Here is a 230,686-nt window from a genome sequence, read left to right as displayed (position 1 = left end):
GATAAAAAAGTTTGGGTTATCGGAGTTGATCGTGATCAAAAGTCTGACGGAGATTATAAAGATAAAGACGGTAAATCATCAAACTTCACATTAGTGTCTGCGGTTAAGCGCGTTGACAGCGCAGTTGAAGATGTGGCTAACAAAGCCAAAAATGATAAATTCCCAGGTGGAAAGACTATTACTTACGGTTTGAAGCAAAAAGGTGTAAGTCTTTCAAAAGATTCAGCATCTGATAGTGTTTGGTCAGCTGTTAAAACAGCCGAAAAGAAGATTATCAATGGTGACATCAAAGTACCAGTTCATCCTTAATGATAGATAAAAATAAAAACTAATTCTCGGAAGCATAGCGAAAATTAGTTTTTTTGTCTGTGAAATCCGGAAGAACAACATAATTTTTTAGATTAATAACTATAAAAATACATTGTCTTGGTATACAACGTTTACTGAAAACATGCATAAGTAATCACAATTTAGATGAAAGATAGTTACATTTTATGCAAAAACTTAATAATATCTATCCTAAAGAATCGATTTTTTGTTATACTAAATGTACTATGAAAAAAATATGGATAATTCTCACAACTTTGGCGATTGCTGTCGTTGCAACGATGTCTGTTACGACAGTCGATGCTGCCAAACCAAACTACATCATCACAACGGATGCAACGTATCCGCCTTTTGATTTTCAAGATAGCAGCAATCAATATACTGGTATTGATCAAGAAATTCTAAAAACAATTGCTAAACGTGAAGGATTTACGTACACATTGAAACCAATGAGCTTCAATGCAGCAACACAATCAGTTACATCTGGTCAGGCTGACGGTATTATTGCCGGTATGTCGATTACTGATGAACGAAAAGCAGTCTTTGATTTTGGAACACCTTATTACAAGTCAGGTATTGCTTGGGCAGTAAAAAAAGGTTCAAACATTAAATCACTAAACGACTTAAAAGGTAAGACGGTTGCACTGAAAACAGGTACTGCTGGAGCTGATTATGCCTTATCAATTCAAAAAAAATATGGCTTTAAAGTAACATATTTTAATGACTCTGACACTTTGTATAACGATGTAATTAATGACAATACTCAGGCAACATTTGGTGATTTGCCAGTACTTCAATATAGCATTAAAAATGGTACGAAGTTGAAAGTTATGAATGCCGATTCTCCTTACGAATCTGGATGGTATGGCTTTGCTGTTAAAAAAGGACAAAATAAACAACTATTAACTTCCTTTAACAAAGGATATGCTTCGATCAAAAAAGATGGTACATACGATAAAATTATCAAAAAATATTTAGGAGCTCCGGCTTCTGATTTTACTGGTAAGAAATCTGATAATACTTCCTTACTTGGTATTTTAAAAGCGAATGATAGCGCCTTTATGCGTGGGCTATGGCAGACACTTTTGTTAACTATTCTAGGCATTGTTTTGGCCTCTGTCTGGGGTATTATTCTTGGTATCATGGGTGTTAGTCAAAATAGTGTTGTTCGAGGAATATCTACCACATTAATTTATATCTTCCGTGGATTACCATTGATGGTGTTAGCATTCTTTATCTATATTGGTCTACCAGGTGTTATTGGGGCAAAGATTCCAGCATTTACAGCAGGATTAATTACATTAATCTTAAACGAGGGAGCGTATACTGGTGCCTTTGTGCGAGGTGGATTTGAAGCCGTCGATAAAGGTCAAATGGAGGCTGCACGAAGTCTTGGATTTACTTATAATCGATCAATGCGTAAAGTAATTATGCCACAAGGATTGAAGATAATGGTTCCAAGCTTTATTAATCAGTTCATTATTACATTGAAAGATACATCAATCTTATCAGCGATAGGTATTCTAGAACTGACACAAACAGGAACATTGATTGTTTCACGTAACTCACAAGGATTCCGTGTATGGGCAATTGTGGCTGTGATATATTTGGTAGTTATTACATTGCTTACATTACTAAGTAATTGGGTAGAAAAGAGGACACGTGCATGAGTGAAGCACAAACAAATGTTAAAGTACATGTTGATAAGGTGAATAAATCTTATGGTTCGAACCATGTGTTACGGGATATTTCTTTAGATATTAAGCAGAACGAAGTTGTCGTAATGATTGGCCCTTCTGGGTCAGGTAAATCAACGTTTTTGCGTATGTTAAATCAATTGGAAACACCAGACAATGGTACTATTGTTGTTGATGGTTATGACCTTTCAGATAAGAAAACAGATATTAATAAAGTCCGTGAAAACATCGGAATGGTATTCCAAAATTTTAATTTATTTAACAACTATACAGTTTTGGAAAACATTATGCTGGCGCCTGTTGAGTTAGGCAAAATGGATAAAGATAAAGCTGAAAAGAAAGCTCGGGAATTATTAGAAACGGTTGGTTTGGCTGAAAAGGCCGATGTCTCTGTTAACTCTCTTTCTGGTGGTCAAAAGCAACGTATTGCCATTGCACGTGCCTTGGCTATGGAGCCAGACATCATGCTCTTTGATGAACCAACATCTGCCTTAGACCCCGAAATGGTTGGTGATGTTTTAGATGTTATGAAAGACCTAGCCGATTCTGGTATGACCATGATCATTGTAACGCATGAAATGGGCTTTGCTAAGCAAGTTGCCGATCGTGTTGTATTCTTTGAGTCTGGAAAGATTCAAGAATCTGGTGAGCCAGAACAAGTATTTGCTGCACCGAAGAATGCACGACTAAAAGAGTTCTTAGGAAAAGTTATGCATGCTTAATCGCACTATGTTGAAAGAACAGTTAGATAAGATGGCTAAGAGGCCATCTTTTTTTGAGAGGATAAAAAATGTTTAAAAAATGTTTTATCATTATGGTTGGTCTAGTCATGTCACTACTATCACTTTCAGTAGTACAAATGCACGTAGATGCTTCACAACCTCATTACACAATTTCGACAGACGCAACGTATCCGCCTTTTGATTTTCAAGATAAAAATAACGATTATATAGGTATTGATCAAGATATTCTAAAGGAAATAGCGAAACGAGAGGGGTTCACTTACACGCTCAAACCGATGAGCTTCAATGCTGCGGCACAAATGGTTACTAGTGGGCAAGCTGATGGTATTATTGCTGGTATGGCAATTACGGATGAACGTAAGGAAGTGTATGATATTTCAACACCTTACTACCAAACCGGTGTTGCTTGGGTCGTTAAAAAAGGTAGCAAAATTAAATCATTAGCAGATTTAAAAGGACAAACGGTAGCGCTTAAAACAGGTACTGCTGCTTCTGAGTACGGTAAATCTCTTCAAAGTAAGTACGGATTTAAAATTAAATACTTTAATGATACGGATACAATGTATAATGATGTTGTTGTAGGCAACTCGGTTGCTACGTTTGAAGATATGCCGGTTATTCAATATGCTATTAAAAATGGTATGAAACTTAAAATTATGAATTCTAATCATCCAGGTAACGCTGGTTGGTATGGATTTTTTGTTAAAAAAGGTGATAATCAAGCCTTGTTAGCATCATTCAACAAAGGCTTTTCCGCAATTAAAAAAGACGGTACATATAATAAAATTGTCAAGAAGTATCTTGGTGCAACGCAATCAACATTTACTGGTTCAGCAAAGGATAATCATTCGGTATTAGGTATTTTAAAAGCGAATGATAGCGCCTTTATGCGTGGGCTATGGCAGACACTTTTGTTAACTATTCTAGGCATTGTTTTGGCCTCTGTCTGGGGTATTATTCTTGGTATCATGGGTGTTAGTCAAAATAGTGTTGTTCGAGGAATATCTACCACATTAATTTATATCTTCCGTGGATTACCATTGATGGTGTTAGCATTCTTTATCTATATTGGTCTACCAGGTGTTATTGGGGCAAAGATTCCAGCATTTACAGCAGGATTAATTACGTTAATCTTAAACGAGGGAGCGTATACTGGTGCCTTTGTGCGAGGTGGATTTGAAGCCGTCGATAAAGGTCAAATGGAGGCTGCACGAAGTCTTGGATTTACTTATAATCGATCAATGCGTAAAATAATCATGCCACAAGGATTGAAGATAATGGTTCCAAGCTTTATTAATCAGTTCATTATTACATTGAAAGATACATCAATTTTATCAGCGATAGGTATTCTAGAACTGACACAAACAGGAAGTTTAATCGTGGCGCGTAACTCACAAGGATTCCGCGTATGGGCAATTATAGCAATTATCTATTTGATTATTATTACTTTATTAACTTGGTTGAGTAATGGGATACAAAAGAAAATGCAGTAAGAAAAAACACCTTTAATTCGTAACATGAATTAGAGGTGTTTTTATGATTATTGCGTGTGACATTAAAAATCGTTATATACAAGCCAGTCAAGCTGATAAAACAGCAGACTATTTTTGTCCTGGGTGCCGTGAAAAAGTTATTTTAAAGAGCGGCGATATAAAACAAAAACATTTTTCACACTGCATTGGTTCAACATGCGCGACATTTACTGAAAATGAAACATTACAACATTTAGTTGGTAAAATAGAAATTGCTGACAATGTACAGCAGTATGGTCAGATACAAATTGAAGCAGTTTTGCCTAACATTCAGCAAAGGCCAGATATATTACTAATATGTGAGAATAAAAAAATTGCTATTGAGTACCAATGTAGTCCTATATCCCAACAAAAACTAAATCAAAGAAATGAAGGTTATAAAAAGGAAAATATTCAAGTTATTTGGATATTAGGAGATAATTATTTTAAACGCAGGATGTCACAGGCTAGTATTATTAAATTTATGAAAGATAATGCTTTAATTTTTTACTTGCCAGAAAAAAAACACTTTGTACATCGTCAGCAATTTACAAAACCTGATTTTACTGGAGTGAAATTTACAGAGCATATTAGTAAAGCCTTATTTAACATTGAGTTGTCACCGCAAAGAAAAAATTTAAATCTTTCTAAACAAGTATATAAGTTGCAGCATTTAATTATGCAGCGTCGAATTGAGCCACGATTAGTTGATTATTTGTATCAAAATAATCGACTTTTGATACATGCGCCAACATGGATTCATGAAGGAAATACATTTGGACTCAAAATAAGCAATTGGCATTGGCGTTTGATAGCCGTTTTATTTTTGGAAAAAATAGGACAACAAAACATTGTGAATAAACAACAATTAAGTGAAAAATTATCAATTTTCTTACTGGGTAATGAAAAATTTAAGCAGCAAAAAATTGCAGATTTATATCATGACCTAGAAATTAATAATTATATTTTGCAACATGGGAATTATATCTTAGTGAGACGGTTACCGAGATGGAAAAATGAGAAACAACAAAAGACATTGAAAATATGATAGAATTATTAGTACTGAATGATAAGGAGGGTGCGGTTTTCCGCAAGTAAAATACGTATGTCTGAAAAACAATTATCTCGTAATCAAGTTCCAGAAAATTTAACATGGGATTTAACATCAATTTTTCCCACAGACGAATCATGGGAATCTGCATTTGATGAAACTCAAAAAGCTTCTCAAGGTCTAACAAAGTACATGGGGCATGTTGGTGATTCTGCTGATACACTTAGAGAAGCATTAGAAGCGGATTTAGCTGTTGAACGTCAATTTGAAAAAGTGTATGTGTACGCACATCAAATTTATGATCAGGATACGACCGATCAAAAATATAGTGCGTTTAATGCACGTGTTCAGGGATTATATGCTGAGTTGAGTGCTAATACAGCGTTCTTTCAGCCAGAAGTGTTAGCGTTATCAGACGAAAAACTTGATGCTTATTTAAAGACCGATGGTCTCAAAAAATATGCTCACTTTTTTGACGTACTGAAAGCACGTAAGGCTCACACATTACCTGCAGCGCAAGAAGCTTTATTGGCAGGTGCAAGTGACGTTTTTAATGCTTCAGAGCAAACATTTGGAGCATTGGATAATTCAGATATTGTTTTTGGTGATGTGCATACTGAAGCAGGTGAAGTGGTACCATTGACCAATGGTTTATATTCATTATTATTAGAATCTAAAGACCGTTCGTTGCGTGAAGAGGCGTTTATGACCCTGTACGATAGCTATATTGGGTTGCAAAATACTTTTGCTTCAACGTTATCTTCACATGTTAAGGGGCATAATTTTTTAGCTAAAACACGGCATTACGATTCAGCGAGACAAGCTGCTGTGATGGCTAATAATATTCCAGAATCAGTTTTTGAAACATTGACAAAAACTGTGGATGCTAATTTGCCTTTATTACACCGTTTTGTTTCTTTGCGTAAAAAAATTCTTGGCGTTGAGGATGTTCATTCATATGATCTTTATGTGCCACTGGTAGATGAAATTAATTTTGAAGTGACTTATGAAAAGGCGCAACAAATTGTTTTGGCCGCTTTGGCGCCACTTGGAGAAGATTATACTCATATTGTTCAGAAAGCATTTGATGAACGATGGATTGATGTAGTTGAAAATAAAGGAAAGCGTACAGGGGCATACTCAAGTGGTGCTTATGATACAAAACCTTTTATTCTACTAAATTGGCAAAATAATTTGAATAATGTTTATACATTGGCGCATGAAATGGGACATTCAGTACATTCCTATTTGACACGTCATAATCAAGAGTATCATTATGGTGATTATCCAATTTTCTTAGCAGAAATTGCTTCAACAACCAATGAAGGATTATTAACTGATTATTTATTAAAGACTAATGATGATCCTAAATTCCAAGCTTATGTTTTGAATCAGTATCTTGATGGGTTTAAAGGAACTGTCTTCCGACAAACTCAGTTTGCAGAATTTGAACAATGGATTCACGAGCAAAGTGCTGCTGGTGTTGCATTAACCGCTAATGAAATGAGTGATTTTTACGGTTCTTTGAATCAAAAGTTTTATGGTCCTGATTTATTCCCAGATGAAGCAATAGCATACGAATGGGCTAGAATTCCTCATTTTTACTATAATTTTTATGTTTACCAATATTCAACCGGTGAGGCAGCAGCTACCACGTTAGCTGAACGTATATTAAATAATAATGGTGCAGAATCTTATAAAAACTATCTTAAGTCTGGAAATTCAGATTATGCTTTGAATATTATCAAAAAGGCGGGTGTTGATATGAATCAACCTGATTACTTGAATGAAGCCTTCAAGGTGTTTGAGGAGCGTCTAAATAAATTTGAAAAAATTATGTTAAAATGATAAGGCCAAATTAAAATTTAACGTAAGACAATTAAAAATAAAAACTAATCAGTCGCTTTGGCTGATTTTTTGCTAAAATAACACTTAGGAGAAATAATACGATGGCCCCTCAAAAACTTGTTGATATTGCTAATCGAGCACTTAATGATACGTATACTCCATATTCTCACTTTCCAGTCGGTGCTGCTTTACTTACTGATAATGACGAAATATTTAAAGGTGTCAATATTGAAAATGTATCATTTGGCTTAACAAATTGTGCTGAAAGAACTGCTATATTTACGGCTGTGGCTGCTGGACATAGAATTTTTAAAGGATTAGTTATTGCTGGTCAAACAAATGAGCCAATTGCACCTTGTGGCGCATGTCGTCAGGTAATGGTCGAATTTTTTGAACCAGATATGCCGATTTGGTTGATCAATCAACAAGGTAAAGAAATAAAAACCAACATTGCTGAACTAATGCCAGGTTCTTTTCATTCACTAAATTAAAAAAAGAAGGATATATCATGTCTCAAATTTATCTTGCCGGACCATTTTTTTCTGATGAACAAATTGATCGTGTCAAACGTGTGGAATTAGCTCTTGATGCCAACCCAACGGTAACTGACTATTATTCACCACGACAGCACCAGAAAACGGATAATCCAGAGTTTACATCGCCATGGGCAGCTGAGGTGTTTCAAAGAGATGTTAATAATGTCACAAATGCGGACATTGTTTTGTCAATAATTGATTATCGAGATGAGGATGCTGATTCCGGAACGGCTTTTGAACAGGGGATGGCTTGGGTACAGAAAAAACCCATCATTGTATTGAATGAACGCCAGTTTCCAGTCAATTTGATGTTATCAGAATCTTTGACGGCTTATATTACGAAGGCAGATGATCTGATGATGTATGATTTTAACGAGACGCCACCTTTACCATTTACAGGAGAATTATTTTAATGAAAAAAGTATTAGTATCTAATATGACTTCTATAAAAGCGATTGATTATCTTGAAAATAGTGGTTATAAAGTTATCGTAAATAGTCAATCGAGTGACGACGATTTTCTGAGCAACTCTGACGTTGATGGTATTCTGATTATGATGCATCCTTTCGGAGAAAATCTAATGTCAAAAATGACTAATTTAAAAATTGTGGCACGTCATGGCGTTGGATATGATAATGTCGACTTGGATGCAGCAAATGCACATGATATTGTTGTTACGAATACACCTGGGGCTAATGCAACAGCTGTAGCAGAAACAGCCATGATGCATATATTTATGGCAGGTCGTCTATTTTATCAAAGACACGAAGCTATTACTGGAAATGCTGATAATATTTTTCTTGCTAAACATCAAGGACAAGAATTAACTGGTAAAACAGTTGGTATCATAGGGTACGGACATATTGGTAAGGAAATTGACCGAATGTTATCTGGTTTCAATGTTAGTGTGTTGGCATATGCACGCCATCAACATGAGGTAGCTAACGGGCACATGGCAACACTGGCAGAGATATATGAACAGGCTGATTTTATTGTGACTGCTTTACCAGCGACCGTTGAGACAAAACATATGATTGATGCTTCTGTATTTAAAAAAATGAAAAAGACTGCTGTGTTGATAAATATTGGACGTGGTGCGCTTGTAGACGAGAAAGCCCTGATTGATGCGCTAAATAATGAAGAAATTGCAGGGGCTGGATTAGATGTTGTTGAAGAAGAGCCCATCAAAGCAGACAATCCATTATTACGCTTACCCAATGTTTTTGTAACACCGCACGTCGCCATGATTTCACAAGAAGCCATGGATAATGTTGCCTTAACGGCTGCGGAAGATATTGTCCGAGTTTTAACGGGTAAACAAGCTATGTTCCCAGTAAAGTAACCAAATCATGAGGGGGAAAATTATGGTTGACAAGATTAAAGAAACTGAAAATACTTTATGCAAAAATTTTACGTGTACCTTTGCACTTTTGGGGCGCAAATGGAATGGGTTGATTATTGAAGCGTTGTTAGTGAGTGGTGCTAAAAGATTTTTAGAAATATCACGTGCAGTTTCAGGATGTTCAGATAGAGTTTTAGTAGAACGGCTGAAAGAGCTTGAGGCAGCCAATATAGTGATTCGTGAAACGTATGATGATTCAAATTTGATTGAGTATAAATTAACTGAAGCAGGCAAAGCTATGCGACCAATGATGAAAGCTATTCATGAATGGTCAGACAAATATAATAATGTTGCTGGTCTAACAGAACCTGACAGTGTTAAAAAAATTTGATATACTTGTTGTAGACTACAGTGAATGACCTAGTAGTTATGATAAAACTATCAGTGAGCGGTGATTAGTGGAAGGCCGTAGTTAAAACATAACGAATTTCAGTCAGGAGTATTGGCCTAATCGCCAACGTTTGTCCGCGTTATGGATGTCAAAGCTGATTTTTTATTAAATCAGGAACTTGGGTGGTACCACGGTAATTAGCGTCCCATGTATCTCTTTTTTAAAGAGATACGTGGGATTTTTATTTTGAAAAGTATAGGTGACTAAGGGAATTTAATAGTCACATTGATGAAAGGATGAATTATGGGTTTGATTGAAGATCTTACTGCTTTAAAAAATTCAGCAGTAGAACGAATTAATGATAACAATGCTGACATTGAGCAATTACGTATCAAGTTGTTAGGAAAAAAAGGTGAATTAACCGGTTTACTGAAAGGCATGAAAGATGTTGCTGCAGAGAATCGTAAAATGGTTGGTGAAGTGGGGAATGATGTTCGACAGACAATTACCGAATTACTGAAGCAAAAAAAACGTGCACAAGAAGAGTATGAATTAAATAAGCAATTGCAGGCAGAAAAAATTGATGTAACATTACCCGGTAGTGTACATCATGTTGGCCAACCGCATGTTCTTCAACAAATTATTGATGAAATTGAGCAACATTTTTTAGGACTTGGGTTTGAAGTAATTGATGATATAGTTGATTCTCCAGAAGTGGAAACGGATGAATATAATTTTGAAAGGGAAAATTTACCCAAAGATCATCCAGCACGTGATATGCAAGATACTTTCTATATTACGCCAGAAATTTTATTACGTACACAAACATCACCGGTGCAATCGCGATCACTTGAAAAGCACGATTTTTCTAAAGGACCGTTAAAAATGATTGCTCCTGGGAAAGTTTATCGCCGAGATACAGATGATGCGACACATTCTCATCAATTCCACCAAGTGGAAGGAATGGTTGTTGGTGAAAATATTACAATGGCGGATTTAAAGGGGACATTACTTTCAATTATGCAAGAATTATTTGGTGAAAAACATCAAATTCGTATGCGACCATCATATTTTCCGTTCACTGAGCCATCTGTAGAAGTTGATGTTTCGTGGAATGAAGTAACACCGGATATGAATCCAGAAGACATCGAATGGATTGAAGTATTAGGTGCTGGTATGACACATCCTAATGTATTAAGAATGGATGGTATTGACCCCGATAAATATTCTGCCTTTGCGTTCGGATTGGGACCAGATCGATTTGCAATGTTGAAGTACGGGGTTGATGATATTCGTCAATTTTACTTAAATGACGTGCGATTCTTATCACAATTTAATCGAAAGGGGAACTAATTATGAAAACAAGCTTGACATGGCTGAACGAATATTTAAATCATGAAATGGACTTAAACCCAGAATCCATAAGTGATTTAGCAGAAAAAGTTGAACGCACTAGCGTAGAAATTGACAGCAATACAACTATTGCTCAAGAACAAGATGGTCTTGTTGTGGCCAAAGTTTTGTCCGTAGAGCCACACCCAGATTCTGATCATATGGTTATTACACAAATTGATGCAGGTGAAGATGAACCTATTCAAATTGTAACAGGAGCACCAAATGTTGCTGAAGGACAAATGGTCATTTTGGCAAAGGTTGGTGCACATATTATTAATCACGAAAATGGCGAATTAATTGAGTTAAAAGCTGTTAAATTACGTGGTGAATCCTCATATGGGATGCTTGTGGCTTTGCAAGAAATAGGTTTCAGTGACAAAATTGCACCAAAAGATTTTGAGGAAGGGATCTATATTTTTGGTCAAGAAGAAGATTTAACACCTGGTGATGATGCAATCGTTGCTTTAGGCATGAATGAACCGGTTCTTGATACAGACTTGACACCCAATCGTGCAGATATGTTATCAATGATTGGGACAGCCTATGAATTTGGTGCCATGCTTGGTAAAAAAGTTATCGTACCAGATTTTGATTTAGTTGAATATGAAAATGAGGCAGCTAACCAAGTAAATGTCTATATAGATGATCAAGAATTAGTCTCAAAGTATGCTCTGCGTGTGGTGAATAATGTTACAGTTAAGGATTCACCGCTTTGGTTACAAAAACGTTTATGGAATGCGGGAATGCGACCAATTAATAATATTGTTGACATCACCAATTATATGATGTTGACTTATGGGCAACCATTACACGCTTTTGATTTGGATAAACTGAATGGTCGAGATTTACATATTCGTCGAGCAACTGCTGATGAGCAAATGGTTACCTTAGATGGTGAAAAGAGGAAACTAAGAGTTGGTGCGGACATCGTTATTTCCGCTGATTCAGAGGCTTTAATGTTAGCAGGTGTAATGGGTGGTGTGAGTTCTGAAATCGATGAAAATACAAAAAACATTATCATTGAAAGCGCCATATTTAATCCAAGCTTGATTCGTGCAACTGCCAGACGTCACAATCTACACTCGGAAGCTTCAGCACGGTTTGAACGCGGTTTGAATTGGGACGCTACATTTAATACATTGGATCATGCAGCGAGTTTAGTAGATGCATTGGCTGAGGGGCAAGTTGCACATGGTCGAATTGTTGCAATAAATAATGAACGAACGGATACTCATTTAACCTTATCAACGACACGTGTTAATAAGGTTTTGGGAACATCCTTGACAACTGATGAAATTGCTAGTATTTTTGATCAATTAGCTTTTACATATGAGAAAAATGATGATGTTTTAACAGTGATTGTTCCTGCACGTCGGGGAGATATATCGATTGAAGCAGATTTAATTGAAGAAGTTGCTCGACTGTATGGATATGATAATTTACCGGTTACATTACCGTATGGTCCTACGACGCCGGGCAAACTCTCTAAACAACAACGACAAATTCGTGCAAGTCGACGTATTATGGAGAGCTTGGGATTGAATCAAGCTATTTCATATGTGCTTACTTCACCTGAAAAAGCACAATTATTTGCTGAAAATCAAAATGATGGAATGGTTACTTTGGACTATCCTATGAGTTCGGATCGTACAACAGCTCGTCAAAATTTATTGTCAGGGTTAATTGACGACGTAGTTTACAATGTCTCACGTTCAGTTCAAAATATCGCTTTGTACGAACAAGGACGAATTTTCATTACTAACGAAATCAATGCACAGCCTTCTGAAATTGAACATATAGCTGGTGTATTGACAGGTAACATAATCAATTCATCATGGCAAAAAAATAAGCAAGAAAATGCGGTTGATTTTTATGATGTTAAAGGAATTGTAGAAAGTTATTTGGCTCAAATTGGCACTACAGATATATATTATGTCGCAACAGAGCGACATTCAAATATGCATCCAGGTCAAACTGCTGATATTTTTATCGGTGATGAGTATATTGGATTTGTGGGACAGATACACCCAAACATTACAAAGAAACAGAAATTAGCGCCTGTATTTGGATTTGAATTAAATTTGTTCTCCGTGTTTAATCATATTGTGGAAAATGTTCAATTTAATCCAATATCTCGTTTTCCACAAATAAGTCGTGATGCTGCAATTTTAATTGATAAAACTGTGCCCAATGGTGAAATTTATACTTCAATTTTAGAAACAGCTGGAGAACATTTAGTTGATGTGACAGTATTTGATCTCTATATGGGACCAAATCTTCCTGAAGATAAAAAGTCTTTGGCGTATACATTAACTTATCAAGATAGCGATGGCACATTGTTAGAAACTGATGTAAATACTGATTTTGAGCATATTATGAGTGAATTACAATCTAAATTTAATGCAGAAATCCGATAATTATTTTGCTAATGTTATTTGAGTTGTCACTATAAATACGATATAATGGACTGCAGACTATAAAGTTATAGGATAATTTCATGGCAAAAATAATCGTACATGGCGGCAAACGCATACGTGGTGAAGTCACAATTGGTGGCGCCAAAAATTCAACAGTAGCATTGATTCCGGCTGCTATTTTAGCGGATACACCGGTCAAGTTTGATACTGTACCACAAATTTTGGACGTTAAAAACTTGCAGTTAATTTTAAAGGCAATGAAGGTAACGTCTAAATTTGAAAATGGCGTGTTAGACATTGATCCAACACACATTGAGGAAAGTGATTTACCTAGTGGTGCAATCAAGTCTTTGCGCGCTTCCTATTATTTTATGGGCGCGTTATTAGGGCGTTTTGGCCGTGCTACAGTGACATTCCCTGGTGGTGATAATTTGGGCCGTCGTCCGATTGATCAACATATTAAAGGGTTTGAAGCATTGGGGGCTACAGTTACTGAAAGTAACGATATTATTCACATTGATGCAACTAACCATGGTTTGATTGGAGCACGGATAGCTTTGGATACGGTATCTGTTGGTGCAACGATTAACATTGTACTGGCAGCAGTACGTGCTAAAGGTCAAACTATCCTTGAAAATGCTGCACGTGAACCTGAAATCATTGATATTGCAACATTTTTGAATAATATGGGGGCTAATATTCGTGGTGCTGGAACAGATACAATTCGTATTGCCGGTGTCCCTTCTTTGAAAGCTCGTAACACACATACTGTTATTCCAGATCGTATTGAAGCTGGGACATATATGAGTATGGCTGCAGCTTATGGAGATGGTGTAACAATAAAGAATGTTATTCCTGAGCACCTTGAGTCATACACGTCAAAATTAATTGAAATGGGCGTCAATCTAGATATTGGTGAAGATACGGTTCATGTTTATAAGTCAGATATATTGAAGCCAGTTGCAATTAAAACGATGCCATACCCCGGATTTGCTACAGATCTGCAACAGCCTATTACACCGTTGTTATTAATAGCCCAAGGTGAAAGCACTATTACTGATACGATTTATCCAAAAAGAGTGAAGCATATTGCTGAATTACGTCGAATGGGTGGTGATATTGCTTCACCGAAACCAGGAGAAATCAAAATTAATCAGTCTCCACGTTTGATTGGTACTGATGTTGAAGCAGCTGAAATTCGAGCTGGCGCTGCGTTGATTATTGCTGCAATCATGGCGGATGGTGAGACGGTCATTAATAGCGCCGATCATATTTTGCGTGGTTACGATCGTATAAAAGAAAAGTTAACCAGTCTAGGCGCCGATGTAACAATCGAAGGAATCGATTTAATTAATCTCATGCCCTAATCTATTGCTTTAAAGAATAATATTTGATATACTTATTTAGTTAATAACTGACTCTGGTTCACAAGACTCAGGGCGCTAAGGAGAAATAAATATGCAAGCAGAAATCCACCCAGATTATCATGATGTTGTTTTCATTGATGCATCAACAGGTAAGAAGTTTTTATCAGCTTCAACTATGACATCAAATGATACAACTGATTTTGAAGGAAAAGAATATCCAGCAATTCGTATGGATATCACATCAGATTCACACCCATTCTACACTGGTAAGCAAAAGTTTACGCAGGCCGATGGTGCGGTCGACAAGTTCAACAAGAAATTTGCTGGATTTGGTTTCAAGAACAACGAAGACAAGTAATTGTTCTTTCAGAAGCGTTCACTTTAGTGAACGCTTTTTATGTATGAGGTTAGAATTATCGCACGAACAGTTTTACCAGTAAAATTAAATCAAGAATTAACTTCTTACGTTGATGATATCCGAATTGATGGTATGGGCATTGTGTACATTACACCAGAGTATCCATTATATGTTGCTGATGCATTACCAGGAGAAAAAATTAAACTACTTGTTATTCAGGTAGATAAATATTCTGGCTATGGTAAAGTACTCAAGCGATTGGAACGTTCGGTCGATCGACAAAATAGTGAACGGCAATATTTAATTGATGCGGGAACGGCGCCACTAGTCAATCTAAAATATGATGCCCAACTGGCATTAAAGCAACTACAAGTTCAAAAATTATTTACTAAGCAGAATATTGATGTACAGGTAGATGTAACCATAGGGATGGATCAACCAACATATTATCGTAATAAAACAATTGTTCCTGTTAAATGGCAAAATAAGCATTTGACGAGTGGATTTTATAAACGAGGCACACATGAACTAGTACCTATGGATGATTATTTCGTGAATGATGCTAAAATTGATAAAGCTATTATTACGGTACGTAATATTTTGGAAAAATATCAAATCACAGCATTTGATCCGGACTTAGAACATGGTGCTATTCGTTATATCATGATACGACGCGGCTACTATTCCCATGAATTAATGGTTGTGTTAGTTTCTAATCAAAAGAATATTTTGCACGAATTAGAAATTAGCAATGATATTTGCCAACAATTGCCAGAATTAAAAAGTTTGATTTTAAATTATAGCCCCAAAAAAGAGTATGTCTTGTTAAGTCCAAACAATCGTACTCTATGGGGAGATAATGCTATTCATGATACTTTACTGGGCTATAATTTTATTATTGGTCCGAACTCTTTTTATCAGGTTAATCCTCAAATGACTGAATTATTGTACGATTTAGCAGCAGAAAAAGCTGAGCTCAAATCAACAGATACCGTAATTGATGCTTACTCAGGCATTGGGACTATAGGTATTAGTGTCGCTCATCGCGTCAAAAAAGTTCTTGGTGTTGAGGTTGTTCCAGGCGCTGTTGCCGATGCTCAATTAAATTTACAAGCCAATAAAATTACTAATGCGGAATATATTTTAGCTGATGCGCCTGCGCAATTTAAAAAATGGCAAGCGGAAAACTTAAAGCCAGATGTTGTTTTTGTTGATCCACCAAGACGTGGACTTACCTCGTCCTTAATTAAAGCAACAACTGACATGTCTCCAGAGCGCATTGTATATATTAGTTGTAATCCAGTCACATTAAGCAGAGATGCAGTTGAAATAATGGCTAACGGTTATCGGATTGACGGACCTGTTTTACCAGTTGATCAGTTCCCGCAAACTTCTCATGTTGAAAGTATTGCAGTGTTCCGAAAGGATTGAAATGAATTATTCAGTACAAAAAATTGGACAAATATTACATGCCTTGACACAGGTAGAAGGAACGGTGGTCACGGGTATTAGCTTTGACTCTCGTAATGTGCAACCAGGAGATTTGTTTGTTGCTTTAGTTGCGGAAAATGATGGACACCATTACATTGCTCAGGCTTTACAACATGGTGCTGCTGCGGTTTTGGTTGATGATCAACATCAAATTGATACAAATATACCAGCTGTCATTGTTCCTGATACATTAATTGCATTACAAAATTTAGGACAATATCGACGTAATACAATTAATCCAAAAGTTATCGCCATAACAGGTTCTAATGGTAAAACAACAACGAAAGATATGACGTCAGCAATTATGTCGTCACAATATAAGACTTTTAAAACACCGGCTAATTTTAATAACGAGATTGGTGTGCCAATGACGCTATTATCGATGCCAGACAATACAGAAGTGTTGGTCATCGAACTTGGAATGGATCGTCCAGGGCAATTGACATTATTATCTCAGTTAGTAAGACCTGATATAGCGATTATTACTATGATTGGTGAGGCGCATATTGAGTTTTTTAAAACACGGGAAAATATAGCTAAAGCAAAACTAGAGATTATTGCGGGGCTCAAGAAAGACGGGATTTTATTGATTCCAGAAAGTGAGCCACTACTTACAAATGCTCATATTGAAGGCAAAGTGCAAACATTTGGCGAAAATGTGACGAGTATTGTTTCAGAAATTTCTGAAACTAAATTTACCTACCTACATACTCGATTTGCTATTCCACTGTTAGGTCGGTATAATATAATGAATGCGCTCGCAGCGATTTCAGCGGGTATCTTATTACATATTGAATTAGAAAACGCTGTGGAGGCACTTCGGCACTTCGATTTGACAAAAAACCGCACAGAAAAGCTCACTACATCTCACGGTGTGAACTTAATTAGCGATGTTTATAATTCAAATCCAACTGCTGTTGCTGCTGTCTTAGCAACATTAAAAATTATACCGGCCACACACAAGTATGTTGTGTTGGGTGATATGTTAGAATTAGGCGAACAAGCTGCAAGCTTGCACGCTTGTCTGGCACAAACGGTGATAGATGCGAATGTTGATAGCGTTTACTTGGTTGGTCCATTGATGAAAAAATATCTTTATCCAATCTTGCAACAACGCTTTGATTCAGCGCACTTGCACCAATATGAAACAGATCAGTTAGCCGAATTAATCAAAGATTTACAGACGTTAGGTGAAAATGGGGATGTGATTTTGCTAAAAGCAAGTCATGGGATTCATCTTGAAAACGTTGTTAACGCATTAGTAAAATAGTTTTATGTGTTGAGGGGACACAGAATGAAACGCACTCAGAATCGACAACTAAGGATTCAAAAATGGTCTGTACTTTTGATATTGATTTCTACCGTTGGATGGTTAAGTTACCCCAGTCATGTTGACAATGGTCGGTATGCTGTTCAACCAATTACTAATAAAAAGTATAGTGCAAATAGCATATCTGCATTAAGTAGCAATGTGGCACCTCAAAATAAATTTGCGGAGACGTTGGATAAACAACTTCAATCAGAAAATTATATTGGGACGGCGCTAATAGTGCATCATAATGAGATTATTTTACAAAAAGGCTATGGTGTAGCTGATGAACAAATGCATCGCGATAATAATGCCACAACAATTTTTCAGATTGCATCAATTGAAAAGGCTATGACGGCTACTTTAGTTATGCAGCAAATCGAACGTGGAAAATTATCGTTTGATACAAAATTGAGTGATTATTACCCTAATGTTGTCAACGCTAATAACATTACTATTAGGGACTTAATTACAATGACGAGTGGATTGAGTCAACGCATACAACCGACAACATTTGAGTCGGAGGCAGACAATATTAATTTTTCTGCCAGTCATGCCGTTAAAATTGCTGAACCTGGTACTGGAGTTGGCTGGTCATATCAACCAGTTAATTACCGTTTACTAGCTGGAATTTTGATGAAGATTACTAACAAATCATTTGCGACATTATTTAATGAAGTATTTAATAATACTTATCAGTTAAACGCGCTAAGTTATAAAGACTTTATTAATTCTAAGCATCGTTCAATCGGTTATGACAATAGTTACGATAAAGCTTATGGTGAAAATCAAGTTGAGTATAATCGTGAAACAGGCACAGGTAATATCGCTATGACAACGGGTAGTCTGTACCACTTTTATCGATTAATGATTGATAAAGTTATAGTCAAGCAGCTCAGCCAACTTTGGCAAACAAGACCTGGTGAAACGTATGCCGCTGGAATATACCATGATAAAGAGTACATGACAGCTCATGGTATTCTACCTGGTTTCGAACCAACGGTCGTTATGAACAATAACGGTCAAGATGCGGTGATACTACTTAGTAATCAATACTATAAGAATCATAGTTTTCAGCCGTTAGCAAGAGAATTATTTACAAAAATGACTGCCATTCCAACAAAGTAGTGGCAAACGCACGCAAAGTGCAAGGAGAAAAATTTTGAAATTTAGTGAATTAGGTTTGTCAAAAGACATTTTGGATGCTATTGCAACACATGGATATGTGGAAGCAACACCAATCCAAGAAAAAACAATTCCATTGACCTTAGCAGGACATGATGTAATTGGTCAAGCTCAAACAGGAACTGGTAAAACAGCAGCATTTGGTTTACCAATTTTGGAGCACATTGATTTAAACAATAAAAATATTCAAGCTTTGATAGTTTCACCAACACGTGAATTGGCAATCCAAACAGCTGAAGAATTGAAAAAGTTGGGACGCGATAAGCGCGTTGATGTACAAGTAGTTTTTGGTGGTGCAGACATTCGTCGTCAAATCCAAAACTTGAAGTCACATCCACAAATTTTAGTTGGTACACCTGGCCGTTTACTAGACCACATTAATCGTAAAACTGTTAAAATTGATAATGTTCGTACACTCGTTTTAGATGAAGCTGATGAGATGTTGAACATGGGCTTCTTAGATGATATTGAAGCAATTATCTCAAAGACACCAGCAGAACGTCAAACATTGTTATTTTCAGCAACAATGCCACCAGCAATTAAGCGTATTGGTGTGAAGTTTATGACGAACCCTGAGCATATTCAAATTGAAGCTAAAGAGTTGACAACTGATTTAGTAGATCAATACTTTGTGCGTATGCGTGAAAATGAAAAGTTCGATACGATGACACGTATCTTTGATGTACAAGCGCCAAAGTTAGCAATTGTTTTCGGTCGTACGAAGCGTCGCGTTGAGGAATTATCACGTGGGCTAGAAGCACGTGGTTATCATGCTGCTGGGCTACATGGTGATTTGACACAACAAATGCGTTCACGTGTTTTGGCACAATTCAAGTCGCATGAAATCAATATTTTGGTAGCAACTGATGTGGCTGCACGTGGTTTGGATGTTAAAGACGTATCACACGTTTATAACTTCGATATTCCACAAGATCCTGAATCTTATGTTCATCGTATTGGCCGTACTGGTCGTGCCGGTGCGAAAGGTGTTTCTGTAACATTTGTTGCGCCAAACGAAATGGATTACTTGCGTGCTGTTGAAGATTTGACAAAGAAGCGTATGACACCTCTTGAACCTGCTTCTCTGAAAGATGCGCGTATTGGAAAGATTAACAATGCAGCTGGTGAAGTAGCTAAGTTAATTGAAGCAACTGAAGTATCAGAAATCCAAACACAAGTTGATGCCTTGACAGCAAAATATACTGCTGAACAATTAGCGGCAGCAGTATTGTCTAGTGTTGCTGATTTAGAAAAGCAAAACACACCAGTGGAAATTACCCGTGAACGTCCATTGCCACGTCGCAAGGGTGGTAATGGTTCACGTGGTGGATCACGTAATGGTGGTAACCGTCGTAATGGTGGCGGATACCGTGGTAACCGTGACCGTCGTGGTAATGGTGAGTCATCACATGGTGGTGGTAACCGTAGAAGTGGTGGTGCTACTAATGAACGTCGCTTCGGTGATTACAAGCGTCGTGATGGACGTTCAAACGAAAGTCGTCGTAATAGTAGTGGTGGCCGTCGTGAGTTTACCGTTCGTGAGAAAGACTAACGTTTAGATGTGTTAATTTAAATACACTTTGATATAATAATTCTATGAGGAATCGACGCTTAAATTGTACTCGGTTTTAACAAATGGATTTTATAATACGATGAAACCGTCCAAACATATTGGGCGGTTTTTAATTAGAGAGGGTATATGAAAACAGTTGAGGAAGCTATAGCATACATTCATAATCGACCAAAGGGTGGTCGAAAAGAGTCTTTGTATAGGATGAAAGCGTTACTAGCCGCTTTAGATAATCCACAAAATCAATTACCAAAAGCTATTCATATAACTGGTACAAATGGTAAAGGATCAGTTTCTACTATGGTTAGCAATATTTTACGTGTAGCAGGATATGATACAGGATTATTTGTTTCACCATTTATCACTAATTTTAGAGAAAGAATTCAAATCAACAATGAACTAATTCCTGAAGCTGACTTAGTGGCTACAACGAAAATAGTGGCAAAAGCATTAGTTGATGTTGATAAAGAATTATTTCCAGATATCCCACTTGAGTTTGAGGTATTAACAGCAGTTATGTTGACGTATTTTGCGTCAAAGAATTTAGATGCTGTGGTTATTGAAGTCGGTATAGGAGGTTTACTTGACTCAACAAACGTTTTATCAAAGACAAAAGTTGCTGTGGTGACGAGTGTTGGCTTAGATCATCAAAAAATGTTAGGGAACACAATTTCTGAAATTGCTGCTCAAAAATCTGGTATTATCCATGATGAAAGCACGGTAGTTATTGGTGATTTACCTGCAGAGGCTTGCAAAGTAATTGAAGAAAAAGCTTCTGGCGTTATTAAAGGCAAGAAAAATGAGTTTAAATCAGGGTTACCGGGGCAATATCAAATTGAAAATACAGCTACGGCAGTTGCAACAGTACGTGCTTTTGACCAACAAATTTCTAACCACTGCATTCAATCAGGGTTGAATGAAAGTATCTTTGCAGGCCGTTATGAATTAATACAACCAAATATTATGTTGGATGGGGCACACAATGCGCAAGGAATCCGCGCTTTATATCAATCATTGATTACATCATATCCAAATAAAAAAATTTCTTTAATTATTGGCAGTTTAATGGACAAAAACGTTAGTGTAGAATTTGATGAAATTTTGAAAAATAAGTGGTTTAATATTGTTTTGGTACCATTTGTTGGTCCAAATGGTCGACAGGGTTTATCTGTTGAGAAGACCATAGCAATGTATCCTCAAATATCAACAGTTTCCAATTGGCATCAAGCTGTGGAAAAATCGAGGGCATCATTGACTGTATTAACAGGATCATTATATTTTGTTAGCGAGGTAAGAGAGTATTATGCTAGATAAAAAGTTGTCTCCACGCTTAGTGTTGAGTGTATTATCAATTGGTTTATTGGGATTCACTGACATTATGTTGGAAACTGCCTTAAATGTCAGTTTTCCAATGTTAATGAATGAATTTCAGATTACATCAAGTACCGTACAATGGTTAACGTCTGGGGTTATTCTTTTGACTAGCATGGTAGTAATTTTATCACCTTGGTTGAAGAAAAATTTTACAAACCGTAGTCAGTTTGTGGTAGCGACAATCATATCCATTATAGGTGTGCTAATCAACGCAGTTAGTGGCAGCTTTGAAATTACCTTATTTGGACGATTATTACAAGGAATTGGTGGGGGTGTTGGGCTACCACTTATGTATAATGTGATATTTGAGCAGGTTCCTGAAAAAAAACGAGGGACAATGGTTGGGCTTGGGTCACTAATTATTTCTTTTGCTCCTGCAATTGGTCCAGCTTTTGGTGGATTTTTAGCGCAAAATTATGGCTGGCATATGGTATTTTGGGTCGTACTCCCCATACAAATTGCGTCGCTATTGTTAGGTTGGTTCACGATTGATCAAGCCTCATTAGTTAAAAAAGAAAAATTAGATTTTGTTGGTTGGTTATTGTTAAGTTTATTTTTTGTTGCTGGTATTTTTGTGATTGAACGTATTAGTACCCATGGGTTACTGAATTCATTGAGTATTTTCATGAGTATTGCTATGTTAGCTGGTCTTGTTGGTTATATTTTGTATGCTAATAAAGCCGAGAATCCTTTGCTAAGTTTAAAGATATTTAAATTTAACATTTTTAGTTTGGGAATTGCTGCAGCATTTACAGCACAGGTTGTTAACTTAACGTTAAATTATGCTATACCGATGGTTGTACAAATTGTTTTATTGAAGAATCCCCAAGTCGCTGGATTAACTTTGCTACCAGGGGCTTTAAGCTATGCTATGATGGCTATTATTTCAGGACGTCTATATGATCGCTATGGCCCGCGAGTACCAATAATTATTGGTGTGGCCTTATTGATTAGTGGTATTATTACATTATCCTTACTGCCACTTAGTTTGTTTGGCTTGACCGTTGGATTCTTAATCATGCAAATGGGTGCTGGTTTCTGGTTTGGAAATAACATGACTTATTCAGTAAGTCATGTACCGGTTGAATTTCAAAGTTCTGGGAACTCTATTTTTTCTGCAACAACTAATTATTCAGCTGCGGTTGGTATCGCACTCGCAGCGGGAATCATTGCAATATTTCAAAAACAGGCTAATAATATTCATGAATTAGCAATTCCTACACAAAAAGGTGTATTGTGGACATTTAGAATAGATATCATATTAATGCTGTTGGCAATATTGTTATCACTAAAAGCATTAAGGTTTACGAAAAAAGTTGAGTTATGACGTATCATATTGTAGAGGAAAAACAATATGGTCAAGGAAAAGGTTCAAAAATTTTATGATATTTTAGGGTACGATAATCAGGAGAATATGCATACATTCCAATGTTATTTCCCGAATAACTATGATTTAAATGAACTGACTCACGATGTTGCTGAAGACTTTGTTTCGCATAATCCAGTTGTCAATGAGGCGCTACTGTTAGGAATTGAAATTGGTAAACAAGTTGCATGCCAACGTCGACCACAAATACTCAATGCTAAGTATTCAGCAGAAATTGGTCGTTTTGCACAACGTGAAATGGGTAGTTTAACGCAAGAACAATTAAGTATAGCTTTACTAGACACCCAATTAAATGTCATTGGTTGGGAAATAGTTTTTGTTGGTACATTAAGCCATGTGCAAGCTTCACCAAGAGAAATATTTCAGCGTGTTTTAAAAGCTAATGCTTTTGGCTTTATGATTGTTCATAATCATCCCAGTGGACATATTATGCCATCCAATGCAGACATTAACTTTAGCCAACGTTTGGCTACTATTGGGCATCAGATGGATTTACGTTTATTTGATTCGTTTGTTGTGACACAAAATGAATATTGGAGTATGTCAGAAAATCAGCAATTAAAAAAAGTTATCTGAATATTCAGATAACTTTTTTTAATTATACAGCTACGGGTGCTTTAATAGCTGGTTCGCTATTGTAATCCAATATTTTAATATCATCCATAGTATAGTCGAATAATGACTTAACTTCTGGGTTTAGCCACAATTTTGGTAGTGGATGCATTGGTCGAGATAATTGCTCATTGATTTGATCAACGTGATTATTGTAAATATGTGTATCACCGATTGTATGAATAAATTCACCAACTTCATACCCAGTTTGAGCAGCTACCATGTGTAATAATAGCGAGTAACTTGCAATATTAAATGGTACACCAAGGAAAAAATCACCAGAACGTTGATACATTTGAAGACTTAATTTACCATCAGCAACATAAAATTGGCTTAATACATGACATGATGGTAATGGTGCTTGAGGCGTTGTTTCAGCATTCCAGGCTGTTAAAATGAGGCGACGTGAGTTGGGCGTTTCCTTAATTTGATCAATGAGACGTGCAACTTGATCAACAGTTTCTTCACCAGCTGTTAAACTATTGGTTTCCCAATTTCGCCATAATTTACCATAAACATTACCAATATAGCCAAATTCTTCTTTAAAATCATTATCATGAAGAATATTGTTCACAAAAATATCCTTCTGTTCTTTATAAAGCTTAGCAAAATTTTCATCTGTTTGTGAACGAAGACCAAAGTCTGTCATATCAGGACCAGTATATTTATCAGACTCAACCCACTTTTTAAAAGCCCACTCATCCCAAATATGATTATTATGTTCGAGAAGGAAACGAATATTATTATCACCTCGCAAGAACCATAAAAGTTCGCTTTTAATTAAGCCAAAAAACACTTTTTTAGTGGTTAATAATGGAAAACCTTCGGCAAGATCAAAACGCATTTGTGTACCAAATAAAGAATGTGTACCGGTGCCAGTACGATCACCTTTCAATGATCCCTCGTTAAGAATTTTTTGTGCGAGGTCGAGATATTGTTGTTCATTTTGAGACATATGTCAAAAATACATAATGTGTTTTTAAAATCAAGAGTATGTGTCTCTTTGAATTATGGTTAAACACATTTCCTTTCAAAATTAATCTTTATCTAAAATAGTAACTAAAAGCCTGCTAAATAGCAAATAGATTAATAGAATTTACAGTGTGATAATTCTGTGCCCTACATTAAAAAAACATAGCAATTATAAGCTATAGCTATTCAATAAATTGATTCATATCTATTTGTGCAGCTGTTGATGCAGAAAGTGGTACTTGTTCTAATTTAACATTTTTTTGTGCTAATAATTCTTCTGCAAATGTATTATTTCGATAATCACGCATAAAATAAATTTTATTAATGCCCGCTTGTAAGAGTAATTTAGTACATTGTATGCAAGGAACGTCGGTCACATAAACTTCAGAGCCATCCACATTAATACCCATTTTTGCGGCTTGCATGAGGGCGTTTTGTTCAGCATGAACAGCTCTAACACAATGTCCATCGACCATTAAATCACCAACTTCGGTACAATGTGGTGTGCCAGATACAGAGCCATTGTATCCACTAGCAATAATACGATGATCTCGAACAATAATCGTACCTACATGTAGTCGAGTACACGTTGAGCGTGTTGATAAAATTGCTGCTTGGGCAATAAAATATTGATGCCAACTAATTCGTTGATCTGTCATGAAAAACTTCCTTTATCAAATAATTCTGTTAGAATGATAATAACACATTTCAATTTGAAGGAGTAACAGGATGACAGAGATTTTAGATGGTAAAGCAATTGCTAAAGCGATTAATGCAGAGACCAAATTACGCGTAGCAAAACAAGATAGGCCTGTCACATTAGCTGTTTTATATGACCCTTCAAATGATGGCAGTCAATTATATGTGGGGATGAAGTCACGACAAGCAGCAAAGTTAGGGATTAAAACCCTAGATATTCCAATTTCATCTGATGCAACAACAGCAACAGTTATTAAATTGGTAGAAGAATTAAATGATGATGACAGCGTAACAGGGATTTTAGTGCAAAGTCCGCTAGCTAAAGGCGTTAAGGAACGTCAAATTTTTTCTGCCGTTGCACCCCACAAAGATGCGGATGGACTTGGTGCTACTGTACAAGGTATGCTGTTTGGTGATGCGCTAGAAGATTATACGGTTGCAGCAACACCCCAAGGTGTTATGACACTTTTGAAGCACTATAATATACCTTTAAAGGGCAAAAATGCCTTAGTTATTGGTCGGTCCCAGTTATTTGGTCGGCCTATGTTTGCTTTGCTGACTAATGCTGATGCTACTGTTACGTTGGCACACAGGTATACCGTTGAAACAACATTAAAAACTTTGTTAAAAAATGCTGATGTTGTTGTCGTTGGTGTTGGCATTCCAAACTTCATTCAAGGACAAGATCTCAAAAATGGTGCTACGGTCATTGATGTTGGTATGAATGTTGTGGATGGGAAAGCCACTGGAGATGTGGATTTTGAATCAGCGCAAGGGGTAGCTTCCTATATCACGCCAGTTCCAGGCGGTGTTGGTCCTATGACAATTGCTACTTTACTAGAAAATACAGTAACATTAGCGGAACAGAATAATTAGGCCAATTGATAAAACATCTGACAACTATGTCAGATGTTTTTTTGTGTAGAAAATTATTTTAAAACGTATGATGCTTCGAGCTCAAAAATTAGAAAGGAAATTAGATATGAAAATAGAACAGTTGCTTGATCAAGCAATCGAAGAACAAGTTAGTGATATTTACATATTACCTAATGATACATATGACATCAAATTTCATGTAGCCGGTCATATTGTACCTAAACAAACATTGCCAAATAGCAAGGCTGAAAAAATGATTGCCGCAATTAAATATCAAGCAAAAATGAATATTTCAGAGAGACGAAGACCACAACTAGGTCGTTTTCAAAGAGGGGATACTTGGATTCGTGTTTCAACTGTTGGTGATTTTATGAATCGAGAAACTGTTGTTTTGCGATTAATTTATTCACGACACCACACGCAATATTGGTTAGAAGAAAAACAATTTGATGAAATTAATTCGAACTTGCCGGACGCCGGCTTATTTTTAATTTCAGGACCGACTGGTTCAGGAAAAACAACGACGTTATATCGTTTACTTGCTAGTATTGCTAAAAATAAGTTAGTTTTAACAATTGAAGATCCTGTCGAAATGTGTGTACCGGAATTTGTACAACTACAAGTGAATGAAACAGCTGGCATTGATTACACAGAGTTAATTAAAGTAGCTTTGCGACATCGACCGGAAATCTTATTAATTGGAGAAATTAGAGACACAAAAACAGCAAAAGCAGTGGTTCAGGCTGCATTAAGTGGGCATTTGGTTTTTAGTACCATTCATGCGTTATCAGCAAAGGATGTTAGGTTACGTTTGTTAGAATTAGGAGTTGATAAACATCAGTTAGAGGTTGCTTTAATGAAAACAGTATATCAAAGATTAGTTCCGACAACAGATGGTCAACAGGCGGCTATTGCTGATATTTTAACCTATCATACGCTAGAAGAATATACACAACAAATTGATGATTGGCAGCAGATACTTCGAGAAGCGCTAGAGAAAAAGAGGATTACACATGCAACTTATCAAAAGTTTATCTCGCTTTAAAAAACAGGACCAGGTATTATTTTTCCAAGAGCTGGGGGAATTGTTGGGTTCAGGATATAGTATTGCGCAAAGCATTGATATTTTAGTTAGTGCACATCAAAATTGGCAATCAATACTACATCAAGTACAAAATGGCTTAGAAAATGGACAAACACTCCATGATACGTTAACACAGTACGTTAGTGCGGGTATTGCATTACAGTTAAAATTAGCACATCAACATGGAGATGTCTCTGCTACGTTAATTAGAATTGGAGAAAGTCTTGCAAAGTTTCAACAACAACAAAGTAAGGTAGCACAAGTGATGCGTTATCCAATTATTTTAATTGGTATATTAACGTTAATGTTATTGGGTTTAAAATACTTTCTATATCCCATGCTGAATCAATGGCGTGAAACAAGTGAAATAACACCACATTACTCGAGTTTTATGTTTTTTTGTATTGGATTGATTATTATTACTTTGGCTCTTTTGAGTTTCTTGTATTGGCATCGACTATTACCATTACAAAAATTAAATTATTTATCTACATTACCTTTTCTGGGTAGCATGGTTCGAACAATTGTGACTTATCAAATTAGCCAACAATTATCAATGCTAATGTTCAGTGGACTAACTTTGCCAGAGATTGTTGATGAAATTGCAAAACATCATCGTAGATCTTACGCAGTTTCAATTGCACAAGATATTAAAAAGCATCTTAAAAATGGTGAGGATGTTGAAAGATATATTTTATCAAAACAGTTCATTAATAAATCATTAGCTGGTTATTTCATTCGTGGGCATCAACCTAAAATATTAGCTCAATATTTAGATTATTATGCGAAAACACAGTTTAGATTATTAATGCAGCAAACCGACCGTTTCATAGGTACTTTACAACCAGTGTTTTTTGGCATTATAGGTATTGCCATCGTTGGCCTTTACATGAGTATGTTGTTACCAATGTATCAAACTATCGGAGGATTATATCAATGAAAATTTTAAAGAAAACGAAAAGAGCTTTTACCTTAATAGAAGCTGCTATTGTGTTATTTATTATCAGTTTATTAATGTTACTTATTTTGCCTAACCTGAACGTGCAACGTAAACATGCTGTAGAAAGCCATGCTACTGCGATGGTGTCAACTGTTCAGACACAAATTGATTTATATCAAAATGACCATCCTAACGTAGAGAATGTTACGTTATCTGTATTAAAATCAGAAAACTATCTATCTGAAAAACAATTTCAAAAAGCACAAGATTTGAAGATAACAATTGTTCATAATGAAGCACGCAAATAACGCTTTTACTTTGATTGAAACCACGTTGACGTTGATGGTTATTAGCTTATTAATTCTTGTTGGCTCGCAAACGATAGCGCGACCGAAAGTAAACCACAAGCAGTGGTTAGTAACTTTTCATGCTTATTGGCAAGGTGCAAGATTAGCAGCGCAACAAAATCAAAGGACGATTATCGTAGCTTTTGAAAAGACAGAAGTTAGGTTTGACGATCAAATTTTATCTTATCCACAAGGTCTTCAAAAACACACTAGACAGACAATTAATATTTTACCCACTGGTTACGTGGCGCCGACTACAATCGTGTTAACAGGAAACTCAACTGTTAAATTAATATTTAGCCTGGGAGGAGGAGACTATCGTGTTGAAACAATTAATAATTAAAAAGAATAGTTCAGCATTTGTTTTGATGGAGGCTATGTTTTCTTTGGTATTAGTAACCATGTGCACAGTATTTGAATATAATCAGGTACATCAATTTAACACGCAAAAGAAAAAATTAGAGCTGCAATTAAAACAGGCAGAGTTTGAGAAGGCAAAGGCGCTAGAGAAATGGCAATTATATGACGAAAAATAGCGGTTTTACATTGTTGGAAGCGTTGATATCATTATCTGTTTCTGCTCTTGTTCTTGTTTCTTTACAATTTATGCTGCCATCTTTACATAGGTTTTCTCAAGTCGACACAGGAACCACTTTCAAAACAGCGGTTCGTCAAATTGAAGATCAAAAATATCTTTTGAAGAATGTTGAACCAAACAAATTAGAACTGAGCAGTTATGAAAGCAAGAAAATGACCCTTGAGGTAAAAAATAGTAAGCTACAACTTAGCGGTGAAAGTACAGGTCAGATTATTTTGATGCATGATGTATCAAAGTTAGTTATCGAAGATAGAACGAACTACTTAAATCTTACAATTACAACAAATAAATCTAAAAAACTGTCTACCATTTTACGTTTAGAGAGAAAAAAACAATATGAAACAGAATGAAGCGTATATTTTACTACCCACAGTGGTCATTTTATCCGTATTAAGTATGGCATTTATTCTCCAAAATGCAGTTTTTAATCAGCAATTGCAGGCAAAATCAAAGTTAATAGATTTAGCTAAAGTAGACAAAATACAAATTGTTGCAACAATGCAAATTTCTAAGGACAGTGAAAAAATCATGTCCATAGACAACGCTAAAGTACGAGTAGTTAATAAGCAAATGGAAATAACACTTGGTAGGCATATTTATGATCGGAAATTGCTTGTGAAATCACCTTGAAAACTATTACTAAAACCGCTAAAATAAACCTATGACACAAGAAAAAATTGCCCAATATTATGATGCATTGATTAGCGCAACAAGTGCGTTAGCTAAAGATGCAAATATAAGCTTTACTGATGCACTAATTGAAGTGATTGAGGATATAAATTCACAGCATGTTCATCGTGAATTAGATAAACCAAGTATAGATATCACTAAAGAAATCCAATCTGTAGTCGACTTAGATTGGTCTTCATCCTCTTCTTCGGACAAGAGAAAAGTATTACAATTAGCTATTTTAAAGGCTAATCGTGAAGATAAAACACCGATAAATTACCAAATTACACCAGATGGTATTGGTTATTTGATGGCTGATTTTATTAGTCAAACAGCTAGTCTACAAAATGATGATATGATCATTGATATGACTATCGGTTCTGGTAATTTATTGTGGACAATTGATGAAATGATAGATGTTCAACTGAAAAGAATCGGTATTGACAACGACGAGACCCAGTTAGCGATAGTAGCAGCAGCTGACGAGTTTATTAACAATGATGAAACAACATTATATCAGGAGGATGTTGTAGGTATAAAGGATGGCCCCAAAGCAAAAGCTGTGATTGCAGATTTACCAATCGGTTATTATCCACTACAACCAGATGACAGTTTTACTACTAAAAACAATGAAGACAAATCATTTGTGCATCATTTGATGATTGAAAAGGCACTAGACTTTGTGGCAAATGATGGCTGGGTATACTTGCTCGTACCCGCAAATGTTTTAAATGGTCCTGAAGCAAAACAATTACTCAAATTTGTGACATCACAAGCACAACTTAAGGCGTTTTTGCAATTACCAAATAATTTTTTCAAAGATTCAAGTTCAGCTAAAGCTATTCTAGTATTAAAAAAGCAAGCTAATAAAAATAAAGAAGTATTGATGGGACAATATCCTTCATTGAAAGATATCAAAGCATTACAAGTTTTTTTGCAAGAAATCAAAGCGTGGGTTAAACTAGAGAAAGAACAAGAGTAATGTATTCTTGGCATTGTCACTCATAATTTAGGTAAGAAAGACAGGTAAAAATCAGATCATGGCTAAAACAATGGCTGTTAACGCAGGTAGTTCATCATTAAAATTTCAATTATTAGAGATGCCTGCAGAACAAGTAATTGCACAAGGAGTTATTGAGCGTATCGGTATGGACGATGCGATAGTAACAATTAAGTATGGTGCAGAAATCCATTCAGAACGCTTGGTTGGCCATTCGGAAGATGACGAACATATTACTTTGTCAAAAGACGGCAAGGGGAAAAAGTATGAAAATGTTACTGCAATAAAGAACCATCAACAAGCAATCAATTATATGTTGCAAAAGTTGACAGATCTGGGCATTATTGAAGACTTTGATGAAATTACGGGTGTAGGACACAGAGTTGTTGCTGGCGGTGAATGGTTCAATCATTCTGTAATTGTAACAGATGAAGTGTTAGCAAAAATTGATCGGTTAGCTGATTATGCACCACTACATAATCCTGCCAATGCAATGGGAATACGCGCTTTTCAAAAGCTCCTGCCAGATGCCTTATCAGTAGCAGTATTTGATACTTCTTTCCATCAAACAATGCCTGATGAAAATTTTCTTTATGCACTTCCTTATGAATACTATACACGTTATGGGGCTCGCAAATACGGTGCACATGGTACATCACATCGCTATGTTGCATCACGCGCTGCAGAAATACTTCATAAAGATTTAAAGCAACTAAAATTAATTACCTTGCATCTTGGCGCTGGTGCATCGATTACAGCGATTAAAGATGGTAAGTCACTAGATACCTCTATGGGATTTTCGCCTCTAGCAGGTGTTGCTATGGCTACACGTTCAGGCGATGTGGATCCTTCATTGCTTTATTATATCCAAGAACGTGAGGGATTATCTAATGAAGAAATGTTAAATATTTTGAACAAAAAATCAGGATTGCTTGGTATTTCAACTATTTCGAGTGATATGCGCGATTTGCTAGAGGTTCAAGATACCAATGAACATGCTAATATGGCCATCAGAATATTTATTAATCGTGTGATTAAGTATGTAGGGCAATACATTGCTGAAATGGGTGGTGTAGATGCTATTGTGTTTACGGCTGGTATCGGAGAAAATTCAATTCCTATTCGTAAAATGATTATTGATAAGCTAAATTACTTTGGCGTAGTTCTTGATGAAGAAAAGAACAATGTCCGAGGTCAAGAGGTTGAAATATCAACTGAAAACTCTAAAATAAAGGCTTTGTTGATTCCAACCAATGAAGAACTAATGATTGCTAGGGATGTGGAATCATTGAAAGCATAGTGTGACTATGTAGTATTGAACGGCTAGTGATTATCACTAGCCGCTTTATTACGCTATAAGAGGTGAGATTAGAGATGCAATCTAGAAAAGAAAAACATCAGCATGAGATTAAAAATGCTGAGGCAATTGAGCAAGGACTGGATCCATTTTCTGATTCAGGAAATAACAGCGGTCATAAGAAAAAAAATAAAAAACATCATCGCCTTTTGTTTATTTTATTGTCCTTGTTTTTTGTAGCAGGTCTTTTTTTCGGATTAAAGATGATATTAACTGATAATACTACCGCACTAGACCCTGATGATACCACTTTTAAAACGGTTAAAATACCAACTGGGTCGACACCTTCACAGATGGCTAAGTCTTTGGAAAAGCAAAAGGTTATAAAAAGTTCACAGGCTTTTTATAAGTATGCTTTAAAGCATGGTGCAGAAGATTTACAAGCAGGTACCTATAAAATATCCCCTTCACAGACTGTACAATTAATTTTTAAACAAATGACATTAGGGCCAAATGCTGGGCCACAACTAGGGAAAGGTTATATTTTAGTTGCTACTGGACAAGAGGATTCAGCTATAGCAAAAAATATTGCTAATGAAAGTAAGTTATCGGAATCTAAAGTCCGTTCAGCATTTAGTGATAAGTCAATGATTGCCAAGATGAAAGCTAAATATCCAGATTTATTAAAAAATATGTCATCTAAAAATAGTTTAGCTGATTATATTTATCCAGCAGCTTATGACCTAAATAAAGTTAATGACATAACTGATCTGATTGTAAAATTATTAGCAACTGCTGATAAACAACTAAAACCCTATTATAAGGATCTAAATACAGATGGTATTAATAAGCCAGCTGTGATTACTTTAATGGCTACTTCTGGGAAAAGCGAATTTGAGCATCGTTTGAATTTTATCAATAAGATTTCACCATATGCTCAAACTTTAAGTAAAAAATATGGTATATTAGCATCCATATCAATTGCTCAAGCGGCACATGAGTCAAATTGGGATAATTCAAAGCTATCGTCTAAGTATAATAACTATTTTGGGGTTAAAACACAAGACGAAACAGTTGGGAAGTCAGTTGTCTTAGAAACAACTGAATATGTTGATGGTAAGGCAGAAACTCAGAAAGCACGTTTTGCAGTTTATAGTAGTTGGAAGGATAGTATGAAAGAACATGCTGAAACATTGGTTAACGGGAATACTTGGAATCCAGATCAATTTAAAGATGTTTTGGCTGCTAAAAATTATAAAGAAGCGGCAAAGGCACTCTATAAGGATTCATATGCGACTGATATTAATTACCCAACTTTGATTACAAACTTAATTGAAACATGGAATCTACAAAGATTTGATAAATAAAAAAAGCTAACCATTCAATTACATGAGTGGTTAGCTTTTTATTTGATAAAATAATATTTCCTTTGAAACCGTTTACAGAAATTACAAAAAAGGCTTGTGTAAACGGTTTCATTAATGTACAATAAATAGTGTGAAAAAATGATGTTTTACAAAACATCATACGGAAAAGGAGTATTATTTAGCATGAGTTTAGCACTTTTACTGGCTTTAGTACCAGCCTTAGCATGGGGTTCTGTCGGAATTGTTAATACCAAGATGGGTGGAACAGCTGGGCAACAAACCTTAGGAATGACATTTGGAGCCTTAATATTTGGATTAGCAACAATGTTTTTCTTTGTCATGCCACGTCATATTGAATTAAGTAGTCATATTTGGGTTGTCGGTATCTTGTCAGGACTAGTTTGGGCTGTTGGAACAGCTGGGCAATTCTTGGCAATTAAGGATTTGGGTGTTTCACTAGCCATCCCATTATCAACTGCTGGTCAAATAGTGGCCAATGCATTAATGGCTGCAGCAGTCTTGGGAGAATGGAAAACCGGTAAAATGTGGGCAATTGGTGTAATTTCAATTGTTACAGTTGTAATTGGTGCTACATTGATTTCTGCACGTGATAAGTCAAAAAACAGTACAGGAATTGAAGAACAGACACAAGCAAAAGATTGGACTAAGGGATTTGTTTATTTGCTTATTTCAACTGTTGGATTCATGTTTTATTTTGTTCTTCCAAACTTCTTAAATAAGGTTGGTTATATATCTGATGCAGTTAAGGCAAGTGGAAATGGTGTTGATTATATGACAGCCATTGTCGGTCCACAAGCAATTGGTCAAGTTATTGGTGCATTCTTAATTGTTGCCTTTGTCTTGAAAGAATCCAGCATTATGTTTAAACTACCAACATGGCGTAATATCGTAACTGGTTTGGTTTGGGCTGCTGGTAATATCTTTATGTTTATCTCAGCAGCAAATCCTGATGTTGGTCAAACAATTGCAACTACATTCTCACAGTTAGGTATTATTGTTGGTACGTTTGGTGGTATTTACATTTTAGGAGAAAAGAAGTCAAGCTATCAAATGAAGTTGATTGTTTTGGGTACAGTGCTTGTTGTTATTGGTGCAATTATTATTGGCAATATTCATAGTTTTGGATAAAATAAAAACGTCTGACTTGATAATCAGACGTTTTTATTTTACATATAATTATTTCGTAACACTGATAATTTGAACATCAATGCTAATGCCATTTGGTAATGGTACAGCAACGGTTTCACCAATCTTTTTGCCCATCAATGCATTAGCCATTGGTGATTCATTAGATATTTTGCCAGCCAATGGGTCAGCTTCAACAGACCCAACAATTGTATATGTTTCAGGATCTTCGTTTGGTAATTCTTTGAATGTTACTGTTTTTCCCAAAGAAACTTCGTCTTTAGCAGTAGCGTTAGAATCGATAATTTCAGCATTATCAATCATTTGTTTTAATGTTTGAATACGTCCTTCAACAAAGGCTTGTTCATCCTTAGCAGATTGATATTCTGAGTTTTCTGATAAATCACCATATGATCTTGCAATTTGGATACGCTTGGTAATTTCTGGACGTTGTGTAGCAATAAGGTCTTCTAATTCCAATTGGAGTTTTTCACGACCTTCTGCGGTCATTGGATAAGTTTTTTCTTCAGACATAAATGTTCCTTTCAATTTGCGCTTTTTTCCGCAAAATATAACGGAAAAAGCATATCATGTGTGCATTTTTTTTGCAATAGATTTGCGATTAATTATCAATAAAATTAATGCAGCGAACAGACTAAGTAACGCACCATAATAAAATAGAGGTGGCGTGTAGACAAAGGTTATTTTATGAAGACCTGGCTTTGTTTTAACAGCTATGAAATAATCAGCCACTTTGTTAGTTTTTACGATTTTTCCGTCAACTGTTACCCGCCATCCAGGGGTTGAAGGGATAGTTGTCATGATCAATGTCTTCTTTTTAGTTGTTTTAATTGTGCCTTCAATACGTCGTTCAGAGCGTTTTGTGATTTTTAAACTATTACGCTTCAAATTAGAGGAATCATGCCTAATACGTTGATTATCGACATGATAGAGGGTTACGTTTGTTAAAGCCAACGTTTGCGTATTTTTTAGTCTAAATGTAATGGTCTGTAGTTTATCTTTAGCTTTGGTAGCGAGGTTAACAACAACGGTATGACGGTATGTATTGAACTGTGTAATTACTTTGCCATTGATTAGTAAGTCAAAATTTTTGATGTCTAAGTTATTACCAATCGTTAGATAGTAACTATCGTTTGTTGTAGGTGTAAATTGTAAATCTAGACTAGCGGGTTTTGTAGTATCTTGCCGTGTGATAACAGCTCCTGTGACCATAGTAGGCGCCGTAAGATTGTATCCGACTGATTTTTCAAAATTATCCACTTGAACAGTTGAACTAGTTGCACCTGTGATTCCTTGCCAAAGATTACCTTGATTTTGTAATGGATTGTTGAATAGCATCTTTGTATTTAATACACCTGAACTAGCAGCGAAAGCTATTGGTAGTGCGTTGTTATTTTGATAAATATTAGTAGTTTGTGTTTGTTTCTTCAATGTATAATTTTTAATATCTGGACGAAAACCAATTAAATGTTGACTAGGCTGACCAGCATCTCCGTTATCTTGGTCATTAGGTGTAATGATGTATTTCATTCCCAAAATGGCATCTGATAACAAGCTACCATTACTATACACAACATAGTTGTCACCATCTGGCTGACCAAAATTACCAAAGAAATTAGGTGTAGATTTAGGTAAGGCGGAACTGAAGTGAGCCCCGCCATAGTAATCAAGCATCATTGAGTCACCACGTGTTCTTTGAAATGTTTGTGCGACACGATACCAGGAACGATCAGTTTTAATTTTTTTCGTGGCTGCTGTTAATGCTTTAATTGTATTTTGATATTCTGTATTTGTAAGGTATGAAAAATGATTAAGTGTTAGGCTTACATTTGCAGTAAGTGATACAAGTGTTATTGTAGCAAGCATAGGCAACCAAAGACGATCACGAATTTTAAAAGTAAACTGTATAAATGTTAAGAGTGATAGCCCTAGAAATGTGGCGATACTTGTGCTATCAATATAGCTTATTTTTTTGTCATTAACGAATCCGTATATGGTAATTAAAAAGAATACACTCAGCAATAGAATGCGTGTGGATAATTTTGGATACCAGTTCGGATACCAGCTCATTGCTGCTAAGTAAGTCACGAAAAAACTGATTAAGAAGCTAAAACGGTAAGGATACCAAACCGGATATTGGAAACCGTGAAACAATAGATTGAGTGGAATCCAAGTTGTTGCTACAATAAGGAATGCCAATAGGAAAAAGGCGCCTATCTTAACACGCCGATGAATAACACTAGTCGTCATAAAAGTTACTAAAGCAATAAGAATAAAGGTACTAACATAAAAATTTGCTTGGCCATTTTGCATTTGATTAAAGTCAAAGCTACCAGGTATTAATTTAAGCAGTAAATGCAAAGGATTATTATCGAACTTGAACGAAAATTCAGAGTTATATTGTGCTTTACCCAGTTTTAATTGGAAATAGGTAGGTAAAATAAGCCATGCGGAAAGTGCGCCACCAATCACAGATCCCATGATAAAGTGCCAGGTAATCAATAAGCGTTGTTCAACATTTGGCCACGTTAAACGCCAAAAAAAGTACAGTATTATAAATATAGCGACCATATAACCAATATAATAATTAGTTATAATTGTAATTGCCAGTAAAATACTATAACGCCACCATGAATGTCGATAAAATATTTGCTCTAACTGATAAATTACTAGAGGGAGCATAATTGCTGTATCAAGCCATAGTAAATTCAAATCATTAGCCACAAACCAACCAGATAAAGCGTAATTAATAGCAAAAAGAGGAATATAGTATCCTTTCTGAAAATGCAATTTTTTCAAAAGATAGCCCATCGATAAGCCGGCAGAACCAAATTTTAAGCAAGTAACTAATAGAATAGCGGCAGGTAAGTAGCCATTTGAGACAAACAAAAATACTAAATTAAAAGGACTCATTAAATAATAGGCCCATTCACCTAACATATCGCCACCAAGGGCATTAGAAAATGAATAAAAAAAGCTAGTTGGATGATGTAGTATCGTATATTTGAATGCAGCAAATTGATCAATATATTGTTGTCCAAGATCAACGGTTAAAATTGAGTTATCTCCGAATGGGGCCATATGGCGATAAACAAAGTAACCCATCATGACCAATAGAGGAATCCAAAAGCTTAGAGCTAGTGGTGAAATTGTATATTTTTTTAAATTATGTCTCATAAGTATTAGCATACCAAATTTCAATCAATTTAGGAAAATTAAAGCCAGAAATTTCATTCATGTGAAATTTCTGGCTCAAAACATATTATTTAGTTGAAGAAATAGCAACTGATGTTGAAATATATTTGCTTGGATCTAATATAATCTGTGAAATGAACTCTGCAACACTAGTTCTAGTGATTGGACGACCAACAATGATTTCATCAGGCTCTGTTTGTACATTGAGTTGCTGCATTTTATTGTCATCAGTTAGTTCATTTGGCCGAATAATTGTGTATTCGAGTTGAGAATTTTCAATTCGTTTGGCGGCAGCAGCTTGATCACCCATATAAGTATTTTCATTATCAGTTGTACCCAAAATGTTGCGCCAAATATCAGCTGTATGAGGCGGTAGCTCATTGTAGATCCCAATTGTGGCTATCCAAATCAAGCGTTTAACACCGGTTTTGTGCATTGCATTAACTAGGGCATTCGCAACATTTTTTTGGCGACCTTCTGCTCCAATATTAGCATAGACAATGTCTATATCCTTTAAGGCATGCACCAAGCTATTCTCTTCTGTTGCATCAAGAGCTTTGATATGTTTTTCGGGACGTGCGTGAAGTGAAGTTAGTGTGAGATTTGTATCGGAATTTGCCAAGGTATCAACTACAAGTTTAGCGATTTGACCATTGGCACCGAGAATTAAAATGTTTTTTGTCATGCTTTCATTTTAGCATGATTATTTGTGTTGCGGTAGAATATACATATTAAGTGTATTTAAAATAGTTTACCAACAGCTATTTTAGGGTTAAATAAAATTTTTATGAACAGTGGGGGATATATGAGTTTAACTTATCAACAATTGTTAGTAGCGGTCCCGTTAGTGCTTCGTGGTGGCAATGTGCCTAATATTGTCGGTGAGGCCGGTATTGGAAAGTCCGCACTGGTCACTGATATAGCAAATAAATTAGATGCTAAGCTTTTCACTACCGTTGTGTCCTTATCTGAAAAAGGTGATCTAGCCATCCCAATTCCACCATTAAATGAATCATCTTTTTTAAAGACGCAAAGTTATGGTCGCTTGGCTGATGTTAAATTTGGGTATACACACACCTTAATTCAAATCATCAAACAGGCAGAACTGAATCCAGAACGATTGATTATCTGGTTTTTGGATGAATTTAATAGAGGTTCTCAAGCTGTACAAGGGGAATTAATGAATTTAGTTTTGCAACGACAAATTAATGATATTATTTTGCCGGACAACGTTAAAATAATTCTCGCAGAAAATCCAGATGATTCGATGCAAGGATTTGAAGATACCGAATATGCTGTTCAAACTTCGGATGCGGCTATTACAGATCGCACGACACGTTTGGTCATGTCTGTTTCGGTCCCTGATTGGTTAGAGTGGGCTGCTCTTGGTGCAAAACGACCGAATATTCATAATTTAGTTCGTCAATTTATTGCCGAAAATGCAACATTATTATATCCGACTTCACGTGATATTGATCTGAATCCAACCCCACGTGCATGGCAACGTGTATCGGATAATCTTTTTCAATTACAAGAACTATCGAAAAAGCAACAAGATGAGCTGTTATTTGATATTGTTGCCGGTGATCTGGGTGATAGCTGTGCGAGTCAATTTGTAACTTTTGTTCAAGAAAAAACAGCTAGTCTAACTGCAGCAGATGTTTTTGATTCTCTACCTAAAGGGGCAAAATTACCAATGAAAATCAGAAATAAATTTGAAAGTTTTTCGGAAATTCAGAAACTTAATGTGATGAAAACATTATTGTTAACAGCTGATATGAGCCTAGACAATAATGTTGGCCGTTTTGGTGAATTATTAAATCTCATTGCTCCTGATGGTCAATATGCTTTGGTCAAGCAAATGACGAGTGCACCAATTTTAGATGACCTATATGCATCCGAGAATCATTATGCCAATGTTTTGTATCAGCAAATTATGGACATTGCAACACGATGAAGTTAGAAACTAACAATTTAATTATTGATGGTATCAAGACATTATTAGATGTTTCACCCTTATATGGCAATATTGTGATGCATTTAGTTCGTGAAATAGATTATAATGAGCCTAATCCTTTAACTTTACGATGGCAACACCATCAATGGTATTTGGTGATTAATCCTGAATTAGTAGCTATACGCTTTCGTAATCACAATCAAGTAGCTGCAGCATTGTCACATGAGGCTTTACATATCATTTGGCAACATCCTATACGCTATGCAGAAATACGTCAAAATAATAAAATGGTTGATTTAGGAACAGACTTAGCTGTTAATCAATATTTACCAAATGATTTGGATACTATACCTGATGCGATAACGTTTCAAACAATTAATGAGCTATATCACTTAAAATTACCTGAATATCAAGATTCTGCTACGTATATCACTCTTTTATCTGAAGCAACAAAAAACAATCAAAAAGAAAACCAACCCAATAGATCAAGTCATGTATCATGGACAACTGCTAATGAATCATTAGATGAGGCTAAGGCGGCACTAAAAAGCGTTATTAAAAAGGCAACTGAAGATACCAAATATTTTGGGCGTGGAGAAGTAGCTAGCCAAGTTGTGCAACAACTTAACGAGGTGATTTTACCCAAACGTCATTGGAAAAGTTTATTGCGAATGGGATTGAGTCAAACACCTGATAAAAAGAATCCTTCTAGAGCTAGATTTAATCGACGACAAGCCTATCGCTTGGATTTGTTAGGAGAAATTCGTCAATATAGTGTGAGTATTGTTATTTTCATAGACAACTCAGCATCTATATCAAATCGTCAGGCTAGTGAATTCTTGGCTAATGTTAGACAAATTACGAAGCAAATAGACGCTCGTATCCGTATTTTTTCATTCGATACCCAGGTTCATGAAGTTAAAAATATTAAACTTTGGCAGCGACACGCTGGTGGCGGGACAACCTTTCAAATTATCTTTGATACATTGATTCTCTTGAAATATTCACCATTAGAGACCATGGTTGTTATTCTCACGGATGGAGATGGTGAAAAGAGTATCATCCAAACAAAATTTAAACAAGTCTACTGGTTGTTACCAGCAGGCAAAAAACTAAGTATTTTAGCACCTTTCGGAAAGGTCATAACCTTATGAAATTGAAACCAAAAGATCTTAAAAGCTTTATTGATAAGGATAACAGATTTCGGCGTGCAGAGGCATTGCTCCATGATCAGTGGGAATCATTATTGTTAAGTGAGCCTTGGGGGATGACAATGATTACGAGAGCTGATATTTCTTTTGCTAGAGCATTAGTTAGTGCAAAAATAGTTTCTACAAATGTCGATTTAGCAACATTTAAAGGAGTACAAAAGTTTATTCATCATAACATTCACCGTTTATCACCTGATGTCATTCAATCATTAAAGGAGCCATTCTTATGAAAATTAATTTAGTCTTAGCACCAGAACAATCAGTTTCAACATTGATAGCATTACAACATCAACATCCTAAAAATGTTTTTTACCTGGGCAAAATTTCTCAGCTAGCTGGTACAAATGTACTTATTTTTGATGCACCTGAAGTTGTAACACAATTTGAACGTCCTCTTGGTTTTGAAATCAAGGAACTAAATGGTCACTTAGAAGGTAATATTATTCACCAAATTGCTTTTCAAGTGAAAAATAATAATAATGAATTGATTGCTAAACTATTAACCGGTAACTCGGTTATGGCGCAAAATGAAAATGGTAAAGCAGAGTACATGATTTGGTCGTTCTGGTCGACACATGAGCAACTAGCAACTTTTTTGGCTAGTAATGTTTATCAACAAATGAATGATTTAATGAAGAATCCATATACTACAACTTATCAACATGTAACAGATGCAACACAATTATCTTTAACTAGTAAGATGCGTGATTTTGATAAGGAATGGTGGGGATGACTTATCAACAGCGACACAAGTTTTAAGTTGCTTGATTATTTATCATAATTCAGGTACACTGAAAACGAATTAAATAAATATCTGGGGTGCCACACGGCTGAGAAATACCCATTGAACCTGATGACGATAATGCGTACGAAGGAAGATTATAACAACGAACTATTTTAGTGTATCAATATACTTTTTTAGCCGTTAACTAATCTTTTTTTGATTGGTTAACGGCTTTTTGCTTGAGCTGGGAGTCTCAGATGCTTGTTTAAAAATTAATCATGAAAAGGAAATGAATTATGAATGTTGCAGATGTCAGAAAAAAATCACCGCTCGTACTTACCTATGCTAATTTTGTTACACCACAATTTGTGGCGAACACTATTAATGTTATAGGTGCTTCACCACTGATGAGTCGTGAGCCAAAAGAATTTGAAGACTTAGTAGCCATTGCCGATGCAGTTGTGATCAATACAGGCACATTACAAGAAAAGGAGATTAATCATATCATTCAATTGTCACAAATTGCTTATGATATGGGAAAACCAGTAATATTAGATCCCGTTGCTGTATCAGTGCCTTTTAGAGCAAATGCTATAACGCAACTTTTAAAAAATGGGCATGTTGATATTATTCGTGGTAATGCAGCTGAAATTGCATGGTTTGCACAAGTTACTTTTGATAGTCAAGGAATTGATGCTACAGGGGATGGTGATGTAGTAAAAATTGCTCAGAAAGCTGCGCAAGCTACTGGTGCAATCATTGCGTTATCTGGCACGTGCGATGTAGTTAGTGATGGCCAACATACGCAAACACTTGATGTAAATATTCAGTTATTATCCACAATTGTTGGTACTGGTGATGCACTATCTTCAACAATTGGTGCCTTTGTAGCAACAGATGTAACTGTAGAAAATGTTGTTAGTGCTATGGCTACATTTAAATTAGCTGGGCAAAAAGCAACTAATATAGTGCAAACACCTGGAAATTTTTCGGGTCAATTACTTGATCAACTATTTGTGATTAAAGCGACTGAAGTACAGCAGTTTATTAATGAAAGTGTGAAAAAACATGACTAATGAAACACCACAAGTTTTAACTATTGCAGGTATAGACAGTAGTGGTGGTGCGGGTATTAGTGCTGATTTGAAAAGTTTTGCTGCGCAACATGTTTATGGTGCTAATGTTGTTGTGGCATTGACAGCGCAAAATACATTGGGTGTACAGGAAGTATTAATGATATCTCCTGAAATGATACACGCACAGCTGCAATCAATAGTTGATGATTTAAGAATCTCAGCTGTTAAAAGTGGTATGTTAGGTGACGTAGTTACAGTAGAAAAAGTTGCTGATTTTTTAAAAATGAATGAATTTGGTACGTACATTTTAGACCCAGTGATGGTTGCAAAAGGTGGTGCACATTTGTTAAATGATAAAGCTATTGTTGCTGTCAAATCAGTATTATTGCCTTTAGCAACCTTGATTACGCCAAATATTCCTGAGGCAGAAGTATTAAGTGGCGTAACTATTAATGATCATCAAGATATGATGAAGGCAGCATTAAAAATACAAAAATTGGGAGCTAAAAATGTTTTATTAAAAGGTGGGCATACCTCTGCAAAACATGTATATGATTACATTTTACTAGCTGATGGACACCATTTTTGGATGAAAAGTACACGTGTTGATACTAAGAGAACACATGGTACTGGAGATACAATTTCAGCAGCAATTACTGCGCAATTAGCGTTGGGAAAAGACATGAAAACGGCAATTATATCTGCTAAAGCATATGTTGATGCAACCATTAGAAATGGTATTCAAGTTGGCCATGGCCATGGACCATTAAACCATCAAGCAAAAGTAACTGAAGTAAACAATCCAGAGGTATTAGCAAATGTTTAGTTCAAAGACATTAGAAAAATATTTTGTGTTAGGTACACAGAATACCAATGATGAAGAGAATTTTTTCGAAGTCTTAACTGAGGCATTGCAAGGTGGCATCACACTTTTTCAGTATCGAGAAAAAGACCATGGGGCACTAAAAGGGCATGAAAAGGTCCGTGTTGCTAAAAAAATACGGCAATTAACAGCCCAGTATCATGTACCATTGGTCATCGATGACGATATATCTTTGGCTCATGAAATTGGTGCCGATGGCGTTCATTTTGGACAAAAAGATGGTAATATTGTTGAAAATATTAAATCAGCAAGCCCTCTATTTGTGGGCATATCTGTATCATCAATGGCTGAATATAAAAAAATAAAAAACATTCAAGGAATCGACTATATTGGTATTGGCCCAGTTTTTTCCACTACAAGTAAAGAAGATGCTAATCCAGCAATTGGCTTAACTGGATTAGCACCAATTGTGCAAGAAAGCCATTGGCCAAGTGTGGCGATTGGTGGAATTACAGAAGAAAATTTAGCATCAATTATATCAACTCAAGTGAACGGTATCGCCGTAATTTCGATGATTAGTCAAAGTTCAAATGTGAGGGATACAATTAAATTTTGGAACCTATTACTCTTAAATAAAAAGTGAATTTCACAAGCCTTATTGTTGCTATAATCACAAATTAATTATACTTTGTGAAATGATAATAGTGTTATAATTAGGGTGTTGAGAACAAGAATGCAGTTTTTAATTGAAGAAAGGTCGAATAAAATGAGCTATCAAACAATTAATCCCTTTAATGACGAAGTTATTCAAACATTTGAGAATCATGATGATGACTATGTTGAACAAGCTATCTCCGAAGGTTACGCATTATACAAAAAATGGCGCAACGATCCTGTAAGTAGTCGTGCAGAGATGCTCAACAAAATTGCCGACTTAATGGAGGAAGATGCTGAACATTTAGCTAAAGTTCTTACCGTTGAAATGGGAAAACGGTTAGTTGAAGCAAAAGGTGAAGTAGCCTTGAGTATTTCAATTGCTCGTTATTACGCTGAACATGGCGCTGATTTTCTTAAGCCAGAGCCGATTAAATCATCAATGGGGGACGCACAGGTTATTTCGCGTCCCACAGGTGTTTTGATGATGGTTGAACCATGGAACTTCCCGTATTATCAAATTATCCGTGTGTTTGCACCGAACTATATGGCGGGTAACCCAATGCTGTTGAAGCATGCAAGTAATACGCCAATGGCTGCTTCAGAATTTGAAAAAATTGTACAAAAAGCTGGTGTGCCGACAGGTACGTTTGCTAATTTATTTATCGACTACGACCAAGTTAATAAAATTATTGCTGACGATCGCGTACAGGGTGTGGCGTTAACTGGATCAGAGCGTGCTGGACAGCTAATTGCTGCCGAAGCTGGTAAGAATATGAAACAGAGTTCACTCGAACTCGGTGGTAGTGATCCATTTATTATTTTAGATGACGCTGATTTATCTGAAATTGAAAAAATTATTGGTGGTGCACGTTTATACAATGCTGGGCAGGTATGTACATCATCTAAACGTTTCATCGTGACTGAAAAAAATTATGATGCCGTACTCAAAATGTTAAAAGATGCATTTTCTACAGCAAAGTTAGGTGATCCAATGCTCGATGACACGACATTGGCTCCGTTAAGTACAACTAAGGCTAAGAAAAATTTGACAAAACAAGTGAAAGAAGCCGTCGATGCTGGTGCCACGCTTGCATTTGGAAGTGTAACTCAAAACCAACCAGCTGCTTTGTTTGAGCCTGTTATTCTAACTAATATTACGAAAGATAATCCAGCTTATTATCAAGAATTCTTTGGACCAGTTGGTCAGATTTATAAGGTCAAAGACGAAGAAGAGGCTATTACGTTGGCAAATGATTCTCACTATGGTTTGTCTGGAGTTGTATTCGGTGGGTCAGCAGATCATGCTACAGAAGTAGCATCTAAAATCGAAACAGGTGCAGTATTTGTCAATAGCTTTGGTGGTACGCTGCCTGAGCTACCATTCGGTGGTGTTAAGAATTCAGGTTATGGTCGTGAGTTAGGCCGTTTTGGTATTGAAACTTTTGTGAATAAACAGCTCATTGTAACTAAAAAAGAGCCAATTGACTTAAATAATGCTTTTGGTGGGTTTGTTTAAAAATAAATAATTAATTAAACGGTTAGCCCTCGATGAAGTAACGAGAACTAATCGTTTTTTCATGATTATCTTGAAAGAAGTGACTTATGGTTGAAATCAGAAAAAATTTAATTTGCCTTGTGGATGGTGAAGAGAGAGAAATTATTGATGGTGTTTTATTGCAAGAATTAGATATTGAGCTCCAAAATAAGATTCGTCATGAATTTCCAAATAGTTCGGCAGACAGTTTTATTTGTCTTGATCATTTATTAAAATATCGACTAGAAAAAATTGACAAAATGCTGTTAGAAAAACGTACAGCAAGCAAACATGTGAACAATAAATTGACTCATATATTAACGGATAAGAACTTTAAAGTCGTGAACGTCAATAAGCATCAAAAAGAGTCCTACACTTTTGGTCAAAAAATTGCGGATAATGTAGCTCATTTTGGCGGAAGCTGGGGATTCATCATTGTCTCTATTTGTGCAATGATTCTGTGGATTACGACTAATACGATTCATTTATTCAATGTACATTTTGATCCGTATCCGTTTATCTTATTAAACTTATTTCTAAGTATGGTTGCAGCATTACAGGCACCATTAATTTTAATGAGTCAAAATCGTTCATCGGATTATGATCGATTACATGCAGATAACGATTTTCACGTTAATTTGAAAACAGAAGAAGAAATGCGTGTATTGCACGCTAAAATTGATCGTATTATTCAAAAAGATAATCCTGATTTGTTTGAAGTTCAGAAAATGCAAACAAAAATGTTAGGAGAACTACAACGCCAAATAAATGAATTAAATAATCATCAAAAGAATAATGAAAAATAAAATATCCAAGTAAACAAAAGCTTACTTGGATATTTTTTGTATATCTTTATTTTACAAATTGTTCAGATAGAGCTAGGAATTCGTCAATATCTTTCTTAACTAAGTCAGCACCAGCTTGCCAAAAATTAGGCTTTGTTAAATCAACGTTCAAGTGCTTTTGGGCTAAGTCTTCTGAAGTCATATTTGCTGTATCTCTTAGAAGAGCAATATACTTGTCCTCAAAATTATCATTATCTTGTTGAGCGCGTGCATAAATACTTGCAGAAAATAAATAACCGAAGGTATAAGGAAAATTATAGAATGGTACAGAATCAATAAAGAAATGTAATTTTGATGACCAGAAGTGAGGATGGCGAGTATCTAGTATGCCATCAAAAGCTTCTTTTTGTGCGTTATCCATTATGCTATTCAATCGTTGTGGCGTGACGATACCTGCTTTACGTTCTGTATAAAATGCATCTTCAAACAAGAAACGTGCGTGAATATTTAAAAACATGGCAATCGGATTTGTCATTTTTGCATCTAGTAAAACGACTTTTTCGGCATCAGTTTTGGCTTCACGAACATTCGCATCATTTACAATAAGTTCAGCAAATGTTGAAGCTGTTTCGGCAACATTCATAGCATAAGCATCGCGCCAGAAAGGTAAATCTGTTAATTGAGCAGAATGGAAGGCATGACCAAGTTCATGGGCTATGGTTGCAGCATCATTGACTGATCCAGTATAAGTTAGGAAGATTCGTGATTCATGTAAATCAGGCACAGATTCCATGTAGCCACCTGGTTGTTTACCAGGGCGGTTTTCTGATTCAATCCAGTTATTTTCAAAAGCCATTTTTGCAAATGAAGCCATTTTTGGTGAAAATTTATTAAATTGTTCCATAATAAATTTGGCCGCTTCGTCATAAGAAACATTCGTTGGTTGGTAGTCGCCGATATTGGTTAGTGGGGCAACCTGATCTTGCCAACCAATTGATTTTAAGCCTAGTAACTCTTTTTTACGTTCAAAATAAGGCTTGAACATACTTTTATTAGCATCAACAACTTGCCACATGGCGTCTAAGGTTTCACGAGACATACGATTTAATTCTAATGGTTGTTCTAAGTGAGACTGACGACCGTGAGCCTCTTGATTTGTCAAACGGAACCCAGCTAAATGATTTAAAGTATCACTAGTCAAATTTTCAGCGTTTTTCCACATTTTTTCATAATTTATCATGATATTGGCACGAACATTGTTATCAGGTTCTCCGTCCAGCATATTTAAAGCTTGACCAGCTGATATTTGACATTTTTTACCATTTTCATCTGTATAAGTCATTGACAGTGATGAAGAAATGGTATCGTAATGTTGTGACCAAGCTTGCTGACCATCGAGATCAAACTTGTTGATTAAAGTTTCTGTTTTATCGTCTAATAAGCGCTTAGCATTTGTTCGTAATTCGGTTAAATAAAATGCAATTGGTTCAAGTTGTTCTGTATTAATAGCTTGTGAAAATGTATCATCATCATACTGTGATAATAATTTTTGAAAAGTATTTAACGGAGAGGAAAAAGCAACCCAGAGATTTCCTAATTTATTAAAATGAGGACCGTAAATACTATTGCCGTAATCAACTGATGACCAGCCATTAATAAAAATACTTACAGTACCAATACCAGCACCGATAGTTTGTGCTAAATCAGCAAGATGGGATAGTGCTACAAAATCTGTGTCCTCTTTCAAGTTATAATCAGCTATCTCATTTGTAAAAGTTTGAATTTGGTTTTCAATTAATTTGTACTTTTCTTTTAACTGTGGAGAAGTTATGCCACCAGGATAGATACTTTCTAGATTCCATGTTTGTGAGTATGTCACGTTAAAATACCTCGCTTTCTTTATAATTTATGATACCATTCTTATTCAAATCTTAGTATAATTAATTTCTTTATATCTTTAGCGAAATAATTGGTAACGTTTTTGAATAATTATATAGATGTGATGCGATTACTGTTGCTCTATAGACTAATTTATCATACAATTTTAAAGACTGATTATGAGGAAAATAGCGTTTATGAAGAGATTATACAGATGGATTATTAGCATTTTGGTGGTAGTTTTAATACTATTATTCGTAGCTGGAATGTATTTTTTTCACGTTGCTGAAGTAAGGGATTCTGCTGCTAACCATCCTGATAAATTACGGGCCAAAAGTAATTCACTTTATCATTATGAACATGATTTTTTAAAGCGTGATAAGCAAAATTGGACGCAGACAACTAGTGACCATTTAAAACTAACAGCTTGGTATGTACCAGCTGATATATCCACCAATAAAACAGCTATTTTAGCACACGGATGGCACAATAATAAAACCACAATGGCTATATATGGTGAATTGTTCCACGAACTAGGCTATAATGTTTTAATTCCAGATAATCGGGCCCATGGTGATTCCCAAGGAAATTTAATTGGTTATGGCTGGTTAGATCGAAGAGATTATATTGGTTGGTTAAATCAAATTTTGAGTAAAAATGGGCAACAGTCAGATATTGTCATGTATGGTATGAGTATGGGTGCTGCAACAGTTCTTTCTACCTCTGGGGAAGAGGATTTACCTCGGCAAGTTAAGGCTATTATTTCTGATTCCTCTTATACAAGTGTTATAGATGAAATAAAGCATGAAGCTGGTGATATGTACGGCTTACCTTGGTTTCCTCTTGTTAATATTGTATCTGGTATTTCAAAAGTTCGTGCTGGTTACGCGTACGAGGAAGCGAGCCCGTTAAAGCAAGTCGCTAAAAATACAAGGCCAGCATTATTTATTCAAGGCGGTGGTGATACTTTTGTGCCTACAAGGATGGTTTATCCTCTATACAAAGCCTCTAAGGGGCCAAAACAGTTGTGGATCACTAAAGGATCAAAGCATGTGCAAAGTTTTCATGATTATCCAAGCGCATACCGAGATAAGATAAAAAGATTCTTAGATATTTATGATAAATAAAAACGATTACTCATGATAGAGCAATCGTTTTTATTTTTTTCGTACAGTGCTATGGATTTTCAGATTTTACACCATAAACTTCGATATGATAACCAGTAATGGTCAAGCCACTAGCCTTGCGAGCGGCTTCAAAAAGTGGCGCCATATCAAAATTATCTGCATCGATAATTTCACTTGTTTGTTGGTTGATAACATGATAATGAGGTTCGCCATAATAATCAAAATGACGTTTACCATCATCATGAATATCAATAGCAATGATTAATCCTGTTTCAATTAGCTTATCCAGTGTATTATAAACTGTCGCCAAACTAATATTACTTAAATCTTCGTGAATCATTTCAGCTGTAGGATGTGTTTTGTGTGTAACGAGATATTCTAAAACAGCCATTCTTTGATATGTGGCTTTTAAACCGTGTTCTTGCAATATTGTACGCAATTTTTGATCAGTCATAAGAATCCTCCATATGTACGTATAATTATAACATGATATGTAGAACTGTTCCAAATAACTTGATTTATTTAGGTGATTGCGTTAGAATATATATTAGAATAGTTCTAATAAGGGGGTAATTATGTCTGAAAAAGCAAGTTTTATGCAACGAAATAACATTATTCGTGCTGCTGTAATGGGTGCAAATGATGGGATTTTATCAGTATCGGGTATTATTTTGGGGGTAGCTGGTGCGACGAGTAATACAGGAACCATTTTGTTAGCAGGATTTTCAGGAATGTTAGCGGGAACAGTATCTATGGCTATGGGTGAGTTTGTCTCAGTTAATTCTCAGCATGATGCACAGGAGAAAGTGCGCCAAATTCAAACACAAGCGATTAAAAGTGATTATCAAGGTGAGTTTGATTATGTGCAACAAAAATATGAACAAACGGGTATCTCTTCCGTATTAGCTAAAAAAGCTACGCAAGAAATGATGTCTAAAAATCCATTGATTACATCAGTTCGTGAACGCTATGGATTTTCTTTAAATCAAGAATTAAGCGCAGGACATGCTGCAATAGCATCTTTGATTAGTTTTCCAATTGGGTCTATCTTACCGATGGTTGCTATTTCATTGGCGCCACAAGAAACTCGTGAGATTGCGACATTCATTGCCGTAATCATTGCATTAGGAATCACTGGTTATGCCGCTGCGCACGTTAATGGTGCTGATAAGAAGAATTCAGTTGTTCGGAATGTGCTTGCTGGAATATTTACCATGATTGTAACTTACTTAGTTGGTAGTTTATTTAGATAACTTTTGAGGGGGATTGAGTGATGGAAAAGGTGAAAAAGCATGAAACAATGGATGAACGGCTAAATGCCATTCGTGCAGGTGTGTTAGGATCTAATGATGGTATATTGACAGTTGTTGGGGTTTTATTCTCAGTAGCAGCAGCAACGACTAACCAATTTGCTATTTTTATTGCAGGATTAGCTGACCTGGTAGCCTGTTCTTTGTCAATGGCTTCAGGTGAATATGCTTCAGTTAGTTCACAATCTGATAGTGAAAAAGTTGCTGTTGAGACAGAAAAACATTTATTGAAGACTGACATGGCGGGGCAGCATCATTGTGTAAAAAGCTTTTATATGGATCGTGGTGTTTCTGAGCAAACTGCCAATGAGATTGCTGATGAGCTATTAATTAAAAAACCGCTAGAAACGGTTTTGAGTATAAAATACGATATTACTTTGGGCCATTACATGAGTCCTTGGTCGGCAGCATGGTCATCATTATTTAGTGCAGCATTAGGTGGTGCTTTTCCATTGTTAACGCTATTAATTGTGTCAGGGAAATACCAATTTATTGCTACAATAGGGGCAACAGTTGTGGCAGTAGCATTGACAGGATTACTTAGTGCAAAACTATCTAATGGATTAGTCAAACGTGCCGTTATTCGTAATATCATTATAGGACTAATAACAATCGCTATCCACTATGGCATTGGAAAAGCTTTTTAGTTTTTATTTACCATATAAGTCATTAATGTTGCTGAATACATATTATGTTTGAGATAATAATGTTATGAACAAGAAGATAATAAACAAATGGCGAACTTTAGATGCACGGTTAAAAATGTCAACTTTAATGACTTTTTTTACGCGATCACAAATTGGCTATGTGGGGCCAACATTTGCTTATTATGCATTGTTGACGGTTTTTCCTATTTTAATGGGTGCGGCTTTAATTGTTTCTTTTACTAGTATTAGTACGGATGATTTACTGACAATGATGCGTAATACCTTACCAAATAATATTGAGAATATTGTTGTGCCCATCATGAAGTCAGTTTTGTCCTCAAAAAGTACTTCCTTGCTGTCTTTTACTGTTTTATTCACACTTTGGTCTGTTTCTCGAGTAATCGCTGTTTTTCGTCAATCATTTAATGCGATTGCAGACGTTAAAGAGCATATCAATAGTGTATTTACACGAGCTTTTTCTTTTATTTGGTTATTATTTATCATTACCATATTTGCATTGTTGATGATTGGTGGAAATATTTTGACAATTGTGATGCAGCATTTACCTTATTCAAATTGGACTGGCTTTTTACAACATCAAACACGTTGGTTTATTTGGTTAGGTATGTGGTTGGCCTTGGCGATGATGAATTTCTTTTTACCTGCAAAAGGTGCACGGGCACCTTTGCGTTTTGTTGTTGTCGGCAGTTTTCTGGAATTAGTTATGTTAAATCTTTTAAATAAAGGATTTACATTTTATGCACAGTTTGCTTTAGGCAAGTATGACTTCTACCAATCTGTTAGTTCGATGATTGCGATGCTAATTTGGTTGAACTTAATTGCCACAATTCTCGTTATTGGTTATGTGGTTATAAAATGGTTATCTGTGATTAATTGGAGGAAAAAAGATGTTTCAGGACAGTGATTTTGAAGTCTTTGAAGATAAGACGTTAGAAGGACGAATGGATAAGATAAAAAGCATCATAGATCCAAAATTTGAAAAGTTTGCAGAAATTGCCATACCAATATTGCATACTAATGGTCAAGACTGGTATGCACATATTGCTAAACATCTTCGTAGAACAACCAATGCACCGGATAACACATGGGTAGCTTTTGCGCCAAACAAACGAGGGTATAAAATGTTGCCACATTTTGAGCTAGGAATCTGGCAAGATAATGTTTATCTTTATTTGGCTGTTGAAGAAAACATGAAGCCTGTACACACGTCTGAAATTATGCCAAAATTGCTTGATGTCAGTGAATTAGTACATAAATTACCTAAAGAATATTGTTTAAGTCAAGATCATATGGTAAATACCACTATTGATTTATCAAAGTATGCTGAAACGGTGGCAAGGTATGAAAAGATAAAACATAGTGAAGTATTAATTGGACTAGAAATTAAACGTGGTGATAAGCGTTTTGGTAGCTCTGAATTAACTGATGTGTTAGTTGATGCATTAAAGCAATTATTGCCGATTTATGAAAAGTTAAAATAAAAAAAGGTAGACTCAATTATTGAGTTTACCTTTTTTAAGAATCTATTGCTTCAATTTGATTAATTTGTTGTAATTCTAAAGTTTGAGCTTCGTTTATTTCATTATAAAGTACTGCTGCAAGTGTATTTGGAATATCTCCTGCCGTGCTAGCCTGTTGGATATAATTATATTCATATTGAAATGCTTGAATATATAGGTCACTATCAATTTGTGGTGTTTCTTTATTATATTCACGTTTGATTAAGTTAAAATATCTATCAAAACGTTGTCTCACGTAACTTATATACTGATGATCAGCTGTGTTTTTTTGCAAACTTTCACGTAGAAGATCATCCAAATAGGTGTTCACTTGATCAATTACTTCATTATTTAGTAGTAACAATCCATCGTGAATATTTTGCCATTGTTGTATTTTTCCGTGATGTTCTTCAGCCCATTTTTTTCTTCCTTGTAAACGTTGTTTCTTAGTTATTTGACCATTCTGAATGTGCCATTTGGCATGCTTATATTGTGACCTTATATAGTGAAAAATGGTCTGTAAAGGGCTACGTTGGAAAATATTATTAATTTTGAGTCGATTAATAATTTTTTCATAGGTATCAATAACTTCAGCACTATAGTTTTGTTGAACAACATCGCTGTGAATGTAATTAATAATGACATCTTTTGTATTGCTTAGTAATTCATTATAATGTTGCGATGAGTTTTCTTTATCTAAGCGATTATCACCAAACCAACCTTTTTGTGATTGAAGTTGCATTGTAATTGTTTCGCGTATAGTATGATCATTAATAGTTTCAGAAACTTTTAGTGAAGCATAATCGACCATTTTATTGCGAATAGTATCCAAATCTTTTTTTGTATAACTTTCAATTTTTTTCGGTAAAATAACAGGCAAAATAATAGCGCTCATCAACATGCTAATCAAAATAATTAATGTGGCAACTACAATAAGTTCAGCACGGTAGGGGAAGTCGTGATTTGCAATTGTTATAGGTAGTGAAAATGCCATAGCAAGTGTCATTGTGCCGTGGACACCACTAATAGCAAAAACGTGAGACAAAAATCTGTGTTGTTTTAAATTATCGTGGCTATCAAAGAAAGCATTGGCAGACTGATTGTCCTCACGAAAGGCCCAGAAATATCGAACAGCGTACATAGCAACGTAAATTAAAATACTTAAACCAATCAATTGTGCAAATCCGATGAATCCCATATGACTAATTTCTTGCCAAACAATTGGTAAAGAAATACCTAGGATTATAAATACAATGCTGTTTAAAATATTAGAAATAGATTCCCAAATTGTGTTAGAAGTGAGTTGAACACGTGTTGATGTGAGGCGAAGTTTGTTTGATTCCCAATTATGCACAATACCCGTTGCAACCACAGCGAGTATACCCGAGGTGCCGAATGATTCGGCAAAAAAATAGACAATAAAAGGCGTCAAGAGGCTAATAGGAATAATAGTTGTTTCAGGGCTTGTAGTTCTAAAAGTAATATTTGTGCGAATACCAACGATTATAAAACCAGTAATAATACCAATGATTACACCGCCAACTGCAACAAATAAAAAATGTTCAATACCTAATATGAGTGAAAATTTTCCCTGCTCAAGTACAGACAATGCTAAATCTAATAGAACTAATCCTGTAGCATCATTAAATAGTGATTCTAATTCAAGAGCTTCACCGACACCATTTGGCATATCAACAGAAGCTGTCATCGACTTTACAGCTACGGCGTCTGTTGGGACTACAATTGCAGCTAGTGCAACTGCTAGAGGTAAGGTCCACTGAACCTCGACACGATTAGCTAATAGGCCAACAATAATAGCTGTTGCAATAGCTAGAACAACTGAAAGTAAAAATATGATTGAAAAACGTTTCTTTATTTTCGAAAATGATTGTTTTTGCCCATCTAAGAACATTAATGGAGCAATTATCACCAGCATAAAAAACTCAGGTTCAAGTTCAAAATTTCTAAATATTGGTGTTATTGATAAAAATATACCAACAATAATTAAAATAAAGGCTTCCGGAATTTTTGGTAGAAACTGTTTGATTAGATTGGTCCCGATAACACCAATTAACAGTAAAGCTAATGTATATAGTGACGTCATATGACCTCCTTAAAAAATAAATTAATGCTTAGAGTGATTCCCTGATTTGAACGGTTGATGGTATCCGAGTAGTTTTAGGTACAGTTGTGTGATTATCCATAATTTGCATTAAATTATCTGCGGCAATTCGACCAATCTCTTGTGGATTTTGAGATACAGCAGTGATTTCTGGCGAAATCATATCAGCAAACATATCATCATCATAACCTATGACACCAACGTCGTCCGGAATAGAAACATTGTGCTTTTTTAACAGCCTAATGATTTCCCATAAAACTTGCCCATTTAGCGCATACAGCGCTTTTTTTGTCTTTGAGTCAATCATTGACAATAACAAGTTTTGCCAATTTTCAATGTCATCGATTTCAATTAACTTAATACTAATATTGGTATTTTCAACGCCTGACTTTAGACCATTATAACGATTCATACGGCTGGAAACGCCATTGATATGATTCGCTAATATAATAATTTCTTCATATTTTTTATCTATTATTAATTCCGCAACTTCTAGTGATTTTTGAAAATTATCTGATACGACAGCTGACCATGTAAAGGGTTCTGTGTATCGATCTACTTGCACCACAGGAATTTTTTCGTCAATTAATAATTGGTAGTGTTCAGGCTGATGGACAAGTGGTTGTAAGATAATACCATCGATTTTTTCAGAAACCATTTTTTCCAAATTACTGTATTCACGTGCAATAGAATTATCACCATCCATAATTAAAACTTGATAGATTGTATTTTGAAAGTAGTCACTGATACCTTTTAAAAGACGCGAGGTATACGTATTAGAAATATCTGCGACAGAAACCCCAATTAAAAGAGAATTTTTAGCTTTTAATGCTTGGGCCTGGCGACTAGGATGGTAGTCTAAATTTTCTATTGTTTGGGCAATGCGTTCTTTTGTTTCTTCTGACATATTATCAAACTTCCCATTTAAAAAACGGGAGACAGTTGTCTTTGAAACCCTTGCTGTTTCAGCTATAACGTTGATAGTTACTTTTTTACTCATGTGAATATTATACGATAAATAAGAAAAAGGGGTTGACAAATATTTGGAAGCGTTTACAATATATCTTGTAAACCGGTTTCCGAAAACGATACACGTAATTAAAAATAAAGGATAAAAAATGGAAAAAGAGCAACTACGTATTGATCCAGAAAAATTTGCATTACAATTTCTTGAATCTTTTAAGATAGATTTTGATGCTAAAAATCTTGAAGGTATGGCGAAGCAACAACTTGCAGCCTATTTATCAGCCTATTTTTTAGTTGAAAAATTTAACAAAATTGAAGGTGAAAATTTTGATCGTTCACAACCGAATTTATCGGACTTAGGGTTTGATGAGTTGTTGAAACATGTAACTGAATTAAACAAGTATTGAGAGAAGGATAATGAAAAAAGAACAAATTGTTTTAAATAATTTAGTATTCGCCAATGACCGAGAAAAAGGTATGCTTCAATTAGAAATGCTTAAAAAAATTGTTTCCTTTGGTATTAAATCAGCTGAGTTACGACGTGAATACTTTGATGATATAGCTGAAGAAACACCAGCTATTGCCAAATATGCTATGGAAAACAATATACAATTATTTTATTCAGTACCGGATGAAGTTTTTGTAAATCATCGGATTAATCCTAAATTGGCACAATATTATGATGAGGCACAAGCACTAGGAATTTACGCAATTAAGTTTAATATTGGTGATTTTGAAACTTTGCTACCAGAAGATACTTTAAAATTGAATGAATTGTTATCAGGTGGCATTCAAACAAATATCGAAAATGATCAAACACAAATTTCGGGAAAAATTGCTGCAATAGAAAAGTTTATGACTGCAGTAACTGATGCTGCATTAGATATTGGCTATGTCTATGATATGGGAAATTGGCGTTATGTTAAGGAAGACGAAAACATAGCGGCTAAAAAATTAACAGGCTATGTTCGCTATATTCATGTCAAGGACGATAAGGGTTATGGAGAGAATCTTGTGACAGTACCACTTAATGATGGTGATATAGATTGGCAAGCAATTCTGAATATTTTGCCAAATGATGTACCAGTTGCAGTTGAATATCCAACAGCTAATGACCAAATAATAAAAGATGGCGTTCAGGCACTCGCCAACTTTATTTAAAGGAGTCTACGACATTATGACTAATATTATTATTAGTATTCTGCTCTTATTAACATTTGTTGGCTTTATTTATTATATTGTCAAGGGCGGAAACTTAGTTATTGGATTTTTCATCATGGCCTTACTATGGTCAGTTATTGGATTAGTCCCATTTAATCAAGTTGTGCAAAAGGTTATTGCAGAACCAGCTTTAAATTATGGTCCAACGATTATTTATATTGTCTTTGGCTCATGGTTTGGCCGAGTACTTGTTGATTCTGGTATTGCTGGCTCTATTTCGGCACAAACTGAAAAAGTCGGACGTAAAGCGCCTATTTTTGCGGCTGTTTTAGTTGTGCTAGTGACAGCATTAATTTTTTCTTCTGCATATGGTGTTGGTTCAGTTATTGCCATTGGTGTGATTTTAATTCCGATTCTATTATCCATTGGTGTTCCTAAAAAGGTTGCCATTCCAGCCTTTACAATGGCTATTGGTGCGCCAATGTATATTAATGTTGTATTGTTTAACCAAATTAAAGCTTTCTTTCCCTCCGTTAGTTTTTCTGGAAAATACTTAATTTTTGGCTTGTCAGCTATGAGTGTGCAATTGTTAGGGGTCATTATCTTTATTCTTTTGAACAGAAAAAGCATCAAAAACGGTAAAATCGAGACCATCAGTGATACACAACAAGCAACATTCAAAAAGACACATCCGATTACATTTATTATCCCAGTGTTACCAGTTGCGTTGAATATGTTCTTTCATTGGGATGCAATCCCGGCTTTATTATTAGCGACTATTTTGGCGCTATTATTAACTGGTCAAATGAAATCTTATAAAGGTTTGGTAGATTTTATTAATAAGACTGTGTCGCAAGCTATTAATGATATTTCAGGGTTAATTATTTTCTTGATGGCTTTAGTGATGTTTGCCGGCGCTGCCACCATGAATGTGCCACACTTCAAAAGTATGATAGAAGTTATTTTGCCAAGTAATCCACTTGTTTTGGCCATTGCGATTGGTATCCTTGCACCATTAGCATTGTTCCGTGGACCATTGCATGTATGGGGTGCTGGCGCTGCTACCGCTGCTGTGTTAGCTGCAACTGGAACATTTTCACCCATCTTTTTGCTACCACTACTGTATACAGCAAGTATTATGGCAGTTTCAATTGACTTAACACAATCTTGGAACACATGGGCGTTAACTTATTCAAAATTGGAAACCAAGGAATATCTCAAAATGGGTATTCCAATCATGTGGATTATTTCAATTATCAATGAATTATTAGTATATGGCTTTTTTGGTCATTAAAAAGTACTTAGGAGAAAAACATGAGCGAAATTTTAACATTGGGTGAGCCGGTAGTCACTTTTGCTTCAACTGATCTAAATCAAGGTTTAGTTGATAGCATTAACTATTTTAAGTTTTTGGGTGGTGCTGAGTTAAATGTTCTGATTGGTGCGACTCGATTGGGTCACAGTACGGAATATATTTCTCAAGTTGGGGCAGATCCATTAGGAAAATTTGCGATTAAAGAAATTGCAAGATACAATGTTGGAAATCATTATATTTCGACTGATGAAAATAACTGGACTGCTTTCCAATTAAAAGAACTAGTAAATCAGGGTGATCCTTCAACTTTTAATTTTCGAAGAAACTCTGCTGCAGCGCATTTTGATAAGTCACTGATTGATCACGTTGATTTTACTGATGTAAAGATTGCGCATTTGTCAGGAATTTTTCCAGCAATTTCTCTGCAATCTCGTGCTGCGTTTCGTTATTTTGCGAAAAAATTAATTGATCGAGGTATTCGTACAACTTTTGATCCTAATTTACGTCCTGCTTTATGGGAATCAAGAGAAGTCATGATTGAAACAATTAATGATTTAGCGAAGTATGGCGAAATTGTTTTGCCTGGTATTGATGAGGGTGAAATTTTAATGGGATCAAGAGATCCTGAAAAGATTGCTGATTTTTATCTCAAGAATAGTGAGCGTACACAAACGGTCGTAGTAAAAGTGGGTTCCGCCGGTGCATATGTAAAAAACAAAAGTGGTGAGAGTTACCTTGTTAAAGGCTTTAAAGTGGAACATGTTGTCGATACAGTTGGTGCAGGCGATGGCTTTGCACTGGGTTTGATTACTGGATTAATCGAAGGGTTAACGATGCCAGAAGCTGTTCAGCGAGCAAATGCTGTTGGCGCACTGCAAGTGCAAACACCTGGAGATAATGATGGTTATCCAACTCAATCAGAATTGAAAGAATTTTTGGAAACAAATAAGAAAGAGGCATAAAATGACAAAGCAAGTATTTTTACCAGATGATATTCCTGCAGAGGGGAAAAAAATTCTCGAAAAAGCAGGGCTTCAAGTTGTTGTTGGAACAGGGCGTGATCCTGAAAAAATGAAGTCAGAAGGCGCACAGGCCAGCGCTGTTTTGATTGGTACTCAAAAGTTTGATGCAGAAATTATGGATGCTATGCCAAATTTGAAAGTGATAGCACGAAATGGTGTGGGTTACGATTCAGTTGACGTAGATGCTGCTACGCAAAGAGGAATTTATGTCGTAAATACGCCTAAAGCTTTGTCAGGATCCGTAGCTGAAACAGCAGTCTCTGAATTATTAGCTATCAGTAAAAATTTGTATCAAAATGCTAAGGCAATTCATGACGATAATTGGCAGTATCGAAAAGCACATCCTGGTCGAGATATCGAGGGTAAAACAGTTGGAATATTGGGATTTGGTCGTATCGGGCAACAAGTTGCTAAGAAATTAAGCGGTTTTGATGTTAAAGTTATTGCGTTCGATCCTTTTGCCAAGTCGACACCAGATGTTGAAATTGTTGATCGTGAAACTATTTTTAAAACAGCTGATTATGTGATGGTTCATTTACCTGCTTTGCCAGAAACACAGCATTCCATTGGTGCAGAAGAATTTAAGCTGATGAAAAACGATGCATTTTTGATTAATATGGCTCGTGGATCTATTCTAGTTGAATCTGAATTAGTCACAGCACTGAAAAATGGTGATATTGCGGGTGCAGCCTTAGATGTTTTTGAAGAAGAACCATTGCCTGTTACTAATCCTTTAGTTGATTTAGATAATGTTTTATTGACGCCACATATTGCTTCAAACACAATTGAAACAAAAGCACGAATGGCTATTGATGCAACTAGTGATATTGTGCGCGTTTTATCTGGGGAGAAACCAGAATCAGCTGTGAATCAGCTAAAGTAAAGTTTTAAGAACGACGCTTCTATAGTCGTTCTTTTTTAGCAAGGTGTATAATATAGCTATTCTAAAGATAACAGGAGAAACCATGACTAAATTTGCACGACTTTATAATAACTTTCAACCTGAACATTACAATATTTATTTAGACATTAATCGTGAAAAAAAGTATTTTAGCGGTCAAACGACTGTAAGAGGATATGCTGCTGTAAAAAATATTGCCTTACATCAAAAAAATTTGAACATTGAATTCGTAGCGATTGATGAAAAAAAGATACCTTTTGAAATTGATGATGAATTAAATTTAGTCAAATTCTCTGTAGAACATAGTGGACAGATAGCTGTTACTGTCCGATATTCAGCTGTACTAACAGATACTATGATGGGAATTTATCCTTCTTACTATGAATTAGATGGCCAAAAAAAACAAATTATTGGGACACAATTTGAGACTAACTTTGCACGGCAAGCCTTTCCATGTGTAGATGAACCAGAGGCAAAGGCAATTTTTGATTTATCCATTAAGTTTGATGAACATCCCCATGAAACGATTTTAGCTAATATGCCCGAATTACGCGTAGAAGAAGGCGTGCATTACTTTGATACAACAGTACGCATGTCGACGTATTTAGTAGCTTTTGCTTTTGGTGATTTGCAAAGTAAACAAACAGTTACTCATAGTGGTGTAAAAATTGGTATTTTTGCTACCAAAGCGCACGCACAGAATGAATTAGATTTTGCTTTGGATATTGCCAAAAGAGCAATTGAATTCTTCGAAGAATTTTATCAAACACCTTATCCTTTGCCACACTCTTGGCAATTAGCATTGCCAGATTTTTCTGCTGGTGCGATGGAAAACTGGGGATTAGTTACCTATCGCGAGGCTTATGTATTACTTGATCCAGAGAACTCGGCACTCGAAACCAAACAGGTTGTTGCTACAGTGATAGCACATGAATTGGCTCATCAGTGGTTTGGTGATTTGGTAACAATGAAGTGGTGGGATGACTTATGGCTGAATGAAAGTTTTGCCAATATGATGGAATATGTTGCAGTAGATGCACTTGAACCTGATTGGCATATTTGGGAAAGTTTTCAGTCGAACGATATTGTTTCGGCACTAAAAAGAGATAGTACGGATGGTGTTCAATCAGTTCATGTCCAAGTTGAACATCCAGCTGAAGTTGATGCTTTATTTGATCCAGCAATTGTTTATGCTAAAGGGGCACGTTTATTAGTCATGGTACGTGCACTCATTGGTGATGATGCGCTACGTCGAGGGCTTAAAAATTATTTTGCACAACATCGTTATGGAAATGCTACTGGAGCGGACCTTTGGCATGCTTTAGGCGAAGCATCCGGGCAAGATGTCATAGAAATTATGGACTCTTGGTTGGAGCAACCAGGTTACCCAGTTGTTAAGGCTTCAGTGGAAGATGGCCAATTAGTACTTTCACAAAGTCAATTTTTTATTGGTGAGCATCAGAAAAATAAGCGTCAATGGCAAATTCCTTTACATACTAATTATGATGAAGTACCAAAGTTATTAGCTGATGAGAAGCTAGTTTTGGAAAATTATGCGCAATTACGAGAAAATGCTGGTGAGCCATTTCAACTTAATGTTGGTAATAATTCACATTTTATCGTTCAGTACGATAAGCAGTTATTAGCTGATATTCTGTCACAAGTGGAAGCTTTAGATTTTATTTCACAGCGACAAATATTGCAAGATTTACATTTATTAGCTGAGGCTAATAAAGTTTCATACGCGGACATTGTACCTTTACTTGGGAAATTTATGGACAGCCCTTCAATTCTTGTAAATACTGTTTTATATGATATTTTGCAAGATTTGAAAAAATTTGTTCAGCCAAATTCTAATGAAGAAAGTGCATTAAAATCGTTTTACGATTTGATTAGTCAAAAACAGGTTCAAAGTTTAGGTTGGTATGGTCAATCTAATGAATCTAACGATGATCAACTTATCAGGCCATATGTTTTATCGGCTGCTTTGTACGCTCAAAATTCCCAAGTTGTTGCCTCTGCTCACAGAATTTTTGAAGAAAACATACTTAATTTACAAGGTATAACTGCCGACATTCGTCAGTTTGTTTTATCCAATGAAGTTGAATATTTTGGAAATTCAGTAATTTTTGAAAGATTATTAAAAAATTATCGTGAGTCTTCAGATGCTAGCTACAAAACTGATTTACGTAATGCCTTAGCTAACGTAAAAGATAGTACGTTAATTACAAAATTAGTTGCTAAATTAAAGGATGCAGATACAATCAAACCACAGGATCTGCGTGGATGGGTTCATAGCTTATTAAAAAACAATGATGCACAACAGTTGGTTTGGGATTGGTTCCGTAAGGAGTGGACATGGTTGGACAAGACTATTGGAGGTGATATGGAGTTTACAATGTATATCACAGTGATTGCCCTTGTTTTCCATACCCCAGAAAGATTGGCTGAATTCAAGGCATTCTTTGAACCTAAATTAAATACTCCTGGATTAACACGTGAGATTGAGATGGATATTAAAGTGATTGCCAGTCGCGTTAATTTGATCGAAACAGAGCAAAATCAACTCAATCAGGCTGTTTTAAAGTTAGTCAAAAACAATAAAAAATGATTAAAAGAGCAAGTGATAACATCGCTTGCTCTTTTTATTAATGATGTTGATGGCAACTCGTTTTCATTGCTAAATCGCTATTGTTTGCGTTAAAATGATGGTGTATTGAAAGCGTTTTCTAACAGAAAGGGGTTCAAAATGTATTATAGTAATGGTAATTATGAAGCGTTTGCAACACCACGTAAGCCTAAAAATGTTGATCAAAAGTCTGCTTATATTGTAGGCTCAGGATTAGCTGGTTTATCTGCTGCCGTTTTTCTCATTCGTGATGGTCATATGAAGGGAGAATCGATTCACATTTTGGAAGAACTACCACTTGCTGGTGGGTCTCTTGATGGCATTGAGAGGCCTAATATTGGCTTTGTGACTCGTGGCGGTCGTGAAATGGAGAATCATTTTGAGTGCTTGTGGGATTTGTATCGTTCCATCCCATCTTTAGAAATTCCAGGCGCTTCTTATCTTGATGAATTTTATTGGCTTGATAAAGATGATCCTAATTCTTCCAATTGCCGGTTGATCTATGATCGTGGTAACCGAGTACCCGACGATGGAGAGTACACGTTGGGAGAGGCTTCCCAAGAAATTATCAAATTAATTATGACGCCTGAATCTAAATTGGGTAATCAGACAATTGAAGAGTATTTCTCAGATGACTTTTTTAAAAGTAATTTTTGGATTTATTGGGCAACAATGTTTGCTTTTGAAAAGTGGCATTCGTTAGCTGAAATGAGACGTTATGCTATGCGTTTTATTCATCATATTGATGGATTACCAGACTTTTCAGCTTTAAAATTTAACAGATATAATCAATATGATTCCATGGTTTTACCGCTAACTAGCTACTTGGCAGACCATGGGGTTGATGTACAGTTTGGTACCACAGTTAATAATATTGTTGTGGATTTTGAGAGTAATAAAAAAGTTGCCAAAACGTTAGAGTTAACGGTAGATGGACAACAAGAAACACGAGAGTTAACTGTTAATGATTTGGTTTTTGTGACTAACGGTTCAATTACTGAAAGTACAACTTATGGTAGTCATTTTGAAGCGGCTCCAATTACAGATGAACCAGGTGGTTCGTGGCATTTGTGGGAAAATCTTGCTGCACAATCAGATGAATTTGGTCATCCAAGTGTTTTTTATCGAAATTTGCCAGCAAAAAGCTGGTTTATTTCGGCCACTGCGACGATTAAGAATGTAGAAATTGATCCTTATATTGAACGCTTGACTAAGCGAGATCTTCATGATGGTAAAATTAATACCGGTGGTATTATTACCATTACTGATTCTAACTGGATGATGAGTTTTGCTGTTCATCGCCAACCTCATTTTAAACAACAACAACCTAATGAAACAACTGTTTGGATTTACGGTTTGTATTCTGATGTTAAAGGTAACTACATCAAGAAAAACATCGTAGACTGTTCAGGTCAAGAAATTACGCAAGAATTCTTATATCATCTAGGCGTGCCTGAGAGTAAAATCAATCAGCTGGCACAGCAGGAGTCCATTAATACGATACCGGTGTATATGCCATTTATTACTAGTTACTTCATGCCTCGTGTGATGGGTGATCGTCCACAAGTGATTCCGCATGGATCCATTAACTTGGCATTTATTGGTAATTTTGCAGAATCCCCTTCACGAGATACGGTTTTTACGACAGAATATTCAGTTCGAACGGCAATGGAAGCGGTTTATAGCTTGCTAGATGTGGAACGTGGTGTGCCAGAGGTCTTTAATTCAATCTACGATATTCGAGAATTATTGCGAGCTATGTATTACATGAACGACAAAAAATCGTTGGACGAGATGGATTTACCAATTCCAAAATTGATTCAAAAAGTTGGTCTAAAAAAAATTAAAGGAACTTGGATGGAAGAGTTATTGCAGGAAGCACATTTATTATAAGTGTTATTTAAAGAATTTGCCTTTAGGCAAGTTCTTTTATTGTATTGAGATAAAAATAATAAACTAGAAAGAAATTTGAATAATTTTTGTGTAAATTAAGATACTAATGTTTTTTTATGTAACCGTTTACATAATGGTTGATATATGTTATTCTTGACTTAGTAACTAGTACGTACAAGTTGGAAGCTTAAAGGAGAATGCTATGTTTGGATTTGGAAAAAAAATAAGCGAAGATGTAAACGTCTATTCACCGGTAACCGGAGAAGTTATACCTTTGGACAAGGTATCTGATCCAGTTTTTGCCCAAAAAATGATGGGTGATGGCTATGCAGTTGAGCCCAAAGCCTCACAAATTGTCGCACCAGTATCAGGAGAAATTACCATGATTCAAGGACATGCAGTTGGGTTAAAGCGTTTTGACGGTTTAGAATTACTCTTGCATATAGGTATTGATACTGTTTCTTTGAGTGGAGAACCATTTAGAACAAAAGTTAAAGTTGGCGACATTGTAGAAGCTGGAGATGAACTGGTTATTGTAGATTGGTCACAAGTTGAGGATGCAAAGCTTGCAAAAACCACCATGGTATTAATTACTAATACAGCAGACAAACTTGAATCGATAACGGTACATTATGGACCAGCAGTAGCAGGTCAGCAACTAGGTAATGCTACAGCGAGGAGAAATTAATTATGGTTAAAGAAAATTATGACGACATGGCTCAAGCTATCATCAAAAATATTGGTGGCAAGGACAACGTCGAAAAGGTGATACATTGTATTACACGATTACGCTTCTATTTACATGATGAAACTAAAGCACACACAGACGAAATGTCTAAGGTACCTGGTGTAGCTGGTGCTGTTTATAATAGTGCTTTAGGACAATATCAAGTAGTGATTGGGCCTGCTGTAGCTGATGTATACGATAAAGTTGTGGATCGATTAGGTTCAAGTGTGGTTGATAACGAAGCAACTAATGCTGCAGTAGAGGCGACAAAGGCCAAAGAACAAAGACCTAAAAATGCGCTTGATTGGTTTAAAAATGCCTTTCAAACGTTGATTGGTACAATCACTGGTTCAATGATTCCAGTGATTGGATTATTAGCAGCCGGTGGTATGTTGAATGGATTTTTGACGTTACTTTCAGATCCAAACTTATTGGGCTTAATTAGTACAAAATCAGATACATTTACGATTATCCAGTCAATGGCTATGGCACCATTTTACTTTTTGCCAGTACTGGTTGGTTTTACCGCTGCGCAACAACTAAAATCTGATCCATTGGTAGTAGCAGCAATTGGTGCCTTACTAGTTAAACCAGAAATGATTGGTCTATCCGCTGTAAAGGCATCAGGCGTTTTGTTAGGTATGCCAATCAATGCCCATTTCTTTGGTTTACCAATTACAATTCCTAACTATGCTTATTCAATTTTCCCAATTATTTTTGCAGCATGGTTAGCACGTCCTATTGGAAATTGGCTAAAAGATCATTTGCCAGTTTCTATTCGATCGATCTTTCAACCACTAATCACTATTTTTATCGTTGGCTCGGTTGTGTTGGTTATTATGGGACCTGCGATTACAATGATTTCATCTGGTATATCTGTTGCCATTAATGCTCTGTTAAACTTTAATTATGCACTATCTGGTTTGATTATTGGTGGTTTGTATCAAGTTTTGGTTATCTTTGGATTGCATTGGATGGTTGTTCCTCTTATCGCCAATGAAATCGCGCAGACAGGCCAGTCACAGCTCAATGCTTTGGTTAACTTTACGATGATTGCACAAGGTGCTGGTGCATTAGCTGTTTTTGCAAAAACAAAAATTGCTAATTTGAAGGGATTAGCTGGTGCTGGTGCGTTGTCAGCTTTTGCTGGAATTACTGAGCCTGCGATGTATGGTATTAACCTGAAGTACGGACGAGTTTTCTGGATGGCTAACTTAGGTGGTGCCACAGGTGGCTTAATTGCTGGACTATTCAATCTTCATATGTATGGTTTTACTGGTTCATTAATAGGCTTTCCATCCTTCGCTTCGCCAAAAGATAATCCTAATAACTTGCTAATTTTCTTGATTGCCTCGGCGGCTACAATTGCGGTTTCATTTATAGCGGTTTATCTATGGGGGTTTAAGGACAGTGATGTAGCAAAAGGCGTAAAACAAGTTGAAAAAAAGAATGTCTTTAAAGATGCAACTTCAAAGTGAGGGGTTTACAATACTATGACAAAATTAGGCAAACACGTTGTTTATCAGGTTTATCCCAAATCGTTTCAAGATAGTAATGGGGATGGTGTTGGTGATTTACCCGGTATTATCGAAAGATTACCTTATTTAGCAGGGTTAGGAGTTACGATGATTTGGCTGAATCCGATCTTTCCATCCCCTCAAAATGACAATGGTTACGATATAAGTGATTACACTGCAATTGATCCATTATTTGGGACAATGTCGGATTTTGAAGAATTGGTCGCTGAAGCAAAAAAGTATCATATGGGTATTATGCTGGATATGGTATTTAATCATACTTCAACAGCGCATGCTTGGTTTCAAAAAGCGTTAGAAGGAGACTCGAAGTATCAGGATTACTATTACTTAAGGCCCTATCTTGAAGATGGTCGAGAACCAACAAATTGGGTATCAAAATTTGGCGGTTCGGCATGGTCAAAGTTTGGAGACACTAACCTAGCCTATCTTCATTTGTATGATCCAACACAAGCTGACTTGAATTGGCATAATCCATCGGTGCGTCATGAACTCTACAATATTTTAAACTTTTGGTTAGCGAAAGGAGTACGTGGTTTCAGATTTGATGTGATTAATGTTATTGGAAAAGCTAAAGTTTTGGTTGATGATGAGACAGATAATGGGGGAAAATACTTATATACAGACACGCCAATTGTGAAAGATTATATTCAGAAGATGAATGCAGCAACATTTGGAAACTATCCAGATGTAATCACTGTTGGTGAGTTGAGCTCTACTACAATTAAAAACACTGCGAATTATACAAACCCTGCTAATAATGCACTAAGTATGGGCTTCAATTTTCATCATTTAAAGGTAGACTATGAGCAAGGTAATAAATGGACAAAAGTTCCTTATGACTTTGAATCACTACGACATATTTGGCATGAATGGAGTCAAGGGTTAATGGCTGAGAAAGGATGGCCAGCGTGGTTCTGGAATAATCATGATCAGCCTCGTGCCATTAATCGATTTGTTAATTCGCCGAAATATTATTGTGTTGGAGCGAAAATGCTAGCCATTCTTGTTCACTTAAATAGGGGAACACCGTATATTTATATGGGTGAAGAAATTGGAATGTTAGATCCTAAGTACCAAAGTATGGCAGACTATGTTGATGTAGAGAGTAAAAATGCCTATCAAATGCTATTGAATCAGGGACTGAAAGAACAAGAGGCTTTTGGTATTGTTCAAACTAAATCGCGTGATAATTCACGTGTACCAATGCAATGGGACAATAAAAAATACGCCGGTTTTTCCACACATCAGCCGTGGCTTAGAAACAGTAATTATAATGTTATTAATGTTGCGCAAGATAAAATTTCTGCAGACAGCTTGTATGCATTTTATCAAAAATTAATTCGATTACGTCAAGTAAATAGCATAATCTCTGATGGTGATTACACGCCAAAGTATGAAACTATACCAGAAATAATAGCCTTTGAACGAAGATTAAAACATAATCGGATTTTGGTTGTCACACATTTTGGCGAAGAACCAGTGCAAATTAACCTTGCAAATGATGCGATTCAAACAGGGCAACTATTAGTGTCTAGTTATTCAGATTTTAAGATATCAAGAGAGATGACCTTGCGGCCGTATGAAAGTTTTGCAATTCAATATTGAATAAAAAAGTGAAATCAATCTTTTAATAGTTGATTTCACTTTTTAAGTTGTTTGTCTTCTAGCAAATTCATCGAATTGAAATTGATCAGGCCGGTGACGTGCAATAGTGTGCTGAAAGTAAGTTGTGTCAGCAAGATATCCTTGGCTTTCTACTTGAATCAGTCGATTTTCTTCTTCAGGTAAACCTACCAGTAATTCACGATCTCGATTGGTGATTAACTGAGCAGTGATGGTTTTTTCAGCGTAAGCAACAGATAGATTTAATGATTTTTCAATATATTCATAAATAGAATGTTGTGCGATATCCTTTGTAAGGTTGGAAATGACATCGGAGCGAATATAGTCTTCATCAATAACGCTGTGAATACCATCAATAATTCGTACACGAACAATATGGAACAAAGGTGTGCCCACAGGAAATAAGGTAATATTTTTTGTACCTGTCGTGACAGTAATTCTCTCAAAAATAGGAACTTCGGTTACTACTTGAAACTTTTGTAATTGTTTCAGTTCATGAAAGCTCGTCAAACCGCTAATGGGAAAATGCCTCAATTGATGAGAGATGACTTGCGAACCTTTACCACGCCTTTTTTGAATTAACCCTTCTTCGTCCAATTTGGCAAGTGCCTTTCGAATAGTATCCCGTGATGTATGAAATTGAGCTACTAATTCATTTTCACTGGGTAAAAATGAATTAGCCGGGTAAACGTTATTACTGATATCATCTTTGACTTGCTGATATATCTTAAAATATAGTGGGATCATGATAGACCTTTATTGGTATGATGTGCATTAGATAGCCATTATTATGATTCTGGATTAGGTGTTGTTAAAGAATTATTACGAATAAAGCTACGAAATTGTTTAAATGTATCGGCAAACAGCTCGTCGGGCTCAATACTGAGCATTTCTTTTGGAAAAAAGAACCGTTGATCGATGGATGCCTTTCCTTTGATAGCTGCGACTAACGTTGAGATATCTGCTAATTCCCGATGTGAGCCATCGGCTAATAAGAAATCGATTTGGGTACGTGGTTTAGCAACATTGGGTTTGTAATCATCGTAAGGTAAATCATATGCTCTATTTTGAGCGGTATAAAAATCAGCATTAAAGCCAGCGTTATTAACAAGTACCTTAAGCTCGTCTAATAAAGGTGCAGTTTCATTTGTAATTTCCATTGATTTCAGAGGGCGACGGCCCATGAACCGTTGTGATAAATCAGATAAAATGGGATCTGGGTGTGATTGCCAGATATTAATATATGTCATAAATACATTGTCATCTAATTTCAAGTAGTCTGATAATGTTAATGCTTTGTTGGTAAATAGAGGAGCTAATAAGGGGCCAACAAAATTATTATCAATTGATTCATTTGTGGCGCTTGAACGATATAATTCTTGTACACGTTGTAACAAATGCTCCAGCAAGACCTCCATACCACGTGATACAGGATGAAAATAAACTTGCCAGTACATTTGATAGCGAGAAACAATGTAATCCTCCACTGCATGCATGCCTGCAATATCAAAGGCAATACCATTTGCAGTTGGTTGCATCGTGCGTAAAATGCGATCAATATCAAACTCACCATATTTTGTCCCAGTGAAATAGGCATCACGCAACAAATAATCCATACGATCCACATCAATTTGGCTAGAAATCAGTTGTACTACTTGAGGATTGTCATAAGTCTTAGCAATGACACTAGCAACTTGGTTTGGGAAATCTGGGGATACTTGAGATAGAACGCTATGAATTTCCGTATTACCCATGATGATTTCCCGTGTCATTGCTTCATGGTCTGTGTGAAATAAATGCTCAAATGTATGTGAAAAGGCGCCATGGCCGATATCATGGAGAAGGGCTGCCACCAGCGTCACTAAGCGCTCTTTCGGGTCCCAAATATCACTATAATAGTGTCCAAAGCGTTCGGTAATACGTCGGGCGAGTTCATAGACGCCGACTGAGTGTCCAAATCTTGAATGTTCAGCACCATGAAATACTGAGCTAGCGATTCCTAATTGCTTAATCCGGCGCAGTCTTTGGAATTCTGGGGTATTGATTAAATCTAAAATAATTGGATCGTCGATATGTATAAAGTTATGAATTGGATCACGTAGTACTTTTTCTTTAATTAATTTTTCTTCTAACATACTAATCCCTTTTGCTGTTTCTTATATTATAATAGATTTTAGATTAAAATAGGGGTGAATTATGGCAATTTTAGAACAAAATGATGTTGAAATTCATTTAAAAACGAAAATTCGTCAAGAAAATGAAATTGAAAGGTTTGATTTTCAAACAACAGGGAAACTATTCTTAAAAAATAATGCACTTTATTTGAGATATACGGAAGTTATTGAAGACCAAAAGACACAAATTATGTTCAAATTTAGCGACGGCCAAATTCGTATGAATCGGTCAGGTGATATTATTACAAAATTTTCTTTTGTTAAATCAGAACGTATTCCCGCACTTTATCAAACACCAACAGGGCAAATGCAGTTAGAAACATTGACTACTTTGTTAGCAACAGATTTTGATTTGAAAAAATTATACGGTGAAGTAGCTATTGATTATATATTGTATGCAAATCAACAAGTGATTGGGCAGTATGAAGTTAGGTTGCAATTCACACCCGAATCTAGTATGATAGATTAGTTAGAAACCCCGCGAAAGGACGTAAAACATGTCACTTACAACATTAGGGAATCACCCTAAAGAAGAATATGCATTAGTTGAAATTGCAACGGCCATTTTGACAGAGCATAAAGAAACAATGCCTTTCAGTTTATTAGTCCAAGAAATACAAGAATTTTTGGGAGTTGATGCGGAAGCATTCAAGCCGCGTCTGTCACAATTTTACACTGACTTAAACACTGATGGTTCGTTTATTTCACTTGGTAATAATGAGTGGGCATTACGTGCATGGTATCCAGTTGATGCTATTGACGAATCAATTCATGAATTGGACGACGAAGACGACGCGCCAAAGCGCAAGAAGTCATCCAAGAAAAAAGTTAATGTATTTGCCGATAATGCTTCCGATGACGATGTTATTGATTATAATGACGACGATCCTGAAGATGAAGATTTCGGTACAGTTGCTGCTGATGATGCCGAAACCGATGATGATGAGGTCGAAGTTGAAGATGATGACGAGAGTAATGATATCGATTTGTCAGATGATGAATCAATCGATGCCAATATGACAGAATTATCTGGTGGCGATGATCTTGATGATCTTAGTGATGGTGATCAAGAAAAGTAATTTAGAATGAAAACTATCCTTCGTGATAGTTTTTTTGTTATGTTACAAAAAAAGTTATAGCATAAAATGCTTATAAATAGGCATTTTTACTACTGTTTTAGATAATTGTAAAAAAAAATAATTTAAATTCAAAAAAAGGGTTGCTTTTTTGAATGAAAGTCTGTATTATATATAAATGTGCTAAGGCATAAGAAATGCTCCTGTAACTCAGTTGGTTAGAGTAGGGGATTTTTAATCCCAAGGTCCTCGGTTCGAATCCGAGCGGGAGCACTGACGTAAAAGTTGGCGACCTTTGGGATAATCCATTAAAGAATCGTTCTATTGAGAACGATTCTTTTTTTGTTTTTAAAAAGAATATGATGTTTTAAAAATGTACTTTACAAACCGATATAAAATAGTGTATTATTGATAAAAACGTTGATGAGGACGAGTACCGATAGTTATTGTTTAAGAGATGTCATGGTTGGTGAAAATGACACGCAATTATTGGGAAAACTACCTCAGAAGTGACATACGAGTAGCACGAGTGAAAGTATGACCGGATTCATTGGTCGTTATCCTGATGACAGAGTTTAAATAACAGCTCTATAAATGAAGAAGTGTTTAATACTTCGTTTATGTTGTTTATTTAATGAATACATGAGGTGGTACCGTGCTTAAAAGCACCCTTAGATAGTAATATCTAAGGGTGCTTTTTGTTCGTATAGAAAAGAAGGAACTTTTGATGGCTGAAAAGCAAAATAGAGAATTAAATAGAGATTTATCATCACGTCAAATGCAAATGATTGCCCTTGGTGGCACAATTGGCGTAGGCTTGTTCATGGGGTCGGCAGCGACAATTAAATGGACGGGTGTTTCCGTGCTATTAGCTTATGCTATTGCTGGATTGGTTTTATATTTAGTGATGCGAGCTTTGGGAGAAATGCTTTATGTAGACCCATCAGTTGGTTCGTTTGCTAATTACGCAACGAAATATATTCATCCAGTAGCTGGATATCTCACTGTCTGGGCAAATGTATTTCAATGGTTAACAGTGGGTGTCAGTGAAACAATTGCTGTTGGTATGTATTTGGACTACTGGTTCCCTAACATTCCTAGTTGGGTCACAGGAGTTGTCGTCTTAGCGATGTTAACCGCTGCTAACTTAGTTACTGTGAAAGCATATGGTGAAATGGAAACTTGGTTTTCTCTGATTAAAGTAATCACCATTGTATTTATGATTATTTTAGGTTTGCTAGTCATTCTATTGGGACTTGGTAATCACTGGCAGCCAATCGGTTTTTCAAATTTGTGGATGCATGGACCATTTTTTGCTGGTGGTATTAAAGGTTTCTTTTTCGCTTTGTCGATTGTAATCACTTCTTATCAGGCAATTGAAATTATTGGGATTACAGCAGGTGAAGCAGATAATCCACAAGTAGCTATTGTTAAATCAATTAAATCGATTGTTGCTCGCATATTAATTTTTTATATTGGTGCTATATTTGTTATTATTACAATCTATCCGTGGGATAAATTAGATCAAGTTGGTTCACCTTTTGTGGAGACGTTCTCACGTGTTGGTATCACTGCGGCAGCCGGGATTATTAATTTTGTGATGATGACAGCGGCCATGTCGGCTTTGAATTCTGGAATTTTTTCTTCTAGTCGTATGCTATACACGTTAGCTCTAGGCAAAGAACTATCACCAAAGTTCCTTAAACTTTCCAAGCATCGTGTGCCTACGCTGCCAGTGTTAGCTATTTCAGGTGGTATTTTAATAGGTATTATTTTAAATGCTGTATTACCATTGTTTTGGCACGGTAGCTCGAGTATCTTCGTATTAGTATATTCAGCAAGTACATTGCCTGGAATGGTGCCTTGGTTTGTCATTTTATGGAGTCAAATTAAATTCCGAAAAGAAAATGCCAGTAAAATGGTAAATCATCCTTTCAAGATGCCATTTGCACCATATACCAATTATTTTGCGATTCTGATGTTAATTGTGACACTTGTGTTTATGGTGTTTAATCCGGATACTCGAGTTCCACTTTTTATTGGATTAGGATTCCTAATTATAATGACTATTGTATTTTTTACAACAAGAAAGAAACATCAAAAAATTAAATGAGATGCTTGTCAAAAACGCCTTAAGCGTTTTTTTATTTGTCTAAAACTTGACAATAACATTTTAGTAAACTAAAATGTTATTTACGGTTTACTAAAAGGAGAATATTATGAAAACCAAAGCGTTGGCGACATCAGCGATTATGTTAGCTATAATTATTGTGATGGGAGCCATTCCCAGCATACCATTAGGCTTCATTCCGGTTCCGATAGTTTTGCAAAATATGGGTATTATGTTGGCAGGAATTATTCTCGGAAAAAAATATGGATTTTTTACAGTAGTCGGCTTTTTGTGTTTAGCTGCCCTAGGGTTACCAATTTTAAGTGGTGGACATGGTGGCTTTGTGGTCTTTGTTGGACCAACTGCTGGGTATCTATATGCATATCCAATCGCAGCATTTCTAATTGGTTGGGCATCAGAATGGCTCATTAAAAATAACAAATTCAGTTTTTTTCCGCTATTAATTGTAATATTACTTTTCGGTGTTTTATTAATTGATATTTTGGGAGCGATTGGTTTAAATATAGTAGCTAATATGCCACTAGATAAGGCATTACTTTACCAAGTAGCCTTTATTCCGGGTGATATTATCAAATCTGTCTTGGGTGTTGCGATAGCGATGATTTTGAACAAGAGGCATTTTATCTTGTGATTAAAGGAATTAATGTAGATTACCAAGGACGATGTCAACATTGGCATAGTGTAGTTGATATTGTTGCTAATCTCTGTGCGAAATGTAAATGTTTTTATGCTTGTTATGAATGTCATGACGTAATGAATTTGCATAAATTTGAACCAATGTCTATTAATAATGAAGAAAGGGCCGTGATGTGTGGCGTGTGTAATTATCAAATGACTGTTTGGTCATATCAACATTCGAATTATCAATGTCCTAATTGTCATCACGCATTTAATCAGCGTTGTTCATTACACAATAATACATATTTCTGTTAAACTAAAATTATGAAAACATCTGAACAGCTTTTAGGATACTTTGTCAAACATGAAAGTGAATATTTAAGCGGGGAAACATTAGCCAATCAATTAGGCGTTAGTCGAGCTGCTATTTGGAAAGCTATTCAAAAGCTGATTGAAAGTGGTCATGAGATTGAAAGTCAACACAGAAAAGGGTATCGCTATAAGGAGACTGGCGTCTTGAGCGTTCCCGTGATTAGAGCATTAGTATCTTCTGATTGGGATATACAATATTTTGAGCAACTAGGCTCTTCCAATGCTTATGCTAAAGAAGCTTTAGCAATAAAAAAAATAATGAAACCGACTGTCATTATTGCTGATCAACAAAATGCTGCTTATGGTCGGTTTGGTCGTTCATTTATTGCACCGCAGCAAACGGGGATTTATTTATCATTTGCTTTGCCTATGAGCGATGATAATCATATTGTTCTTCAACCAGGATTAATAACAACCGCGACGGCTGTTGTTGTCAGAAACGTTATTAAAGAAACCTTGGGGCATTTGTTATCTTTCAAGTGGGTCAATGATTTGATATACGAGGATAAAAAAGTTGGTGGTATTTTAACAGAGGGTGTGGTAAACATAGAATCACAAAGTCTAACTTCATTAGTTGTAGGTATTGGATTAAATTTAATTCAACCGAATAACTTAACAGATGACCTAGATAAAAAAGTTGGTGGTATTGTTTCAGACCTGGTTTTCTCAAGAAATATTATTATTGCTAAACTAGTTGATGCTTTTTCTGAGATGGTTGATTGCTATCAAACAGGTGCTTATTTACCTGAATATAGGGCCCATAATATTGTACTAGGACATGAAGTTACAGTACGATTCGGTGGTCAACAGATAACTGGTACAGCTATTGAGATCAGCGATCAGGGAGAGCTGATTTTATCGTCATCAGAAGGCAAAAAAATAACGGTATCGTCGGGTGAAATTACTAAAGTTTCTGTTAAAGGTAAGCATTATTAATCAATAAAATGAAGAATATATTTGACAAATCCCCCCTAAATCTGTAGTATATATTAGGGCTCCCATTTAATGGGACAGACGTTAAAAGCTCCCAAGTTAATCTTGGGGGTTTTTCTATTTTATTTTATCCCCTGGTTGTCGCAATAAAACGTGTTAAGCCAATGCACGTTTGAATTATGAGGAGGCATTATGGCAGAGAAACAAGTGAAGTATATTTTTGTTACTGGTGGTGTTGTATCATCTCTTGGAAAGGGAATTGTAGCAGCGTCATTAGGTCGTTTGCTTAAAAATCGTGGATTGAAGTTAGCCATTCAAAAGTTAGATCCGTACATCAATATTGATCCAGGAACAATGTCACCATATCAACACGGGGAAACTTTTGTTACTGGTGATGGGCTAGAAACTGATTTGGATATGGGACACTATGAGCGTTTCATGGATATTAATACGAATATGTATTCCAATGTGACAACAGGGCGGATTTATTCTGAGGTTTTGGCAAAAGAACGCCGTGGTGATTATAATGGTGGCACTGTTCAAGTGATTCCTCATATCACAAATGCCATTAAAGAAAAAATGCAAAAAGCTGCTGAATCAACAGATGCTGATGTGGTGATTGTTGAAGTTGGTGGAACAGTTGGTGATATTGAAAGTTTGCCATTTGTGGAAGCTTTGCGTCAAATGAAGTCTGACTTAGGTAGTGAAAATGTTTTCTACATTCATACTAGTTTGATTATCTACTTAGCTGCAGCTGGTGAAGCTAAAACAAAGCCAACACAACATTCTGTAGCACAGCTGCGTTCACTAGGAATTCAACCAGACATGATTGTATTACGTACACAACGTCCACTTGAAGAAGGATTAAAACAAAAAATTTCGACTTTCACAGATGTTAATGCAAATGCAGTCATTGAATCTCGTGATGTTGAAACGCTTTACGAAATTCCATTGAATTTACAAGCACAGGGAATGGATGATGTTGTCTTAGATAAGCTAAAGCTTGAAGCTCCTAAAGCGAATATGACTGAGTGGTCACAGATGGTTGAATCAATCAAACATCCTAAGAAGACAGTTAATGTGACATTAGTGGGTAAGTATACAGACCTACCTGATGCTTATATTTCTGTCAATGAGGCCTTGAAGCATGCAGGCTATTCTCAAGATACTGATGTGAAAATTAATCATGTGAAATCAGAGACTGTGACATCAGAAAATGTTGCTGAATTGTTAGCAGGGGCTGATGGTGTGATTGTTCCTGGTGGCTTTGGGGAACGTGGTACAGAAGGTAAGATTCAAGCCATTCGTTATGCGCGTGAAAATAACGTGCCGTTCTTAGGTATTTGTCTAGGTATGCAGCTTGCATCAATTGAATTTGCTCGTCATGTATTGGGGTATACAGACGCAAATTCAACAGAACTAAACCCAAATACGTCAGCGCCAATTATTGATTTGATGAAAGATCAAGCTGATGTTGAAAATCTTGGTGGAACGCTAAGATTAGGGCTTTATCCAGCAATGCTATTGCCTGGTACTTTAACTGCTAAAGCCTATGGTGATCAAGCGGAAGTCGACCAACGGCACCGTCATCGTTACGAATTTAATACGCAATACCGTGAAGAATTTGAAAAAGCTGGTATGTTGTTCTCAGCTACATCACCTGACAATCGCTTGATGGAAGTTATTGAATATCCTAAGAATGATTTCTTTATTGCAGCACAATATCATCCAGAATTTTTGTCAAGACCAGATCGTCCTGAAGGTTTGTATCATGACTTTATTGCTGCTGCGTTAAAAAGCAATTAATGCACACTATTTTTTATTGAAAACATTAAAATATCCTTTTTAACACATTGCTGTTAAGAAGGATATTTTTGACTTTTAAAGTTAAGGCAGACAAATTTGATAAACAAGGTATAATAAAAACATGTTAGCAAATACGTCACAACATATTGAACAAAAGTTAGTCTTGTTGCCTAATGAACCAGGATCTTACCAAATGAAAGATGAAAACGGTAAGATTATTTATGTGGGTAAAGCCAAAAATCTTAAAAATCGTGTACGCTCATATTTCAAACAAGATCATGATGGTAAAACTGCCGAGTTAGTATCAAAAATAGTTGATTTTGATTTTATTGTCACTAATTCGGATAAGGAAGCATTTTTATTAGAAAATGAGTTAATAAAAAAACACAAACCATACTATAATATCCGTCTAAAATATGGTACAGGTTACCCTTATATTAAGATTACTAAGGAACGTAATCCTAAAATGGCGTTAGTCAACGAAGTCAAAAAAGATGGTGGTTTCTACTTTGGTCCCTATCCTAACGTTTATGCTGCTCAAGAAACACTTAGATTCTTGGAAAAAAACTATCCATTACGCCGCTGCAATGGTCCGCAAGGACGACCATGCTTGTATTATAATATGGGCCAATGTTTAGGCGCATGTTTTCGTGATGTGCCCGTACAGGAATATACAGATCAAATTAACCATATTAAAAAATTTCTCGATGGTGACACGAAAAGTGTTAAGAAACAAATTATCGAAAAAATGAATTTAGCGGCTATATCGCTGGAATTTGAACGTGCTGCGGATTTGCGCGATCAATTGAAATATATTGATGAAACAGTAGAAAGTCAACGTGTTTTATCAAAGGATACAACACCTAGAGACCTATTTAACTTTTATATGGATAAGGGTTGGATGACCGTTGAGGTATTTTTTCTTCGGCAAGCACGCTTAATTCGGCAATTTAAACGTACTTTTTCAATTGTTGGTGAAGCAGATGAAGAGTTGTCGAGTTTTATTCAACAATTTTACTCTCAGAAAAATATTCAAAAACCTCGTGAAATTTTAGTGCCGCATGGTATTGATACAAAAGCACTGTCCGCTGTTTTAGAACTTCCAGTTAGAATACCCATACGTGGTGAAAAACGTGAGTTGCTTGATCTAGCTTCAAAAAATGCTCGCATCGTATTGGAAGAAAAATTCCGATTAATGCAGCTTAATGAACGTAAAACAACTGGAGCTATGCAAGAAATTACTGATGCTTTACATATTCCGATGGGACATCGTATTGAAGCATTCGATCATTCACACACGCAAGGGGTTGAAATTGTCAGCGCAATGGTTGTTTTCGAAGACGGTATCCCAAATAAAACTGAATATCGTAAATACAAAATCAGATCAACGAATCACGCTGATGAATGGGCAGAAACTCAGGAAGTGATCCGTCGACGATATTCTCGTCTTTTAAAAGAAAAAGGTAACTTACCTGATTTAATTTTAATGGATGGGGGTGAGATCCAATTACATGCAGCAAAGGAAGTCTTAGAAGATGAGCTTGGACTGAGCAACATACCGATTGCAGCCATGGTGAAAAATAATAAACATAAAACAGCAGATTTAATTGATGGGCATACAAATCAAATAGTCACACTCGATAAACAATCAGAAGGTTTTTTCCTAGTTCAGCGTGTGCAAGAAGAGGTACATCGGTTTGCCATTAATTTTCATCGACAATTACGCTCTAAGAATTCGTTATCTTCTCGTTTAGACACGATACAGGGTGTTGGACCTAAAACACGGCAAAAACTCTTGAGAGAATTCGGTTCATTACCGAAAATTACGGCTGCTAGTGTTTCGGATTTAGTAGCGATTGGGATTAATGAAAAGTTAGCACGTGTTATTCACCTGTCTCTTTCAGCTGGTGATCATGGCTAAAAAATTCTATGTATGGTAAACTAGAGTGTTAATTATTCGCAAGCTCTTTATAGTAGAGCAGTAAAGGAGAAAAGGCGCTGCGGGTTTAGTAGATTAAATTAATAAATATTTAATTTTATTAATTAATAGTCACAAACTACCTGCTTACGCTCTAATAAATATGGCATTCGTAGATCAAGCACAAATAGAAGTAAAAGCTGGAAAAGGTGGGGATGGGATTGTTTCATTCCGTCACGAAAAGTTCGTTGCAATGGGGGGGCCTTTTGGTGGTGATGGCGGCCATGGTGGTTCCATCATTTTTAAAGTTGACGAAGGACTTCGTACATTAATGGATTTTCGTTATAACCGGCACTTTAAAGCACAACCAGGTGGTAATGGTGGCACAAAAGGGATGACCGGGGCCTCAGCTGAGAATCGAGTGGTCAAGGTGCCTCAAGGAACAACCGTAACAGACGCTGATACTGGTGAAGTATTGGCTGATATGCTCGATAATGGTCAAGAGCTAGTTGTTGCAAAAGGTGGCCGTGGTGGCCGTGGTAATATTCATTTTGCCACACCAGCTAATCCAGCACCAGAATTATCAGAAAATGGTGAACCTGGTCAAATTCGTAATCTTAAACTAGAGTTAAAGGTATTAGCTGACGTCGGTTTAGTAGGGTTTCCATCAGCTGGAAAATCAACGTTGTTGTCAGTTGTTTCAAATGCTAAGCCCAAGGTAGCAGCTTATCATTTCACAACCTTGTCACCAAATATTGGCATGGTTCGTTTAGAGGATGACCGTGATTTTGTAATGGCCGATTTGCCAGGATTAATTGAGGGTGCGTCACAAGGCATAGGACTAGGATTTCAATTCTTGCGACATGTTGAACGCACTAAGGTGATCTTACATTTGGTAGACATGTCAGGTATTGAAGGAACAGACCCTTATACACAATATCGTAAGATTTTAGATGAGTTACAACAATATGACGAAACAATTTTGAATCGTCCACAAATTGTTGTGCCAACTAAAATGGATATGCCGGATTCAGAAGAAAACTTGGTGAAATTTAGGGCTGAAATTGCTGCTGAATCAGGGTTGCCTGGAGTACCTAAAATTGTTCCGATTTCATCTATCACACGTGATGGTGTTAAAGATTTGATGCGTTTGACGGCTGACATGTTAGCTACGGCTCCTGCACCTGAAAGTTATCGTCCTGAAGTTGAAAAAGATATTACTGAGAAAAATTATACTTTCAAGCCAGAAACACATGATTTCACAATTGAATGGGTTGAAGAAGAAGAACGTTGGTTGCTTAGCGGAGCTGAGATTGAAAAGTTATTCTTGATGACTAATATTCAGCGTGATGCAACAATTATGCGATTTGCTCGTCAACTACGTCATATGGGTGTTGATGATAAACTTCGTGCTGCTGGCGCGAAAGATGGTGATGACGTCCGAATCAATAATTCGGATTTCGTATTTGAATTTAGCGAGTAAAATGAATAAAAAAGTTTGCCGAATTCGGCAAACTTTTTTTATTCAAAATTAATTATGGAAGGACTAATATTGTTCTTTTAACATAAGAAAGATTCATTTAGATATTTTATTCACAAATTTACCACTACTCAAATTTTATTAAGAGTGCTATGATGAATTTATTAAGAAAAAATTGAGGCAAATTAATCATGGCAAATAAGAAGTATGGTGCAGATATTGTTACAGACAGCTTAGTCAATCATGGTGTTGACTTAGTTTTTGGTATTCCAGGTGCAAAAATTGATCGTTTGTTTGAAACGTTGGAGCATCCAGCTGAAGGACAAAAGGTACCTAAATTAGTTGTGACGCGTCATGAACAAAATGCGGCTTTTATGGCACAAGCATTTGCACGTATCACCGGTAAAACTGGTGTTGTTGTTGTAACTTCAGGCCCTGGTGTTGGTAATCTTGCAACAGGATTAATGACAGCCAGTGCTGAAAGTGACCCAATTGTTGCTATTGGCGGACAAGTACCACGAAAAGATTTGTATCGTTTGACCCATCAATCAACGAATTCAGTTGCATTATTTAATCCAATTACTAACTTTTCTTCAGAAATACAAGATCCAAACAATATTTCAGAAATCATTGCTAATGCATTTGCTGCAGCAAATGGTGCAAAAAAAGGTGCAGCCTTTGTGTCATTACCACAGGACGTTGATGATGCGCCTGTCGACGTTGAAGCCATTCCAGAAATTGCTAAAGCCCAACAGGGACCAGCAGCAGTTAACGATATTAAATGGTTGGCTGATCAGATTAAAGACGCTAAATTGCCGGTTATTTTAGTTGGTTCTCGTGGTTCTGATGATGCTACGGTTAATGCGTTACACAAACTGCTTAAACAGACGACTTTGCCGGTAGTTGAGACATTTCAAGGCGCTGGTGTCATTTCAAGAGAACTTGAAGAAGAAACGTTCTTTGGACGAATTGGTTTATTCCGTAATCAAACGGGGGACAAATTATTACGTCAATCCGATTTAGTTGTAACCTTAGGATATGATGCAATCGAATACGAACCACGCAATTGGAATAAAGAAAATAATTTGAATATTGTTGCGTTAGATACAGTGCCTGTGCAAATTGATAATAACTTCGCACCACAACGTCAATTAGTTGGTGACTTAGCACAAAGCTTAGAAATTTTAACTGAAAATATCGATGGATATGCATTGTCTTCAGAGAGTAAAAAAATATTAAGTGACTTTAAGAATGATTTACGTGCTTCAGACAAGCCATCTTATACACCAGCAGAAGCTAATTTGAATCATCCATTGGATATTATTCGATCAATTCAAGCGCATGTGACAGATGAAATGACAGTTTCTACTGATATTGGATCACATTACATTTGGATGGCACGTCACTTCAAATCATATGTGCCACGTCATTACTTGATTTCGAATGGCATGCAGACCTTGGGTGTTGGATTACCTTGGGCAATGGCGGCAGCTATGGTTCGCCCCAATGCTAAGTCGGTATCTGTTTCTGGTGATGGTGGCTTCTTCTTCTCAGCTATGGAATTAGAGACAGCTGTGCGCTTGGGATTAAACACTGTCCATATTGTTTGGAATGATAACGCTTATTATGATATGGTTAAGTTCCAAGAAGAAATGAAATACAATGGCCAGTCAGCGGGTGTTAAGTTTGGTAACATTGATTTGGTTAAGTATGCCGAAAGTTTTGGTGCCAAAGGCTTGCGTGTCACTAATCCTAATCAACTTGACAACGTATTAGATGAAGCATTTGCTACAGAAGGTCCTGTTGTTGTCGACATACCAGTTGATTACTCTCATAACTATGAATTAGGTTCACAATTGATTGGATCTGAAGGATAAAAGTTAAATAAGACGATAAAAAAGGTAAGTTCATTATGAACTTACCTTTTACTTTTTTGGATGTGTTTCAATGGTACGTGTTAACAAAATACTCTCTAGTACTACAAACACAAGTAAACGTGGCCAAAACGCAAGGCCTAATACTTTATTCGTTAAAGTATCTGTTAGTACAAAAGTGCAGCCAGCATAAATAAAGTAAAATAGGATTAATAGCTTATATGGGATATTTGAATTGTTGACTAAACGAGGTAATTGAATTAAATAGACTAGGGCAATTATCGTAGTAACCAATAGCATTAATCGAAATTTGATACTGCTTTGGGGGTGTATAAACCAAAAGTCAACATGGCCCAGGCCAGCAATGAAAATGATAAAAAATAAATCATAGATTCGTACTGTTGTGGAACGACCACCGTCCCAATTATCTAATAAATTATTCAACATAAAGACACCCCAAGTTTAGTCTATCACTTTATTCGCAGGCGTACTTGATTATCGAATCAGTCTCATACCCAATCACCTGAGCGAAAGACAGGAACAATTTTATCATCTTGAGTAACACCATCAATAGCCATATCATTTGAACCAATCATAAAATCAACATGTTCATCTGAGATATTCCATCCGCGTTTCGCTAAATCCTCAGGTTGTGATGTTTTACCACCGATGATATTAGAGGCGTAGGCTGCACCAATAGCTAAATGATCCGAAGCATTTTCATCGAAAAGAGTGTTATAAAATAATACGCCACTTTGTGCAATAGGTGAAGGATCTGGCACGAGGGAAACTTCTCCAAGTGATTTTGATCCTTCGTCAGTATCAATAATTTTTTGTAATATATCTAAACCAGTTGAAGCATTAGCCTGAACAATTCGACCATCTTCAAAATCCAGTTCAATATTTTCAATAAGATGACCTTGATATGATAAAGGCAGTGTTGCTGCTACATGCCCATTGATATTTCTATTATCTGGCGCTGTAAATACTTCTTCTGTAGGCATGTTAGGAATAAAAATGTTCCCGGCTTTATCTTGTGAAAGGGCTGCTTCCCATATATGTCCTTCAGCTAATCCAATTGTGAAGCATGATTTTGAATTTTGATAATGTAGTTCTTTAAAATTCTGTTGGTTTAGCCACTCAGCTTTATTTTTTAGCGTTTCAATATGTGTATTCCAATTTTCAATGGCATCGCTGTCATCATCAATACGAACATCTTTAAAAATTTCGCTCCATAGTCTATCAACTGCTGCTGTTTCAGTTAAGTCAGGGAAAACTTTTTTAGCCCAATCTTTTCCGGCTGCTGCAACGACAAGCCAAGAAATATCATCTTTCATTGTCGCCTCGCGTACCCGATATAATGCTTTTTGTTTAGCCTTCGTTAATTTACCCAATCGTTCTGCGTCGATGTCGGCTAGACCATCTGGATCCTGTGAAAGAAGTGAAATTCGAGAAGCGAACTTATCCATTAATTGATTGGCTTTGGCTACTTGATAATCAGGTATATGAGTTAAGCGTGATGTAGAAGTATGGTTTAAAAATTCTTTTGTAATGGTTTGGTCAGACCACTCCAACACAACTTCTTCGGCACCGGCTTTATAGGCCTCAGCAACAATTTTACGTGCGAAATAAGCCTCATCAACTGCTGCGTAGAGGATGATTGTTTGGCCCGGTTGAACATTCACACCTTTTTTAACAATAAGTTCAGCGTACTTATTAAGTTTTGTTTCTAAGGACATAATTTTTCTCCGATAATTTATTATAGTATGTTTATTAATTTTGCCATTAATTAGCCATATTTACAAGATGACTATTACTGATTTGTCATTTTTACAAGGTATCTCATTAGGCGCAAATAGTTTTTTTCTTGTATAATGAATACTATGGAAAATGTATTTACAAATGCTACGCAGTATAAAACTAAAAAACTATTAACATTCATTTCTTCGCTATTAATCATATTAGGTGTAGTTCTATCATTCACAGTTTGGTTTTTTGCGAAGCCGGTGATATCAAAATCAATTGATATTCCTGATGGATTTTCGGTGCAAGGGGTTTCACTGAATCAAACGTCAAGTTATATTGATTTTGACAATCTTGCCAACAATAATATCAATTTTATTTATATGCGCACGACTTATGGAGATTCTTCTATGGATAGTGGCTACAAATCGAGTCTCTCGCGCGCAAAATCAGCTCACTTAAAAGTGGGTACAATTCATGTATATGATGCTAGTGTCACTGCAGCGGCTCAATCACAATATTATATTGATAACGTTGGTAACAGCATAGGTGAATTGCCAATTGCCATTTCCGTAACGAGTGATCAAATTAGTACAGCAACATCTAAACAACGTTTAGCTTCTTTGGTTCAAACTTTGATTTCACATTATGATCATGATGTGATTATTTATACGACACCGGCAATTCAGAAAAAGTTATCATCGACAATTAAAAATACAAAGTATTGGTTAATAGAAGACAACACAAAAGATACAAGTAGCAAAAATTTATTTATTCAATATGATGAAGATCATACGATAGGAACGGGGTTGAAGGCTATTAAAATGCCAACAACAGTGTTTAATGGCACGCAAAAACAATTTGAGGTGTACAAATGATTAAATTAGGAATTATTGGTACGAGCTGGATTACAGCGATGTTTCTAGATGCGGCAGTCCAAACGAAAGCATATGAATTAACGACAGTTTATTCACGTTCACAAGAAAAGGGACAAAAGTTCTTATCATCGTTAGCTTTTAATACAGAGAATGTTGATGTTGTTACAACTTTAAGTGATTTATATCAAAATGTTGATGCGGTTTATATAGCCTCGCCCAATGCATTGCACTTTGAACAAGCAAAAGTGGCTATTCAATCTGGGGTACATGCAATTGTCGAAAAACCATTATTTAGTAATCCGGCTGAGTTTAAACAAATAGAAAATTTGTTGGCGACACATCCTGATGTGTTGTTATTTGAAGCAGCGCGACACGTTCACCAACCTAATTTTAAGTTGATACAAAGTATCGTCAAAAAAATGCCGAAACTACAGGGAGCGACGTTAGTGTATCAGAAGTACTCTTCCCGATATGATGCTTATTTGGCTGGAGAAGAGCCAAATGTATTAACAAAGAAATATAGTGCTGGTGCATTATATGATTTAGGTGTTTATCCAATATATGCTGCATTAGCAATTTACGGTGCACCAAATGCTGTACAATATCTACCAACGCTCTTGCGCAATGGTGTAGATGGCAATGGTGTAGCGAACTTATTTTACAGTGGGTTTAATGTGACAGTTATTTTTGGTAAAACATCTAATTCTTATTTATCCAGCGAATTTTATGGCTTAAAGGATACAATTAGTGTAAGTAATATTGCAGAATTAGAGAGTGTCATTTATCATGACAGTGCGGGACAAGTCAATAGTGTGGGGGCCAAACCAGAGAATAATCCAATGGTTCGAGAGGCGCAAGATTTTGCAAATATAATAAACGACCCAATTGAAAATCATGCGGAATATAACCAATGGTTACAGTTGGCGAAGCAAGTTAACCAAACATTGTTTGATTTGCGTCAATCTGCTGAAATTGAATTTCCAGCAGACATAAAGGAATAAAATGAAACCAGAACTTTTAGAAAAATTTAATGCATCTTTTGATAAACCAACGCCAATTCAAGATGCTGTATGGCAACGCTTGACAGATGGAGATTCAATATTTGGTTTAGCACCAACTGGAACTGGTAAGACAATAGCTTTTGTATTACCAGTTTTATCTCGTATTGATGTGAATGTGAAACGCACACAAGTGTTAATTTTATCTCCGAGTCAAGAACTGGCTATGCAAACCACCCAGGTTGCACGAGAATGGAGCCAAACAATTGGTGTCAGTGTGGCTAGTTTGATTGGTGGCGCTAACGGCCGTCGACAAGCTGATAAAATAAAAAAAGACAAGCCGCAAATTGTTGTTGGTACTTTAGGACGTGTCCTGACAATGGTTGAAGGGGGCGTGTTGAAACTAGATAATATTACAACTGTGATTTTTGATGAAGCTGATGCTATGTTAACTGAAGAGCGTCATGATAGTTTGCAAGAACTATCAGAGTATTTGCCAGCAAAAATTCAGTTAGGTTTATTTTCAGCAACTTCAGGTGTTGATTTGAACTATGTCAATGAAACATTTCAGCAAAAAGTGCATCCTATTTCGGTAGGAACAGATGCACCAGTGTCTATTAAACATGAGTTTCAGTATGTTGATCAACGTGCTAAGGCCAAAATGTTAATACAACTGGCTCGTAATAAGCAACAGGCTTTAGTATTTTTTAATACAATTAGTGGTCTGGTGAATATGCAAGCTACATTACGTCATGCACACGTCAGTGTAATGAGTATTGGCAGTAATGATAAACGCCAAGTGCAGCGAGCAGACGCATTACGTTTATTTAAAAAAGGCGAAGTAGCGTTACTACTAGTTACAGATGTCGCAGCTCGAGGGCTGGATATTGAAGATTTACCGTTGGTCGTTAATGCCCAGTTACCACAACGAAAAAAAACTTATGTTCATCGATCTGGTAGAACAGGACGAATGGGGAAAGTCGGGCGTGTTTTGAATCTGGGTAATGATCATGACATTCGTGATTTAAAGCGTGAATTAGGGGATGCTTTTGAATTGGTTAAGGCTGATTATGTGTTGGATAATTCACTAGCGAAAGTAGAAAAAAAACCTAGTGATAAGAATAACGCTAATCAACCAGCAGCAAAAAATATTGAAAATCATCTCACTAAACAAACTAAACAAGTTATTCAGAAAGAAAAAAACGTTGAAATTATTGCTAAACCTCAAAAGAAAAAGAGAGCAAAGCACAATAAAGACAAGGGAAAACCAAATTGGGCAAAAAAAAGTGGTAAGTAAACAATTATTTTCTCCATCGTATATTGATTAAAGCGCACGCAACTAGTTATTGGGTGCGCTTTAATATTCATGTGTTAGAATAATATAATATAGTTTAAATAACATTGTGAAATCAATGAAGAGGAGGGAAGATGCCAGAGCTACCAGAAGTTGAAACGGTCAGAAGGGGACTGGAAAAATTGATTGTTGGCAGTAAAATTACTGATGTCCAATTACCTTATCCTAAGGTAATTACGGGTGATTCGCAACAATTTGTTACGGGTGTGCTGAACGCTGAATTTGAAAAAATTAGTCGTAGGGGTAAATATTTATTGTTGCAATTGAGCAATCAACACACGATTGTTTCACATTTAAGAATGGAAGGACAATATTCAGTTGAACCTTCTGATACAGAACCATACAAGCACACTGAAATTATTTTTGGTTTGTCTGATAATCGCGCTTTATTTTACAATGATACGAGGCGATTTGGTCGAATGATTTTAACAACCACTGGATTTGAAATGACAGAAGTGCCGTCATTAGCAAAATTAGGTCCAGAACCTACAGAAGAACAGTTAACGTTATCTTACATGAAGACCATTTTTGCTAAGTCAAAACGTCCAGTCAAAACTTTTTTGCTGGATCAGACGCAAATAGCTGGTATAGGAAATATTTATGCTGATGAAGTTTTGTGGCAGAGTAAAATTCATCCTAAGACACCAGCAAGTATGTTGAGCGATGTCGAACTAATTGTTTTAAGAGAGAACATTATTACAGAAATTAAACGTGCAACCGACCATCATGGTACAACTGTACATAGTTTTAGCAACGTTTTTGGAGAAGTCGGAAAATTTCAAAATGAATTAGAAGCATATGGTCGTGTCGGAGAATCTTGTTTGCGTTGTGGCGCAACAATGATCAAAATAAAAGTTGGACAACGTGGTACAACTTTTTGTCCTGTTTGCCAAGTGGAGAAGAAATAAAATGAATCAAGAACCTATTAGTATCATTGCTGTTAAGCGTGATGCAAAGAAATTAATGAAAGGACGATTTGGAACTGCTGTTAAAATAAACATCATAGCCATTATTATTATGATTTTAACCATGTCTACGCTATCTTTTCTGATATATGCTATTTTCAAAGATACTAGTATTATGAATGTTACTGATATTTCTACGAATACGACAATAGGGTCTAGTCGCGGGCAAGATGCCATTGTCTCTGTCTTACAAGATGCTGCAGCGATGATATTCACATGGTCAGTCTCATGGACAATTGTTGACTGGTTTAATAGTCCTACAAAAAATCCAAAATTTATTCAAACGTTCCAAATATTTAGTAATGGTAAATTCTTACAAAGTTTACTGTTGACCATTGTCCAGTCAATGTTAATTTTTCTTTGGACAATGTTATTTACTATTCCAGGAATTATTAAGAGTTATTCGTATTCACAAACTTATTTTAGTTATAAAATGGACTTAGATGCTGGCAAGCAAGCAAATGCGTTGACAGACTATATTACCATTAGTAGAAAAGTAATGAATGGGCATAAGTGGGAATTGTTCCTATTAGATTTAAGTTTTATTGGTTGGCATTTATTAGGGATTTTAACTGCTGGCCTAGCTTATATTTATGTAATTCCTTACCTCAATGCGACAAAAGTAGCCTATTCACGTCGCTTGTTTGGTTTAAGTAATACAGTTAACGAGGATAAATAAATGTTGAAAATAGGTTTAACAGGCGGTATTGCTACAGGAAAATCAACGGTGAGTACGATGCTTCGAGAAGCTGGCTTTCCGATTGTTGATGCTGATGTAGTCGCACGTGAAGTTGTTGAACCAGGAACCCCAACGCTGGAAAAAATAAAATTAGCTTTTGGACCTGATATCATAGTAAATGGCGTGTTAAATCGTCAGCGCTTAGGTGAAATTGTGTTTCAAAATGGCGCAGAATTAAAAAAATTGAATGACATTATACAACCTGCCATTAGTAGCGCTTTGATAGATAAAATTAGCTTTTGGCGTCTTCAAAATGTACCAATATTAATTTTAGATGTACCATTGTTGTTTGAAAGAGATTATGATAAAAATAATTCAGTAGATAAGATAGTTGTTGTTACGGCTGATGAAGAAGTACAATTATCACGTTTGAAAACTAGGAATAATTTGAACAAAATAGAGGCGCGTAATCGCGTTAAAGCACAATTACCTATGACACAAAAAATAGCTGGAGCCGATTATGTCATAGACAACAACGGTACAATTGAAGAATTACAAGAACAAGTAACAGCATTAATTAGTAAATTAAAGGAGAACTCATCGGCACATGGGCAGTCTTGATGGCACAATTGAATTTCATGCTAAGGCTGGTGTTTTTATACAATCAAATACACCGATTACGTTATCTGATTTAACTCGAACTTTTGATTTATACACACCATTTATTGGTGCAACAGGGTATGCTCTGTATCATATGTTGGTTAATGAATTGCCTTATAACACACAATTATCAGCTCGAGAAGACCATAATTTTATTTTAGATAGTTTAAATATTAGTTTACCCGATTTTGTTAAGGTTAGAAGACGTTTAGAAGCTGTTGGGTTACTTACAACTTTTCATACAACAGATGCTTTGGGAGAAATTTATACCTATCAATTATTTGCACCTTTAGATGTTGTGAGCTTTTTTCAAGAAAAATTATTAGCGGGTCTTTTATTCAAATATGTAGGTGAAGAACGTTATTTACTTTTACAACAACGTTATGCTGTTCAAGGACAGCCGCAAATAAAAGGGGACAATATATCTGCTAAATTTTTGCAAGTATTTAGACATGATGCCACATCTAACATACCCGTTTCTGATATCCAGAAAAATCAATCCAAAATTGAACTAAACAGCCAGTTTGACTTTGATAGTTTTTCCACATTAGTTCGCGGGACAACAGCCGAAAAGGTGGCACAACATCGTGACTTTTTAGTTTCTATGCATGTTATCTATGGTGTTGATGAGATCACCTTAGCTGGATATACATCTCAGGCGATTACACTAGATACTCACGATGTTGATGAAAAGATTTTGCAGCAAATTATGCGTAAAACTCGTGCAAAAAAGCCAATTGAGGCAGCACCGCAACAACAATTACCACAAAATCTTTCAAATGAGATGCAAAAATTAATTCAATCCGCCAAAAGTTTAGCGCCAAATGCCTTTATAGAAGATGTTAAATTTAAAAAAGGTGGTGGCTTTGTTACACGCAGTGAATATTATTTCATTAGTAAGATGATTAAAGATGTAAGACTTAAACCAGAAGTAGTCAATATGTTAATTTGGTATGAGTTAGTGAAACGCAATAGAGATACTGTTAATGTTGATACAGCTGAAACAATTGCGAATTCATGGTTGAAAATTCAGGTTAATACGGCTGAATCAGCATTGCAGGCGATTGAAAAGTATCAACCGAATCATAACCGTTCTAGCAAACGTGAGTATCAGAAGAAAGCAGTTCATGTGGAACCAAAAATGGCTGTTGATGCTGTACAAAATGATGCTACTAAAACTACCTCAGTTAATGAAGTTGCCGAAGCCTTAGCTGAATTAAAAAAAATGAATATTAAGACTAAGAATTGAGATTAATATGCAAAATTTATCTGAAGTACTTAAACAATTTCAGCAGCAGTATGCTAATAAAGCCAGCTTAGGAGAAATCGTAGAATCCATCGGAAAAGATGAGGATATACGTTCTTTTTGGAAAGAACATCAAAATGAACTGAAGTCAGATGCTTTTCAATTGAAGATGGGTGATTTATACGAATATATACAGCAAAAGAAGAAAATAGCAGCAGGGGATAAAGTCTTATATCCTGGATATTATCCACAATTAGCTATTGAAAAAGGCTATCCATTAGTGCATTATGTAGCGACTGAAGACACACGAAAACAATTATTACAGCGTGAAAAACTTACATTGTATAAAACACCTAAAGCTATAAGACAAGCTGATTGGGGTAATATAGGGCAAGAAATTATAGATCATGCGCAAGATGAATTCGGTAAAACAGACGCTTTCTTAGCTTTGGATAAAATTCTAAAAAATTTTACAAATGGTGAGCAACACAGTTTTGTGCAAGGTGTTTATCTTTATGGTAACTTTGGCGTTGGTAAGACCTTTATGATGGGAGCCCTGGCCAATGCTCTAGCAGCTAATAATATTGGTGTCATGCTATTACATTTTCCCTCTTTCATTAGCGATTTAAAAGCTACATTTGATCATAAAAATGAGTCATTAGATGATTTACTAAGCAAAGCCAAGACTGTTCCTGTGTTAATTCTTGATGATATTGGTGCAGATACGCAAACTGCTTGGAGTCGTGACGCTATTTTAGGCATCATCTTAGAGTATCGTATGCAAAATGAGTTAACGACTTTCTTTACATCAAACTTTGATATGGAAAGTTTTGAAGAGTATTTAGCACAAACTAAAGAAGGACATGAACCCGTTAAAGCTGCTCGATTAATGCAAAGAGTTAAGTTTTTGGCTAAACCAGTCTCGATGACAGGGAAAAATAGACGGTTAGAAAATTGATATTTTTAAAAAAAACAAAAAAATATTGGTTAATTGGTATTGCTGTGATTTTAGCGTGGCTATTCTTGCGCTCTAATGCATTTATGTATCATGAACCAGTAGGAGAAGTGATAAAAGTTGAAGTTCAGTCTACCCAACAAACAACAGATGAACACGGTAACACCGATAAAATATATCAGCAATACTTAACAATTAAGTTATTAAATCGTAATCGTGTAATTAATCTAACGAACCAATATACAACTTCACAAACGGTAACACATCAATATCGCGAAGGAGACCAGCTATTACTAGCAGGACATCCTGGTAGGCTACGCATTATATCGGTAAAGCGTGATGCAACTATTGGCGCCTTGGGTGTTTTGTTTTTTGGATTATTATTAGTGTATGGCAAATGGCGGGCAACATCCTGGTTAACGCTAAGCCTTGTAGTTAATATTGTTCTTTTTGGTTTTGCTTTGTTGCTAGATGTCCAATTTAAAAATCCTAATGTAATTTTGATTTTTAGTATTTTAGCTTTCTTTGTTGCAACTACCAGTTTACTATTAGTTTTAGGTAAAACACTTCAAATGGTAGTTACATTGTTGGCTACACTATTATCAACAATTTTGACCATGTTAATCATGTTTTTTGTGCTGAAGATCACTGGTAACGAAGGTGTTCATTTTGAAACAATGTCCTATGTGACACAGGTACCCATAACGTTGTTTATTGCGCAGACTATCATTGGTGTGTTGGGAGCTGTTATGGATGAAGCTGCTGATATTGTTGCAGCGTTGTTTGGTTTACGTCGTGAAAATGCTGATCGTCATTTCAAAGATTATTGGTTGGCTGGTATGAACGTTGGCCGCGATATTATGGGTACATTAATTAATGTATTGTTCATGATATTTATTGCTGAAACAATGCCGATGGTCTTTTTAATGCTCCGCAATGGTAATAATTGGCCATATATACTTGACCAGATTATGAATCTTGGTATTTTACAGACAGTGGTTTCGGGTATAGGAATCGTGCTTGCTGTACCAGTAACAAGTGCTTTGGTTGGTTGGATTGTTGAGCGGTACAAGGTGGTAAACACATGAATGCAATCGGATTATTAATCATTATTTTGTTGATATTAATGGTGCTAGTTGGCGGTGCTCAAGGTATAAAAGCCTTTGTAGGTTTAGTGTTAAATTTTATGGCCATTTTCATATTGATGATTTTGATTAATTGGCAGTTTAATACATATATTGTAACAGCCCTAATGAGTGTTGTTATTTTAGCCTTAGCTATTTATTTAGGGGCAGAAAACCCTTTTGTGACAAATACTGCCTTTAAAACAAGTTTAATTGTTGTGGCTATTTTAATGTTATTGTCGATTATTGTACAACATTTAGGACAATTTCAAGGATTCGCCACAGAAAATTCTGAAGAATTAGAAGGATTGTCACTTCAAGTTGGACTGCCTTTTACTAAAATTGCTGTTGTAGTCATGGTTATATCTATTCTTGGTGCCGTAGCTGAGGCAGCAATGGCTATCGTTGCGGATTTAAATGAGGTTATTGAACGAACACCCAATTTAAGTCATAAGAGCTTGTATGCTCATGCCCATATTATTGGTGGTCAAATACTGGGAACGGCAATTAATACACTCTTTTTCGGTGTTTTAGGTGCGAATTTACCTTTGTTAATTTGGTTTATACGTTTACGCTATTCGTTGTCCATGTTTTTTAATGCAAAATTACTTATGATGGAGATTGTTACCATGATACTTGGTATGTTAGGGATTCTTTTGAGTATTTGGGTAGCTAGTCGCTTGGTTGCACATGAATATACTAAAATACAGAAAATAAATATGAAAAAGGAAAGCTAATCATTATGAATGAAACATTTGACTTAATTGAACGTATAACAAGAAACGATGGTAGTACTTACTTTGAGTTAGGTAATATAACACATAATGGTCGCTCAGAATATGCTGCGGAACATGGCTTTATCCAAAATGTACAAATTTTAAAAGTCAATATACCGCGATCAAGCCACGTAGAAAAAGTTGAAGCCTATATCAATCGGCATTATCAACTATTGTCACTTGAATACGATGGCTGGGAAGAGTGGGTTAAAACACCAGAAATTGAAGAAGAATTACGAATGATTCTTTTAGATAATCGTTTGGGTTAATTTTTTAATTAAAAGAATTGTTGCAAAAACAACAATGTATAAGAAAAGTAATCAAAATGTTGTAATTTTGATCAATTTTATATATAATTAAAAGCGTTGTTATTTGAGATGGCAACGTCATTAAGTATGGTAGTGTAGCCAAGTGGTAAGGCAACGGTCTGCAAAACCGTGATCGCCGGTTCGACTCCGGTTACTACCTTACACATGCATAATAAGCACGGTTAAATGTTATGTCAAATCTTTCTAATGAAATGTTGACATGATGAGTTTAATGGTGTTTTTTTATACTTAAAAAATTGCTGGATATTTTAAACAAGAAAGTGAATAGTATTAAATTGAGTAAAAAAAAGAAATATAACAAATTAAAAGAACAAGTAGATACTTTAGAATTTTTTCAAACTAAATTGATTAGAAATTCTGTTGTTTTGGAAAACGCCCTGATAGATATTATTATCAATAAAAAAGAACCAATAACAATGTACCAGTGGCTTACCGTGCATCAGGTCAATATTTATTACTTTATGCAACTCTTATCAATAATATTGCGGGCACAAGAAAAAGAGAAATTTATCACTGTTAAGAAACTTACGCGCAAGTGGCATGGGAAATTATTCGGAGACAAAACTGCTAGTCATAAAGATATTGATGATGTAAGGCAGTTACTCACATTGATGTTAAGTTCTGGAGACAAAACATATTCAGATGCAGCTCGTTATGTTTTAGATAATAATGTATAAACATTGTACGAGTAGTATAGTAATAATATTTTAGTTGGTTATTGACTTTTTTTTATATGTTATAATATTCAAGATGATTACCCTAGAAGACAATATTAATATCTTACCGGGTGTGGGGCCGAAGCGTCTGGATGCACTACATGAAATAGGTATTTTTACTATTGAAGATTTAGTAAATTATTTTCCATTTCGTTATCAAGATTTAGGTGAAAAATTACCCTCAGAAACATTAGACGGAGAAAAAGCAACTTTTAAAGGTATCGTTAGCACACCAGCAGTTGTCACTCATTTTGGCAAACGATCGCAAACACGCTTTGGTTTAATGGTGGAACACGAGAATATACGGGTTTCTTTTTTTAATCAACCGTGGGTTGCTAATAATATCGATGTTGGGCAAGAAGTGGCAGTTTATGGTACATACGATGCTGCTAAGGCAGCATTAACAGGGATAAAGATGATATCTATGGCTTCTAATGAGTTAGATCCAATTTATCCTGCCTCTAAACAGATTAGTGCCAAAACCATACGTCATTTAATTGAATTAGCTTGGTCTGATGTTCGAGGAACTGTAGGCTCATTAGTACCAAAATCTTTACGTCAAAAATATCGATTGTTGGATCGTAATACTCAAATTGAAAATATGCATTTTCCCACGGATATGGATCAAGCCAAGCTTGCACGGCGTAGTATCGCATTTGAAGAATTTTTTATTTTCCAAATGCGATTGCAATTACTAAAGTTGGCAGACAAAAATTTCCATGGGGAAGGGATTCGATACGATGCACAAGCATTAAGGCAGTTTGAGTTGGGTTTGCCCTTCGCATTGACATCAGCACAACAGAAGGTGATTGCTGAAATTTTACAGGATCAAAAGCGACCTATTCATATGAATCGCCTATTACAAGGAGACGTTGGTTCTGGGAAAACTGTTGTGGCAGCCATTGCATTGTACGCAGTGGTCACGGCTGGTATGCAAGCAACCATGATGGCGCCAACTGAAATTTTGGCGCAACAACATGCGGTTAATTTAGCAACGATGTTTGAAAAAGCAGGAGTCAATATTCGTATTGAATTGCTAACAAGCGGTATGAAAGTAGCTGTCCGAAGGCAACTATTAGAAGATTTATCTGATGGTACAATAGACATTTTAGTTGGAACACATGCGTTATTACAACCTGATGTTATGTTTCATCATCTAGGATTAGCCGTCATTGATGAGCAGCATCGTTTTGGGGTTAACCAACGTGCCAAATTGCGTGAAAATGGTGTGAATCCTGATATATTAGCAATGACAGCCACTCCAATTCCTCGTACATTATCAATTACAGCTTATGGAGAAATGGATGTCTCCATTATTGATCAATTGCCCAATGGTCGTAAACAAATTCAAACACGAAAAATTAGGCATCAACAAATTGATTCAGCAATTGCTTTTTTGAAACAGCAACTGTTTGATGGTGCACAGGCCTATGTTGTAACGCCCTTAATTGAAGAATCTGAAGCATTAGATGTTCAAAATGCACAAGCAATGTATGAATCGTTAAAACTTGAATTACCGAATTATACTATTGGACTGCTTCATGGTCGATTAACTAATGATGAAAAAAAATCGTTAATGGCTGAGTTTAAAAACAATACCATACAAGTTTTAGTCGCAACAACGGTTATTGAGGTTGGGGTGGATGTACCCAATGCTAGTATTATGTTAATTATGGATGCCGATAGGTTTGGATTAGCGCAACTACACCAATTGCGTGGTCGCGTTGGTCGTGGTAGTCGACAATCTTATACAATACTAGTGGCTGATCCTAAAACAGATTATGGCCGAGCAAGATTAGATGCAATGGTTGAAACAACTGATGGTTTTGTTTTGGCTCAAAAAGACTTAGAGTTACGTGGATCAGGAGATATTTTAGGGACTAAACAATCCGGTGTTCCGGAATTTGCTGTGGGTGATCCAATTAAAGATTTGAAAATGATGGAAATTGCGCAACAAGAGGCTATCGCATTAGTCAGTAATAAATCGTGGGATAAGGAGGATGATAATCAACTATTGGTTGATTATTTATCTAAAACAATGGCCCATTATCGACACTTAGATTAAGAAATTAACTCATTTATAACACATAGAAAGGGAATGCTCAATTGAATTAGTTGAGCATATTAAAATAATGAAGATAGCAATAGATGCAATGGGTGGTGATTTTGCCCCTCTAGAAATTGTAAAAGGTGTAGAAATAGCTCGCGATCGTTACGAAGATATTGAATTTTTACTTTTTGGAACTAGTGAAAAGGTTAAACCGTTGGTTAAAGATTGGACCCGTATTCAATTAATTTCAACGACAGAAGTGATTGAAATGGGTGACGAGCCCGTAAAAGCCATGAGAAAAAAGAAAGATTCATCGATGGTTAGAGCAGCTAACGCAGTTAAATCTGGTGAAGCAGATGCGTTGTTTAGTGCTGGAAACACAGGTGCCTTGTTGTCTAGTGCTATTTTCTTGGTTGGCCGCATTAAAGGTGTTGATCGTCCTGCCTTGGCAACAGCGTTGCCAAGTTTTGATGGACAAAATGATCAATTTGTATTTATGGATTTAGGTGCTAATGCTGAAAGTAAACCAGCACATCTTTATCAATACGGTATATTAGGAAGTTTTTATGCTTCTCATGTTCTGGGTATCAATAATGCACGTGTACGTTTGTTGAACAATGGTGCCGAAGAAGATAAAGGTGATGAAATTCATAAAGTTGCACATCAATTAATGAAAAATTCAAAGTCCTTTAACTTTATAGGAAATATTGAAGCGCGTGAATTACTAGAAGGCACTGCTGATGTTGTGGTTGCTGATGGATTTTCAGGAAATGCAGCCTTGAAAGCTACGGAAGGCACTGCTTTGATGATGTTAAAGCAAATTAAACATGCCATTTTGCAAACTGGTTTGCGTGGTAAAATGGGTGGTTTACTACTAAAACCTGCTTTTAAAGATATTCAAAGAAAATTAGACTACAATGAGGCAGGTGGGGCCGTTATTCTTGGCGTTAATGCGCCAGTCGTTAAAACACATGGATCTGCTAAGGCGAATGCTGTCGCCAATACCATGGGGCAAATAAAGAAAATGATTGAAAAAAATCTGATTCCAGATATTCAATCTTATATCGTAGACCACAAAGATGAATTACAGGTAGCTAAAAATGAATTACAATCACAAATCAATGAATAAGTTGTGATATAATGTTTTTTTAGATTATAAGTTCTGGAGAGTAGATTATAATGGCAATGGAAAAAGAAGCAATTTATAATATGATGGCTGACGAGATTGCGGAACGCTTTAATGTCAAGCGAGATAATATTACACCTGATTTGAATTTTTTAACAGATATTGATGCAGATTCAATTGATTTCGTTGAATTAGTATTAGAAGTTGAAGATATGTTTAATGTTGAAATTTCTGATGATGATGCAGAAAACTTAGTGACATTGCAGCAAACTGTTGATTATATTGTTGATCATCAAAATTAATAAAACGATATAGCTTACCATTTTAATGAAAGAGTTCCTGCACATATAGTCATTTGTATAGGGCTTTTTTTCATACCCATACTGTGAAGGCTTGCGTTAATGAAGATGGATGATAATAAACAATTACAATATCTCGTAGAAAAAATTTCAAAGCAATTTTTTGAACAACCTTTTAAACATAAGGCAAGTTTCAATCGACGCTTACGTACTACAGGTGGACGGTATTTGTTAACAACACACAATCTTGAATTCAATCCTAAAATGGTTAAAACAGCTGATTTTGTTGGTATTATCAAGCATGAATTAGTACACTATCATTTACATTTGAATCATCAAGGATATCGACATCAGGATAAAGATTTTAAAAAATTACTGATAAAAGTTGGCGGGGCTCGCTATGCACCAGATATTGGTAAACGTCAACATGCGCAGCATCAATGGTTGTACCGTTGTGCAAACGGACATCGTATCATCCGAAAAAGAAAATTTCCAGTTGCACGATATCGTTGTGGTCAATGCCAATCAGAAATAAAGTTTATTGGAGAATTATCGAATAAATAATTCATTTTAGTTATAATGAATATACAAACTTAATTGGAGATTATGATGATAAAATTAATTCTTTCGGATTTAGATGAAACATTGCTTAATGATGATGGTAGTGTTAACGCAAAAAATATTGTCGCAGTGCAGAAGTTTGTGCAAGATGGTGGTTATTTTGTACCCAATACGGGACGTTCATATAAGTCAGTTTTTGGTACATTAAGAGATTTGGGATTGAATCAACAAGAGAAGCAATACGTTGTATCATATAATGGCGGTGCTATTGTTGAAATTAATGCCAATGGTGCTGAAAATATTGTTGTGCAACATGGCATGGATTTAGAACTAGCGAAAAGTATTTTTAGCTTAGGACAAATCCAATCGGATATTGACACACATATATATACGTTGGATACTCTTTTTATTCACAACATTTCTAAAAATGATGAAAGATACATGAAAGAGCGTAATGTTCCTTACACGGAAATGACGGATGCCAATCTTGACTTTTTAACATATGAGAAACCAATTATGAAAGTTATTTTTGAACATACTAATCCAATGGTTTTGCAAAAAATTGCTGATACTGTTAATGCACAACTTGCAGATTATGTCTTAACAACATTTAGTTCAAATCGGTACGTAGAATTTAACCCTAAAGGTAGCGATAAAGGATCTGCTGGTTTGGAACTTGCTAAGATGCTAGGTATTTCTCGTGATGAAGTTGCCGCTTTGGGTGATAACCTAAATGACGCAGCGCAGATTAAAGCTGCAGGCGTTGGTGTAGCTGTAGCCAATGCTAAACCAGAGATTAAGGAATTAGCAGATGTAGTGTTATCAAAAACGAATAACGAAGGCGCTGTAGCGGAATTCATTGATGGACATATAGGAAAATAGATGGGTAATTTAATTGTAAGAGTAATTATATCTATTGTGAGTGTCTTACTATTTGTTTTGATATTTTTGTTAAGTGACCAGCAACGTTGGCCTTTATGGTTAACTATAGTATTGGTCATTATTTTGTTTATTGTTTTTAATATTGGTTATGTATGGCTATATTGGCAAAAGAAAAAGTTGACACTCGGCGAGGATAATGATGATTAAAATGGTAGACGATGTAACACCTCAGTCATTAATTATGAGAATAATTAATTTTATGGTGGTTTTATTTTTATTAGTGATTGCGCCACTGCCTTTAGCTATTTCCAATAACATTGATAATGTTTGGGTACAGATACTTTGTGTAATCCTTATGCTTCTTTTTTATAGTGGTTTAGGTTGGTATGTTTATTTTTTATTGAAAAAGAACATTGAGGGACCAATATTTACCAAACCAAATATTAGAAATTGGCGTGGTCTATGGTGGTTAGTTGGTATGTTGTTCCTGATGATCATTGTTGAAGGAATATTGGCACAGCTACGTATTCATTTAACAGGTGTGAGCATCAGTGAAAATCAAGCAGCCATTAACGAATTAACATCAAGTTTTAGTGTTACAATGGTTGGCATGGTGATTTATGGTGTTCTGTTTGCCCCTGTAGTTGAAGAAATGATTTTTCGCGGATTGATTTTAAATTATTTTTTCCGTAAAAATTGGTGGTGGGGGAATGTTATTTTATCAGGCATGATTTTTGCTTTACCGCATATGGGAAATATTCCAACTAATTTAGCTGATACCTTGAGTTTTGTTATTTATGCCACTATGGGCATGATTTTAGCATATGTTTATAAGAAAACTGGTGAGTTGCGAAATAGTATCGCAATCCATATGATAAATAATGGTTTATCGATGATACCTATTTTAATCATAGCTACTGAGAAAGCTTTACATTAAAAAGCACTGGCCTAGACCAGTGCTTTTTACTTTAAAATTGTAGCAAATCTTTTGGCGTATTAGTATAAGAAACGAAACCATCTTTACTCATATAGCCGCTATCTTCAATACGCACTCCTGCGACACCAGGTACATATATGCCTGGTTCGATAGAAAATACCATGCCTTCCGCCAATACCATGTCATTTCCTGCCATGATAGATGGAAACTCGTGTACAGATGATCCTAAACCATGACCAAGGCGATGATTAAAGTACTGACCATAACCAGCTGCTTTAATGACATCTCGTGCAATTCTATCCAACTCACTAGCCGTCATACCGATTTTAGCTTGTGATTGCGCAGCTAGTTGTGCTTCGAGTGTGACCGCATGGATTTTTTTTGCTTCATCACTGACGGCACCAAAAGCTACTGTTCTTGTAGCGTCGGAAGCATAACCTTCAGACATAGTTCCTAAATCAAATAAGGCCATTTCACCAGGTTTAAGTGTATTAGTTGATGTTGATCCATGTGGATCAGCTGCGTGCTCACCAAATTGAACCAAAGTTTCAAAACTCATACCCGTAATACCAGATTTTTTAAGTTCAAATTCTAATTCAGCAGCTACCGCTAGTTCAGATATGCCGTTTTTCAGTGCGTTGAAGCCAATGTTAAAAGCTTTATCGGCATCACGTCCGGCAGCTTTCATATGTGCAATTTCTGCTGGTGTTTTAATGAGACGTAGGTAATTAATTTGATCAGTGATATCTATCGAAAAGTCACCATCAGGATATGCCGATTGCAATAAATTAAGTCGCGCAACGGTTAAATTATCAGATTCAATAGCAAATTTTTGACCGTTTGTTTTCATTTTAAGTTGCATTGTCAACTTTAACCAAGGGTTTTCTTGATCCTCGTAGCCAATAGCATCATAGTTCCAACCACTTTCTTTCATGCTATGAACCTCAAGGGCTGGACCAAACAAAAATGGTTCATGATTTTCTAACAGTACAAGTGCCAATACACGCTCAATAGGATCTGATTCAAAACCGCTTAAATAGGCGACACTATGATAGTTTGTGATGATTGCGCCAGATAATTCTTTTTGCGATAACCAATTAGTTAATGCGTGGATTTTTTCTACATTCATAACACGAACTCCTGTGAAATTTTATATAAACATATTGTATCACTTTCATATTCATGAATCTTTTCTTGTAACAAGGTGAAACAATTGTGAAAGCGACTATAATTAATGTTGTAAGCGTTTGCAATTTGACGCTGATTTGATATAATAGTGTAGATAACTTTTAAAATTAAATCTAATTATAAATCAGTCATAAAGAGGAATAAACTATGCAAAAAAAGCAAACAGCTACGATATATGACGTGGCTAGTCGAGTTGGTGTATCATTAGCCACAGTGTCACGTGTTGTAAACGGAAACAGTAATGTGCGTGAATCAACGAAACGTAAAGTTTTAGATGCTATTGAGGAATTAGGATACCATCCCAATGCTGTAGCCCGTGGATTGGCATCAAAAAAGACAACAACAATCGGTGTTGTTATGCCTGATGTCACAGATATGTATTACTCTGAATTAGCCCGTGGTATTGATGATGTTGCTAATATGTACCATTATGACGTATTGCTAACAAATACAGACGAAGATCCTGTACGTGAAACAATGGCCATTAATAATCTTGCTAGTAAACAAGTCGATGGTATTATTTTCATGGGTAACGAGTTAGATCGAGAAGTATTAAAGACAATTGCTTCTGTTGATGCGCCGGTTGTACTGGCTGGTTCAATTGATGCGGAAAAAGTTTTACCTAGTGTTAATATTGATTATGTCGCTGCTGTTAAAGAAGCTGTTGAAATGGTTATTAATAATGGACATAAACGTGTTGCGTTAGTAACTGGACCGATGGAATATGCAATCAACAAGCAACATCGTTTGGTTGGATATCAAAGTGGATTAGAAGCCAATGGGCAAGATTTTGATGAAACATTGTTATTCTCATCTCATCAAGATTATGCAGCTGGGTACCAACTAGCAGAAAAAATATATGCTACTAATGCCACTGCTGCAATTGTCCATGATGATGAAGTAGCATTAGGCATTATGAATTATATGTTTGATCAAGGTAAGTCAGTTCCGGATGACTTTGAGATTATTACGTCAAACGATACTAAATTTGCTATTGTAACGAGACCAGCACTGACTTCAATTGGTCAACCCAAATATGATATTGGTGCAGTTGCTATGCGTATGTTAACGAAATTAATGAATAACGAAGTTGTTGATAATATGCAGGTCACATTACCACATACATTTGAAAAGCGCGGTACAACAATCAAGTGAGGAAATGTTTTTGAAATATTTGACACGTTATGTTAATAAAAGTAAAATTAAAGTAATGCTATAAATGATTCGTATTTAATATTATTGAGGGAACATAACGGTTAATATGATGAAGAGTCCAAAAAGACGCTATATAAAGGGCTTCGATGGCCTACGTGCTTTGGCTGTTGTTGGAGTTATTTTATTTCATTTGATGCCTACAAAATTTGTCGGTGGCTGGTTAGGCGTACCGCTTTTTTTTGTGATTTCAGGGTACTTAATTACTGATTTGTTGATTCAGGAGTATGATCAAAATTATCGTATTTCTGTCATACAATTTTACAAACGTAGAATTAAACGATTATATCCTGCTCTAGTAGGGATGTTGTTCGTTGTGGTTACTGTAATTTTGTTATTTGATCGTGACTTAATATATAATTTACGTCCCATTATTGAGACTAATTTATTTTATGTTTACAATTTTTGGTCAATTGGGCACGGACAATCTTATTTTCAGCAATTTGGTGGTGCATCACCTTTTACTCATTTGTGGTCATTATCTATAGAAGGCCAATTTTATCTGATATGGCCATTAATTGTTTGGGGGATTTTACGCTTAAGATTTAAGAAAATCTATGTTGCGAGTGCTTTAGCCTTTTTTTCATTGATTAGTGCAATTACAATGGCTGTGTTATATAGTCCAACAATGATTAATCGTGTATACTACGGTACTGATACACGTCTATTTGCAATTTTGTTGGGCACTGCGCTTGCCTTTGTTTGGCCCTCCAGTAAATTAACAAGTAATGCTAACCAGCATATACGGTACTATCTAAATGGTGTGGGCATTATTGCTCTTTTAACTTTTTGTGTGGCAATGGCAGCTTTAAATGGTCAACAGCCAAACACATATTATGGTTTAATGTATTTAATTAGTATAGTAGGAACGATTTTAGTAGCAGTTACAGCGCATCCAGCTTCTTTGTTTTCAAAATTATTTGATAATAAGATTCTGGCATATCTAGGTACACGTTCTTACAGTATTTATTTATACCAACTACCAATTTTTGTCTTTTATGAAAAATTGGTACCTAATTATCAGCCCAACACTTGGCATACAATTACCGAAGTAATATTAGTCTTGTTTGTAAGTGAAATAAGTTATCGATACATTGAGAATATTTTCCGTAATGGGCTTAAACTACGTCAACTAGGGTCGTGGTTGATACACTCACGTAATCGATTCTTTTTTGCATTAACTATTACTTTAGTCTTTTTTCTTTTTATTGCGCATGGATTAGCCGATAAAAGAGCCAATCAAGATCAACCGCAAACTGCATTACAGCAAAAACTATCTAAAAATAAGAAAGAAGTGGCGAAACGAAACAAGGCCGCAAAAAACTCTGCTAATCAATCTACTGTGCCATCGAATAAGAATCAAACGTCAACAGATGATAAAAAAATAATTGACACCTATGCTTTAAATGGTAATCAATATCTTTATTTTAAAAAAATGTCATTCACCGCAATTGGTGATTCAGTTATGCTAGATGCTGCTCCATATTTACAAGATATTAATCCTAATGTAATTGTTAATGCCAAAGTAGGGAGGCAGGCATATGAAGCGCCAGGTTTGGTCGCAGAAATGGCTCATAACAACCAATTATCAGAAAATATTTTAGTAGGTCTGGGTACTAATGGAGAAATCAGACGCTCAGATTTAGATCGAATGATGAAAACATTTGGTGCTAAAAGACAAGTTTATTGGGTGAATAATTTTGTACAAAGTAAGCCATGGCAAAAAGACAATAATGCCATGTTACAGAAGGCTGACAAAGATTATAAAAATTTGCATGTGGTTAATTGGTATGGTTTAGCTAAACAACATGCAGACTGGTTTGCTGACGATGGTGTACATCAGGGCGCTCTAGGTGCACGTAATTATGTTAGATTAATCGTTGAAAAAGTAGGCGTAGTCCATCATATTCAATAAATATAAGCAAATTAATTTATTTTTTAATATAAATAGTACGGTTGAAATTTTTTTATCTTTATATTAGAATGAATATAAAATAAGTTTTTTGGGGAATTTAATGTTTAAAAATATAAAGCAATTAACACCTTTTTCATTATCTTTGCTAGCAATTGCATTTATTATGTCGATTAGTCAGTCAACGATGACCACAACTTATCCAATTTTAATGAAAAACTTTAATGTTAATGCTAGCACAGTGCAGTGGTTAACCACTGGTTTTATGGTTGCTATGACATTAGTCATGCCACTCAGTCCATGGTTGTTAGATAATGTACCCTTACGAAAATTATTAAATAGTATTGTCGGTATCTTTTTAATTGGTACATTTATTGCAATGGTAACGCCTAATTTTACTGGTATTATTATTGGAAGGTTATTAGAGGGACTAGCTGTGGGTGCCTTGTTTCCAACATTTCAAAGCGTAATTATCGAGAATACTGATAAAAGTAAACGTGGTATCGCCATGGGAGTTGTCGGCTTAGTTATGGGGTCAGCATTAGCTGTTGGTCCAATTATTTCAGGTATTGTTCTACAGTGGATCTCTTGGCGTGCATTATTTATACTATTTTTTGTAATATTATCTATTTTGATAGTTATTTTACAAAGTAAAATACAGAATACGCATGAGATGAATCCAGCCCCTTTTGATTGGTTTTCAGCCGTTACTTTACTAGGATTTGGTGGTATATTGTATGATGTATCAATGATACCAACGACAGGTGTTGGTGTTGCATGGTGGGTTATTTTGATACTGAGTATTAGCTTGTTAATCATATTTATTGTTCGTCAAATGAAGTTAGTGCAACCTTTTTTGGATTTAAAAGTCTTTAGATATCAAGGATATGTTCCGGCAATGTTGTTAACGGGTTTGTCATATTCTGGATTAATTATTGCTACGGTACTGATGCCTTTATTTTATCAAAAAATTTTTAATTTTACTCCATTATGGTCAGGTTTGCTCATGGTGCCAGCAGCCGTTTTTTTGAGCCAATTAAACCCAAAATCTGGTGTAATGTTAAGTAAAATTGGCTTGAAAAAGTTAGTTTACATTGGTATGACAATGATGTTTGTAGGTTACGCATTACTGGGTGTATTCGGTGCAGCTTCATGGTTTGCTTGTTTAGTAGCAGCAATGCTCCTTGAAGGAGGTAATGCGTTTATTATGATGCCGGCAATAACTGCTGCAAATAATGCACTTCCAAAAAAATTGGTCAGTCATGGGACAGCGATTATCACAACTATGCGTCAAGTAATTGGTGCTGGTAGTGTCGTTATTGCATCAATATTAATTACTACTATTAATGCGAACGATTCCTTTATAAATGCGCTCTTGCTCACAAGTCGATGGTTTTTAATTGTACCAGTAGTTGGCTTATTATTAACAATACGAATAAAGTCAAATGAATAGGGTAGTAAATTGTCTTGTGGTAAATACTATTTAAATTCTGCATGTGAAATGGGGAAAATATATGATTGACGAAGGTTGTGTAACGGCCATATAAAAAGTAATTCACTTGATTATTTGCAATGTTGAGCATTAAAACTTAAAATGATAGTTAAGAAGTGAGGCAAAAGATGACTACAATATATCAACATGGAACTTTAGCACAACTGGTGGCACGTCAAATGTCAGGAACAATTACTGTTGCTGAAATGTTGGAACATGGGGACACTGGAATCGGTACTTTTGAAGGTCTTGATGGTGAAGGTATTTTCCTAAATGGTGAAGCCTATCAGGCTGATAGTTCGGGAAAAGTCCATCATATAACTGATAAGCAGACAACATTACCCTTTGCATCTATTCATTTTGATCAACCAGAAGTGAGTCAAAAATTACCATTCAGGCAAGTGAATTATAGTGAATTGACAAAAAGCCTTCAAGATAAACAACTATTTAATGTTTTCTCTGCTTTAAAAGTACATGGTGAGTTCTCTCACGTTCACGTACGTATTGTTGCTAGACAGGAAAAACCTTACCCCAGTTTATTACAAGTCGCGGAACAACAACCTGAATTTGAAGCTGAAAATATAATCGGTACATTGGTTGGTTACTATGCACCAAAAGTATTTGGTGGACCAACGGCTGCTGGATGGCATTTGCATTTCTTGTCAGATGATTTAGCTTTTGCCGGTCATGTTTTGGATTTCAATGCCACAGATGTTGATGGAACTATTCAGATTTTTGATAATTTTTTGCAACATTTACCAATCAATAATGAAGATTTTAGATCAATGAATCAAGACATTACTGACTTAGATAAAGCGATTGAAGCTAGTGAAGGCGGAAAAAATTAACATTAAAAGGAGCTCCGAGAGAGCTCCTTTTAATGTGCACGCGTTTCTTCAATAACATCACGCATTGTATCAACAACATATTGTGTATCTTGAGACAAATGTGAACCAACTAATGTAAATAACGTATCAATAATAGTGAGTTGAGCAATTAAAGAACTCATTGACTCACTACGGAAATTAACTTCTTCTGCTAAAGAAAGCAACACTAAATCAGCTAATTTTGCTAAAGGTGAGTCTTTGAAAGAGGTTATAACAATTATTTTTACATGATGCTCATGTAATTTTTTAGCAATGAGTAGTGTATCTTTATTTCTACCAGAGTGCGAAATAACAACTGCTGTGTCATTTGAATTTAGTTTAACAGCTTGCATTAATTGCACGTCATAATCCGGATGAGCAATAACATCAATGGGTGTACGTAAAAATTTGTGATAAGCATTAAAAGCAACAATAGATGATCCGCCAATACCAAAAAAACCAACTCGACGGGCAGATATCAAAGCCAATGTTGCTTCGTCTAATTGGTTAGCAGTCAAATTGCTGATAGTCGCTGCCAACGCATTTTCTGCGCCACCAAAGACTTTTTGAGCAACCGCAATTGTATCATCACTATCGGCAATTTCACCAAATAAATCGACTGATGTTGTCATTTGAGTGGCAGCACTTGCCAATGAAACTGAAAATTCACGGAATGACTCTAGACCGACTTTTTTCACAAAACGTGAAATAGTGGCCGTGGATACACCAGATAGTTCAGACATTTCTTGAATATTAGCTTCGCTAGCTTGGCCGACATTATTAATGATGAAATCGATGAATTTTTGTTCCGTTGTATTATATTGTTTTCGTTGTGCCCGTAATTGGGCAATAATATTATTTGCCATTTTTTAATGCTCCGTTAAACTAATAATACAAGATTAGAAAACAATTTTCAATAATAAGGTTGCATTGTGTAAATTTTTTTCATATAATAATAGTTGTATTAAAAACTCAAAAAACAAAGAGGTAAGTAGACATGAAGTTTGCGATGATCGGCCTTGGTAAGATGGGCTTGAACTTGGTAAAGAACGCCGTTGACAACGGTCATGAAGTTGTTGCATTTGATTTAAATGCTGACTTTGTTAAGGAAGCAACTGATTATTCAGCATCAGTTGAAGCTGCTTCTGACATTGACGATATGTTGTCAAAGTTGCCATCTCCAAAGGCAGTTTGGGTTATGGTACCAGCTGGTGTACCAACTAACTCAACAATCGATACATTGATTGAGAAGATGGATAAGGGCGACATCATTATTGATGGTGGTAACTCTAACTATAAGGATAACTTAGAACAAAACAAGCGCACTTCTGCTGCTGGCATTAAGTTCTTTGACGCCGGAACTTCTGGTGGAATGAACGGTGCCCGTAATGGTGGTAACTTCATGATTGGTGGCGATGATGCCGAAGCTTGGAAGGTTATCGAGCCTTTGTTTAAGTCAATTTCTGAAGAAGATGGTTACTTGTATACTGGTCGTTTGGGTTCAGGTCACTACTTGAAGATGGTTCACAATGGTATCGAATACGGTATGATGCAAGCTATTGCTGAAGGATTCGAAGTATTGGAAGCTTCACAATTTGACTACGACTACGAAGCTGTTTCAAAGTTGTGGAACCACGGATCAGTTATCCGTTCATGGTTGATGGAATTGGCTGAAGAACAATTTGCCAAGGATCCACATTTGGATGCTATCGCTGGTCGTATGCATTCTTCAGGTGAAGGTAAGTGGACAGTTCAAGAATCATTGGACTTGGACGTACCTGCACCAGTTATCTACTTATCATTAGCAATGCGTTACCGTTCACTGCAAGATGACACATTTACTGGTAAGGTTGTTTCAGCTTTGCGTAACGGCTTTGGCGGTCACGCAATGGACGCAGCAAAATAATTAAAAAATATTTGTTCATTTCGATGAACATAGCTCCCACTATAGGGAGCTTTTTCTGTATGGAAGAGAAAATAATAAACGCTTAACATCAATATAGAGGTAGACAAATGGAGTATATGATTGGTGTCGACGTCGGCACAACATCGACAAAAGCTGTTCTTTTTGATGATCAAAACGTGGTCGTTGCAAGTGCAAATAAAAGTTATCCATTATATCGTAATTTGCCCGATATGGCTGAAGAAGATTTGAACGAACTGTTTGAGGCATTAATTTCTGCGTTATCTGAAGTGGTTCGAGATGCTAATTTGAGCAAAGGAAACACAATTTCGGCAGTATCATTTAGTTCAGCAATGCATTCGCTCATCGCGTTTGATGAACAATGGGAGCCATTAACACGCGCTATTACATGGGCTGACACGCGCGCAGTAGAGTACACTGAAGAATTAAAAGCAAATGGATTAGGGGAACAGATTTACAAAAATACTGGTACACCTATTCATCCCATGGCACCATTGTCAAAATTATTATGGCTTAAGGCAGAACACGCTGATATTTATAATAAAGCAGGTCATTACTTAGGAATTAAAGAATATTTGTTCCATCGACTTTTTGGTTCAAATAAGATGGATATTTCTATTGCTTCAGGCACTGGCTTATTTAATATCTTTAATTTAGATTGGGATGAGCAAGCGCTCGCAGTTACAGGTGTTCGTAAAGACCAATTACCTCTACCTGTAGAGCCTTATGAATATGAAGACAATATGTTTGAAAAATATGCCACATTGATTGGTATTCCGGCTAATACACCGTTTGTCTATGGTGCTGGCGACGGGCCATTATCAAACTTAGGAGTTAATGCGGTTAAACCAGGTGTTGCAGCTATTACAATTGGTACTTCGGGCGCAATTCGTGTTGTGTCTGAAAAACCAGTTATCGATCCAAAGGGACGTACCTTTACATATGCATTAGATAAAGATAATTGGGTTGTAGGTGGTCCGGTTAATAACGGTGGGGATGTATTTAGATGGGCACGTGATAACATGTTTGATGCTGAAAAATCAACAGCTGCCTTATTGGGAAAGGATTCTTACGACTTATTAACAGAAATAGCAGAGCGCATTCCTGCTGGTTCTGAAGGGTTGATTTTTCATCCGTATCTGGGCGGTGAACGTGCCCCAATTTGGGATGCCAATGCTCGTGGATCATTCTTTGGCTTGAATCATGGCCATACTCGTGCACATATGTTGCGTGCTGTGCTAGAGGGTATTACATTTAATGTGTTCATGGTGAGCTTGGCGCTTGAAGAAGTTGTAGGTGGTTTGAAGTCAATTCAGGCAACAGGTGGCTTTGCACGTTCACCATTGTGGCGCCAAATGTTTGCTGATATTTTTGAACAACCAGTGACTGTGCCAGAAGCATTTGAATCTGGTGCCTTAGCCGCAGTTATTGTAGCCCAAAAAGCTTTAGGGAAAATTGATAGTTTATATGAAATCGAAAAATATGTAGGGGCAGCTAACACTTACCTACCAGAGCCTAAAAACTTTGAAGCCTATCGAGAATTAGCACCAATTTTTATTCGTCTTTCTAGACAACTGCAGACAGAATATCAAAATATTGCTAACTATCAAAGAAAACATTCAAAATAATTTAGCTATAGAAATACTAGTGGGGAAGAATGTATTTGTGATGAAAAGGAGATAACGGTTAAAGACCGTTAACACAAGTAGATGGAATTTGTTATGTTGGTGGTGTCAATTTTAATTTTATTGGTGTTAATTGCTAAATTAAAATTGAACACATTTGTTTCACTGATTATTACTGCTTTTATTTTGGCATTATTATTAGGCATGAAACCTATGGAAATCCCAAACGCTGTTCTGGGTAGCGAGGGTGTTGGAAATATTCTTGGACCAAACTCAGTAATCTTTATCTTTGGTGGTATGATTGGTCGTTTAGTAGCTGATGCTGGAGGATCTTACCGTATTGCTAAAACCTTGATTGATTGGTTTGGTGTTAAACGCCTACAATGGGCAGTATTAATTGCATCATTTATTATTGGTATTTCTATGATATTTGGTGTTGGTATGGTGTTGTTAATTCCAATCGTATTTGCGGTTGCTATTGAAGCCGGTGTACCTTTACTATACTTAGGTATTTCTATGACCGCTGCCTTGAGTTCAGCGCAAGGGTTTTTACCACCACAGCCAGCACCAACAGCTGTTGCCTCAGCTTTAGGCGCTAATATTGGTATGATGTTGATTTTTGGCTTGATTGTCTCAGTAATTACAGCAGTTGTAGCTGGTCCAGCATTTACTAAATTAGCGCAAAAATATGCACCAGATGCTTTTCAATTTAAAACGGAAATTGAAGCCGTTGGTCCGGCTAAAAAATATGATTTAAAAGCAACACCAAATTTTGGATTATCAGTATTAACTTCAGTTTTCCCGTTAGTATTCATGATTATCGCAACAATCTATAAATTGATTTATACTGGCGGTGTAACACCAAAAAATCCCAATACAGTTGATCAAATTGTTGAATTTGTAGCTAATCCAGCTGTAGCTATGACAATTGCATTAGTTTTTGCTATCTTTACAATGGGTATTTGGCAGAAAAAAACAATGGTGGAAGTCGGCAAATCATTAAATGAAGGGATGTCTGCTGTTGCAGGTATTTTACTAATTGTCGGTGGTGGTGGCGCCTTACGTGGTGTATTAGTAACATCTGGATTATCTGATAAAATTGCAACAATCTTTCAAGCGGGTGGGGCAATGAGTCCAATCGCTATTGTATTGTTTGCTTGGGCAGTAGCCGCTGTCTTACGAGTTTCCGTGGGTTCAGCTACCGTTGCTGGTATGACAGCAGCTGGTATTGTGACTGGAATTTTAGCAGCTAACCCGGGTAATACATTATTACCAGTATTTGTTGCCTTAGCTATCGGTGCTGGTTCGTTGATTGCATCGCATGTTAACGATGCTGGCTTTTGGATCTTCAAAGAATTCTTTGATTTATCAGTAAAACAAACTTTCCAAATCTGGACTGTTTTGGAAACAATCATCTCGGTAACCGGGTTGATTATTATTTTGATTATGACATCAATATTTGCTTAATAAAAATGCTATTCCTGTAGGGAATAGCATTTTTAGTTTAAAAAAAGTGATGCAATTTATTTTGTGTATCAAATATATTTTATTATTTAAATCAACCAAAATAACAATTTCATTGGTATAATCATTTGTTATATGGGAAATATTGACAATAAAATTAGAAAATGTTAATATATTAAAGTAACTTTTAAAGAGTTGAAGGGATAAACAAACGTATGTCAGAAAAAAAAATAAAAACAGGGTGGTTTCATAGAGCGAGCCCTGCTAGTTTCCTTACCAGTGACCGCCATTTGAGAAAAACATTAGGTGTCAAAGAAATGTTGGCCTTAGGAATTGGTACAATTGTATCGACAGCAATCTTTACATTGCCAGGCATTGTTGCAGCAAATCATGCTGGTCCAGCTGTTGCAATTTCGTTTGTTATAGCTGCTATTGTTTCCGGACTTGCAGCATTTGCATATGCTGAATTTGCTTCAGCATTGCCATTTGCAGGTTCAGCTTACTCATGGGCAAATGTTGTCTTTGGTGAGGTATTTGGCTGGATAGCTGGTTGGGCATTGTTAGCAGAATACTTTATTGCCGTAGCTTTTGTTGCTTCCGGATGGTCTGCTAACTTTAAATTATTCCTTGGTTCACATAACTTAGTGTTGCCACCAGCGTTAGCGAGCTCTTTTGCGGCTGGAAATGGCGGTGTCATTGATATAGCTTCATTATTTGCCGTGTTAATTGTTGCTGTACTACTATGGCGTGGTACAAATACGACTGCTCGTGTAGAAAATATTTTAGTTGTTGGTAAGGTATTGGTTATCTTGATCTTTATTGGTGTTGGCTTGACAGCTATTCATCCTGGTAACTATGTACCATTTATCCCAGCACATAAGGCTGGAACTGATTTTGGTGGTTGGCCAGGAATTTTCGCTGGGGCTTCACAAATTTTCTTAGCTTATATCGGCTTTGATTCAATAGCTGCAAGTTCTGCGGAAGCAAAAGATCCAAAGAAAACAATGCCTCGTGGTATTATTGGTTCTTTGATTGTTGCAACGATACTATTTGTGACAGTTGCGCTTGTATTAGTAGGTATGTTCCATTACACAAAGTATGCTGATAATGCTGCTCCTGCTGCATGGGCATTGTTGCATTCAGGCCATGAATTTACATCGAACTTACTATCAGTTGTGGCATTAGTAGGTATGTTCACAGCAATCATAGGTATGATGCTGGCTGGTTCTCGTTTACTTTATGCCTTTGGCCGTGACGGCTTGTTACCAAGTTTCTTAGGGAAAGTTAATGATAAAGGCTTACCAAATAATGCATTGTTAGTATTATCTATTATTGCTATCTTAATTGGTTCTGTGTTTAGCTTTACAGAGTTAGCTGGCTTAATCTCTGCCGGTACATTAATTGCTTTTATTATTGTTTCGCTTGGTATTTATGCATTACGTCCTCGTGAAGGGAAAGATATTCAAGAACCAGGGTTTAAGATGCCATTTTATCCTGTTATGCCAGCATTAGCAGCATTGGGCTCAGGATTTATTTTCTATGAACTGGATAATCAAGCAAAAATCTATGCTTTTGGTTGGTTCGTACTTGGTTTGATTATTTATGCACTATATGGTTCTAAGCACAGTAAGTTATCTCAAAAATAATTTTTAAAGTCCTGGTATTACAGGGCTTTTCTTGTATAAAAAATTCTGAAAGCTGTCAAATATGTCAAAAAATAAAGAAATTTTGAATGAAGAGAAAAAAAATTTAGCAGATGCTACACGAGTTAAGTATTTTGATATTGTTGTTGACCATGGAAATGGCGCTATTATTACCGATGCTGATGGTCATGATTACATTGATTTGTTAGCAAGTGCTAGTGCCACAAATACAGGACATGCGCATCCAAAAGTTGTTCAAGCTATTACAAATCAGGCTAAAAAGTTAATACAATACACGCCAGCCTATTTTGCTAATACTAGCACAGCAAAGCTAGCTAAAAAGTTAGTTGATATTGTACCTGGAAATTTTGAAAAGCAAGTGGCTTTTGGAAATTCTGGATCAGATGCTAATGACGCTATTATCAAATTTGCTCGTGGTTATACAGGAAAACAATATGTAATAAGTTTTACAGGGGCCTATCATGGATCAACATATGGTTCAATTTCAATTTCTGGCGTTAGCTTAAACATGACTAGGAAAATTGGTCCATTATTACCTAATATAGTGAAAATACCTTATCCTGACCAACATCAACGTTTATCTGGGGAATCAGAAGATGATTTTTCGATTCGGATGTTTAATCAATTTAAGTTACCGTTTGAAACTTATCTACCCGCTGATGAAGTAGCGCTGGTTATTATTGAACCGATACAGGGAGACGGTGGTATTATTAAAGCACCACAGCGATATATGGAATTGGTTTATGAATTTACTCGTCAAAACGGTATTGTGTTTGCTGTGGACGAAGTTAATCAAGGGCTAGGCAGAACTGGTAAAATGTGGTCGATAGATCACTTTGGTATTGCTCCTGACATAATGAGCATTGGTAAATCTATTGCTAGTGGCTTACCGTTAAGTGCTGTTATTGGGCGTAAAGAAATTATGTCTAGTTTGGAAGCACCAGCTAATGTCTATACAACGGCAGGGAATCCGGTGACAGCCGCGGCTGCATTGGCAACATTAGATGTTATTAGAGAAGAACATCTAATTGAACGTTCCAAACAATTTGGTAATCTCGCTAAAACTTTCTTTGATTCAGCAGCTAAGCGTTACTCTTTTATTGGCGATGTTCGTGTCTATGGCTTGAATGGTGGCATTGACATTATTGACGAAAAAGGCCGTCCGGATAGTGACGCAACTAATAAATTAATTTATCGTATTTTTGAATTAGGTGCGATTATGATTAGTTTGAGGGGAAATACGTTACGTTTTCAACCACCACTGGTTATCGAAAAAGAAACGCTACAACGAGCATTTAATATTTTAGAACAAGCGTTTTCTGAGTTAGCAGCGGGGAAAATTTCTTTACCAAAAACAGATAATCATATTGGTTGGTAATATGATATAATAATTAAGAATTCTGGACATGCAAATAAACTGTATGATATATAGAAATGTGTTGGCTGATGAAAAACACACAGCGGTTCTTTTGTGCTACTAGACTAAATTGTGATTGAAAAATCACCGCTCCTCAGCGTTATGAGTTATAAAGGTAAAGATTTTTAAGATCATTACAAATTGCGGTGGTACCACGGTAGAGCGTCCGCACTTTGTTTTGGTCTTTTTATATTATTTAAGGAGAATATAATTTATGAAAGAATTAAGCTCATCAGAGATTCGACAAATGTTTTTAGATTTTTTTGCTTCTAAAGGACATGAAGTCGTACCGTCAAAAAATTTAATTCCGCAAGATGATCCAACATTGTTATGGATTAATTCAGGTGTTGCAACCTTGAAGAAATACTTTGATGGTACTATTGTACCTAGTAATCCGCGAATTACAAATGCACAAAAAGCTATTCGAACAAATGATATCGAAAATGTTGGCAAAACAGCACGACATCACACACTGTTTGAAATGATGGGGAATTTTTCTATTGGTGATTATTTCAAAGAACAAGCGATTCCATGGGCTTGGGAATTATTAACTAGTCCGGAATGGTATGGTTTGGATCCAGAAAAATTATACGTAACGGTATATCCTAAAGATCAGGAAGCTAAAAAAATTTGGCAAGAAAAAACAAGTTTACCAGATGATCATATCTATGAAGTAGAGGATAATTTTTGGGATATTGGCGAAGGTCCGTCTGGTCCTGATTCTGAAATATTCTTTGACCGTGGTGTAGCTTTTCAAGATTTAGCAGATGATGATCCAGAAATGTACCCAGGTGGAGAAAATGAACGATACCTAGAAATCTGGAACCTTGTCTTTTCACAATTCAATCATCTACCTGGTTTAACTGATAACTCGCAGTATCCAGAATTACCACATAAAAATATTGATACGGGAATGGGATTAGAACGTGTTGTATCGGTTTTCCAAAATGGTCGTACTAATTTTGATACAGACTTGTTCTTGCCAATCATACATGCTACAGAAAATTTAGCTAATGGATTTATGTATGATGATCGTGCTGATTCTGAAGTAAATATTAGTTTCAAAGTTATTGCTGACCATATTCGTGCTATAACGTTTGCTATTGGTGATGGCGCACGACCTTCTAATGAAGGTCGTGGTTATGTAATTCGTCGTTTGCTTCGTCGTGCTGTGTTGCATGGACAAAAGCTCGGTATTAAAGGTCAATTTTTAACAAACTTGGTACCATTTGTTGGTGACATCATGGAAAGTTATTATCCAGAAATTAAGCAGAATGTTACCAAAATTCAAAAGACAGTTGCAGCCGAAGAAAAGCGTTTTAATGCAACATTAACAGGTGGCTTATCTTTGTTAAATACCGTTATTGAAGAAGCTAAAAAGAGTGGGCAAAACCAAATTAGCGGTGCCGATGCTTTCAAATTATCTGATACTTATGGATTTCCATTGGAATTAACACAAGAACAAGCGGAAGAGTCAGGATTAACCATTGATGTTGATGGCTATGATGAAGCATTACAAGAACAGAGAACCCGTGCTCGTGCCGCTCGTTCTAATAATAAATCAATGGGTGTTCAAAACGCTGTTTTAACTGATTTACATGTAGACTCTAAATACGTTGGCTGGTCTCAAACTGAAGTAAATGATGCAGAGATTGTCGCTATTATTGGTCAAGATAATCAAGGTGTGGATGCTTTATTGGATACAGTGGATGCTGATCGCACCGTGCAATTAGTTTTTGACGTAACACCATTTTATGCTGAAATGGGTGGACAGGTTCCTGATTTTGGAGATGTGTTAAGTGTTAATGGTCATGTCCTTGCTCGAGTTGTGGATGTTCAAAAAGCACCAAATGGTCAACATATTCATACAGTGAATACTATTTCGGGATTTGCTTTAGGGGACAAGGTAGATTTGAAGATTGATATGGCACGTCATATTGCTGTTTCTAAAAATCATACTGCTACACATATGTTAGATCAATCCTTGCGTAACATACTTGGTGGCGATGTTCATCAGGCTGGTTCTTTGGTAGAACCAGAGTATTTACGCTTTGATTTTAACCATGAAGGACCGGTTTCTGAAAAAAATCTAGATAACATAGAAACACTTATGAATGAGGAAATTGCTAAAAATCTGCCTGTTAATTGGTTGGAAACTGATATTGAATCTGCTAAGAAATTAGGTGCAGTTGCAGTATTTGGCGAAAAATATGGTGACAAAGTTCGTGTTGTATCAATTGGTAATTTTAACAAAGAGTTTGATGGTGGTACACACGCTACTTCAACTTCAGAATTAGGTCTTTTCAAGATAGTTAGTGAATCTGGTATTGGTGCTGGTGTACGTCGTATAGAAGCAGTGACTGGATTGCAAGCATTATCGCAATATAAGGCTGAAGAAAAGGCGCTGAAAGATATTGCAACTACGCTAAAAGCACAAAAATCAATTGACGCGCCAGAAAAGGTTTATGATTTGCAAAATGATTTACGCATAGCGCAACGAAAAGTTGAGTCACTAGAATCTCAACTAGCTAATGCTACGGCTGGTGAAATATTTGATGATGTGCACACCATTAATGGTCATACTTATATTGCTTCACAGTTAAAGGTATCTGGCATGGATGGATTGCGCCAAGTTGCTGATAATTGGAAAGAAACTTATCCATCAGATATTTTAATTTTAGCGACAGTAGTTGAAGGAAAAGTTTCATTAATTGTGGCAGCATCCCTAGCAGCTAATCAAGCAGGTATTAAGGCTGGGGATTTAATCAAAGCTATTGCACCTCGTATTGGTGGTGGCGGTGGTGGCCGTCCAGATATGGCACAAGCTGGCGGTAAAAACGCTGCAGGCATCGAAGATGCTTTTACTGAAGCCACTGCATTCTTAGCAAATAAGTAACTTATTTGTAACTTGATTGATACGATTATTGCGTAGTATAATGAGTGAACAAACAGGTTAGTTTAGAGATAATTTATAAAGAAAGGAGCGTGTGCTATGACAGTCGGAGACGAAACAGCGATATTTGATTTCGGTAATCAAATGCCAAAAGATATTCATGAAACGCTTGAAATCGTGTACAATGCATTGGAAGAAAAAGGCTATAATCCAATTAACCAAATCGTTGGTTATTTGATGTCTGGTGATCCAGCCTATATTCCTCGCTTAAACGATGCGCGTAATTTGATTAAACGCCATGAACGTGACGAAATCATAGAAGAACTTGTGCACGCCTATTTAAAAAAATAATGCGAATATTAGGATTAGATGTTGGTAGCCGTACAGTTGGCGTGGCAGTCAGTGATCCAATGGGGTGGACTGCTCAAGGAGTAGAAATTATTCGTATCAATGAAGATGAAAAAGAGTTTGGTCTTGATCGTCTTGGCGAAATCATTACTGAAAAAAATGTTCAAGGAGTTGTCCTTGGGTTACCAAAGAACATGAACAATACTGAGGGACCACGTGCAGAAGCAGCAAGAAACTACGCACAAATGATTGAAAATCGGTTTGGATTATCAACAGATTTTCAAGATGAAAGATTGACTACCGTTGAAGCCGAACGTATGCTAATTGAAGAAGCTAATATTTCACGTAAGAAGCGTAAAAAAGTTATTGATAAAATAGCTGCTGAGTTTATTTTACAGAATTATTTAGATTCAAAAGGTAAGTTAACAAAATAGTTTGAAAGCTTTGTCCCTATACGGAACAAGGCTTTTATTGTATAATAAATTACAGAACATCTAAACTAAGGAAAAAAACATGAGCGAAAACAACGCAGAAGCACAAAAGATTACATTAATTGATGAGAATGGTGATGAAGCACTTTTCGAAGTATTATTCACCTTTCATTCAGATGAATATAAAAAAGATTATATTTTGTTAGTACCAGAGGGTATTGAAGATGATGAAGAAGTAGATATTCAAGCTTATATCTTTAACCCTGATGAAAATGGCGAAGCTACAGAAGAAGAGCTAATTCAAATTGAAGATGATAAGGAATGGGATATGGTTGAAGAAGTTTTGAATACCTTCCTTGAAGATGATTCTAATTTCAGTTAAATTGCTAGGATATGAAATATTCATGATTAATAATCATGGGTATTTTTTATTTAAATACAGTTAAATCTCTTCCATCATGGCTTATCAAGTGATAAACTATAAAATGTAAAAACTATCTAATTTAGATTGGTTTAAATATTTGAGATGGGCATGAGTATGATGTTGTGCCTTGTGGAGGAATAGTTATGGTTACGTTAGTGGGCATACTTGATTTAGCCCGTTTCCAGTTTGCAATGACGACAATATTCCACTTCTTCTTTGTACCGATGTCAATCGGTCTTGGAGTGGTAGTTGCTTTGATGGAAACCATGTATGTTATCAAAAAAGACGAAATTTACAAGAAAATGGCGCAATTTTGGAGTAAAATTTTCTTATTGAGTTTTGCTGTTGGTGTTGTAACTGGTATTATTCAAGAATTTCAGTTTGGCATGAACTGGTCAGAATATTCACGTTATGTTGGTGATATTTTTGGCGCACCTTTGGCCATAGAAGCATTAGTAGCATTCTTTGCTGAATCAACTTTTATTGGGCTATGGTCATTTACGTGGGATCGATTCAAGCCAATCGTTCATGTCCTCTTCATTTGGATAGTAGCTATTGCTTCTAGTCTATCCGCTTTATGGATTTTGGCTGCCAATTCATTTATGCAAAATCCAGTCGGTTATGCGATTGACAATCATCTAGGTCGTGCACAGTTAACCAGCATAGGTGCTTTATTGACGAATAGACAGTTGTGGATTGAATTTCCGCACGTTATTGTAGGGACGTTAGTCACAGGTGGCTTTATAGTTGCTGGCATGTCTGCTTTTAAGTTATTAAAACTGAAAAAAGACGACTCACAGGTTATATTTTTCCGTAAATCAATTAACATTGCTTTAATTGTTGGTTTAATCGGTGTTGGTGGTGCCGTATTTACAGGTGACCAACACGCTTTTGAATTGCAGTCTATGCAACCAATGAAATATGCTGCTATGGAGGGCGTTGATGAAACAATAGATTCATCAAAGCGTGCTGATAAGGCACAGCCATGGTCGCTCATTTCTGTTACCAACCCTAAAACACACAAAGTGATTGCTAGAATTGAAGTACCATATGCATTATCGATTTTAGGCAATCATTCCTTGACTGGTGGTAAAACTACAGGAACTACAGAATTAAATAAACAATTTGAAAAGAAATATGGTAAAACGCATGATGGCATTAAAAACTACTATGTGCCAGAAAATACATTGTTCTATGCTTTCCGTGTAATGGCAATGGGCGCTGGATTGCTTGGCTTTATCGCAGTGGTTGCTCTTTGGTTTAACCGAAAGAAAACTGATTTGATTTTAACGCAACGTTGGTTCTTATGGATACTAGGTATTATGACCTTTTTCCCATTTGTTGTGAATACAGCGGGTTGGTTAGTCACAGAATTAGGTCGCTACCCTTGGGTTGTTTATGGCTTAATGACAATCGCCGATGCTGTTTCACCGAATGTATCAGCCGCTTCACTACTTATTTCAAATATTATCTACTTCTTAACGTTTGCTGCTCTTGGTGGTGTCATGATTTGGCTATCTCGCCGTGCACTACATGCTGGGCCAGACGCTGAAAGGGAAGCAGAATTATCACCACGTGATCCGTATGAAGATTTGATAGGAAGTGAGGAGAGAGCATAATGAGTTTCTTACAAATTACTTGGTTTGTTTTGATTGCTGTATTGTGGTCAGGATTCTTTTTCTTAGAAGGTTATGACTTTGGTATCGGTATGCAATTTGTTTTCAATTCTCGTGATCAAAAGGACCGTCAAGCACTTTATGAAGCAATTGGGCCTCACTGGGATGCTAACGAAGTTTGGCTGATTACCGCTGGTGGAGCTATGTTTGCTGCCTTTCCATATTGGTATGCTTCACTGTTTTCAGGATTTTATTTATTGCTGTTTATTGTTCTAATGGCATTAATTTATAGAGGTGTATCCTTTGAGTTTCGTGAACATATGCCAACGATTCAGGGTTCACAGCTATGGGAACGTTTAATCGCTATTTCATCGTTTATCGCACCATTTTTCTTAGGAATGATTTTCACAGCTATGGTCTCTGGCATGCCAATGGATGCTAAGGGTAATTTATCAGCAGGATTTTTTGATTATGTTACACCGTTTACAATAGTTGGCGGTGTTGCAGTGACTTTAATGAGCTATGTGCATGGTTTGAACTATACCAGGGTACGCATTATTGGTGATATAAGAGTTCGTGCGATGGCACAGTTAAAAATTCTGTACCCAATATTGTTAGCTGGTGAAGCATTGTTTGCAATACTATTATTTTTCTACACTGATTTCCTACAAACAAAAACAATCTTAACTTTGTTGATATTGCTTATTATTGTTTTATCAACAGTAATTGGTTGGTATCTAACAGTTAATCAGAAACAAGAAATGATACCGTTTATTTTGTCAGGAATAACTTTAGTGGGCGTTGTTGTATTACTGTTTACTGGCATGTTCCCACGTCTAATGGTAGCTAACAATCCGTTGCACAGTCTAGAAATTATTAATGCATCATCATCACCATATACATTGAAAGTGATGTCGTTTGTTGTATTAACAGCGCTACCATTAACCTTAGGATACCAAATATGGAGCTTCTGGGTTTTCCGTAAGCGAATAGTGGCAGACAAGGTTGTTGAATAATCATTCAAAAAACGTTTACAATTGGTTGTAGGCGTTTTTTGATTTAAGGAGAGTGTTAAAGTATAAATATTGAGAAATAAATGATACTTAAACGAGATAAACAAAATGATAGATAAAAGACTTTTTGCGTTACCAGGAATTATTCAATCTTTAATAATTTTAGTGATTTTAACAGGCATTCAAGCTTTAGCAATTATTGCTCAAGGTGTCTTTTTAGCTCAAATAATTACAGATTTGTGGCAAGGCAGAACTATTAATCAGACTTTTTTTAATATATTGTGGTTCGTTGTTGCTTTTATTATTCGGCAACTTACAGTTATTTTTAAAAATAAACATATGTCTAAGTTTGCGGATCATACAGTTGAAAATTATCGTGTGCAATTATTGGCTAAATATGTTGAAATTGGACCTAACATTATTAAAAAAATTGGTACAGGAAATGCTGTGACTACTTTGGGTGCTGGATTAGATAATGTAAAGAATTACTTCCAACTGTTGTTAATTAAGGTTTTTGATTTAAGCATCATTCCTTGGCTCATTTTGATTTATATTACTTATTTGCAGTGGGAGCAAGGTATATTTTTGTTATTGATATTTCCAGTGATTATCTTATTTTTTATCATTTTAGGATTAGCAGCACAGAGTAAGGCTGATGCTGAATTTGCTAATTTTAAAAATTTAAACAATCGATTCGTTGATGCTCTAAGAGGTTTACCAACATTAAAGCAACTCGGATTGTCGGATTCATATGGTAATGAAATATATAATATTTCAGAAGACTACCGTAAAACAACAATGAGAACTTTACGGGTTGCTATTACTTCGACATTTGCTCTGGATTTCTTTACTACATTATCCGTGGCTATTGTTGCAGTGTTCTTAGGTATGGACTTAATGAACACCAAAATAACTTTATTTCCAGCGTTGACAATTTTGATTTTAGCACCGGAATATTTTTTACCTTTGAGAAATTTTGCTGATGATTATCATGCAACATTAAATGGAAAAAATGCATTGACTGATGTTATGAAAGTTATAGACATTGAAAATATTTCAGAAAAAAAACAGCTTCAACTGACTACATGGCAAAGTGACAGCCAACTATCATTGAGTCATGTACAATTCTCTTACAATGCCGAGACCACTTTGCATGACATTTCATTAGTAGCTCGAGGGTATCAAAAAATTGCTTTGATTGGTGAAAGTGGATCTGGTAAGTCAACGTTATTAAGTATTTTGGGCGGTTTTTTACAACCTGATCAAGGCCAAATTAGTGTTAATGGGCAAAAAATAAATCATTTAACTCAAGAAGAATGGCAACGACAGTTCTTTTATATGCCCCAGTCTCCATATATTTTTCACGAATCGTTACGTAATAATATTAAATTTTATGCTAAGAGTGCAACGAATGAAAGCGTCAATAAGGCTGTTGAACAGGCCGGTTTAAATGACTTAGTAAATGAGTTGCCTGAGGGACTAGATACCATTATTGGTGAAAGTGGTCGTCAATTATCTGGTGGTCAAGCACAGCGTGTCGCGTTGGCAAGAATGCTTCTCGACTCATCAAGAAAAGTATTATTATTTGATGAACCCACGGCTCATTTAGACATTGAAACTGAAATTGATTTGAAAAAGACAATGGCACCGATTTTAAATCAACATTTAGTATTATTTGCAACTCATCGTTTACATTGGTTAGATCAAATGGATTTGGTTGTTGTAATGCGCGAGGGCAGTATCGTTGAAATTGGGCAACCGGATGTATTGTTAGAGGATGAAACAAGTAATTTAAACGCATTACGTCATGAACTACACAAAGGGGGGCTATAATGAAGCGATTGAAAAGTTTATTATCAAACGATCAATGGATTATACCATTTCTTAAACAAGAGAAATCTGGGCTTTTTTGGTCAATATTTTTAAATTTTATGATCACATTTGCAGCAGGTGCATTAATGTTTGTATCAGGTTTTTTAATATCTCGGTCAGCACAACACCCGTCTAATATTTTAATTATTTATGTGCCCATCGTATTGACCCGTGCCTTCGGTATTGCTCGGCCTGTTTTTCGCTACGCACAAAGGTTAGTATCGCATAATTGGGTACTACGTGTTGTTTCAAAAACACGTAAACGTTTATATGAAAGTGCTGCAAGTACTGCAAGTAGTATACGTGGAAAGCTACAAACAGGTGAAATACTTAGCTTGTTGGCAGATGATTTAGATCGCTTACAAAACCTGTACCTTAGAACCTTATTCCCGCTTGGGGCAGGAATGCTACTATATCTTTTTTTGACGCTGGCTGTTGGTTCAATTAATTGGCAGTTTGTACTATGGTGGTTTATGCTATTAGCTGCTATTTTAATTATCATACCATTAGTGAGCTTAGCTGCTAATTATCATGATGTTCAAAGACAAAAAAGTCTACAGCAAAAACTTTACACTGATGCAACTGATGCAATTTTAGGTTTACAAGATTGGGTGCTATCTGGTCGACAAACGGATTTGGTTAAAAATCAAGGCACTACGATGAAAGCATTGGCACAAGTAAAAAACAAAAGTATGAATATTGGTTGGTGGCGTGATTTTTGTATTCAGATACTTGTGTTAATTTTAATAATAGTAACTTTAATATGGTCTGCTAATCAATTTTCTGGCAATGATGATACGATTAATTATATTGCAGCGTTTACACTAGCTATTTTTCCATTAGTAGATAGCTTTATTGGTGTTAATCAAGGCGTTAGTGAAGCCTCATTTTATGAAGATAGTATTGCACGCTTAAATAATTTGCCAGAAATATCACCAGTATCAAATAGCAAAATACCAAAGTCATCGGTAATTAAATTTGATCAGGTAACTTTTAAGTATGATCATAAAATACTTATTGATCATCTGTCATTTGACATAATTACAAATGAAAAAATTGCGTTACTTGGTCGATCTGGTGCTGGTAAAACAACCCTTTTGAAACTTTTAGTAGGAGATGTTCAACCAGTATCAGGACAAGTAACCATTGGTGGAAAACCAATCAAAGAGTTACAAGGGCATCTGTCGAGTTTAGTAGCCGTATTAGATCAACAAGCTTATTTATTTGATACAACAATTATGAATAATGTACGTATGGGTAACATTCATGCGACGGATGAACAAGTAAAAGTTGCTATTAAAAAAGCAGGATTACAGCCTTTAATTAATTCGTTATCAGATGGGTATGATACCCAAATGGAGGAAGCAGGGACGCGATTTTCCGGTGGGGAACGACAACGTTTTGCTTTAGCACGTATTATGTTACAAGATGCGCCTATTGTAGTATTAGATGAGCCAACAGTGTCACTAGATCCAAAGACTGAATATGAAGTTTTGTCTCAAATTTTTTCTGTTCTTAAGGATCGTACCATTATATGGGTTACACATCATTTGACAGGAATAGAAAATGTTGATAAAGTTTACTTTTTAGAGAATGGGAAATTTTCATTGAATGGTTCGCCAGCTGAATTAAATAAAAATTCAGTGCGATTTAAACAATTATTATTAATGGATCAATATTAATGGCAAAAAGAAAGCGAAAAAAATCAAAAAAAAATTTGCAAAAGCAACGACTACAAATATTATCTGGTTTGTTAGTCGTGTTGGTGATTGTTGCTACCTTAACATCTGAAACTGCTATCTACCAAAGTCCAAAAATAAATCAAACAAGTATTGATAGTGAAGAAAATAGAAAAATAGCTTGGATTAATCAATTAGCTCCATATGCTCGTGAACTACAAGAAAAATACGGTGTGTTAGCTTCAATTAGTGTTGCGCAAGCTATTTTAGAGTCTGATTGGCACACAAGTACTTTATCAACAAAATATAATAATTTGTATGGTATTAAAGCGGACGTAGGACAAAAAAGTGCAGTATTACCGACTCAAGAATATGTTGACGGTAGTTGGATTACTATTCAAGGACGTTTTGCAGCCTATGATAGTTGGCAAGAAAGTATGAAAGCACATGCACAATTACTTCATAATGGGACAAGTTGGAATGCGCAACAATATCAACATGTCTTGAACGCAGATGATTATGTAGTAGCAGCAAATGCCCTGACACAAGATGGATATGCCACCGACCCCAATTATGCTAAAAAAATAATCACAATTATTAAAACGTGGCATTTAGAGAGATTTGATGCAACAAAAAAGTAGACTATTGTCTACTTTTTTTGTATTTATAATGAAAATTCATTTGGGAAAATACCCATCATTAAACTATCATGATATTTTCCTTCAGCAAAGAAATGTTGTCGTAATGTACCTTCTGGTATGAAGCCGATTTTTTTGTAAATATGAATGGCGGCTAAATTATCGACATCAACGTATAGGTATACTTTATGCATATTTAATACAGTGAACGCATATTCTATACCAGCTTTCATTGCTGCTTGTGCATAACCATGTCCTTGATACTCAGAATGGATAATAATCTGTATTTCTGTGTGTCGATGCAAAGTATCAATATCCATCAACTCGACAACGCCAATAAATCTGTCGTTTTCTTCAACCACAAAGCGACGCTCTGTTTGATCTAAAATATGACGATCATAGAGAATTTGTAATTCATCAAACGATGTATATGGTTCTTCGAACCAGAGTGCCATGACTTTACGAGAATTTTCTTGTTGATAAATATAAGGTAAATCTTTCTTTTCGAGGGGTCTTAGTTTCACGATCTACTTCTTTCTAAACGATATGTTTTTTCATTACTAATTATGTCTAATATTTTATCATTATTGTCTATTGATATGGGACAGATTATTTAAACAAATTATTATGCGTCCAAGTGAGATTAGAGTTATTATATGAAAAATGGTAAAATAAAAGAAGTTATTTTTACAAGTAAGGACATAGATATGCCAATTGAAACCCTAATTCAAGGAATGAATGATAAACAATCTGAGGCTGTGCAGACAACAGAAGGCCCATTATTAATTATGGCTGGTGCTGGTTCTGGTAAGACGCGCGTTTTGACACACCGTATTGCCCATTTGGTGCAAGATAAAAATGTCTATCCATGGCGAATCTTGGCTATTACCTTTACCAACAAGGCAGCACGAGAAATGCGTGAACGTATTGCCCAATTGGTCGATCCAGAAATTGCTAAAGATATCTGGGTTTCAACTTTTCACGCGATGGCTGTACGTATTTTACGTCGCGATGGTGAACGAATTGGCTTGGCACGCAACTTTACGATTATTGATACGAGTGCACAACGTACGTTGATGAAACGTGTTATTAATGATTTGAATTTAGATACGAATCAGTATGACCCTCGTGCGATTTTAGGTATTATTTCAAATGCTAAAAATGATATGTTGACAGCTAAAGCATACGCAAAACAAGCAGGAAATACTTATGAAGAAACTGTGGCTGAAGTCTATACTGCTTATCAAGCTGAATTAAAAAGAGCACAGAGTGTTGATTTTGATGATTTAATTATGTCAACTATTGATCTTTTCAGACAGGCACCAGATGTATTAGAGCGTTACCAAACGCAATTTGAATATCTTCATGTTGATGAATATCAGGATACCAACGATGCACAATATACAATTGTGAATTTACTAGCAAAACGTTCTCGAAATTTAGCGGTGGTAGGGGATGCAGATCAGTCAATTTATGGTTGGCGTGGAGCTAACATGAATAATATTCTGAATTTTGAAAAAGATTATCCAGATGCCCACACTGTCATGTTAGAGCAGAATTATCGTTCAACACAAAATATTTTGGATGCTGCTAATGCGGTGATTAATCATAATAATGAACGTATTGATAAAAATCTTTGGACAGAGAATGGTAAAGGAGACAAAATTACTTACTATCGTGCACAATCAGAACACGATGAAGCTAATTTTGTATTAGCAAACATTCAAAAAGCACGTCAAGAAAATAATGCCGCCTATAGTGACTTTGCCGTACTTTATCGAACGAATGCGCAGTCACGTGGTATTGAAGAAGCACTCGTGAAAGCCAATATGCCTTATACAATGGTTGGCGGGCATAAGTTCTATGAACGTAAAGAAATTCTTGACATCATGTCTTACATGAATTTGATAACCAATCCTGCTGATAACGCTGCTTTTGAACGTGTGGTTAATGAACCAAAACGTGGTATCGGTGTCGCATCAATTAATCGATTGCGTGATTTTGCCAATCGAATGAACTTATCCTATATGGGTGCGATTGAAAATATTGAGTTAGCGCCTGAAATAACAGCTCGATCTGCTTCAAAAATGATTCAATTTGCTGAAATGATGCATAATTTACGGCAGCAATCTGAATTTTTAAACGTCACAGAACTTGCAGAATTAGCAATGACTAAATCTGGGTATCGCCAAATGTTAGCTGAAAAAAATGACCCAGAAAGTCAAGGACGTTTGGAAAACCTAGAGGAATTCTTATCAGTAACAAAAGAATTTGATTCAAAGTACAATCCAGATGAGCCAGAATCTATTGATCCATTAACAGACTTTCTGGGTTCGACAGCATTAATGAGTGATTTAGATGATTTCGAAGAAGGTGATGGAGCAGTTACATTAATGACGTTGCATGCTGCTAAAGGGTTAGAATTTCCAGTAGTCTTTTTAGTAGGCATGGAAGAAGGCATTTTTCCATTATCACGTGCTATGATGGATGATGATCAATTGGAAGAAGAGCGTCGGTTGGCTTATGTTGGCATTACACGTGCCATGAAAAAATTATATCTAACAAATGCATTCTCACGACTCTTATATGGTCGGACACAAGCTAATGAACCTTCGCGCTTTATTGATGAAATTTCAACTGATTTGTTAGACAAACAGTATAGTACGACGGCATCAGCTGCTGAGCGTAGTTTTCCGTTTGATAGAAAAACACAACGTGCGACGGCTACAACATATAAAGCTAGTCCTGTCACAAAAACCACTGCTGGAACAACGGGAGCTGATGATACAGTTTGGAAATCAGGGGACAAAGTTTCTCATAAAAAGTGGGGTATTGGTACAGTAGTAGCTGTTTCAGGTAGTAATCAGGATCAAGAACTCAAAGTTGCGTTTCCTTCCGAAGGTGTGAAACAACTATTAGCTGCTTTTGCGCCGATAAAGCGAGCAGAATGACTACATTAATTGTTATACGAGGTAATTCTGGCAGTGGTAAAACAACATTAGCTCATCTGTTGCATAACCAATTAACAGAAAGCTTACTTTTATCGCAAGATGTTATTCGTCGTGATATGTTACAGGTTGATGATAAGCCAGGCAATTTGGCAATTTCACTAATGACAGAGATACTTAAATTTGGTCAGCAGCAAGAAAAATTTGTCATATTAGAAGGTATTTTGGGAGCATCAGTTTACGGACAGATGCTTAGTGATCAATTACAGTTATTTGACAAAACAATTGTGATTTATTATCAGCTAACATTAGCAGAAACTATTCGTCGACATCATATGAAATCTACAACAAATTTTACGACAAAAGATTTGCAAAAATGGTATCAAAAAGATGATAGGCTTGCTTTAAGTGGAGAGTTGATTTTTGATGAATCTGTAAGTTTAGAGATGGCTGAGCAACAAATACTTGCTAAAATAAAATAAATATTGAGGTTGAGAATGTTACCAGATTTTACGCCAATTGAAGAATTAACAACGCAAGATGCACAACAAGAGACTGTGAGGCTACAAAAAGAATTACTTCAATATGGCGCAGCTTATTATGAAAAAGATGCGCCACTAGTTGAGGACTATATATATGATGCTCTATATGCTAGATTAGTCGTACTAGAAGAAAAATTTCCACAGTATATTACCCCAGACTCACCAACTCAAAATGTTGGTAGTACAGGAACTAAATCTGAATTAAAAAAAGTAACACACCCTGCACCAATGCTTTCACTAGGTGATGTGTTTAGCTTAGATGAATTGAATGAGTGGGATGCACGGACGACTAAATCAATTGGAAATCAAGTACCATATAACTTAGAACTCAAGATTGATGGTTTAGCAGTTGCGTTAACATATGTGGACGGTAAATTAGTTCAAGCATCTACTCGTGGGAATGGTGTTGTTGGTGAAGATGTCACAGCAAACGTAAAAACAATTAAATCAATACCTCAAAAGCTAACAGAACCGTTGACCATTGAGGTACGCGGTGAAATTTATATGCCCAAATCCAGTTTTGCTACGTTAAACAAGCAACGCGAAGCTGACGGATTAGAACCATTTGCTAATCCACGTAATGCTGCTGCTGGATCACTACGTCAATTAAATGTTAATGTGACCAAATCAAGAAAGTTATCAGCGTTTGTTTATTACACTGCTGAACCGGAAACTATTGGTGTAACAACGCAAAGTGGCGCACTAAAGAGATTTTCTGAATTAGGATTACCAACAGATACACATAATCGAGTAATTACTAAAATGGCAGATATTACAAAGTATATTGATCAATATACTGAAGAACGAGAAAATTTGTCGTACGGTATTGATGGAGTTGTTGTCAAAGTTGATCAACTTGATTTACAATTAGATCTGGGAAATACAGTTAAGATTCCACGTTGGGCAATTGCTTATAAATTTCCACCAGAAGAGGCTTTGACTGTTGTGCGAAATATTGAATGGACTGTCGGTCGTACAGGTGCGGTAACGCCGACAGCGGTAATGGATCCTGTACAATTAGCTGGAACAACCGTTAAACGTGCAAGTTTGCATAATCCTGATTATCTAGAAGAAAAAGGTATTCAAATTGGAGATACTGTTACCTTGCATAAAGCTGGAGATATTATTCCAGAAGTTGGACAAGTCATTTTAGAGAAACGTCTAGCAAGCAGTAGCGTATACGTTATACCAACAATATGTCCTGCTTGTGGTTCTAACCTAGTGCATATTGAAGGCGAAGTGGCGCTACGTTGTATTAATCCATTCTGTTCAGCTCAAATTCAAGAAGGATTAACACACTTTGCATCACGGAATGCAATGAATATTGATGGTATGGGTCCTAGAGTTGTTGGACAGCTATTAAAAGCGGGTTATATCAAAGATGTGGCATCTATCTATCATATAACAGTTGATCAATTATTGACGCTTGATAAGTTTCAAGAAAAGTCGGCCGTTAAACTGGTGAATGCTATCAATATTTCTAAAGGCAATTCTCTTGAACGCTTATTGTTCGGATTGGGCATCAGAATGGTTGGTGCTAAGGCAGCAAGACTTATAGCAGAAAAATTTAAAACATTGTCAGCTATTTCAGAGGCAACGGTTGAAAATATAGCAAATATCAATGGCATTGGTTATGCAATAGCTCAGTCAATCGTTCAATACTTTAGTACATCGGAGTCAAAACAGTTAATCACTGAGTTAGATTCTTCTGGTGTAAACCAAACCTACTTATCGGATGTCATAATTGATGAAAACTCGTTTTTCTATGGCAAAAAAGTAGTCTTAACTGGTAAACTGGAATATAGTAGCCGTCCAGTAGCAGCTAAATGGCTACAAGATCATGGTGCGAATGTTGCTGGGTCTGTATCTGCAAAAACAGACTTGGTTATTGCAGGAGAAGCTGCTGGTAGTAAATTAGATAAAGCTAGTGAACTCGGTGTAGCTGTGTGGACTGAACAACAGTTTATTAACGCACAAGTAAAAGAGGACAAAAAATAATGAAGCGAATTGGTTTTCGTGGTTATGTAGCGATTGTACTGGGCATTTTAATTATTGCAATTGGCGTTGTGTATTTCGTCAATGTTAATCGAGTAACGCTAACAACCACAAAAAAGACAAGTGGGGTTCAGTTAACTCAAAGTACCCCAGGTCAGTATCAAACAGTCATTAAAAGCGGTCGTTATTTAGTGAGCGCTGCAAGAGGGATTACGTCAACCTCAGAAACAAACACACTTGATGTGAAACATTTTGAATCAGCATTGCTAGATCTTTCCAAAACGCATTTTAAGACAAGTAGCTATATTTTTCAAGAGGGACAATATTTAAGTTCATCAACCGTTTCTTCTTTACTTGAAAGAAAAAGCAGTAGTAACAGCGAAGGACTAAATCCAGAAGATAATGGTAAAACTGATAGCTCTCGTAATCCAATCTATGTTCAAACATTAACTGAACAAGATTTCATGACGAAAGATGGTAGTAACCTTAAGTTGGCTGGTATGGTAATCGGTGTTGCAATGAATACACAAGACGAATATCAAAAAGAGCAGTACGGCGCAACATACACGCAAAATATTTCAGATGCTGATCGCATTGCATATGGTCAAAAAATAGCACCTAAAATTATTAAAAAGGTTCGTGAACAAAAAGGTGTTGATTCAAAAACACCGATTATTATTGCTATGTATGCAAATTCTCAATCCGATTCACTAGCACCAGGAAATTTCTACGCAGAATCAACCAGTAATAGTGGTACAAACTTAAAAGCATGGACCAGTATTAATGAAAAATCAATTGTTTTGCCTAAGGAATCAACGGATACTTCAAGTCTTGGTTCAGAGACCAATACATCATTTGCTAATTTTAAAAATGATGTGTCAAACTTCTTTCCAAACATTGCAGGTGCGACTGCCGTTGCTAGCTTTAAGTCAGGCACACTTTCGAGTATGAAAGTGACTGTAACAACACAGTTTTATAGTCAAACTGAGATTGAAAGTTTTGCAACGTATGTATCTCAGTCGGCTTTGAAATATTTACCAACCAATATCCCAATTAGAATTGTTATTCAAGCAGCTAATGAAATGCAGGCAATTTTAATTCGTGGGTCAGGAGACAAAACTTTTACAACAACAATACTAGATTAAAAAATCGACCATAAAGGTCGATTTTTTTAAAGCTTATCAATATATATACTATTAATCCAGCCTTTGTTAGCTAATCTATACCAGACAATTTCATTGTCATCATGAATTTCTTTTATTATAGTAACGAAGTCACCATCTGACGTACTTCCTATAGGCAAACCATATGGTTCAGCGTATACTTCAAGAAATTGATCAGGAAGAAAATTAACGACAGCATTAGGTTGAGTACTTTTATTTTTTTCGGCATCATCAAAATAGTTAATATTTTCAATTTCAGGTGCTACATCAGATAACTTTATTTGTGTTGCATCATAACGAATCCAATGCTTATAGCCGACCTGGTACCAAAATTGACCATTACCGGTAATAGCTCGTACATGAGTAGCCCAGAATGTATTTGAATTTAAATAGCCCACGTTTTCTGATAAGTGCTCATCTGGTGTTTGAAAAATATGTACATCAGTTAATGTTTCAATGTACATATTGATGCGGTGAACAGCTTGCCAAGTTTGTGGCCTGTAATATAATTTGATTGTCTTTGGTTTGCTTTCAAATCTGCCACTAAGTTCTTCAGAACTGTCTATATACTGGTAGTCATTGATACTTGTTGGATTAATGTCATAGGACGTTCCTGTTTTACCATCTATTCGTTTTGGTTCACATAAATCATCATTAGTTGCAATACTTTTATAATAAACCCATACGGGCGATATATTTGCCATAAAATCCCCTTTAGAATGTATACCTATGTATTATATCATAAATAAAAAACGACCCGAAGGTCGCTCTATATATTGAATTTTATTGTTGATTAACTGATGCAGGTTGCGCCTTGATTTCGCTGATAACAAATTCATCATGAATAATATCTGCTTGTAAATGTTGTACCTCTGGATGTTCAAGGTAAAAATCAGTGATACCATCTGCAATTTTATCTTGCAAGACACGTCTAAGTGGTCGAGCGCCCATGGCAGGATCATAGCCAAGCGCTACTAGTTTATTTTTAGCAGCATCACTCAATTCAATGTGTAGATTATTATCAGATAAATTGCGGTTCATATCGTCTAGCAACAAATCTACAATCTTTAACAAATGTTCTTGTGATAAAGGTTGGAAATCAATAATATCGTCTAAACGATTTAAAAATTCTGGGCGGAAGTAATTTTCCAAACGTTGCATTAATTTGTTTTGTTGATTCACTTGAGCAAATCCAACTGGTGAATTACCGGTATCTGTTGATCCAGCATTAGATGTCATGATGATTACTGTATCTTTAAAGCTGACAACATGACCTTGTGCATCTGTGAGTCGTCCATCGTCAAGAATTTGTAAGAACATGTTCATAACATCAGGGTGAGCTTTTTCTACTTCGTCAAACAGAACTAAAGAATAAGGACGACGACGAACTTGCTCTGTTAGTTGGCCAGCTTCTTCATAACCAACATAACCTGCAGGAGCACCAATCATCTTGGACACGGTGTGTTTTTCCATATATTCTGACATATCAAAACGAATCATCGCATCTTCACTACCAAACATTTCTTTAGCTAATTGCTTTGCAGTTTCAGTTTTACCGACACCAGTAGGGCCGACAAATAAGAAGGAACCAATGGGGCGTCCGGATTTAGTTAGTCCGATACGATTACGGCGTATTGCTTTAGCTACTTTTTCGACCGCTTCTTGTTGGCCAATCACATGAGTAGATAAGTTTTTATCTAAGTCTTTGAGTTGATTAGCTTCATTTTCTTTCAAAGCACCAACAGGAATATCTGTCTTATCTTCAACGATTTTTAAAATGTCTCGTTCAGTAATTGTTTGTGGCTTTGACATTTCTGGATGAGCCTCAACTTGTGCTTTTTGAGACTCAAGTTGATTGACTTGGTCACGCCAGTAACTTGCTTTTTCAAAATCTTCTTTGTCAATTGCTTCTTGTTTTAATTTATCAGCTGCTTCGATGTTAACTTGAATCGTTTTTGGATCAGCAACTTTCATAGTTAAGTTTTTACGTGAACCAGCTTCATCAAGCAAATCTATTGCCTTATCTGGTAAGAATCTTTCTGGGATATAACGATCAGATAAGTCAACAGCGGCTTGTAAAGCTGTCTCATCGAACTTAACGTAGTGATATTTTTCGTAACGTTCGCTGATACCACGCAAAATTGTTAATGTTTCGTCTTTTGAAGGTTCATTAACTTGAACAGGTTGAAAACGTCGTGCTATTGCACCATCTTTTTCAATTTTACGATACTCATTTAAAGTTGTCGCACCAATGAGTTGGAATTCGCCACGGGCCAGAGCTGGCTTTAAAATGTTACCTGCGTCCATGCCACCTTCTGCATTTCCAGCACCCATGATTTCATGAATTTCATCAATGAATAAGATGACATCATCATTGTTTGTTACTTCTTTCATTAGCTCGCGCATACGTGATTCAAACTGGCCACGCATACTTGTTCCTTGTACGAGGGCAGACATCTCCAAACGAATAACTTCTTTATGTTGGAGTTTTTCTGGAACTTTCCCAGTAACAATAGCTTGCGCTAAGCCTTCAACAATTGCTGTTTTACCAACACCAGGTTCACCAATTAAAACGGGATTATTTTTGGTACGACGATTTAAAATTTCAATTGTACGTGCAACTTCTTCATCTCGACCAATAACTGGATCAAGTTTTCCCTCACGTGCTTGCTTTGTCAAGTTGATACCGTATTCGTCAAGCAAGCGTCTTTTTTTATTATTACCATTCTTTTTTGCTTGTGTATTTTGTTGTCCTTGTGCTTGCGCCATTTGTTCATTCATTGCGCGAAACATCTCATCTAAATTACCAAAACCAAACGAATCTTGTTGTGCCATATTTTTACTTAGTGTGAAGCACTATGGTATACAGTTATTGCATTCACCACAGTATTGCACACGATTCCTTTCTGTAGGTTATGGTTTAATTATAGCATGAATTTAGAAAAAAGCAATTTAAATTAGCACTCTTTGCATTAGAGTGCTAATTTTAAAAATGGTATACTTTCATTGAGGTGAATTATGAATTATACACAAGCATTAAACGACCTACGTGATGGAAAAATTGACAAAATAGAAATTACGCCAGAATCTTTTCCGGAATTTCAAAAGGCATGGGCTAAATTTGCTTATCAGAATACAATCAGAGGTATAGCTCACACACATGGACAGGTGACTTATGTCCGTGCAAATTGATATGATAACATTACTATTTTTATGCTACAATATTATAAGTTAAGTAAAATTTATAAAGTGTCATAATAGTAGTCGTGACACAACAAGGGGCAGTATAGTGGCATTTACATTTGGACAAAAAAATGTTGGTATCGATCTAGGTACCGCTAACACATATGTATATATTGAAGGTCGTGGGATTGTATTACGCGAGCCATCCGTAGTTGCACGTAATACACAGACTAATGAAGTGGTTGCGGTAGGCTCTGAGGCCAAAGATATGCTAGGACGTACACCAGCAAGTATTGCTGCGATTCGTCCTATGCGTGATGGTGTGATTGCCGATTATGATACAACTGTTGCAATGATTCGTTATTATTTGCAAAAAGCACTTGGCGGTCGTATCGGAAAACCTTATGTCACAATTGGTGTACCCTCAGGCGTGACGGCAGTTGAAAGACGAGCTGTAATTGATGCTGCCCGTGTTGCCGGTGCTCGCGATGCCTACGTAATTGAAGAACCTTTTGCCGCAGCTGTCGGTGCTGGTTTACCAGTAATGGATCCAACGGGATCAATGGTTGTTGATATGGGTGGTGGAACCACAGATGTGGCTACTATTTCTTTAGGCGGCATTGTTTCAAGCCGTTCTATCCGTATAGCTGGAGATAAATTAGATGAGGCTATTGCTAATTTTGTCCGTAACAAATATAACGTGACCATTGGTGAGCCAACAGCTGAGAGGCTTAAAATTGAAATTGGTGCTGCCTCACTTTCTTTGGCACGTACACTACCAAATGCAACAGTACGTGGTCGTGATTTGTTGACAGGATTACCTAAGACAATTGATGTAACCGCCGAAGATGTTGCTACATCAATTCAGGAACCAGTTCAAGAAATTGTGGTAGCCATTCGTGAAACTCTTGAATCTACACAACCTGAATTAGCGGCTGATGTTATTGATCATGGTATGATTTTGACAGGTGGCGGTGCCCTATTGCGTGACATTGAAAAAATTATTCAAGAAGCAACAAAAGTTCCTGTGTTGATAGCTAATGAGCCATTAGATGCTGTGGCTATTGGAACAGGAGAAGCATTGAAATCGATTGATGTCATGCGACAAAAGTGAGCTTAATGTAAACTAGCGTGGCGCTTGCGCTACGCTTTTATTTGTAGTAAGAAACTTTTAATGAAATAGCGCATTACTCTTAGACAATTTTAAGAAGTAATAGGGTTTTGGGGAAATACATGAAAAAATTATTTTCATCACGCACATTAGTTTCGATAATTGTTGCGTTTATAGTAATTGTCAGTTTAATAGCCGGTTCGAGCTGGTGGGCGAAGAGAACAAATACGCCACCTTTTTTGCAACGCTTTGGCAATGATTTAGCTGGTGGTGTGAGCAGAATTATTTCTGTGCCAACAACCGCGGTTGGTCGTACAGCAAATAGTATTAGTAATCTCTTAGATACATTCGAAGAAAATAAAGAGCTGAAATCCAAAGTTGATGAATTTGCGCAAGACAAAGTTCATTTGCAGACTGTGGAAGAGGAAAATAAATCCTTAAAGCAACAGTTGAAATTAAAGGCCACATTAACAGATTATAAGACAGTATCGGCTGTTACTATTAGTCGTTCTCCAACAACGTGGCAATCACAGCTTGTGATAGATAAAGGCTCAAATTCAGGATTGAAAAAAGGTATGCCAGTGTTAGCTGGTGCTGGTATTATAGGTAGAATTAGTGAAGTAAATACAACGAATTCAAAGGTTGCTTTGATTTCTGACACAAGTTCTGATGCCAATAGATTTGCCATTAAAATCAAAGGTGATGACGGTGATGTGAATGGGATCGTCACAAGCTTTAATCGTGAAAAAAATCAGTTGATCATGGGACAAGTAACCTCAAATAACAAAATTAGTAAAGGGGATTTGGTTGAAACCTCTGGACTCGGTGGTGTTATTCCAGCTGGTCTTTATGTTGGTAAGGTCGCTAGCGTTACAGATGATGATTACGGTTTGTCTAAAAAAATATACATTGAGCCGGCCGCTGACCTAGGGAACATTACTACAGTTATGGTTGCAATTTCACAGATAGGAGCAAATTAATGGCGTTTTGGCAACTAACAAAATTGCGTGTGATTTATCCTGTATTACTTTTTTTAATACTATTTGTTGATGGGACGCTGATGTCTAGCATGGGGGGCTTGTTTACACAATTTCCTTGGCATATTCTACCAACGCTAACTTTAGGCTGGCTTTTTTTAGGAGTGCAATTTGACGTTGAAAAAGAATTACCCCTTTGGTTCTACGTTGTGGTTGTTGGTGTACTTTTTGATATGTATTATACAGGGATTTTTGGTACGTATACATTTGCTTTTATTGCCGCAGTTGCAGTCATGAAGCAATTACGTCATATACTAGATGAAAGAGTGCTAAGTGGTTTGTTCATGTACCTAATTGGTCTGCTGATATATCTTGTCATTTCATATGTCAGTGGATTTGTTACAGGAATTGCCAATGTCAGTTTGACTTCATTTTTGTTATATGAGGTGTTACCAACAATCGTTTTGAATTTAACCATTGCGGTAGTTTCTTATTATCCAGTGTGGTCATTTTTCCAATTTTTACGTTGACAAGTATTTATTTTATAGTATAATTATGGACATATAATAAAACGTTGAGTAGAAGAGTAGTTTGATTTATTTTTGAAAGAGAGTTTGCGGTTGGTGCGAGCAAATAAATAAATTAAACGAAACACATCTATGAGTACAAGGCTGAAAAAAGTAAGTTTTGTCGGTGGTGTCCGTTATCGCATAACAGTCTTTTGACTGATTGAGGTGTTATTAGTGATAATAGCATGTTCAAGAGGTGGCACCGCGATAAAACGCCCTCTGATTACATATGTACATTATGTAGTCAGAGGGCGTTTTTAATTAATAAAGGGACTGGCTAAGAGTTTTTGTGTGAGCAAAAGCTAAATTTGAGGTGGCACCACGCTAATGCGTCCTCTTACAGTAGAGATATTGTAAGAGGATTTTTTTGTTATTAAGCATGTTTAGTGACAATATGACGTTTTGTTAGAATTAAACACAATAATTATCAATGTAATCAAAAAAGGAGTATATATAATGAGCTATTTAATAACTATTATCCCAAGTCTAATGTCAGGATTAAAAACAACACTTGGTGTATTTTTCTTAACAATTATAGGATCTGTACCTCTAGGAATTTTAGTCTCTTTAGGGATGAAATCGCCTTATTTCACAATAAGATGGTTAATCAACGGTTATATCTGGATTATGAGAGGTACACCACTACTACTGCAACTCATTTTTATCTACTATGGATTAGGCATGATGGGGATTACTTTTCCACGCTTTGAATCCGCAATTATAGCTTTTATTATTAACTATGCTGCCTACTTGGCTGAAATCTTCCGTGGAGGCTTACAATCAGTTCCTAGAGGACAGTATGATGCAGCAAAAGTACTCGGGTTTAGTAAAATACAAACTTTCTTTAAAATCGTTTTACCACAAGTTATAAAGATTGTTGTACCTTCTTTTGGTAATGAAGTTATTAATTTAGTGAAGGACACATCGTTAGTGTATGTTATTGGGTTAGGAGATATTTTACGTGCTGGAAATATTGCTGCGAGTCGTGATGTTACGCTGACACCCTACCTTTTAGTGGGGGTGATGTATTTAATCATGACAGCCATTGTTACACTGCTACTTCGCCGTAGTGAGACAGTGTTGAATACTTGGAGGTAAGCTGATGTTAGAAATTAAAAACTTAACTAAACAATATAATGAAAATGTTATTTTTAAATCTTTAAATTTAACAGTAAATGATGGTGAAGTACTAAGTGTCGTTGGTCCATCTGGTATTGGTAAAACAACACTGATAAAAATTATGGCTGGTTTAGAGACAGCAAATGATGGTGAGATTATTTTGAATGGAAATCCTATTAATACTAATGGGGAAAGCTCTGATGTTAACATCGGTATGATTTTTCAAGATTTTAATTTGTTTCCAAACTATACTGTCATTGAAAATATTACATTAGCACCTGTAAATGTTAGCAAACAGCCTAAGAGTGAAGCGATAAAACAAGCTAAAGAACTTTTGGATTCATTAGGAATGTTAGAAAAGGCTGACTTATATCCTTATCAACTATCTGGTGGGCAAAAGCAGCGAGCAGCTATTGCCCGTGCTTTAGCCATGAATCCACAAATTTTAGCATACGATGAACCAACTAGTGGTTTAGATGAGGCTTCAACACACCAAGTTACTGAAGTGGTTAAAGCACTGAAAGAACGTGGTGTTACACAAGTAATCATTACTCATGACCAGCCATTTGCTGAAGCTGTTTCTGATCGTATGTTTGATTTTGCAACGGAGGTACAGCGCTAATGCCAAGTATGAAGAAAAAAATTATGGTCAATAGTATTGTGGGTGGTTTGTTTGTCATATTAGTTTTGTGGGCAATTATTTCGATCCCTAATAAGTCACAAAAGAATACAAACTCTGAACAATCGATAACAAAAACAGATCAGTGGTCACGTATAAAAAAAGAAAAGTTAATAACGATTGGTTTGGATGATACTTTTGTACCAATGGGATTTCGTGATAAATCAGGCAATTTAGTAGGATTTGATGTAGATTTGGCTACAGCTGTGTTTAAAAGTCTAGGAATCAAAGTCAAATGGCAACCTATTGATTGGTCGATGAAAGAAACTGAACTAAACACAGGTAATATTGATGCAATTTGGAATGGATATACGATTACATCTGACCGAAAGAAGCAAGTTGCTTTTTCAAAACCTTATCACAAGGCTACTCAAGTACTCGTGACATTAAAGAAGAATAACATCAATAAATTTTCAGATATGAAAGATAAGGTGTTAGGAGATCAAACAGCTTCTAGTGGAGACCAAACTTTTGAACAATATCCAAAAGTTTTGAAGCAATATGTCAAAAATCAAAAAGTAATTGGATACGATACCTTTGATAAAGCATTTAATGACTTAAATGCTGGTCGTATTGATGGATTGTTAATTGACGAAGATTATGCACGTTACTATGTTGCGCATCAATCCAATCCTAGTGACTATACTGTTACTGTTGGTGATTTTCCAGTAAATGATAATGCGGTTGGTTTCCGTAAAACAGACAAACAATTACGTCGAGCTGTAAACAAGCAGTTAGCCATTTTCCAAAAAGATGGTCGTTTAGACAAATATAGCGCAAAATGGTTTGGAAATTAACCTCTTTCTAGCAGTACCGTAAAGGTGCTGCTTTTATGTTAGAATAGTATTAATAGTTTTTATTGCGCTGGGGAGGGCAATATGCTGCGTATATCTTTTTGGATTGTTATCTTAATAGTATTAATTTTTAATACAATTATTTCATTTATTGCTGTTTTTCGGCAAAAACGTGAAATTGCGACAATTTGGGCATGGATGCTTGTATTGCTATTGCTGCCGGTCGTAGGGTTTTCTATATTTTTTTTGGCGGGGAGTCGTATTTCCAGCAAAAAGATATTTCGCTTGAGAACGCAGGAACAACGTGGCCTTGATCAAATTGCCTTAAATCAAAGCAAACAGTTACAAGATATAGAAAAATTATTACCTATTCCTTACAGTGCCACAGAGCTACTAAAATTATTTTTAGCATCAGATCGTGCTGTATTAACACGTGGAAATGATATTACTATTCTTAGTGATGGTCAAATGAAATTTGACAGATTATTTGCAGATATTCGTGCTGCTAAAGAACATGTTCACCTAGAATATTTTTCAATTTTTGATGATAAAATAGGGCATCAATTAGTTGATTTGTTAACAAAAAAAGCTAACGAAGGTGTTGAGGTACGTGTGATTTATGATCAATTTGGTTCTCATGGTCAACATCCTAAAATGTATAAGCAGCTTCGCGCTGCTGGAGGCGTTGCTGTGCCTTTTTTAATGAGACGTTTTCAGTTATTGACGCTTCGTTTTAATTTTAGAAATCACCGTAAAATTGCTATTATTGATGGTAAAATTGGTTATATTGGTGGTTTTAACGTTGGTGACCAATATATTGGTGAATCAAAAAAATTTGGTTATTGGCGTGATACACATACGCGAATTGTTGGCGATGCTGTTTTGTCTTTGCAAAGTCGATTCCTAATGGATTGGAATGCAACCGCAGAGGGTAAAGAAATATTAACTCAGACAATGCAATACTTTCCAGAAAATTTTTCATTACCCGGAAAATCTATGGTTCAAATTGTTTCTAGTGGTCCTGATGATGATATGAAACAAATTAAACAAGGATATATGAGAATGTTTTCTTCTGCCCGTGATACTATAAGTATACAAACCCCTTATTTCATACCTGATGGCCCAATTTTGGAAACATTAGAAGTGGCCATTCTTTCAGGTGTTAAAGTACGATTGATGATTCCTAATAAACCGGATCATCCATTAGTCTATCGCGCAACGGAATATTATGCTCAGGAATTAATTGAGCTTGGGGCAACTGTTTATCGATATGATGGTGGATTTTTACACAGCAAAGTGGTCATTATTGACAATGAAGTAGCTACTGTGGGTTCGGCTAATATGGATATACGTTCTTTCTCACTAAATTTTGAAGGAAATGCTTTTATATATGATCCAGATTTTTCAGCTGATTTAGAAGAGCTATTCGAACAAGATATAACAAATTCTACGCTATTAACAATGGAATATTTTGAAAGACAGTCAGTTTGGATGAAATTCAAGCAAAAATTTAGTCGGCTGTTCTCACCAATACTATGAAAAAAACAATTATTAATAAAGGCGCTAAACTTGTTGTTTTGCCTACAACACAATTTAAGACATTACATATTGCAATTGACTTTTCAACATTGGCAGAAGCTAAAAGTATTAGCGCCAGAGCATTAGTATCTTATTTAACTGCGGTTAGTTCAGCCAAATATAAAAATCAGCAGGCTGTTGCGAAAAAAACGATTGACTTATACGGCGCACAATATCAAACTGATGTTTTTCGTATAGGACAAATGCATCATGTGCGTTATACTTTTCAAATGCCAGCACCGACATATTTGTCTGATGAAAGTCAATTACTAAAAGATGCATTTGATTTTTTACAAGAAATGATTTTTAATCCACTAGTGGAAAATAATGCTTTTGATGAAGAAACTTTTTTAAATGAACAAAAAAGCTTGATTAATGAATTGGTCAGTATTAAAGATGATAAGAATCAATATGCTATTGCTAAACTGAGAGAATTAACGTATGATTCTCCAGGGATGCAGATGGCTGCAATTGGTAACAAAGAAGATGTAGCTCAGTTGACATCTTCTGAAGTGTATAAAGCCTATATCGATATGTTACATCACAACATGATGAATATTGTTGTATTAGGAGATGTTGATCATGTACAGGTGTCACAGATTTTAAATGAATGGCCGATTGTGGCCCATCAAGATGAGAAATCAGTGGAACCGTTTTATCGACAGTCAGCTAAACAACAGCCTAAAGAATTAGTTGATTATCAGATTGATATTAACCAAGCTATGCTAACAATGGCTTATCAAATTGATGTGGCACCTTTTGACAATCAACGCTTTGCAATTCTGGTTATGAATTCTTTGCTAGGTGGTACGCCTTTATCAAAATTGTTTATGAATGTACGAGAAAAAGAGTCTTTAGCCTATAGTATTTATTCTCGATGGCAACAAGATACTGGTTTTTTGACGATTTTTGCAGGACTCGATTCTGAAAAGGTTAGTCAAGCTGATGGTATGATTAAGACACAAATTAAAGCCCTTCAGTTGGGAGATTTTGATCATAAAACACTAGAGGCTGTCAAGCAAAGTTTAATTAATGACTACTTAAGTCGCCACGACTCACCACTTAGTCAAATTGAAGTAACATTTTCTCAATTATTAACAGCGCATGAAACGAGTGAGCAAAAATGGATAGAGCGGATCAATGCGGTGACGGCTCAAGAAGTCCAACAAGTAGCTCAAATGCTCTCATTCCAGAGTCGTTATATACTATTACCTGAGGTCTAATATGAAAATAAAACATTATCTAAAGCTAAAAGAAGATTTGGTTACAGAAACACTAGATAATGGTCTTAAAATTGTCATGATACCAAAGTTGCCTTATCATAAAACTTTTGCTGTTTTGACGACAAACTATGGTGCCTTAGAACAAAAGTTTTCTATCAATGGCGGATCAGTAATTGATATTCCCGCAGGGACAGCTCATTTTTTAGAGCACAAATTATTTGAAAAGAAAAACGAAGACGCATTTACAAAATTTGGCGAGCTAGGTGCCGATGCTAATGCTTTTACAAATGCTTTTCAGACGAGTTATCTCTTTTCAACCGCACAAAATTTTATACCGGCTTTGATACATTTATTAGATTTTGTGCAGACCCCATATTTTACAGAAAAAACAGTTGCCAAAGAGCAAGGAATTATTGGGCAAGAAATACAAATGTATGATGATGATCCAAATTGGGCACTTTATATGGGTTTATTGAATACGTTATATCCGGGCGCAGCGATTGCTCAAGATATTGCCGGAACACAAAATTCAATTTTAAAAATCACGCCCGAATTACTTTATAAGCTGCATTCGGCTTTTTACCAGCCTAACCAATTAACGCTTCATATTGTTGGTCATTTTAATCCAAAAGAAATACTTGCAGCTATTCATGATAATCAGGATAAAAAAAATTTCAAAGCCGTGAAGATTACACACTACGCGGAAAAATTTTCTACCCCAAATAAGATTCAAGTAGAACGGCATTTTAACGTTTCACGACCTAAGGTAGCCTTTGGTATTCGAGTTGACCATGATAATGTGTTGGGAGTGGAAGGTGCCAAGCGTGTTTTGATTGTTGACATTTTAAATGATTTATTATTTGGTGAACAAACAGATTGGTATCAGGATCTTTATAGTCGTGGTATTATTGATACAGAATTTGAGACGTCGTTTGATATTATAAAATCCTATCAGTATGTGAGCTTTTTTTCAGAGACTGAGGAGTATGATTTATTAACGGATGCCATACAGGGGCAAATTGACCATTATTCAAAATATTTAGAAAATCAGCAAAATACGTTTGAATCACTTCGTAAAGCGACCATTGGTGAGGGTATTCAGAAGCTAAATTCTCTCGAAAATATAGCTTTGCAAGGTGATGATGTCTTGTTCGGAACAAATCTTTTTGATAAGATAGAGTTGTTACAAGATTTAACGTTTGATGACATTCTTGTAACAGCGGATAAATTATATCGAAATGCTACATTGCAAAGATTTTTATTGCGTAAGTAGTTTGTGGGTTATTATGAACGAAATTTTAACAAATCAAATTGGCGAACAGTTGAAATCTGCTCGCTTAGAAAAAAAGTTATCCTTAGATGATATTCAAGGCATTACAAAGATTCAACGCAGGTATTTGGCTGCCATTGAAGAGAATAATCTCAGTGTGCTTCCGGGTGATTTTTACGTGCGTGCTTTTATACGTCAGTATGCCTTGGCGGTGGGGCTACACCCAGACGAATTATTAGGAGAAACAAAACCAGTTTCCATATCTCGAATGAGTGACTTAAGTCGTGCACATAGAGATAATGATGGAGTTGTTAGAGCTGGTATAGATAAAACACAGACAGCCAGAACGCATTTAGTTAATTTTATGCCAACTATATGGCTCGGTATGCTCATTATTGTTGCTTTAGTTGTGATTTGGTTTGTGTTGACACATGTTGGTTCCTCTTCACAACAAAGTGGCAGTAATGATAATATTTCAGTCTCTACGTCTAATGTAACAAAATCCTCAAGTAAAGCCTCGTCGTCATCGAGTTCTAGTACAAAAACATCGCAAATTGATCTAGGAACACCAGAGACTAATACAAGTTTGCAAACAACAATATATAATTTGTCAAATCAAAGTACAAAAAAACATACAGTTGTTATTACAGCAAAAAATTCGGGTACAACCGTCAAAGTTAATGATGCAAGTAGTAATATTTTATTGAATGAGACATTAAGTAGTGGTAGTAAGACAGTTGAAATTCCTACTGGTACAACTGCATTTAATGTACAATTTTCAAATGTAAATAATGCTACTCTTACTGTGGATGGAGAAAATGTTACAGTAAGCGGTACAACGACATCATTTTGGAATGTACTTTTTAACTTAAATAAGTAAGGGAACTATCATGAATTTACCTAATAAATTAACTGTTTTCAGGATTGTTTTAATTCCTGTGTTTATATTATTGTTGACATTACCATATACTTGGCATAATATCAATATTTTTGACGCAGCGATCCCTTTAAATTGGCTAATTGCTGCCATAGTTTTTGCGGTAGCTTGCATAACTGATTTTCTCGATGGCAAAATTGCACGTAGTCAGAATCTAGTGACTAATTTTGGAAAGTTTGCAGATCCTTTAGCTGATAAACTATTAGTCATGACCGCATTAATTTTCCTAACAGGATTTCATGTTGTACCAGCTTGGATGACTGCTGTTATTGTTATACGGGAATTAGCTGTGACAGGATTGCGTACGTTGATTGTTGAAAATAATGGTAAGGTACTAGCTGCTCAAATGCCAGGAAAAATCAAGACTTTTTCACAAATGTTTGCGATTTTCTTTTTGTACATAAAAGATGTACCGTTTTCGCTACTTCATTTTCCAATAGGTGAGGTTTTGTTATGGATTGCAGTTGTCTTTACACTTTATTCTGGTATTGACTATTTTTGGCAAAATAGAGATGTCTTCTCAGATGGTTTATAATAAAAAAAGCGCTTATAGCGCTTTTTTCGTACAATAAAACATAAGCAAACACGTAACGAACAAACGTTCGAAAAATACTTGCTTTTGAGATGAGAAAAAGGTAAACTAGTCACGTAGAACAAAAGGAGTTATCCGCGATGGTAGCAAAAAAAACGACTAAAAAAGACGATCAAGCTAAGAAAGATGGCCGTCAAGCCGCTTTAAATGAAGCGTTAAAGAAAATTGAAAAGAATTTTGGCAAAGGTTCCGTCATGACGCTAGGTGATAACGCGCTGACACAAATTGAAACGATTCCTTCTGGATCTGTTAAAATTGATGTCGCCTTGGGTGTGGGTGGTTATCCTAAAGGGCGTATCATTGAGGTCTATGGACCTGAGTCATCAGGTAAAACAACTATTGCATTACACGCTGTTGCTGAGGTTCAAAAGCAAGGTGGCACAGCTGCATACATTGATGCAGAAAACGCTTTAGATGTTAAATATGCCGAAGCACTTGGTGTTAAAAAAGACGAATTACTTCTATCACAACCAGATACGGGCGAACAAGGGTTAGAAATTGCTGATGCCCTAGTCCAATCTGGAGCTGTCGATATGATTGTCGTTGATTCAGTAGCTGCCTTAGTACCTCGTGCAGAAATTGAAGGTGAAATGGGCGATGCTCACGTTGGTCTTCAAGCTCGTTTGATGAGTCAAGCTTTACGTAAATTAGCAGGTACTTTGAATAGAACTGGTACAATCGCCATTTTTATCAATCAAATTCGTGAAAAAGTTGGTGTCATGTTTGGTAATCCTGAAACGACGCCAGGTGGTCGTGCGCTAAAATTTTATTCAACAATACGTTTAGAAGTAAGGCGTTCAACACAAATTAAAGATGGTACTGATGTTACAGGTAACTTAACCAAGGTCAAGATTGTTAAGAATAAAGTAGCACCACCATTTAAAATTGCTGAAGTTGATATTATGTACGGTAAAGGAATCTCGCAGACAGGTGAAATTTTAGATCTGGCAGTTGAACAAGATATTATTGATAAAGCAGGTGCGTGGTATGCTTATGAAGGTGAGCGTATTGGGCAAGGGCGTGAAAAAGCAAAAGATTATTTGGACGATCCGGAACATGCAGAGTTGCGACAGGCTCTGTATGTTAAAGTGCGACAAGCATATGGAATTGATTCTAACGCTAACGGTACAGCAGTTTCAAATACTGAAGTACAAGCCGAAAATAATGATAAAAAAGTTGACTTACTTGATTTAGAATCAACAGAAGACGATTCTTTAACAGATGAGCCAATTGTATAAATTATGTAAATATTTAGAAAAACGTTAGGTCGTTTTTCTTTTTTTTGTTACAATGCAAGTAAAGAAACGCATGGAGATGAACATGACTAAGATACTTGTTGTTGATGATGAAACTGCAATTGCAACATTATTGCAATATAATTTGAGACAAAATGGCTATGATGTAACAGTTGCGACGGATGGTTTATCTGCATATCAAAAAGCAAAAGAGCAGCAATTTGATGCAATATTATTAGATTTAATGCTACCAGAAATGGATGGCATGACAGTCTTAAAACAATTACGTCAAGACAAAATTACCACACCGATAATTCTTGTAACTGCAAAAGGTGATGAGTTTGATCGTGTGCTTGGTCTAGAGTTAGGCGCTGACGATTACATTACAAAGCCGTTTAGTCCTCGAGAAGTCGTTGCGAGGTTAAAAGCAGTATTACGTCGTTCGCAAGTTAGTGCTGATGTAACAGATGAAATGATTATTACCATTCAAGATTTGTTAATTAATGATGGTAAGAAAATTGTTACAAAGGCAAACAAATCTTTATCTCTGACACCACGTGAATATGATTTGCTTTTATATTTTGCGCAACGTATAGGCCGAGTAATTGATCGGGAAACAATTTTAACTGCTGTATGGGGGTATGAATACACAGGTGAGAGTCGCATGGTAGATATGCATATTAGCAATTTACGGGATAAAATTGAAACGAATCCAAAATCACCAAAAATTTTGAAAACAGTGCGTGGCTTTGGATATACTATGACAAACTAATTTTTAAAGTAATGATCAATGCTTAACATTTAAGTATTGATCATTTTTCTTGTAAATGATTCTTTACAATTATTTACAAGAACGCGACTGAATCATGCTGCGTTTCATAACATAACGCTCGTAATATATAAGTTGTAAACAAGGAGCGGCACCCAAGAGCCTCTACTACAGCCTTGTTTCGTTACATATTTCTAAGGGAGAAATCTTCATGAACAAAAAGATTGTAGGAATTATTGGTGGTATAGTGGTTATTGCGGCTGGAATTGCTCTCTACACTTCTGCAAATAATAAATCAAGCGATAGTAAGTCGAGTACTACCTCTTCTTCTAAAGTAACTGGAAAAGTTTTGTCATTGGGATCGACCGCTTTGCAACCTTTGGCAGAACAAGTTGCAAGTTCGTTCCAAGATAAAAATCCTGGTGTAACTGTTACGGTGCAAGGCGGTGGTTCTGGAGCCGGATTGAGTCAGGTTTCTGATGGATCGGCACAAATTGGCAATTCAGATGTCTTCGCTGAAGAAAAAGAAGGTGTCGATGCTAGTAAATTAGTTGATCACAAGGTTGCAGTTGTTGGTATTGCACCTGTTGTCAATAGTGATGTTCAAATTAGTAGTTTAACGAAAACACAATTAAGAGATATTTTTACGGGTAAAATAACTAACTGGAAAGATGTTGGCGGTAAAGATGAAAAAATTGTCGTTATTAACCGTGCGACAGGTTCAGGGACACGTGCTGTCTTTGAAAAGAACATCTTAGACGGACAAAATGCTGTTCAAGCAACTGAACAGGATTCTAACGGAACCGTTCAAAAAATTGTTAAAACAACACCTGGGGCTATTTCATATTTAGCATTTGCTTATCTTGATTCAGATGGTATTAAGGCTCTTAATTTGAGTGATGTTCATCCGAATAAGAGTAATGTTGAAGATAATTCATGGCCAATCTGGGCTTATGAACATATGTATACTAAAGGAAACCCAACAGGGGCTACAAAGGCTTTCTTACAGTACTTCACAACCAAAGAAGTTCAAAAAACTATTGTTCCTAAGTTAGGTTATATTGGTTTGACAGACATGAAAGTAACACGCGATTCAAGTGGTAAGGTTACTGATAAGTAAAGATAACACAAAACAAGCGAATTGCTTGTTTTTTATTTTGCAATTAAGAATGCTCAACCATGATAAAATAAATTTATGAAGAAAAGAATTGGAAAATTAATCAGTATATATGTGCTAAATATTTTATTATTGTTTTTGGTGACACGTGTTGTACACGTTGTTCATAATCAATTTTATGTATTGTTAATCATATTTTTTGTGGTCGCTAATTTTGAAGTATGGTTTTTAAATTTTTGGCAAAATAAAGAAACATCAGAGCTGGCAATTATGAAGCAGCGAATGGTTGCAACATCCGTTGGAGAAATACCAAGGGGCGTAATCGCAGAACCTACTTCTCCATACTATGAATTATTAGAAAAATTCAATAACTTACAGAATTACATTCGTCATATGCAATATGATACGAACCGTGAAATAAATAATTACCAGACGTTGTTAACTAGTTTACCGGTTGGGGTGATTAATGTGAATCGTCATCATATAATCGATGTATTTAATCAAACAGCAGCTGACTTACTTGGTGTTGAAATGCCCAAAGTACCAATTCTGGATAGCCTTGTAATTCGCCACTTTACGCTATCTGAGTTGATTAACCACACCTTTAATACAGAAAAAAAGCAACAATCAATCTTGAATTTAATTGTTAATGGCGAAACAAAACAGTATGATGTTAGTACGCTCTTTCACCAATCTGGTATTAATACAGAAGTAATGGTTATGTTGTATGATTTAACCGAAGTCTTAAAAATTGAACGAATGCAAGCTGACTTTTTAGCAAATGCATCACACGAATTTAAAACACCATTAACTGCTATAACTGGTTTCGTTGAAACATTACAGGGTGAAGCAGGAGCAGATGAAGATGTAAGGGCACAATTTTTACAAATTGTAGCTAACGAAGCAAATCGTTTGTCAGCTTTGGTTAGTGATATATTGTCATTATCACGTGTGCAACATAAGGTTGATGAAAAGGCAACCAATATTAAAATAACTCAGATTATAGATCAACAACTGAAAAAAATAGATACTAAATCAGTTTTGGTACATAATGATGTCGCATTAAATTTCAATGCATCAGGAGTCACCAGTGATATTAGTACAATAGTACAAAATTTGTTAACAAATGCTATTAAGTATAACAGAATTGCTGGGGAGGTTTGGATAACAGCTTCCAAAAATAAGCAAAATTGGCAAATTAATGTCAGAGACTCTGGTATTGGTATTCCATTAAATCAACAATCACGTATTTTTGAACGTTTTTATCGTGGTGATGAGTCACGTCAAAGAAGGATAGCAAGTGGAACAGGATTAGGATTAGCAATTGTCAATGAAATTGTGAATAAGCACAATGGTGAAATCAAGGTGAAGTCACAGGTCGGGGTAGGAACAACAATTAGTGTCATTTTACCATTGTAAAGAATTTGAAAAAAATTACTGTAAACAAGGCGCATCAAGCTACTCGCTTGATGTGCCTTGCTTTTTTGAGTTGTTGATTTTCGTCTTTACACAATCTTTACATAAAAGCGTTTTGACATTTACATAAGTTTAAGATAATGAACATGTAGTAGTAAATCTTGGGAGGCATTAACATGTCGAAATCTTATCGCGGCCCAATCGTATGTACGATTGTAGCCGTGGCTGTTGCTGCAGCATTTGGAACAGCGTATGCAATGCGTGATAAAAGTGCGTCAAATACGTCAATTACTGCAGTTGGATCTACGGCTTTACAGCCATTAGTCGAAGCTGCTGGTGAAGAATATGCTAAAGATAATCTTGGCACTTTCATTAACGTTCAGGGTGGTGGAACTGGTACAGGATTAAGTCAAGTATCGCAAGGTGCGGTGGACATAGGAAATTCTGATGTTTTTGCCGAAGAAAAAGAAGGTATTAACGCTAAAAAGTTAGTCGATCATCAAGTTGCAGTTGTTGGTATTGCACCATTGTTAAATAAAAAGAATGGTATTAAAAATTTAACAACCAAACAATTAACAGCAGTCTTTACTGGTAAAGTAACGAACTGGAAAGAAGTTGGTGGTAATGATCAAAAGATTGTAATCATTAACCGCGCAGCTGGTTCGGGAACACGAGCAACTTTTGAAAAATGGGGCTTGCACGGTGCGCAGAGTATTGAAGCGCAAGAACAAGATTCTTCAGGAATGGTTCGCTCGATTGTTGCAACAACACCTGGAGCCATATCTTATGCAGCTTTTGGCTATATCGATAATAGTGTTGTGGCTGGTAGTGTAAATGGTATTAAACCTACAAAACAAAATGTTGTGGCTGGAAAATATGCTATTTGGTCATACGAACATGTGTATACTAATGGTACTCCAACTAAGCCAGTAGCTCAATTCTTAAAATACTTAACTTCTAAAAAAATTCAATCAACCCTCGTACCAAAATTAGGGTACATATCAATACATGACATGAAAATTAGTCGTGATGTGAATGGTCAAGTGACTAAAAAATAAATTTATTTTCTATTCCTAAACATTCTATTTTCGACACTCACTTTGGAGAAAAAATGGATAACATTACAAAAAAACTTATGCAGAGATCTGAGTCAACGCGTAAGGACACGTTTGGTCGTGTTGTTAGTTTAACAGCGTTAATTTTGATTGGTGTTGTGGTTGTGGCAATTTTTGCCTTCGTTTTAAGTCGTGGATTGTCAACGTTCTTTAAAGACGGTGTTAATGTTAAAGACTTTCTATTTGGAACAACTTGGAATCCGTCAGTGACAAACCCAGCGACAAAACAACCGTACGTTGGCGCTCTACCAATGATTATTGGATCATTTCTGGTTACATTCTTAGCTGCTATTGTTGCAACGCCTTTTGCCATTGGAACGGCATTGTTTATGACTGAAATTGCTCAAAAACGTGGTGCAAAAATCATGCAACCAATTATAGAGTTATTAGTAGGAATTCCATCTGTTGTTTATGGATTTATTGGTCTTACTGTTGTGGTTCCTTTCATTAGAACGATAACTAGTGGTTCTGGATTTGGAATATTGTCTGGAACAATTGTTTTGTTTGTAATGATCCTGCCCACCATTACATCAATGACGGTTGATACATTAAAATCAGTTCCACGGTACTATAGAGAATCAGCTTTAGCAATTGGTGCAACACGCTGGCAAATGATTTATAAAGTAATCTTGCGCGCGGCAACACCAGGTATTATGACAGCCATTGTTTTTGGTATGGCGCGTGCATTTGGTGAGGCATTGGCTGTCCAAATGGTTATTGGTAATGCTGCCTTAATGCCAACAGGATTGACAACACCTGCTTCTACATTAACTTCTGTATTGACAATGGGCATTGGAAATACAGTTATGGGTTCACTCCAAAATGACGTTTTATGGACACTGGCAATGATTCTATTGCTTATGTCATTAGTATTTAATTTGATTGTTCGCGCAATTGGACGAAGAGGGGCGATGAAATAATGAACGCAAAAACTGCTGATAAAATAGCTACTGGTGTTATTTACGCTATTTCAAGTATTGTTGCTTTAATTTTGTTTGCAATGTTAGGATTTATTCTTGTTAGAGGAGTACCGCATTTATCCTGGCATTTCTTAACTTCACCGGCTAGAGCCTTTGAAGCTGGCGGTGGTATCGGAATACAGCTCTTTAATTCATTTTACTTGTTGATTTTGGCCATGTTGATTAGCTTCCCCATTGCATTGGGTGCGGCGATATATCTTAATGAGTACGCTCAAAAGAACCGTTTTACAGCTATTATACGTACTGCTATTGAAATATTGAGTTCTTTACCTTCTGTTGTGGTGGGCTTGTTCGGCTTTTTGCTTTTCGTTGTCCAATTTAAGTTAGGATTTTCTATTTTGTCTGGTGCTATTGCACTGACATTATTTAACTTACCGCTTTTAACAAGGTCAATTGAAACGAGTTTGGCACAAATTCCTGATTTACAACGTGAAGCTGGTGCCGCTTTAGGACTTTCACGTTGGGAAACGGTGTTACATGTAATTCTTCCAGCTGCTGTTCCTTCAATTGTAACAGGGGTTGTATTATCGGCTGGTCGTGTATTTGGTGAAGCCGCTGCTTTGATTTACACAGCGGGGCAATCTGCACCAGCATTGAATTTTGCCGATTGGAATCCATTTAATATTTCAAGTCCTTTAAATCCAATGCGACCAGCAGAAACGTTAGCTGTGCACATCTGGAAAATTAATTCTGAAGGTATTATGCCTGATTTGAATGCGGTTTCAGCTGGCGCTTCAGCTGTTTTGATTATTGTTGTGTTGCTATTTAACTTTAGTGCACGCAAGCTAGGTATGAAATTGTATAAAAAGTTAACGAGTGCGTGAGGCGATTATGACAAATTCTAATACAGATCTAAAACCAGCCAGCGAATTCATTAGAGAGAATGCACCAGAGCGTTTTATCTACAATATGGATCCTGAGAAACATGAAATTGCTTTATCAACCCATGATTTGCAAGTATTTTACGGTGATAATCTTGCATTGAGTGAGGGGGATTTACAGTTTGAACGATATAAAATCACAAGTTTAGTTGGTGCTTCTGGATCAGGAAAATCAACCTTCTTGCGTTCGTTAAATCGTATGAATGATGATGTTGCTACGGTTAAAGGAAAAATTATGTATCGTGGTGTGGATATTAATACTAAAAAAATTGATGTCTATGAAATGCGACGTCATATTGGTATGGTATTTCAACGTCCCAATCCTTTTGCTAAATCAATTTATGATAATATTACTTTTGCCTTAACAAGTCGTGGCAACTATACTAAAGAACAATTAGATGAAGTAGTTGAAACAAGCTTAAAACAAGCTGCCTTGTGGGATCAAGTGAAAGATGAATTAGATAAGTCGGCACTGGCTTTATCTGGGGGGCAAGCACAGCGTCTTGTTATTGCACGTGCATTGGCACTTAAACCAGATATCTTACTGCTGGATGAACCGTCTAGTGCGTTAGATCCGATTTCTTCTGCGCAAGTGGAAGATACATTGCTTAAGTTGAAAGATCAATATACTATTATTATAGTGACACATAATATGCAACAAGCAGCCCGAATTAGTGATTACACCGCTTTCTTTCATATGGGGAAGATTGTTGAGTATGATCTGACAAGAAAAATATTTACACGACCAAAAGTAGCGCTTACAAATGATTATATATCAGGTAATTTCGGATGACAGACAGCAAACAAAAAACAATTTTATCAACCCGTGATGTACATCTTTGGTACGGTAAAAAAGAAGCATTACATGGTATCGACTTGGATTTTCCGGAAAAAGGAATTACGGCATTAATCGGACCTTCTGGATCAGGAAAATCAACCTATTTGCGAGCGATTAATCGTATGCACGACTTAGAAGATAATGTAACTGTTACAGGTTCTTTTAATTTTAATGGAACAGATATTTATGCGCCTACAACTGACACTGTAGATTTGCGTAAGCGTATTGGTATGGTATTTCAGCAGCCTAATCCATTTCCATTTTCAACCTATGAAAATGTAGCTTTTGGACTGCGCCTTGCCGGTGTAAAAGATAAGGCCGTTTTGGACGAAGCAGTGGAAAAAGCGTTGAAACAAGCTTCTGTTTGGGATGAAGTCAAAGATACACTCCATAAGTCAGCGCTTGGATTATCTGGTGGTCAACAACAGCGTGTTTCAGTTGCTCGTGTTTTGGCAACATCGCCAGAACTTTTATTGTTGGATGAACCAACTTCTGCATTAGATCCTGTATCTAGTCACAATATTGAAGAAACACTGTTAAAGTTACGCGATGATTATGCAATGATTATTGTTACGCATTCAATGTCTCAAGCATCGCGAATTTCTGATAGGACTGCTTTCTTCTTAAGTGGTGATTTAGTTGAAGTGGACGAGACTAAGCATATTTTCTTAAATCCAGAAAAAAAGGAAACACAAGACTATGTGTCTGGTCGTTTTGGTTAATTTACACAATCTTGATGTGGAACGGTTATAATATAATAAAGTTAAGGAGGTTTCACTATGCGTCGATTATTTGATGAAGAATTAGCAGATTTAGACAGTTCATTTACAGAAATGGGGATGCTTGTTTCACAAACAATTCAAAAAGCTGTACAGTCATTTGTGGATCATGATCGCGAGGGAGCTCGTAAGATATTAGAAAATGATCACCAAATTAATGAGCGTGAAGCAGCAATCGAAAAGAAAACCTTTGAAATGATTGCTTTATATCAACCAGTAACAACTGATTTACGTGAAATTGTAACTATTTTAAAAGCTGTTTCGGTGTTGGAGCGAATGGGCGATCAAGCTCGTAATATTGCTAATTCAACAATACGTGTTAAGGGAACCAAACACATAGCCAATGTTGAAAAAGAACTAGGTGAAATGGGTGAAATGGTCGCTAGCATGGTTTCTGAGGTTATGGACTATTATGTAAAAAATGACGCTCTTGGAGCTGAAGCGATTGCTGATAAAAATAGTATTCTCACTCAAAGTGCAGCCAAGGTTCGAACAGATTCTGTTAATGGCATGAAAGAAGATGCTGAATTAGTAGACTCTGCTGCTGACTATCTAGTAATTGCTGGTTATCTAAAACGTATTGGTGACTATACGACTGATATTGCTGAATGGATAGTGTATAAAAGAACTGGAAAAATTATTGAATTAAATCCTGGATATAATTTCTTTATTTAAAGCAAAATAAAAAGGTCAAATTATCGTTTAGTGCGATTTTTTGACCTTTTTATTTTTAATAAATATAAAGCTATATGAAAAAATAATGAGTAACAATCTATTCAGAGGTATAGAAGCCGTATAGGTTTTCTACGTTATTGGTTTTCAAACTATCAGATAATACCATCTAGCAGATTTGACAAACCATCTAGAATATTTGTTATAATAGAATTATTGAAAGCTTAGTGTATCAATATGGTAAACGTTTTCAAAAAATAATAAATATTGGAGAAATTAATGCGATTTATTGTTCGTTTAGCGATAAACATGTTGTCATTTTTGTTATTATCAATGATTTTCCCGACGGGTTTTCGCGTAGACAATTGGGTAGCGGCTTTATTGGCAGCATTTGTGTTATCTATATTAAATACTATCATTAAACCAATTTTAACAATTTTGACATTACCATTAACAATTTTGACATTTGGCTTTTTTGCAATTGTGGTGAATGCCATATTACTAGAAGTTACTGCGGATATTGTTGGTGGATTTGATTTTTCAAGTTTTGGTTGGGCAATGCTTATTGCATTTATTATCTCTATTATTAACACGCTTTTAACAAATGATTTGCATGTGCAAGTAGAAAGACATTAAAATGGCACAAAATTCAGTAACAGTAAAACAATTAGTAGAAAACACGCGACTAAAAATAGTTGCGGGGGAGCAATATTTAGATCGAGAAATTACTACATCTGATATATCTCGTCCAGGCTTAGAAATGACAGGCTATTTTAATTATTATGCCCCGGAAAGAATACAGTTATTAGGTATTACTGAAACATCATTTTCCGAACGAATGAGTCACGATGAACTTTTATTAGTTTATCGACGCATGGCTGATAAAAAAACACCAGCGTTTGTTATATCAACAGGATTACCAATTAGTGATGAATTAAGCCAAGCGGCTGATGAAGCACATATTCCAATCTTATCTTCAACTTTAACTTCATCACGAATTCTTTCAAATATGACCTATTATTTGGGTGGTGAGTTGGCACCGCGTAAAAATGTTCACGGCGTTTTAATTGATGTGCATGGTCTGGGTGTTCTGATTACTGGAGATGCAGGCATTGGGAAAACCGAATCGGCTTTAGAATTAATTCAGCAAGGGAAAGCCAGATTGGTTGCTGATGATCGTGTTGATATTTATCAAGAAGATGAAGAGCGCTTAATTGGCGAGCCAAATGGCGTATTAAGAAATATGATGGAAGTACGTGGTGTTGGTATCATCGACGTACAACAAGTCTATGGGGCTGTTTCTGTGCGCTCTCATGCTACAATTGCATTAAACATTCATTTATCAAACGGTAAAATTGGAGAAGCTAATTTTGATCGTCTAGGGAATGATAATGATTCCCTAGAAATTCTAGGAGTTAAAATCAAGCGTATGGTGGTGCCAGTCACACCAGGACGAAATACAGCCAGTGTCATTGACGCTGCTTCCGTTAAATTCCGTACGTCCAATATGGGTATCGATGCATTGAAAACATTGGAAGAACGTATGACGGCTGAAATGGAAAAAAACGAGAAAATTGATACAGAGGGTCAAAATAATGACTAAAATAGCCGTATTAGGTGGTGGTTCATGGGGAAGTGCTTTGGCAAATGTTGCTGCAGAAAATGATAATGATGTACGACTATGGACACGAACTGCAACACAAGCCGATGAAATTAATGGCCAACACACAAACCAAAAATATTTACCTAATGCTAAACTATCTGATGGTTTAATGGCTACTAGCAATTTGGCATTGGCAGTCATGGATGCTGAAGTGGTTCTAATTGTTGTCCCCACAAAAGTTGTCCGAGAAGTTGCAAGTCAGCTAGCCGATGTATTAAATAAGCAAAATCATCGTGTTATCTTAGCGCATGCTACCAAGGGCTTGGAGCAAGAGACGTACAAACGTATTTCAGAGATGCTTTTTGAAGAAGTACCTGAAAAATATCGCTCAAGTTTGGCAATGGTTTCTGGACCTTCACATGCTGAAGATGTTATCAAACATGATTTGACAGCAGTATCAATTGCTTCAGATGATAAAGCAGCGGCTCAGAAACTGCAGAAAATATTTGCGAATGCCTCATTTAGACCTTATACAAATAATGATTTGTTAGGATCGGAGTTAGCAGCAGCCTTAAAAAACATTATTGCTATTGGTTCTGGGGCACTTGTTGGTCTAGGATATGGTGCCAACGCACAGGCGGCTTTATTGACACGTGGTTTATCAGAAATGCGGGCACTTGGTTTAGCTATGGGTGCACAACCAGAAACATTTTTGGGTCTAGCAGGAATAGGTGATTTGATTGTCACAGGTATGTCACCAAACTCAAGAAATTATCGTGCAGGGCAACAACTTGGTGAAGGTAAAAACCTACAGGAAATTCAAGATCAAATGGGCATGGTTATTGAGGGCGTTAGCACGACTAAGGCGGTATATGAATTTGCAAAACAAAATCATGTAGAAATGCCTATAACTGAAGGGATTTATCGTATATTGTATCAAAACGAACCGTTGCGTGAAGTGATTCAAGATCTGATGAGTCGTCCTTTACGCAGTGAAAATTAAAATAAAGAGGAAAAAATTATGAAACCAGTACGTAAAGCCATTATTCCAGCAGCAGGTCTAGGAACTAGATTTTTGCCAGCAACTAAGGCATTAGCTAAAGAAATGTTACCTATTGTTGATACGCCTACAATCGAATATATTGTACGTGAGGCTATTGAATCAGGGATTGAAGACATTGTTATTGTTGATGGGAAGTCAAAACGTTCCATTGAGGATCATTTTGATTCAAATCCAGAATTGGAAAATAATTTACGTGAAAAAGGCAAAGATCAATTGTTGAAGTTAGTTGAAGAAACTACAGATATTAACATGTATTTTATTCGTCAATCACATCCCAAGGGGCTTGGTGATGCTGTGTTGACCGCTAAAGCATTCATTGGTGATGAACCTTTTGTTGTTTTGTTAGGTGATGACTTGATGCAAGATGAAGAACCATTGACTAAGCAATTGATCAGACGTTATGAAGAAACTGGAGAGTCAACGTTAGCCGTAATGAAGGTACCGCATGATCAAGTTTCAGAGTATGGCGTTATTGATCCTGCAGCACAAGTTGATGATAATGGCCTTTATAGGGTAAAAACTTTTGTGGAAAAGCCAAAGCCTGAAGAAGCACCTTCAGATTTAGCTATCATTGGTCGCTATCTTTTGACCCCTGAAATTTTTGAAGAATTGGAAAATACTAAGCCTGGTAAAGGTAATGAAATTCAATTAACAGATGCAATTGATTCATTAAATAATCGTCAACATGTTTATGCTCATGAATTTAAGGGCAGCCGTTATGATATTGGTTCAAAAATAGGATTCTTAGAGACAAATATAGAGTTTGGATTGAAGCATCCACAAACAAAAGATGCGCTACGTGCATATATCAAAGAATTAGCTGCTAAGTTGTAATTAGAGTAATAAAAAACAGGATTCTCAACTCCTGTTTTTTAATTACTCTAGTAAACGTGATACTCGACAATGATTAAATAATCGAGTAAAATTGATATTAACAAAAAGTAAGTGAAGGGGTATTTATGACAGATAAAATCAAAGAATATGATGTGGTTGTGATTGGGGCAGGACCAGCGGGAATGACTGCAGCTACATACGCGTCAAGAGCTAATTTAACAGTGTTGATGTTGGATCGCGGTATTTATGGTGGTCAAATGAATAACACAGCTGAGGTGGAGAATTATCCAGGTTTTAATTCAATTTTAGGACCTGATTTATCCGAAAAAATGTATGCCTCATCGACTCAATTTGGTGCTGAATATGGGTTTGGATCGGTAGAAAGTATTGAAATTAAAAATAATAAAAAAATTATTCATACTGACATGGGCATTTATGCCGCTAAAGCCATTATAATTGCGACTGGATCCGAACACACACACTTGGATGTAGATGGTGAAGATAAATTCCAAGGACGTGGCGTGAGTTATTGTGCGGTATGTGACGGAGCTTTTTTCCGTAACGAAGATGTTTTGGTTGTTGGTGGTGGTGACTCAGCTATCGAGGAGGGATTGTATTTAACAAATTTAGCTAAATCAGTTACTGTTTTGCATCGTCGTGATAAATTACGCGCACAACAGATTATTCAAAATCGGGCTTTTGATAATCCTAAAATGAAGTTTCAATGGCAGACAGAAGTGTTAGCTATTACCGGCGATGATGAAAAGGTTACGGGTGTTGATGTTATTGATAATCAAACAAATACAAAACGCCATATCGATACTTCTGGTGTTTTTATCTATGTAGGTTTAAAAGCTAATACACAAGGTTTTGAAAATCTAAACATTACAGACTCTGAAGGTTGGATTATTACCGATGATAAAATGAGAACCACAATACCTGGCATATTTGCGGTGGGAGATGTTAGAGTGAAAGATTTACGACAAATTACTACTGCTGTTGGTGATGGTAGCTTGGCTGGACAAGGTGTGTATGATTATATTAGTAGTTTACCAACTACTGAGAAGGCTACTGAAGACATTGTTCAATAAAAAAGAACCAATGATGAATTACATCATTGGTTCTTTTTCTTTTATGAATTCTTTATTTAACAATTTCGCAGAATTCGACGATAACACCATCAGGACCTTGGACATTAAAAAACTTAATACCGTTATCCCAAAATGGTAAATGTTGTACTTCAGAATCAATCAAAGTAAATCCTTCAGACTTAGCAGCTTCAAAAGCTGCATCTGCATCAGTAGTGTCCATTGAAAGATGATTGATAGCTCCTGGTTTACCAACAACTTCGTCACCACTCCAAGTTTCAATTACTAAATTCTCTCGTTGCAAGAAGATAACATTTCCAGCAGGGAAATCACCAGTTTTCTTGAATCCTAATTTTGTCCAAAATGCTTCAGAATTTTCTAGTGAAGATGATGGGATACCAACATGTTGCAAACCTGAGTAATAATCAGAAAAAGCCATAATTTTTCCTCCAAAAATAATATTTTTACATTATACTAATGAATTATTTATTCACCAACATCAACTGCTTGATGATCTAAATTATGAAACACTAGTTTATCAGCAATTCCAGTTATTCCGCCTTGGAATAAGAAAGCGAAAAGTGTACCTAGTCCAAAATTATATAAATTTGGGAACGTAATAACAAAAGCAATAATGGCAAAAATTGTTGGTGGGATATATGAAGCCCACATTGCTTTAAAAGCAGAACCTTTAAAGTACTTAAAACGTAGAATTTGCATTAAATCATCTGCAGGGTGCAAAACCAAATTTACACGCTGGTAGATAGAAATAGCAGTACCAATAAGTGCTACACCGAAAAAGTTGATTACAATGTACAAGATTACCATTGGTAATGACTTTGCATCGGGCATAATTTGATTGAAAATATTCGCAAACCATTGAATGAAAATTGAGAAGGGTAACATAAATACAAAGTTACCTAAAATTCTTTTCCAATCAAGCTTTTTCATCAAAAATGCATTTAAGAATGAGATTAACATACCAAGAACTAAGAAAGCCCAAAATAATGCAAGTGAATTATTTCCTAAAATAGCGTTACCCAAATTCGCTTCTGCCGCAGTCCAATATGCAGAACCAAGAAAGGCAGGGTGAATATGATTAGAGGTAACTAAAGTCAATACATTACCCATAGCATTGATGACTAGGGAAATAATAAAGTAGGTAATCGATAAACTCATTGAGATGGTTCGAGAGCTTTTCGTCTTCGTTTCGTTTTGAGTCATAATTATGCCTCTTCGCCGCCAACCTTCACAACAGCCTTAGATACAACACCCAACTTACCGTTAACAAAATCATCAACAGTCTTATAGTCCAATTCATGTGACATCAATGCTTCAACATCCAACTTACCTGATGATAGCAAAGCTAATGAATCTTCGAATGCATTAGGGTTAATAAATGAACCTTGAATTGTCAATTGCTTTTGGAATACTTCATAAGTGTTCATTTGGAACTTAGCATCAGGTCCACCAACACCAAACATCAATACTTGAGCACCACGAGCTGATGCTTCAATAGCTGCTTCTTGCGTTTGTGGCAAACCAACAGCTTCGATGATAACATCATATTCACCTTCAGGGATTTTGTCGCCCTTCATTGTATTGTATGTGTTCTTTACACCAAACTTTTCCTTGTTCATTGCCAACTTTTCATCAACAATACCAGCTAAATCAACTTGGTGGATACCATATGCTTGCAAAATTTGAACAAACAATTCACCCATGAAGCCATCACCGATTACCAAAGCCTTTTGGTAAGGAGTAACTTTCAACAATTGAATACCGTGAACAGCACATGAAATGGGTTCAACAACAGCAGCTGACTTCAATGAAACATTGTCAGGAATTTGGTAAACAACAGATGCAGGAGCCGTGAAGAATTCTTCAAAACCACCATCACGTGTAACACCAACAGCTGATAGGTTTTCACATAATTCAGGGCGTGCAGTGCGGCAGAACTTGCATTGTCCACAATAAATGTTAGGATCAACAGTTACGCGATCACCAACTTTAACGTTAGTAACGCTTGAACCAACTTCAGCAACAACACCAGAATTTTCATGTCCCAAAACAATTGGAGGAACGGCATCCGCAGATCCTGGCAAACCAGCATATAGTGCGTGGTCAGTACCACAAATACCAGCAAATGCTGTATGAATCAAAACTTCATTAGGCAAAACCTTTGGACGGTCAATGTCTTTTACTTCTAACTTTTTAGTTCCTGTTAGCACAAGTGCTTCCATGATTAATTCTCCTTTTTTGTGACAAAAGTAACTTACGGTGACTATGCTAAACCTTTGATATAGTAAAGTCAAGTCATATAGAGAATTAATTTCGATTATATTTGTTACGCGTGTGATAAAATAGTATAAGACTATGGAGGTATGTAATGGTTGCAAAATTAAGTGATGTTGCAGCGCTGGCTGGCGTTTCTGTAACAACAGTATCACGTGTTATTAACAGCTATGGCTCATTGAGCCAAAAAACGATTGACAAGGTTCATGCTGCAATGCGGGAACTACATTACCAGCCCAATGCAATGGCACGTTCATTACAAGGTAAATCGTCACAATTTATTGGACTTATTTTGCCTAATATGGAAAATCCATTCTTTACTGCATTAGCAAATGAGATTGAACAATTATTATTCCTAAAGGGTTACAAAGTAATTATTGCGGCTTCGGCCAATAATGTTGAAAAAGAGCAACAGTATTTACAGATGTTAGCTGCTAATCAAGTTGAGGGAATTATAACTTCATCTCACAATTTGGATATTGAAGAATATCAAAATACTTATTTACCGATTGTTTCGTATGATCGTTATCTTTCTGATGATATTCCAATTGTATCTGAAAATAATGAAGAAGGCGGATATTTAGCCGGAAAGTATCTTCTTTCTACTGGCGCAAGACGCTTACTGATATTGATTGATGATGATGGGTCAACATCGCCAACACACGATCGATATGATGGCTTTTTACGTGCTACTGAGAATTCATCTGCGGAAATTTTTCAACAAAATTTCAACTTGCAAGGGTTTGCTACCGAAGAAGATGTTGAGAAAATGCTTAACTACGTAGTGGATGATGATATTGATGGTGTATTCGCTTATAACGATGTAGGTGCAATTCAATTACAAAATGCACTGAGAAAAATTGGTAAGCGTGTGCCTGAAGATGTCAAAATTATCGGATATGATGGTACACCGATTGTGCGTCAACTGCATCCAGACTTACCAACAATCATACAACCGGTTAAAAAGGCGGCACAAGTATTGATTGATGTATTATTTGCGGTTATTGAGAATCCGGGTGAAGCGCCACAAAATAACGAGTTGCTTGAGGTTGAATTATACCAACCAGAAAATAATGTGTAAATTGTGGTTTGACTGTGAATCAATTACGATTCTAATAACTATGCGATAGGGACATTTTGGAGGGGAAAATGTTTTTAAACACGTTAGCAACAACGCCTGGCTGGGTTACAAATTTAATTGCTAGTGATACAAAATTTTCACTGTCGACTTTTTTTGTGCTCTTTTTATTAATTTTCGTTGAGACTGCAGGTATTTTAACTGGATTTATTCCTGGGGATGCTATTCTAATAACTGTCGGTGGTTTTGTGGGTGCACATCATAATATTTTTGAACTAGTGCTCGTCGTTATTGTTTTTGCAATAGCTTCTTTTGTGGGTGATGGGGTTAATTATTGGTTTGGTGCATATATTACGAAACAGTTTGGCAAAATTCCTATTATAAAAAAATATGTTCATAGTGACTTAATTGAGCAAATTGCAAAAAACTTTCATCCTAAACGTTGGTTGTTGTTTATTGTGTTAGGAAGATTTTTGCCTTTTATTCGGGTTACTGTGCCACTATTGGCGCATCGTTTAGGATTGGCCTTTGTCCCATATTTACGAATGTCAGCCTTTGCAAGTTTGCTTTGGTCAATGGTCATGGTTTCAATTGGGTACTTTATTGGTCATCTTGAAATATCAAGAGGTGTTTTAGTTGGTATCCTTATCATATTAGCAATTATTTTTATAGTTATTTTAAGGGTACCAAAATATCGAGAACAAATTATTCAATTGTTTATTCGAAAGTAAATTTGTTATAATTTAAGAAATTACGAAAAAGAAGGTAAATCATGAGTTACAAAGAAGCCCTTACACAATGGCAAAATGCGGCATTACCTGATTATTTGGCTGCTGATTTGGCAAGCTATACGCAGGAAGAACAGGAAGACGCTTTTTATCAAAATTTAAGTTTTGGAACAGCAGGAATGCGTGGTATCCTCGGTGCTGGCACAAATCGTATGAATATTTTTACCGTACGTCAAGTAACGGAAGCCTTAGCTCGTTATATTGACTTGCAGGGAGAAAATGCGAAGCAACGTGGCGTTGCGATTAGTTTTGATTCACGTCATTTTTCACCAGAATTTGCTTCTAATGCGGCGCAAGTATTGTCAGCACATGGCATTAAGAGCTATCTTTTTAGTTCATTGCGTCCGACACCAGAATTATCATTTACTGTACGCGAATTAAATGCTTTTGCAGGTGTCATGATCACTGCATCACATAATCCCAAGGAATATAATGGTTACAAAGTTTATGGTGAAGACGGTGGACAAATGGTGCCAGAAGCCGTTGAAACGATTGTTAATAAATTATCAAACATTACTGATATTTTCCATATTGAGTTAGATGAAACAAATAAAAATGTACAAGTTATTGATGATGACATCGATAATAAGTATTTGAAGCAAATGAAGAACGTCACTGTTAATGATAACCTTGTTGCAAAAGAAGGGGCATCATTAAAGTTCGTTTATTCACCATTACATGGAACAGGACAATATATTGGTGAGAAAGCATTACAACAAGCGGGTTTCACTAACTACACAATTGTTAAAGAACAAGCAGTGATTGATGGGGACTTTCCAACAGTAAAAAAGCCTAATCCTGAGGATGCGGCAGCTTTATCATTAGCCATTGAATATGCTAAGCGTGAGGGTGCTGATGCTGTTGTAGCAACGGATCCTGATGCGGATCGTATGGGTGCAGCTGTTAAGCTATCCGATGGTACATTTCAAATCTTGACAGGTAATCAAATTGCTGCCGTTTTAGTGAATTATTTATTAACGGCAAAAAAAGACACTAATACGTTACCAGATAATGGTTCAATTGTGACTTCAATCGTATCATCACGTTTTGCATCAAAAGTTGCTGAAAGCTTTGGTGTTGAAACTGCTGATGTTTTGACTGGGTTTAAATATATTGCAGCAACTATCGATGAATTTGAGGAAACAAAGTCACATACGTTCTTGTTTGGCTTTGAAGAGAGTTTTGGTTACTTAGTAAAACCATTTTCACATGATAAGGATGCCATTCAAGCACTTGTTTTATTTGCGGAAGTGGCTGCTTATTATAAGTCACAGGGTAAAACATTCGCTGATGGCCTGTACGAATTATTTGAAAAATTTGGTTACTTTGAAGAAAAGACAATCAGCTTAGATTTCCCGGGAATACATGGTAATGATGAAATGTCAGCTATTATGTCTAGTTTTCGTGATAATCAGCCAACAGAGATTGGTGGCATAGCAGTTGTGCGTGTACAAGATTTTTCAACATCACTTGAACGCAGAGCAGATGGATCAACCATAACGTTATCTCAGCCTAGAGCCAATGTATTAAAATATTGGTTGGCAGATGGTTCATGGGTTGCTCTACGCCCATCAGGAACTGAGCCAAAGTTGAAATTTTATATTGGCGTTGAATCTAATTCTCAGAAGGAATCTCAAGCAAAAATTGATGTTATTTCTGCAGATTTGATGAAGCGAGCAAAATAAAACTAGACAGAACGTTTATAGTTTGTTACAATGACAGGTGGCTATTGAAGCCGATATTAACGATAATCCGCTGTGCGTTTAGCCTAAGGGCAAGTGTATGATTGTCGATCAGGAGAATGACCAATGCGTCAAAATACTATTTTAGAAAATGTTACATCAGCACAATTACGTACTGATATTCCTGCATTCCGTGCTGGAGACACTGTTAAAGTGTATGCCAAGATTGTCGAAGGATCACGTGAACGTGTTCAATTATTTGAAGGTGTTGTTATTAAGCGTAAGGGTGCTGGCATCCAAGCAACATACACTGTTCGTAAGATTTCTTCAGGTGTTGGTGTGGAACGTACATTCCCATTGCACTCACCACGTGTTGAAAAGATTGAAGTTACTCGCTTTGGTCAAGTACGTCGTGCAAAGTTGTATTACTTGCGTGCATTGCAAGGTAAAGCAGCTCGTATTAAAGAACGTCGTCGCGACGTTTAAGTTATACAAAGAAAGGTATTTCAGTAGAAATGCCTTTTTTCTATTCTATGAATTTAGTGATATAAAAAGTTATTTACATCACTAAATATCATGTCATTGTCACGTAATGTTTTTGTCAAAGTCTGGACACAATATTACGAATAAATTAGTCTATAATAGGTATATACTCAAATAACATTTGAGTTTCATTACTTCCCCCAGTAATGCATCAATCAACTCCCCCAATTGTTGATTGATACACGATAACTTCGGTTATCAATCCCCTGACCAACCCCCCTCTTCGGTCAGGGGCTTTTTATTTGCTATTGAGTTTATAAAAATAAAATAAAAAACGCTGATTTTATGTCAGCGTTTTTTATTTAAAAGGAGACTGTGAATTTTCTGTTGGGGTAGGCGTAGGTACATTAAATGGATCAATTTCTTCACCAGATAATGCACTTAATCCTGTACTTTGTTCAGTAGGCATAACAGTTTCATCAAATTTAAATGCTAGCAGGGAATCGGTGATAGATTGTTCTCGAGAAATATCATCATTATCACGAACTTCAACAACCGTAGCTTTTTCCGTTGTATTGTGTGTTCGATCTAAGAAAGAATCTCGAGCAGCTGCACGTTGCCTTAAATCGTCTACGTTAACTGTTTCAGATAAATCGGTAATAACTTCAAAAGTAACACCTTCATTTTTCTTTAAATATTTAAAGTTTGCCTCTGCAATTGCACCAGTTTGAACTTCAAGTTGTTGAGCCAAAAATCCTGCTTCTAAACTAAAGTCAGCATTTTTATTTAAGGCTAGACGTTGTTTGACTAAATCACCAGTTAATATCCATCGTTGATTTTTACTATTTTGTGATTGAATTTCCAAGTCACCAAATGCAGCGTTTGCAAAAAATTCTTTGACGGTAGATAGCGTATCAGTAGGAAATTGGCGAGCGATTTCTTTACCAGCCCAATACAAAATATGCGGGTAATCTTCTTGAAGTAAATTCTTTAAGAGACCATCACGTAGCAAACTGAGTGCAAAACTGTTTACTTGAAAGTTTGTTTGTAAAATTTTATCGTAATCGTTGATATCCATGGTTGACGAAAATCCTTTCATTTCATTATACACAATATTAGTGTTCAAATGCTTGCATTTTTTATTATCCTCGTCATAATTAATTATATGATAAAAAATAATCCTATTGGCTTGGTTGATTCAGGTATTGGTGGCTTAACAGTTGTCAAAGAAGCCCAGAAGCAATTGCCTAATGAACAATTAATTTATATTGGCGATACAGCGCGTATGCCATACGGACCAAAATCTGAACAAGAGGTTATTGATTATACTTTTCAGATGGCCAATTATTTGATTAATGAACAAAATATTAAAATGTTGGTTATTGCTTGTAACACGGCTACTGCAAGAGCATTGTCAAAACTACAACAAAAATTGAGCATTCCTGTTGTAGGTGTTATCGAACCGGGTGCAGAAGCAGCAGTTTCAGCAAGTAAAAACAACAAAATTGGTTTAATTGCTACACAAGGAACAGTATCATCACACGTTTATAGTAAAAAAATGTTGACACTTAATCCTAATATTGAAATTTTTGCACAAGCTGAACCAGATTTTGTCGCTTTAGTTGAAAATAATAATTTTCTTAGTTTAGAGGCACATGACATTGTGATGCAGCATTTAAGTACTCTTAAAATGGAAAATATTGACACTTTGATTTTAGGATGTACACATTTCCCCTTATTGGCAACTTACATTCAAGAAGCAGTTGGATCGGGGGTAACGTTAGTGGATTCTGGTGCAAAAACTGTAGATGTCATGACACGTTATTTGGAGCAAATGAATTTACGTTCTGAAATAACGTACAGTCATGACAATGATATCTATAATACGACTGGTGATCTGAATATATTTAATACAATTGCCAGTAGTTGGCTTGAGCGTGAGCATGAGTTAGATGTACGTCATCTTAATATTGTGGACAATCATTTGGAGGATGAAAAATGAGATTAATTATAGCTAGTAATAATGCCCATAAAATCGCTGAAATGGAAGCTATTTTGGCATCGATTAATGTGACATTACCGGTTGTTCCTTTACGTGAACTGGGGAATGATATTCCTGATATTGTTGAAGATGGTACTACATTTGAAGAAAATGCTACAAAAAAAGTTGAGACAATTGCTCAAATTGCTCCAAATGATTATATCTTAGCTGATGATTCTGGATTATCAATAAATGCTTTGCATGGTGAACCAGGTGTTTATTCAGCTAGATATGCTGGTGATCATGATGACCAAGCGAACATTGCCAAAGTACTAAATAAATTGTCAGGTATGCCTGTTGCACAGCGCACGGCTCATTTTAATAGTGTGATTGTTTTACGTGATCCAAAAGGAAGAAAACTAGTTGTTGATGGACAAGTTAATGGTTACATTACTGATGCTGAACGAGGACACGGTGGGTTTGGCTACGACCCAATATTTTTTGTACCAGAATTAGATAAAACCTTTTCAGAAATGTCGCCAGATGAAAAAAATAATATTAGTCATCGTGGTTTGGCTTTGAAAAAACTAGGTGAACAGTTACCAGAATGGTTGAAAGGAGAATGACTATCAATGACTTGATGAGTCATTGCAGTCAAAACAAATAATGGCTAAATTTTTAATTATTTCAGATATACACGGTGATCGAAAAATATTAGTAGATACTTTGAATAAGTGGCATGGTCAGGTAGAAGGCATTTTTTACAATGGGGACTCTGAATTGAGTGCTACTGACGATGTATTTGCTGGTGTTTCGACAGTTATTGGCAACATGGATAATGACATTGATTTTGCTGAGGCACGATCAACTGTTATTGATAATGTGACGTTTTTCCAAACACACGGACATCTTTATAATGCAACAGCAATTTTGCAATGGGCTAACCTAAAATTAATGAATGAAGAAGCTAATGATGCGCATGCAGATGTTGTTTTGTTCGGACATACACACAAAGAAGGCGCTGTGGTGTTTGATCATAAATTATTTATTAACCCAGGCTCAACCACTTTACCTAAAGGACCGCATGCTAATATTGGTGGCACATATGCTATTTTAGAAGTGACAGCTGAGCAATATATTGTGACATTTTATAGTCGACAACACGAAGTTATCCCTGATTTAACAGTAAAAGTAGCGCGATAAAAATTATTCATTAATTCGAATGCGCAAAATACACTAAAATATAGAAACTCCTTTGTTATAATTTATTTATAAGCTTAAGGGGTTTTTATTACGTCAAATATTTTTCAGAGGCGGTTATTAGCGTAACAACTCGAGAGTAAGGTCGAACGTGACAATATAGGATAAACGATGACAGAAGACAAAACACAATTTAATCAATGGTATGAAGAAGATTCAGATACAGATCAGTTATTACGAGATGCAGTAGCAAATTCAGAAGAGCAACATAATGAATTATCATTACGTCCGCAATTTTTACGTGAGTACATCGGACAAGAAGCGCTAAAAGAAGAGTTAGCTGTTTATATTTCAGCTGCCAAACAGCGTGAAGAAGCGTTAGATCATGTGTTGCTTTTTGGACCACCGGGACTGGGTAAGACAACTCTGGCAATGATTATTGCTAATGAAATGAATGTTAATATTAAGACAACCTCAGGACCAGCAATTGAAAAGCCAGGCGATTTAGTGGCATTATTGAATGAATTAGAACCAGGAGATATTTTGTTCATTGATGAAATACATCGCGTGCCAACTAATATTGAAGAAATCATGTACTCCGCAATGGAAGATTACTTTGTTGATATTATGGTGGGACAAGGTCCGACTGCACGTCCAGTGCATTTCCCACTACCACCGTTTACTTTAATTGGTGCAACGACTAGACCTGGAATGCTATCAAAACCACTTCGTGATCGTTTTGGTATTATTAATTCATTGCAATATTATACACCTGAAGAGTTGCAACAAATTGTTGTGCGCACTGCTGATATCTTTAAAGCACCTATAAAGCCAGCGGGTGCATATGAAATATCATTACGCTCTCGTGGCACGCCACGAATTGCCAATCGATTATTAAAAAGAGTACGTGATTTTGCTCAAGTACAAGGCAAGGAAGCGATTGATAAAAGTATTGTAACCATAGGATTAGATAAGTTGCGTGTTGATAACAAAGGGCTTGACGAAACAGATCATAAGCTACTGGAGACAATGATTGAGTACTACAAAGGTGGTCCGGTTGGTTTAAATACGATCGCTGCTAATATTGGTGAAGAGGCAGAAACAATAGAGGCTATGGTGGAACCTTATTTATTGCAAATAGGGTTTTTACAGCGAACACCACGTGGTCGTGTAGTAACGGAATCTGGCTATAATCATTTAGGACACGCCTATCAAAGGGAATTATGACAAATTTTATTATTTCAGACACACATTTTCATCATGAGAAGATTTTGTATTTTGACAAGTCGCGAACAGCGTCATTACGCGCGATGAACATTGAGCCAACACTTGAAAATATGGATACATATATGGAAAAGACTTGGAATGAAACAGTAACTAACGAGGATACTGTTTATTTTCTTGGTGATTTGGGTATGTTTCGTAAAAAGCAAGAATTTGTGGCCCAAATTAGTCGGTTACATGGAAAAAAAGTTTTTTTTAAAGGAAATCATGATCATTCAGATCAACTTAAAGCAGCATTAAAGGCTCCTGAAACAAATATTATTGAGTACATCGAGACGGCCAAAGCAATGAAAATTGATGGCATCAATGTTTGGCTAAGTCACTATGCAATTGATTTACCGTATCCTATTTTATCAATTCATGGTCATATTCATGAAGCAGAATATAAACAAGCGGGTATGGTGAATTTGTCACTCGATTCATTTTTGATGCAACAGCGTCGGTTTGGTCAACCAATTTCTTTTGAAGAATTGCATATAGAACTGAAAAAAAGATTAGATAAGATTCAAAGTGAATATACTATTGAGTCGAATAATAAACGTTTTGACCGTTCAATTGAGCGATCGTTTGATGAAAACATCACGATTAATAAACCAACCGCTACACAGCGACATGAGTTAGCTTTGTTAGTTGAATATTTGAATAAACACGATTTGGACTATAGTTCCGTTCTGGATAAATTCCATATTCCAAATGAAAATAAGATTTTGTCTGCTGATGAACTAGAAAAAGTATCACAAACTGGATTTGAATTTGAAAAAGAAACAGGCTTGAGCGGTAATACTGGACATTTATAACTTTTATAAGTGCGGCTATCAGCTGTTTTTTCCTTTGTGAACAAGTATGTTACAATGGAGTTTAGATTATTTTTAAAGGGATTCGATATAACCATGGCAGAAGAAAAGAAATATACATTATCAGATTTTGATTACGATTTACCGGAAGAATTGATTGCACAAACACCATTAAAACAACGAGATTCTTCACGACTATTAGCATTAGATGCTGTAACTGGTGAATATGAAGATAAGCATTTTTACGATATATTAACATATTTGAAACCAGGCGATGCTTTGGTAATGAATAACTCACGTGTTTTACCGGCACGTCTACATGGTGCACGTCCAGAAACAGGCGGACATGCTGAAGTTTTGTTACTCCGACAAGATCATGGGGATGTTTGGGAAACGTTAGTGAAGCCAGCTAAAAAATCTCCTGTTGGGTCAACCATCGTTTTCGGAGACGACCTTGATAATCCCATTATGACTGCTACAGTTGTTGGAGAACTAGAGCATGGTGGCCGTTACATTGAGTTTCATTACAATGGCATTTTTATGGAATTACTGGATCAATTGGGTGAGATGCCTTTACCACCATATATTAAAGAAAAGCTTGATGATCAGGAACGTTATCAAACGGTTTACTCCAAGATTGATGGTTCAGCAGCAGCGCCAACGGCCGGATTACATTGGACGCCTGAGCTATTAGACAAAGTTCGCGCTAAGGGTATTAAGACAGTAGAATTAACACTTCATGTTGGGTTAGGTACATTTCGACCTGTAGATGAAGAAAACATAGAAGATCATAAAATGCATTCTGAATTTTATCAATTAAGCCAAGAGGCTGCAGATGATTTGAATTTAGTTAAAAAACAAGGGGGACGAATTGTTGCAACAGGAACAACATCTATTCGCACTTTAGAAACAATTGGCACAAAATATAACAGTATGCTACAAGCGGATTCTGGCTGGACTGATATTTTTATTAAGCCAGGCTATAAATGGACAGTTGTTGATGCTTTTATCACTAATTTTCACTTACCCAAGTCAACATTAGTTATGTTAGTTGCAGCCTTTACTGGTCGTGACAACATACTTCACGCCTATAAACATGCAGTGGATGCTAAGTATCGTTTCTTTAGTTTTGGAGATGCGATGTTTATTCATAAATAAACAGACAAAATTAAAAAATACATCTGATTAGCAGACGTATTTTTTATTTGTTTATTGAATAAATTATTGTGGGAATGAATCACAGGGGGGAATATGAAGTATATTTTATGTCTATGTACCATTTTGTTGGGATTGCTTTACGCTACAGTGGTCAATTCAGAATCTGGTATGGTGGAACCACCAACCATGTTAGAAAAAGTTGTGTTAAATCAAATTGACAATGATTCTGTGGGACTAACACCACATTCAGGTTACATAGATGGCAAATATTATAAGATGGCGGAGGAAGCCAATGGTTATTTGTCTGACGGAACTGAGAAGTACTATTTTAAAAATGGACAACGCCAAAGTGGTTTGAAAAAAGTAGGTTCAAAAACATATTATTTTGATTCGGCTACGAAATTAGCTGTAAAAAATCAATTAAAAACAGTTGGTCAAAAGACGTACTATTTTTCTCACGATGGCAGTGTACAGTATCTAGTAGATGGCAAATTTCAAACGAAGCTAATCGCTCACAGAGGGGCTTCTAACCTTGCTCCTGAAAACTCATTACCTGCATTTCAGCTTGCGAAAGGAAGCTATGGTGCAGAAACTGATATTTGGTTGACAAAAGATAAGCAATGGGTTGTAAGTCATGATGGCACAATTGATCGCATGACTAATGGTCAAGGTGCTATTAAAGATTTAACATTAGCTCAAATTAAACAATATCATATTGATTCAGGTGTTAATGTTGAGAAATATAAATTGTTGACTTTACCAACTTTAAAAGAATATTTAGCAGAAATGTCTTATAATCAACTGCGTCCAATTATTGAGATTAAACAACCAGCAGATCAAATGAGTGATAGTGATGTTCAAAGCTTAATGACAACAATAAAAAGTCAGCATTTGTATAAACAATCAACGATAATTAGCTTACAAGCAGATGTATTAAAGCATATATACGCATTAGACAAAAATATATCTCTGGAATTACTATGGGATTCCTCCAGTGAAGCAACTGATTTAGTGAAAACATTGAACGAATTAGGGCCAAAAGCCGGTTTAGATATTAATGGAAAAAAGTTGACGCTACAAACAATTCAAACACTTAAACAACAAAAACGTCGTTTAAATGTTTGGACAATATCGCCAAATGAGTTTCCTTACTATATCGGCTTAGGCGTAGACGAAATTACAACAGACGCTAACAGTTTTAGTTTAAATTAAAGCAAACTTGTAAATGTTTGAATATTTATTTTATGCTAAACTAAAAGAAACTATTTGAAAGAGAGTTGTCGTATCAATGTATGAATATATTAATGGGTTAATTACGAATATTACGCCGTCATATATCGTAATCGCGTCCCGCAGTGGCGTGGGCTATCGCTTATATAGTGCCAACCCTTATCGCTTTGAAGAAAATGTTGAGTCTCATGTGTATGTACAACAAATTGTTCGTGAGAATGATATAAGCTTATATGGTTTCATTGATGCTGATGAAAAGGCTTTGTTTAACAAATTGCTCAATGTTTCAGGAATAGGGCCTAAAAGTGCATTAGCTATTCTAGCTAATGGTGATGCGGCAGGCTTGATTGACGCAGTTTCAGAAGATAACGTATCGTATCTGATGCAATTTCCAGGTGTGGGGAAGAAAACAGCTCAGCAAATTGTTTTAGATTTAAAAGGAAAACTAGATGATTTAGTAGATACTGGTGCTACACCACAAACCAAGCGTGATTCAAATCATTCTCAGGAACTGGAAGATGCGCTAGAAGCGTTAATTGCTTTGGGCTACACAGTTAAAGATGTTAGAGCAGTTTCAAAGCAAATTAACAGAGAACATAATACAACAGATGGCTATATTCGCTCTGCTTTAAAATTATTAGTAAAATAAAAACAACCGTTAGGGTTGTTTTTATTTTCTCTATGCCATCTGTTGGGTGAGGTATATTTATTTTAAAGGGGGCATTTGATATAATAAATATTGTCTAAAAAATACTTTTTGTTTGTATAAAAAGAAACAAATAATATGACAAAAATCGCTTATCAGCGACCGCTTGAATTAATTTTTTAGCGAAAATAATGAAAAATCAGGAAGAAGGTTGTCATGGTGATTATTACTGCGGGTATGATTGGCGTTGGTAAAACAACACTAACAAGTTTGATTGCAGAACATATGGACACAAAAGCATTTTATGAACCAGTGGGGGATAATCCAGTTTTACCACTTTATTATTCTGATCCCAAGCAGTATGGATTTTTATTGCAAATCTATTTTCTGAACCGTCGCTTTGATATGATTAAGCAAGCTTTGGCGGATGACAACAATGTACTTGATCGTTCCATTTATGAGGATGCGTTATTTACAGAAGAAAATCATAAAGATGGTAATATTTCCGATGCAGAAATGGATGTTTATACTAGCTTGTTAAGCAATATGATGGCAGAGTTACAAAAGTTGCCTAAAAAAGCACCAGACTTAATGGTGTATGCGGAAACAGATTTTGAGACAATTTTGTACCGTATTAAAAAGCGTGGCCGTGATTACGAACAATTTGATGATAATGATGGTTTACGCGAGTACTATTATAAAATGTGGGCAGCATATCGTGATTGGTTTGATGCCTACGACGCTTCACCTAAAATTAAAATAGATTTACAAAAATATGATCTAGAAGAAGAAGAAAACCAAAAAATTATTCTAGATCAAATTGATGATGCCTTAAAAGTTATTCGTCAATAAAAAAAGAAGTTCAAATTTGAACTTCTTTTTTTATTGACTAAGCTTTTTTCTCAGCATCTAACAAGTCTCGAATTTCTGTTAGAATTTCTAATTCAGGATTAGCCTTAGCTTCCTCTTTCTTATTCGATTTGAATAAGCGATTAATGAACTTGATAATCAAGAAGACAACAAAAGCTGTAATCAGAAAATTAATCACATCATTCAAAAATGCACCATATTTGAATGTCAAAGTTTTTGTAATAACTAATTGTAGTTTCGTCAAATCTGAAGTACCGCCTGTTGCAAAAGCGATGATTGGACCAATTAAGTTTGTTGTTAATGATTTAACTAACCCTGTAAAAGCACCACCAATAATAACACCCACAGCCAAGTCAAGTACATTACCACGCATGATAAAAGTTTTGAATTCTGATAACATTAAGTCCCATCCTCAATTCTTTAAAATTATTCTTGTTTAAATTATACAATAAAAGCCGTTTTTTACCAATAAAAGAGCTATTTGCAGATTTTAATTTTCGTTTAATTGATATGAATTTAATTTAAAGATGATAAATTATCGATATTAAGAAATGTTAAGGAGCCATTATTATGGATTTTATCAAGCGTGCTGTACTCTATTTGAGACAGAAGATAGGGCGAACAGCTTTGATTACATTGGTGATGAGTGCCATTATGATATTTGTGTTGGCAGGAATTATTATTCAAAGTGCGGCGATTCAAGCAACAAATAGTGCTAAAAACTCAGCTGGAACAACAGTGACTTTGAGCGCTGATCGTGAAAAGGCTTTTGCTTCAATGCGAAAGAGCCAAAGTAGTTCATCTTCGACAAGCAGTAGTTCTTCATCGAATACAGCGCCTACGGCTATTACAATGCCAAGTGTAAAAATAAAAACAGCTGAAAAAATTGCCGCCTTAAATAACGTAGCTGGCTATCAGTACAGTAATAGTGCTTCAGTTAATGCTAGTGGTTTTTCTGCAGTTACGACATCATCTTCAAGTAACGGGGGACAAGGTGGATTTGGCGGATCTACAAGTAGTGGCGATATCACCGTTAGTGGTGTGTCAACTACAGCTGCAGAATCTAACTTCAAATCTAAAAGCTATAAAATTACATCTGGACGTGGCATAACAGCCTCTGATAAGAATACTAATAACGTGGTCATAGAAAGTGAGTTGGCAACAAGTAACAATCTGAAAGTCGGTAGCACAATTAAAGTGAAAACGACAGATGATGATTCAAAAACATATACTTTGACAGTTGTTGGTATTTATAAGGCAAAAACGTCAACATCAAGTCAAGGTGGACCTGGTATGAGTGACCCATCAAATACAATTTATTCAAGTTATACGTTAGCGGGGACGATAAATGGTGATACCTCTTCTGTAACAAGTGTTGTATATACACTAACAGACTCATCTAAAGAAAAAGCCTTTACAAAGGCAGCCAAAAAGTTGATTTCAAGTAGCTTCAGTTTGACTTCTAGTTCTGAAACATATGCTTTATTGATGAAACCAATGAAGAATGTACAAAGTTTTGCTAATAAAATTGTTTGGATCGTCGGTATTGCCGGTACAATTATCTTGGCATTAATCACAGTGTTGATGATTCGTGAGCGTCGTCATGAAATTGGTGTTTTAATGGCATTAGGTGAAAGTAAATTTAAAATTATTTTACAGCTTTTTTCAGAATTATTTGCAGTATTGCTTGTTTCTCTAGTAATTGCTGGTGTGGCTGGCAACTTCGTAGGTAATGCTGTTGGAAAACAATTAGTTTCACAGCAAACTACTTCAACACAAACAACCAGTACTGGGGCTGGTTTTGGTGGTGGCGGTCAACAGCCTGGTGGTAATGGTGGAGGACCTTCAAGTAGTGGCCAAACTAATCAAACAGGTATGAAAGCTAGTGGTAATCAAATAAATACATTGAAAGCTAAAATTAGTGCAAAGTCTATGGCTGAGCTTGGCGGTTTGGGATTAGGCATTATAGCAGTGGCAGTAGTTGCTGGATCAACACCTATTTTCCGATTAAAGCCAAAAAAGATTTTGTCAAATGAATAGAAAGATGTGTTAGTGCATCGTAAGATAAATTAAAATCATTTTATAAATAAGGAGAATCATCCATGACATTAGCGATAAAAGACCTTACACATCAATATAATGCTCAAGAAAAACCACTATACGAACATATCAATATGTCTTTTGAACCTAAAATGTTATACAGTATTGTAGGACAATCAGGCTCAGGAAAAACCACATTACTTAGCTTTTTAGCTGGACTAGATACACCATCGGAAGGAATAATTACTCTTGATGGGGAAGATATTACTAAATATGGATTAACAAAATATCGTAATCAAAAGGTTGCTATTATTTTTCAATCGTACAATTTACTGAATTATATGACAGCTGCTCAAAATGTTGCTTCCGCATTATCAATGACTAAATCAAAACATGCTGGTGATAAGGAATACATTTATAATACGCTAGAAAAACTCGGTATAAATCATACGTTAGCTGACAAAAATGTACAGCAATTATCGGGTGGGCAACAACAAAGGGTAGCAATTGCTAGAGCTCTTGCTGTTGATGCTAATATAGTAATTGCTGATGAACCGACAGGTAATTTAGATGAAGAAAATACACAAGAAGTCATTAAAATATTTCAAGAATTAGCACATGAAATAGGTAAAACTGTTATTTTGGTAACGCATGAACCGAATGTGGCTCAAGCGGCTGATGTCCAAATTAGTTTGAAAAATAGAACTTTTACAATAGTCAGCGAATAAAAAATAAAATGCCTCTTACTTTTATTGTAAGGGGCATTTTATTGACAAAATATGTTTGTACCTATATAGTTTAGGGCATACGCAATTTTGGGGAGTTAATTATGACTAATTTTAATACACGTTATTTTATGATAGCCACGTTATTTGTAGCTATTGTATTTCTTCAAGTTTTTGTACCTTGGCTTGGGTTGTTACCTCTTGGTGCATTTATTGTAGGTGCATCAGTAACCATTATTCAATTTACGGTCGCTATTGCTGGTATTATTTTGGGGCCGAAATATGGCGCAGTTGTTGGCTGTTGGTGGGGGGTACTATCATTTGTTAACGCTTGGACACACCAAGGAACAATTGGGTCATTGATGTTTCAAAACCCGCTGACTGCTATTATTCCACGTGTGTTGGTTGGACTGATTGTTGGCTATGTGTTTAATAGGATATTTAGAAATCAATCAACTGCAATTAGACTCACTGGGTTGGGTATTTCGGGTATACTAGCTGCGTTAATTAACACAATCGGTGTAGTATTATTAACTTGGTTGGGTTTTAATATAATGCGTACAAACTTCACTGGTGTACCTTTGCATAATATTTTGGTCTGGCTAATAGGTATTGTTTCGTTCAATGCGATATTTGAAATTATTGTGGGCTTTGTTTTAGTCGGTTTAATTGGTAGTGTTTTGTTACCAATAGCTGAACGAGCCAATATTAGAGGATAAAAAAAGATGTCTAATGACATCTTTTTTAATGCGTCTACCCAGACTCGAACTGGGAGCTAAAACTTAGGAGGTTCTCGTTCTATCCTGTTGAACTATAGACGCAATACTAATAGATTATACCGATATTTGAACATAAAAACAAATCTTAAATGAAATTAGTTTGCTTATGATATGATATAAAGCGTTAAATAGTAATTATACAGGAGTAATTTTATCATGACCAATAGCAAAACTAAATATTTAGTAGTAACAACCTTTTTCATGGCAATTATTTTATTACAGGTATTGATTCCTTGGCTTGGATATATTCCTCTTGGTGCGGTTGTTGTGGGAGCACAGCCTACTATTATTCAATTTACAGTTGCTATTGCAGCTATTATTTTAGGTACACGTAGAGGCGCCTTGATTGGAGGTTTTTGGGGATTAATAACCTTTTGGCAAGCTTGGTCTACACCAGGATCAATTGGTTCACTAATGTTTCAAAATCCTTTCACCGCTTTTATCCCACGCATTTTGGTGGGATTAATCATAGGCATAATTTTTAATAAATGGTTACGTGGTAAAAATTTAGGTATTCGTACAATAGGATTAGGCGTTCTCGGCGCCCTAGCCGCTTTGATTAACACTGTTGGTGTTGTTTTATTAACTGCAGTAGGTTTTACAATCATGAAGACAAATTTCACTGGTATTCCTAATCATAATATATTAGGCTGGTTGATTGGGATTGTTTCTTTCAATGGCTTATTTGAAATTATTACCGGTGTTATATTGGTAGCGGTTATTGGTAATGTGATAGTACCTATTGCTGAACGAGCCGGTATTAAAGGGTAAATAAAAAACGACACTAACATGTGTCGTTTTTTATTGTAGTCCTGATTGAGTTTTACTACTTGCGATAAGCTGAATGTTATTAGCTTCACCACTAGGTGTAAACACAATAGATACCTTGGCACCACTTTGACTTTGCCAAGTAGCATAAGCATACTGACTGTCGGCAGTTAGATATGTAGGATTACCATATGTGGATCGAATTTGATCATAAGTTGCTGACCCCGTGGCAACTTGATTATATGAAGATAAAGACCAGTTACCAAAAGTAGTTGTAGTGGATGAAGATGTTGCAGATGATGAATTCGAATTAGTGTTAACGCTAGAAGTGTCACTATTATCTTGCACGGGCGTTTGCGTAGCATCGTTAGTTGCACTACTAAGTACCTGTGACACTTCGCTGCTAGCTACAGAAGGGGCTGCAGAAACACTGGTGGAAGAACTAATTATTGAAGATGAGTCTGACGATACGCTACTACTTGAAATGGCATAAGATGAGCTTGATTTTTTCTTACCAGAAGTATTTTTTGAACTGTGAGAAACCTTGCTCGAAGATGATGATGTACTATTATCAGTTTGTTGTCCAACAACTACGAAGATTAAGCATGCAATGATTGCAAGAGCAATTAAAGTGATGATAATGTTGCGAAGTTTATGTGATGGTTTAAATGGATGACGTTGCATGAAAATTCTAATCCCTTTCGATCAATAAAAATATTTTAAATCAATAGTTGGTTAAACAAATAGAGCAATTATCGATTTCGATATTGATGACTGTTTTAATAATAACAGAAAAGAGACGAAAAGTATGCTAAAATAGAAGCATTACGTATCGAGACAAGCAACAAGGACCCCCTCAGTGTTTTAGACCAGTAGGATCCTGTTATTCATAAATATACGAATAAACTATTGTGTGTATTATGATGTTAACCATCTTAATTAGTAACACATTCACAAAGGAAAGATTAATGACAGATTTAAGTATTATTCCGTTTGGCGGTGTCCGCGAAAACGGAAAAAACATGTATGCCGTCACAGTTAATGACGAGATTTTTATTTTAGATGCGGGTTTAAAGTATCCGGAAACAGATCAATTAGGTGTTGATGTAGTTGTACCTGATTTTGAATATTTAATTAAAAATACTGAAAAAATTGCTGGTGTTTTTTTGTCACATGGGCATGCTGACGCTATTGGTGGGTTACCATACTTTTTACAACAAGTTAATGTACCTATTTTCGGTTCGGAACTCACAATTGAATTAGCTAAGTTAGCTATTAAAGAACAACCAGCATTAAAAGACTATGACGATTACCAAGTAATTAATGAAAAATCTGAAATTGATTTTGGTAATGTAAAAGTATCATTTTTTAACACAACACATTCAATTCCAGAATCATTAGGCATTGTTATCGGAACAGAATATGGTCAGATTGTATACACTGGCGACTTTAAGTTTGATCAAACAGCTGAAAGTTATTATCGCACAGATATTTCTCGTTTAGTAGAAGTTGGTCAAGGCAAAGTGTTGGCGCTATTAGCTGATGCTGCGGGCACCGAAGGTGGCGCGGACTCAGTCAACGAATCTAAAATTAGTGATTATATTTTAGAAACATTCCGTGACAATAAGAAAAAGCGTATTATTGTTGCTGCGGTTGCTTCAAATATTCAACGAATTCAGCAAATTGTTAATGCGACTGCTGCAACGAAGCGTAAGCTTGTATTGTCAGGTAATGATATCGAGAATGTTGTTAGAACAGCCATCAAATTAAAAAAATTAGAATTGCCTTTATCAGAAAGTCAGCTATTTGTTAGCCTTAAGAACATGAAAAATTTAAGTGCTCATGAAACTGTTATTCTTGAAACCGGGCGTATGGGAGAACCTGTTAAGCATTTAAATCGCATGGCGAATGGCGAGGACTCACACATCAAAATCGGAGCCGAAGATCTTGTATTCATTACAACAACACCATCTACAGCGATGGAAAGTGTTGTCGCCAAAACGCGTGACATGATTTTTAAACAAGGTGCCGATGTTAAACAAATTAGCAATGATATGCGTTCCAGTGGACATGCTTCAAGAAATGATTTGCAAATGATGATTAACATTATGAAACCCAATTATTTTATGCCCATTCAAGGTGAATATCGTGTGATGTCAGCTGCCAAAAGTGCTGCTGAAGAAGTTAATTTACCTGAAAATCATATTATGATGGCTCAAAAAGGTGATCAGTTTAAGCTGATTGATGACCAATTTGAGTTAAAAGATTCATTTACAATTGGAGAAACTTTGATTGACGGTTCAGGTATTGGTGATATTGGTAATGTGGTGTTACGTGATCGTCGAATCTTGTCTGAAGATGGTGTATTTGTTTCAGTGGTAACAATTGATCGTAAGAAGCGTCAAGTGGTATCAAAGCCAAAGCTAACTTCACGTGGGTTTGTTTATGTTAAAGCGAATCGCGACTTAATGAAAGAAGCATCTGACTTAACAGTTAAACAAATTGAAGATTATTTAAGTAACAGCAAAAGTTTTGATTGGAATGAGTTAAAGGCAGGCGTTCGAGATGTTCTGTCACGCTTTCTATTTGAACAAACAAGACGTCGTCCTATGGTGATGCCTGTGGTGATGGAAGTCAACCAGAATCGACGTCCAAATCTTCACAAAACAACAACATCGTCGAATAATCAAGCTAACAAACGACAAATGCCCAAAAAGGCATCACCAAATAAAAATAATAAAAAGAATGTTCGTCGCCCAGCTAAAAAAAATATACAGAACAAAACTACTGAATAATAAAAGGCCCCAACTCAATCGAGTTGGGCTTTTGAATCTTTGAAAGGAGTTAGTGCGTACACTGTACAGAAATTGTATGTGTGCACCATAAACTATGGATGAAAATATATCACCTGAAAATCAAGAATTAATGAATCGTGCTAAAATGGAAACTAAACAAAAAAATTGGCATGATGCAGCTGAAACTTTAGCAACGTTGTATGAACAAGTACAGACTTTCGAAGTGAATTATCGTTTAGTGACTGCTTTATTCATGGATGAGCAGTATCAATTGGCCTCGTCATACGCTGATGATTTTTTGTTAAACTATTTGGATGATGAATCTAATTTTAGAATGGTTGTTGCTCTTGCTGTACAAAATCAAAATTTTGTTTATGCACAACAGTTGGCTGTTTTGTGGGACGATTTAAACGTTGTGGAAGATGTGTTACAAGAAATTCGTCAAGCGGAAGATCGTGCACAAGAAACAATGAAGACGACGCTAGATACAATTGCTAGGCAATTCTATCACATGAGTGACTATGATCTGATAGCCCAACGAGATCGCTATGAGTCTGCTCGGCATTTACCGGTAGCACAATTCGTTATTGGAGCTAAATTTTTATTGATTGATCCTTATGCATTACCAATTATTCGCGCAACATTATTAGAAGATATTCAGAAACTACAAATTGATGAATCAATCAAGTATCGTTGGCTTGATGATGAAATATATACTGTACGGCTCACTGAAATTACGCCACTAACAGATTCAGATATTTTTGAAGAGGCTATAGCACTATTAGAAAATAGATTAGGTCATGATGATCCTATCGCGTTGGAGATGTTAAGTCATCAATTGCGTATTGAGTTAACATTTTTATATCCACAAGTCAGTGATGTGATAGTTGATGTAGAGAAATGGGTAGATAGCACAGTTGCACGTTATTATAATCATTTTTTTGATGAAGAACCAAATGATCAAAAGCAGTGGCATAAAAAAGTGAACTTCTTAACAGAGAGTTTTTTTGAAAATTAAGTTCAAAATGGTTTACATTGTCTTGATAAATCGGTATAATAATTTCTGGCTTCAAAAGCCGGAAAAATGCAAGTTACTTGTTGTCTTTTGACGGCTTGCGTTGTAAAATATATTTATAAACATTTTTCATAATATATTGAAAAATGAAATTTGGAGGAAACTACATTGGCTAAGGAAACTTACGTTCGCACTAAGCCCCACGTTAACATTGGTACTATTGGACACGTCGATCACGGAAAGACTACTTTGACTGCCGCTATCTCAAAGGTATTGGCTGAAAAGCAAGGTATCGTTGCTACAGATTTTGCTGAAATCGACAACGCGCCTGAAGAAAAAGAACGTGGTATTACTATTAACACTTCTCATATCGAATATGAAACAGAGAAGCGTCACTATGCCCACATTGATGCCCCTGGTCACGCGGATTATGTTAAAAACATGATTACTGGTGCTGCCCAAATGGATGGTGCTATCTTGGTTGTTGCTGCAACTGATGGTCCTATGCCACAAACACGTGAACACATCTTGTTGGCACGTCAAGTTGGTGTTGACTACTTGGTTGTCTTCTTGAACAAGACTGATTTGGTTGATGATGAAGAATTAGTTGAATTGGTTGAGATGGAAGTTCGCGAATTGTTGTCAGAATATGACTTCCCAGGCGATGATATTCCTGTACTTAAGGGTTCAGCTTTGAAGGCTTTGGAAGGTGATCCTGAACAAGTTAAAGTTATCGAAGAATTGATGGATACTGTCGATGCTTACATTCCAGAACCAGCACGTGAGACTGACAAGCCTTTCTTGATGCCTGTCGAAGATGTCTTCACAATTACTGGTCGTGGTACAGTTGCTTCTGGTCGTGTTGATCGTGGTGTATTGACTACAGGAACTGAAGTTGAAATCGTTGGTTTGAAGGACGAAGTTCAAAAGACTACTGTTACAGGTATCGAAATGTTCCGTAAGACTTTGGACGAAGCACAAGCTGGTGATAACATCGGTGCATTGTTGCGTGGTGTTGATCGTAGTAATATTGAACGTGGTCAAGTTTTGGCTAAGCCAGGTTCAATCAACACACACAAGAAGTTCAAGGCTGAAGTGTATGTTTTGACTAAGGAAGAAGGTGGTCGTCATACACCATTCTTCACAAACTACCGTCCACAATTCTACTTCCACACAACTGATGTTACAGGTGTTGTTGAATTGCCAGCCGGTGTTGAAATGGTTATGCCTGGTGACCAAGTGACATTCGAAATCGAATTGATCTCACCAGTTGCCATCGAACAAGGTTTGAAGTTTACTGTTCGTGAAGGTGGCCACACTGTTGGTGCCGGTACAGTTACTGATATCGAAGACTAATATTTTTAGTCAAAAAGCACGCGAGAGCGTGCTTTTTTGTATAAATTTATTTATTTTGATTATCTTCTTGGTCACGGCCAAGTGCTGCTTTACGATCTTTTTCATTACTGTCTTCTTTAGGCAATGAAATCAAATCTTCAAATGAGTGTGATAAATGTTCTTCGCGGTTTACAATTTTTGCCATAATTAAACTCCATTCTGATTGCTGATGTTTTATGCAATATTATACACCTTATTCAGTTTAAAACGAATAACTGATGCATATAAATTATAACACTGTATAATAATAATTAGTAATAGAAACGGAGATGAATGATGACTGAATTATTAAAGATTAAAAATCTAAAAAAACAGTTTGGATCAAAAGTTATTTTTGATGAAGTAAATGTGAGTGTTGAGAAAGGAGAAGTTATTTCAGTTATCGGGCCATCAGGAGCGGGAAAATCTACCTTTTTACGAGCAATTAATATGCTTGATACGCCGACAGATGGTACGGTTAGTTTTGAGGGTAATGAGTTAACAAAATTATCTGAAAAAAAATTAGATACATTAAGAGAAAAAATGGGTATGGTATTTCAAAATTTTAATTTATTTCCCAACCTTTCTGTTCTTGAAAATATTAAGTTAGCACCACTAAAAGTAAAAAATATTAGTAAGCAAGATGCGACAAAAATAGCCGAAAATTTGCTCGCACAGGTTGGTTTAACTGATAAGGGGTCTGTATACCCAGATAGTCTTTCAGGAGGACAACAGCAACGTGTAGCAATTGCTAGAGCATTGGCTATGTCTCCAGATGTATTGTTATTTGATGAACCTACGAGCGCCTTAGATCCAGAAATGGTTGGCGAGGTATTGGCAGTGATGAAACAATTAGCTGATGACGGAATGACGATGATTGTTGTTACGCATGAGATGGGATTTGCGCGGGAAGTAGCTGATACGATATGGTTTATGGCTGATGGTGGAATTCAAGAGATTTCAACCCCAGAAGAATTTTTTGAACACCCAAAAACAACACGAGCTCAAGAATTTTTAGAGAAAGTACTGTAGGTTTAAAGATGAATAATTCTAAAAAAAATGCAGGAGAATATGCTGCCACGCTCGTAAAAGATGGCATGATTGTCGGACTAGGAACAGGGTCTACAGTTGCTTATTTTTTGGATGAATTATCACGACGTATAAAATATGAAAAATTATCTATCATTGGTGTTACAACTTCAACAAAGACAGCCGAACGTGCTCAAGAATTAGGAATTCCGATTCGAGATATTGACAGCGTACTAAAAATTGATTTGACTATCGATGGTGCAGATGAAGTAGATTGCTATATGAATGGTATAAAAGGCGGTGGCGCAGCATTTTTGATGGAAAAAATTGTTGCTAAATATTCAAAGCGTGTTGTTTGGATAATAGATGAACAAAAGTTACATAAGACGCTTGGTCAGTTTTCATTGCCAGTAGAAGTTGTGCCGTTTGGTAATGGCCAATTAATTCATGAATTGACGCAACACCATTTATATCCTAAGCTACGTTTAAATACTCAAAAACAACCTATAGTAACAGATTTAGGACATTACATTGTAGATCTTGATTTAAAACAAATCGATCAGCCTTATGAATTGGCCCAATATTTGGATAGCCAAATTGGTGTTGTGGAACATGGATTATTCCTAGATATTGCTGACGAGGTTATCATTGGTCAAGACGATGGGTATCGAGTAATGAACAAGTTACAGAAAAAAATGTAATTTGTTAAAAGCGCTTACATTATTTTTTTAATAGCGCTATAATGTAGTTATTAAAGAGTAAGAGGAAAAGCGCATGGCATATAATAACATTTTAGTTGCAATTGATGGCTCAGAAGTTTCAAATACATTAATAAAAAAAGTTGTTGATTTTGCTCCTGAGGCGCATATCGATATCTTGACAGTTGTTGATACCACTGGTGGTGGATATTTTGGTTCTATCGCAATGAATGAAGATGTTGTGTATCAAATGGAACAAACGGCTGAGAAAGGTCTTATTAAGGCCTTTGAATATGCAAAAGATTTGGGACATAGTGATGTTGATATACACGTACGTTTTGGTTCTCCAAAGAGTGTTATTGCACGTGAATTTCCAAAAGATCATAAAAATGATTTGATTGTTATTGGTGAAACTGGGTTAAGTCGTTTGCAAAGAGCAATGGCTGGAACAGTACCATCTTTTGTTACACAAGTTTCTAAAGTAGATGTACTAATTTTGAGAACATTTGAATAATTTTTTCATCAAAAAAAAGATAGTGTTCACTATCTTTTTTATTTTGCTTCCTTGGTAATTTCAATGTTTGTAATTTTTACAGGATCAGCAGGTTTAGATTTTTCACCATTAGAAGTTTTTTTGACTTTAGCACTAGCTATTTTATCCACAACATCCATCCCGTCAATAACCTGCCCGAAGACTGTGTAGAGACCGTCTAAGCTTGGATAACCACCATTTTTGTAAGCTTTTGTAATTTTCTTTGGATAAATTTTAGGGTTAATACCACTAGAAACGTCTTCGGGATTTTGTACGATGAAGAATTGGCTAGTATTAGTATCTGTACCAGCATTTGCCATTGAAACAGCTCCACGAATATTATATAAGGATGTACTAATTTCATTTTTGAAACCATTACCACTGTCTATACTTTTATCTTTTTCTTTCCAAATAGATTGTCCGCCATTGCCAGTACCGGTTGGATCACCTCCCTGGATCATAAAGTTATTAATGACACGATGAAATGTTGTGTTATTATAATAACCGTTTTTAGCATGGGTCATGAAATTTTCAACAGCTAGGGGTGTGTATTTGTTAAACAGTTTTATAGTGATATTTCCGTAAGTAGTCTTTAAGATAATTTCACTTTCGTTTTCGGCAACCTTGTTGGAAAGTTGAGGTAAAGCGACTTTATCTAATTTAGGATCTTTTTTTGTACTACTTGTAGTAATTTTTTCAGGTTGATTAATATAAAATATAGCTATTATAGTAATGATTAAGATAACAACCATAGTGATAAGAGGAACAAATTTTTTCATGGTCAGATCCTTTCAATAATATGAGTATCAATATTTTTTGTGAGATAGCTTGCCTTTGAATAATCTGCATCAAGTAAATTTTGATTATATTGTTGCCATTCTACAGGGGTAGAAGTGAATTTGATAATTAGCAGACCACTATGAGTTAAACGTGGTAATACATGATTGACTTGTTCAATATAGTTTATAGGGCAATCATTAGAATTTTGTGCATCATCAGAATAATCAAAAATAGCGACACTGACTTGATTTTGTGGACCAAGTTCGTCTAAAAATTGATTATCTAGTGTTTTTCCGAGTAATGTAACGCGGTCGGACAAGCCACTCATGAAAAGAGAAGCAGCGGCGGCATTAGCATTATCCTTAGTAGTTGCATAGCTTAGTACTTTACCTGAATTACCAATGCGGGTTGCTAAAAATCTTGTATTAACACCATTAGCAGTAGTACCATCAATAACAATATCACCAATTTTAACAGTTTGCTCGATTAATTGATGTGTAAAAGCATTGCTTGTGAAAATCATGAAGAACTCCTTTTGAAAAATAGATGTAGGTCAAGAAAGAAAAATCGGGAAAGCGTGAGTAGCACATATCCAAGTGATATTCCTGCAATAACGTCACTTGGATAATGGACATTCACAAATACTCGACTGATTGGAATAATAACAATGAAGCTCATTAGAATCACCAAACTAACTTTTTTTAAAATACTAGGATTAAAATGATAACTAATTAATACAATTAAAGATCCATATAATAAAATAGTTGCCATAGAATGACCAGAAGGGAAACTGTATCCACTCTCTAGAATGAGCTGTGGCTGGGGACGTGGGCGTTTAATCAAATGTTTAATAACTTGAGTAATGACACCAGTGGAAATGATTATATTGAATAATAAAAACAGCAATTCACGATAGTGATGTTTGTAAATCAGATAAACACTAGTCCCTGCAGATACTAGCATGACTGCAGATACACTGCCAACATTTGTCATACTAATAAAAAATTCATTTGTAAAGGTATTGTGTTGCTGAATTATTTGTTGCAGAAACTGATCAAATTTTAGAAACCAGTTAGGGTTAGTTTTAACACCGAACGCCATAATCAAAAAAACGATTCCTGCAAAAGAGACTGTTAATATACACTTATTTTTATGAATAGTCATGCATTCAATTATACCTGATTATAAGAAATTGTGTTATAATGGTAACATTATTGTTCAACACTAATACGTATGGCGGGGCATTCAGAAAGTAAGTGGTTGATGGAAACTTACCAAACAAAGTTCGGAACTCAGTTGATTAAATTGTAGGTGAAGTAACTTAGCCTACAACGTTTGTCGCGTTAAGATGAATGAGACGTAGAAATACGTGAACATGGGTGGTACCGCGAAATTAAAATTTTCGCCCTATGTCATGCCTTTTGGGTGTGATGTAGGGCTTTTTTATTTCAAATGTAGTACTACAGTTAAAAACATGAATATTTCATATAAAGAAGGAAAAAAATATGGTATACGATCATAAATCTATTGAAAATAAATGGCAGAGATATTGGGATGAGCACGAAACATTCAAGGCATCAGATAAGTCCGAAAAGGAAAAATATTATGTGATGGATATGTTTCCTTATCCTTCTGGTCAAGGTCTACATGTCGGGCATCCTGAAGGTTATACGGCGACTGATATTATGAGTCGTTATAAGCGTGCGAAGGGGTTTAATGTTTTGCATCCAATGGGATGGGATGCATTTGGATTACCAGCAGAACAGTACGCAATTAAAACTGGTAACAACCCTGCAAGTTTTACAAATAAAAACGTACAAGTATTTAAAAATCAGATTAAATCACTTGGTTTTTCAATAGATTGGTCAAGAGAAATTAATACAACCGATCCGGAATACTATAAATGGTCGCAATGGATATTTGAAAAGCTGTATGAAAAAGGCTTAGCTTATGAAGACGAAATCATGGTGAATTGGGCTCCTGATTTTCCAGGTGGTGGTATCGTAGTTGCCAATGAAGAAGTAATTGATGGTAAGACTGAACGTGGCGGCTATCCAGTTTATCGCAAGCCAATGAAGCAATGGGTTTTGCGCATTACAGCTTATGCTGATCGATTACTCGAAGACTTAGAAGACCTGGACTGGCCAGAAGCAATTAAAGAGCAACAGCGTCATTGGATAGGAAAATCTGTCGGTGCATCGGTTTCTTTCAATGTTGAAAATTCTGCTAAGAAAATCGAAGTTTATACTACGCGTCCTGATACATTATTTGGGGCACAGTATATGGTCTTGTCACCAGAACACGAGTTAGTTGATGTGATTACCACATCTGAGCAAAAAGACGTCATTAGCAACTATAAAAAAGAGGTAGAAACAAAATCCGACCTAGAACGTACTGATTTAAATAAAGATAAGACAGGTGCATTTACAGGTGCTTATGCTATTAACCCAATCAATGGGGAAAGATTACCTATTTGGATTGCAGATTACGTTTTGTCTTCTTATGGTACAGGTGCTATTATGGCTGTTCCTGCACATGATAATCGTGACTGGGAATTTGCTAAAAAGTTTGATTTGCCAATTAAAGCTGTTATTGAAGGTGGAGATGTTGTGGAAGCGGCTTATACAGGCGATGGTGTTCACATTAATTCTGGTTTCTTAGATGGTTTAAGCAAGCAAGAAGCAATTGACAAAGCAATAGATTGGTTGACGGAAAATAGTGCAGGGCACAAGCAAATAAATTATCGCTTACGTGATTGGATTTTCTCACGGCAACGTTACTGGGGTGAGCCTATCCCAGTGATTCATTGGGAAGATGGGACACAAACACTTGTGCCGGAATCAGAATTACCATTGCGTTTGCCAGAAATGACACAAGAACAACTAAAGCCGTCAGGTACAGGAGAATCACCATTAGCTAATGCTACTGACTGGTTAACGGTTACGCGTGAAGATGGTGTAAAAGGCCGTCGCGAAACAAATACAATGCCACAGTGGGCGGGTTCTTCATGGTATTTCTTGCGATATGTTGATCCCCATAATTCAGAAGCGTTGGCTGATGCGGACAAATTAAAGTACTGGATGAATGTTGATTTGTATGTAGGTGGTGCAGAACACGCTGTTTTGCACTTATTGTACGCTCGCTTCTGGCACAAGTTTTTGTACGATTTAGGAGTGGTACCAACCAAAGAACCATTCCACAAGTTAGTGAACCAGGGCATGATTTTAGGTGAAAATCACGAAAAAATGTCTAAATCTAAGGGAAATGTTGTTAATCCTGACGAAATTGTTAACAATTATGGTGCTGATACATTACGTGTTTATGAAATGTTTATGGGTCCCTTAACGCAAAGTAAGCCTTGGTCAGAGGACGGTGTTTCAGGTTCACGACGTTGGTTAGATCGTGTATGGCGCTTGTTGATTGATGACGAAGACAAGTTACGTGATCATGTGACAACTGTTAATAATGGTGATTTAGATAAGATATATAACCAGACAGTTAAAAAAGTTTCTGATGATTTAGAGAATATGCGTTTTAATACTGCGATTTCTCAATTAATGGTTTTTGTAAATGAAGCTTATAAATCAGATGCTTTACCAATTGAGTATATGAATGGTTTCGTGCAAATGTTAGCACCAATTGCTCCACATTTAGCTGAAGAATTATGGGCAAGGTTGGGTCATGAAAATGATATTAGCTATGTTGAATGGCCAACATATGATGATAGTCACCTTGTTGAAGATACTCTAGAAATTATTTTCCAAGTTAATGGAAAAGTTCGTGGTAAAGCCACAGTTGCGCGTGATACTGATAAAGATGCTATGCTTGAACTTGCCAAAGCAGATGAAAATGTGCAAAACTTTATTACTGGTAAGGAAATTCGTAAAGTAATTGCTATTCCAGGAAAGTTTGTCAATATTGTGGTAAGTTAAAATACTTAGCAACATAAGTTCAATTTTTATTATTATATTTAAATGTTTAAGTAGTAAAGCCCACTTTAGTGGGGTACATAATTAAAAATGAGGTTTCAAACATGACGAATGAGCGACGTCCAAGAAAATCCAACGATAGCAGTCGCGTTGATAAAACAAATGTTGACGGTAAAACGTTAACAGCTGATGAAATTCTATCATTAGCAGGACGGCACATACAAGAAAAGCATAATGCGAGATCAAACTTTACGCGGAAAAATAAAAATGAGATTTTATTTCAACCAACTGAAGAAGAAATTTTGGCCATTAAAGAAAAAAATACTCGTGCTCGTCAAAAAATTATCAAGAAAAAACCAAATTTACAGATTCCCGAAGCAGCATTATTGGAAGAATCATCAATTGAGAACACACCAAATAGTCAAAACAGTAATCAAGCGACATTAATCAAAGGGTCTGCTTGGCTATCCGTTGGTAACATGGTGTCACGTATTTTAGGTGTCATATATCTTATACCGTGGATGGCTATGTTGGGCACGTATGCTACGCGAGCAAACGGGCTATTTAATCAGGGATATACGATTTATGCTATTTTCTTGGCAATTGCTACGTTTGGTATTCCAGCAGCGATTTCTAAAGTCGTTGCAGAATTAAGTGCTAAAAATGATATATATCGGTCAAGACAGTTAACGAGACAGTCAATGATTTTGGGCGTTTTGCTTGGGATAGTATTCGGGTTCATTTTATATGCTGCTGCGCCAATTTTGTCAAATAATAATGCTGATGTGGTTCCTGTGCTACGCTCTTTGGCACCAGCCGTTGCAATTTTTCCACTAATGTCAATGATTCGAGGACTCTTTCAAGGACATCAGTTGATGAGCATATCTGCTATGTCACAGGTTATCGAACAAATTGCTCGTGTTGCCTACATGTTGGTTATGGCGATTATTATTTTGAGAATCGATTCAAATAATTGGACGGGAGTAGTTGTTCAATCTACTTTTGCGGCATTTATTGGTGCAATTTTTAGTATGATTGTGCTGGCCTGGGGATGGGTGAAGTATCGACATATTTTATCTAAGCCCATTTCTCATGCTACGCCACATGAAAATACAAAAACGCTGAGTCTGGTATTTAATATTTTGAAGGAGTCATGGCCATTTATTATCATTGGTTCTGCAATAACGCTCTTTCAGACAGTAGACCAGTATTCGTTTTTTAGTATTATGAATCATTTCTTTGCACTTTCTAAGTCAGAATTATTGGAAAAGTTTTCATTGTTCAGTGCGAATCCGAATAAGCTAATTATGATTATTGTGCCATTTTCAACGAGTATAGCCTCTACGGCGTTACCAATGCTATCAGGCAGTAAGGCAGCTTTGACTTACGAGATTATTCAAGACCAGCTAAAGCAAGTGTTCAAACTATTTTCGCTCATTATGTTGCCTAGTGCCTTGGGCATGTATGCTATTGCTGGACCACTGTACAAAATGTTTTACCCAATTGAATCTTCTAATCAAGAAGGTATTTACATGCTTCAGTACTCAACAATATTAGCGTTGGTATTTAGCCTGTTCATGCTACTGGCATTTGTACTACAAGCTTTATCTGAAGTAAGAATTGTTATGAAGGCATTCTTTATTGGTATTATCATTAAAATTGTCCTTCAAATCCCATTAATTCGTTATTTTGAAGGGATGGGTGCGTTGATAACAAGTGTTATTGGTATGTTCATTTCTATACTATACATGTTAGATTTTTTGAAAAAGGTGTACGGTGTTTCGTTTGGTATGATAGGGAAGGAGTTGTGGCAAATGTTCATGGCCTCCGGTATCATGGCTATTGTAGCTTATGCTATTTCTTTCACTTTAGGCAATTTGATCTTCCCAACAGACACGAAATTTTCTGTTACGATGACAACATTTATAGCTGTATCTGTAGGTGCATTTTTATTAATTGCTATGTATTTACGTATGGGTCTAGCAAATGAATTATTAGGAAATAAAATCAAATACGTTCCAAAAATATTGCGCTCAAAACGATGATTAATCATCGTTTTTTTGTTAAAAAATATAAATTTGAATAAAAAACTATTAAGAGAGTATTTTTTAGTGCTCAGATAAGGTATGCTGAAATTAGGTTTAAAATTTAGCTTTCAGTGGAGGCCTAACAATGACAGATTCTCAAACTGCGTTGCAGCCAGAATTGATTAATCAACTTGATAGTAAAATTATGTATCTAGGGCAACTGCAGTCTGCTATCATGAACCAACAGTTGCCTCAAGTGTATGAATTATTAGACTCAAAAAAATTTAATGAACAGGTTCGACAACGTACTCATGCGGATTCTAACGCCTTGTTAGCTCAAATGGTGACGGATGTTCAAAATGAACTGGCAACTTTTTTAGCACCAGAATTAGTGAAATATTTAAAAAATACATTTCATTTTTTTGAGTTGGTTGTATCTAAGGATGAGCCTTCAATATATCAAGTTTATATTGGTAATTGGTGGAATCATCGACAGTTTGCAACGCTTGATGTCTTATCAATCACATTGTCTATTGATGATAAAATGATAGGAGAGTGGCAAGAAACGCTTAAGTTACCAACTGGCAGCAATATTAATGATATTCAAATTCGTGAAATTAAACAGATTGTGGATGGGTTACAAACATTTTTAGATGATGAAACCAAGCGTAATTTAGAGGTTCAAGTTTTAAACGACCAATTAGAACAATTAAAAGAAAATAAATCTGGTTTACTTGGACGTACAGATAAAAAAGCTCGTGAAGAGTTAGAAAACAAGCGTGATCTATTACTGGCTTCACAACAGCGCGTACCTCAGGTTAAGGATAAATTATCTGAACATGAAACTGAAATGATTCAATTAGAAAAAGAGGATGCCTTGCGGCATTTAGAGCTGGAAGAAATTTTATCTAATTTTGAGACAATTGATGACTTTATTCGGAAGGTAAATCATTGCTATATTGATTATTTAAGCACTTTGTTGCAGAAGAAATAATATGAATTTTGATAGTTATAGTTATTCACAACAATTAAAAAAAGATTTAGACCTTTTTCAACGATGGCAAGTTCTAGTTGAACTGTTATCTGAAGCTGATCAAGCAGAAGTTATACTAGATATTACCAAAAAAATTTTAGCTTTCGACGTTCATCAATCTGAAATGGTACGAGTAGCTAATGAACATTGGTATCCTAGTACACATTGGATTACAGTTGCTTTTTCAAAGTTAGCGCAAATGGCGTCACTGTCTTCTACTGCGGTCATTTTGCCAAAAATGCAAAAAGTAGTAGAAATTCATTTTGAAGAATTTCCTAATGCGGCTTTTCGATTTACGAAGGCTCCTTTAGCTGCTGGTGGTTATTATTTAGAAGAAATATCTCAAGACTTAAGAGTTGCTTATTGGGATTTGTTGAATAAAAGATTTTATTTAGATACCGTTGATTTTATGAAATTAGTACAAACCGAAGCACTTCAGATTGCTGGTGTTGATGCGCTAACTGCCTTTCAAAAACGCTTAACCGCTATCGTTGTTTTACTAGAAAAAAGTGGCTATGCAATTGATATCACAGGACTAGATGCTGAACATAATAATAATTTGATTATGCAAAGTAAAGATATATCTGCAGAAGTATTAGATGCGCTTTTTGTTGGGGCTGCGAAGCAAAATTTTGTGTTAACGTTACTGAAAAATAAAAGAGATGGTGTCACTTTGAATATTGGAGCAGTATCTTTGGAAATTACGCAACAATATGATAATCAGCAGCATGCTGTATGGCAATATGATATCATTGATAGTAATAAATGTGTGACGATTTATACATTATTTCAACAACTACCTTTTTTTGCTAGGTGGTACACTAAGTGGTTTAACGAAGTTGGACTAAAAGATAAACGTGCAGTTTTTGTAGATTAAAAATATTTTTTAAGTAGAAAGAGGAGTGTTATGGTACTATTAATTGTTATTGCAGTTATTATTGTAATTGTTATCGCGTGGGTTAGCATTTATAATTCACTTGTGAAAACACGTATGCAAACGAAAGAATCTTGGAGTCAAATTGATGTTCAACTAAAGCGGCGTAATGATTTGATTCCAAATTTGGTGGAAACTGTAAAAGGTTATGCAAAACATGAGAGTGGCACATTGGAAGAGGTCACAAAGCTCCGCCAAGATGTAGCACAAGCAGCAACACCTGCTGACAAAATGGTAGCTTCCAACCAATTGACAGGAGCTTTATCTGGATTCTTTGCTCGTGCGGAAGCTTATCCAGATTTAAAAGCTAATGCAAACTTTGTTAAGTTACAAGAAGAATTGACAAATACAGAAAATAAGATTGCTTATTCACGTCAATTATTTAATTCAACAACAGCTCTATATAATACAAAGTTGCAACAATTCCCAAGTAACATAGTTGCTGGAATTCATCATTTTGAACCTAGTGAATTTTTACAGGTTCCAGAAGTTGAGAAAGAAGCACCTACGGTCAAGTTCTAATGTTGTATCAACAAATACAATCAAATAAACGGCGTACAGTTGTACTCTTATTAATATTTTTTGTTTTAGTTGCTCTAGTCGGCGCTGCGGTAGGATACTTATTGCTTGGATCGTTAGAAACAGGTGTTATTGCAGCTATTGTTATTGGTGCAATCTATACTTTGATTATGGTTAGTAATTCTACAAATGTAGTGATGGCGATGAATAATGGTCATGAAATCAAGAATGCTGAGCAGGCACCAGAATTGTGGCATACAGTTGAGGATATGGCAATGGTTGCTAGAGTACCAATGCCTCGTGTTTTCATCATTAATGATGACAGCCCGAATGCCTTTGCTACAGGTAATAATCCTGAACATGCAGCAGTTGCAGCAACAACAGGGTTGCTTAAAATCATGAATCGTAGTGAATTAGAAGGTGTTATTGGACACGAAATGAGTCACGTACGTAACTATGATATTAGGATTTCTACTATTGCCTTGGCTTTGTCTGCTGCAATTACATTATTAACTAATATTGGTGGTAATTGGTGGTTTTGGGGCAGTGGTGATAGACGTCGAGATGATGATCGTAATGGTGGTGGCGGTCTACAGGTACTTTTATTGGTGTTTTCCATTTTAATGATGGTCTTAGCACCTCTTGCAGCGGCAGCCATTCAAATGGCGATTTCTCGTAACCGAGAATATCTTGCTGACGCCGGTAGTGCAGAATTAACTCGAAATCCGCAAGGGTTGATTTCAGCATTACGTAAGTTAGGGAGTGCACAGCCTATGAAAGATGTGGATCCCTCGTCAGCAGCATTATATATCAGTAATCCATTGAAAAACAAGGAACATTTATTTGATACGCATCCACCGCTTGAAGAGCGAATCGCGCGATTAGAAAAAATGTAAAATAGCTGATTTTTAACAGCATATTGTTTAAAGTCGTGAACATTGTGGCGACTTTTTTTGTTATCATAAAGAATAATATAATTTCAAATTTTGGAGTGTTGGGTAATGAAGAATATTAAAATCAGCTGGCGCAAAATACTGCTCACAATGCTAGTATTTTTTGCCAGTGCAATTGTACAGGTTGTGGGATTAAATGCTTTTTTGATTCCTAATAGCATTTTTTCAAGTGGGTTCAATGGTATTGCACAATTGCTATCAATATTCTCCCATCATTTTTTCCATGTTAGCTTGCCTACTGGAACATTTATTATGATATTTAATATCCCTATTGGCATTGTTGGTTGGAAAATGATTGGTGGTAAGTTTACGATTTTGAGTTTCGCTAATTCAATATTTGTTTCGGTCATTCAAATTGTAGCACCAACCCAAGCTTTAACTAATGATCCATTATTAGCTTCTTTGTTTGGTGGGTTACTAATTGGTGCTTCAATCGGAGTAGCCATGCGATATGGATTTTCAACGGGTGGCATGGACATCGTAGCGATGGTTGTTCAAAAACGTACCGGAAAATCTATCGGGGTATTGATGAATGTGATTAATTTTGCTGTAGTTATTATTGCAGGCTCTTTTATTGGATGGCAAAGTGCACTATTTACAATTGTTGGTATCTATGCAACTGGCCGTGTTGTCGATACATTGTATACTAGTTATCAAAAGTTGACAGCGATGATTGTTACTTCAAAGGGGGATGAAGTTGTTGCTGAGTTGCATAAAGATTTGATTCGTGGTATTACAATTATCCCATCAAGAGGTGCATATACAAAGCGTGATTCAACGACATTAATGATGGTTTTATCACGTTATGAATTATTTGAAATGCAAGAAGTCGTTCATCGCATTGATCCCAAAGCTTTCATTAACTTAATGAATACGGTTAGTGTTTCAGGTGAATTTCTTGATGCCGATCGTCAATTGCAGATGAAACGTGCAGTTGCGGTTCCTCGAATTGAAACCGTCGAGGCACAGATTGAAGCTGAGCAACGTTTAGAAGAACAGCTTGAAAATATAGAAGATAGAAAGTAAACTATAAGAAATAGAAGGAGAAAGTTTATGCCAATTGTACAAGTCGAATTACTTGAAGGTCGCACCCATGAACAGCTAGCAAAAATGGTAAAAGATATTACTGATGTCATTGTTGAAGATGCTGGTGCTTCTCGTGAAGCGGTACATGTTATTTTGCGTGAAATGCCAAAGGATCATTATGCTGTTGGTGGTGTACTAAAGAGTGATCAGTAAGATTTATTTGAATATAGAAAACAGGATATTGCAAGATATCCTGTTTTTATTTACATTAAAAACATTTCAGAATGGTAACAAGAGTGCTTGTATTATGCTTTTTTAACAATTTCATGATAGAATTGAAATGTTAAGAAAAAATTAAAAATTGAGAGTATGGAAGCACTATTTAGTGTGTTCAAAGTGGAAAGGTAGGGAAATATGGAACGACTTGATAAAAAAGTTGTAGCCTCTGGGTTGAGTTTGCTTGGTCTTGTGGGTATTGGTTCGGGTATTGCACATGCTGATGATGTTAAAAACACAGTCGGCAAGGCTGTTAATTCTGTAGCAGAGGCAGCTGGTCTAATGGATAATTCGGCGGTTAACCTGACACAAAAAAGTTTAACGATACCGAAAGATAAAGTAGCCCATATTGAAACGCCTGCGGAGAAAAAAATAGCGAAATCAGTTAGTGTAAAGTCTACTTCATACAAAGTAAAATCTGGTGATTCGCTGTGGTCCATCGCTCAGAATCATAATTTAAATGTAGAAGACTTGGTTAGTGAAAATAATGATTCTGATTTAATATCAGTAGGTCAAACTCTTAGTTTGCCAGCCGCTAACAACTCTTCTGTAACAACGTCAGTCGCTGATTTGACTACTGATACTCATCCGGATGCGGCGCCCTTAAAAACGGCAGCTAATGTAACTGTTGATGATAATTCGTCCACCAGTAAAAAAGAATCTTCATCTAGTTCAAGTATGAATTCTAGTTCTTCTGATACCATCAAAACAGATGAAACAGCAGGTACAAGCTCTTCAGCAGCGACGTCAAGTAGTAGCACAGCTAGTGAAAGTACAACTACAGATGATGCAATGTCAGACGCATCAAATGGCAAAAATGATGGAAGTTCAGCAAAAGTATCAATTGGAGACACTAGTATAACAAATTCATCAAGTAGTGAAAATACAACAAATTCATCAATAACTAGTGAAAATGTAGCAAATACTGATGCGAACGTTGCAGATCCGTCAAAAATAAGTGAGTCCAGTTCTAATTCATCAACCGATGATACTAAAACAGATTCAGAATCAGCAACGAGTATTGTTGCTAAAGAATCAACGCTTTCGTCATCTGCTACTGATACTGGTGTTGTGAATCTTTCAACAGGTACACAAAATATAGTATCTAATCCTACTGGTATAACAGTTTCATCAACTAACCGGTCTTCGGCTGTTATCGCGCTTGCGCAACAACTGGTATCACAAAATATTCCTTACGTTTGGGGTGGTTCAACACCTTCAACTGGATTTGATTGTTCAGGATTGGTAAGTTATGTTTTCCAAAATGCTGCAGGGGTTTCATTACCACATTCGTCTGTCAGCCAAGAAATGTATACGAAGAAAAAATTAGTATCTCAGGCGCAACCAGGTGATTTGCTATTTTGGGGAACACCAGGTGCTTCATATCATGATGCCATATATATAGGCAACAATCAATATATTGCCGCACCGGAACCGGGACTGAATGTGCGCGTTGAGACAATTTCAGATAACTTTATGCCTACATTTGCTGGTGAAGTTAAATAGATTTTTGCAGTAAGATGAATAGTATTTATGTCAGCCACCTCTTTTCAAGATAGTGGCTTTTTATAATCCCATAAAACCAAAAATAAATAGTAATCATTACTTTTATGTGTTATAATTTATTTATGGATTATTAAAAGTAAGTCCATGATACAAATGTAATCACTGACTGTTACTACAAATTGCTCCTATTCTTTAGATAATTGTAACTTACAATTTCATTTATCTGATTAATAGTCGGTATTCCATTCGTTAAGCACCTTAAAGGGTGCTTTTTAAATTTAAGTAGTAAAATTTGACACTTTTGATTATTTTGACTATCGTGTATTCTTGTGACATAGTGTAATCAATTCTATAATTAGTTTATGGTTTCGTTATCCTTCAATAAGGAAACACGAACCTCTTTGAAAGTCACTCACCCCCGTGTGGCTTTTTTTAATGTGAGAAATAAAAATATATAAATGTATAATTCAAATCGTTTACAAATATGAGTACTTCAGTTAGTATAAATGTGTAACATCAAATAAATCTCAAGGAGAAATATAATATGTCAATTGAAGAAAAGTTTGATAACGCTAAGGACAAAGTTGCAGGCAAGGCAAAAGAGATTGAAGGCAAGGTTACTGGTGACAAGCAACGTGAAGCGCAAGGAAAAGCACAAAATCTTTTTGGGAAAGCCAAAGAGGCTGTCACTGATATAAAAGATGCTGCTCAAGAAGCCGTGAAAGATACAATTCAAGATTATAAACAAGATAGTAAAAAAAATATTGATAAATAAAGATAGGCGCGTAATTGTTATTTTTAACAATTACGCGCCTATTTATATCAAGAATTGTACATTTTACTATTCAAAATCAATGCTGTATTAGAAAAATTTTAAACCGTTGAAGCTAGTGATTTATTGTACAAATAACGGTTGCTTTTTCTCATAAAAGCGGGTAATATGGTATCAACAACTAAAGAAGTTATTTGCAGATATATCGTTGGAAAACGGCCAACAGTCTCTACCACGCCCCAAAAGTCGTGACTATCCGCAAATGCTTTTGACGATTCAAAAGCATTTGTGGATCTCTCTGTCCCAAATGCTTTTTTTGTGTTTAAAATGACGGCGGATCCGTTAACAATAGTGTTAACAAAAAGGCCATATTTAATTTATATAAACTATCGCGATATTAGTATTACTATATAATTGGCAATTGAAATCGTTGATTGTTTTATACAATATTGCGACATGCATATTTACTTTGGAGGATCTTATGCAAAAGTTCAGTTCAACAAATAAGTTTGTCCCAATGGGATTGACATTTGAAGATGTTAAGTTAGTTGATGACTTAAATTCAACTGTAGAAGCTGATTCAGTATCAGTTAACACAACTTTGACGCCTACGTTAAAACTTAATATTCCGCTGCTTTCCGCTGCAATGGATACAGTAACAGAATCACGGTTCGCTATCGCATTAGCAAAGTTAGGTGGTCTTGGTGTTATTCATAAAAATATGACAATTACTGCACAAGCCGATGAGGTTCGTAAAGTGAAAACTGAATCATTTAATTCCGCTGACTTTCCTAACGCAGCAGTTGATGCTAGCGGGCAGTTACTTGTGGCTGGTGCTGTAGGCGTAACAAATGACACTGTTGATCGTGTACAAGCTATGGTTGATGCCGGTGTTGATGCCATCGTATTAGATTCCGCTCATGGACATTCAGAGGGTGTTTTACGTAAGGTTTCTGAAGTACGTCATACTTTCCCAAAGTTGAACATCATCGCGGGTAATATTGCAACACGTGAAGGCGCAGCAGCGTTATATGATGCGGGTGCTGATGTTGTTAAAATCGGTATTGGACCTGGTTCAATTTGTACAACTCGAGTTGTTGCTGGTATTGGTGTACCACAAATTTCGGCTATTCGTGATGCGGCACTAGAAGCTGAAACTCGCGGGAAAAAGATTATTGCTGATGGTGGTGTTAAAACATCATTAGACATTGTTAAGGCTATATCTGCTGGTGGCGATGCAGTTATGCTTGGCTCAATGTTTTCCGGTACAGAAGAAACACCGGGGGAAGTGTTTGAAGATAACGGACATAAGTATAAAACTTATCGTGGTATGGGATCTATCGCTGCAATGGAAAATGGCTCAAAAGATCGATATTTCCAAGGCGAAGTCAACGAAGCTAAAAAAATGGTGCCAGAAGGAATTGAGGCTCGTGTTGCCTATAAGGGCGATTTAACTAGTGTATTAATGTCAATATTGACAGATCTTCAAGAAAAAATGGCTCAATTAGGTGAAACGAGCATTGCTGATTTAGTTCATAATAATCATATTGAGCGTGACAGTGGTGTGTTTGACTTTGAAGCTTCAGTAGACAAAAGTAAAGAATTTACTGTCGCACACTTTTAATTGTCCCTGATAAAAAATAGTTCAAATATCTTTGGAGAAAATTATGTCTGAAAATACAGAATTCATGGGTCTTGGCTACGATCAAGTTTTATTAGTACCAGGAGCCTCAAATGTTTTACCATATAGTGTTACTTTGCGTACAAAATTATCAAAAGAGTTTACTTTAAATATACCTTTAGTTTCTGAATCTTTTAGTCCAGAAACTGACAAACGTGTTATACCAACTGCGTTGAATGGTGGATTGGGTGTTATCGCAGAGCAAGAAGATTTGATTAAACAAGTAGCTAGTTTTAAAAAAGTCAAAGAGGCCGCCGTTGATACTGAAAAATATCCAAATGCTTTAATTGATTCTCAAAATAGATTGTGCGCTGCAGCTGAAGTTTGGCTGGTAGATGGTGCTCAAGAAAGAGTTTCTAAATTAGTTACTGCAGGTGCTGATGCCATTTTCTTTTATTTACATGAATCACTAACTAAGGAAGCTCGTGATATTGTTAAGGCAACTCGACAGGCTTACCCAGACTTGTTGATTGCTGTGGGTGTTGTTGAAAGCCAAAGTATTGCTGCTGCTTTATATGAAGCCGGAGCAGATACGATTTTAGCTGGACGTTCTGTAGAATCATCACTACCAAATGATGTTACTTATCCTTTCTTAACAGTTACAATGAACATTGCAGATGTAGCTGCAGCATATGAAAACAAATCAGTTATTGCGGTAGGTGGTATCCACTATTCTGGGGATGTTGTTAAAGCTATTGCAGCTGGAGCAGATGCAACAATGGTTTCTGATCTATTAAACGGTTCGGTTTTGCAATCAGATGGTTCATTCAAAGAAGGAAACATGTCTATTGATGATGCTATTTTCCAGACGGATGGAGGATTGCGTGCTGGAATGGGTTATACTGGCTCAGAAACAATTGAAAAGCTAAAATTAAACGCCAAAATTGTTCAAATAACTGATAATGGATTGCGTGAATCGCATCCTCATGACGTTGAAATTACTAAACAAGCGCCCAATTACGCGAAAGGATAATCAATGATTGACACACTTGATAAAGTCTTAGTTTTAGACTACGGTAGCCAATATAACCAATTAATCACTCGAAGGATACGTGAAATGGGTGTTTTTTCTGAGCTCAAGTCCCATAATATGACTGCTGAAGAAATTAAGATTTACAATCCTAAAGCTATTATTTTATCTGGGGGACCAAAATCTGTTTATGAAGATAATGCCTTTACGATTGATGAAGACATATTTAACTTAAATATTCCAGTTTTAGGTGTATGTTATGGTATGCAATTAATGGCACAGAAACTTGGTGGACAAGTTGAAGCTAATCCTGGTAACGGTGAATTTGGTCAAACTACACTTGAACAAACTGAATTTGCTGGTCAATTACTCGCAAACACACCTAAATCACAAACTGTGTTGATGAGTCATTCAGATAATGTTATTAAGTTGCCAGAAGGTTTTGAAGTTATTGGTGGTTCAGAAAAAACACCAATTGCTGCTATTGCTAATGAAGAACGTCGTTTATATGGTGTACAATTTCACGCAGAAACAACTTTATCAGAACATGGGAAGCAAATCCTAACAAATTTCGTCAAAGATATTGCTGGTGCTCAATCTAATTGGGATATGAGCGGGTTTATTGATGAACAGATCCAAAAAATCCGAGAAGCTGTTGGTGACAAGAAAGTGTTACTTGGATTATCAGGTGGCGTTGATTCTTCAGTTGTAGGTGTTTTGTTACATCGTGCGATTGGTGATCAATTGACATCTATATTTGTAGATCATGGTTTACTTCGTAAAAATGAAGCTGACCAAGTTATGAGTATGTTGGGTGGAAAGTTTGGATTAAACATCATTAAAGTTGAAGCTCAAGAACGGTTCTTAGATAAATTGGCAGGTGTTTCCGATCCAGAACAAAAGCGTAAAATCATTGGTAATGAATTTATTCAAGTGTTTAATGATGAGGCCCAAAAGTTGGATGGAATCGAATTTTTGGCGCAAGGTACCCTGTATACAGATGTTATAGAGTCTGGTACGGATACCGCACAAACAATCAAGTCTCATCATAATGTCGGTGGTCTGCCAGAAGACATGCAATTCCAACTAATTGAGCCATTAAACACTTTGTTTAAAGATGAGGTACGTGAACTAGGTGAAAAGCTAAATATGCCACATGAAATGGTTTGGCGTCAACCGTTTCCCGGTCCAGGCCTTGGTATTCGAATTTTAGGTGACATTACTGAAGATAAATTAGAAATTGTACGTGATTCTGATTGGATTTTACGTGATGAAATTGCGAAAGCTGGGTTAGAAGGCGACATATGGCAATACTTTACGGTATTAACTGGTGTGCGTTCAGTTGGTGTTATGGGTGATTATCGTACGTACGACTATACTATTGCTATTCGTGCAATTACTTCGGTAGATGGTATGACAGCTGACTTTGCACGTATTCCTTGGGAATTGTTGCAAAAAATATCAGCACGTATTGTTAATGAAGTTGGGCACATTAACCGTGTAGTATATGATATTACGGCTAAGCCACCCGCAACTGTTGAGTGGGAATAATTTATTCCTTTTAAAGCCGCTATGTAATAGTGTTCTTGGGGACTATTAGGGACAAGAGAAATATTTAATAGTTAGAAAGTATATCCAGAACGAGTGTATTTTGCGCTTGTTCTTTTTCTTTTATTTCAAGAAAATACAAATCTTTTTCGATTTATTGCTTAATGTTTATGTGAATGCCTTTTTATTTATTAAGGAAACTAGTAAATTAACCGTTTCACATTATATAGATCAGGGGCTTGTGTTATGGACAAGGTACATTGTAATATTCTGGAATTATGTGTCTTAGTATCTTTACGAACATAATTGTTGGTGGTGATAAAGTATAGAAAAAATTTTCATAAAAGCAGGTCAAAAAAGCCACCCTTAAAATTATTAAATTTAAGGATGGTTTTTTATGGATAAATCAATCCATTAGTGTAATGAAAATGTTAACTTACTTCAAAAAATTATTACGATTTTCCCATAAATATGAAATTGCTAAAATAAGTAATCCTAAATTAGATGCAATAATAGCAAACGTTGGTTGACTCATAATCCAACTTATTAGGGAAGTGAACATAAGAATAAGTGAAATCATTAAAACAAAGACTGAAATTTTTTTCATAAGAATACTCTCCCTAAATTATAATAAAATGGTTCTATTGTTTAATAAGACAAAATTTTAATATCTATACTAAAGTCATACTATCACAGCATTTAGGATTATTCAAATAAGTGTTTATTTATATAGGTGAGACAAAACTATTTTTTCGTTGAGTAATTTAACCGCGAAATAAATAACGTTTATCTAAACTAATTATGAAAACATTACAAAACGAAAAAAACAAAATAAAACAGTTTGAACTATTATTCCAAAAGTTGTAATAATAATTGTGCCACGACTACGAATTAAAATACCAACAAATAAAAAGCTAATTAAAAAAAAAGTAACCAAGAAAATAAACATGTAAAGAAAGATGAGTGTCATAGCGACTCCTTAAAATAAGCATAACAATTATATCAAATTTTGAAAAAAAATAAATACTGCACTGCTATGATTGTTAAAAAAGTAAAGATGCCATCTAAAAGAGATATAAGTGGCATGTGGGACTATTATCTAACCTTAATGTGTAACAGCGATTAAGTAATGATTAAATTAAATAGTCTTTGCGGTAAAGTCAATATTTATTATTGAAACTGGTTTCAATAACTTTACAAGCGCTTACATATACGATATACTTTACTTGTAACATCAAATAATGTCAAGGAGGACATCAATATGTCAGTTGAAGATAGGTTTGATAATGCTAAGGACAAGGTTGCTGGTAAAGCAAAAGAAGTTGAAGGCAAGGTTACCGGTGATAAAGGTCGCGAAGTACAAGGTAAGGCACAGGGATTTTTTGGTAAAGCAAAAGATAAGTTATCTGACGCCGCTGAAGCTGTAAAAGATTCTGCTGAAGATGCAGTAGATGCTGTAAAAGATGGCGTTGAAAAACTAAAAAAGTAGTAAGAATTAAAATCGGATAATGGATTTTATAGATTGTCTGTCTTTTTAAGTATATAATTTTATAAGAGCTTAACCTAATTATGGTTAAGCTCTTTTTTATGGTAAAATAAAAAATATATATTTTACAGAAAATATTGAGAGTTGCGATGACAATTAATTATCCAGTCGGTACTCACCATTATAGGACGTTAAAAACTAACAAGACACGTACCGGAAGAACAACAAAAAAAGTATTATTTGGTAAGCGAGGAATGGGTTTGGAAGATGAAATTAATCTTGCAAATGATTATTATTTAGCTAACCGTTTGGCTGTGGTTCACAAAAAGCCAACGCCAATTACCATAGTAAAAGTTGATTATCCTGCTCGTTCTGCTGCAAAGATTACAGAAGCTTACTTTAAACAAGCTTCCACTACAGATTATAATGGTGTTTATCAAGGTAAATACATTGATTTTGATGCCAAAGAAACAAAAAACAAAACATCATTTCCGTTAAAAAACTTTCACGAACATCAAATTTCTCATTTAGCTAGTGTGCTCACTCAGGGTGGCATTGGATTTGTGATCATTAAATTTACAAGTTTAAATGAGAATTATGTTTATCCAGCGAGCGAACTAATAAAGCAATGGCAACATTTGAATGGCAAACAGTCAATTTCTTATCAAGAAATAGTTGATAAGAGTTTTGTTGTGTCTGAAAGTTTGAATCCAAGTTTGGATTATCTTACAGCTGTTGATAAAATGCTTGAATTATTACATTAAATTTTAGGAGTTTTCACTAAATATGGCAAATGACAAAGAAAATCAATGGTCACGTGTGAATCGAAATCACAACATGTATGATGGCTATCCTGCGCAAGAACCACCGCGCCCGCCAAGAACAAATGCTTCCAAAGGAAGTGGACCACGGAAGCCAAAAAAAAATAAAAAGAAACGGCACTGGATATTAGCGATATTTTTGTGGTTGTTGACACTAGGATTCATTGCTGGTTTAGCAGGTGCAGCGTTATTCTTCACTTATGCCAATGATGCACCTAATATTACAGAATCTGACTTAGCTTCTGAAAATTCTACGCAATTATTAGATTCAAATGGCAACGTATTTTGGAGTGTGGCAACGCAAGATAGAGATTATGCTAATTCAAATGAAATTCCTAAACAATTGAAGCAGGCGGTTGTTTCAATTGAAGATCGTCGGTTTTATAAACATCATGGTGTTGATCCGATTCGTATTGCCGGTGCAGCAATTTCTAACATAAAAGGTTCTTCATTGGGTATGCAAGGTGGATCAACCTTAACACAACAATTGGTTAAATTATCAGTATTTAGTACTTCAACGGCTGATCAGACATTTAAACGTAAAGCACAAGAGGCTTGGCTGGCATTACGTGTTGAGAAAAATTTCAGTAAAAATCAAATTTTGACATTCTACATGAATAAGGTGTATATGGGACACGGCGTTTACGGTATGAAAACAGCGTCAGAATATTTTTATGGTAAAGCATTGACGGATTTGTCACTCCCACAGCTAGCTTTGTTGGCCGGAATGCCACAATCTCCCACCTACTATGATCCATATTTAAAAGATACTACTGCTGCTAAAGAACGTCGTGATACAGTTTTGAAGGCCATGGCGACATACGGAGCCATTACATCAAAACAGGCCACAGAAGCGATGAAAGTATCAATTAGTGATGGTTTACAAGATCTGAACGCTAAAGCAGAGGCTGCAAATAGTACTCGTAAAGTTACTGATGCCTATGCTTCATCAGTAATTGCAGAAGCGAAGAAACTTGGCTATGACACAACAAAATCTGGATTGAAGATTTATACCAACATGGATTCTAATCTGCAACAGTCACTTTATGATAATGCTAATGATGGATCTGTTACGTTTTCAAGTGACAACCTACAAATTGGTGCAACAATGACAGATCCTAATAGCGGTCATGTCGTGGCACAAATTGGTGGACGAAATGTAAATACTTTACAAGCTCTTAATAGAGCTACTAGTAAGAATCGTTCGTCTGGTTCTTCTATTAAGCCATTATTGGATTACGGACCAGCAATTGAATACTTAAATTGGCCAACGTATCGAACCGTTGAAGATAAAAAGTATAAATATGTTGGGACAAATACCAGTGTTTATGATTGGGACAAAAAATATATGGGGAATATTACAATGCGTACAGCTTTAACGCAATCACGTAATATTCCAGCGGCCAAGACTTTAGAGGAGGTTGGTGGTTCTAATGCTGAAAAGTTTGTTAATGGATTAGGCATTACAACAAATTCAACACCAGGAGGATCTATGGCGATTGGTATTGATGTTTCAACTGAACAGGAAGCTGCTGCTTTTGGTGCTGTTGCTAATGGGGGAACGTATTACAAACCAACCTATATTTCCAAGGTTGTAACGGCAGATGGCACAACTCATAACTACAAGTCAACAGGAACGCGGGCAATGAAAACAAGTACGGCCTTTATGTTGACTGATATGATGAAAGGGGTTATTAAACCTAATGCTACCGCAGCCGATGCTGCGATTACAGGATTGTATCAAGCAGGAAAGTCAGGATTAGTGGCATATGCAGATGACGCTGGAATGCCAGATCAAGCAATTTCTGATGCATGGTTTACAGGTTATACACGATCATATGCACTTTCTGTATGGACTGGGTTTGATGTTCCTAGTGAGAACTATATTCCTTGGACAGAGCAGGACTTACCAGCAAAATATTATGCTAAGGTGATGGCAGCTGCGATGCAAAATAAATCAAATACTGATTGGACTGCTCCGGATACTGTCACTACAAAGGTTAAAGGTAATATTGTTGAGTATGAAGTAAAAGATGCTTCTTGGAGTAATGGTGGTTTACCAAGCGTGACGTCGATTACACAATCAGGAGAGACACCTTCTGAAGCGGGGATTACTACTAATTCTGCGTCAACAGGATCTACGACTGGTAATAATTAAAGATGAAAGTCTTGCTTTAGAGCAAGACTTTTTCTGTAGAGGAGAATATTATGCGACTTTGGGTAACGGGCTACCGAAGTTATGAAATAGGAACGTTTGGAGATAACGATCCAAAAATAAAAATTTTAAAGTACGCCATTCAACAAGAACTAAAACAGCAATTAGAAAATGGACTAGAATGGGTTATTACTGGTGCTCAACTTGGTATTGAACAGTGGACAATTGAAGTAGTTTCAGATATGAAGAAAGAATATCCTGATTTAAAATTAGCTATGATGTTGCCATTTGCTCAATTTGGAAGTCAGTGGAATGAGAATAATCAAGCAAAATTACAAAAATTAAGTTTACAAAGTGATTTTTCTGAAAATGTTTCAAATAAACCGTTTCAAGGACCTATGCAGTTAAAAAATTATCAAAAATTTATGTTAGAGCATACAGATGGTGCACTATTTATTTATGATACCGAATTCGAAGGTAAGACGTCGTTTGACTATCAAGTAGTTACCAGCTATCAGTTACAAACACCATACCCACTGATTCAGATTGATATGGATCAATTACAAGAATATGCGACAGAATTTTCAGAAAAAATAAAAGACTCTTATGATTAGTATCAAAAATACCTTGTAATTCATAACATTTATTGGTAACATAGGATAAGTAAAAAAATAATCGAGGTATAGCTTGTGGAACAAGTAAAATACACGCAAAAAGACATTTTAGAACGCGTCTTTAAGCAAAAACGTATGGGAGTAGGGTATGACCCTGCTGATGTTGACAGCTTTCTAGACGATATTATTAAAGATTACGGTGCATTTGGTGGACGTGTCGAGCAATTAAAAGGTGAAGTCGCCCGTTTACAAGTAGCTTTAAAAGATGCACAAGATCAATTAGTTGCAGTTAAACAACAAAGCGTTGTACAGCAACAAGTAGCAGCTCAACCTGTTGCTTCTCCTGTTGCTCAGCCTGAGCAAGATCAGAGGCAGGCGGCTGTTGCACAACAAGCAGTAGTGACTAACTTAGACTTGATCAAGCGTGTTGCTAATTTAGAACGTGTAGTGTTTGGGCGGGACCATAACAGTGCAGAATAATTAAAAAATTAAGTTATTAATATGATATAGAATATTAATTTTGCAAGTATCGGGTAATTGCGCGTTATATTTCTAACGTGAGGAAGGTCCATGCTCGTACACTCTGAGATGGGTGTAGTGTTTGTGCTGGGATAAAAAATAAACCCAGGGACAGTGATGTTACGGCGGTCGAAAAGGCTAAGGTTTTGGCTATGTCTTAATAGGCTCGAAGGTGCCATAGAAACGTATATGTTAATGAAAGTTATCATTTGAGACGAGGTAAACCCCACAAACGGGCAACCCAAACTTTTGGTAGGGGCGGCTAATCTAGTGAATTGAAACGATGGTTGGTATGGTTCAGTTGAATGAACTTAGATAGATGATTACCGAAGGTGTAATGTTACCTGCATTGCACTGGAACAAAACATGGCCTATAGATACTTGCAACAGGTGGACTCGCTTCGGCGAGTTTTTTTGTATAAAAAAATTAATTATTCAATATGTTTTGAATACTGTTCTTTTTTTATTGTATAAAAATTCAAATAAAGGTAAAATTAGTATTGTTGTTTTACATTTTAGGAGAAAATATATGAATACACTAATAAAAAAGATATCAGTGGTAATTATGAGTGCAATAATGCTTTTACCTCTGTTTGCATTGACACCAGTTCATGTGCAGGCTGCCACTACGGATCCAGCTTTGACTAAGATAAAGAAAAAAGGTACCTTAGTCATTGGGCTATCAGCAGATTATGCACCGTTTGAGTTTCATGCCACGGTGGATGGTCGTGATCAAATTGTTGGTTTTGATGTAGCAATTGGAAAGAAACTTGCTAAAGATTTAGGTGTTAAGCCAGTCATCAAGGAAATGGGTTTTGATGGCCTCATCGGTGCCTTACAAACAGGAAAAGTTGATGTAATTATTTCTGGTATTAATGCAACACCTGAACGTGAAAAAGTGGTTGATTTTTCTAATTCATATATGAAACCATTACAAACTGTAATGGTCTTGAAAAAAGATGCTGCTAAGTACAGCAGTGATTTGAATTCGTTTTCTGGAAAGAAAATTGGTGCACAAAAACAGACTACACAAGAAACATATGTTCAAAATAATATGAGCGGATCAACGCTTGTTAGTTTACAAAAAGTTCCGGATTTAGTAGCGCAACTATCAACGGGTAAAATTGCTGGTATTGTTTTGAATGACCCAATTTCAAAAGCGTACACACAGCAAAACAAGGCTTTTAAAATTATCTATCCCAAACCGGCTTCAGGTGAAGGGGCAGTATCAATTGCTATGCCAAAAGATTCACCGGTGTTAAAAGCAAAAATTAATAAATCATTAGATAACATCATTCGGTCTGGTGAATTAAAAACATATCAAAAAGAAGCTAATAAATTAATGTTTGCTGATCAAAGCTTTTGGGGTAAGTATGGTAACTTATTTGTCAAAGGAACATTATTGACATTGGCTTTAGCTGCTGTTGCTGTTGTATTAGGTATTGTACTTGGTACCATCTTCGCTTTGTTTAAGCTTTCTTCTAACATGATTTTAAAAATTATTGGAAACATATATGTGGAGTACGTTCGTGGTACGCCATTATTAGTTCAGGCGTTTATGGTATTTTTCGGAACACAAGTCATTGGTTTTAATCTATCAGCTTTTGCTGCTGGTGCGCTTGCAATGGGCTTAAATTCCGCAGCCTATGTTGCTGAGATTATTCGTTCCGGAATTAATTCTGTGGATGGTGGTCAAACCGAAGCATCTCGCTCACTTGGTTTGTCTAAATCAAAGACTATGAGATTTGTGATACTACCTCAAGCTGTGAAAAATATTTTACCGGCTTTGGGCAATGAATTTGTAACAATTATTAAAGAGGGTTCAGTCGTTTCTGTTATAGGCGTTGGAGAATTGATGTTTCAAACAGGAGTTGTTCAAGGTGCCAGTTTTAAACCATTTTTCCCATTAGTTATCGCTTCATTAATATACTTTGTTTTGACATTTGGTATTAGTAGAGCACTCGGATTTGCCGAACGTCGTATGAATCGTAGTTCACGTTAGTTTTAAATCTAATCAAAACTAAAAAAAGATAACCCAGTTAAAGGGTTATCTTTTTTTAGTTTGTGAATAATACACGAACACCTTCTGGAACAGTGAAATCTTTTTGTAAGAGTGTTAATTCTCCAGATTCACTGTCACGGTTATATAATGAAACATTATCACTATCTTGATTAGCAACGACCAAGAAAGTTTCAGATTTATCCCAATTCATGTCTCTTGGGAATTCACCTTCAGTGCTAATTAGTTGAATACGTTCGATTTCAGAACCCATATTCGTTGTTTTGAAAACAGCGACAGAATTATGACCACGATTCGATGTGTAGATGAAACGACCATCGCTGCTTATGCGAATGGCAGCAGCACCGTTATGTTCTGTCCAATCAGCTGGAATAGTTGGTGCAGTTTGAACATGTTCAAATGAACCATCTTCACTATTATATTTGAGGACACTAAGTAGGCTAGATAGTTCACCAAGCAAGTAAGCATACTCACCATCTGGCGAGAAGCGGATATGACGAGGGCCAAATCCATCTTCTGTTTCAAAGCGTGATGCTTCACTGAGTTGACCATCATCTGATACATCAAATGTAACTACTTCATCAGCACCTAGATCAACAACAACTAAACGATTATCAGGTGTTAAATTACTGAAATGAATGTGTGAAGAACTTTGTTCAGGCCGCGGTCCAGAACCTTCATTTTGCCAAGTGTCAGTTAATGTTAGGTTGCCATCGTCATTGATACGGTAAACTTCCACAGTTCCACGATGGTAGTAGCCTGCATATACCAATTGTCTTGCCTCATCGACACCTATATATGCTGGAGCTGATCCTTCGCTTAATTGTGCATCGATTTCAGCTAATGGTCTAACAGAATTATCAAATGTAATAATACCACCTTGACCATCTCGGTTTTCAACAGCGTATACTTTGTTAGCATTAGATTCAGCTAAATATGTTGGATTTGTTAATCCGCCGACAAAAGTTGAGTTTTGTAACAACTTCTTGTCAGTATCAAGTTCAGCTTCATAAATACCTTTAGAAATTCGTTTTGTATACGTGCCAAATAAAATTTTATAAACTGCCATTATTATAGTAGCTCCTTTGAATGTTTGTTTTAATTATACTTGTATGTAAGCATTTACACAAATGCAATTTTTAAATTTACCAAATTGTTAAATTCAAGAGGAAAGTATTTCCAAATAACAAGCACAGTTATTCTATGGTAAAATAATTACAATTATATAGCGTTAAAAGGGGAATATGTTATGTCGAAAAAACCAGAACAACAATCGTGGTATAGTCGTTGGCTTTCTGGAAATAATTTGTTAAATGGCCTAATTGTAGTTTTATTATTTTTATTAATTATTTTTTTGGCTTGGCAAGTACGTTTCTTATTTGAACCTATTCGTGCTTTATTTACTGCTGTAGGGGCACCAATCATGATTAGTGGCGTTTTATACTATCTCTTAAGTCCATTAGTTGCGTTATTAGAAAAGTATGTTCATCTACCAAGAAACTTATCAATTGGAATTGTTTTAATTATTTTATTAGCAATTATTGCGGTGGCTATTGGCGCGGTTGTGATGGTTTTGCGTAACCAAGTCATTCAGTTTATTAATAATTGGCCGAGTTACTGGAAGACAAGTGAACATTTCATTAATGATACGTTTGCAAGTGATCAGTTTAAATTTATTAGAGATTATTTGAACCATACAAATTCTGACCTCAATCAGAATGTGTTGGATTGGAGTAAAAAATATTTGACCAGTGGTGTAGCAGGCATTAGCTCCTTTGCATCAATTTTAGCTTCAATCGGTGTGACTATTGTTTCAACACCATTTATTTTGTATTATATGCTGTTAGATGGGCATAAATTCTCATCATTTGTTTCAAGCAAATTTCCAAGTAATGCTCAACTATCCGTACGCTATCTATTAACTGAAATTAGCAAACAGATTGCTCAATACATTCGTGGTCAACTTGGTGTTGCCTTAGCTGTTATGATTATGTTTTCAATTGGGTATACTATTATTGGCTTACCATATGGTATTTTATTAGCATTGATGGCTGGATTCTTTAATATGATTCCTTATGTTGGTTCTATTATTGCCCAAGTGCCAGTTTTCACAGTAGCATTAATTGCTGGTGGACCTAGAATGCTTATATTAGCAATCATTGTTTTGATTATTGAACAGCCCATTGAAGCGCATGTTATTTCGCCAAAAATTTTGGGTGAAGCATTGTCAATTCATCCAGTTACTGTTATTGTAGTTTTGTTAAGTAGTGGACATATTTTTGGTGTATTGGGAATTATTATAGCCGTACCAGCCTATGCAGTGGCTAAAGTTTTTGTCACACATATATACGGTTGGTGGCGATCAAATTCAGATTTATTTGAAGTAGAGGAAATAGAGAAAGTAGTTGAAAAATGACAAATCATATAGTTTTGTTTGAACCATTAATGCCAGCGAATACAGGCAATATCGCCCGTACTACGGCAGGTACTGATGCAGTTTTGCATTTAATTGAACCATTGGGCTTTGTATTAGATGATAAGCATGTTAAACGTGCTGGATTAGATTATTGGGAACATGTTCAATTAGTGATACACGCGAGTTTGCCTGATTTTTTGGACACACTAACAGAGAAAGATCGACTATATCTTGTTTCAAAATTTGCAAACCAAGATTACACGCAACCTGACTATGCGCAAACAGATGTAGATAATTATTTCTTATTCGGTAAAGAAACAACTGGATTGCCTGAGATATTTATGCGTCAGAATCCAGATAAGGCCATACGAATTCCTCAAGATGATACACATGTACGTTCACTTAATTTATCAAATACTGTAGCTATAGTTCTTTATGAGGCCTTACGACAACAGTCATTTGCTAATTTAGAAACAACGCATTCGTACGAGCAAGATAAATTAAAGTAGTATATTGACAGATTGGTTTATCCTTGGTAAACTAATATAGTTGTTTGATTATAACAGACGACTATTGACCATGGCTCGTTGGTCAAGTGGCTAAGACGCTGCCCTTTCACGGCGGAATCGAGAGTTCGATTCTCTCACGAGCTACTAAATTCGCAACTTTTGTTGCGTTTTTTTGTGTTTAAAAATTAAATTTTTTAATTAGATTTAAGCAAACTTTAAGAATTACAAGTGAACGTTTGTTCGGGTTTTAAAAATGATAAAATAAGGTATTAGTATAAAACACGAGGTAAAATTTTGGCGACGAGGAAAACAACACAAAGGCGCCGCACAACACGCGGTAAAAAAAATAACAAAAAAAATCCTTTGGTTCAAAACTTAAGTTTTTTAGGTTGTATTGTATTGGGTATTCTGGGTATTTTTAAATTGGGCATATTGGGTATTTTTATAGCTGATATCTTTCGGTTTTTCTTTGGTAACATTTATTTGGTTACGCTTATACCTACGACATTGTATTTGGGATACTATTTTATTACAAGGAAGCTACCTAAAATAGCAGCACACTTTTGGGTTGGCGCATTGATGGCTTTTATTGCGGTTGAGATAATTTCATCATTGCTATTTTTTGAATACACATTGAAAAGTAATGATGGCTACGTTAGTGAAGTTGTACGATTGATTGGCCAAGATTTCACTAATCAATCTGCGAATACGCCAGTTGGTGGTGGCATAATTGGTGCAGCACTTTATTATTTGTTAGTAACATTGATGTCTAGTATTGGTACGTGGATTGTAACTGTTATTTTATTATTCAGTGGAATTGCAATATTTTTCCGCATTCCAGCACGAGAGATTGTGCAACAGGGTGTTGAAAAAGCACAGCAAGGTGTATCAACGATACAAGAGAAACGTTCTAGTTCTGAAAAAACCACGCGACAGTCATTTTTCAAACGTGATCGGCACAAAAAAGATATCACGGATTATGGGGACGACCCTTTGGGGGTTGGTACTGATCAACCAATAGATAATACTAAAACGATTGAGACTCATCAGATTTTGAAAGATAGCACTGTTCAAGAAAATTTCAATGAACCTGAAATTAAGTGGAATGGACCAGTTGAACAAAAGCCCCTTCAAAAATCACCAGAAAAGAACGTGGAAAATACTTCACCTGCTAAAGAAGTTGCCACACAATTATCAGGGGAAGAAAACCCGGACTATCAGTTGCCTACATCTGATTTATTAACGCAGTTACCACCAACAGACCAGACAAAAGAGTTTAAAGGATTGACAGACAAATCTCGCCTAGTGCATGATACTCTGCAGAGCTTTGGTGTTGAAGCTGAAGTAACAAGTGTTTCACTTGGACCTACTGTAACGCAATATGAATTGAAACCAGGTCAGGGAGTCAAGGTTAATCGAATCGCTAATCTGGCTGATGATTTAGCATTAGCACTAGCAGCCAAGTCAATACGAATAGAAGCGCCAATTCCAGGAAAGCCTTATGTTGGTATAGAAGTACCCAATGATACCCAAGCTACGGTTGGTTTTCGTGATATGATTGAAAATGCTCAGTTTGATGATAATCCATTGAATGTGCCGTTAGGTCGAGATGTGACAGGGAATATCATTATGGCGGATTTGTCAGCTATGCCTCACTTACTTATTGCGGGATCTACTGGATCTGGAAAATCAGTTGGTTTGAATGGTATTATTGTTTCTATCCTGCTACGTGCGAAACCAAATGAAGTAAAACTAATGATGGTCGATCCAAAAGTTGTTGAGTTGTCTATTTATAATGGTATTCCTCATTTACTAACCCCTGTAGTTTCGGAACCGCGTAAAGCAGCAAAATCACTACAAAAAGTAGTTGATGAAATGGAAAATCGTTATAAATTGTTAGCGCAGTTTGGAAAACGTAATATTGGTGAGTATAATGCAGCTGTCGAAAAACAGAACAAAGAAGCCAAAGACACAGATCAATCAATCATGCAACCAATGCCATATATTGTTGCGATAGTTGATGAATTTGCTGATTTAATGAGTACAGTTGGCAATGAAATAGAAGTATCAATTGCTCGTCTTGGTGCTAAAGCAAGAGCAGCTGGAATTCATATGATTTTGGCTACTCAGCGACCAGATGTTAAAGTAATCAATGGGACTATCAAAAGTAATATTCCGGGGAGAATTGCTTTCAGAACAGCATCTGGTATTGATTCACGTACTATCTTGGATAGTAACGGCGCTGAGAAGTTACTTGGAAAGGGAGATATGATTTTTGCGCCTCCTGGTAAACCGACACAGCGTGTTCAAGGAGCTTTTATTAGTAACATGGATGTGACAAATATTGTTGAATTTGTTAAATCGGAGCAAGCGGCACAGTACTCAGATGCAATGACAGTCACAGATGAAGAAATTGCGCAGGACAACTCAGAAAGCACTGATGGAAATAGTGATGATGAGTTATTCCAAGAAGCCTTGCAGTTTGTTATTGAGCAACAAAAAGCTTCAACATCTTTATTGCAACGACGTTTTAGAATAGGTTATAATCGAGCAGCACGTCTTATTGATGACTTAGAAGCTGGTGGTTATATTGGTCCAGCTGATGGATCAAGACCACGTCATGTTAATATATCAGATGGCAGTTCAGGGATTGAACATTAATCCTCAAAAAATAGATTTTATTATTTGTTTGCGTATAATTAAGTTATTAAGTAAAAAAGGAAACGAAGTCATATGGCACTAACGAAATTACAAATAGACGCACTACAAAATGTTCTTGATAATGGTATTTTGGATCATGATGAAGTTGCTTTAGATGCAATGAAAATTGTTTTAAGCGATTTGAGAAAATAATTGCGTCAACGAGAAAAAAATGTTATGATGTTTCTCAGAAACATTGATAAGGACAACTTCATTGTTCTGCATTTAAAAGAGAGCTTATGCTTGGTGAAAATAAGCAATGCATGCATGCGAGACTACCTTTGAGTGATAAATTAGTAAATAGGTTGAAAGTTTATCCGGGTGATACCGTTACATATCATTTGAGAGAAGTAGTGCTGAAACTATGTGCTATTTAAACTTGGGTGGTACCGCGGTAAAACGTCCCTTTAGATTTCAATTAATCTAAAGGGACGTTTTTGTTTTATTGATGTAGTTTACTAGCATTGAATTGAGAGGAAAAAATCATGTCAGAAATTAATCTTACATTTCCAGATGGAGCTGTTAAAACATTTGGTGAGGGTGTTAAGCCAATTGAAGTGGCTGTTAGCATTTCAAAGTCATTGGCAAAGAAATCAGTATCAGGAAAAATTAATGGCTCATATGTTGGTATGAATGATGTAATAACTGAAAGTGGAGATTTTCAATTAATTACAACATCAGACGACGAAGCATTACAAATTTTGCGCCATTCAGCATCACATTTGTTGGCGCAAGCATTGAAGCGTTTACCAAAATTTACAAATATCCAATTTGGCGTAGGACCTTTTATTGAAAATGGCTTTTACTACGATACGGATAATGGTGCAGGAAATCAAGTCTCAATCGAAGATTTTTCTGAAATTGAAGCTATGATGCACAAAATTGTAAAAGAAGATTTACCAATTCTCTCACAGGAAATCACACGTGATGAAGCTTTGAAATTGTTTGCGCATGATCCATACAAAATCGAATTAATTAACGATTTGCCGGCAGAAGAGAAAATCACGATTGCTATTCAAGGTGATCATGTCGAGCTTGATAGGGGTGGTTTAGTGCCATCTACTGGCTGGATTAAGCATTTTAAACTAACTTCTGTGGCTGGCGCATATTGGCGTGGTAATTCAAATAATGCAATGATGCAGCGAGTATATGGCACAGCATTTTGGAAAGCTGCTGATGTCGATGCAGAGATTGCTCGTCGTGAAGAGGCTAAAGAACGTGACCATCGTGTTATCGGTAGAGACTTGGATTTATTTTTCACTAGTCAAGAGGTTGGTTCAGGGTTACCTGTTTGGTTACCAAACGGTGCAACAATTAGACGACAAGTTGAAAGATATATCACAGATAAAGAACTATCTAATGGCTATCAGCACGTGTACACACCAGTTTTATCTAACTTGAATTTGTATAAGACATCTGGCCATTGGGATCATTATCGTGAAGATATGTTCCCACCAATGGACATGGGAGATGGGGAGTTTTTGGAATTACGTCCAATGAACTGCCCTTCACATATTATGGTATTTAACCATAAGCCACGTTCATATCGTGAATTGCCAATGCGAATTGCCGAATTAGGTATGATGCATCGTTATGAAAAGTCTGGTGCTTTAACTGGACTCTCACGTGTACGTGAAATGACATTAAATGATGGGCATACATTTGTTGAACCCGAAAAGTTAGAAGAAGAATTTAAGTCTATTTTAACAATGATGATGGGTGTTTATCGTGATTTCAATATCAAAGATTACCGTTTCCGCTTATCATATCGTGACCCTAAAAATACAGAAAAGTATTTTGATGACGACGATATGTGGGAAAAGTCACAGCAACAATTAAAAACAGCAATGGACGATTTAGGCTTGGATTATTTTGAAGCTGAAGGCGAAGCTGCATTTTATGGACCAAAGCTAGATGTTCAAACAAAGACAGCGTTAGGTAATGAAGAAACATTATCAACAATACAGTTAGATTTCTTGTTACCAGAACGTTTTGATTTGAAATATATTGGTCGTGATGGTCTGGATAACCATCGTCCAGTAATGTTGCATCGTGGTATCGTTGGTACAATGGAACGATTTACAGCGTATTTGATTGAAATGTACAAAGGAGCTTTTCCAACATGGCTATCACCTTTGCAGGTGCAAATTATTCCGGTTAATTTAGGTGCGCATGGCGATTATGCTAATGCTATCCAACAAAAGTTACAAAATGCTGGATTACGAGCTAACGTCGAAACTAAAGATGCTAAAATGGGCTACCTCATACGTGAAGCACAGACAAATAAGATTCCATATACTTTGGTTCTTGGTGATTCAGAAGTTGATAATGATACTGTGACTGTCCGTAAATACGGTGAAGCGAATACATCGACAATGTCATTTGATCAATTCCAGAAATTAATCGTATCAGACGTTTCTAATTATTCACGTGTAACAGAAGCAACAGAATAAAGTATTTATATTTATTTAAAAACTAAGGAACAAACTACACAGGTGTAGAATGTGTACAGAAGCTAGGCACCCTGAGATTTTCGAAGGGTGCTTTGTCAGTAGGAAAGGGAAATTTATAATATTATGTCCGATTCAAAAGGTGACAGTAATCTTCCAAAACGAGGTTTACAAAATAGACATGTTCAGTTAATAGCTATTGGTGGCACAATTGGAACAGGTCTATTCATGGGCGCGGGAAATTCTATTCACTTTGCAGGACCATCAATTTTGTTGGTTTATTTAATCATTGGTATGTTTATGTTTGTGGTCATGCGTGCCATGGGAGAGATGCTCTATGCTGAGCCAAACCAACATACTTTTATCACTTTTATTACTAAATTTTTAGGTAATCGTGCCGGATTTTTTGCTCGATGGTCTTATTGGTTAACTGTCGTGTTTATGGGGATGGCTGAATTAACGGCGGTTGCTAAATATATTCAATTTTGGTTACCTAGTGTGCCAAGTTGGTTAATTCAAGTGATTATGTTGATCTTATTGACCTCAATAAACCTTATTGCTGTCGCGCTTTATGGCGAAACAGAATTTTGGTTTGCTATGATTAAGATAGTGGCTATTTTGGCTTTAATTGTTACTGGCATTATAATGGCTTTAACGGGGTTTGAGACGCCTGTTGGTCAAGTGGCATTTAGTAATGTCTGGCATCATTTTGAACTTTTTCCAAATGGGGTTGGGAATTTCATTAATGCCTTTCAAATGGTTATGTTTGCTTTTGTTGGTATGGAATTTATTGGTATGACAACTGCAGAGACTGAAAATCCTCGTGCAGTATTGCCGAAAGCAATTAATCAAATTCCTTGGCGTATTTTATTTTTCTATTTAGGTGCCTTGTTCATTATTATGACAATATATCCATGGCAAAAAATTCCGGCAAACCAAAGTCCATTTGTGATGGTTTTTGAATTAGCGGGAGTAAAATGGGCCGCAGCACTCATCAACTTTGTTGTATTAACTAGTGCTGCATCAGCCCTAAATTCTGTTTTGTTTAGTGCTAGTCGTAATTTTTATGCATTGGCTTTTCAATCAAATGTTAAGTTTTTACAACCTTTTAAGAAAATGTCTAAAACACAGTTACCAATCAATGCTGTGTTGTTAACGTCTTTAATGGTAGCTTTTTCAGCAATTATTTCTGTTATTCCAGCTATAACAAATGCATTTAGTTTTGTGACAAGCGCATCGACTGACTTATTTTTGATGATTTACGTACTAACGTTATTGGCCTATATGAAATACCGTAAGTCCGATAGTTATTTACCGGATGGCTTTCTTGTTATTGCGCCTAGAACATTAGTACCAACAGCTATACTATTTTTTGCATTTGTTTTTGTTACATTGTTCTTTAATCCAGAATCACGGTTACCCGCCATTGGTGCTACATTATGGATGATCTTGTTTGGATTTATCTCCAATAGACAACCAAAATAATTTATTTTTCAGTGCAATATTGCACACGATTTTTATTTAAAGATACAATTGAAGTCGTGGATATGTTATCTAATTATGGTGTATAGATATGGTAAAATAGTAGTATTCTTAATTAGGAGAAACTTATGTCTTTTTTGATTGATTTTATTTTGCATATAGATGTTCATATCAGTAATCTTGTACAAGTATTTGGCTTGTGGACTTATGTGATTTTATTTGCTGTGATTTTTGTTGAAACTGGTAGTGTTATTATGCCGTTTTTACCAGGTGATTCCTTATTATTCGCAGCCGGAGCTATTGCTGCAACGCCTGCTGGATTACATGCAGGATTAAATCATTGGGTGTTTATGGTTGTGTTCTTTCTTGCTGCCGTTATTGGTGATTCAGTAAATTTCTGGATAGGACGAACTGGTGGTTATAGATTATTACATCATCCACTGTTTGGCCGTTTTATTAAGGAAGACCATATCAAAGAGGCAGAGGTGTTTTTTGAAAAACGTGGTGCTGCCGCGATCATTGTTGGACGTTATATGCCTATTGTACGTACGTTTGTACCTTTTGTAGCTGGCATTAGCCAGTTTTCATATAAACACTTTTTACGTAATAGTTTAATTGCTGCCTTCTCTTGGAGTTTAATTGCCACAGGCGCTGGTTATTTGTTCGGTAATATTCCTTTCGTTAAAGCTCATTTTTCAGTAATTATTTTAGGCATAGCATTAGTTACGCTAATGCCAACGATAATTGGTGTTATTCGGTCGGCAATGATTTCAAAGAGACAGAAAAAAATCATTGGTAAATAAAGCTTTTAGGCAATCTTAATCAATAAAATAATGAATAATTTAAAAAAATTACAACAATTAACTGATACAACTACAACAGAAGTGGCTGATGCGATAGATGTTGACACTGTAATGCTTGATTATTGGCAAGTCAATAAAAAAATACCAACAATCGAAAATTTGGAAGCACTGAGTGCTCTTTTTTCAACTAAAATGGATGAAAAAGGCATAAAATCTCAGTCTAAAAAGCATCCAATCCACATTCGACTATCGATAGACTATATTTTGAATTTAGGTATAACGCTTTCTGATTGGATTACGCTAAAATGGGCATTTGAAGGTCAATGGCAGGGTGATAAATTAGCTGTTGGTTTTTTTTCTAACAAACAATTAGTTAGAGTTGTTGAAACAAACACTCAATTTACTGAAGCTTTTGCTGGATATTTAATATTACAGACAAAAGGTCAGTTTGAGCCTTATATTGATGAGTTTGATAATGATAGAGTCTACGATTGGCGTTTGCTGCGTATAAATAAAGAAAAATATATTGATGTAACGAATTTAATGATTTCGGGTAATGTACCGATTATTGATTAAGTTAGTTATAACAAAATAGTGACGAGAAGTATGATAGTGTGATAAACTACAGTCAGATGATAATACTTAGCAGACAATTGCATATGCTTGTCGATGATAAGGGTATTATTTTGCCAAAAACACAATTTTCAATTGAAAATTGTGTTTTTTTGTTCGAGAATAATTTTGGAGGATAATATGAACTTAGGCAAAGATTTCATTTCTCGTTTAGGGTTAGAGGCCCCTCATGATGTACAAAAAGTACGGGGTGGGGATATTAATGAGGCCTTCTCATTGTATTCTAATAACAAGCGATACTTTTTGAAAATCCAACAAAAATCAGCAGCTAGTTTTTTTGACCATGAGGTTGCCGGCCTGAATGCACTGAGTGAAGTGGTTACTGTACCTCGTGCTCTTACCCAAGGACAAATAAAAGGGAATGCTTATTTAATGTTATCGTGGATTAATCAGGGGAATGGGTTACAGCAAGATTTAGCAAGAGAATTAGTTAAACTACATCAAAAAACGACAGATAAATTTGGTTTTGATAGTGATAATCTAGTTGATTTTGTGCCGAAAAATAATACATGGAAAAAAACTTGGGCTGAATTTTTTGTTGAACAACGTCTTGATCCGCTGATGGCACAAGCCAGAAAAAACAACTTTTGGTTAACACAACGAGGTGATCATTATAGTAATTTACGTAAAAAAATCTTAAATGACATACATGCTCAATCAGTCCGTTCATCACTATTGCATGGTGACTTTTGGGCAGGAAATTTTATGTTTAATGAAACAGGACAGCCTATTTTTATTGACCCAAATGTATTTTATGGGGATAGGGAATATGATATAGCCATATCCAAAGTATTTCCAGGATTTGATAGCTCATTTTATGAAACGTACATGAAAGAATGGCCTTTGGATAAAGGATGGCAAGAGAGAATGAGATGGTATGAATTTTATTACATTTTGATGCATTTTATTAGATTTGGTGATTTGTATGCTCCACGTTTGAATAAGCTATTAACTTCGTTTTAATAAGTTACACTGCATAATTAGCAAGTATTAGGGTATTATATGATATTTTTTTATTAAAACTTGACATATTATTATAAATCCGTCATACTAAGGTCAGTATAAAATAATATTTCACATAGAGGTCGCGATTGACAATAAACTTATCGGAGTTGCTGTAGCAATAGATGATAAGCCTAGGGGATATCGCCGAAGTTCATATTATCTACAAATGATATGAATTGGGCTAATAGTTAAGAGCTATTAGACTGTCGCAGCGATGCGGGGAGCTATGGAAACTGTCAAAATTGCTAAGTAAAAGCCTTTGATAAGTCCGTTTTGCGAACCTATCAGGGGCTTTTTTGTGGAATTTAAGGGGAAATGATGATGTATCCAGTAAATGAAAAACAACATCTAACGATTGATGGTGTTGACGCAGTTGAATTAGCTCAAACCTATGGTACACCACTAGCTGTATATGATGTATCACTGATACGAAAGACGATGCGGGCATTTAAGCGAATTTTTGAGAAAGAAAATGTACCATACGTTGTTAGCTATGCTGGTAAAGCATTTGCTACTAAAGCTATATATCAGGTTGCAGCGCAAGAAAATATCCATGCCGATGTCGTATCTGGTGGCGAGTTATATACGGCAATAAAGGCTGGATTTCCGACAACTTATTTGAGTTTTAATGGTAACAATAAGAGTTATGAAGAACTCTTGATGGCTGTTAAAAATGGGGTTGGTACGATAATTGTTGATAATTTTTTGGAATTACAACTGTTGTCAGAAATTGCTGCTGAACAGAATATTGTGCAAGACATTCTACTTCGCATTTCTCCAGGCATTTCAGCGCATACGCATGAATTTATTAGTACTGGCCAGCAAGATAGTAAGTTTGGCTTTGATTTACAAACTGGACAAGCAAAGCGAGCCTATGAAATTGCTATAAATGATGTTAATTTTCATTTGCGCGGGTTACATGCACATATTGGCTCGCAAATATTTGACGTAACCGGTTTTGAAAAAAATGCAGCCTTATTAGCTGATACTGCTTATTTATGGGGATGGCAACCAGAAGTTATTAATACAGGTGGTGGATTTGGTATTCGATATACTGATGAAGATCAACCACTACCAGAGAGCGAATTTGCAGATGCTATTATTCATGTTCTGAAAGAAAAATCGGTACAGTATAATTGGCAAATGCCTGAAATTTGGATTGAACCTGGACGTTCTATTGTAGGCCCTGCGGGGCAAACTTTGTATACTGTTGGTTCACGTAAAGATATCCCAGGTATCAGAAGTTATTTGGCAGTTGATGGTGGCATGGGGGATAATATTCGTCCTGCACTTTATCAAGCAAATTATGAAGCTATTTTGGCCAATCAACCGAATGCCAATGCAGAAGAGGTTGTACGTGTTGCTGGAAAATACTGTGAGTCAGGTGATGTATTAGTTTGGCAAGAATCATTGCCAGCTACAAAACCAGGAGATATTTTGTCTGTATTAGCTACAGGCGCCTATGGCTATGCAATGGCGTCAAATTACAATCGTAACCCTCGACCAGCCGTGGTGTTTGTCGAAAATGGGCAACATCAAGTAGTTGTAGAGCGAGAAACATTTGAACATTTAATTAGTTTAGATCAAGATTACACATTAGGAGATAAATAATATGGCTGAAAATGAAGCACAAAAATTAATTGATTTTATCGCAAACGCAAAAAAAGTGACACCAGTTAAAGTAACTTATAAAGGACACTTGGCTGCTGAAATACCAGCAAGTGTTCAACATTTTGGTACTGAACAATTTGGACAATTAATTGGTGATTGGTCTGAAGTTCAACAATTAATCACATCACTACCAGCAGAAAACTTACTAATTGAAAATGATGCTCGTAACTCAGCTGTACCATTGTTGGATAAAAAAGACATTAATGCTCGTATTGAGCCAGGTGCCATTATTCGTGAACAAGTTCAAATTGGTGATAATGCAGTAATTATGCTTGGAGCAGTGATTAATATTGGAGCAGAAATTGGTGCTAGTACAATGATTGATATGGGTGCAGTGCTGGGTGGTCGTGCTATTGTTGGTGAAAATTCTCACATCGGTGCAGGAGCAGTATTAGCTGGTGTCATTGAACCAGCTTCTGCTCAACCAGTTCGGGTAGGTAACAATGTATTAGTTGGTGCAAATGCAGTGATTATTGAAGGTGTACAAGTTGGTGATGGTGCAGTTGTAGCTGCAGGTGCCATTGTTACTAAGGACGTACCAGCTAACACAGTTGTAGCAGGAGTCCCAGCCAAGGTAATAAAGGAGATAGATTCAAAAACGCAACAAAAAACTGCGTTAGTTGACGCATTAAGAGGCTTGTAATTATGCCAGTTAGTGAAGAAGATTTAAGATTATATAGGCGTGATTTACATCAGATTCCTGAGCTTGCTTTGGAAGAGTTTGATACCCATGATTATCTACTCAATAAAATTCAATCTTGGAAAAAGGATTTTATGACAATTCGTCAAGTCGATGAATTACCTACTGCTTTACTAGTAAAATTTTCTGGCACTAATCCCCAAAAAACTATTGGTTACCGTTCTGACATTGATGCTCTGCCAGTTAGTGAACAAACAGGACTACCATTTGAATCAATACGTGATGGTGTAATGCATGCTTGTGGACACGATGTTCATATGTCACTTGCACTGGGATTGGCAAAATACTTTAGTGAATACCAGCCTAAAGATAATTTAATTATCTTTTTTCAACCAGCTGAAGAATCAAAAAGTGGCGGTAAATTGGCTGTTGATTTACAACTTTTTGAAGGTGAGTGGTGTCCTGATGAATTTTATGGTATTCATGATCAACCTAATTTGCCGGCTGGAACATTAAGTACGTTAGATGGTACACTATTTGCTGGTACTGCCGAACTTCGTGTAACAGTTCATGGCCAAGGTGGTCACGCAGCCTATCCTCATCTAGTGAAAGATCCGATTGTGATTTCGTCTGAACTAATTATGATGTTACAGACAATTGTTTCACGCGACGTTGATCCGATTGAAGGTGGTGTAGTAAGTATTGGTATGATTAGCGGCGGTTTTACAAATAATGTTATTCCTGACACCGTCAATTTTGCAGGAACTGTTCGCAGTATGACTAAAGTTGGGTTAGATGCAATGACGACACGTATTCAACAAATAGTTGACGGTATTGCATTAGCTAATGATGTCAAAATTGATGTTAGTCTTGAAACAGGTAGTTATT

The 230,686-nt window shown here is 36.0% G+C and carries 216 protein-coding genes, 4 tRNA genes, 1 other RNA gene, 1 pseudogene, 3 riboswitches and 4 other annotated features (2 of these 229 running past the window's edge); of the genes and pseudogenes, 191 read left to right on the top strand and 31 right to left on the bottom strand.

Annotation, left to right across the window (positions count from 1 at the left end; translation table 11 throughout):
* The 21 genes from ESZ47_RS04875 to ESZ47_RS04775 all read left to right on the top strand — a co-directional run.
* A protein-coding gene (locus tag ESZ47_RS04875) for a BMP family lipoprotein (RefSeq protein ID WP_148605276.1) crosses the window boundary here: on the top strand, positions 1–309 show its end. The gene continues 747 nt to the left of window position 1, outside the view; the window shows 309 of its 1,056 coding nt (coding positions 748–1,056); its start codon lies off the left edge, out of view; the stop codon is at positions 307–309.
* 299 nt (positions 310–608) lie between these two features.
* Positions 609–1,997 carry an ABC transporter substrate-binding protein/permease gene (locus ESZ47_RS04870; protein WP_425280130.1) on the top strand — a complete coding sequence of 463 codons (1,389 nt, stop codon included), beginning with the start codon at positions 609–611 and terminating at the stop codon, positions 1,995–1,997.
* Entirely contained in the window at positions 1,994–2,746 is a 753-nt protein-coding gene (locus ESZ47_RS04865; RefSeq protein ID WP_148605272.1) for an amino acid ABC transporter ATP-binding protein, read from the top strand. The genes ESZ47_RS04870 and ESZ47_RS04865 overlap by 4 nt, the downstream gene beginning before the upstream one ends.
* A 68-nt stretch (positions 2,747–2,814) precedes the next feature.
* Positions 2,815–4,260 carry an ABC transporter substrate-binding protein/permease gene (locus ESZ47_RS04860; protein WP_148605270.1) on the top strand — a complete coding sequence of 482 codons (1,446 nt, stop codon included), beginning with the start codon at positions 2,815–2,817 and terminating at the stop codon, positions 4,258–4,260.
* A 43-nt stretch (positions 4,261–4,303) separates the two neighbouring features.
* On the top strand, positions 4,304–5,326 hold the full coding sequence (locus ESZ47_RS04855; RefSeq protein WP_148605268.1) for a competence protein CoiA: 1,023 nt from the start codon (positions 4,304–4,306) through the stop codon (positions 5,324–5,326).
* A 57-nt stretch (positions 5,327–5,383) separates the two neighbouring features.
* The gene (gene pepF, locus ESZ47_RS04850; protein ID WP_148605266.1) at positions 5,384–7,177 is read left to right on the top strand and encodes an oligoendopeptidase F; all 1,794 of its coding nucleotides are present in this window, start codon (positions 5,384–5,386) and stop codon (positions 7,175–7,177) included.
* 101 nt (positions 7,178–7,278) lie between these two features.
* The gene (locus ESZ47_RS04845) at positions 7,279–7,668 is read left to right on the top strand and encodes a cytidine deaminase (protein WP_148605264.1); all 390 of its coding nucleotides are present in this window, start codon (positions 7,279–7,281) and stop codon (positions 7,666–7,668) included.
* A gap of 17 nt (positions 7,669–7,685) precedes the next feature.
* Positions 7,686–8,126 (top strand): nucleoside 2-deoxyribosyltransferase, encoded by a 441-nt coding sequence (locus tag ESZ47_RS04840; protein ID WP_148605262.1) that lies wholly within the window; start codon positions 7,686–7,688, stop codon positions 8,124–8,126.
* Entirely contained in the window at positions 8,126–9,055 is a 930-nt protein-coding gene (locus tag ESZ47_RS04835) for a phosphoglycerate dehydrogenase (protein WP_148605261.1), read from the top strand. Before ESZ47_RS04840 ends, ESZ47_RS04835 begins: the two co-directional genes overlap by 1 nt.
* A gap of 22 nt (positions 9,056–9,077) precedes the next feature.
* The gene (locus ESZ47_RS04830) at positions 9,078–9,446 is read left to right on the top strand and encodes a winged helix-turn-helix transcriptional regulator (protein ID WP_148605259.1); all 369 of its coding nucleotides are present in this window, start codon (positions 9,078–9,080) and stop codon (positions 9,444–9,446) included.
* Between the two features lie 11 nt (positions 9,447–9,457).
* Positions 9,458–9,657: a binding site (T-box leader), on the top strand.
* A gap of 92 nt (positions 9,658–9,749) precedes the next feature.
* Positions 9,750–10,799, top strand: coding sequence for a phenylalanine--tRNA ligase subunit alpha (gene pheS, locus ESZ47_RS04825; RefSeq protein WP_148605257.1), 1,050 nt, complete (start codon positions 9,750–9,752; stop codon positions 10,797–10,799).
* 2 nt (positions 10,800–10,801) lie between these two features.
* Positions 10,802–13,258 carry a phenylalanine--tRNA ligase subunit beta gene (gene pheT, locus ESZ47_RS04820; RefSeq protein WP_148605255.1) on the top strand — a complete coding sequence of 819 codons (2,457 nt, stop codon included), beginning with the start codon at positions 10,802–10,804 and terminating at the stop codon, positions 13,256–13,258.
* Between the two features lie 80 nt (positions 13,259–13,338).
* Positions 13,339–14,625: a UDP-N-acetylglucosamine 1-carboxyvinyltransferase gene (locus ESZ47_RS04815; RefSeq protein WP_148605253.1), complete on the top strand. Its 1,287-nt coding sequence runs from the start codon at positions 13,339–13,341 to the stop codon at positions 14,623–14,625.
* Between the two features lie 91 nt (positions 14,626–14,716).
* Positions 14,717–14,983, top strand: coding sequence for a type B 50S ribosomal protein L31 (locus tag ESZ47_RS04810; RefSeq protein ID WP_148605251.1), 267 nt, complete (start codon positions 14,717–14,719; stop codon positions 14,981–14,983).
* Positions 14,984–15,022: 39 nt separating this feature from the next.
* Entirely contained in the window at positions 15,023–16,414 is a 1,392-nt protein-coding gene (rlmD, locus tag ESZ47_RS04805; protein WP_148605249.1) for a 23S rRNA (uracil(1939)-C(5))-methyltransferase RlmD, read from the top strand.
* A gap of 1 nt (position 16,415) precedes the next feature.
* Positions 16,416–17,744, top strand: a complete 1,329-nt coding sequence (locus tag ESZ47_RS04800) for a UDP-N-acetylmuramoyl-tripeptide--D-alanyl-D-alanine ligase (RefSeq protein WP_148605247.1) — start codon at positions 16,416–16,418, stop codon at positions 17,742–17,744.
* 24 nt (positions 17,745–17,768) lie between these two features.
* Positions 17,769–18,911: a serine hydrolase domain-containing protein gene (locus ESZ47_RS04795; protein ID WP_148605245.1), complete on the top strand. Its 1,143-nt coding sequence runs from the start codon at positions 17,769–17,771 to the stop codon at positions 18,909–18,911.
* A 34-nt stretch (positions 18,912–18,945) separates the two neighbouring features.
* Complete coding sequence (gene cshA, locus ESZ47_RS04790) at positions 18,946–20,520, top strand: degradosome RNA helicase CshA (protein WP_148605244.1); 1,575 nt, start codon at positions 18,946–18,948, stop codon at positions 20,518–20,520.
* 147 nt (positions 20,521–20,667) lie between these two features.
* The gene (locus ESZ47_RS04785; RefSeq protein WP_148605242.1) at positions 20,668–21,852 is read left to right on the top strand and encodes a bifunctional folylpolyglutamate synthase/dihydrofolate synthase; all 1,185 of its coding nucleotides are present in this window, start codon (positions 20,668–20,670) and stop codon (positions 21,850–21,852) included.
* A complete protein-coding gene (locus tag ESZ47_RS04780) occupies positions 21,842–23,239 on the top strand; it encodes an MFS transporter (RefSeq protein WP_148605240.1) in 1,398 nt (465 codons plus the stop codon). The genes ESZ47_RS04785 and ESZ47_RS04780 overlap by 11 nt, the downstream gene beginning before the upstream one ends.
* 27 nt (positions 23,240–23,266) lie before the next feature.
* Entirely contained in the window at positions 23,267–23,875 is a 609-nt protein-coding gene (locus ESZ47_RS04775) for a JAB domain-containing protein (RefSeq protein WP_148605238.1), read from the top strand.
* A gap of 22 nt (positions 23,876–23,897) precedes the next feature.
* On the opposite strand, the gene ESZ47_RS04770 is transcribed toward ESZ47_RS04775, so the two are convergent.
* Both ESZ47_RS04770 and ESZ47_RS04765 read right to left on the bottom strand, forming a co-directional pair.
* Positions 23,898–24,866: a thymidylate synthase gene (locus tag ESZ47_RS04770; protein ID WP_148605237.1), complete on the bottom strand. Its 969-nt coding sequence runs from the start codon at positions 24,864–24,866 to the stop codon at positions 23,898–23,900.
* Positions 24,867–25,065: 199 nt separating this feature from the next.
* The gene (locus tag ESZ47_RS04765; protein WP_148605235.1) at positions 25,066–25,542 is read right to left on the bottom strand and encodes a deoxycytidylate deaminase; all 477 of its coding nucleotides are present in this window, start codon (positions 25,540–25,542) and stop codon (positions 25,066–25,068) included.
* 70 nt (positions 25,543–25,612) lie between these two features.
* Here ESZ47_RS04765 and ESZ47_RS04760 point away from each other — a divergent pair, with 70 nt between their 5' ends.
* The 12 genes from ESZ47_RS04760 to ESZ47_RS04705 all read left to right on the top strand — a co-directional run bounded on the left by ESZ47_RS04760 (position 25,613) and on the right by ESZ47_RS04705 (position 34,909).
* Positions 25,613–26,458, top strand: coding sequence for a bifunctional 5,10-methylenetetrahydrofolate dehydrogenase/5,10-methenyltetrahydrofolate cyclohydrolase (locus tag ESZ47_RS04760; protein WP_148605233.1), 846 nt, complete (start codon positions 25,613–25,615; stop codon positions 26,456–26,458).
* Positions 26,459–26,564: 106 nt separating this feature from the next.
* Positions 26,565–27,503: a competence type IV pilus ATPase ComGA gene (gene comGA / locus ESZ47_RS04755; RefSeq protein WP_148605231.1), complete on the top strand. Its 939-nt coding sequence runs from the start codon at positions 26,565–26,567 to the stop codon at positions 27,501–27,503.
* Positions 27,472–28,482 (top strand): type II secretion system F family protein, encoded by a 1,011-nt coding sequence (locus tag ESZ47_RS04750; RefSeq protein ID WP_148605230.1) that lies wholly within the window; start codon positions 27,472–27,474, stop codon positions 28,480–28,482. The genes comGA and ESZ47_RS04750 overlap by 32 nt, the downstream gene beginning before the upstream one ends.
* Positions 28,479–28,790, top strand: a complete 312-nt coding sequence (locus ESZ47_RS04745) for a prepilin-type N-terminal cleavage/methylation domain-containing protein (protein WP_148605228.1) — start codon at positions 28,479–28,481, stop codon at positions 28,788–28,790. Before ESZ47_RS04750 ends, ESZ47_RS04745 begins: the two co-directional genes overlap by 4 nt.
* Positions 28,774–29,172, top strand: a complete 399-nt coding sequence (locus ESZ47_RS04740) for a type II secretory pathway, pseudopilin PulG (protein ID WP_148605225.1) — start codon at positions 28,774–28,776, stop codon at positions 29,170–29,172. Before ESZ47_RS04745 ends, ESZ47_RS04740 begins: the two co-directional genes overlap by 17 nt.
* Positions 29,153–29,365 carry a hypothetical protein gene (locus ESZ47_RS04735; RefSeq protein WP_148605223.1) on the top strand — a complete coding sequence of 71 codons (213 nt, stop codon included), beginning with the start codon at positions 29,153–29,155 and terminating at the stop codon, positions 29,363–29,365. The genes ESZ47_RS04740 and ESZ47_RS04735 overlap by 20 nt, the downstream gene beginning before the upstream one ends.
* Positions 29,352–29,777 carry a prepilin-type N-terminal cleavage/methylation domain-containing protein gene (locus ESZ47_RS04730; RefSeq protein WP_148605222.1) on the top strand — a complete coding sequence of 142 codons (426 nt, stop codon included), beginning with the start codon at positions 29,352–29,354 and terminating at the stop codon, positions 29,775–29,777. Before ESZ47_RS04735 ends, ESZ47_RS04730 begins: the two co-directional genes overlap by 14 nt.
* A complete protein-coding gene (locus ESZ47_RS04725; protein ID WP_148605220.1) occupies positions 29,764–30,057 on the top strand; it encodes a hypothetical protein in 294 nt (97 codons plus the stop codon). The genes ESZ47_RS04730 and ESZ47_RS04725 overlap by 14 nt, the downstream gene beginning before the upstream one ends.
* Positions 30,058–30,088: 31 nt before the next feature.
* On the top strand, positions 30,089–31,078 hold the full coding sequence (locus ESZ47_RS04720) for a class I SAM-dependent methyltransferase (protein ID WP_148605218.1): 990 nt from the start codon (positions 30,089–30,091) through the stop codon (positions 31,076–31,078).
* A gap of 58 nt (positions 31,079–31,136) precedes the next feature.
* Positions 31,137–32,396, top strand: a complete 1,260-nt coding sequence (locus tag ESZ47_RS04715; protein WP_148605216.1) for an acetate/propionate family kinase — start codon at positions 31,137–31,139, stop codon at positions 32,394–32,396.
* A 74-nt stretch (positions 32,397–32,470) separates the two neighbouring features.
* The gene (locus ESZ47_RS04710) at positions 32,471–33,760 is read left to right on the top strand and encodes an endolytic transglycosylase MltG (protein WP_148605214.1); all 1,290 of its coding nucleotides are present in this window, start codon (positions 32,471–32,473) and stop codon (positions 33,758–33,760) included.
* A 183-nt stretch (positions 33,761–33,943) separates the two neighbouring features.
* The gene (locus ESZ47_RS04705; RefSeq protein ID WP_148605212.1) at positions 33,944–34,909 is read left to right on the top strand and encodes a GRP family sugar transporter; all 966 of its coding nucleotides are present in this window, start codon (positions 33,944–33,946) and stop codon (positions 34,907–34,909) included.
* Between the two features lie 48 nt (positions 34,910–34,957).
* Here ESZ47_RS04705 and greA read toward each other — a convergent pair whose 3' ends face one another.
* The 3 genes from greA to ESZ47_RS04690 all read right to left on the bottom strand — a co-directional run bounded on the left by greA (position 34,958) and on the right by ESZ47_RS04690 (position 38,807).
* Positions 34,958–35,440 carry a transcription elongation factor GreA gene (greA, locus tag ESZ47_RS04700; RefSeq protein WP_148605210.1) on the bottom strand — a complete coding sequence of 161 codons (483 nt, stop codon included), beginning with the start codon at positions 35,438–35,440 and terminating at the stop codon, positions 34,958–34,960.
* Between the two features lie 54 nt (positions 35,441–35,494).
* A complete protein-coding gene (locus ESZ47_RS04695; RefSeq protein WP_148605208.1) occupies positions 35,495–38,104 on the bottom strand; it encodes a YfhO family protein in 2,610 nt (869 codons plus the stop codon).
* Between the two features lie 85 nt (positions 38,105–38,189).
* Entirely contained in the window at positions 38,190–38,807 is a 618-nt protein-coding gene (locus ESZ47_RS04690; protein WP_148605206.1) for an SDR family oxidoreductase, read from the bottom strand.
* Between the two features lie 120 nt (positions 38,808–38,927).
* Here ESZ47_RS04690 and ESZ47_RS04685 point away from each other — a divergent pair, with 120 nt between their 5' ends.
* The 9 genes from ESZ47_RS04685 to ESZ47_RS04645 all read left to right on the top strand — a co-directional run bounded on the left by ESZ47_RS04685 (position 38,928) and on the right by ESZ47_RS04645 (position 46,910).
* Positions 38,928–40,079, top strand: a complete 1,152-nt coding sequence (locus tag ESZ47_RS04685) for an AAA family ATPase (protein WP_148605204.1) — start codon at positions 38,928–38,930, stop codon at positions 40,077–40,079.
* Positions 40,076–41,233: a vWA domain-containing protein gene (locus ESZ47_RS04680; RefSeq protein WP_148605202.1), complete on the top strand. Its 1,158-nt coding sequence runs from the start codon at positions 40,076–40,078 to the stop codon at positions 41,231–41,233. Before ESZ47_RS04685 ends, ESZ47_RS04680 begins: the two co-directional genes overlap by 4 nt.
* Entirely contained in the window at positions 41,230–41,520 is a 291-nt protein-coding gene (locus ESZ47_RS04675) for a hypothetical protein (RefSeq protein WP_148605201.1), read from the top strand. Before ESZ47_RS04680 ends, ESZ47_RS04675 begins: the two co-directional genes overlap by 4 nt.
* Positions 41,517–42,023 (top strand): hypothetical protein, encoded by a 507-nt coding sequence (locus tag ESZ47_RS04670; RefSeq protein WP_148605199.1) that lies wholly within the window; start codon positions 41,517–41,519, stop codon positions 42,021–42,023. Before ESZ47_RS04675 ends, ESZ47_RS04670 begins: the two co-directional genes overlap by 4 nt.
* A 72-nt stretch (positions 42,024–42,095) precedes the next feature.
* A riboswitch (TPP riboswitch) is annotated at positions 42,096–42,184 on the top strand.
* A 126-nt stretch (positions 42,185–42,310) separates the two neighbouring features.
* Entirely contained in the window at positions 42,311–43,090 is a 780-nt protein-coding gene (gene thiM / locus ESZ47_RS04665) for a hydroxyethylthiazole kinase (RefSeq protein WP_148605197.1), read from the top strand.
* Positions 43,083–43,916, top strand: a complete 834-nt coding sequence (gene thiD, locus ESZ47_RS04660; RefSeq protein ID WP_148605195.1) for a bifunctional hydroxymethylpyrimidine kinase/phosphomethylpyrimidine kinase — start codon at positions 43,083–43,085, stop codon at positions 43,914–43,916. The genes thiM and thiD overlap by 8 nt, the downstream gene beginning before the upstream one ends.
* The gene (gene thiE / locus ESZ47_RS04655) at positions 43,909–44,556 is read left to right on the top strand and encodes a thiamine phosphate synthase (protein WP_148605193.1); all 648 of its coding nucleotides are present in this window, start codon (positions 43,909–43,911) and stop codon (positions 44,554–44,556) included. Before thiD ends, thiE begins: the two co-directional genes overlap by 8 nt.
* Before the next feature lie 123 nt (positions 44,557–44,679).
* Positions 44,680–46,086: an NAD-dependent succinate-semialdehyde dehydrogenase gene (locus tag ESZ47_RS04650; protein ID WP_148605191.1), complete on the top strand. Its 1,407-nt coding sequence runs from the start codon at positions 44,680–44,682 to the stop codon at positions 46,084–46,086.
* An 86-nt stretch (positions 46,087–46,172) separates the two neighbouring features.
* Positions 46,173–46,910, top strand: a complete 738-nt coding sequence (locus tag ESZ47_RS04645; protein ID WP_148605190.1) for a DUF1003 domain-containing protein — start codon at positions 46,173–46,175, stop codon at positions 46,908–46,910.
* Between the two features lie 46 nt (positions 46,911–46,956).
* Here the strand turns inward: ESZ47_RS04645 and ESZ47_RS04640 are convergent, their stop codons facing one another.
* Positions 46,957–48,768: a M3 family oligoendopeptidase gene (locus ESZ47_RS04640; RefSeq protein WP_148605188.1), complete on the bottom strand. Its 1,812-nt coding sequence runs from the start codon at positions 48,766–48,768 to the stop codon at positions 46,957–46,959.
* 196 nt (positions 48,769–48,964) lie between these two features.
* Here ESZ47_RS04640 and ESZ47_RS04635 point away from each other — a divergent pair, with 196 nt between their 5' ends.
* Positions 48,965–49,894 carry an alpha/beta hydrolase gene (locus tag ESZ47_RS04635; protein WP_148605186.1) on the top strand — a complete coding sequence of 310 codons (930 nt, stop codon included), beginning with the start codon at positions 48,965–48,967 and terminating at the stop codon, positions 49,892–49,894.
* A 49-nt stretch (positions 49,895–49,943) separates the two neighbouring features.
* Here ESZ47_RS04635 and ESZ47_RS04630 read toward each other — a convergent pair whose 3' ends face one another.
* Entirely contained in the window at positions 49,944–50,348 is a 405-nt protein-coding gene (locus tag ESZ47_RS04630; protein ID WP_148605184.1) for a Fur family transcriptional regulator, read from the bottom strand.
* Between the two features lie 121 nt (positions 50,349–50,469).
* Between ESZ47_RS04630 and ESZ47_RS04625 the strand changes: the two genes are divergently transcribed.
* The 4 genes from ESZ47_RS04625 to ESZ47_RS04610 all read left to right on the top strand — a co-directional run bounded on the left by ESZ47_RS04625 (position 50,470) and on the right by ESZ47_RS04610 (position 53,353).
* The gene (locus ESZ47_RS04625) at positions 50,470–51,147 is read left to right on the top strand and encodes a VIT1/CCC1 transporter family protein (protein WP_148605182.1); all 678 of its coding nucleotides are present in this window, start codon (positions 50,470–50,472) and stop codon (positions 51,145–51,147) included.
* Between the two features lie 20 nt (positions 51,148–51,167).
* Positions 51,168–51,851: a VIT1/CCC1 transporter family protein gene (locus tag ESZ47_RS04620; protein ID WP_148605180.1), complete on the top strand. Its 684-nt coding sequence runs from the start codon at positions 51,168–51,170 to the stop codon at positions 51,849–51,851.
* Positions 51,852–51,915: 64 nt separating this feature from the next.
* A complete protein-coding gene (locus tag ESZ47_RS04615; protein ID WP_148605178.1) occupies positions 51,916–52,776 on the top strand; it encodes a YihY/virulence factor BrkB family protein in 861 nt (286 codons plus the stop codon).
* Positions 52,760–53,353 carry a DUF1054 family protein gene (locus ESZ47_RS04610; protein ID WP_148605176.1) on the top strand — a complete coding sequence of 198 codons (594 nt, stop codon included), beginning with the start codon at positions 52,760–52,762 and terminating at the stop codon, positions 53,351–53,353. Before ESZ47_RS04615 ends, ESZ47_RS04610 begins: the two co-directional genes overlap by 17 nt.
* A gap of 34 nt (positions 53,354–53,387) precedes the next feature.
* Here the strand turns inward: ESZ47_RS04610 and ESZ47_RS04605 are convergent, their stop codons facing one another.
* Together ESZ47_RS04605 and ESZ47_RS04600 are read right to left on the bottom strand one after the other, a co-directional pair.
* Positions 53,388–55,475 carry a cation:proton antiporter gene (locus tag ESZ47_RS04605; protein WP_148605175.1) on the bottom strand — a complete coding sequence of 696 codons (2,088 nt, stop codon included), beginning with the start codon at positions 55,473–55,475 and terminating at the stop codon, positions 53,388–53,390.
* A gap of 28 nt (positions 55,476–55,503) precedes the next feature.
* Entirely contained in the window at positions 55,504–56,493 is a 990-nt protein-coding gene (locus tag ESZ47_RS04600; RefSeq protein WP_148605173.1) for a LacI family DNA-binding transcriptional regulator, read from the bottom strand.
* Positions 56,494–56,611: 118 nt separating this feature from the next.
* Here ESZ47_RS04600 and ESZ47_RS04595 point away from each other — a divergent pair, with 118 nt between their 5' ends.
* From ESZ47_RS04595 to ESZ47_RS04550, 10 genes are all read left to right on the top strand, one after another.
* Entirely contained in the window at positions 56,612–56,866 is a 255-nt protein-coding gene (locus tag ESZ47_RS04595; RefSeq protein WP_148605171.1) for a hypothetical protein, read from the top strand.
* 10 nt (positions 56,867–56,876) lie between these two features.
* Positions 56,877–57,620 carry a sugar phosphate isomerase/epimerase family protein gene (locus ESZ47_RS04590; protein WP_148605169.1) on the top strand — a complete coding sequence of 248 codons (744 nt, stop codon included), beginning with the start codon at positions 56,877–56,879 and terminating at the stop codon, positions 57,618–57,620.
* A 16-nt stretch (positions 57,621–57,636) separates the two neighbouring features.
* Positions 57,637–58,914, top strand: coding sequence for a gluconate:proton symporter (locus tag ESZ47_RS04585; RefSeq protein WP_148605167.1), 1,278 nt, complete (start codon positions 57,637–57,639; stop codon positions 58,912–58,914).
* 20 nt (positions 58,915–58,934) lie between these two features.
* Positions 58,935–59,897 carry a sugar kinase gene (locus ESZ47_RS04580; RefSeq protein WP_148605165.1) on the top strand — a complete coding sequence of 321 codons (963 nt, stop codon included), beginning with the start codon at positions 58,935–58,937 and terminating at the stop codon, positions 59,895–59,897.
* Position 59,898: 1 nt separating this feature from the next.
* Complete coding sequence (locus ESZ47_RS04575; RefSeq protein ID WP_148605163.1) at positions 59,899–60,840, top strand: phosphoglycerate dehydrogenase; 942 nt, start codon at positions 59,899–59,901, stop codon at positions 60,838–60,840.
* A gap of 82 nt (positions 60,841–60,922) precedes the next feature.
* Positions 60,923–63,469 carry a M1 family metallopeptidase gene (locus ESZ47_RS04570; RefSeq protein ID WP_148605161.1) on the top strand — a complete coding sequence of 849 codons (2,547 nt, stop codon included), beginning with the start codon at positions 60,923–60,925 and terminating at the stop codon, positions 63,467–63,469.
* 138 nt (positions 63,470–63,607) lie between these two features.
* On the top strand, positions 63,608–65,380 hold the full coding sequence (locus ESZ47_RS04565; protein ID WP_148605159.1) for an oleate hydratase: 1,773 nt from the start codon (positions 63,608–63,610) through the stop codon (positions 65,378–65,380).
* Between the two features lie 202 nt (positions 65,381–65,582).
* On the top strand, positions 65,583–66,068 hold the full coding sequence (locus ESZ47_RS04560; protein WP_148605158.1) for a PTS sugar transporter subunit IIA: 486 nt from the start codon (positions 65,583–65,585) through the stop codon (positions 66,066–66,068).
* Positions 66,069–66,070: 2 nt separating this feature from the next.
* Positions 66,071–67,585 carry a PTS transporter subunit EIIC gene (locus tag ESZ47_RS04555; protein WP_148605156.1) on the top strand — a complete coding sequence of 505 codons (1,515 nt, stop codon included), beginning with the start codon at positions 66,071–66,073 and terminating at the stop codon, positions 67,583–67,585.
* A gap of 15 nt (positions 67,586–67,600) precedes the next feature.
* A complete protein-coding gene (locus ESZ47_RS04550; RefSeq protein WP_148605155.1) occupies positions 67,601–69,250 on the top strand; it encodes an alpha,alpha-phosphotrehalase in 1,650 nt (549 codons plus the stop codon).
* A gap of 42 nt (positions 69,251–69,292) precedes the next feature.
* Here the strand turns inward: ESZ47_RS04550 and treR are convergent, their stop codons facing one another.
* Positions 69,293–70,015, bottom strand: a complete 723-nt coding sequence (gene treR / locus ESZ47_RS04545) for a trehalose operon repressor (RefSeq protein WP_148605153.1) — start codon at positions 70,013–70,015, stop codon at positions 69,293–69,295.
* A gap of 41 nt (positions 70,016–70,056) precedes the next feature.
* A complete protein-coding gene (locus ESZ47_RS04540) occupies positions 70,057–71,403 on the bottom strand; it encodes an HD domain-containing protein (RefSeq protein WP_148605151.1) in 1,347 nt (448 codons plus the stop codon).
* Positions 71,404–71,464: 61 nt separating this feature from the next.
* On the opposite strand from ESZ47_RS04540, the gene ESZ47_RS04535 reads away from it, so the two are divergent.
* The 10 genes from ESZ47_RS04535 (at position 71,465) to alsS (ending at position 83,653) form a co-directional block, all read left to right on the top strand.
* Positions 71,465–71,911: a YwiB family protein gene (locus ESZ47_RS04535; protein ID WP_148605150.1), complete on the top strand. Its 447-nt coding sequence runs from the start codon at positions 71,465–71,467 to the stop codon at positions 71,909–71,911.
* Between the two features lie 28 nt (positions 71,912–71,939).
* Positions 71,940–72,521, top strand: coding sequence for a DNA-directed RNA polymerase subunit delta (rpoE, locus tag ESZ47_RS04530; RefSeq protein WP_148605148.1), 582 nt, complete (start codon positions 71,940–71,942; stop codon positions 72,519–72,521).
* A gap of 196 nt (positions 72,522–72,717) precedes the next feature.
* Positions 72,718–72,791 (top strand) — tRNA-Lys (locus ESZ47_RS04525).
* A 138-nt stretch (positions 72,792–72,929) separates the two neighbouring features.
* Positions 72,930–73,194, top strand: a binding site (T-box leader).
* Between the two features lie 51 nt (positions 73,195–73,245).
* The gene (locus ESZ47_RS04520) at positions 73,246–74,631 is read left to right on the top strand and encodes an amino acid permease (protein ID WP_148605146.1); all 1,386 of its coding nucleotides are present in this window, start codon (positions 73,246–73,248) and stop codon (positions 74,629–74,631) included.
* 106 nt (positions 74,632–74,737) lie between these two features.
* Complete coding sequence (locus ESZ47_RS04515) at positions 74,738–75,280, top strand: biotin transporter BioY (RefSeq protein ID WP_148605144.1); 543 nt, start codon at positions 74,738–74,740, stop codon at positions 75,278–75,280.
* Between the two features lie 311 nt (positions 75,281–75,591).
* Positions 75,592–76,575, top strand: coding sequence for a biotin--[acetyl-CoA-carboxylase] ligase (locus tag ESZ47_RS04505; RefSeq protein ID WP_148605141.1), 984 nt, complete (start codon positions 75,592–75,594; stop codon positions 76,573–76,575).
* A gap of 189 nt (positions 76,576–76,764) precedes the next feature.
* A complete protein-coding gene (locus ESZ47_RS04500) occupies positions 76,765–78,378 on the top strand; it encodes a CTP synthase (RefSeq protein ID WP_148605139.1) in 1,614 nt (537 codons plus the stop codon).
* A gap of 121 nt (positions 78,379–78,499) precedes the next feature.
* Positions 78,500–80,299: an excinuclease ABC subunit UvrC gene (uvrC, locus tag ESZ47_RS04495; protein ID WP_148605137.1), complete on the top strand. Its 1,800-nt coding sequence runs from the start codon at positions 78,500–78,502 to the stop codon at positions 80,297–80,299.
* Positions 80,300–80,459: 160 nt separating this feature from the next.
* The gene (obgE, locus tag ESZ47_RS04490; RefSeq protein ID WP_148605135.1) at positions 80,460–81,779 is read left to right on the top strand and encodes a GTPase ObgE; all 1,320 of its coding nucleotides are present in this window, start codon (positions 80,460–80,462) and stop codon (positions 81,777–81,779) included.
* Positions 81,780–81,967: 188 nt separating this feature from the next.
* A complete protein-coding gene (gene alsS, locus ESZ47_RS04485; RefSeq protein WP_148605134.1) occupies positions 81,968–83,653 on the top strand; it encodes an acetolactate synthase AlsS in 1,686 nt (561 codons plus the stop codon).
* A gap of 48 nt (positions 83,654–83,701) precedes the next feature.
* Here the strand turns inward: alsS and ESZ47_RS04480 are convergent, their stop codons facing one another.
* Both ESZ47_RS04480 and ESZ47_RS04475 read right to left on the bottom strand, forming a co-directional pair.
* Entirely contained in the window at positions 83,702–84,097 is a 396-nt protein-coding gene (locus tag ESZ47_RS04480; RefSeq protein WP_148605132.1) for a hypothetical protein, read from the bottom strand.
* 62 nt (positions 84,098–84,159) lie between these two features.
* A complete protein-coding gene (locus ESZ47_RS04475; protein WP_148605130.1) occupies positions 84,160–85,389 on the bottom strand; it encodes an aminopeptidase in 1,230 nt (409 codons plus the stop codon).
* 144 nt (positions 85,390–85,533) lie between these two features.
* Between ESZ47_RS04475 and ESZ47_RS04470 the strand changes: the two genes are divergently transcribed.
* From ESZ47_RS04470 to ESZ47_RS04375, 20 genes are all read left to right on the top strand, one after another.
* Positions 85,534–86,271 carry a GH25 family lysozyme gene (locus ESZ47_RS04470; RefSeq protein ID WP_148605128.1) on the top strand — a complete coding sequence of 246 codons (738 nt, stop codon included), beginning with the start codon at positions 85,534–85,536 and terminating at the stop codon, positions 86,269–86,271.
* Entirely contained in the window at positions 86,268–87,272 is a 1,005-nt protein-coding gene (locus tag ESZ47_RS04465; RefSeq protein ID WP_148605126.1) for a Gfo/Idh/MocA family protein, read from the top strand. Before ESZ47_RS04470 ends, ESZ47_RS04465 begins: the two co-directional genes overlap by 4 nt.
* A gap of 1 nt (position 87,273) precedes the next feature.
* Entirely contained in the window at positions 87,274–88,566 is a 1,293-nt protein-coding gene (locus ESZ47_RS04460) for a DEAD/DEAH box helicase (RefSeq protein ID WP_148605124.1), read from the top strand.
* Positions 88,567–88,697: 131 nt separating this feature from the next.
* On the top strand, positions 88,698–89,531 hold the full coding sequence (mutM, locus tag ESZ47_RS04455) for a bifunctional DNA-formamidopyrimidine glycosylase/DNA-(apurinic or apyrimidinic site) lyase (protein WP_148605123.1): 834 nt from the start codon (positions 88,698–88,700) through the stop codon (positions 89,529–89,531).
* 1 nt (position 89,532) lies between these two features.
* Positions 89,533–90,267: a DUF975 family protein gene (locus tag ESZ47_RS04450; protein ID WP_148605121.1), complete on the top strand. Its 735-nt coding sequence runs from the start codon at positions 89,533–89,535 to the stop codon at positions 90,265–90,267.
* Positions 90,268–90,888 carry a dephospho-CoA kinase gene (coaE, locus tag ESZ47_RS04445; RefSeq protein ID WP_148605119.1) on the top strand — a complete coding sequence of 207 codons (621 nt, stop codon included), beginning with the start codon at positions 90,268–90,270 and terminating at the stop codon, positions 90,886–90,888. It begins immediately after the preceding gene.
* Entirely contained in the window at positions 90,875–92,176 is a 1,302-nt protein-coding gene (locus ESZ47_RS04440; RefSeq protein ID WP_148605117.1) for a DnaD domain protein, read from the top strand. Before coaE ends, ESZ47_RS04440 begins: the two co-directional genes overlap by 14 nt.
* A gap of 7 nt (positions 92,177–92,183) precedes the next feature.
* A complete protein-coding gene (dnaI, locus tag ESZ47_RS04435; protein ID WP_148605116.1) occupies positions 92,184–93,131 on the top strand; it encodes a primosomal protein DnaI in 948 nt (315 codons plus the stop codon).
* Positions 93,128–94,216, top strand: coding sequence for a YibE/F family protein (locus tag ESZ47_RS04430; RefSeq protein ID WP_148605114.1), 1,089 nt, complete (start codon positions 93,128–93,130; stop codon positions 94,214–94,216). The genes dnaI and ESZ47_RS04430 overlap by 4 nt, the downstream gene beginning before the upstream one ends.
* Complete coding sequence (locus ESZ47_RS04425; protein ID WP_148605112.1) at positions 94,213–94,989, top strand: YibE/F family protein; 777 nt, start codon at positions 94,213–94,215, stop codon at positions 94,987–94,989. The genes ESZ47_RS04430 and ESZ47_RS04425 overlap by 4 nt, the downstream gene beginning before the upstream one ends.
* 5 nt (positions 94,990–94,994) lie before the next feature.
* Positions 94,995–95,297, top strand: coding sequence for a hypothetical protein (locus ESZ47_RS04420; RefSeq protein ID WP_148605110.1), 303 nt, complete (start codon positions 94,995–94,997; stop codon positions 95,295–95,297).
* Positions 95,298–95,425: 128 nt separating this feature from the next.
* Positions 95,426–95,496: transfer RNA gene (locus ESZ47_RS04415), tRNA-Cys, on the top strand.
* Positions 95,497–95,632: 136 nt separating this feature from the next.
* Positions 95,633–96,034: a hypothetical protein gene (locus tag ESZ47_RS04410; protein WP_148605109.1), complete on the top strand. Its 402-nt coding sequence runs from the start codon at positions 95,633–95,635 to the stop codon at positions 96,032–96,034.
* A gap of 73 nt (positions 96,035–96,107) precedes the next feature.
* On the top strand, positions 96,108–98,138 hold the full coding sequence (gene recG / locus ESZ47_RS04405; RefSeq protein WP_148605107.1) for an ATP-dependent DNA helicase RecG: 2,031 nt from the start codon (positions 96,108–96,110) through the stop codon (positions 98,136–98,138).
* A gap of 67 nt (positions 98,139–98,205) precedes the next feature.
* Positions 98,206–99,252 carry a phosphate acyltransferase PlsX gene (plsX, locus tag ESZ47_RS04400; protein ID WP_148605105.1) on the top strand — a complete coding sequence of 349 codons (1,047 nt, stop codon included), beginning with the start codon at positions 98,206–98,208 and terminating at the stop codon, positions 99,250–99,252.
* A gap of 50 nt (positions 99,253–99,302) precedes the next feature.
* Complete coding sequence (acpP, locus tag ESZ47_RS04395) at positions 99,303–99,551, top strand: acyl carrier protein (protein WP_148605103.1); 249 nt, start codon at positions 99,303–99,305, stop codon at positions 99,549–99,551.
* A gap of 105 nt (positions 99,552–99,656) precedes the next feature.
* Positions 99,657–100,112 (top strand): SprT family protein, encoded by a 456-nt coding sequence (locus ESZ47_RS04390; RefSeq protein ID WP_148605734.1) that lies wholly within the window; start codon positions 99,657–99,659, stop codon positions 100,110–100,112.
* 45 nt (positions 100,113–100,157) lie between these two features.
* Positions 100,158–100,991 (top strand): Cof-type HAD-IIB family hydrolase, encoded by an 834-nt coding sequence (locus ESZ47_RS04385; protein WP_148605101.1) that lies wholly within the window; start codon positions 100,158–100,160, stop codon positions 100,989–100,991.
* Positions 100,992–101,198: a hypothetical protein gene (locus ESZ47_RS04380; RefSeq protein WP_148605100.1), complete on the top strand. Its 207-nt coding sequence runs from the start codon at positions 100,992–100,994 to the stop codon at positions 101,196–101,198. It begins immediately after the preceding gene.
* A complete protein-coding gene (locus ESZ47_RS04375; RefSeq protein ID WP_148605098.1) occupies positions 101,191–101,928 on the top strand; it encodes a CPBP family intramembrane glutamic endopeptidase in 738 nt (245 codons plus the stop codon). The genes ESZ47_RS04380 and ESZ47_RS04375 overlap by 8 nt, the downstream gene beginning before the upstream one ends.
* Before the next feature lie 31 nt (positions 101,929–101,959).
* On the opposite strand, the gene ESZ47_RS04370 is transcribed toward ESZ47_RS04375, so the two are convergent.
* Positions 101,960–103,057: a M24 family metallopeptidase gene (locus ESZ47_RS04370; protein ID WP_148605096.1), complete on the bottom strand. Its 1,098-nt coding sequence runs from the start codon at positions 103,055–103,057 to the stop codon at positions 101,960–101,962.
* Between the two features lie 206 nt (positions 103,058–103,263).
* Here ESZ47_RS04370 and ccpA point away from each other — a divergent pair, with 206 nt between their 5' ends.
* The 4 genes from ccpA to budA all read left to right on the top strand — a co-directional run bounded on the left by ccpA (position 103,264) and on the right by budA (position 108,580).
* Positions 103,264–104,271, top strand: a complete 1,008-nt coding sequence (gene ccpA, locus ESZ47_RS04365) for a catabolite control protein A (protein WP_148605094.1) — start codon at positions 103,264–103,266, stop codon at positions 104,269–104,271.
* 109 nt (positions 104,272–104,380) lie between these two features.
* Positions 104,381–106,243, top strand: a complete 1,863-nt coding sequence (locus ESZ47_RS04360) for an acyltransferase family protein (protein ID WP_148605732.1) — start codon at positions 104,381–104,383, stop codon at positions 106,241–106,243.
* 100 nt (positions 106,244–106,343) lie between these two features.
* Positions 106,344–107,693 carry an MFS transporter gene (locus tag ESZ47_RS04355; RefSeq protein WP_148605092.1) on the top strand — a complete coding sequence of 450 codons (1,350 nt, stop codon included), beginning with the start codon at positions 106,344–106,346 and terminating at the stop codon, positions 107,691–107,693.
* A gap of 167 nt (positions 107,694–107,860) precedes the next feature.
* Positions 107,861–108,580 carry an acetolactate decarboxylase gene (gene budA / locus ESZ47_RS04350; protein ID WP_148605090.1) on the top strand — a complete coding sequence of 240 codons (720 nt, stop codon included), beginning with the start codon at positions 107,861–107,863 and terminating at the stop codon, positions 108,578–108,580.
* A 29-nt stretch (positions 108,581–108,609) separates the two neighbouring features.
* Here budA and ESZ47_RS04345 read toward each other — a convergent pair whose 3' ends face one another.
* Positions 108,610–109,464 (bottom strand): MurR/RpiR family transcriptional regulator, encoded by an 855-nt coding sequence (locus tag ESZ47_RS04345; RefSeq protein ID WP_148605088.1) that lies wholly within the window; start codon positions 109,462–109,464, stop codon positions 108,610–108,612.
* 131 nt (positions 109,465–109,595) lie between these two features.
* Here ESZ47_RS04345 and gnd point away from each other — a divergent pair, with 131 nt between their 5' ends.
* The 14 genes from gnd to ESZ47_RS04275 all read left to right on the top strand — a co-directional run bounded on the left by gnd (position 109,596) and on the right by ESZ47_RS04275 (position 127,609).
* Positions 109,596–110,504, top strand: a complete 909-nt coding sequence (gene gnd / locus ESZ47_RS04340; protein WP_148605086.1) for a phosphogluconate dehydrogenase (NAD(+)-dependent, decarboxylating) — start codon at positions 109,596–109,598, stop codon at positions 110,502–110,504.
* 107 nt (positions 110,505–110,611) lie between these two features.
* Entirely contained in the window at positions 110,612–112,150 is a 1,539-nt protein-coding gene (gene gntK, locus ESZ47_RS04335) for a gluconokinase (protein WP_148605084.1), read from the top strand.
* An 81-nt stretch (positions 112,151–112,231) separates the two neighbouring features.
* Positions 112,232–113,614 carry a gluconate:H+ symporter gene (locus ESZ47_RS04330; protein WP_148605083.1) on the top strand — a complete coding sequence of 461 codons (1,383 nt, stop codon included), beginning with the start codon at positions 112,232–112,234 and terminating at the stop codon, positions 113,612–113,614.
* 212 nt (positions 113,615–113,826) lie between these two features.
* On the top strand, positions 113,827–115,257 hold the full coding sequence (locus ESZ47_RS04325) for an APC family permease (protein WP_148605081.1): 1,431 nt from the start codon (positions 113,827–113,829) through the stop codon (positions 115,255–115,257).
* 61 nt (positions 115,258–115,318) lie between these two features.
* Positions 115,319–116,653 (top strand): aspartate aminotransferase family protein, encoded by a 1,335-nt coding sequence (locus tag ESZ47_RS04320; RefSeq protein WP_148605079.1) that lies wholly within the window; start codon positions 115,319–115,321, stop codon positions 116,651–116,653.
* A gap of 253 nt (positions 116,654–116,906) precedes the next feature.
* A complete protein-coding gene (gene alaS / locus ESZ47_RS04315) occupies positions 116,907–119,588 on the top strand; it encodes an alanine--tRNA ligase (RefSeq protein ID WP_148605077.1) in 2,682 nt (893 codons plus the stop codon).
* Between the two features lie 96 nt (positions 119,589–119,684).
* Positions 119,685–119,936 (top strand): IreB family regulatory phosphoprotein, encoded by a 252-nt coding sequence (locus ESZ47_RS04310; RefSeq protein ID WP_148605075.1) that lies wholly within the window; start codon positions 119,685–119,687, stop codon positions 119,934–119,936.
* A complete protein-coding gene (gene ruvX, locus ESZ47_RS04305; RefSeq protein WP_148605073.1) occupies positions 119,936–120,367 on the top strand; it encodes a Holliday junction resolvase RuvX in 432 nt (143 codons plus the stop codon). The genes ESZ47_RS04310 and ruvX overlap by 1 nt, the downstream gene beginning before the upstream one ends.
* A gap of 79 nt (positions 120,368–120,446) precedes the next feature.
* Positions 120,447–120,746: a DUF1292 domain-containing protein gene (locus ESZ47_RS04300; RefSeq protein WP_148605071.1), complete on the top strand. Its 300-nt coding sequence runs from the start codon at positions 120,447–120,449 to the stop codon at positions 120,744–120,746.
* 185 nt (positions 120,747–120,931) lie between these two features.
* A complete protein-coding gene (locus ESZ47_RS04295) occupies positions 120,932–122,407 on the top strand; it encodes a cytochrome ubiquinol oxidase subunit I (RefSeq protein WP_148605070.1) in 1,476 nt (491 codons plus the stop codon).
* Positions 122,407–123,420: a cytochrome d ubiquinol oxidase subunit II gene (gene cydB / locus ESZ47_RS04290; RefSeq protein ID WP_148605068.1), complete on the top strand. Its 1,014-nt coding sequence runs from the start codon at positions 122,407–122,409 to the stop codon at positions 123,418–123,420. Before ESZ47_RS04295 ends, cydB begins: the two co-directional genes overlap by 1 nt.
* Positions 123,421–123,525: 105 nt before the next feature.
* Positions 123,526–125,250: a thiol reductant ABC exporter subunit CydD gene (gene cydD, locus ESZ47_RS04285; RefSeq protein ID WP_148605066.1), complete on the top strand. Its 1,725-nt coding sequence runs from the start codon at positions 123,526–123,528 to the stop codon at positions 125,248–125,250.
* Positions 125,250–126,971, top strand: coding sequence for a thiol reductant ABC exporter subunit CydC (cydC, locus tag ESZ47_RS04280; RefSeq protein ID WP_148605064.1), 1,722 nt, complete (start codon positions 125,250–125,252; stop codon positions 126,969–126,971). The genes cydD and cydC overlap by 1 nt, the downstream gene beginning before the upstream one ends.
* Positions 126,971–127,609 (top strand): glycoside hydrolase family 73 protein, encoded by a 639-nt coding sequence (locus tag ESZ47_RS04275; RefSeq protein ID WP_148605062.1) that lies wholly within the window; start codon positions 126,971–126,973, stop codon positions 127,607–127,609. Before cydC ends, ESZ47_RS04275 begins: the two co-directional genes overlap by 1 nt.
* 23 nt (positions 127,610–127,632) lie before the next feature.
* On the opposite strand, the gene ESZ47_RS04270 is transcribed toward ESZ47_RS04275, so the two are convergent.
* Positions 127,633–128,130 carry a GNAT family N-acetyltransferase gene (locus tag ESZ47_RS04270; RefSeq protein ID WP_148605060.1) on the bottom strand — a complete coding sequence of 166 codons (498 nt, stop codon included), beginning with the start codon at positions 128,128–128,130 and terminating at the stop codon, positions 127,633–127,635.
* Between the two features lie 183 nt (positions 128,131–128,313).
* Between ESZ47_RS04270 and pcrA the strand changes: the two genes are divergently transcribed.
* Genes pcrA through ESZ47_RS04250 form a run of 4 tightly spaced genes read left to right on the top strand, consistent with a single transcriptional unit; the run spans position 128,314 to position 134,236 of the window.
* Positions 128,314–130,557 (top strand): DNA helicase PcrA, encoded by a 2,244-nt coding sequence (pcrA, locus tag ESZ47_RS04265; RefSeq protein ID WP_148605730.1) that lies wholly within the window; start codon positions 128,314–128,316, stop codon positions 130,555–130,557.
* A complete protein-coding gene (locus tag ESZ47_RS04260) occupies positions 130,554–131,036 on the top strand; it encodes an AAA family ATPase (RefSeq protein ID WP_148605058.1) in 483 nt (160 codons plus the stop codon). The genes pcrA and ESZ47_RS04260 overlap by 4 nt, the downstream gene beginning before the upstream one ends.
* A gap of 15 nt (positions 131,037–131,051) precedes the next feature.
* Positions 131,052–133,094, top strand: a complete 2,043-nt coding sequence (gene ligA / locus ESZ47_RS04255; RefSeq protein WP_148605056.1) for an NAD-dependent DNA ligase LigA — start codon at positions 131,052–131,054, stop codon at positions 133,092–133,094.
* Entirely contained in the window at positions 133,094–134,236 is a 1,143-nt protein-coding gene (locus tag ESZ47_RS04250) for a CamS family sex pheromone protein (RefSeq protein ID WP_148605054.1), read from the top strand. The genes ligA and ESZ47_RS04250 overlap by 1 nt, the downstream gene beginning before the upstream one ends.
* 26 nt (positions 134,237–134,262) lie before the next feature.
* Here the strand turns inward: ESZ47_RS04250 and ESZ47_RS04245 are convergent, their stop codons facing one another.
* Together ESZ47_RS04245 and ESZ47_RS04240 are read right to left on the bottom strand one after the other, a co-directional pair.
* A complete protein-coding gene (locus ESZ47_RS04245) occupies positions 134,263–134,958 on the bottom strand; it encodes a MucBP domain-containing protein (protein WP_148605052.1) in 696 nt (231 codons plus the stop codon).
* Positions 134,959–135,037: 79 nt separating this feature from the next.
* Positions 135,038–137,089 (bottom strand): ATP-dependent Clp protease ATP-binding subunit, encoded by a 2,052-nt coding sequence (locus tag ESZ47_RS04240; protein ID WP_148605050.1) that lies wholly within the window; start codon positions 137,087–137,089, stop codon positions 135,038–135,040.
* A 183-nt stretch (positions 137,090–137,272) separates the two neighbouring features.
* On the opposite strand from ESZ47_RS04240, the gene ESZ47_RS09370 reads away from it, so the two are divergent.
* From ESZ47_RS09370 to trxB, 27 genes are all read left to right on the top strand, one after another.
* Positions 137,273–137,446, top strand: coding sequence for a hypothetical protein (locus ESZ47_RS09370; RefSeq protein WP_167497043.1), 174 nt, complete (start codon positions 137,273–137,275; stop codon positions 137,444–137,446).
* Positions 137,447–137,543: 97 nt separating this feature from the next.
* Positions 137,544–138,551: a rod shape-determining protein gene (locus ESZ47_RS04235; protein WP_148605048.1), complete on the top strand. Its 1,008-nt coding sequence runs from the start codon at positions 137,544–137,546 to the stop codon at positions 138,549–138,551.
* A 119-nt stretch (positions 138,552–138,670) separates the two neighbouring features.
* The gene (gene mreC, locus ESZ47_RS04230) at positions 138,671–139,528 is read left to right on the top strand and encodes a rod shape-determining protein MreC (protein ID WP_148605047.1); all 858 of its coding nucleotides are present in this window, start codon (positions 138,671–138,673) and stop codon (positions 139,526–139,528) included.
* Positions 139,528–140,055, top strand: a complete 528-nt coding sequence (gene mreD, locus ESZ47_RS04225) for a rod shape-determining protein MreD (protein WP_148605045.1) — start codon at positions 139,528–139,530, stop codon at positions 140,053–140,055. Before mreC ends, mreD begins: the two co-directional genes overlap by 1 nt.
* Positions 140,056–140,090: 35 nt before the next feature.
* Positions 140,091–140,317 (top strand) — a binding site (T-box leader).
* Between the two features lie 233 nt (positions 140,318–140,550).
* The gene (locus ESZ47_RS04220; protein WP_148605043.1) at positions 140,551–141,192 is read left to right on the top strand and encodes an amino acid ABC transporter permease; all 642 of its coding nucleotides are present in this window, start codon (positions 140,551–140,553) and stop codon (positions 141,190–141,192) included.
* A gap of 4 nt (positions 141,193–141,196) precedes the next feature.
* Positions 141,197–141,835 (top strand): amino acid ABC transporter ATP-binding protein, encoded by a 639-nt coding sequence (locus ESZ47_RS04215; protein ID WP_148605041.1) that lies wholly within the window; start codon positions 141,197–141,199, stop codon positions 141,833–141,835.
* Complete coding sequence (locus ESZ47_RS04210) at positions 141,835–142,689, top strand: amino acid ABC transporter substrate-binding protein (protein ID WP_148605039.1); 855 nt, start codon at positions 141,835–141,837, stop codon at positions 142,687–142,689. The genes ESZ47_RS04215 and ESZ47_RS04210 overlap by 1 nt, the downstream gene beginning before the upstream one ends.
* 81 nt (positions 142,690–142,770) lie before the next feature.
* Complete coding sequence (cls, locus tag ESZ47_RS04205) at positions 142,771–144,225, top strand: cardiolipin synthase (RefSeq protein ID WP_148605037.1); 1,455 nt, start codon at positions 142,771–142,773, stop codon at positions 144,223–144,225.
* Positions 144,222–145,487, top strand: coding sequence for an EF-P 5-aminopentanol modification-associated protein YfmF (gene yfmF, locus ESZ47_RS04200; protein WP_148605035.1), 1,266 nt, complete (start codon positions 144,222–144,224; stop codon positions 145,485–145,487). The genes cls and yfmF overlap by 4 nt, the downstream gene beginning before the upstream one ends.
* A 1-nt stretch (position 145,488) precedes the next feature.
* On the top strand, positions 145,489–146,760 hold the full coding sequence (yfmH, locus tag ESZ47_RS04195) for an EF-P 5-aminopentanol modification-associated protein YfmH (RefSeq protein ID WP_148605033.1): 1,272 nt from the start codon (positions 145,489–145,491) through the stop codon (positions 146,758–146,760).
* Between the two features lie 13 nt (positions 146,761–146,773).
* Complete coding sequence (locus ESZ47_RS04190; protein ID WP_148605031.1) at positions 146,774–147,637, top strand: helix-turn-helix domain-containing protein; 864 nt, start codon at positions 146,774–146,776, stop codon at positions 147,635–147,637.
* A 10-nt stretch (positions 147,638–147,647) separates the two neighbouring features.
* Entirely contained in the window at positions 147,648–148,229 is a 582-nt protein-coding gene (gene pgsA / locus ESZ47_RS04185) for a CDP-diacylglycerol--glycerol-3-phosphate 3-phosphatidyltransferase (RefSeq protein ID WP_148605030.1), read from the top strand.
* A 137-nt stretch (positions 148,230–148,366) separates the two neighbouring features.
* Positions 148,367–149,524, top strand: a complete 1,158-nt coding sequence (gene recA, locus ESZ47_RS04180; RefSeq protein ID WP_148605028.1) for a recombinase RecA — start codon at positions 148,367–148,369, stop codon at positions 149,522–149,524.
* An 82-nt stretch (positions 149,525–149,606) separates the two neighbouring features.
* Complete coding sequence (locus ESZ47_RS04175) at positions 149,607–150,293, top strand: response regulator transcription factor (protein WP_148605026.1); 687 nt, start codon at positions 149,607–149,609, stop codon at positions 150,291–150,293.
* 208 nt (positions 150,294–150,501) lie between these two features.
* Entirely contained in the window at positions 150,502–151,410 is a 909-nt protein-coding gene (locus ESZ47_RS04170) for a phosphate ABC transporter substrate-binding protein (protein ID WP_148605024.1), read from the top strand.
* Between the two features lie 75 nt (positions 151,411–151,485).
* A complete protein-coding gene (locus ESZ47_RS04165; RefSeq protein WP_148605022.1) occupies positions 151,486–152,826 on the top strand; it encodes a sensor histidine kinase in 1,341 nt (446 codons plus the stop codon).
* Between the two features lie 173 nt (positions 152,827–152,999).
* On the top strand, positions 153,000–153,881 hold the full coding sequence (locus ESZ47_RS04160) for a phosphate ABC transporter substrate-binding protein PstS family protein (protein WP_148605020.1): 882 nt from the start codon (positions 153,000–153,002) through the stop codon (positions 153,879–153,881).
* Positions 153,882–153,934: 53 nt separating this feature from the next.
* Positions 153,935–154,858: a phosphate ABC transporter permease subunit PstC gene (pstC, locus tag ESZ47_RS04155; protein ID WP_148605018.1), complete on the top strand. Its 924-nt coding sequence runs from the start codon at positions 153,935–153,937 to the stop codon at positions 154,856–154,858.
* Positions 154,858–155,742, top strand: coding sequence for a phosphate ABC transporter permease PstA (gene pstA, locus ESZ47_RS04150; protein WP_148605017.1), 885 nt, complete (start codon positions 154,858–154,860; stop codon positions 155,740–155,742). The genes pstC and pstA overlap by 1 nt, the downstream gene beginning before the upstream one ends.
* Positions 155,743–155,749: 7 nt before the next feature.
* Positions 155,750–156,592 carry a phosphate ABC transporter ATP-binding protein PstB gene (gene pstB, locus ESZ47_RS04145; RefSeq protein ID WP_148605015.1) on the top strand — a complete coding sequence of 281 codons (843 nt, stop codon included), beginning with the start codon at positions 155,750–155,752 and terminating at the stop codon, positions 156,590–156,592.
* Positions 156,589–157,359 (top strand): phosphate ABC transporter ATP-binding protein PstB, encoded by a 771-nt coding sequence (gene pstB, locus ESZ47_RS04140; RefSeq protein ID WP_148605013.1) that lies wholly within the window; start codon positions 156,589–156,591, stop codon positions 157,357–157,359. The genes pstB (ESZ47_RS04145) and pstB (ESZ47_RS04140) overlap by 4 nt, the downstream gene beginning before the upstream one ends.
* A gap of 57 nt (positions 157,360–157,416) precedes the next feature.
* Positions 157,417–158,091: a phosphate signaling complex protein PhoU gene (gene phoU / locus ESZ47_RS04135; RefSeq protein WP_148605011.1), complete on the top strand. Its 675-nt coding sequence runs from the start codon at positions 157,417–157,419 to the stop codon at positions 158,089–158,091.
* Positions 158,092–158,367: 276 nt separating this feature from the next.
* Positions 158,368–158,724 (top strand): phage holin family protein, encoded by a 357-nt coding sequence (locus tag ESZ47_RS04130; protein ID WP_148605010.1) that lies wholly within the window; start codon positions 158,368–158,370, stop codon positions 158,722–158,724.
* 1 nt (position 158,725) lies between these two features.
* Complete coding sequence (gene hprK / locus ESZ47_RS04125) at positions 158,726–159,691, top strand: HPr(Ser) kinase/phosphatase (protein WP_148605008.1); 966 nt, start codon at positions 158,726–158,728, stop codon at positions 159,689–159,691.
* Positions 159,684–160,694: an NAD(P)H-dependent glycerol-3-phosphate dehydrogenase gene (locus ESZ47_RS04120; RefSeq protein ID WP_148605006.1), complete on the top strand. Its 1,011-nt coding sequence runs from the start codon at positions 159,684–159,686 to the stop codon at positions 160,692–160,694. The genes hprK and ESZ47_RS04120 overlap by 8 nt, the downstream gene beginning before the upstream one ends.
* An 18-nt stretch (positions 160,695–160,712) precedes the next feature.
* Entirely contained in the window at positions 160,713–161,588 is an 876-nt protein-coding gene (gene galU / locus ESZ47_RS04115; protein WP_148605004.1) for a UTP--glucose-1-phosphate uridylyltransferase GalU, read from the top strand.
* A 125-nt stretch (positions 161,589–161,713) separates the two neighbouring features.
* Positions 161,714–162,679 (top strand): thioredoxin-disulfide reductase, encoded by a 966-nt coding sequence (gene trxB, locus ESZ47_RS04110; protein WP_148605002.1) that lies wholly within the window; start codon positions 161,714–161,716, stop codon positions 162,677–162,679.
* Between the two features lie 52 nt (positions 162,680–162,731).
* On the opposite strand, the gene ESZ47_RS04105 is transcribed toward trxB, so the two are convergent.
* Genes ESZ47_RS04105 through ESZ47_RS04095 form a run of 3 tightly spaced genes read right to left on the bottom strand, consistent with a single transcriptional unit; the run spans position 162,732 to position 164,919 of the window.
* Positions 162,732–163,115, bottom strand: coding sequence for a VOC family protein (locus tag ESZ47_RS04105; protein ID WP_148605000.1), 384 nt, complete (start codon positions 163,113–163,115; stop codon positions 162,732–162,734).
* A 47-nt stretch (positions 163,116–163,162) separates the two neighbouring features.
* Positions 163,163–163,900 (bottom strand): DUF6198 family protein, encoded by a 738-nt coding sequence (locus tag ESZ47_RS04100; protein WP_148604998.1) that lies wholly within the window; start codon positions 163,898–163,900, stop codon positions 163,163–163,165.
* 2 nt (positions 163,901–163,902) lie between these two features.
* Positions 163,903–164,919 carry a zinc-dependent alcohol dehydrogenase family protein gene (locus ESZ47_RS04095; RefSeq protein WP_148604996.1) on the bottom strand — a complete coding sequence of 339 codons (1,017 nt, stop codon included), beginning with the start codon at positions 164,917–164,919 and terminating at the stop codon, positions 163,903–163,905.
* 146 nt (positions 164,920–165,065) lie between these two features.
* On the opposite strand from ESZ47_RS04095, the gene ESZ47_RS04090 reads away from it, so the two are divergent.
* The 4 genes from ESZ47_RS04090 (at position 165,066) to rplS (ending at position 169,005) form a co-directional block, all read left to right on the top strand.
* Entirely contained in the window at positions 165,066–166,052 is a 987-nt protein-coding gene (locus ESZ47_RS04090; protein WP_148604994.1) for a LacI family DNA-binding transcriptional regulator, read from the top strand.
* Between the two features lie 68 nt (positions 166,053–166,120).
* Positions 166,121–166,780: a DedA family protein gene (locus ESZ47_RS04085; protein WP_148604993.1), complete on the top strand. Its 660-nt coding sequence runs from the start codon at positions 166,121–166,123 to the stop codon at positions 166,778–166,780.
* 41 nt (positions 166,781–166,821) lie between these two features.
* Positions 166,822–168,522, top strand: a complete 1,701-nt coding sequence (locus tag ESZ47_RS04080; protein ID WP_148604991.1) for a phospho-sugar mutase — start codon at positions 166,822–166,824, stop codon at positions 168,520–168,522.
* Between the two features lie 123 nt (positions 168,523–168,645).
* Positions 168,646–169,005 carry a 50S ribosomal protein L19 gene (gene rplS / locus ESZ47_RS04075; protein WP_004164446.1) on the top strand — a complete coding sequence of 120 codons (360 nt, stop codon included), beginning with the start codon at positions 168,646–168,648 and terminating at the stop codon, positions 169,003–169,005.
* A gap of 355 nt (positions 169,006–169,360) precedes the next feature.
* Here rplS and ESZ47_RS04070 read toward each other — a convergent pair whose 3' ends face one another.
* Entirely contained in the window at positions 169,361–170,080 is a 720-nt protein-coding gene (locus ESZ47_RS04070; RefSeq protein WP_148605728.1) for a YslB family protein, read from the bottom strand.
* 87 nt (positions 170,081–170,167) lie between these two features.
* Here ESZ47_RS04070 and murI point away from each other — a divergent pair, with 87 nt between their 5' ends.
* From murI to ESZ47_RS04025, 9 genes are all read left to right on the top strand, one after another.
* Positions 170,168–171,004 (top strand): glutamate racemase, encoded by an 837-nt coding sequence (murI, locus tag ESZ47_RS04065; protein ID WP_244307556.1) that lies wholly within the window; start codon positions 170,168–170,170, stop codon positions 171,002–171,004.
* The gene (locus ESZ47_RS04060) at positions 171,001–171,609 is read left to right on the top strand and encodes an XTP/dITP diphosphatase (protein WP_148604987.1); all 609 of its coding nucleotides are present in this window, start codon (positions 171,001–171,003) and stop codon (positions 171,607–171,609) included. Before murI ends, ESZ47_RS04060 begins: the two co-directional genes overlap by 4 nt.
* A gap of 40 nt (positions 171,610–171,649) precedes the next feature.
* Positions 171,650–172,186, top strand: a complete 537-nt coding sequence (locus ESZ47_RS04055; RefSeq protein ID WP_148604985.1) for a YfcE family phosphodiesterase — start codon at positions 171,650–171,652, stop codon at positions 172,184–172,186.
* Positions 172,187–172,354: 168 nt separating this feature from the next.
* Complete coding sequence (gene ruvB, locus ESZ47_RS04050; RefSeq protein WP_148604984.1) at positions 172,355–173,410, top strand: Holliday junction branch migration DNA helicase RuvB; 1,056 nt, start codon at positions 172,355–172,357, stop codon at positions 173,408–173,410.
* Positions 173,407–174,264 (top strand): metallophosphoesterase family protein, encoded by an 858-nt coding sequence (locus ESZ47_RS04045; protein ID WP_148604982.1) that lies wholly within the window; start codon positions 173,407–173,409, stop codon positions 174,262–174,264. Before ruvB ends, ESZ47_RS04045 begins: the two co-directional genes overlap by 4 nt.
* A 93-nt stretch (positions 174,265–174,357) precedes the next feature.
* On the top strand, positions 174,358–175,419 hold the full coding sequence (gene queA, locus ESZ47_RS04040) for a tRNA preQ1(34) S-adenosylmethionine ribosyltransferase-isomerase QueA (protein ID WP_148604980.1): 1,062 nt from the start codon (positions 174,358–174,360) through the stop codon (positions 175,417–175,419).
* Positions 175,420–175,512: 93 nt separating this feature from the next.
* Positions 175,513–176,631 (top strand): glycerophosphodiester phosphodiesterase, encoded by a 1,119-nt coding sequence (locus ESZ47_RS04035; RefSeq protein WP_244307555.1) that lies wholly within the window; start codon positions 175,513–175,515, stop codon positions 176,629–176,631.
* Between the two features lie 76 nt (positions 176,632–176,707).
* Positions 176,708–177,298 carry a Holliday junction branch migration protein RuvA gene (ruvA, locus tag ESZ47_RS04030; RefSeq protein ID WP_148604979.1) on the top strand — a complete coding sequence of 197 codons (591 nt, stop codon included), beginning with the start codon at positions 176,708–176,710 and terminating at the stop codon, positions 177,296–177,298.
* A 213-nt stretch (positions 177,299–177,511) separates the two neighbouring features.
* On the top strand, positions 177,512–178,147 hold the full coding sequence (locus ESZ47_RS04025) for a deoxynucleoside kinase (RefSeq protein WP_148604977.1): 636 nt from the start codon (positions 177,512–177,514) through the stop codon (positions 178,145–178,147).
* Between the two features lie 37 nt (positions 178,148–178,184).
* On the opposite strand, the gene mscL is transcribed toward ESZ47_RS04025, so the two are convergent.
* The gene (gene mscL, locus ESZ47_RS04020; protein ID WP_148604975.1) at positions 178,185–178,565 is read right to left on the bottom strand and encodes a large-conductance mechanosensitive channel protein MscL; all 381 of its coding nucleotides are present in this window, start codon (positions 178,563–178,565) and stop codon (positions 178,185–178,187) included.
* Positions 178,566–178,735: 170 nt separating this feature from the next.
* Here mscL and ESZ47_RS04015 point away from each other — a divergent pair, with 170 nt between their 5' ends.
* The 3 genes from ESZ47_RS04015 to ESZ47_RS04005 all read left to right on the top strand — a co-directional run bounded on the left by ESZ47_RS04015 (position 178,736) and on the right by ESZ47_RS04005 (position 181,649).
* Positions 178,736–180,205, top strand: coding sequence for an ABC transporter permease (locus tag ESZ47_RS04015; RefSeq protein ID WP_148604974.1), 1,470 nt, complete (start codon positions 178,736–178,738; stop codon positions 180,203–180,205).
* Between the two features lie 62 nt (positions 180,206–180,267).
* Positions 180,268–180,933: an ABC transporter ATP-binding protein gene (locus ESZ47_RS04010; RefSeq protein ID WP_148604972.1), complete on the top strand. Its 666-nt coding sequence runs from the start codon at positions 180,268–180,270 to the stop codon at positions 180,931–180,933.
* A gap of 101 nt (positions 180,934–181,034) precedes the next feature.
* Positions 181,035–181,649 (top strand): ECF transporter S component, encoded by a 615-nt coding sequence (locus ESZ47_RS04005; protein WP_148604970.1) that lies wholly within the window; start codon positions 181,035–181,037, stop codon positions 181,647–181,649.
* A gap of 29 nt (positions 181,650–181,678) precedes the next feature.
* Here the strand turns inward: ESZ47_RS04005 and ESZ47_RS04000 are convergent.
* Positions 181,679–181,751, bottom strand: a tRNA-Arg gene (locus ESZ47_RS04000).
* A 114-nt stretch (positions 181,752–181,865) separates the two neighbouring features.
* On the opposite strand from ESZ47_RS04000, the gene ESZ47_RS03995 reads away from it, so the two are divergent.
* Positions 181,866–182,480: an ECF transporter S component gene (locus ESZ47_RS03995; RefSeq protein WP_148604968.1), complete on the top strand. Its 615-nt coding sequence runs from the start codon at positions 181,866–181,868 to the stop codon at positions 182,478–182,480.
* Between the two features lie 30 nt (positions 182,481–182,510).
* Here the strand turns inward: ESZ47_RS03995 and ESZ47_RS03990 are convergent, their stop codons facing one another.
* Entirely contained in the window at positions 182,511–183,161 is a 651-nt protein-coding gene (locus ESZ47_RS03990) for a cell wall anchor protein (RefSeq protein WP_148604966.1), read from the bottom strand.
* A 284-nt stretch (positions 183,162–183,445) separates the two neighbouring features.
* Here ESZ47_RS03990 and ESZ47_RS03985 point away from each other — a divergent pair, with 284 nt between their 5' ends.
* From ESZ47_RS03985 to tuf, 3 genes are all read left to right on the top strand, one after another.
* A complete protein-coding gene (locus ESZ47_RS03985; protein WP_148604964.1) occupies positions 183,446–185,272 on the top strand; it encodes a ribonuclease J in 1,827 nt (608 codons plus the stop codon).
* A 94-nt stretch (positions 185,273–185,366) separates the two neighbouring features.
* A complete protein-coding gene (locus ESZ47_RS03980) occupies positions 185,367–186,290 on the top strand; it encodes a type I restriction endonuclease subunit R (protein ID WP_148604963.1) in 924 nt (307 codons plus the stop codon).
* Positions 186,291–186,455: 165 nt separating this feature from the next.
* The gene (gene tuf / locus ESZ47_RS03975) at positions 186,456–187,643 is read left to right on the top strand and encodes an elongation factor Tu (protein WP_148604961.1); all 1,188 of its coding nucleotides are present in this window, start codon (positions 186,456–186,458) and stop codon (positions 187,641–187,643) included.
* Between the two features lie 46 nt (positions 187,644–187,689).
* On the opposite strand, the gene ESZ47_RS09365 is transcribed toward tuf, so the two are convergent.
* The gene (locus tag ESZ47_RS09365; RefSeq protein WP_167497042.1) at positions 187,690–187,827 is read right to left on the bottom strand and encodes a hypothetical protein; all 138 of its coding nucleotides are present in this window, start codon (positions 187,825–187,827) and stop codon (positions 187,690–187,692) included.
* Positions 187,828–187,958: 131 nt separating this feature from the next.
* Here ESZ47_RS09365 and ESZ47_RS03970 point away from each other — a divergent pair, with 131 nt between their 5' ends.
* The 3 genes from ESZ47_RS03970 (at position 187,959) to ESZ47_RS03960 (ending at position 189,902) form a co-directional block, all read left to right on the top strand.
* Positions 187,959–188,693 carry an amino acid ABC transporter ATP-binding protein gene (locus ESZ47_RS03970; RefSeq protein ID WP_148604959.1) on the top strand — a complete coding sequence of 245 codons (735 nt, stop codon included), beginning with the start codon at positions 187,959–187,961 and terminating at the stop codon, positions 188,691–188,693.
* 8 nt (positions 188,694–188,701) lie between these two features.
* Complete coding sequence (rpiA, locus tag ESZ47_RS03965) at positions 188,702–189,391, top strand: ribose-5-phosphate isomerase RpiA (protein WP_148604957.1); 690 nt, start codon at positions 188,702–188,704, stop codon at positions 189,389–189,391.
* Positions 189,392–189,464: 73 nt separating this feature from the next.
* Positions 189,465–189,902, top strand: coding sequence for a universal stress protein (locus ESZ47_RS03960; RefSeq protein ID WP_148604955.1), 438 nt, complete (start codon positions 189,465–189,467; stop codon positions 189,900–189,902).
* A 38-nt stretch (positions 189,903–189,940) separates the two neighbouring features.
* Here ESZ47_RS03960 and ESZ47_RS03955 read toward each other — a convergent pair whose 3' ends face one another.
* Genes ESZ47_RS03955 through ESZ47_RS03945 form a run of 3 tightly spaced genes read right to left on the bottom strand, consistent with a single transcriptional unit; the run spans position 189,941 to position 191,864 of the window.
* Positions 189,941–190,699: a peptidylprolyl isomerase gene (locus tag ESZ47_RS03955; protein ID WP_148604953.1), complete on the bottom strand. Its 759-nt coding sequence runs from the start codon at positions 190,697–190,699 to the stop codon at positions 189,941–189,943.
* Between the two features lie 2 nt (positions 190,700–190,701).
* Complete coding sequence (locus tag ESZ47_RS03950) at positions 190,702–191,223, bottom strand: SAM-dependent methyltransferase (protein ID WP_148604951.1); 522 nt, start codon at positions 191,221–191,223, stop codon at positions 190,702–190,704.
* Positions 191,220–191,864 (bottom strand): phosphatase PAP2 family protein, encoded by a 645-nt coding sequence (locus ESZ47_RS03945; protein WP_244307554.1) that lies wholly within the window; start codon positions 191,862–191,864, stop codon positions 191,220–191,222. Before ESZ47_RS03945 ends, ESZ47_RS03950 begins: the two co-directional genes overlap by 4 nt.
* Before the next feature lie 341 nt (positions 191,865–192,205).
* Here ESZ47_RS03945 and leuS point away from each other — a divergent pair, with 341 nt between their 5' ends.
* The 13 genes from leuS (at position 192,206) to guaA (ending at position 207,877) form a co-directional block, all read left to right on the top strand.
* A complete protein-coding gene (gene leuS, locus ESZ47_RS03940; protein WP_148604949.1) occupies positions 192,206–194,632 on the top strand; it encodes a leucine--tRNA ligase in 2,427 nt (808 codons plus the stop codon).
* 101 nt (positions 194,633–194,733) lie between these two features.
* Positions 194,734–196,674: a putative polysaccharide biosynthesis protein gene (locus ESZ47_RS03935; protein WP_148604947.1), complete on the top strand. Its 1,941-nt coding sequence runs from the start codon at positions 194,734–194,736 to the stop codon at positions 196,672–196,674.
* A gap of 127 nt (positions 196,675–196,801) precedes the next feature.
* A complete protein-coding gene (locus tag ESZ47_RS03930) occupies positions 196,802–197,650 on the top strand; it encodes a hydrolase (protein ID WP_148604945.1) in 849 nt (282 codons plus the stop codon).
* 1 nt (position 197,651) lies between these two features.
* Positions 197,652–198,566, top strand: coding sequence for a hypothetical protein (locus ESZ47_RS03925; RefSeq protein ID WP_148604944.1), 915 nt, complete (start codon positions 197,652–197,654; stop codon positions 198,564–198,566).
* A gap of 30 nt (positions 198,567–198,596) precedes the next feature.
* Positions 198,597–199,145, top strand: coding sequence for a LemA family protein (locus ESZ47_RS03920; RefSeq protein WP_148604942.1), 549 nt, complete (start codon positions 198,597–198,599; stop codon positions 199,143–199,145).
* Complete coding sequence (gene htpX, locus ESZ47_RS03915) at positions 199,145–200,038, top strand: zinc metalloprotease HtpX (protein WP_148604940.1); 894 nt, start codon at positions 199,145–199,147, stop codon at positions 200,036–200,038. The genes ESZ47_RS03920 and htpX overlap by 1 nt, the downstream gene beginning before the upstream one ends.
* A gap of 105 nt (positions 200,039–200,143) precedes the next feature.
* Complete coding sequence (locus tag ESZ47_RS03910; protein WP_148604938.1) at positions 200,144–201,121, top strand: YitT family protein; 978 nt, start codon at positions 200,144–200,146, stop codon at positions 201,119–201,121.
* A 3-nt stretch (positions 201,122–201,124) separates the two neighbouring features.
* On the top strand, positions 201,125–201,334 hold the full coding sequence (locus tag ESZ47_RS03905) for a 2-hydroxymuconate tautomerase (protein WP_280114208.1): 210 nt from the start codon (positions 201,125–201,127) through the stop codon (positions 201,332–201,334).
* A gap of 201 nt (positions 201,335–201,535) precedes the next feature.
* On the top strand, positions 201,536–202,903 hold the full coding sequence (locus ESZ47_RS03900) for a C40 family peptidase (RefSeq protein WP_148604935.1): 1,368 nt from the start codon (positions 201,536–201,538) through the stop codon (positions 202,901–202,903).
* A gap of 544 nt (positions 202,904–203,447) precedes the next feature.
* Positions 203,448–203,678, top strand: coding sequence for a CsbD family protein (locus tag ESZ47_RS03895; RefSeq protein WP_148604933.1), 231 nt, complete (start codon positions 203,448–203,450; stop codon positions 203,676–203,678).
* A 175-nt stretch (positions 203,679–203,853) separates the two neighbouring features.
* A riboswitch (purine riboswitch) is annotated at positions 203,854–203,950 on the top strand.
* A 206-nt stretch (positions 203,951–204,156) separates the two neighbouring features.
* On the top strand, positions 204,157–205,299 hold the full coding sequence (gene guaB, locus ESZ47_RS03890) for an IMP dehydrogenase (protein ID WP_148604932.1): 1,143 nt from the start codon (positions 204,157–204,159) through the stop codon (positions 205,297–205,299).
* A 43-nt stretch (positions 205,300–205,342) separates the two neighbouring features.
* Positions 205,343–206,329: an IMP dehydrogenase gene (locus tag ESZ47_RS03885; RefSeq protein WP_148604930.1), complete on the top strand. Its 987-nt coding sequence runs from the start codon at positions 205,343–205,345 to the stop codon at positions 206,327–206,329.
* A gap of 3 nt (positions 206,330–206,332) precedes the next feature.
* On the top strand, positions 206,333–207,877 hold the full coding sequence (gene guaA / locus ESZ47_RS03880) for a glutamine-hydrolyzing GMP synthase (protein WP_148604928.1): 1,545 nt from the start codon (positions 206,333–206,335) through the stop codon (positions 207,875–207,877).
* Between the two features lie 433 nt (positions 207,878–208,310).
* On the opposite strand, the gene ESZ47_RS09360 is transcribed toward guaA, so the two are convergent.
* Complete coding sequence (locus ESZ47_RS09360; protein WP_167497041.1) at positions 208,311–208,481, bottom strand: hypothetical protein; 171 nt, start codon at positions 208,479–208,481, stop codon at positions 208,311–208,313.
* Between the two features lie 654 nt (positions 208,482–209,135).
* Between ESZ47_RS09360 and ESZ47_RS03875 the strand changes: the two genes are divergently transcribed.
* From ESZ47_RS03875 to ESZ47_RS03845, 7 genes are all read left to right on the top strand, one after another.
* On the top strand, positions 209,136–209,363 hold the full coding sequence (locus ESZ47_RS03875) for a CsbD family protein (RefSeq protein WP_148604921.1): 228 nt from the start codon (positions 209,136–209,138) through the stop codon (positions 209,361–209,363).
* 146 nt (positions 209,364–209,509) lie between these two features.
* Positions 209,510–210,124, top strand: coding sequence for a Holliday junction resolvase RecU (recU, locus tag ESZ47_RS03870; protein ID WP_148604919.1), 615 nt, complete (start codon positions 209,510–209,512; stop codon positions 210,122–210,124).
* A gap of 22 nt (positions 210,125–210,146) precedes the next feature.
* Positions 210,147–212,339, top strand: a complete 2,193-nt coding sequence (locus ESZ47_RS03865; RefSeq protein WP_148604917.1) for a transglycosylase domain-containing protein — start codon at positions 210,147–210,149, stop codon at positions 212,337–212,339.
* Positions 212,340–212,389: 50 nt separating this feature from the next.
* Positions 212,390–212,950, top strand: coding sequence for an SLOG family protein (locus ESZ47_RS03860; protein WP_148604915.1), 561 nt, complete (start codon positions 212,390–212,392; stop codon positions 212,948–212,950).
* Positions 212,951–213,025: 75 nt separating this feature from the next.
* Positions 213,026–213,430 carry a DivIVA domain-containing protein gene (locus ESZ47_RS03855; RefSeq protein ID WP_148604913.1) on the top strand — a complete coding sequence of 135 codons (405 nt, stop codon included), beginning with the start codon at positions 213,026–213,028 and terminating at the stop codon, positions 213,428–213,430.
* A gap of 45 nt (positions 213,431–213,475) precedes the next feature.
* Positions 213,476–213,848: RNase P RNA component class B (rnpB, locus tag ESZ47_RS03850), an RNA gene on the top strand.
* 150 nt (positions 213,849–213,998) lie between these two features.
* The gene (locus tag ESZ47_RS03845) at positions 213,999–215,471 is read left to right on the top strand and encodes an ABC transporter substrate-binding protein/permease (protein ID WP_148604911.1); all 1,473 of its coding nucleotides are present in this window, start codon (positions 213,999–214,001) and stop codon (positions 215,469–215,471) included.
* Between the two features lie 55 nt (positions 215,472–215,526).
* Here ESZ47_RS03845 and ESZ47_RS03840 read toward each other — a convergent pair whose 3' ends face one another.
* On the bottom strand, positions 215,527–216,558 hold the full coding sequence (locus ESZ47_RS03840; RefSeq protein WP_148604909.1) for a lactonase family protein: 1,032 nt from the start codon (positions 216,556–216,558) through the stop codon (positions 215,527–215,529).
* A 270-nt stretch (positions 216,559–216,828) separates the two neighbouring features.
* On the opposite strand from ESZ47_RS03840, the pseudogene ESZ47_RS03835 reads away from it, so the two are divergent.
* The 12 genes and pseudogenes from ESZ47_RS03835 to ESZ47_RS03780 form a co-directional block, all read left to right on the top strand.
* Positions 216,829–217,905 (top strand): annotated as a pseudogene (locus tag ESZ47_RS03835) (AI-2E family transporter); the annotation flags it as partial.
* Positions 217,902–218,414: a tRNA (cytidine(34)-2'-O)-methyltransferase gene (locus ESZ47_RS03830; protein WP_148604905.1), complete on the top strand. Its 513-nt coding sequence runs from the start codon at positions 217,902–217,904 to the stop codon at positions 218,412–218,414. The pseudogene ESZ47_RS03835 and the gene ESZ47_RS03830, both read left to right, overlap by 4 nt.
* Positions 218,415–218,486: 72 nt before the next feature.
* Positions 218,487–218,558 (top strand) — tRNA-Glu (locus ESZ47_RS03825).
* A 150-nt stretch (positions 218,559–218,708) separates the two neighbouring features.
* Positions 218,709–221,075: an FtsK/SpoIIIE family DNA translocase gene (locus ESZ47_RS03820; protein WP_148604903.1), complete on the top strand. Its 2,367-nt coding sequence runs from the start codon at positions 218,709–218,711 to the stop codon at positions 221,073–221,075.
* A gap of 226 nt (positions 221,076–221,301) precedes the next feature.
* Positions 221,302–221,524, top strand: a binding site (T-box leader).
* A gap of 75 nt (positions 221,525–221,599) precedes the next feature.
* Positions 221,600–223,567, top strand: a complete 1,968-nt coding sequence (gene thrS, locus ESZ47_RS03815) for a threonine--tRNA ligase (protein WP_148604901.1) — start codon at positions 221,600–221,602, stop codon at positions 223,565–223,567.
* Positions 223,568–223,690: 123 nt separating this feature from the next.
* The gene (locus ESZ47_RS03810) at positions 223,691–225,049 is read left to right on the top strand and encodes an amino acid permease (RefSeq protein WP_148604900.1); all 1,359 of its coding nucleotides are present in this window, start codon (positions 223,691–223,693) and stop codon (positions 225,047–225,049) included.
* Positions 225,050–225,174: 125 nt separating this feature from the next.
* Entirely contained in the window at positions 225,175–225,849 is a 675-nt protein-coding gene (locus tag ESZ47_RS03805) for a VTT domain-containing protein (RefSeq protein ID WP_148604898.1), read from the top strand.
* Positions 225,850–225,879: 30 nt separating this feature from the next.
* A complete protein-coding gene (locus ESZ47_RS03800) occupies positions 225,880–226,425 on the top strand; it encodes an XRE family transcriptional regulator (RefSeq protein ID WP_148604897.1) in 546 nt (181 codons plus the stop codon).
* 177 nt (positions 226,426–226,602) lie between these two features.
* Positions 226,603–227,445, top strand: coding sequence for a fructosamine kinase family protein (locus tag ESZ47_RS03795; protein ID WP_148604895.1), 843 nt, complete (start codon positions 226,603–226,605; stop codon positions 227,443–227,445).
* A 108-nt stretch (positions 227,446–227,553) separates the two neighbouring features.
* A riboswitch (Lysine riboswitch) is annotated at positions 227,554–227,722 on the top strand.
* Positions 227,723–227,805: 83 nt separating this feature from the next.
* Complete coding sequence (gene lysA, locus ESZ47_RS03790; protein WP_148604893.1) at positions 227,806–229,098, top strand: diaminopimelate decarboxylase; 1,293 nt, start codon at positions 227,806–227,808, stop codon at positions 229,096–229,098.
* A 1-nt stretch (position 229,099) separates the two neighbouring features.
* Positions 229,100–229,801 (top strand): 2,3,4,5-tetrahydropyridine-2,6-dicarboxylate N-acetyltransferase, encoded by a 702-nt coding sequence (gene dapD, locus ESZ47_RS03785; RefSeq protein ID WP_148604891.1) that lies wholly within the window; start codon positions 229,100–229,102, stop codon positions 229,799–229,801.
* A 2-nt stretch (positions 229,802–229,803) separates the two neighbouring features.
* A protein-coding gene (locus ESZ47_RS03780) for an N-acetyldiaminopimelate deacetylase (protein WP_148604889.1) crosses the window boundary here: on the top strand, positions 229,804–230,686 show its 5' portion. Its footprint extends 272 nt past the window's final position; only the first 883 of its 1,155 coding nucleotides appear in the window; the start codon lies at positions 229,804–229,806; the stop codon falls past the right edge of the window.

This window comes from Leuconostoc litchii, assembly GCF_008107645.1.
Taxonomy (GTDB): domain Bacteria; phylum Bacillota; class Bacilli; order Lactobacillales; family Lactobacillaceae; genus Leuconostoc; species Leuconostoc litchii.
The sequence above is the reverse complement of the archived record's forward strand: the minus strand, read 5'-3'. Positions and strand labels throughout refer to the sequence as shown.

What these genes read in the sequence shown, in the direction of transcription:
- ruvA (WP_148604979.1), top strand. Translation starts at nt 176,708, where the DNA reads ATGTATGAATATATTAATGGGTTAATTACGAATATTACGCCGTCATAT.
- mreC (WP_148605047.1), top strand. Translation starts at nt 138,671, where the DNA reads ATGAAAAAATTATTTTCATCACGCACATTAGTTTCGATAATTGTTGCG.
- ESZ47_RS04535 (WP_148605150.1), top strand. Translation starts at nt 71,465, where the DNA reads ATGGCAATTTTAGAACAAAATGATGTTGAAATTCATTTAAAAACGAAA.
- ESZ47_RS04165 (WP_148605022.1), top strand. Translation starts at nt 151,486, where the DNA reads ATGAAGAAAAGAATTGGAAAATTAATCAGTATATATGTGCTAAATATT.
- cydD (WP_148605066.1), top strand. Translation starts at nt 123,526, where the DNA reads ATGATAGATAAAAGACTTTTTGCGTTACCAGGAATTATTCAATCTTTA.
- ESZ47_RS04830 (WP_148605259.1), top strand. Translation starts at nt 9,078, where the DNA reads ATGGTTGACAAGATTAAAGAAACTGAAAATACTTTATGCAAAAATTTT.
- ESZ47_RS04575 (WP_148605163.1), top strand. Translation starts at nt 59,899, where the DNA reads ATGACAAAGCAAGTATTTTTACCAGATGATATTCCTGCAGAGGGGAAA.
- dapD (WP_148604891.1), top strand. Translation starts at nt 229,100, where the DNA reads ATGGCTGAAAATGAAGCACAAAAATTAATTGATTTTATCGCAAACGCA.
- guaB (WP_148604932.1), top strand. Translation starts at nt 204,157, where the DNA reads ATGCAAAAGTTCAGTTCAACAAATAAGTTTGTCCCAATGGGATTGACA.
- ESZ47_RS04105 (WP_148605000.1), bottom strand. Translation starts at nt 163,115, where the DNA reads ATGGCTTTTTCTGATTATTACTCAGGTTTGCAACATGTTGGTATCCCA.
- ESZ47_RS04475 (WP_148605130.1), bottom strand. Translation starts at nt 85,389, where the DNA reads ATGTCCTTAGAAACAAAACTTAATAAGTACGCTGAACTTATTGTTAAA.
- ESZ47_RS04670 (WP_148605199.1), top strand. Translation starts at nt 41,517, where the DNA reads ATGAAAATTAATTTAGTCTTAGCACCAGAACAATCAGTTTCAACATTG.
- recA (WP_148605028.1), top strand. Translation starts at nt 148,367, where the DNA reads ATGGTAGCAAAAAAAACGACTAAAAAAGACGATCAAGCTAAGAAAGAT.
- ESZ47_RS04370 (WP_148605096.1), bottom strand. Translation starts at nt 103,057, where the DNA reads ATGAATGTAGAAAAAATCCACGCATTAACTAATTGGTTATCGCAAAAA.
- obgE (WP_148605135.1), top strand. Translation starts at nt 80,460, where the DNA reads ATGGCATTCGTAGATCAAGCACAAATAGAAGTAAAAGCTGGAAAAGGT.
- ESZ47_RS04625 (WP_148605182.1), top strand. Translation starts at nt 50,470, where the DNA reads ATGTCTGAAAAAGCAAGTTTTATGCAACGAAATAACATTATTCGTGCT.
- ESZ47_RS04210 (WP_148605039.1), top strand. Translation starts at nt 141,835, where the DNA reads ATGCCAAGTATGAAGAAAAAAATTATGGTCAATAGTATTGTGGGTGGT.
- yfmH (WP_148605033.1), top strand. Translation starts at nt 145,489, where the DNA reads ATGAAAATAAAACATTATCTAAAGCTAAAAGAAGATTTGGTTACAGAA.
- ESZ47_RS03980 (WP_148604963.1), top strand. Translation starts at nt 185,367, where the DNA reads ATGGATGAAAATATATCACCTGAAAATCAAGAATTAATGAATCGTGCT.
- rplS (WP_004164446.1), top strand. Translation starts at nt 168,646, where the DNA reads ATGCGTCAAAATACTATTTTAGAAAATGTTACATCAGCACAATTACGT.
- mscL (WP_148604975.1), bottom strand. Translation starts at nt 178,565, where the DNA reads ATGTTATCAGAATTCAAAACTTTTATCATGCGTGGTAATGTACTTGAC.
- plsX (WP_148605105.1), top strand. Translation starts at nt 98,206, where the DNA reads ATGAAGATAGCAATAGATGCAATGGGTGGTGATTTTGCCCCTCTAGAA.
- ccpA (WP_148605094.1), top strand. Translation starts at nt 103,264, where the DNA reads ATGCAAAAAAAGCAAACAGCTACGATATATGACGTGGCTAGTCGAGTT.
- ESZ47_RS09360 (WP_167497041.1), bottom strand. Translation starts at nt 208,481, where the DNA reads ATGAAAAAAATTTCAGTCTTTGTTTTAATGATTTCACTTATTCTTATG.
- ESZ47_RS04555 (WP_148605156.1), top strand. Translation starts at nt 66,071, where the DNA reads ATGGTTAAAGAAAATTATGACGACATGGCTCAAGCTATCATCAAAAAT.
- ESZ47_RS03910 (WP_148604938.1), top strand. Translation starts at nt 200,144, where the DNA reads ATGAAGAATATTAAAATCAGCTGGCGCAAAATACTGCTCACAATGCTA.
- ESZ47_RS04750 (WP_148605230.1), top strand. Translation starts at nt 27,472, where the DNA reads ATGCAACTTATCAAAAGTTTATCTCGCTTTAAAAAACAGGACCAGGTA.
- ESZ47_RS03805 (WP_148604898.1), top strand. Translation starts at nt 225,175, where the DNA reads ATGTCTTTTTTGATTGATTTTATTTTGCATATAGATGTTCATATCAGT.
- rlmD (WP_148605249.1), top strand. Translation starts at nt 15,023, where the DNA reads ATGTATGAGGTTAGAATTATCGCACGAACAGTTTTACCAGTAAAATTA.
- ESZ47_RS03865 (WP_148604917.1), top strand. Translation starts at nt 210,147, where the DNA reads ATGGCAAATGACAAAGAAAATCAATGGTCACGTGTGAATCGAAATCAC.
- ESZ47_RS04795 (WP_148605245.1), top strand. Translation starts at nt 17,769, where the DNA reads ATGAAACGCACTCAGAATCGACAACTAAGGATTCAAAAATGGTCTGTA.
- ESZ47_RS04605 (WP_148605175.1), bottom strand. Translation starts at nt 55,475, where the DNA reads ATGACGTCACTATATACATTAGCTTTACTGTTAATTGGTGTTATCGGG.
- ESZ47_RS04320 (WP_148605079.1), top strand. Translation starts at nt 115,319, where the DNA reads ATGTCAAAAAATAAAGAAATTTTGAATGAAGAGAAAAAAAATTTAGCA.
- ESZ47_RS04565 (WP_148605159.1), top strand. Translation starts at nt 63,608, where the DNA reads ATGTATTATAGTAATGGTAATTATGAAGCGTTTGCAACACCACGTAAG.
- ESZ47_RS04855 (WP_148605268.1), top strand. Translation starts at nt 4,304, where the DNA reads ATGATTATTGCGTGTGACATTAAAAATCGTTATATACAAGCCAGTCAA.
- ESZ47_RS04815 (WP_148605253.1), top strand. Translation starts at nt 13,339, where the DNA reads ATGGCAAAAATAATCGTACATGGCGGCAAACGCATACGTGGTGAAGTC.
- ESZ47_RS04690 (WP_148605206.1), bottom strand. Translation starts at nt 38,807, where the DNA reads ATGACAAAAAACATTTTAATTCTCGGTGCCAATGGTCAAATCGCTAAA.
- ESZ47_RS03845 (WP_148604911.1), top strand. Translation starts at nt 213,999, where the DNA reads ATGAATACACTAATAAAAAAGATATCAGTGGTAATTATGAGTGCAATA.
- ESZ47_RS04375 (WP_148605098.1), top strand. Translation starts at nt 101,191, where the DNA reads ATGATTAAAATGGTAGACGATGTAACACCTCAGTCATTAATTATGAGA.
- ESZ47_RS04870 (WP_425280130.1), top strand. Translation starts at nt 609, where the DNA reads ATGTCTGTTACGACAGTCGATGCTGCCAAACCAAACTACATCATCACA.
- ESZ47_RS04730 (WP_148605222.1), top strand. Translation starts at nt 29,352, where the DNA reads ATGACGAAAAATAGCGGTTTTACATTGTTGGAAGCGTTGATATCATTA.
- dnaI (WP_148605116.1), top strand. Translation starts at nt 92,184, where the DNA reads ATGCAAAATTTATCTGAAGTACTTAAACAATTTCAGCAGCAGTATGCT.
- cydB (WP_148605068.1), top strand. Translation starts at nt 122,407, where the DNA reads ATGAGTTTCTTACAAATTACTTGGTTTGTTTTGATTGCTGTATTGTGG.
- ESZ47_RS04325 (WP_148605081.1), top strand. Translation starts at nt 113,827, where the DNA reads ATGTCAGAAAAAAAAATAAAAACAGGGTGGTTTCATAGAGCGAGCCCT.
- galU (WP_148605004.1), top strand. Translation starts at nt 160,713, where the DNA reads ATGAAACCAGTACGTAAAGCCATTATTCCAGCAGCAGGTCTAGGAACT.
- ESZ47_RS04765 (WP_148605235.1), bottom strand. Translation starts at nt 25,542, where the DNA reads ATGACAGATCAACGAATTAGTTGGCATCAATATTTTATTGCCCAAGCA.
- ESZ47_RS04780 (WP_148605240.1), top strand. Translation starts at nt 21,842, where the DNA reads ATGCTAGATAAAAAGTTGTCTCCACGCTTAGTGTTGAGTGTATTATCA.
- ESZ47_RS04450 (WP_148605121.1), top strand. Translation starts at nt 89,533, where the DNA reads ATGAATCAAGAACCTATTAGTATCATTGCTGTTAAGCGTGATGCAAAG.
- alsS (WP_148605134.1), top strand. Translation starts at nt 81,968, where the DNA reads ATGGCAAATAAGAAGTATGGTGCAGATATTGTTACAGACAGCTTAGTC.
- ESZ47_RS04190 (WP_148605031.1), top strand. Translation starts at nt 146,774, where the DNA reads ATGAACGAAATTTTAACAAATCAAATTGGCGAACAGTTGAAATCTGCT.
- ESZ47_RS04835 (WP_148605261.1), top strand. Translation starts at nt 8,126, where the DNA reads ATGAAAAAAGTATTAGTATCTAATATGACTTCTATAAAAGCGATTGAT.
- mutM (WP_148605123.1), top strand. Translation starts at nt 88,698, where the DNA reads ATGCCAGAGCTACCAGAAGTTGAAACGGTCAGAAGGGGACTGGAAAAA.
- ESZ47_RS04360 (WP_148605732.1), top strand. Translation starts at nt 104,381, where the DNA reads ATGAAGAGTCCAAAAAGACGCTATATAAAGGGCTTCGATGGCCTACGT.
- ESZ47_RS04240 (WP_148605050.1), bottom strand. Translation starts at nt 137,089, where the DNA reads ATGGCACAACAAGATTCGTTTGGTTTTGGTAATTTAGATGAGATGTTT.
- ESZ47_RS03920 (WP_148604942.1), top strand. Translation starts at nt 198,597, where the DNA reads ATGGTACTATTAATTGTTATTGCAGTTATTATTGTAATTGTTATCGCG.
- phoU (WP_148605011.1), top strand. Translation starts at nt 157,417, where the DNA reads ATGCGTCGATTATTTGATGAAGAATTAGCAGATTTAGACAGTTCATTT.
- ESZ47_RS04865 (WP_148605272.1), top strand. Translation starts at nt 1,994, where the DNA reads ATGAGTGAAGCACAAACAAATGTTAAAGTACATGTTGATAAGGTGAAT.
- thiM (WP_148605197.1), top strand. Translation starts at nt 42,311, where the DNA reads ATGAATGTTGCAGATGTCAGAAAAAAATCACCGCTCGTACTTACCTAT.
- ESZ47_RS04600 (WP_148605173.1), bottom strand. Translation starts at nt 56,493, where the DNA reads ATGAGTAAAAAAGTAACTATCAACGTTATAGCTGAAACAGCAAGGGTT.
- ESZ47_RS03900 (WP_148604935.1), top strand. Translation starts at nt 201,536, where the DNA reads ATGGAACGACTTGATAAAAAAGTTGTAGCCTCTGGGTTGAGTTTGCTT.
- trxB (WP_148605002.1), top strand. Translation starts at nt 161,714, where the DNA reads ATGACAGATAAAATCAAAGAATATGATGTGGTTGTGATTGGGGCAGGA.
- ESZ47_RS09365 (WP_167497042.1), bottom strand. Translation starts at nt 187,827, where the DNA reads ATGGCAAAAATTGTAAACCGCGAAGAACATTTATCACACTCATTTGAA.
- ESZ47_RS04070 (WP_148605728.1), bottom strand. Translation starts at nt 170,080, where the DNA reads ATGGATATCAACGATTACGATAAAATTTTACAAACAAACTTTCAAGTA.
- ESZ47_RS04840 (WP_148605262.1), top strand. Translation starts at nt 7,686, where the DNA reads ATGTCTCAAATTTATCTTGCCGGACCATTTTTTTCTGATGAACAAATT.
- ESZ47_RS03795 (WP_148604895.1), top strand. Translation starts at nt 226,603, where the DNA reads ATGAACTTAGGCAAAGATTTCATTTCTCGTTTAGGGTTAGAGGCCCCT.
- ESZ47_RS04460 (WP_148605124.1), top strand. Translation starts at nt 87,274, where the DNA reads ATGAAACCAGAACTTTTAGAAAAATTTAATGCATCTTTTGATAAACCA.
- ESZ47_RS03860 (WP_148604915.1), top strand. Translation starts at nt 212,390, where the DNA reads ATGCGACTTTGGGTAACGGGCTACCGAAGTTATGAAATAGGAACGTTT.
- recU (WP_148604919.1), top strand. Translation starts at nt 209,510, where the DNA reads ATGACAATTAATTATCCAGTCGGTACTCACCATTATAGGACGTTAAAA.
- mreD (WP_148605045.1), top strand. Translation starts at nt 139,528, where the DNA reads ATGGCGTTTTGGCAACTAACAAAATTGCGTGTGATTTATCCTGTATTA.
- rpoE (WP_148605148.1), top strand. Translation starts at nt 71,940, where the DNA reads ATGTCACTTACAACATTAGGGAATCACCCTAAAGAAGAATATGCATTA.
- ESZ47_RS04025 (WP_148604977.1), top strand. Translation starts at nt 177,512, where the DNA reads ATGGTGATTATTACTGCGGGTATGATTGGCGTTGGTAAAACAACACTA.
- ESZ47_RS03995 (WP_148604968.1), top strand. Translation starts at nt 181,866, where the DNA reads ATGACCAATAGCAAAACTAAATATTTAGTAGTAACAACCTTTTTCATG.
- ligA (WP_148605056.1), top strand. Translation starts at nt 131,052, where the DNA reads ATGTTACCAGATTTTACGCCAATTGAAGAATTAACAACGCAAGATGCA.
- pgsA (WP_148605030.1), top strand. Translation starts at nt 147,648, where the DNA reads ATGAATTTACCTAATAAATTAACTGTTTTCAGGATTGTTTTAATTCCT.
- ESZ47_RS04645 (WP_148605190.1), top strand. Translation starts at nt 46,173, where the DNA reads ATGGTTGAAATCAGAAAAAATTTAATTTGCCTTGTGGATGGTGAAGAG.
- guaA (WP_148604928.1), top strand. Translation starts at nt 206,333, where the DNA reads ATGATTGACACACTTGATAAAGTCTTAGTTTTAGACTACGGTAGCCAA.
- ESZ47_RS04045 (WP_148604982.1), top strand. Translation starts at nt 173,407, where the DNA reads ATGACAAATTTTATTATTTCAGACACACATTTTCATCATGAGAAGATT.
- ESZ47_RS04330 (WP_148605083.1), top strand. Translation starts at nt 112,232, where the DNA reads ATGGAATTTGTTATGTTGGTGGTGTCAATTTTAATTTTATTGGTGTTA.
- ESZ47_RS04710 (WP_148605214.1), top strand. Translation starts at nt 32,471, where the DNA reads ATGCAATCTAGAAAAGAAAAACATCAGCATGAGATTAAAAATGCTGAG.
- ESZ47_RS03885 (WP_148604930.1), top strand. Translation starts at nt 205,343, where the DNA reads ATGTCTGAAAATACAGAATTCATGGGTCTTGGCTACGATCAAGTTTTA.
- ESZ47_RS04385 (WP_148605101.1), top strand. Translation starts at nt 100,158, where the DNA reads ATGATAAAATTAATTCTTTCGGATTTAGATGAAACATTGCTTAATGAT.
- ESZ47_RS04085 (WP_148604993.1), top strand. Translation starts at nt 166,121, where the DNA reads ATGTTTTTAAACACGTTAGCAACAACGCCTGGCTGGGTTACAAATTTA.
- ESZ47_RS03875 (WP_148604921.1), top strand. Translation starts at nt 209,136, where the DNA reads ATGTCAGTTGAAGATAGGTTTGATAATGCTAAGGACAAGGTTGCTGGT.
- ESZ47_RS04770 (WP_148605237.1), bottom strand. Translation starts at nt 24,866, where the DNA reads ATGTCTCAAAATGAACAACAATATCTCGACCTCGCACAAAAAATTCTT.
- ESZ47_RS04310 (WP_148605075.1), top strand. Translation starts at nt 119,685, where the DNA reads ATGACAGTCGGAGACGAAACAGCGATATTTGATTTCGGTAATCAAATG.
- ESZ47_RS03990 (WP_148604966.1), bottom strand. Translation starts at nt 183,161, where the DNA reads ATGCAACGTCATCCATTTAAACCATCACATAAACTTCGCAACATTATC.
- ESZ47_RS04465 (WP_148605126.1), top strand. Translation starts at nt 86,268, where the DNA reads ATGATTAAATTAGGAATTATTGGTACGAGCTGGATTACAGCGATGTTT.
- ESZ47_RS04090 (WP_148604994.1), top strand. Translation starts at nt 165,066, where the DNA reads ATGGTTGCAAAATTAAGTGATGTTGCAGCGCTGGCTGGCGTTTCTGTA.
- pstB (WP_148605015.1), top strand. Translation starts at nt 155,750, where the DNA reads ATGACAAATTCTAATACAGATCTAAAACCAGCCAGCGAATTCATTAGA.
- ESZ47_RS03955 (WP_148604953.1), bottom strand. Translation starts at nt 190,699, where the DNA reads ATGAAAAAATTTGTTCCTCTTATCACTATGGTTGTTATCTTAATCATT.
- ESZ47_RS04420 (WP_148605110.1), top strand. Translation starts at nt 94,995, where the DNA reads ATGAATGAAACATTTGACTTAATTGAACGTATAACAAGAAACGATGGT.
- ESZ47_RS04005 (WP_148604970.1), top strand. Translation starts at nt 181,035, where the DNA reads ATGACTAATTTTAATACACGTTATTTTATGATAGCCACGTTATTTGTA.
- ESZ47_RS04675 (WP_148605201.1), top strand. Translation starts at nt 41,230, where the DNA reads ATGAAATTGAAACCAAAAGATCTTAAAAGCTTTATTGATAAGGATAAC.
- ESZ47_RS03935 (WP_148604947.1), top strand. Translation starts at nt 194,734, where the DNA reads ATGACGAATGAGCGACGTCCAAGAAAATCCAACGATAGCAGTCGCGTT.
- ESZ47_RS04220 (WP_148605043.1), top strand. Translation starts at nt 140,551, where the DNA reads ATGAGCTATTTAATAACTATTATCCCAAGTCTAATGTCAGGATTAAAA.
- ESZ47_RS03970 (WP_148604959.1), top strand. Translation starts at nt 187,959, where the DNA reads ATGACTGAATTATTAAAGATTAAAAATCTAAAAAAACAGTTTGGATCA.
- ESZ47_RS03895 (WP_148604933.1), top strand. Translation starts at nt 203,448, where the DNA reads ATGTCAATTGAAGAAAAGTTTGATAACGCTAAGGACAAAGTTGCAGGC.
- ESZ47_RS04215 (WP_148605041.1), top strand. Translation starts at nt 141,197, where the DNA reads ATGTTAGAAATTAAAAACTTAACTAAACAATATAATGAAAATGTTATT.
- ESZ47_RS04845 (WP_148605264.1), top strand. Translation starts at nt 7,279, where the DNA reads ATGGCCCCTCAAAAACTTGTTGATATTGCTAATCGAGCACTTAATGAT.
- ESZ47_RS03950 (WP_148604951.1), bottom strand. Translation starts at nt 191,223, where the DNA reads ATGATTTTCACAAGCAATGCTTTTACACATCAATTAATCGAGCAAACT.
- ESZ47_RS04160 (WP_148605020.1), top strand. Translation starts at nt 153,000, where the DNA reads ATGTCGAAATCTTATCGCGGCCCAATCGTATGTACGATTGTAGCCGTG.
- ESZ47_RS04095 (WP_148604996.1), bottom strand. Translation starts at nt 164,919, where the DNA reads ATGGAAGCACTTGTGCTAACAGGAACTAAAAAGTTAGAAGTAAAAGAC.
- ESZ47_RS04550 (WP_148605155.1), top strand. Translation starts at nt 67,601, where the DNA reads ATGACAAAATTAGGCAAACACGTTGTTTATCAGGTTTATCCCAAATCG.
- cls (WP_148605037.1), top strand. Translation starts at nt 142,771, where the DNA reads ATGCTGCGTATATCTTTTTGGATTGTTATCTTAATAGTATTAATTTTT.
- ESZ47_RS04620 (WP_148605180.1), top strand. Translation starts at nt 51,168, where the DNA reads ATGGAAAAGGTGAAAAAGCATGAAACAATGGATGAACGGCTAAATGCC.
- ESZ47_RS04860 (WP_148605270.1), top strand. Translation starts at nt 2,815, where the DNA reads ATGTTTAAAAAATGTTTTATCATTATGGTTGGTCTAGTCATGTCACTA.
- ESZ47_RS04480 (WP_148605132.1), bottom strand. Translation starts at nt 84,097, where the DNA reads ATGTTGAATAATTTATTAGATAATTGGGACGGTGGTCGTTCCACAACA.
- ESZ47_RS04760 (WP_148605233.1), top strand. Translation starts at nt 25,613, where the DNA reads ATGACAGAGATTTTAGATGGTAAAGCAATTGCTAAAGCGATTAATGCA.
- coaE (WP_148605119.1), top strand. Translation starts at nt 90,268, where the DNA reads ATGTTGAAAATAGGTTTAACAGGCGGTATTGCTACAGGAAAATCAACG.
- ESZ47_RS04035 (WP_244307555.1), top strand. Translation starts at nt 175,513, where the DNA reads ATGAAGTATATTTTATGTCTATGTACCATTTTGTTGGGATTGCTTTAC.
- ESZ47_RS04810 (WP_148605251.1), top strand. Translation starts at nt 14,717, where the DNA reads ATGCAAGCAGAAATCCACCCAGATTATCATGATGTTGTTTTCATTGAT.
- ESZ47_RS04380 (WP_148605100.1), top strand. Translation starts at nt 100,992, where the DNA reads ATGGGTAATTTAATTGTAAGAGTAATTATATCTATTGTGAGTGTCTTA.
- treR (WP_148605153.1), bottom strand. Translation starts at nt 70,015, where the DNA reads ATGATCCCACTATATTTTAAGATATATCAGCAAGTCAAAGATGATATC.
- gnd (WP_148605086.1), top strand. Translation starts at nt 109,596, where the DNA reads ATGAAGTTTGCGATGATCGGCCTTGGTAAGATGGGCTTGAACTTGGTA.
- ruvB (WP_148604984.1), top strand. Translation starts at nt 172,355, where the DNA reads ATGACAGAAGACAAAACACAATTTAATCAATGGTATGAAGAAGATTCA.
- ESZ47_RS04245 (WP_148605052.1), bottom strand. Translation starts at nt 134,958, where the DNA reads ATGGCAAATATATCGCCCGTATGGGTTTATTATAAAAGTATTGCAACT.
- murI (WP_244307556.1), top strand. Translation starts at nt 170,168, where the DNA reads ATGATAAAAAATAATCCTATTGGCTTGGTTGATTCAGGTATTGGTGGC.
- ESZ47_RS04120 (WP_148605006.1), top strand. Translation starts at nt 159,684, where the DNA reads ATGACTAAAATAGCCGTATTAGGTGGTGGTTCATGGGGAAGTGCTTTG.
- pcrA (WP_148605730.1), top strand. Translation starts at nt 128,314, where the DNA reads ATGCCAATTGAAACCCTAATTCAAGGAATGAATGATAAACAATCTGAG.
- ESZ47_RS04720 (WP_148605218.1), top strand. Translation starts at nt 30,089, where the DNA reads ATGACACAAGAAAAAATTGCCCAATATTATGATGCATTGATTAGCGCA.
- ESZ47_RS04500 (WP_148605139.1), top strand. Translation starts at nt 76,765, where the DNA reads ATGGCAGAGAAACAAGTGAAGTATATTTTTGTTACTGGTGGTGTTGTA.
- pstC (WP_148605018.1), top strand. Translation starts at nt 153,935, where the DNA reads ATGGATAACATTACAAAAAAACTTATGCAGAGATCTGAGTCAACGCGT.
- ESZ47_RS04685 (WP_148605204.1), top strand. Translation starts at nt 38,928, where the DNA reads ATGAGTTTAACTTATCAACAATTGTTAGTAGCGGTCCCGTTAGTGCTT.
- ESZ47_RS04775 (WP_148605238.1), top strand. Translation starts at nt 23,267, where the DNA reads ATGGTCAAGGAAAAGGTTCAAAAATTTTATGATATTTTAGGGTACGAT.
- ESZ47_RS04060 (WP_148604987.1), top strand. Translation starts at nt 171,001, where the DNA reads ATGAGATTAATTATAGCTAGTAATAATGCCCATAAAATCGCTGAAATG.
- ESZ47_RS03800 (WP_148604897.1), top strand. Translation starts at nt 225,880, where the DNA reads ATGAATAATTTAAAAAAATTACAACAATTAACTGATACAACTACAACA.
- pheT (WP_148605255.1), top strand. Translation starts at nt 10,802, where the DNA reads ATGAAAACAAGCTTGACATGGCTGAACGAATATTTAAATCATGAAATG.
- ESZ47_RS04300 (WP_148605071.1), top strand. Translation starts at nt 120,447, where the DNA reads ATGAGCGAAAACAACGCAGAAGCACAAAAGATTACATTAATTGATGAG.
- hprK (WP_148605008.1), top strand. Translation starts at nt 158,726, where the DNA reads ATGGCACAAAATTCAGTAACAGTAAAACAATTAGTAGAAAACACGCGA.
- pheS (WP_148605257.1), top strand. Translation starts at nt 9,750, where the DNA reads ATGGGTTTGATTGAAGATCTTACTGCTTTAAAAAATTCAGCAGTAGAA.
- ESZ47_RS04440 (WP_148605117.1), top strand. Translation starts at nt 90,875, where the DNA reads ATGGGCAGTCTTGATGGCACAATTGAATTTCATGCTAAGGCTGGTGTT.
- ESZ47_RS04785 (WP_148605242.1), top strand. Translation starts at nt 20,668, where the DNA reads ATGAAAACAGTTGAGGAAGCTATAGCATACATTCATAATCGACCAAAG.
- ESZ47_RS04560 (WP_148605158.1), top strand. Translation starts at nt 65,583, where the DNA reads ATGTTTGGATTTGGAAAAAAAATAAGCGAAGATGTAAACGTCTATTCA.
- yfmF (WP_148605035.1), top strand. Translation starts at nt 144,222, where the DNA reads ATGAAAAAAACAATTATTAATAAAGGCGCTAAACTTGTTGTTTTGCCT.
- ESZ47_RS04745 (WP_148605228.1), top strand. Translation starts at nt 28,479, where the DNA reads ATGAAAATTTTAAAGAAAACGAAAAGAGCTTTTACCTTAATAGAAGCT.
- comGA (WP_148605231.1), top strand. Translation starts at nt 26,565, where the DNA reads ATGAAAATAGAACAGTTGCTTGATCAAGCAATCGAAGAACAAGTTAGT.
- ESZ47_RS03960 (WP_148604955.1), top strand. Translation starts at nt 189,465, where the DNA reads ATGGCATATAATAACATTTTAGTTGCAATTGATGGCTCAGAAGTTTCA.
- ESZ47_RS04705 (WP_148605212.1), top strand. Translation starts at nt 33,944, where the DNA reads ATGAGTTTAGCACTTTTACTGGCTTTAGTACCAGCCTTAGCATGGGGT.
- pstB (WP_148605013.1), top strand. Translation starts at nt 156,589, where the DNA reads ATGACAGACAGCAAACAAAAAACAATTTTATCAACCCGTGATGTACAT.
- ESZ47_RS04570 (WP_148605161.1), top strand. Translation starts at nt 60,923, where the DNA reads ATGACTAAATTTGCACGACTTTATAATAACTTTCAACCTGAACATTAC.
- ESZ47_RS09370 (WP_167497043.1), top strand. Translation starts at nt 137,273, where the DNA reads ATGAATTATACACAAGCATTAAACGACCTACGTGATGGAAAAATTGAC.
- ESZ47_RS04260 (WP_148605058.1), top strand. Translation starts at nt 130,554, where the DNA reads ATGACTACATTAATTGTTATACGAGGTAATTCTGGCAGTGGTAAAACA.
- ESZ47_RS03930 (WP_148604945.1), top strand. Translation starts at nt 196,802, where the DNA reads ATGACAGATTCTCAAACTGCGTTGCAGCCAGAATTGATTAATCAACTT.
- lysA (WP_148604893.1), top strand. Translation starts at nt 227,806, where the DNA reads ATGATGTATCCAGTAAATGAAAAACAACATCTAACGATTGATGGTGTT.
- greA (WP_148605210.1), bottom strand. Translation starts at nt 35,440, where the DNA reads ATGTCTGAAGAAAAAACTTATCCAATGACCGCAGAAGGTCGTGAAAAA.
- ESZ47_RS04355 (WP_148605092.1), top strand. Translation starts at nt 106,344, where the DNA reads ATGTTTAAAAATATAAAGCAATTAACACCTTTTTCATTATCTTTGCTA.
- ESZ47_RS04010 (WP_148604972.1), top strand. Translation starts at nt 180,268, where the DNA reads ATGACATTAGCGATAAAAGACCTTACACATCAATATAATGCTCAAGAA.
- ESZ47_RS04595 (WP_148605171.1), top strand. Translation starts at nt 56,612, where the DNA reads ATGGAAAAAGAGCAACTACGTATTGATCCAGAAAAATTTGCATTACAA.
- ESZ47_RS03945 (WP_244307554.1), bottom strand. Translation starts at nt 191,864, where the DNA reads ATGACTATTCATAAAAATAAGTGTATATTAACAGTCTCTTTTGCAGGA.
- ESZ47_RS04715 (WP_148605216.1), top strand. Translation starts at nt 31,137, where the DNA reads ATGGCTAAAACAATGGCTGTTAACGCAGGTAGTTCATCATTAAAATTT.
- ESZ47_RS04740 (WP_148605225.1), top strand. Translation starts at nt 28,774, where the DNA reads ATGAAGCACGCAAATAACGCTTTTACTTTGATTGAAACCACGTTGACG.
- ESZ47_RS03925 (WP_148604944.1), top strand. Translation starts at nt 197,652, where the DNA reads ATGAATTTTGATAGTTATAGTTATTCACAACAATTAAAAAAAGATTTA.
- ESZ47_RS04680 (WP_148605202.1), top strand. Translation starts at nt 40,076, where the DNA reads ATGAAGTTAGAAACTAACAATTTAATTATTGATGGTATCAAGACATTA.
- ESZ47_RS04630 (WP_148605184.1), bottom strand. Translation starts at nt 50,348, where the DNA reads ATGACTGATCAAAAATTGCGTACAATATTGCAAGAACACGGTTTAAAA.
- ESZ47_RS04100 (WP_148604998.1), bottom strand. Translation starts at nt 163,900, where the DNA reads ATGACTCAAAACGAAACGAAGACGAAAAGCTCTCGAACCATCTCAATG.
- thrS (WP_148604901.1), top strand. Translation starts at nt 221,600, where the DNA reads ATGTCAGAAATTAATCTTACATTTCCAGATGGAGCTGTTAAAACATTT.
- thiD (WP_148605195.1), top strand. Translation starts at nt 43,083, where the DNA reads ATGACTAATGAAACACCACAAGTTTTAACTATTGCAGGTATAGACAGT.
- ESZ47_RS04275 (WP_148605062.1), top strand. Translation starts at nt 126,971, where the DNA reads ATGGCAAAAAGAAAGCGAAAAAAATCAAAAAAAAATTTGCAAAAGCAA.
- ESZ47_RS04295 (WP_148605070.1), top strand. Translation starts at nt 120,932, where the DNA reads ATGGTTACGTTAGTGGGCATACTTGATTTAGCCCGTTTCCAGTTTGCA.
- ESZ47_RS04015 (WP_148604974.1), top strand. Translation starts at nt 178,736, where the DNA reads ATGGATTTTATCAAGCGTGCTGTACTCTATTTGAGACAGAAGATAGGG.
- ESZ47_RS03985 (WP_148604964.1), top strand. Translation starts at nt 183,446, where the DNA reads ATGACAGATTTAAGTATTATTCCGTTTGGCGGTGTCCGCGAAAACGGA.
- ESZ47_RS04800 (WP_148605247.1), top strand. Translation starts at nt 16,416, where the DNA reads ATGAATTATTCAGTACAAAAAATTGGACAAATATTACATGCCTTGACA.
- ESZ47_RS04520 (WP_148605146.1), top strand. Translation starts at nt 73,246, where the DNA reads ATGGCTGAAAAGCAAAATAGAGAATTAAATAGAGATTTATCATCACGT.
- htpX (WP_148604940.1), top strand. Translation starts at nt 199,145, where the DNA reads ATGTTGTATCAACAAATACAATCAAATAAACGGCGTACAGTTGTACTC.
- ruvX (WP_148605073.1), top strand. Translation starts at nt 119,936, where the DNA reads ATGCGAATATTAGGATTAGATGTTGGTAGCCGTACAGTTGGCGTGGCA.
- ESZ47_RS04080 (WP_148604991.1), top strand. Translation starts at nt 166,822, where the DNA reads ATGAGTTACAAAGAAGCCCTTACACAATGGCAAAATGCGGCATTACCT.
- ESZ47_RS04130 (WP_148605010.1), top strand. Translation starts at nt 158,368, where the DNA reads ATGCGATTTATTGTTCGTTTAGCGATAAACATGTTGTCATTTTTGTTA.
- queA (WP_148604980.1), top strand. Translation starts at nt 174,358, where the DNA reads ATGGCAGAAGAAAAGAAATATACATTATCAGATTTTGATTACGATTTA.
- rpiA (WP_148604957.1), top strand. Translation starts at nt 188,702, where the DNA reads ATGAATAATTCTAAAAAAAATGCAGGAGAATATGCTGCCACGCTCGTA.
- ESZ47_RS04345 (WP_148605088.1), bottom strand. Translation starts at nt 109,464, where the DNA reads ATGGCAAATAATATTATTGCCCAATTACGGGCACAACGAAAACAATAT.
- ESZ47_RS04580 (WP_148605165.1), top strand. Translation starts at nt 58,935, where the DNA reads ATGAGCGAAATTTTAACATTGGGTGAGCCGGTAGTCACTTTTGCTTCA.
- ESZ47_RS03830 (WP_148604905.1), top strand. Translation starts at nt 217,902, where the DNA reads ATGACAAATCATATAGTTTTGTTTGAACCATTAATGCCAGCGAATACA.
- ESZ47_RS04635 (WP_148605186.1), top strand. Translation starts at nt 48,965, where the DNA reads ATGAAGAGATTATACAGATGGATTATTAGCATTTTGGTGGTAGTTTTA.
- ESZ47_RS04615 (WP_148605178.1), top strand. Translation starts at nt 51,916, where the DNA reads ATGAACAAGAAGATAATAAACAAATGGCGAACTTTAGATGCACGGTTA.
- ESZ47_RS04505 (WP_148605141.1), top strand. Translation starts at nt 75,592, where the DNA reads ATGAAAACATCTGAACAGCTTTTAGGATACTTTGTCAAACATGAAAGT.
- ESZ47_RS04425 (WP_148605112.1), top strand. Translation starts at nt 94,213, where the DNA reads ATGAATGCAATCGGATTATTAATCATTATTTTGTTGATATTAATGGTG.
- ESZ47_RS04470 (WP_148605128.1), top strand. Translation starts at nt 85,534, where the DNA reads ATGGAAAATGTATTTACAAATGCTACGCAGTATAAAACTAAAAAACTA.
- ESZ47_RS04610 (WP_148605176.1), top strand. Translation starts at nt 52,760, where the DNA reads ATGTTTCAGGACAGTGATTTTGAAGTCTTTGAAGATAAGACGTTAGAA.
- acpP (WP_148605103.1), top strand. Translation starts at nt 99,303, where the DNA reads ATGGCAATGGAAAAAGAAGCAATTTATAATATGATGGCTGACGAGATT.
- ESZ47_RS04055 (WP_148604985.1), top strand. Translation starts at nt 171,650, where the DNA reads ATGGCTAAATTTTTAATTATTTCAGATATACACGGTGATCGAAAAATA.
- gntK (WP_148605084.1), top strand. Translation starts at nt 110,612, where the DNA reads ATGGAGTATATGATTGGTGTCGACGTCGGCACAACATCGACAAAAGCT.
- recG (WP_148605107.1), top strand. Translation starts at nt 96,108, where the DNA reads ATGATTACCCTAGAAGACAATATTAATATCTTACCGGGTGTGGGGCCG.
- ESZ47_RS04695 (WP_148605208.1), bottom strand. Translation starts at nt 38,104, where the DNA reads ATGAGACATAATTTAAAAAAATATACAATTTCACCACTAGCTCTAAGC.
- ESZ47_RS04590 (WP_148605169.1), top strand. Translation starts at nt 56,877, where the DNA reads ATGAAAAAAGAACAAATTGTTTTAAATAATTTAGTATTCGCCAATGAC.
- ESZ47_RS03840 (WP_148604909.1), bottom strand. Translation starts at nt 216,558, where the DNA reads ATGGCAGTTTATAAAATTTTATTTGGCACGTATACAAAACGAATTTCT.
- ESZ47_RS04540 (WP_148605151.1), bottom strand. Translation starts at nt 71,403, where the DNA reads ATGTTAGAAGAAAAATTAATTAAAGAAAAAGTACTACGTGATCCAATT.
- ESZ47_RS04250 (WP_148605054.1), top strand. Translation starts at nt 133,094, where the DNA reads ATGAAGCGAATTGGTTTTCGTGGTTATGTAGCGATTGTACTGGGCATT.
- alaS (WP_148605077.1), top strand. Translation starts at nt 116,907, where the DNA reads ATGAAAGAATTAAGCTCATCAGAGATTCGACAAATGTTTTTAGATTTT.
- ESZ47_RS04170 (WP_148605024.1), top strand. Translation starts at nt 150,502, where the DNA reads ATGAACAAAAAGATTGTAGGAATTATTGGTGGTATAGTGGTTATTGCG.
- cydC (WP_148605064.1), top strand. Translation starts at nt 125,250, where the DNA reads ATGAAGCGATTGAAAAGTTTATTATCAAACGATCAATGGATTATACCA.
- ESZ47_RS04585 (WP_148605167.1), top strand. Translation starts at nt 57,637, where the DNA reads ATGACTAATATTATTATTAGTATTCTGCTCTTATTAACATTTGTTGGC.
- ESZ47_RS04725 (WP_148605220.1), top strand. Translation starts at nt 29,764, where the DNA reads ATGAAACAGAATGAAGCGTATATTTTACTACCCACAGTGGTCATTTTA.
- pstA (WP_148605017.1), top strand. Translation starts at nt 154,858, where the DNA reads ATGAACGCAAAAACTGCTGATAAAATAGCTACTGGTGTTATTTACGCT.
- uvrC (WP_148605137.1), top strand. Translation starts at nt 78,500, where the DNA reads ATGTTAGCAAATACGTCACAACATATTGAACAAAAGTTAGTCTTGTTG.
- ESZ47_RS04515 (WP_148605144.1), top strand. Translation starts at nt 74,738, where the DNA reads ATGAAAACCAAAGCGTTGGCGACATCAGCGATTATGTTAGCTATAATT.
- ESZ47_RS04650 (WP_148605191.1), top strand. Translation starts at nt 44,680, where the DNA reads ATGAGCTATCAAACAATTAATCCCTTTAATGACGAAGTTATTCAAACA.
- ESZ47_RS04175 (WP_148605026.1), top strand. Translation starts at nt 149,607, where the DNA reads ATGACTAAGATACTTGTTGTTGATGATGAAACTGCAATTGCAACATTA.
- ESZ47_RS03810 (WP_148604900.1), top strand. Translation starts at nt 223,691, where the DNA reads ATGTCCGATTCAAAAGGTGACAGTAATCTTCCAAAACGAGGTTTACAA.
- thiE (WP_148605193.1), top strand. Translation starts at nt 43,909, where the DNA reads ATGTTTAGTTCAAAGACATTAGAAAAATATTTTGTGTTAGGTACACAG.
- budA (WP_148605090.1), top strand. Translation starts at nt 107,861, where the DNA reads ATGACTACAATATATCAACATGGAACTTTAGCACAACTGGTGGCACGT.
- pepF (WP_148605266.1), top strand. Translation starts at nt 5,384, where the DNA reads ATGTCTGAAAAACAATTATCTCGTAATCAAGTTCCAGAAAATTTAACA.
- leuS (WP_148604949.1), top strand. Translation starts at nt 192,206, where the DNA reads ATGGTATACGATCATAAATCTATTGAAAATAAATGGCAGAGATATTGG.
- ESZ47_RS04390 (WP_148605734.1), top strand. Translation starts at nt 99,657, where the DNA reads ATGGATGATAATAAACAATTACAATATCTCGTAGAAAAAATTTCAAAG.